General features: G+C 68.8%; 201 protein-coding genes, 1 pseudogene and 1 riboswitch (2 of these 203 cut by a window edge). Of the genes and pseudogenes, 125 read left to right on the plus strand and 77 right to left on the minus strand.

Going from position 1 to position 227,665, the window contains the following annotated elements:
* Positions 1-206, minus strand: the start of a protein-coding gene (locus CTB96_RS06430; protein WP_110126303.1) for a DNA recombination protein RmuC. Its footprint begins 1,120 nt before the window's first position; 206 of the gene's 1,326 nt are visible here — the first part of the coding sequence; it begins with the start codon at positions 204-206; the stop codon falls past the left edge of the window.
* A gap of 113 nt (positions 207-319) precedes the next feature.
* Here CTB96_RS06430 and CTB96_RS06435 point away from each other — a divergent pair, with 113 nt between their 5' ends.
* Positions 320-523: a hypothetical protein gene (locus CTB96_RS06435; protein WP_110126090.1), complete on the plus strand. Its 204-nt coding sequence runs from the start codon at positions 320-322 to the stop codon at positions 521-523.
* Between the two features lie 20 nt (positions 524-543).
* Here the strand turns inward: CTB96_RS06435 and CTB96_RS06440 are convergent, their stop codons facing one another.
* Entirely contained in the window at positions 544-1,161 is a 618-nt protein-coding gene (locus CTB96_RS06440) for an exonuclease domain-containing protein (RefSeq protein ID WP_110126091.1), read from the minus strand.
* A 96-nt stretch (positions 1,162-1,257) separates the two neighbouring features.
* On the opposite strand from CTB96_RS06440, the gene ychF reads away from it, so the two are divergent.
* Positions 1,258-2,331, plus strand: coding sequence for a redox-regulated ATPase YchF (ychF, locus tag CTB96_RS06445; RefSeq protein WP_110126304.1), 1,074 nt, complete (start codon positions 1,258-1,260; stop codon positions 2,329-2,331).
* 43 nt (positions 2,332-2,374) lie between these two features.
* Here ychF and CTB96_RS06450 read toward each other — a convergent pair whose 3' ends face one another.
* A complete protein-coding gene (locus CTB96_RS06450; RefSeq protein ID WP_110126092.1) occupies positions 2,375-3,157 on the minus strand; it encodes an SDR family NAD(P)-dependent oxidoreductase in 783 nt (260 codons plus the stop codon).
* Positions 3,158-3,298: 141 nt separating this feature from the next.
* On the opposite strand from CTB96_RS06450, the gene CTB96_RS06455 reads away from it, so the two are divergent.
* Entirely contained in the window at positions 3,299-4,861 is a 1,563-nt protein-coding gene (locus tag CTB96_RS06455; RefSeq protein WP_110126093.1) for a cryptochrome/photolyase family protein, read from the plus strand.
* A gap of 2 nt (positions 4,862-4,863) precedes the next feature.
* On the opposite strand, the gene CTB96_RS06460 is transcribed toward CTB96_RS06455, so the two are convergent.
* Positions 4,864-5,328, minus strand: coding sequence for a universal stress protein (locus CTB96_RS06460; protein ID WP_110126094.1), 465 nt, complete (start codon positions 5,326-5,328; stop codon positions 4,864-4,866).
* Between the two features lie 2 nt (positions 5,329-5,330).
* Positions 5,331-6,806 carry an APC family permease gene (locus CTB96_RS06465; protein WP_110126095.1) on the minus strand — a complete coding sequence of 492 codons (1,476 nt, stop codon included), beginning with the start codon at positions 6,804-6,806 and terminating at the stop codon, positions 5,331-5,333.
* A 77-nt stretch (positions 6,807-6,883) separates the two neighbouring features.
* Here CTB96_RS06465 and CTB96_RS06470 point away from each other — a divergent pair, with 77 nt between their 5' ends.
* Positions 6,884-8,476 (plus strand): S8 family peptidase, encoded by a 1,593-nt coding sequence (locus tag CTB96_RS06470; protein ID WP_181397171.1) that lies wholly within the window; start codon positions 6,884-6,886, stop codon positions 8,474-8,476.
* Positions 8,477-8,724: 248 nt separating this feature from the next.
* Positions 8,725-9,366 carry a hypothetical protein gene (locus CTB96_RS20315; RefSeq protein WP_146215758.1) on the plus strand — a complete coding sequence of 214 codons (642 nt, stop codon included), beginning with the start codon at positions 8,725-8,727 and terminating at the stop codon, positions 9,364-9,366.
* Positions 9,367-9,379: 13 nt separating this feature from the next.
* On the opposite strand, the gene CTB96_RS06485 is transcribed toward CTB96_RS20315, so the two are convergent.
* The 4 genes from CTB96_RS06485 to CTB96_RS06500 form a co-directional block, all read right to left on the minus strand.
* Positions 9,380-9,733: a UBP-type zinc finger domain-containing protein gene (locus CTB96_RS06485; RefSeq protein ID WP_110126098.1), complete on the minus strand. Its 354-nt coding sequence runs from the start codon at positions 9,731-9,733 to the stop codon at positions 9,380-9,382.
* A gap of 27 nt (positions 9,734-9,760) precedes the next feature.
* Positions 9,761-10,288 carry a GNAT family N-acetyltransferase gene (locus CTB96_RS06490; RefSeq protein ID WP_110126306.1) on the minus strand — a complete coding sequence of 176 codons (528 nt, stop codon included), beginning with the start codon at positions 10,286-10,288 and terminating at the stop codon, positions 9,761-9,763.
* 119 nt (positions 10,289-10,407) lie between these two features.
* Positions 10,408-11,202 (minus strand): siderophore-interacting protein, encoded by a 795-nt coding sequence (locus tag CTB96_RS06495; RefSeq protein WP_219993227.1) that lies wholly within the window; start codon positions 11,200-11,202, stop codon positions 10,408-10,410.
* 146 nt (positions 11,203-11,348) lie between these two features.
* Positions 11,349-12,227 (minus strand): LysR family transcriptional regulator, encoded by an 879-nt coding sequence (locus tag CTB96_RS06500; RefSeq protein ID WP_110126099.1) that lies wholly within the window; start codon positions 12,225-12,227, stop codon positions 11,349-11,351.
* 113 nt (positions 12,228-12,340) lie between these two features.
* Here CTB96_RS06500 and alsS point away from each other — a divergent pair, with 113 nt between their 5' ends.
* The 3 genes from alsS to CTB96_RS06515 are packed head-to-tail and all read left to right on the plus strand — an operon-like array spanning position 12,341 to position 15,315.
* Positions 12,341-14,101, plus strand: a complete 1,761-nt coding sequence (alsS, locus tag CTB96_RS06505; RefSeq protein WP_110126100.1) for an acetolactate synthase AlsS — start codon at positions 12,341-12,343, stop codon at positions 14,099-14,101.
* A complete protein-coding gene (gene budA / locus CTB96_RS06510; protein WP_110126101.1) occupies positions 14,098-14,853 on the plus strand; it encodes an acetolactate decarboxylase in 756 nt (251 codons plus the stop codon). Before alsS ends, budA begins: the two co-directional genes overlap by 4 nt.
* Before the next feature lie 9 nt (positions 14,854-14,862).
* Entirely contained in the window at positions 14,863-15,315 is a 453-nt protein-coding gene (locus CTB96_RS06515) for a DUF1801 domain-containing protein (protein WP_110126102.1), read from the plus strand.
* An 87-nt stretch (positions 15,316-15,402) separates the two neighbouring features.
* Here CTB96_RS06515 and CTB96_RS06520 read toward each other — a convergent pair whose 3' ends face one another.
* The 4 genes from CTB96_RS06520 to CTB96_RS06535 form a co-directional block, all read right to left on the minus strand.
* Positions 15,403-16,032: an MBL fold metallo-hydrolase gene (locus CTB96_RS06520; RefSeq protein ID WP_181397172.1), complete on the minus strand. Its 630-nt coding sequence runs from the start codon at positions 16,030-16,032 to the stop codon at positions 15,403-15,405.
* Positions 16,032-17,126, minus strand: a complete 1,095-nt coding sequence (locus tag CTB96_RS06525) for an S-(hydroxymethyl)mycothiol dehydrogenase (RefSeq protein ID WP_110126104.1) — start codon at positions 17,124-17,126, stop codon at positions 16,032-16,034. Before CTB96_RS06525 ends, CTB96_RS06520 begins: the two co-directional genes overlap by 1 nt.
* A 96-nt stretch (positions 17,127-17,222) precedes the next feature.
* Entirely contained in the window at positions 17,223-18,254 is a 1,032-nt protein-coding gene (locus tag CTB96_RS06530; RefSeq protein WP_110126105.1) for a PHP domain-containing protein, read from the minus strand.
* A 67-nt stretch (positions 18,255-18,321) separates the two neighbouring features.
* Entirely contained in the window at positions 18,322-18,642 is a 321-nt protein-coding gene (locus CTB96_RS06535) for a hypothetical protein (protein WP_248283250.1), read from the minus strand.
* Between the two features lie 160 nt (positions 18,643-18,802).
* On the opposite strand from CTB96_RS06535, the gene CTB96_RS06540 reads away from it, so the two are divergent.
* The 5 genes from CTB96_RS06540 to CTB96_RS06560 all read left to right on the plus strand — a co-directional run bounded on the left by CTB96_RS06540 (position 18,803) and on the right by CTB96_RS06560 (position 22,638).
* Positions 18,803-19,381 carry an HhH-GPD-type base excision DNA repair protein gene (locus CTB96_RS06540; protein WP_110126106.1) on the plus strand — a complete coding sequence of 193 codons (579 nt, stop codon included), beginning with the start codon at positions 18,803-18,805 and terminating at the stop codon, positions 19,379-19,381.
* Positions 19,382-19,453: 72 nt separating this feature from the next.
* A complete protein-coding gene (locus CTB96_RS06545) occupies positions 19,454-20,185 on the plus strand; it encodes a DUF2461 domain-containing protein (RefSeq protein WP_181397173.1) in 732 nt (243 codons plus the stop codon).
* A 102-nt stretch (positions 20,186-20,287) separates the two neighbouring features.
* Positions 20,288-20,596: a hypothetical protein gene (locus CTB96_RS06550; RefSeq protein WP_146215759.1), complete on the plus strand. Its 309-nt coding sequence runs from the start codon at positions 20,288-20,290 to the stop codon at positions 20,594-20,596.
* A gap of 76 nt (positions 20,597-20,672) precedes the next feature.
* Positions 20,673-21,770: a hypothetical protein gene (locus tag CTB96_RS06555; RefSeq protein ID WP_146215760.1), complete on the plus strand. Its 1,098-nt coding sequence runs from the start codon at positions 20,673-20,675 to the stop codon at positions 21,768-21,770.
* Between the two features lie 133 nt (positions 21,771-21,903).
* Positions 21,904-22,638: a hypothetical protein gene (locus CTB96_RS06560; RefSeq protein WP_110126110.1), complete on the plus strand. Its 735-nt coding sequence runs from the start codon at positions 21,904-21,906 to the stop codon at positions 22,636-22,638.
* On the opposite strand, the gene CTB96_RS06565 is transcribed toward CTB96_RS06560, so the two are convergent.
* From CTB96_RS06565 to CTB96_RS06575, 3 genes are all read right to left on the minus strand, one after another.
* Positions 22,583-23,698 (minus strand): bifunctional glycosyltransferase family 2/GtrA family protein, encoded by a 1,116-nt coding sequence (locus tag CTB96_RS06565; protein WP_110126111.1) that lies wholly within the window; start codon positions 23,696-23,698, stop codon positions 22,583-22,585. The two genes, CTB96_RS06560 and CTB96_RS06565, sit on opposite strands and share 56 nt — an antisense overlap.
* Positions 23,699-23,705: 7 nt before the next feature.
* A complete protein-coding gene (locus CTB96_RS06570; RefSeq protein WP_110126112.1) occupies positions 23,706-24,692 on the minus strand; it encodes a phosphodiester glycosidase family protein in 987 nt (328 codons plus the stop codon).
* Between the two features lie 99 nt (positions 24,693-24,791).
* The gene (locus tag CTB96_RS06575; protein ID WP_110126113.1) at positions 24,792-26,483 is read right to left on the minus strand and encodes an FAD-dependent monooxygenase; all 1,692 of its coding nucleotides are present in this window, start codon (positions 26,481-26,483) and stop codon (positions 24,792-24,794) included.
* A 401-nt stretch (positions 26,484-26,884) separates the two neighbouring features.
* Between CTB96_RS06575 and CTB96_RS06580 the strand changes: the two genes are divergently transcribed.
* Both CTB96_RS06580 and CTB96_RS06585 read left to right on the plus strand, forming a co-directional pair.
* A complete protein-coding gene (locus CTB96_RS06580) occupies positions 26,885-27,706 on the plus strand; it encodes an ABC transporter ATP-binding protein (protein ID WP_110126114.1) in 822 nt (273 codons plus the stop codon).
* On the plus strand, positions 27,703-30,216 hold the full coding sequence (locus CTB96_RS06585; protein WP_110126115.1) for an ABC transporter permease: 2,514 nt from the start codon (positions 27,703-27,705) through the stop codon (positions 30,214-30,216). Before CTB96_RS06580 ends, CTB96_RS06585 begins: the two co-directional genes overlap by 4 nt.
* Before the next feature lie 16 nt (positions 30,217-30,232).
* On the opposite strand, the gene CTB96_RS06590 is transcribed toward CTB96_RS06585, so the two are convergent.
* From CTB96_RS06590 to CTB96_RS06600, 3 genes are all read right to left on the minus strand, one after another.
* Positions 30,233-30,958 carry an LON peptidase substrate-binding domain-containing protein gene (locus tag CTB96_RS06590; RefSeq protein WP_248283251.1) on the minus strand — a complete coding sequence of 242 codons (726 nt, stop codon included), beginning with the start codon at positions 30,956-30,958 and terminating at the stop codon, positions 30,233-30,235.
* A gap of 68 nt (positions 30,959-31,026) precedes the next feature.
* Positions 31,027-32,445: an amidase gene (locus CTB96_RS06595; RefSeq protein WP_219993228.1), complete on the minus strand. Its 1,419-nt coding sequence runs from the start codon at positions 32,443-32,445 to the stop codon at positions 31,027-31,029.
* A 4-nt stretch (positions 32,446-32,449) separates the two neighbouring features.
* Positions 32,450-32,860 (minus strand): GNAT family acetyltransferase, encoded by a 411-nt coding sequence (locus tag CTB96_RS06600; protein WP_110126117.1) that lies wholly within the window; start codon positions 32,858-32,860, stop codon positions 32,450-32,452.
* Positions 32,861-32,952: 92 nt separating this feature from the next.
* On the opposite strand from CTB96_RS06600, the gene CTB96_RS06605 reads away from it, so the two are divergent.
* From CTB96_RS06605 to gcvP, 5 genes are all read left to right on the plus strand, one after another.
* Positions 32,953-35,634, plus strand: coding sequence for a hypothetical protein (locus tag CTB96_RS06605; RefSeq protein ID WP_110126118.1), 2,682 nt, complete (start codon positions 32,953-32,955; stop codon positions 35,632-35,634).
* 82 nt (positions 35,635-35,716) lie between these two features.
* Positions 35,717-36,205, plus strand: a complete 489-nt coding sequence (locus tag CTB96_RS06610; RefSeq protein WP_110126119.1) for a GNAT family N-acetyltransferase — start codon at positions 35,717-35,719, stop codon at positions 36,203-36,205.
* Between the two features lie 204 nt (positions 36,206-36,409).
* A riboswitch (glycine riboswitch) is annotated at positions 36,410-36,507 on the plus strand.
* Positions 36,508-36,721: 214 nt separating this feature from the next.
* On the plus strand, positions 36,722-37,885 hold the full coding sequence (gene gcvT, locus CTB96_RS06615; RefSeq protein WP_110126120.1) for a glycine cleavage system aminomethyltransferase GcvT: 1,164 nt from the start codon (positions 36,722-36,724) through the stop codon (positions 37,883-37,885).
* 129 nt (positions 37,886-38,014) lie between these two features.
* Entirely contained in the window at positions 38,015-38,386 is a 372-nt protein-coding gene (gcvH, locus tag CTB96_RS06620; protein ID WP_110126121.1) for a glycine cleavage system protein GcvH, read from the plus strand.
* An 83-nt stretch (positions 38,387-38,469) separates the two neighbouring features.
* Positions 38,470-41,367, plus strand: coding sequence for an aminomethyl-transferring glycine dehydrogenase (gene gcvP / locus CTB96_RS06625; RefSeq protein WP_110126122.1), 2,898 nt, complete (start codon positions 38,470-38,472; stop codon positions 41,365-41,367).
* Between the two features lie 80 nt (positions 41,368-41,447).
* On the opposite strand, the gene CTB96_RS06630 is transcribed toward gcvP, so the two are convergent.
* Positions 41,448-42,233 carry a CPBP family intramembrane glutamic endopeptidase gene (locus CTB96_RS06630; protein ID WP_110126123.1) on the minus strand — a complete coding sequence of 262 codons (786 nt, stop codon included), beginning with the start codon at positions 42,231-42,233 and terminating at the stop codon, positions 41,448-41,450.
* A complete protein-coding gene (locus CTB96_RS06635; protein ID WP_110126124.1) occupies positions 42,230-42,622 on the minus strand; it encodes a thiol-disulfide oxidoreductase DCC family protein in 393 nt (130 codons plus the stop codon). Before CTB96_RS06635 ends, CTB96_RS06630 begins: the two co-directional genes overlap by 4 nt.
* A 337-nt stretch (positions 42,623-42,959) precedes the next feature.
* Here CTB96_RS06635 and CTB96_RS06640 point away from each other — a divergent pair, with 337 nt between their 5' ends.
* From CTB96_RS06640 to CTB96_RS06690, 11 genes are all read left to right on the plus strand, one after another.
* Positions 42,960-44,564 carry a peptide ABC transporter substrate-binding protein gene (locus CTB96_RS06640; protein ID WP_248283252.1) on the plus strand — a complete coding sequence of 535 codons (1,605 nt, stop codon included), beginning with the start codon at positions 42,960-42,962 and terminating at the stop codon, positions 44,562-44,564.
* A gap of 115 nt (positions 44,565-44,679) precedes the next feature.
* Positions 44,680-45,609 carry an ABC transporter permease gene (locus CTB96_RS06645; protein ID WP_110126126.1) on the plus strand — a complete coding sequence of 310 codons (930 nt, stop codon included), beginning with the start codon at positions 44,680-44,682 and terminating at the stop codon, positions 45,607-45,609.
* Positions 45,599-46,540, plus strand: coding sequence for an ABC transporter permease (locus CTB96_RS06650; protein WP_110126127.1), 942 nt, complete (start codon positions 45,599-45,601; stop codon positions 46,538-46,540). Before CTB96_RS06645 ends, CTB96_RS06650 begins: the two co-directional genes overlap by 11 nt.
* Positions 46,537-48,285, plus strand: a complete 1,749-nt coding sequence (locus CTB96_RS06655) for a dipeptide ABC transporter ATP-binding protein (protein WP_110126128.1) — start codon at positions 46,537-46,539, stop codon at positions 48,283-48,285. The genes CTB96_RS06650 and CTB96_RS06655 overlap by 4 nt, the downstream gene beginning before the upstream one ends.
* Before the next feature lie 111 nt (positions 48,286-48,396).
* Positions 48,397-48,915 carry a PH domain-containing protein gene (locus CTB96_RS06660; protein WP_181397174.1) on the plus strand — a complete coding sequence of 173 codons (519 nt, stop codon included), beginning with the start codon at positions 48,397-48,399 and terminating at the stop codon, positions 48,913-48,915.
* A gap of 325 nt (positions 48,916-49,240) precedes the next feature.
* Entirely contained in the window at positions 49,241-50,224 is a 984-nt protein-coding gene (locus tag CTB96_RS06665; protein ID WP_110126130.1) for an ABC transporter permease, read from the plus strand.
* A 1-nt stretch (position 50,225) separates the two neighbouring features.
* Positions 50,226-51,161, plus strand: a complete 936-nt coding sequence (locus CTB96_RS06670; RefSeq protein ID WP_110126131.1) for an ABC transporter permease — start codon at positions 50,226-50,228, stop codon at positions 51,159-51,161.
* A complete protein-coding gene (locus CTB96_RS06675; RefSeq protein WP_248283253.1) occupies positions 51,154-53,340 on the plus strand; it encodes an ABC transporter ATP-binding protein in 2,187 nt (728 codons plus the stop codon). Before CTB96_RS06670 ends, CTB96_RS06675 begins: the two co-directional genes overlap by 8 nt.
* A 63-nt stretch (positions 53,341-53,403) precedes the next feature.
* Entirely contained in the window at positions 53,404-55,089 is a 1,686-nt protein-coding gene (locus CTB96_RS06680) for an ABC transporter family substrate-binding protein (protein WP_110126132.1), read from the plus strand.
* Positions 55,090-55,331: 242 nt separating this feature from the next.
* The gene (gene typA / locus CTB96_RS06685; protein ID WP_110126133.1) at positions 55,332-57,242 is read left to right on the plus strand and encodes a translational GTPase TypA; all 1,911 of its coding nucleotides are present in this window, start codon (positions 55,332-55,334) and stop codon (positions 57,240-57,242) included.
* A gap of 119 nt (positions 57,243-57,361) precedes the next feature.
* Positions 57,362-57,814, plus strand: coding sequence for a hypothetical protein (locus CTB96_RS06690; protein WP_146215761.1), 453 nt, complete (start codon positions 57,362-57,364; stop codon positions 57,812-57,814).
* Positions 57,815-57,886: 72 nt separating this feature from the next.
* Here the strand turns inward: CTB96_RS06690 and efeB are convergent, their stop codons facing one another.
* The 3 genes from efeB to efeU form a co-directional block, all read right to left on the minus strand.
* Complete coding sequence (gene efeB / locus CTB96_RS06695) at positions 57,887-59,257, minus strand: iron uptake transporter deferrochelatase/peroxidase subunit (protein ID WP_110126135.1); 1,371 nt, start codon at positions 59,255-59,257, stop codon at positions 57,887-57,889.
* 29 nt (positions 59,258-59,286) lie between these two features.
* Positions 59,287-60,453 carry an iron uptake system protein EfeO gene (gene efeO / locus CTB96_RS06700; RefSeq protein ID WP_110126136.1) on the minus strand — a complete coding sequence of 389 codons (1,167 nt, stop codon included), beginning with the start codon at positions 60,451-60,453 and terminating at the stop codon, positions 59,287-59,289.
* A 63-nt stretch (positions 60,454-60,516) separates the two neighbouring features.
* Positions 60,517-61,374, minus strand: a complete 858-nt coding sequence (efeU, locus tag CTB96_RS06705) for an iron uptake transporter permease EfeU (protein WP_110126137.1) — start codon at positions 61,372-61,374, stop codon at positions 60,517-60,519.
* A 112-nt stretch (positions 61,375-61,486) separates the two neighbouring features.
* Between efeU and CTB96_RS06710 the strand changes: the two genes are divergently transcribed.
* The 6 genes from CTB96_RS06710 to CTB96_RS06735 all read left to right on the plus strand — a co-directional run bounded on the left by CTB96_RS06710 (position 61,487) and on the right by CTB96_RS06735 (position 66,495).
* Positions 61,487-62,470 (plus strand): PIG-L deacetylase family protein, encoded by a 984-nt coding sequence (locus CTB96_RS06710; protein ID WP_110126138.1) that lies wholly within the window; start codon positions 61,487-61,489, stop codon positions 62,468-62,470.
* A gap of 36 nt (positions 62,471-62,506) precedes the next feature.
* A complete protein-coding gene (gene fdxA / locus CTB96_RS06715) occupies positions 62,507-62,830 on the plus strand; it encodes a ferredoxin (protein ID WP_066594116.1) in 324 nt (107 codons plus the stop codon).
* Between the two features lie 2 nt (positions 62,831-62,832).
* Positions 62,833-63,945: a succinyldiaminopimelate transaminase gene (dapC, locus tag CTB96_RS06720; protein ID WP_282433118.1), complete on the plus strand. Its 1,113-nt coding sequence runs from the start codon at positions 62,833-62,835 to the stop codon at positions 63,943-63,945.
* A gap of 56 nt (positions 63,946-64,001) precedes the next feature.
* Positions 64,002-64,367 (plus strand): hypothetical protein, encoded by a 366-nt coding sequence (locus CTB96_RS06725; RefSeq protein ID WP_110126139.1) that lies wholly within the window; start codon positions 64,002-64,004, stop codon positions 64,365-64,367.
* Between the two features lie 302 nt (positions 64,368-64,669).
* Positions 64,670-65,965 carry a citrate synthase gene (locus CTB96_RS06730; RefSeq protein ID WP_110126312.1) on the plus strand — a complete coding sequence of 432 codons (1,296 nt, stop codon included), beginning with the start codon at positions 64,670-64,672 and terminating at the stop codon, positions 65,963-65,965.
* A 119-nt stretch (positions 65,966-66,084) separates the two neighbouring features.
* Positions 66,085-66,495 carry a VOC family protein gene (locus tag CTB96_RS06735; protein WP_110126140.1) on the plus strand — a complete coding sequence of 137 codons (411 nt, stop codon included), beginning with the start codon at positions 66,085-66,087 and terminating at the stop codon, positions 66,493-66,495.
* A 52-nt stretch (positions 66,496-66,547) separates the two neighbouring features.
* Here the strand turns inward: CTB96_RS06735 and dapD are convergent, their stop codons facing one another.
* Positions 66,548-67,546, minus strand: coding sequence for a 2,3,4,5-tetrahydropyridine-2,6-dicarboxylate N-succinyltransferase (gene dapD / locus CTB96_RS06740; protein ID WP_110126141.1), 999 nt, complete (start codon positions 67,544-67,546; stop codon positions 66,548-66,550).
* Positions 67,547-67,623: 77 nt separating this feature from the next.
* Here dapD and dapE point away from each other — a divergent pair, with 77 nt between their 5' ends.
* From dapE to CTB96_RS06755, 3 genes are all read left to right on the plus strand, one after another.
* The gene (dapE, locus tag CTB96_RS06745) at positions 67,624-68,685 is read left to right on the plus strand and encodes a succinyl-diaminopimelate desuccinylase (protein ID WP_219993232.1); all 1,062 of its coding nucleotides are present in this window, start codon (positions 67,624-67,626) and stop codon (positions 68,683-68,685) included.
* Positions 68,686-68,687: 2 nt separating this feature from the next.
* The gene (locus CTB96_RS06750) at positions 68,688-69,923 is read left to right on the plus strand and encodes a polysaccharide deacetylase family protein (protein WP_248283254.1); all 1,236 of its coding nucleotides are present in this window, start codon (positions 68,688-68,690) and stop codon (positions 69,921-69,923) included.
* 61 nt (positions 69,924-69,984) lie between these two features.
* On the plus strand, positions 69,985-70,161 hold the full coding sequence (locus CTB96_RS06755; protein WP_084021373.1) for a DUF3117 domain-containing protein: 177 nt from the start codon (positions 69,985-69,987) through the stop codon (positions 70,159-70,161).
* Positions 70,162-70,266: 105 nt separating this feature from the next.
* Here CTB96_RS06755 and CTB96_RS06760 read toward each other — a convergent pair whose 3' ends face one another.
* Entirely contained in the window at positions 70,267-70,899 is a 633-nt protein-coding gene (locus CTB96_RS06760; protein WP_110126142.1) for an O-methyltransferase, read from the minus strand.
* An 88-nt stretch (positions 70,900-70,987) separates the two neighbouring features.
* Between CTB96_RS06760 and CTB96_RS06765 the strand changes: the two genes are divergently transcribed.
* Positions 70,988-71,371 carry a sec-independent translocase gene (locus CTB96_RS06765; RefSeq protein WP_110126143.1) on the plus strand — a complete coding sequence of 128 codons (384 nt, stop codon included), beginning with the start codon at positions 70,988-70,990 and terminating at the stop codon, positions 71,369-71,371.
* Between the two features lie 98 nt (positions 71,372-71,469).
* Here CTB96_RS06765 and CTB96_RS06770 read toward each other — a convergent pair whose 3' ends face one another.
* The 4 genes from CTB96_RS06770 to CTB96_RS06785 form a co-directional block, all read right to left on the minus strand.
* Positions 71,470-73,020: a succinic semialdehyde dehydrogenase gene (locus CTB96_RS06770; protein WP_110126144.1), complete on the minus strand. Its 1,551-nt coding sequence runs from the start codon at positions 73,018-73,020 to the stop codon at positions 71,470-71,472.
* Positions 73,021-73,099: 79 nt separating this feature from the next.
* Entirely contained in the window at positions 73,100-74,254 is a 1,155-nt protein-coding gene (locus CTB96_RS06775; protein WP_248283255.1) for a P-loop NTPase, read from the minus strand.
* Positions 74,247-74,873 carry a DUF1003 domain-containing protein gene (locus CTB96_RS06780; protein ID WP_110126145.1) on the minus strand — a complete coding sequence of 209 codons (627 nt, stop codon included), beginning with the start codon at positions 74,871-74,873 and terminating at the stop codon, positions 74,247-74,249. Before CTB96_RS06780 ends, CTB96_RS06775 begins: the two co-directional genes overlap by 8 nt.
* Complete coding sequence (locus CTB96_RS06785) at positions 74,860-76,191, minus strand: magnesium transporter MgtE N-terminal domain-containing protein (RefSeq protein WP_110126146.1); 1,332 nt, start codon at positions 76,189-76,191, stop codon at positions 74,860-74,862. The genes CTB96_RS06780 and CTB96_RS06785 overlap by 14 nt, the downstream gene beginning before the upstream one ends.
* A gap of 181 nt (positions 76,192-76,372) precedes the next feature.
* Between CTB96_RS06785 and CTB96_RS20905 the strand changes: the two genes are divergently transcribed.
* Positions 76,373-77,023 (plus strand): YflT domain-containing protein, encoded by a 651-nt coding sequence (locus CTB96_RS20905; protein WP_110126147.1) that lies wholly within the window; start codon positions 76,373-76,375, stop codon positions 77,021-77,023.
* Positions 77,024-77,168: 145 nt separating this feature from the next.
* Here CTB96_RS20905 and CTB96_RS06795 read toward each other — a convergent pair whose 3' ends face one another.
* Complete coding sequence (locus CTB96_RS06795; protein WP_110126148.1) at positions 77,169-78,716, minus strand: aminopeptidase P family protein; 1,548 nt, start codon at positions 78,714-78,716, stop codon at positions 77,169-77,171.
* A gap of 53 nt (positions 78,717-78,769) precedes the next feature.
* Positions 78,770-79,825: an endonuclease/exonuclease/phosphatase family protein gene (locus CTB96_RS06800; protein WP_110126149.1), complete on the minus strand. Its 1,056-nt coding sequence runs from the start codon at positions 79,823-79,825 to the stop codon at positions 78,770-78,772.
* A 55-nt stretch (positions 79,826-79,880) separates the two neighbouring features.
* On the opposite strand from CTB96_RS06800, the gene CTB96_RS06805 reads away from it, so the two are divergent.
* The 3 genes from CTB96_RS06805 (at position 79,881) to CTB96_RS06815 (ending at position 83,095) form a co-directional block, all read left to right on the plus strand.
* Positions 79,881-80,753: a PHP domain-containing protein gene (locus CTB96_RS06805; RefSeq protein WP_110126150.1), complete on the plus strand. Its 873-nt coding sequence runs from the start codon at positions 79,881-79,883 to the stop codon at positions 80,751-80,753.
* Positions 80,754-80,891: 138 nt separating this feature from the next.
* A complete protein-coding gene (locus tag CTB96_RS06810) occupies positions 80,892-82,574 on the plus strand; it encodes a sensor histidine kinase (RefSeq protein ID WP_146215762.1) in 1,683 nt (560 codons plus the stop codon).
* A 62-nt stretch (positions 82,575-82,636) separates the two neighbouring features.
* Positions 82,637-83,095, plus strand: a complete 459-nt coding sequence (locus CTB96_RS06815) for a GNAT family N-acetyltransferase (protein WP_219993229.1) — start codon at positions 82,637-82,639, stop codon at positions 83,093-83,095.
* Here the strand turns inward: CTB96_RS06815 and CTB96_RS06820 are convergent.
* A complete protein-coding gene (locus tag CTB96_RS06820) occupies positions 83,088-83,300 on the minus strand; it encodes a hypothetical protein (protein WP_110126152.1) in 213 nt (70 codons plus the stop codon). The two genes, CTB96_RS06815 and CTB96_RS06820, sit on opposite strands and share 8 nt — an antisense overlap.
* 166 nt (positions 83,301-83,466) lie before the next feature.
* Complete coding sequence (locus CTB96_RS06825; RefSeq protein ID WP_110126153.1) at positions 83,467-84,948, minus strand: DEAD/DEAH box helicase; 1,482 nt, start codon at positions 84,946-84,948, stop codon at positions 83,467-83,469.
* 183 nt (positions 84,949-85,131) lie between these two features.
* Between CTB96_RS06825 and CTB96_RS06830 the strand changes: the two genes are divergently transcribed.
* Positions 85,132-85,833 (plus strand): ferritin-like fold-containing protein, encoded by a 702-nt coding sequence (locus CTB96_RS06830; protein ID WP_110126154.1) that lies wholly within the window; start codon positions 85,132-85,134, stop codon positions 85,831-85,833.
* A gap of 96 nt (positions 85,834-85,929) precedes the next feature.
* On the opposite strand, the gene CTB96_RS06835 is transcribed toward CTB96_RS06830, so the two are convergent.
* The gene (locus tag CTB96_RS06835; RefSeq protein ID WP_110126155.1) at positions 85,930-86,232 is read right to left on the minus strand and encodes a hypothetical protein; all 303 of its coding nucleotides are present in this window, start codon (positions 86,230-86,232) and stop codon (positions 85,930-85,932) included.
* A 6-nt stretch (positions 86,233-86,238) separates the two neighbouring features.
* Positions 86,239-86,463 (minus strand): DUF3107 domain-containing protein, encoded by a 225-nt coding sequence (locus CTB96_RS06840; RefSeq protein WP_110126156.1) that lies wholly within the window; start codon positions 86,461-86,463, stop codon positions 86,239-86,241.
* 99 nt (positions 86,464-86,562) lie between these two features.
* Between CTB96_RS06840 and CTB96_RS06845 the strand changes: the two genes are divergently transcribed.
* Both CTB96_RS06845 and CTB96_RS06850 read left to right on the plus strand, forming a co-directional pair.
* Positions 86,563-89,970, plus strand: coding sequence for an ATP-dependent helicase (locus CTB96_RS06845; protein ID WP_110126157.1), 3,408 nt, complete (start codon positions 86,563-86,565; stop codon positions 89,968-89,970).
* Entirely contained in the window at positions 89,967-93,386 is a 3,420-nt protein-coding gene (locus tag CTB96_RS06850; protein WP_110126158.1) for an ATP-dependent helicase, read from the plus strand. The genes CTB96_RS06845 and CTB96_RS06850 overlap by 4 nt, the downstream gene beginning before the upstream one ends.
* On the opposite strand, the gene CTB96_RS06855 is transcribed toward CTB96_RS06850, so the two are convergent.
* Complete coding sequence (locus CTB96_RS06855; protein ID WP_110126159.1) at positions 93,290-94,552, minus strand: phosphotransferase; 1,263 nt, start codon at positions 94,550-94,552, stop codon at positions 93,290-93,292. The genes CTB96_RS06850 and CTB96_RS06855 overlap by 97 nt on opposite strands.
* Before the next feature lie 94 nt (positions 94,553-94,646).
* On the opposite strand from CTB96_RS06855, the gene nudC reads away from it, so the two are divergent.
* Positions 94,647-95,666: an NAD(+) diphosphatase gene (gene nudC / locus CTB96_RS06860; protein WP_110126160.1), complete on the plus strand. Its 1,020-nt coding sequence runs from the start codon at positions 94,647-94,649 to the stop codon at positions 95,664-95,666.
* Between the two features lie 4 nt (positions 95,667-95,670).
* Positions 95,671-97,380 (plus strand): ATP-dependent helicase, encoded by a 1,710-nt coding sequence (locus CTB96_RS06865; RefSeq protein WP_110126161.1) that lies wholly within the window; start codon positions 95,671-95,673, stop codon positions 97,378-97,380.
* Here the strand turns inward: CTB96_RS06865 and CTB96_RS06870 are convergent.
* Positions 97,271-98,170, minus strand: a complete 900-nt coding sequence (locus tag CTB96_RS06870) for a TOMM precursor leader peptide-binding protein (RefSeq protein WP_181397175.1) — start codon at positions 98,168-98,170, stop codon at positions 97,271-97,273. The two genes, CTB96_RS06865 and CTB96_RS06870, sit on opposite strands and share 110 nt — an antisense overlap.
* Before the next feature lie 109 nt (positions 98,171-98,279).
* Between CTB96_RS06870 and CTB96_RS06875 the strand changes: the two genes are divergently transcribed.
* The 3 genes from CTB96_RS06875 to CTB96_RS06885 all read left to right on the plus strand — a co-directional run bounded on the left by CTB96_RS06875 (position 98,280) and on the right by CTB96_RS06885 (position 102,703).
* A complete protein-coding gene (locus CTB96_RS06875; RefSeq protein ID WP_110126163.1) occupies positions 98,280-99,839 on the plus strand; it encodes an SDR family oxidoreductase in 1,560 nt (519 codons plus the stop codon).
* Positions 99,840-100,198: 359 nt separating this feature from the next.
* Positions 100,199-101,929, plus strand: coding sequence for an HNH endonuclease signature motif containing protein (locus CTB96_RS06880; RefSeq protein ID WP_110126164.1), 1,731 nt, complete (start codon positions 100,199-100,201; stop codon positions 101,927-101,929).
* A 213-nt stretch (positions 101,930-102,142) separates the two neighbouring features.
* Complete coding sequence (locus CTB96_RS06885; RefSeq protein WP_110126165.1) at positions 102,143-102,703, plus strand: GDSL-type esterase/lipase family protein; 561 nt, start codon at positions 102,143-102,145, stop codon at positions 102,701-102,703.
* Positions 102,704-102,719: 16 nt separating this feature from the next.
* Here the strand turns inward: CTB96_RS06885 and CTB96_RS06890 are convergent, their stop codons facing one another.
* Entirely contained in the window at positions 102,720-104,222 is a 1,503-nt protein-coding gene (locus tag CTB96_RS06890) for a M20/M25/M40 family metallo-hydrolase (RefSeq protein ID WP_248283256.1), read from the minus strand.
* A 122-nt stretch (positions 104,223-104,344) separates the two neighbouring features.
* Between CTB96_RS06890 and CTB96_RS06895 the strand changes: the two genes are divergently transcribed.
* The 4 genes from CTB96_RS06895 (at position 104,345) to CTB96_RS06910 (ending at position 110,137) form a co-directional block, all read left to right on the plus strand.
* Positions 104,345-106,258, plus strand: coding sequence for a DUF2207 domain-containing protein (locus CTB96_RS06895; protein WP_110126166.1), 1,914 nt, complete (start codon positions 104,345-104,347; stop codon positions 106,256-106,258).
* Positions 106,258-106,596 (plus strand): DUF6804 family protein, encoded by a 339-nt coding sequence (locus CTB96_RS06900; RefSeq protein WP_248283257.1) that lies wholly within the window; start codon positions 106,258-106,260, stop codon positions 106,594-106,596. The genes CTB96_RS06895 and CTB96_RS06900 overlap by 1 nt, the downstream gene beginning before the upstream one ends.
* 209 nt (positions 106,597-106,805) lie before the next feature.
* Positions 106,806-108,980, plus strand: a complete 2,175-nt coding sequence (locus tag CTB96_RS06905) for a DEAD/DEAH box helicase (protein ID WP_110126168.1) — start codon at positions 106,806-106,808, stop codon at positions 108,978-108,980.
* 128 nt (positions 108,981-109,108) lie between these two features.
* Positions 109,109-110,137, plus strand: a complete 1,029-nt coding sequence (locus CTB96_RS06910; RefSeq protein ID WP_110126169.1) for a 6-phosphofructokinase — start codon at positions 109,109-109,111, stop codon at positions 110,135-110,137.
* A gap of 91 nt (positions 110,138-110,228) precedes the next feature.
* Here CTB96_RS06910 and CTB96_RS06915 read toward each other — a convergent pair whose 3' ends face one another.
* Complete coding sequence (locus CTB96_RS06915; protein WP_110126170.1) at positions 110,229-110,492, minus strand: mycoredoxin; 264 nt, start codon at positions 110,490-110,492, stop codon at positions 110,229-110,231.
* A 73-nt stretch (positions 110,493-110,565) separates the two neighbouring features.
* On the opposite strand from CTB96_RS06915, the gene CTB96_RS06920 reads away from it, so the two are divergent.
* The 3 genes from CTB96_RS06920 (at position 110,566) to CTB96_RS06930 (ending at position 112,740) form a co-directional block, all read left to right on the plus strand.
* Complete coding sequence (locus tag CTB96_RS06920) at positions 110,566-111,042, plus strand: 8-oxo-dGTP diphosphatase (RefSeq protein WP_110126171.1); 477 nt, start codon at positions 110,566-110,568, stop codon at positions 111,040-111,042.
* 178 nt (positions 111,043-111,220) lie between these two features.
* Positions 111,221-112,411 carry an inorganic phosphate transporter gene (locus CTB96_RS06925; protein ID WP_110126172.1) on the plus strand — a complete coding sequence of 397 codons (1,191 nt, stop codon included), beginning with the start codon at positions 111,221-111,223 and terminating at the stop codon, positions 112,409-112,411.
* Positions 112,408-112,740 carry a peptidase gene (locus CTB96_RS06930; protein ID WP_110126173.1) on the plus strand — a complete coding sequence of 111 codons (333 nt, stop codon included), beginning with the start codon at positions 112,408-112,410 and terminating at the stop codon, positions 112,738-112,740. The genes CTB96_RS06925 and CTB96_RS06930 overlap by 4 nt, the downstream gene beginning before the upstream one ends.
* An 88-nt stretch (positions 112,741-112,828) precedes the next feature.
* On the opposite strand, the gene CTB96_RS06935 is transcribed toward CTB96_RS06930, so the two are convergent.
* A complete protein-coding gene (locus tag CTB96_RS06935; protein ID WP_110126174.1) occupies positions 112,829-114,103 on the minus strand; it encodes a uracil-xanthine permease family protein in 1,275 nt (424 codons plus the stop codon).
* Positions 114,104-114,225: 122 nt separating this feature from the next.
* Between CTB96_RS06935 and CTB96_RS20765 the strand changes: the two genes are divergently transcribed.
* Both CTB96_RS20765 and CTB96_RS06945 read left to right on the plus strand, forming a co-directional pair.
* Entirely contained in the window at positions 114,226-115,902 is a 1,677-nt protein-coding gene (locus tag CTB96_RS20765) for a carboxylesterase/lipase family protein (RefSeq protein WP_248283258.1), read from the plus strand.
* 100 nt (positions 115,903-116,002) lie between these two features.
* Entirely contained in the window at positions 116,003-117,520 is a 1,518-nt protein-coding gene (locus CTB96_RS06945; protein ID WP_427846469.1) for an NCS2 family permease, read from the plus strand.
* Positions 117,521-117,561: 41 nt separating this feature from the next.
* Here the strand turns inward: CTB96_RS06945 and CTB96_RS06950 are convergent, their stop codons facing one another.
* From CTB96_RS06950 to CTB96_RS06970, 5 genes are all read right to left on the minus strand, one after another.
* Positions 117,562-118,326, minus strand: a complete 765-nt coding sequence (locus CTB96_RS06950) for a FadR/GntR family transcriptional regulator (RefSeq protein ID WP_110126176.1) — start codon at positions 118,324-118,326, stop codon at positions 117,562-117,564.
* A 79-nt stretch (positions 118,327-118,405) separates the two neighbouring features.
* Positions 118,406-119,194, minus strand: coding sequence for a 3-oxoacyl-ACP reductase (locus CTB96_RS06955; protein WP_181397176.1), 789 nt, complete (start codon positions 119,192-119,194; stop codon positions 118,406-118,408).
* Positions 119,195-119,227: 33 nt separating this feature from the next.
* Positions 119,228-120,595 (minus strand): aldehyde dehydrogenase family protein, encoded by a 1,368-nt coding sequence (locus tag CTB96_RS06960; RefSeq protein WP_110126177.1) that lies wholly within the window; start codon positions 120,593-120,595, stop codon positions 119,228-119,230.
* Complete coding sequence (locus CTB96_RS06965) at positions 120,592-121,407, minus strand: gamma-glutamyl-gamma-aminobutyrate hydrolase family protein (RefSeq protein ID WP_110126178.1); 816 nt, start codon at positions 121,405-121,407, stop codon at positions 120,592-120,594. The genes CTB96_RS06960 and CTB96_RS06965 overlap by 4 nt, the downstream gene beginning before the upstream one ends.
* Positions 121,394-122,794: a glutamine synthetase family protein gene (locus CTB96_RS06970; RefSeq protein ID WP_110126179.1), complete on the minus strand. Its 1,401-nt coding sequence runs from the start codon at positions 122,792-122,794 to the stop codon at positions 121,394-121,396. Before CTB96_RS06970 ends, CTB96_RS06965 begins: the two co-directional genes overlap by 14 nt.
* Before the next feature lie 210 nt (positions 122,795-123,004).
* Here CTB96_RS06970 and CTB96_RS06975 point away from each other — a divergent pair, with 210 nt between their 5' ends.
* The 3 genes from CTB96_RS06975 to CTB96_RS06985 all read left to right on the plus strand — a co-directional run bounded on the left by CTB96_RS06975 (position 123,005) and on the right by CTB96_RS06985 (position 127,344).
* On the plus strand, positions 123,005-124,522 hold the full coding sequence (locus CTB96_RS06975; RefSeq protein WP_110126319.1) for an amino acid permease: 1,518 nt from the start codon (positions 123,005-123,007) through the stop codon (positions 124,520-124,522).
* Between the two features lie 139 nt (positions 124,523-124,661).
* Positions 124,662-126,236, plus strand: coding sequence for an aspartate ammonia-lyase (locus CTB96_RS06980; RefSeq protein ID WP_110126180.1), 1,575 nt, complete (start codon positions 124,662-124,664; stop codon positions 126,234-126,236).
* A gap of 238 nt (positions 126,237-126,474) precedes the next feature.
* Positions 126,475-127,344, plus strand: coding sequence for an alpha/beta fold hydrolase (locus CTB96_RS06985; RefSeq protein WP_110126181.1), 870 nt, complete (start codon positions 126,475-126,477; stop codon positions 127,342-127,344).
* On the opposite strand, the gene CTB96_RS06990 is transcribed toward CTB96_RS06985, so the two are convergent.
* Genes CTB96_RS06990 through CTB96_RS07000 form a run of 3 tightly spaced genes read right to left on the minus strand, consistent with a single transcriptional unit; the run spans position 127,326 to position 130,622 of the window.
* The gene (locus tag CTB96_RS06990; RefSeq protein WP_110126182.1) at positions 127,326-128,111 is read right to left on the minus strand and encodes a glycosyltransferase family 2 protein; all 786 of its coding nucleotides are present in this window, start codon (positions 128,109-128,111) and stop codon (positions 127,326-127,328) included. The genes CTB96_RS06985 and CTB96_RS06990 overlap by 19 nt on opposite strands.
* Positions 128,101-128,976, minus strand: coding sequence for a fumarylacetoacetate hydrolase family protein (locus CTB96_RS06995; RefSeq protein ID WP_110126320.1), 876 nt, complete (start codon positions 128,974-128,976; stop codon positions 128,101-128,103). The genes CTB96_RS06990 and CTB96_RS06995 overlap by 11 nt, the downstream gene beginning before the upstream one ends.
* Positions 128,973-130,622 carry an AlkA N-terminal domain-containing protein gene (locus tag CTB96_RS07000; protein ID WP_282433120.1) on the minus strand — a complete coding sequence of 550 codons (1,650 nt, stop codon included), beginning with the start codon at positions 130,620-130,622 and terminating at the stop codon, positions 128,973-128,975. The genes CTB96_RS06995 and CTB96_RS07000 overlap by 4 nt, the downstream gene beginning before the upstream one ends.
* A gap of 173 nt (positions 130,623-130,795) precedes the next feature.
* Here CTB96_RS07000 and CTB96_RS07005 point away from each other — a divergent pair, with 173 nt between their 5' ends.
* From CTB96_RS07005 to CTB96_RS07015, 3 genes are all read left to right on the plus strand, one after another.
* On the plus strand, positions 130,796-132,031 hold the full coding sequence (locus CTB96_RS07005; RefSeq protein WP_110126183.1) for a PrsW family intramembrane metalloprotease: 1,236 nt from the start codon (positions 130,796-130,798) through the stop codon (positions 132,029-132,031).
* Positions 132,032-132,213: 182 nt separating this feature from the next.
* On the plus strand, positions 132,214-132,585 hold the full coding sequence (locus CTB96_RS07010; protein ID WP_066594231.1) for an FKBP-type peptidyl-prolyl cis-trans isomerase: 372 nt from the start codon (positions 132,214-132,216) through the stop codon (positions 132,583-132,585).
* 93 nt (positions 132,586-132,678) lie between these two features.
* A complete protein-coding gene (locus tag CTB96_RS07015) occupies positions 132,679-133,125 on the plus strand; it encodes a hypothetical protein (protein ID WP_110126184.1) in 447 nt (148 codons plus the stop codon).
* Between the two features lie 7 nt (positions 133,126-133,132).
* On the opposite strand, the gene CTB96_RS07020 is transcribed toward CTB96_RS07015, so the two are convergent.
* The 5 genes from CTB96_RS07020 to CTB96_RS07040 all read right to left on the minus strand — a co-directional run bounded on the left by CTB96_RS07020 (position 133,133) and on the right by CTB96_RS07040 (position 137,380).
* Positions 133,133-133,558, minus strand: coding sequence for a pyridoxamine 5'-phosphate oxidase family protein (locus CTB96_RS07020; RefSeq protein WP_110126185.1), 426 nt, complete (start codon positions 133,556-133,558; stop codon positions 133,133-133,135).
* Between the two features lie 72 nt (positions 133,559-133,630).
* Entirely contained in the window at positions 133,631-134,878 is a 1,248-nt protein-coding gene (locus tag CTB96_RS07025) for a cobalamin-independent methionine synthase II family protein (RefSeq protein WP_110126186.1), read from the minus strand.
* An 84-nt stretch (positions 134,879-134,962) separates the two neighbouring features.
* Positions 134,963-135,229, minus strand: coding sequence for a protealysin inhibitor emfourin (locus CTB96_RS07030; protein ID WP_110126187.1), 267 nt, complete (start codon positions 135,227-135,229; stop codon positions 134,963-134,965).
* 122 nt (positions 135,230-135,351) lie between these two features.
* On the minus strand, positions 135,352-136,452 hold the full coding sequence (locus CTB96_RS07035; protein ID WP_110126188.1) for a M4 family metallopeptidase: 1,101 nt from the start codon (positions 136,450-136,452) through the stop codon (positions 135,352-135,354).
* A gap of 166 nt (positions 136,453-136,618) precedes the next feature.
* Complete coding sequence (locus CTB96_RS07040) at positions 136,619-137,380, minus strand: SDR family NAD(P)-dependent oxidoreductase (protein WP_110126189.1); 762 nt, start codon at positions 137,378-137,380, stop codon at positions 136,619-136,621.
* A gap of 163 nt (positions 137,381-137,543) precedes the next feature.
* On the opposite strand from CTB96_RS07040, the gene CTB96_RS07045 reads away from it, so the two are divergent.
* The 3 genes from CTB96_RS07045 (at position 137,544) to CTB96_RS07055 (ending at position 141,171) form a co-directional block, all read left to right on the plus strand.
* Positions 137,544-138,422 carry an LLM class flavin-dependent oxidoreductase gene (locus tag CTB96_RS07045; RefSeq protein WP_110126190.1) on the plus strand — a complete coding sequence of 293 codons (879 nt, stop codon included), beginning with the start codon at positions 137,544-137,546 and terminating at the stop codon, positions 138,420-138,422.
* Positions 138,373-138,648: a (2Fe-2S)-binding protein gene (locus tag CTB96_RS21005; RefSeq protein ID WP_110126191.1), complete on the plus strand. Its 276-nt coding sequence runs from the start codon at positions 138,373-138,375 to the stop codon at positions 138,646-138,648. Before CTB96_RS07045 ends, CTB96_RS21005 begins: the two co-directional genes overlap by 50 nt.
* Positions 138,649-138,774: 126 nt before the next feature.
* A complete protein-coding gene (locus CTB96_RS07055; protein WP_110126322.1) occupies positions 138,775-141,171 on the plus strand; it encodes an FdhF/YdeP family oxidoreductase in 2,397 nt (798 codons plus the stop codon).
* A gap of 12 nt (positions 141,172-141,183) precedes the next feature.
* Here the strand turns inward: CTB96_RS07055 and CTB96_RS07060 are convergent, their stop codons facing one another.
* The 5 genes from CTB96_RS07060 to fdhA all read right to left on the minus strand — a co-directional run bounded on the left by CTB96_RS07060 (position 141,184) and on the right by fdhA (position 145,685).
* Positions 141,184-141,513, minus strand: a complete 330-nt coding sequence (locus tag CTB96_RS07060) for a DUF6457 domain-containing protein (protein ID WP_110126192.1) — start codon at positions 141,511-141,513, stop codon at positions 141,184-141,186.
* Between the two features lie 75 nt (positions 141,514-141,588).
* Positions 141,589-142,191: an NADPH-dependent FMN reductase gene (locus CTB96_RS07065; RefSeq protein WP_110126193.1), complete on the minus strand. Its 603-nt coding sequence runs from the start codon at positions 142,189-142,191 to the stop codon at positions 141,589-141,591.
* 127 nt (positions 142,192-142,318) lie between these two features.
* On the minus strand, positions 142,319-143,545 hold the full coding sequence (locus CTB96_RS07070; RefSeq protein ID WP_110126194.1) for a molybdopterin molybdotransferase MoeA: 1,227 nt from the start codon (positions 143,543-143,545) through the stop codon (positions 142,319-142,321).
* An 88-nt stretch (positions 143,546-143,633) separates the two neighbouring features.
* The gene (gene mobA, locus CTB96_RS07075) at positions 143,634-144,347 is read right to left on the minus strand and encodes a molybdenum cofactor guanylyltransferase (RefSeq protein ID WP_110126195.1); all 714 of its coding nucleotides are present in this window, start codon (positions 144,345-144,347) and stop codon (positions 143,634-143,636) included.
* Positions 144,348-144,467: 120 nt separating this feature from the next.
* Positions 144,468-145,685: a formaldehyde dehydrogenase, glutathione-independent gene (fdhA, locus tag CTB96_RS07080; protein WP_110126196.1), complete on the minus strand. Its 1,218-nt coding sequence runs from the start codon at positions 145,683-145,685 to the stop codon at positions 144,468-144,470.
* Positions 145,686-145,951: 266 nt separating this feature from the next.
* Between fdhA and CTB96_RS07085 the strand changes: the two genes are divergently transcribed.
* The gene (locus CTB96_RS07085; RefSeq protein WP_110126197.1) at positions 145,952-147,076 is read left to right on the plus strand and encodes an AI-2E family transporter; all 1,125 of its coding nucleotides are present in this window, start codon (positions 145,952-145,954) and stop codon (positions 147,074-147,076) included.
* 17 nt (positions 147,077-147,093) lie between these two features.
* On the opposite strand, the gene CTB96_RS07090 is transcribed toward CTB96_RS07085, so the two are convergent.
* A complete protein-coding gene (locus tag CTB96_RS07090; protein ID WP_248283259.1) occupies positions 147,094-148,674 on the minus strand; it encodes a cation:proton antiporter in 1,581 nt (526 codons plus the stop codon).
* A 160-nt stretch (positions 148,675-148,834) separates the two neighbouring features.
* On the opposite strand from CTB96_RS07090, the gene CTB96_RS07095 reads away from it, so the two are divergent.
* The 5 genes from CTB96_RS07095 (at position 148,835) to CTB96_RS07115 (ending at position 153,152) form a co-directional block, all read left to right on the plus strand.
* A complete protein-coding gene (locus CTB96_RS07095) occupies positions 148,835-149,692 on the plus strand; it encodes a class II fructose-bisphosphate aldolase (protein ID WP_110126199.1) in 858 nt (285 codons plus the stop codon).
* 1 nt (position 149,693) lies between these two features.
* A complete protein-coding gene (locus tag CTB96_RS07100) occupies positions 149,694-150,527 on the plus strand; it encodes an HAD-IA family hydrolase (protein WP_110126200.1) in 834 nt (277 codons plus the stop codon).
* Complete coding sequence (dhaL, locus tag CTB96_RS07105; protein WP_110126201.1) at positions 150,524-151,243, plus strand: dihydroxyacetone kinase subunit DhaL; 720 nt, start codon at positions 150,524-150,526, stop codon at positions 151,241-151,243. The genes CTB96_RS07100 and dhaL overlap by 4 nt, the downstream gene beginning before the upstream one ends.
* Before the next feature lie 82 nt (positions 151,244-151,325).
* Positions 151,326-152,321: a dihydroxyacetone kinase subunit DhaK gene (gene dhaK / locus CTB96_RS07110; protein ID WP_110126202.1), complete on the plus strand. Its 996-nt coding sequence runs from the start codon at positions 151,326-151,328 to the stop codon at positions 152,319-152,321.
* 153 nt (positions 152,322-152,474) lie between these two features.
* The gene (locus tag CTB96_RS07115) at positions 152,475-153,152 is read left to right on the plus strand and encodes a maleylpyruvate isomerase N-terminal domain-containing protein (protein ID WP_181397177.1); all 678 of its coding nucleotides are present in this window, start codon (positions 152,475-152,477) and stop codon (positions 153,150-153,152) included.
* A gap of 399 nt (positions 153,153-153,551) precedes the next feature.
* On the opposite strand, the gene proA is transcribed toward CTB96_RS07115, so the two are convergent.
* Positions 153,552-158,936 (minus strand): anti-phage protein ProA, encoded by a 5,385-nt coding sequence (gene proA, locus CTB96_RS07120; protein WP_110126204.1) that lies wholly within the window; start codon positions 158,934-158,936, stop codon positions 153,552-153,554.
* A 282-nt stretch (positions 158,937-159,218) separates the two neighbouring features.
* Here proA and rpsO point away from each other — a divergent pair, with 282 nt between their 5' ends.
* Positions 159,219-159,488 carry a 30S ribosomal protein S15 gene (gene rpsO / locus CTB96_RS07125; RefSeq protein ID WP_110126205.1) on the plus strand — a complete coding sequence of 90 codons (270 nt, stop codon included), beginning with the start codon at positions 159,219-159,221 and terminating at the stop codon, positions 159,486-159,488.
* A 154-nt stretch (positions 159,489-159,642) separates the two neighbouring features.
* On the opposite strand, the gene CTB96_RS07130 is transcribed toward rpsO, so the two are convergent.
* Entirely contained in the window at positions 159,643-160,257 is a 615-nt protein-coding gene (locus tag CTB96_RS07130; protein WP_110126206.1) for a hypothetical protein, read from the minus strand.
* On the minus strand, positions 160,254-160,598 hold the full coding sequence (locus CTB96_RS07135) for a hypothetical protein (protein WP_110126207.1): 345 nt from the start codon (positions 160,596-160,598) through the stop codon (positions 160,254-160,256). Before CTB96_RS07135 ends, CTB96_RS07130 begins: the two co-directional genes overlap by 4 nt.
* A gap of 214 nt (positions 160,599-160,812) precedes the next feature.
* On the opposite strand from CTB96_RS07135, the gene CTB96_RS07140 reads away from it, so the two are divergent.
* The 6 genes from CTB96_RS07140 to CTB96_RS07165 all read left to right on the plus strand — a co-directional run bounded on the left by CTB96_RS07140 (position 160,813) and on the right by CTB96_RS07165 (position 165,707).
* Positions 160,813-161,208: a hypothetical protein gene (locus CTB96_RS07140; protein ID WP_146215763.1), complete on the plus strand. Its 396-nt coding sequence runs from the start codon at positions 160,813-160,815 to the stop codon at positions 161,206-161,208.
* Position 161,209: 1 nt separating this feature from the next.
* Positions 161,210-162,274, plus strand: a complete 1,065-nt coding sequence (locus tag CTB96_RS07145; RefSeq protein WP_110126209.1) for an FAD:protein FMN transferase — start codon at positions 161,210-161,212, stop codon at positions 162,272-162,274.
* Entirely contained in the window at positions 162,274-162,996 is a 723-nt protein-coding gene (locus tag CTB96_RS07150; RefSeq protein WP_110126210.1) for a ferric reductase-like transmembrane domain-containing protein, read from the plus strand. Before CTB96_RS07145 ends, CTB96_RS07150 begins: the two co-directional genes overlap by 1 nt.
* Complete coding sequence (locus CTB96_RS07155) at positions 162,993-164,405, plus strand: NADH-ubiquinone oxidoreductase-F iron-sulfur binding region domain-containing protein (RefSeq protein ID WP_110126211.1); 1,413 nt, start codon at positions 162,993-162,995, stop codon at positions 164,403-164,405. The genes CTB96_RS07150 and CTB96_RS07155 overlap by 4 nt, the downstream gene beginning before the upstream one ends.
* Complete coding sequence (locus CTB96_RS07160) at positions 164,402-164,701, plus strand: ferredoxin (RefSeq protein WP_248283260.1); 300 nt, start codon at positions 164,402-164,404, stop codon at positions 164,699-164,701. The genes CTB96_RS07155 and CTB96_RS07160 overlap by 4 nt, the downstream gene beginning before the upstream one ends.
* A 202-nt stretch (positions 164,702-164,903) precedes the next feature.
* On the plus strand, positions 164,904-165,707 hold the full coding sequence (locus CTB96_RS07165; RefSeq protein ID WP_110126212.1) for a fructosamine kinase family protein: 804 nt from the start codon (positions 164,904-164,906) through the stop codon (positions 165,705-165,707).
* 9 nt (positions 165,708-165,716) lie between these two features.
* Here CTB96_RS07165 and CTB96_RS07170 read toward each other — a convergent pair whose 3' ends face one another.
* Positions 165,717-166,271, minus strand: coding sequence for a type 1 glutamine amidotransferase domain-containing protein (locus CTB96_RS07170; RefSeq protein ID WP_110126213.1), 555 nt, complete (start codon positions 166,269-166,271; stop codon positions 165,717-165,719).
* A 243-nt stretch (positions 166,272-166,514) separates the two neighbouring features.
* Between CTB96_RS07170 and CTB96_RS07175 the strand changes: the two genes are divergently transcribed.
* Both CTB96_RS07175 and CTB96_RS07180 read left to right on the plus strand, forming a co-directional pair.
* Entirely contained in the window at positions 166,515-168,053 is a 1,539-nt protein-coding gene (locus CTB96_RS07175; protein WP_110126214.1) for an amino acid permease, read from the plus strand.
* A 274-nt stretch (positions 168,054-168,327) separates the two neighbouring features.
* Positions 168,328-170,316, plus strand: coding sequence for a multicopper oxidase family protein (locus CTB96_RS07180; protein WP_110126215.1), 1,989 nt, complete (start codon positions 168,328-168,330; stop codon positions 170,314-170,316).
* A 25-nt stretch (positions 170,317-170,341) separates the two neighbouring features.
* Here CTB96_RS07180 and CTB96_RS07185 read toward each other — a convergent pair whose 3' ends face one another.
* Together CTB96_RS07185 and CTB96_RS07190 are read right to left on the minus strand one after the other, a co-directional pair.
* The gene (locus tag CTB96_RS07185) at positions 170,342-170,779 is read right to left on the minus strand and encodes a hypothetical protein (protein WP_110126216.1); all 438 of its coding nucleotides are present in this window, start codon (positions 170,777-170,779) and stop codon (positions 170,342-170,344) included.
* Positions 170,780-170,895: 116 nt separating this feature from the next.
* On the minus strand, positions 170,896-172,611 hold the full coding sequence (locus tag CTB96_RS07190; RefSeq protein ID WP_110126217.1) for a glycoside hydrolase family 13 protein: 1,716 nt from the start codon (positions 172,609-172,611) through the stop codon (positions 170,896-170,898).
* Positions 172,612-172,837: 226 nt separating this feature from the next.
* Between CTB96_RS07190 and CTB96_RS07195 the strand changes: the two genes are divergently transcribed.
* The 6 genes from CTB96_RS07195 to CTB96_RS07220 all read left to right on the plus strand — a co-directional run bounded on the left by CTB96_RS07195 (position 172,838) and on the right by CTB96_RS07220 (position 181,134).
* Entirely contained in the window at positions 172,838-174,013 is a 1,176-nt protein-coding gene (locus tag CTB96_RS07195; RefSeq protein WP_110126218.1) for an ROK family transcriptional regulator, read from the plus strand.
* 85 nt (positions 174,014-174,098) lie between these two features.
* On the plus strand, positions 174,099-175,301 hold the full coding sequence (locus CTB96_RS07200) for an LLM class flavin-dependent oxidoreductase (protein ID WP_110126219.1): 1,203 nt from the start codon (positions 174,099-174,101) through the stop codon (positions 175,299-175,301).
* Position 175,302: 1 nt separating this feature from the next.
* Positions 175,303-175,944 (plus strand): FMN reductase, encoded by a 642-nt coding sequence (locus CTB96_RS07205; protein WP_110126220.1) that lies wholly within the window; start codon positions 175,303-175,305, stop codon positions 175,942-175,944.
* Between the two features lie 440 nt (positions 175,945-176,384).
* Positions 176,385-177,380 (plus strand): dihydroorotate dehydrogenase, encoded by a 996-nt coding sequence (locus CTB96_RS07210; protein WP_110126221.1) that lies wholly within the window; start codon positions 176,385-176,387, stop codon positions 177,378-177,380.
* Positions 177,377-178,582 (plus strand): iron-sulfur cluster-binding protein, encoded by a 1,206-nt coding sequence (locus CTB96_RS07215; RefSeq protein ID WP_219993230.1) that lies wholly within the window; start codon positions 177,377-177,379, stop codon positions 178,580-178,582. Before CTB96_RS07210 ends, CTB96_RS07215 begins: the two co-directional genes overlap by 4 nt.
* Positions 178,583-178,845: 263 nt before the next feature.
* Positions 178,846-181,134 carry a polyribonucleotide nucleotidyltransferase gene (locus CTB96_RS07220; RefSeq protein ID WP_110126222.1) on the plus strand — a complete coding sequence of 763 codons (2,289 nt, stop codon included), beginning with the start codon at positions 178,846-178,848 and terminating at the stop codon, positions 181,132-181,134.
* A 100-nt stretch (positions 181,135-181,234) separates the two neighbouring features.
* Here CTB96_RS07220 and CTB96_RS07225 read toward each other — a convergent pair whose 3' ends face one another.
* Positions 181,235-181,711 carry an Lrp/AsnC family transcriptional regulator gene (locus CTB96_RS07225; RefSeq protein WP_110126223.1) on the minus strand — a complete coding sequence of 159 codons (477 nt, stop codon included), beginning with the start codon at positions 181,709-181,711 and terminating at the stop codon, positions 181,235-181,237.
* A gap of 157 nt (positions 181,712-181,868) precedes the next feature.
* Between CTB96_RS07225 and CTB96_RS07230 the strand changes: the two genes are divergently transcribed.
* On the plus strand, positions 181,869-182,528 hold the full coding sequence (locus CTB96_RS07230; protein ID WP_110126224.1) for a VOC family protein: 660 nt from the start codon (positions 181,869-181,871) through the stop codon (positions 182,526-182,528).
* A gap of 19 nt (positions 182,529-182,547) precedes the next feature.
* Here CTB96_RS07230 and CTB96_RS07235 read toward each other — a convergent pair whose 3' ends face one another.
* Positions 182,548-183,051, minus strand: coding sequence for a glutathione peroxidase (locus CTB96_RS07235; protein WP_110126225.1), 504 nt, complete (start codon positions 183,049-183,051; stop codon positions 182,548-182,550).
* Positions 183,052-183,254: 203 nt separating this feature from the next.
* On the opposite strand from CTB96_RS07235, the gene CTB96_RS07240 reads away from it, so the two are divergent.
* The 3 genes from CTB96_RS07240 to CTB96_RS07250 all read left to right on the plus strand — a co-directional run bounded on the left by CTB96_RS07240 (position 183,255) and on the right by CTB96_RS07250 (position 186,607).
* A complete protein-coding gene (locus CTB96_RS07240; protein WP_248283261.1) occupies positions 183,255-184,433 on the plus strand; it encodes an aldo/keto reductase in 1,179 nt (392 codons plus the stop codon).
* Between the two features lie 86 nt (positions 184,434-184,519).
* On the plus strand, positions 184,520-185,887 hold the full coding sequence (locus tag CTB96_RS07245; protein ID WP_110126227.1) for a M16 family metallopeptidase: 1,368 nt from the start codon (positions 184,520-184,522) through the stop codon (positions 185,885-185,887).
* Positions 185,888-186,004: 117 nt separating this feature from the next.
* Positions 186,005-186,607, plus strand: coding sequence for a histidine phosphatase family protein (locus tag CTB96_RS07250; protein ID WP_110126325.1), 603 nt, complete (start codon positions 186,005-186,007; stop codon positions 186,605-186,607).
* 37 nt (positions 186,608-186,644) lie between these two features.
* On the opposite strand, the gene CTB96_RS07255 is transcribed toward CTB96_RS07250, so the two are convergent.
* Positions 186,645-187,127: a GNAT family N-acetyltransferase gene (locus tag CTB96_RS07255; protein ID WP_110126228.1), complete on the minus strand. Its 483-nt coding sequence runs from the start codon at positions 187,125-187,127 to the stop codon at positions 186,645-186,647.
* Between the two features lie 59 nt (positions 187,128-187,186).
* Here CTB96_RS07255 and dapB point away from each other — a divergent pair, with 59 nt between their 5' ends.
* Positions 187,187-188,002, plus strand: a complete 816-nt coding sequence (gene dapB, locus CTB96_RS07260) for a 4-hydroxy-tetrahydrodipicolinate reductase (RefSeq protein WP_110126229.1) — start codon at positions 187,187-187,189, stop codon at positions 188,000-188,002.
* Complete coding sequence (locus tag CTB96_RS07265) at positions 187,999-188,442, plus strand: tetratricopeptide repeat protein (protein WP_110126230.1); 444 nt, start codon at positions 187,999-188,001, stop codon at positions 188,440-188,442. Before dapB ends, CTB96_RS07265 begins: the two co-directional genes overlap by 4 nt.
* 311 nt (positions 188,443-188,753) lie before the next feature.
* On the opposite strand, the gene CTB96_RS07270 is transcribed toward CTB96_RS07265, so the two are convergent.
* From CTB96_RS07270 to CTB96_RS07290, 5 genes are all read right to left on the minus strand, one after another.
* Entirely contained in the window at positions 188,754-189,689 is a 936-nt protein-coding gene (locus tag CTB96_RS07270; RefSeq protein WP_110126231.1) for a hypothetical protein, read from the minus strand.
* A gap of 281 nt (positions 189,690-189,970) precedes the next feature.
* The gene (locus CTB96_RS07275; RefSeq protein WP_110126232.1) at positions 189,971-190,855 is read right to left on the minus strand and encodes a TIGR01777 family oxidoreductase; all 885 of its coding nucleotides are present in this window, start codon (positions 190,853-190,855) and stop codon (positions 189,971-189,973) included.
* Between the two features lie 19 nt (positions 190,856-190,874).
* The gene (locus tag CTB96_RS07280) at positions 190,875-191,300 is read right to left on the minus strand and encodes an OsmC family peroxiredoxin (protein WP_110126233.1); all 426 of its coding nucleotides are present in this window, start codon (positions 191,298-191,300) and stop codon (positions 190,875-190,877) included.
* Positions 191,301-191,413: 113 nt separating this feature from the next.
* Positions 191,414-191,896: a DUF4395 domain-containing protein gene (locus CTB96_RS07285; protein WP_110126234.1), complete on the minus strand. Its 483-nt coding sequence runs from the start codon at positions 191,894-191,896 to the stop codon at positions 191,414-191,416.
* A gap of 55 nt (positions 191,897-191,951) precedes the next feature.
* Entirely contained in the window at positions 191,952-192,419 is a 468-nt protein-coding gene (locus CTB96_RS07290; protein WP_110126235.1) for a TlpA family protein disulfide reductase, read from the minus strand.
* A 201-nt stretch (positions 192,420-192,620) separates the two neighbouring features.
* On the opposite strand from CTB96_RS07290, the gene dapA reads away from it, so the two are divergent.
* From dapA to dapF, 15 genes are all read left to right on the plus strand, one after another.
* On the plus strand, positions 192,621-193,598 hold the full coding sequence (gene dapA, locus CTB96_RS07295) for a 4-hydroxy-tetrahydrodipicolinate synthase (RefSeq protein ID WP_110126236.1): 978 nt from the start codon (positions 192,621-192,623) through the stop codon (positions 193,596-193,598).
* Between the two features lie 55 nt (positions 193,599-193,653).
* Positions 193,654-195,330 (plus strand): ribonuclease J, encoded by a 1,677-nt coding sequence (locus CTB96_RS07300; RefSeq protein ID WP_110126237.1) that lies wholly within the window; start codon positions 193,654-193,656, stop codon positions 195,328-195,330.
* A gap of 213 nt (positions 195,331-195,543) precedes the next feature.
* The gene (locus CTB96_RS07305; protein ID WP_181397178.1) at positions 195,544-196,590 is read left to right on the plus strand and encodes an efflux RND transporter periplasmic adaptor subunit; all 1,047 of its coding nucleotides are present in this window, start codon (positions 195,544-195,546) and stop codon (positions 196,588-196,590) included.
* The gene (locus tag CTB96_RS07310) at positions 196,587-197,309 is read left to right on the plus strand and encodes an ABC transporter ATP-binding protein (protein ID WP_110126238.1); all 723 of its coding nucleotides are present in this window, start codon (positions 196,587-196,589) and stop codon (positions 197,307-197,309) included. The genes CTB96_RS07305 and CTB96_RS07310 overlap by 4 nt, the downstream gene beginning before the upstream one ends.
* On the plus strand, positions 197,306-198,532 hold the full coding sequence (locus CTB96_RS07315; protein ID WP_110126239.1) for an ABC transporter permease: 1,227 nt from the start codon (positions 197,306-197,308) through the stop codon (positions 198,530-198,532). Before CTB96_RS07310 ends, CTB96_RS07315 begins: the two co-directional genes overlap by 4 nt.
* Positions 198,533-198,715: 183 nt before the next feature.
* Complete coding sequence (locus CTB96_RS07320; protein ID WP_110126326.1) at positions 198,716-201,628, plus strand: FtsK/SpoIIIE family DNA translocase; 2,913 nt, start codon at positions 198,716-198,718, stop codon at positions 201,626-201,628.
* Between the two features lie 3 nt (positions 201,629-201,631).
* The gene (gene pgsA / locus CTB96_RS07325) at positions 201,632-202,231 is read left to right on the plus strand and encodes a CDP-diacylglycerol--glycerol-3-phosphate 3-phosphatidyltransferase (RefSeq protein ID WP_110126240.1); all 600 of its coding nucleotides are present in this window, start codon (positions 201,632-201,634) and stop codon (positions 202,229-202,231) included.
* A gap of 2 nt (positions 202,232-202,233) precedes the next feature.
* Complete coding sequence (locus CTB96_RS07330) at positions 202,234-202,749, plus strand: CinA family protein (protein WP_110126241.1); 516 nt, start codon at positions 202,234-202,236, stop codon at positions 202,747-202,749.
* A 167-nt stretch (positions 202,750-202,916) separates the two neighbouring features.
* Entirely contained in the window at positions 202,917-203,225 is a 309-nt protein-coding gene (locus CTB96_RS07335) for a helix-turn-helix domain-containing protein (RefSeq protein ID WP_110126242.1), read from the plus strand.
* A 38-nt stretch (positions 203,226-203,263) separates the two neighbouring features.
* Complete coding sequence (locus tag CTB96_RS07340) at positions 203,264-203,485, plus strand: DUF3046 domain-containing protein (RefSeq protein WP_110126243.1); 222 nt, start codon at positions 203,264-203,266, stop codon at positions 203,483-203,485.
* Positions 203,486-203,860: 375 nt separating this feature from the next.
* The gene (gene recA / locus CTB96_RS07345) at positions 203,861-205,003 is read left to right on the plus strand and encodes a recombinase RecA (RefSeq protein WP_066594360.1); all 1,143 of its coding nucleotides are present in this window, start codon (positions 203,861-203,863) and stop codon (positions 205,001-205,003) included.
* 5 nt (positions 205,004-205,008) lie between these two features.
* Positions 205,009-205,623, plus strand: coding sequence for a regulatory protein RecX (locus CTB96_RS07350; RefSeq protein WP_110126244.1), 615 nt, complete (start codon positions 205,009-205,011; stop codon positions 205,621-205,623).
* 37 nt (positions 205,624-205,660) lie between these two features.
* Positions 205,661-207,328, plus strand: a complete 1,668-nt coding sequence (gene miaB / locus CTB96_RS07355) for a tRNA (N6-isopentenyl adenosine(37)-C2)-methylthiotransferase MiaB (protein ID WP_110126245.1) — start codon at positions 205,661-205,663, stop codon at positions 207,326-207,328.
* A gap of 5 nt (positions 207,329-207,333) precedes the next feature.
* A complete protein-coding gene (gene miaA / locus CTB96_RS07360) occupies positions 207,334-208,248 on the plus strand; it encodes a tRNA (adenosine(37)-N6)-dimethylallyltransferase MiaA (protein WP_110126246.1) in 915 nt (304 codons plus the stop codon).
* Positions 208,249-208,289: 41 nt separating this feature from the next.
* Positions 208,290-209,171: a diaminopimelate epimerase gene (dapF, locus tag CTB96_RS07365; protein WP_110126247.1), complete on the plus strand. Its 882-nt coding sequence runs from the start codon at positions 208,290-208,292 to the stop codon at positions 209,169-209,171.
* A gap of 72 nt (positions 209,172-209,243) precedes the next feature.
* On the opposite strand, the gene CTB96_RS07370 is transcribed toward dapF, so the two are convergent.
* On the minus strand, positions 209,244-209,870 hold the full coding sequence (locus CTB96_RS07370; RefSeq protein WP_110126248.1) for a class I SAM-dependent methyltransferase: 627 nt from the start codon (positions 209,868-209,870) through the stop codon (positions 209,244-209,246).
* A gap of 41 nt (positions 209,871-209,911) precedes the next feature.
* On the opposite strand from CTB96_RS07370, the gene hflX reads away from it, so the two are divergent.
* The 3 genes and pseudogenes from hflX (at position 209,912) to metE (ending at position 215,119) form a co-directional block, all read left to right on the plus strand.
* The gene (gene hflX, locus CTB96_RS07375) at positions 209,912-211,453 is read left to right on the plus strand and encodes a GTPase HflX (RefSeq protein WP_110126249.1); all 1,542 of its coding nucleotides are present in this window, start codon (positions 209,912-209,914) and stop codon (positions 211,451-211,453) included.
* A gap of 282 nt (positions 211,454-211,735) precedes the next feature.
* Positions 211,736-212,671: pseudogene (locus CTB96_RS20690) on the plus strand (methylenetetrahydrofolate reductase); the annotation flags it as partial.
* A gap of 126 nt (positions 212,672-212,797) precedes the next feature.
* Positions 212,798-215,119, plus strand: coding sequence for a 5-methyltetrahydropteroyltriglutamate--homocysteine S-methyltransferase (gene metE, locus CTB96_RS07380; protein WP_219993234.1), 2,322 nt, complete (start codon positions 212,798-212,800; stop codon positions 215,117-215,119).
* Between the two features lie 107 nt (positions 215,120-215,226).
* On the opposite strand, the gene lexA is transcribed toward metE, so the two are convergent.
* On the minus strand, positions 215,227-215,928 hold the full coding sequence (lexA, locus tag CTB96_RS07385; protein WP_110126251.1) for a transcriptional repressor LexA: 702 nt from the start codon (positions 215,926-215,928) through the stop codon (positions 215,227-215,229).
* A gap of 297 nt (positions 215,929-216,225) precedes the next feature.
* Here lexA and CTB96_RS07390 point away from each other — a divergent pair, with 297 nt between their 5' ends.
* The 8 genes from CTB96_RS07390 (at position 216,226) to CTB96_RS07425 (ending at position 226,788) form a co-directional block, all read left to right on the plus strand.
* Positions 216,226-216,753: a LysM peptidoglycan-binding domain-containing protein gene (locus CTB96_RS07390; RefSeq protein WP_248283262.1), complete on the plus strand. Its 528-nt coding sequence runs from the start codon at positions 216,226-216,228 to the stop codon at positions 216,751-216,753.
* Positions 216,754-216,877: 124 nt separating this feature from the next.
* On the plus strand, positions 216,878-217,963 hold the full coding sequence (locus tag CTB96_RS07395) for a histidinol-phosphate transaminase (RefSeq protein WP_110126252.1): 1,086 nt from the start codon (positions 216,878-216,880) through the stop codon (positions 217,961-217,963).
* Between the two features lie 9 nt (positions 217,964-217,972).
* Entirely contained in the window at positions 217,973-218,590 is a 618-nt protein-coding gene (gene hisB, locus CTB96_RS07400; protein WP_110126253.1) for an imidazoleglycerol-phosphate dehydratase HisB, read from the plus strand.
* Positions 218,587-219,219, plus strand: a complete 633-nt coding sequence (gene hisH, locus CTB96_RS07405) for an imidazole glycerol phosphate synthase subunit HisH (protein WP_110126254.1) — start codon at positions 218,587-218,589, stop codon at positions 219,217-219,219. Before hisB ends, hisH begins: the two co-directional genes overlap by 4 nt.
* 61 nt (positions 219,220-219,280) lie before the next feature.
* Positions 219,281-220,027 carry a bifunctional 1-(5-phosphoribosyl)-5-((5-phosphoribosylamino)methylideneamino)imidazole-4-carboxamide isomerase/phosphoribosylanthranilate isomerase PriA gene (gene priA, locus CTB96_RS07410; protein ID WP_110126255.1) on the plus strand — a complete coding sequence of 249 codons (747 nt, stop codon included), beginning with the start codon at positions 219,281-219,283 and terminating at the stop codon, positions 220,025-220,027.
* Positions 220,011-220,823, plus strand: a complete 813-nt coding sequence (locus tag CTB96_RS07415) for an SseB family protein (protein WP_110126256.1) — start codon at positions 220,011-220,013, stop codon at positions 220,821-220,823. The genes priA and CTB96_RS07415 overlap by 17 nt, the downstream gene beginning before the upstream one ends.
* Positions 220,824-221,002: 179 nt before the next feature.
* Entirely contained in the window at positions 221,003-225,973 is a 4,971-nt protein-coding gene (locus CTB96_RS07420; protein WP_110126257.1) for an Lhr family ATP-dependent helicase, read from the plus strand.
* Between the two features lie 35 nt (positions 225,974-226,008).
* Entirely contained in the window at positions 226,009-226,788 is a 780-nt protein-coding gene (locus tag CTB96_RS07425) for a DNA-formamidopyrimidine glycosylase family protein (RefSeq protein ID WP_110126258.1), read from the plus strand.
* Positions 226,789-226,793: 5 nt separating this feature from the next.
* Here the strand turns inward: CTB96_RS07425 and CTB96_RS07430 are convergent, their stop codons facing one another.
* A complete protein-coding gene (locus CTB96_RS07430; protein WP_110126259.1) occupies positions 226,794-227,090 on the minus strand; it encodes a helix-turn-helix domain-containing protein in 297 nt (98 codons plus the stop codon).
* A gap of 63 nt (positions 227,091-227,153) precedes the next feature.
* On the opposite strand from CTB96_RS07430, the gene map reads away from it, so the two are divergent.
* Positions 227,154-227,665 carry the 5' portion of a type I methionyl aminopeptidase gene (gene map, locus CTB96_RS07435; protein ID WP_110126260.1) on the plus strand. Its footprint extends 271 nt past the window's final position, so 512 of the gene's 783 nt are visible here — the first part of the coding sequence; it begins with the start codon at positions 227,154-227,156; its stop codon lies off the right edge, out of view.

Genomic DNA, 227,665 nt, shown 5'->3' on the forward strand with positions numbered 1-227,665 from the left:
GACGCCAGCTCTTCGCGCAGCAGTGACTGCACCGCGGCTTCGCGTGCGCGGGTCTCGGCGAGCACCACCTGGTGCCGGGCCTCGAGCACAGCAGGGTCGGCGCCGAGAGGCAGCGTGGCGCGACGTCGCTGCAGCAGCACGGCGCTCACCAGGGCGCCGAGAATCACACCGAGAACGAGGCCGATCAGAAGCGCGAGAGGGTCCATGCCGACAGTCTGACAGTGACCTCCGACACCGCCGTCAGGCCGCTCGCGCGTCGCGAGGTCGGCGGCCAGCACGCCCCGTTCCAGTGCGGCGTCGTGGCGTAGGCTCAAGCGCCATGGACGACAACGCCGCGCAGGCCGCATCCCGTGAGGAGCGCAGACGGCGGGCCGCAGAGCAGGAACAGCGCGCGATGAGCGGACTCGAGTCGATCATGCACGGCGGCAACCTCGTGGAGGAGTCGATGAAGATCTCGAATGAGTTCACCGACGCCCAGACCGGCCGGCTCTCCGCTTGGTTCCGGCGCCTGCTCGGCCGATAGCTGGCCGACAACAGCCGCTTCTAGTTCAGGGCCATCGGTCCGTGCGTGGCCGCGTGCTCCTGAGTGGCGACCGGGCCGATGACACCCACGTTGACGCCGCAGATGCGAGCGAGATCTTCGATGGTGTCAACGCCGTGCCGGTCGGCGGCGTGGATCATGATCGCTGCGCACGCCTCGGAGTCGGCCAGGGCGTCGTGGTGGGCGAAATCTTCGAAACCGGCAGCCATCGCGGCGACCGGCAGCCGGTAGGAGTCGAGGTGGTACGTGCGCCGGGCCACCTGCAGGCTGCAGACGTAGCGAAAGTCGGGCACGACCATGCCGGTGATGGTGGAGGCCGTCTTGATGACGCCCAGGTCGAAGCCGGCGTTGTGCGCCACGAGCACGTCGCCGTCGGCGAAGTCGACCAGGTCGGGCAGCTGCTCGGGCCAGCTCAGCGCATCCGCCACCTGCTCGGGGTAGATGCCGTGGATGCGGATGTTCCACTCCAGGAACGCGTCGTGACCCAGCGGCGGGCGGATGAACCAGCCGATCTTGTCGACGACGACGCCGTCGCGCACCTTCACCAACCCCACAGAACAGGCCGAGGCGGCCGAGGAGTTGGCGGTTTCGAAGTCGATGGCAGTGAAATTGACGGGCACGCCTCATGGTCTCACGCGCCACCGACATCGCCGGCCGGGCGGGCCGGAGTGCCGCGGCAGAACGGTGCACAGGCAGAGCCGGTACGATGGATGCTCGTGGCTCTTACTATTGCAATCGTCGGACTGCCCAATGTCGGCAAGTCCACCCTCTTCAACGCGTTGACCAAGAACAACGTGCTCGCGGCGAACTACCCGTTCGCCACCATCGAGCCCAACGTTGGCATCGTCAACCTGCCCGACTACCGCCTGGCCAAGCTGGCGGAGGTCTTCGGCAGCGAGCGCCTGCTGCCGGCCCCGGTGTCGTTCGTCGACATCGCCGGCATTGTGCGCGGCGCGAGCGAGGGTGAAGGTCTGGGCAACAAGTTCCTGGCCAACATCCGTGAGGCCGACGCCATCGCGCAGGTCATCCGCGGCTTCGCCGACCCCGACGTGGTGCATGTTGACGGTGCCGTCAACCCGGCCAGCGACATGGAGACCATCAACACCGAGCTCGTTCTCGCGGACCTGCAGACGCTGGAAAAGGCGATCGTGCGGTACGAGAAGGAAACCAAGGGTCGCAAGCTCGACCCGAGCGTGCTCAAGACCGCGCTCGAAGCGCAGACCTTCCTCGACACCGGCAAGCCGCTCTCGGCCTCGAAGATCGATGTCGAGCCCATCCGCGAACTCGGCCTGCTCACCACCAAGCCGTTCATCTACGTCTTCAACGTCGACGAGGCCGTGCTGCAGGATGCCGAGAAACTGGCCACCCTGGCCGAGCTCGTCGCTCCGGCCAAGGCCGTGTTCCTCGATGCCAAGCTCGAATCGGAGCTCGCCGAGCTCGACGACGAGGACGCCGCAGAGATGCTCGCCTCCACCGGCCAGGAAGAGAGCGGGCTCAACCAGCTCGCCCGCATCGGCTTCGACACCCTGGGGCTGCAGACGTATCTGACGGCAGGACCCAAGGAAACGCGCGCCTGGACCATCCACAAGGGCTGGACCGCCCCGCAGGCCGCCGGAGTCATCCACACCGACTTCCAGAAGGGCTTCATCAAAGCCGAGGTCTTCGCCTTCCAGGACCTCATCGACGCCGGATCGGTGGCGGAGGCTCGTGCCAAGGGCAAGGCCCGCATCGAAGGCAAGGAATATGTCATGCAGGATGGCGACGTGGTGGAGTTCCGCTTCAACAACTAACACCGCCCCGGCTGTCTTCGGGCAGCGAAGTCGGTACCTCCGATTACAGCTCCTTAGTCAGCCCACCGTCGATCCGGAAGTCAGCGCCGGTGACATTACCTGCTCGATTGCTGGCCAGCAGAAGCACAAGATCGGCGACTTCCTGCGGTTCGGTGAACCGGCCGGTCGAGATTCCGCCCCCGGCCTCGATCACACGCTGTCGGGCTTCGTTAGGCGAGATGCCCATGGCGGCGGCCACCGTCGCCGCCACACCGGTCTCACCCAGCCAGAGCGACGTCGACACCGGTCCGGGGCTGATGGTGTTGAAGCGCAGGCCCCGGTCGCCGAACTCTTTCGAGAGCGCTTTCGACAGGTTCCACACGCCCGCCTTGGCGGCCGAATAGTCGATCACTCCCGGGTCGGGCAGGAAGGCGTTGACCGACCCGACGGACACTACGGTTCCGCCGCCGCGCTGGATGAGCAAGGGGATGGCCGCGCGAGTGGTGCGTACCACGGCCATCAGGTCGAGGTTCAGCGTGGCCAGCCAATCCTCATCAGTAATGTCGAGAAACCCCGTCGTGCGAGGGGTGAGCGCACCGACGTTGTTGACGAGGATGTCCAGACCGTCCGAGGCCTCGGCGACCAGCGCCGCCGGACCCGCTGACGTTGACAGGTCAACGGGAAAGAATCGAACAGCGTCGCCCAGGGCGTCAAGCTCGGGCGACGACGAGCGGGACCCGGCAATCACCCGCACCCCCTCGGCGACGAGCGCTCTGGTCACGGCGAGTCCGATTCCCTTGCTGGCGCCGGTGACGACGGCGGTCTTCCCTCCAAGCTCAAGATCCATGGGTCACGTTCCTTCGAGTCGGGGCGGATGGTGGGATGGGGCGCGATCCTCCGGAGTACCGGAGGTCACGATGATTCTCATCCGGTTTGCCAGGATCGGAAACGCCCATCTGCTCCGGGACACAACGCCTATCGTGGGGGAATGCCTCCGGGACAGAATGTGCGCCTCGTGCTGCCGCATCAGCTCTTTCAGCAGCACTTCAACGCGGCCGCCGATACCGTCTTCGTGCTGATCGAGCATGACCTGCTCTTTCGCCAGTACCGGTTCCATTCCCACAAGCTGGTGTTGCACCGCGCCTCGATGAGCCGGTTCGCCGACCGCCTGCGCGACCACGACTACGAGGTCGTCGAGCTCCAGAGCGATGCGGCTCGGAGCTCGCACGACCAGCTCGCCGAGTTCATTCAGAGCCGCGACCCGGCACGGGTGACCTGGTTCGACGTGGTTGATGACTGGCTCGAGCAGGATCTGTTCGCCGGGCTCGCCGCCGGCGGGTATCGGATGCGCAGGACCGACGTGTTGGAGACACCGAACTTCCTCACCGACCGGGCAGAGATCGATGATTGGTTCTCCCAGCACGGCCCTCGCATGCAGGACTTCTACATCTGGCAACGCCGCCGGATGGGCATCCTGCTCCATGACGACAAACCCGTCGGCGGGAAATGGTCTTTCGACGCCGACAACCGCAAGAAGCTTCCGCGCGGATACACGCCCCCTGTCGTCGACCGATTCGCCGGTCACTCCGCGTTCCGCAGCGAGGGAACCTTCGATTTCGACGCGCTGATGGACGACACCCACGACGCGCTGGTGGCGCCCGAGGTCGAGCTCGCCATCGCCTGGGTGAGTGCCGAGTTCCCGGATGCTCCGGGCGACCCACAACTGTTCGCCTGGCCGACGACCGGCGACGAGGCGCGCGAGCACCTGCAGGAGTTCGTCCGCGAACGGCTGAACGGCTTCGGGCCATACGAGGACGCGATCTCCACGGCGCATCCGTTCATCAACCACGGACTGCTGACCGCTGCGCTCAATATCGGACTCCTCGATCCGCGAGACGTCGTGCGGGTGGTACTCGACGGCGCCGATCACGATACTCCGCTCGCCTCTCTGGAGGGATTCGTACGGCAGGTGATCGGCTGGCGGGAGTACATGCGCGCCACCTACCGCACCCGCGGCCGCCAGATGCGCACCGCCAACCGGCTCGACCATCACAACGCCCTCGGGGACGGCTGGTGGGACGCGACCACCGGTCTGGCGCCGGTGGACCTGGTGATTTCCCGCGTGCTCGACACCGGGTACGCCCACCACATCGAGCGGCTGATGGTGCTCGGTAACGCCATGGCGCTGCTGCGCATCCACCCCGACGCGGTTTATGAATGGTTCATGGAGATGTTCATCGACGCCTATGACTGGGTGATGGTGCCCAACGTCTACGCGATGAGCCAGTTCGCGGCGGGCGATGTGATCACCACCAAGCCCTACGTTTCCGGTAGCAACTACCTGCGGAAGATGTCGGACCTGCCTGCGGGGGAGTGGATGCCGGAGTGGGATGCGCTGTACTGGACCTTCATCGACGACCACCGCGCTGTCTTCGCCGGGAACCCGCGCACGCGCATGGTGGTCTCGCTGCTGGACAACATGGACCCGGCCACGTTGAACGACCATCGCCGCCGAGCCGAGGCTCTTCTCGCCGCACAGCAACGTCGATGAGTTCAGTTGAGCTCGCGCTCGCTCCGCGGAGTGGGACGGCAGACCAAGACAGGGCAGGGCGCGGAGTGCTGGACCCGTGACGCTGTGCTCCCGAGCAGGATCGTGGCGCTGAGCCCCCGGCCGCCGGCCGCCATCGCGATGAGATCCGCATCCAGGTCTTCGGCGGCTCGGATGATTTCCTGGGCCGGGGAACCGCTTCGGAGCTGGGTGTGGATGGTGGGGCCCCACCCGGCGAACTCGGCGGCAACCGTGTCGAGGGCGACCTTGGCGTCCTCGGTGAAATTGAGCTCGGTCAACCCGGGGTTCCGCTGCGGGCCCAATTCGTTGGCGAAGGGCACCGCAGCGTACGGGCTCACCACCGCGACCACGGTGACGTCGGTGATCTCGCGGGAGTCGGCAATCCACTTGAACTGTCGGGCACCCATGAGGGATGCCCGGGAACCGTCGGTAGCGACAATGACATGCATGCTTAGAGTTCCTTATCCGCGGGAAGCGATTCGGCGGCCCCGGGGGTGCCGGCCCCGGCCCTCGGCGGGGTCGCATTCTTCTTGCCGAAGAGTTTTTGAGCGATGTAGAGCACCAGGCCAACGGCCAGGAGACCGGCAACCCAGTAGAGCGCCTCTGGATCATCGATCAGGGTGTAGGCGAGAACGGCCAAATTGCCGACAATGCCGAGGATCAGCAGCGGGGTGTTCGCCCGGTACGTGTCGGGGCCATCATCCTTGCCGCGCAGCTTGAGGCACGCCACGATCACCAACGCATAGATGAAGAGCAGGAAAACCACCGTGATCGTCGCCAGCCGATCGACGATATCAAGCTGTTCGTCCTCGGGCAGGCCCGTCTGGCTCGATTTGATGGCCGCGCCGACCACCAGGAGCACGCCCACGATGGCAGCGCCGAAGAGCAGCGCAACGTACGGACTGCGCCGGGTGGGGTGCACTTTGGCAAAGACGGCCGGCACCACGTTCTCGCGGGCCATGCCGAAGAGGATGCGGGACTGCGCCACCACGGTCACCAACGCGGTGTTGCTGATGGCGATCATGGCGATCACGCCGAAGACGACAAGCATGATTGTGGCCGGAATGAAAAAGAGGTCTGCTCGGATGACCTCGAGTAGCGTGTTGCCGGCCAGAACGTCCATTGGGACGGCCAGAGCGGCTGCGATGGACACCAGCACGTACACAACGCCGGCCGTGAGCATGCCGCCGATCAACGCGCGGGGAAAGGCCCGGGACGGGTTGATGGTCTCTTCGGCCACATTCGCGGCGTTCTCGAAGCCGGTCATGGCGAAGAAGGCCAACGACACTCCTGCAAGCACGGCCAGGATCGCCGAACCGGCTCCGGGCTCCGCGTTGAACTGGAGCAGAACCGAGGGGTCATTGACGCCCTCGACCAGGGCGATGACCCCGATGATGACCACGATGATCAGACCGGTGATCTCCACGAACGTCATCACGACATTGGCCACGACGGACTCGGTGATCCCGATCAGGTTGATCGCCGTGATGATGGCGACGAAGACCAGTGCCACCAGGGTGGCTCCCCAAATGGCATCCTCGGGCATCCCGATCAGATCACCGAAGTAGCGCACGAACCCTGATGCCAGCGATCCGACGGCAGCGATGTTGGCTGACAGCATGCAGATCGTGATGAAGAACGTGAGCGCGGGGCTGCGGAACGCCTTGAAGATATAGAGCGAGGCGCCGGCTGCCTGGGGATACTTGGTCACCAGCTCGGCGTAGGCGAGCCCGGTGATTGCCGCGATCGCCACACCGGCCAGGAAAGCCATCCAGAATGCCCCCCCGACCGCAGCAGCGACCAAGCCCACGAGCACATAGATGCCGGAGCCGAGAACATCCCCGACGACGTAGAAGTAGAGCTGCTTGGTCGTGATCGACCGCTTGAGTTCACCGTGTGCGACGGATGATTCGACTGTCGTTGTCATGCAGCCAAAGTATGCCGGGGGCATTCCCGCTCTGCAAGACAAGTGATCAAGTTTCACGTAACCGTAATATGGGCCTGGTGGGCGATATCACAGCACCCGAGCGCGCGCGGGAGATGCGGATCGTCGTGGAGTGCGCCCTGCGACCGGCATCGGGTGATGACGGTCTGGCCGAGATTCTTCACGGCACCATTACCGCCTGGTCCGTCACGGCATTGCTGCCTGACGACGAGAACCTATGGCTGGTCAGCGGACAGGTACCGAACCGGGTGGGCACAGCCGGGTACGCCCGGGCGGCGCACACGCTGGTGCAGCAGATCCTTGACCTCGGTGTGGTGAGCCGGGCCGAGGCGGACCTGCCGGTGAGGCCGATCGCGGACACCGGCCACTCCGCGGGCACCACCGTTCCCGTTACAGAGGGGTGTACTCCCGGCAGCGCGGACAGCAGCTGGGCCCGGGATGCGATCCGGTGCGAGGAGGCGTGGGCGGTTCCGCTGGTGCCGGGAGGAGCGGCGCGGGGCGCCGGCGTGCTGATCGGACACCCCGACACCGGCTACACCCTCCATCCGAACCTGGGCGCGGAGGCACTGGACCTGTCGAAAGACTGGGACTTCATCTCCGACGATGATGACGCCCGCGACCCACTGGTGGCACCAGATGAGTCACCATGGCCGCTGGTCTACCCCGGGCACGGAACCGGGACCGCGAGCATCCTCGCCGGCCGTGGCAACGAGGAGCAGGGAATTGTCGGCGTCGCCCCGGAGGCCACGCTCGTGCCGATCCGCGCGGTGGAGAGCGTCGTGCAACTCTTCGACACGGATGTCGCGCGAAGCGTGGCGCACGCCCGCGCCACCGGGTGCCAGGTCATTTCGATCAGCCTGGGCGGCAAGGGCTTTTTCGGCCTGCAGGCGGAGATCCAACGCGCGGTGGATGACGGCATCATCGTGCTCGCGGCGGCCGGCAACCAAGTGGGCATCGTCGTGGCACCGGCGTCGTACCCGAACTGCCTGGCCGTCGCAGCGACGGGGGTTGACGACCAGCCGTGGCCGGAGTCCTCCCGTGGACGGGCGGTGGACGTCTCCGCCCCGGGCTGGTGCGTCTGGGCGGCAGCCTACCGGTGGGACGACGGCGAGCCGGTTGCCGTCGTGCGCCGGGCATCCGGCACCTCGTACGCGGTGGCACACGTCGCCGGTGTCGCCGCGCTCTGGTTGGCGCACCACGGACCCACGATGCTTCGGGATCGCTACGGCCCGCAGGTGCAGGCCGCTTTTCTGAAGGTGTTGACCTCTCAGGGCGTCCGAGTGCCTCCTGGGTGGAACGCCAGGAAGTGGGGAGCAGGCATCGTGGATGCCGCCGCGCTGCTCGCGGCGCCGCTGCCTGAGCGCGCGGAGCTCGGACGAGCGTCGGCCGCAGGCGACTCCGCTCTCGCCCGATTGAGCGCGCTGGTGAATCTCGACGAGCGAACGTTCGAGAGCGCCCTGTCCCGGCACCTCCACCTGGACGGTGACGCCTTGAGCCTCACGCTTGCCCGATTCGAGGGCGAGCTGGCGTTCCACCTGCTGGAGCAGCCCGGTTTTCGAGCGCGCCTGTTGGCAGTACCGGGCAACGCCCAGCTTGATACCGAGGCGACGCAGACCACGTGTTCACCGGGATTCGCCAGGACGTTCCTCTGACCCGCCCGACGAACCCTGGGCGAGTCCGGTCTAGCCCTGGCTCGGGTCCAGCTCGGGTTCGACCGCGTGGGCTGAGGTTACCGCTCGCGCTCCGTGCCTGACAATGCCTGACAGCACCCCCGAACAGGGCGCGCCATGAACCCCTCGCCGCGGCGTCACGACGGTCTAGCCTGAAGGCACGCTCACTCACATCGACGTACGGGGGAATTCGGATGACCGCCCACAGGTCCAGGCGCAGAATCGCGTCCATGATCGCTACCGGCGCGTTCGGGGTGGTCCTGATGCTGTCGGGCTGCGCGGGTCAGTCCGCGGATGCTCCGGCGGCGACGCCGACCGTCTCCGCGACCTCGACCGCGACCGCGGCCACGGCCACCCCCACACCCAGCGCGACGTCGACCCCCACACCGACAGCGGACGCCGTGAACCTCGACACGCCAGAGTCCTGGCTGATCGGTTTCACCAGTGTCGGGCCGCTCAACCTGGGCGACCAGATCAGCTCGGCCAGCCAGGCCATGACCGCGTTCACCGGCACCACCTACGACGGGTGCCCGTCGGTCGTCTCCTACGACCGGCCGGCCTCTCCGACCATTCTGATTCCGGATCGGCTCGGCACGGGCGTGGTGGAGCAGGTTGTGCTGCAGGGCGGGCCCGACCCGGTGGCGCTCGCCGCTGGGTCGCCGCACACCATCGAGGGCATCGGGATCGGCTCCACGCTCGACGCGGTGACGAGCGCCTACCCGGCCCTCACCTACCAGGACGACAAATACACCCCGCACTACGCCGTGACAGACGGCAACGGCAACTGGATCAACATCTCAGTGACCGACGACATCGTGACCGGCATCGTGGTGCGCGCCAGCACAGTGGTCGCCACGGAGTACTGCAGCTAGCCGATCACTGCAGTCAGCCGCCGAGTTGCACCTGCCAGTCCGCCGGCACCCGCCCGGCGGGCCCGGGAACGGGCTGGCTGGTGGGATGGTGCTGCGGATCGGCCAGTCGCGGACCGTCGGCGAAGTCGTTGAGCGGATAGCTCCAGAACCAGTCCTCGCCGGGTTCGAAGCTCTGGATCAGCGGATGGCTGGTGTGCGTGGCGTGCGCGGTCGCGTGCCGGTTGAGCGAATCGTCGCAGCAGCCGATGTGCCCGCAGGTCGCGCAGCGGCGCAGATGGATCCACCACGACCCGGTGCTCTCGCACTCGAGGCAGCCAGTGCCGCTGGGGGTGGCCGTGGGGTCGATGTCAGGGTCAGTCGACGTCATCGTCCGATTCTGCCCCGTGTCTGCCGGTCAGTCGAGCATCCGCCGCATCAGGATGCGCGGAAACCCGCCCACGACGGAATCGGTGTCGGCGGCCTTGCGGAAGCCGGCCCGTTCGAACATGCGCCGGGTGCCGACGTACGCCATGGTCAGGTCCATCCGTTCGTCGCCGTTGTCGGCGGGGTAGCTCTCCACGCAGGGCGCCCCCGACGCCCGGGCATACTCCACCGCGCCGTCGATGAGTGCGGGGGTGAGACCCTGCTTGCGATAGCCGGGACGCACCCGGATGCACCAGAGCGACCAGACCGGGAGATCGTCGAGGTGCGGAATCTTGCGGGAGGTGCGGAACGGATGCAGGTCGGCCCGCGGCGCGATGCCGGCCCAACCGGCGACCTCGCCGTCGATGTGCGCGAGCACGCCGGGCGCCAGCGGGCGAGAACACAACTCCCGCACCTTGTCGGCCCGAGCCGTGCCTGTCAGCGCCCGGTTCTCCTTTGAACTCAGCCGCCAGGACAGGCACCAGCAGACCGACGATTCCGGCTTCTTCGGTGCGAACATCGTTTGCACGTCGGCGAATTCGTGCGCTGGGGACACCTCGATCGTGGTCACGCCACCTCCATTCGCGTGGGTCAATAGTGCCACCGGAGTGCCCGGCCGGGAAGGACCGGCTGTGCTGCCTAGGCTCGCCAGAACCCGCTGAAGGTGACGTTCGCCTTGGGCACTCCGCGTTCGGTGACCAGCCAGCGGCGCAGCTGGGTGGGCAGCGACTGTTCACCCACCAGGAAGGCGTAGACCGACCCGGCGGGCAGGTCGAACGCCTGCACGGTGCGGATGGCGAGAGCCCCGGGTCGGTCGGAGTGCTCACGGGGGAGCCAGTGCACCTCGACCCCGGCCGGGGCGTCGACGGGCTGCGCATCCGCCGGGTCGGGGATTTCGATGAACGCGTGACCGGTCGCATCACGCGGCAGGTCACGCAGGATGCCGGCGATGGCGGGGAGCCCGCTCTCGTCTCCGACCAGGAGGTGCCAGTCGGTGCCGTCAGTCGGGCTGAACATGGTGCCCTGGTCGAGCAGCGCCACGGTGTCGCCGATGCGTGCGGCGGCGGCCCATCGGCTGGCGGGGCCGTTGTCGCCGTGCGCGACGAAGTCGATGTCGAGTTCGCGTTCGGCCGGCCGGAACTGGCGCACCGTGTAGTTGCGCATCGCCGGGCGGGTGGCCTTGGGCATCGCCAGGTACTGCATGTAGCCGAGCAGGTTGATCTTGGCCGGCAGCGCATAACTGGTCTCGGCGTCGCTGCGAGCGGGCAGGAACAGCCGGAACCACTGGTCGAACCCCATCGGCTCGAACGCGCTGAGCGCGTCGCCACCGAGGGTGACGCGCATCATGGTGGGCGTGACGCGTTCGGCGCGGAGGACTTCGGCCACGAGCATGGTGGCGTTCTGGGGCGGGGTGGGGCGGCCTGGGGCGCTCATCGGGTCACATTCGGTTGCGGGCGGGCATCCTCGCCGGCGGATCCGGTAAGGGTGACCTAACTTTAGCGGCCGACGCCGGTCGTTCACCATCCCCGGCGCGCCACCTGTTGTCGCGGCGGACTTCTGCGGCGGGCGGGCGGGCGGGGCTATTCGCCGGAGAGGGCCAGGTTGACGAAGGCACGCACGGCCGCGGAGGCCCGGCGCTTGCGGGAAGCGGCCAGGTAGACGGTGAAGTCGGGCACATGTGCCACCGGGAGGCGGCGCACGTTCAGGGCGGCGTGCGCGGCGAACTCGGGCAGCAGGGCCACACCCAGGCCGTTGGTCACGTATTCGGCGGCGGTGCCGATGTCGGAGACCTCGATCATCACCTTGCGCTCCACCCCGGCGGCAGCGAACGCGTCGTCCACGATCTGCCGGCTGGCGTAGCCCGGCGGCAGGTCGATGAACTCCTCCGCGGCCAGTGCTGCGAGGTCGACGGTGGGGGAAGCGGCCAGCGGATGCCCGGCGGGCACCACCAGCACCATCGGGGAGGAGGCGATCGGCACGGCGGAGAGCATCGCAGGCACCGGCCCGCTCAGGGCCAGGAACGCCAGGTCCAGCTCACCCGTGGCCAACTCGTCGACGAGGTCGGCGGAGCCGCGCCGGGCGGCCCGCAGTCGCACCCCCACCCCGGGGTGGCCGGTGCGGTAGAGGCCCAGTAGTCGCGGCACGTTCACCAGCGTGACCGAGGTCATCAGGCCGATCACGATCGACCCGGTGATGGCGTGGGTCGACAGCTGCGCCACATCCCGCACTTCGTTCACAGCGTCGAGCGCCTCCCGCACCTTGGGCAGGAGCAACTCGCCGGTGGAGGTGAGCCGGATCTGCCGGCGGCTGCGGTCGAAGAGCTCCACCCCGAGCTCGCTCTCCAGCGCGCGCACCCCGGCCGACACCGCCGACTGGGCGATGGTCAGCCGCTCCGCCGCGCGGGTGAAGTTCAGTTCGCCGGCGACGGCGCTGAAGAATTCGAGCTGCCTGAGGTCCATGCTCCAATCATCTCATTCATAGATCGTTGCCATCGTCGATTGGCGTTGTTTGTTATCGGTCGAAGCGGGAGCATTGACTCAGACGCCGGTGAGACCGGCTTCGGAAGGACATCATGGCGAAAACCACACCCGCCCAGACCGCCACTCACGCGGCGGACAGCACCACCGAAACGGCCGGCCAGCCCAGCGCGTTCGGCCTGGACGCCCTCGGCTCACCCCGTCGCGCGGCCGACCGGGTGGTCGAATGCCTCGAGGCCTACGGCGTGAAGTGGATCTTCGGCGTTCCCGGCGCCAAGATCGACCCGGTTTACGACGCGCTCCTCGACGGCGGCCCGCAGATGATCGTGGTGCGCCACGAACAGAACGCCGCTTTCATGGCCGCCGCCGTCGGCCGCCTCACCGGCGAACCCGGCGTGGTGCTCGTCACCAGCGGTCCCGGCACCTCGAACCTCGCCACGGGCCTCCTCACCGCCACCACCGAGGGCGACCCGTTGGTGGCCATCTGCGGCGCCGTCTCCCGCGGCGACCGGCTCAAGCGCACCCACCAGGCCATGGACGCCGTGGGCATGCTGAACGCCGTCACCAAGTCCGCCGGCGAGGTCAGCATGGCCGACAACGTGCCGGAAGCCATCGCCAACGCCTTCCGCCAGGCCACCCAGGAGCCCAAGGGCGCCGCCGCCGTCGTGCTGCCCTACGACGTACTCACCGACTCCACCACCGTCTCGATGACCACCCCGCACTGGGTTCCCCAGCTGGGTGCCGCCCCCGCCGAGAGCATCCAGCGCGCCGCCGAACTACTCAAGGGCGCCCAGTTCCCGGTGATCCTGGCGGGCGCCCGCTCCGGCTCCGACCGCGCCGTCGCCGCCCTGCACCGGCTGCTCGGCGCCGCCAAGCTGCCCGTGGTCGAGACCTTCCAGGCCGCCGGGGTGCTCTCGCACGAACTCGAAGAGCACTACCTCGGCCGGGTGGGCCTGTTCCGCAACCAGCCCGGCGACGTGCTGCTGCACAAGGCCGACCTGATCCTGGCGATCGGCTACGACTTCGTGGAGTACGAACCGTCCAAGTGGAACAAGGACCACCTGCGTCGCATCATTCACCTCGACGAGCTGTCGGCCGACCTCGACGACTTCTACCGGCCCACCATCGAGCTGCGCGGCGACGTCGCCGAGACGATGGATGCGCTCGCCCGCCAGATCGACGGCCTCACCCTGTCGGCATCCGCGTCGGCCGTCGTCGCCACCGAGCGCGCCCGCCTGGCCGAAGCCGACCGGCCCGCCCGCCAGGAAGACGAGTCCGAGGGCGTTCACCCCGCCGAACTGACCCTGGCGATGCGCGCCCTGCTGCCCGACGACACCACCGTGCTCTGCGACGTGGGCTCGCACTACATCTACATGGCCAGGCACTTCCGCACCTACCACCCGCGCACCCTGCTGTTCTCCAACGGCCAGCAGACCCTGGGTGTTGCCCTGCCCTGGGCGATCGCCGCCACCCTGGTGCGCCCCGGCACACCGGTGGTGTCGGTCTCCGGCGACGGCGGGTTCCTCTACTCCGCGATGGAGCTCGAGACGGCCGTGCGACTGGGCTCGAAGTTCACCCACATCATCTTCAACGACGGCACCTACGACATGGTCGCGTTCCAGCAGCAGGGCAAGTACGGCCGCACCTCCGGCGTGCAGCTCGGCGACTACGACGCCGTGAAGTACGCCGAGTCCTTCGGCGCGCACGGCTACCGCGTCACCCACCTCGACGACTTCGCCGCGGTGCTCGAGCAGGCCATGAACGACGACGGGCCCAGCATCATCGACGTGCGCGTCGACTACCGCAACAACCGGGATGAGCTCATGGCTGATCTGGAAAGCGACGTACTGCAATGAGCGACTCCACTGTTCCGACCCCGGCGCCCCTGTCGGTGTCCCGGCACGAGATCTTCCAGACCAGCCTGATGAGCGCCCTGCTCGACGGCGTCTACGAGGGTGAGATGACCGTGCGCGACCTGCTCGGGCACGGCAGCTTCGGCATCGGCACCTTCAACGGCCTCGACGGCGAAATGCTCATCCTCGACGGCAGCTGTTACCAGCTGCGCGCCGACGGCGGCGTGAACAAGGCCGACCTCGGGGCGTACACGCCCTACGCCGTGGTCACGAACTTCGTGCCGCACATCGAGAGCGAGCTGCCCGGCAACGTGCTCCGCACCGAGGCCAGCGAGTTCATCGACCACATGACGGCGTCCGAGAACTACATGTATGCGCTGCGCATCGACGGCGACTTCGAGTGGATCCGGATGCGCACCGTGGTGAAACAGCAGAAGCCCTACCGGCCGATGGTGGAGGCCACCGACGAAGACGCCATCGTGGAGCTGCACAACGTTACGGGTTCCATCGTCGGGTTCCGCACCCCGCTCTACGAGCAGGGCATCGGCGTGCCCGGTTGCCACGCGCACTTCATCACGGACGACCGCACCGGCGGCGGGCACGTGCTGGACTTCAAGCTCAAGAGCGGCAGCGCGGCGCTGTGCCTCGGCACCGACCTGCGACTCCAACTGCCGCTGACGGATGCGTTCCGCGACGCCAATTTGTCACCGGAAGACCTCGCCCGGCAGCTGGCGAAGACCGAACAGCACGCCTAGCGTAGGAGTATGGCACCAGGGACTCCCGCAGACCGCACCGACCGCGACGCAGCGGATGCCGAGGTGCGCGCCTTCGTCGACGCCGTGCCCGGTGACACCCGGCGGCGCGACGCTGAGACGCTGCTCGAGCTGTTCGGGCGTATCACCGGCAAGCCGCCGCGCATGTGGTTCTCGACGATCATCGGTTTCGGCAGTTATCACTACAAGTACGAGAGCGGGCGCGAGGGCGACGTCTGCGCCACCGGGTTCTCGCCCCGCAAAGCCTCAAGCACGATCTACCTCGCCGACGGGGTCGGCGCGCACGCCGAGGCCCTCGCCAAGCTCGGGCCGCACAAGACCGGTGTTGGCTGCCTGTACATCACCAACCTCGACAAGGTGGACCTTGGGGTGCTCGACGGCATCCTCACCGAGTCATACCGCGCCGTCACCGCCGGGGTGTTCACCAGCCGGGCGAAGGAGTAGCCCGCCTCACCGAGTTGCCCCGAAGCGGACGAGTTGCCCCGGTTCGCGGGGGCAACTCGTCCGCACCGGGGCAACTCGCGGGCGGGGCTAGTGCCCGCGGGCGATCCAGGCCGGCAGGTCGGGGGCCTCGGCGCCGATCGAGGTCGATTCGCCGTGACCGGTGTTGACGACGGTCTCCGACGGCAGGCTGAGCAGCTTCGTGGTGATCGACTCGATGATGGTCGGGAAGTCGCTGTACGAGCGCCCGGTGGCGCCCGGGCCACCATGGAACAACGTGTCCCCGCTGAACAGCGTGCCGAAGGACGGCGCATACAGGCACACCGACCCGGGGGAGTGACCCGGGGTTGAGATGACCTGCAGCTCGGTACCGGCCACCGCGATGCGCTGGCCGTGCTCGAGGGCGCGGTCGGGCGCGGCATCCGGGTAGACGACATCCCACAGCATCCGGTCGTCCGGGTGCAGGTAGACCGGCGCGCCGGTCGCGGCCGCGACCGCCCGGGCGGCGCCGATGTGGTCGTTGTGCGCGTGCGTGCTGAGGATGCCCAGCAGCGTGCGGTCGCCCACCGCGGCGAGGATCGCCCCGGCGTCGTGGGCGGCGTCGATCACGACGCACTCGGTGTCGTCGCCGACGATCCAGACGTTGTTCTCCAACTCCCAGGTGCCGCCGTCGAGGTCGAAGGTGCCGGCCGTGACGAGGTGTTCGATGCGCGCGGTCATCAGAGCACCACCACCGAACGCAGCACGTCGCCGGAGGCCATCTTGCCGAAGGCCGCCTCGATATCGGAGATGCCGATCCGTTCGCTCACGAAGTCCGCCAGCGGCAGCCGGCCCTGCAGGAACAGGTCGGTGAGCAGAGGGAAGTCCCGCTCGGGCAGGCAGTCGCCGTACCAGGACGACTTGAGCGAGCCGCCCCGGCCGAACACGTCGGCGAGGGGGATCTCCAGCATCATCTCGGGCGTGGGAACGCCCACCAGCACCACGGTGCCGGCCAGGTCGCGCGCGTAGAACGCCTGCCGCCAGGTCTCGGGGCGGCCGACCGCGTCGATGACGACGTCGGCGCCGAAGCCGCCGGTGAGGGCCTGCACGGCCGCGACGACGCCGGCCTCGTCGAGGCCGGACGAGTCGATGGTGTGCGTTGCGCCGAACTCGGTGGCCTTGGCCAGCTTCTTCGGGTCACGGTCGATCGCGATGATGGTGCCGGCGCCGGCCAGCTGGGAGCCGACCACGGCGGCGTCTCCCACGCCGCCGCAGCCGATGACGGCCACGGAGTCACCGGGGGAGACGTTGCCGGTGTTCATGGCGGCGCCGATGCCGGCCATGATGCCGCAACCGAGCAGTCCGACCGCGGCAGGGTCGGCATCCGGGTTCACCTTGGTGCACTGCCGTTCGTGCACGAGGGTCTTCTCGGCGAACGCGCCGATGCCCAGCGCCGGGCTGAGTTCGGTGCCGTCGACCAGGGTCATCTTCTGGCTGGCATTGAAGGTGTTGAAGCAGTACCAGGGCTCGGCGCGCTTACACGCCCGGCAGTCGCCGCAGACGGCCCGCCAGTTGAGTACGACGAAGTCACCGACGGCCACGTGCGTGACGCCCGCGCCGATGACGCTCACCCGGCCGGCGGCCTCGTGGCCGAGCAGGAACGGGAAGTCGTCGTTGATGCCGCCCTCCTTGTAGTGGAAGTCGGTGTGGCAGACGCCGCAGGTCTCGATGTCGACCACGACCTCACCTGGCCCTGGGTCGGGGATGACGATGTCGGTGAGCTCCACGGGAGCCCCCTTCGAGCGGGCGATCGCGCCTTGGACGGTGATGGGCATGGAGCTCCTCGTGAATTGCCGGGGCAGCCGATGATGGCAGGCTTCCAACCTAGCGAAGCATGCTGATCGGGTGCTGGCGGGCAGGCGCGGGCACCCTCAGCGGCCGGACTTCGACCACTCCAGCAGCCGCTCCACGGGCCAGGTGTTCACGATCCGCTCGGGCGGCACGCCGTTGGCGCTAGCCCGGGCGGCGCCATAGGCGAGGAAGTCGAGCTGCCCGGGAGCGTGCGCGTCGCTGTCGATGCTGAACAGACAGCCGGCGTCGAGAGCGATCTTGATCAGGTCGTCCGGCGGGTCCTGCCGCTCCGGGCGGGAATTGATCTCGACCGCGACGCCGTCTTCGGCGCAGGCGGCGAACACCCGCTTGGCGTCGAAGGTGGAGGGCGGCCGAGTGCCGCGCGACCCGCTCAGCAGCCGGCCGGTGCAGTGCCCGAGCACGTTGCTGTGCGGGTCGCGGATGCCGCCGAGCATCCGCCGGGTCATGCTCAGGGAGTCAGCGCGCAGCTTCGAATGCACGCTGGCGACGACGAGGTCGAGCCGCTCCAGCAGTTCCGGCTTCTGGTCGAGCTCGCCGCTCTCGAGGATGTCGACCTCGATGCCGGTGAGCACCCGCACCGCACCGTCGGTCCGGGCCTGCTGCGCGTCATTGACCGCGGCGACGATGGCGAGCTGCTCCTCCAGCCGTTCGGCGGTCAGCCCGTGCGCCACGGTGAGGGTGGGCGAGTGGTCGGTCACGGCAAGGTACTCCCGGCCGAGGAGCCCGGCCGTTGCCACCATGAGGTCGATCGACGTGGTGCCGTCAGACCAATCGCTGTGCGCGTGCAGGTCGCCGCGCAACGCCGCGAGCAGGTCGCGCCCTCCGGTCGCCAGCGGGTCGGCGCCCTTCTGCCGCAGGTCATCGAGGTAGTCGGGCACGCCGTAGAGCGACTGCCCGATCACCTCCGCCGTGCGGTTGCCGATGCCCTTCATCGCGCGCAACCGGCCGTCGGAAGCCCGATCGGCGAGGTCGTCCGGGTCGAGGTCACCGATCAGTCCGGCAGCCTTGCGGAACGCCTGCACCTTGAAGGTGGGGGCGAGCTCCCGTTCGAGCCAGAAAGCGATCTCGTTCAACGCGTCGACGGCATCCATGCTGCCATCATCGGCCCGAACCGGCCGATCACGCGAGGCCGGGGCGATCCGGTCTGCGCCGGCCGGGTCAGGCGACGTCGAAATGCGCCACCGTGAGTTCCCGGTCGATCAGGAACCGGTCGTCCTCCGGGTAGAAGACGGCCATGTCGATGTCGTCGCCGGCGAACGCCACGATGTCCCGGTACGACCGCCAGGCGGAGATGGTACGCACCTCGCACCGACCGTCGGGCAGGTCGCGGAACACCAGGGTCGCCCCGAGATTGCCCGGCGTCGACCTGTAGTCCGCCAGGCCGGTGCGCTCCAGATACGCGGCATACGCGCTTCGTGATTCCGGGCGAATCCAGCCCGTCCAACTGCGCAGAACACTTCCTGCGGGTACATCCAGCATGATGGCCCTTCTGCTGTGCTCGAAACTGCTGTGCTCGAAAGCGCTCTCGGACGTAAATGGCCGGGATCGGCCGCTGGAGTCATCGTGGCATCGTCCCCGCCCGGTGCCAACGGGGCAGGCTACCCCCCAAAGTGCCAGAGACCGGTGGCAGAATGGCCCGATGACACTGCATCTCACCGGCGATGACGCCGCCGACACCCTGCTCAGCGAAGACCCGTTCGCGCTCCTGGTCGGCATGCTGCTCGACCAGCAGATCGCGATGGAAGCGGCGTTCGCCGGTCCGGCCAAGATCCGCGACCGGATCGGCAGCCTGGATGCCAAGACCCTCGCCGGCTACGAGCCGGATGCGTTTGTCGAGGTCTTCAAGCAGACGCCGGCCGTGCACAGGTTCCCGGGGTCCATGGCCGGGCGGGTGCAGACCCTCGCCGGGGTCGTGGCCGAGGAGTGGCACGGCGACGCGGCCCGGATCTGGACCGAGGGTGACCCCGACGGGGCCGAGGTGCTGCGCCGGTTGAAGGCGTTGCCGGGCTTTGGGGAGCAGAAGGCGAAGATCTTCCTGGCCCTGCTCGGCAAACGGATGGGCCTGACGGCGGCCGGCTGGCGCGAAGCCTCGGCGCCGTACGGCGAGGAGGGGTCGCTCAAGTCCGTGGCCGACATCGTGGACCCCGAATCGCTGGCCCGCGTGCGCGAGAGCAAGCGCGCCGCGAAAGCCGCGGCCAAGGAGGCCGCGGCGAAGTAGCGAGACCCACTCCGGTACCGGCCGCTTCAAGACGGGAGAATAGAAGGATCCGACAACAAGGGGAGTGCCCAGGTGGGTCCACATTTCAGCGAGCAGGCCTTCGACTTTCTCGAGGAACTCGAACACCGCAACAACCGGGCCTGGTTCGATGAGAACAAGCCCACCTACGAAACCGAGCTGAAGGCCCGGATGCTCGAGGTGATCGAGGCTGTCAACTCCCGGCTGGGTGCCTTCGCGGCGGACTACCTGCGTCCGCCGCCCAAGGCGATGCTGCGTATCTATCGGGACGTGCGGTTCTCGAATGACAAGACGCCCTATAAGACCCATCTCGCCGCCAGCTGGCCTCGGCAGGGGTTGGAGAAGGCCGGCGGCGCCGGGTTCTTCCTTCAGGTGGGGGTGCACGGGGTGATGGTGGCCGGCGGCGCGTATTCGCCCGGTTCACCGCAGTTGCGAGCCATCCGGGAGTATCTGCTCGAGCACCACGAGCAGATGCGGGCGGTGCTCGCGAACGCGGATCTGCTGCGCGTTGCTGAGCCGTTCGATGGGCGCCCGCTGCTGCGGGCACCGCGGGGTTTCCCGGCCGAACACCCGGCCGAGGACCTGTTGCGGGTGCGCAGCTGGGCCCAGTTCGCTCTGCTGCCCGGGGACGCGGCGCTCCGGGAAGATTTCGTCGATGTCGTCGTGGACAGGTTCCGGGCGCTTGCCGCTTTCGTCGACCTGCTCAACGTGCCGCTCGCGACGGCCACCCCGTTGGCGGTGGATGCGGCATCCGGGCGGCGCCGGGCGGCGGGCAGTCGGCCGTGACGCTCCAGTCGTGACGATCCGTCGCGCCCGGAATGGAGGAGAATGGCGCTGAAGAGCGGTCGCGGCCGAACCGGCCCAACGAACCCTCGAAGGAGCAGCACTGTGAATGACCCTCGAGCCAAGATGGAGGGCAACCGCCTCCTCGCACTGGGTGCCCCGCAGGCGGACTGGACGAAGGCCCCCGGTCGGGTCGTCGGATTCTGGCTGACCCTGCTCGGCGTGGTCGTCGTGGTGATCTTTCCCCTTCCCGGGCTGGTTGTCGGCGCCGTCGGTTTCGCCTTCACGCTGCAGGCCCGCCGGGTGATTCCAGCCGGCGCCACGGGCAGCGGCCTCACCCTGGTCTCCCTCGTGCTCACCGGTGCGACGGCGGTCCTCATCGCCGTGCAGGTCGTGCTCGCCCTGCTGCGCTGATCTCGGGGCCGACTCCTGCCCGATTCGCCCGATTGGGGGGAGCGCCCGAAACCCGCCTGCTGCTACCGTTCGGCTCATGGGAACCCGGCGTCGATCAGCTATTCCTCTACTCGCCATTCTGGCATTGGGTGCCGCGGCGCTCGCCGGCTGCTCGTCGGGCACACCCGCAGCCGATTCCGCCCCGGCTCCGACCAGCTCGAATGCGTCCGCGCAGCCGTCGTCGTCGCCGTCGCCCACACCGGCGGTCGGGGTGGCCGTTCCCGCGCAGATTCTCGGCGGCGACTGCGCACGGCTCTTTACCGACGACGTTGTCGGCACCGCCCTCGGCACCGGAATGACCCTTCAGACCGAATTCGACGACTCCCCGAATATGAACGCCGTTCCGACGCTCTCCGGGTTGGAATGCACCTGGGAGGAACAGACCGCCCTGGCCGAGGGGATACCCGTCGCCGGACTCAGCGCGGTTGTGCTCAGCACCACTGCCGCCGTGACGGCCCCCGACAGCGTCTCCTGCTACAGCGGCGTGGTCACCACATCCAGCGATGCGCAGAGCACCTGCAGGTTCGCCATCACCGCCGGCGACGTCTGGTTGAGCGGGACCGTCTTCGGTTCGGCGGACGCCACGGAAGACGACCTCCGCACCTCGGTGGCGACGCTGAGCGCTGACTTCACCGCGCTGCCCGCCTCCGAGGTGCCGGTGCCGGCCCTGCCCGCCGGTGCGTGGCGGCCGCCCGTGTGCACCGATCTCTCGGAGAACGCCGGTGTCTCCTCGGCGCTCGCGAGCCCTGACCTCAGCGCAGGCGACGTCGACACGAGCGGCGGGGAATGGGCCGACGGTGCCTACGCGGCCAACTCCGGTGCCGGCGTGTTCGCCTGCTCCTGGTACCAGACCGGACAGACTCCGGACGGGCAGGTCGACGGTTTCTCGATCCAGGCGTTACCCGGGGGAGCGTGGGCAGAGGCGCAAGCGCTCGCCCTACCCGGCGCGAGTGTCGTGACGATTCCCGGAGTGGAGCTGGCCGTGCACGTGCCGCCGCCGGCCGAGGGCTACGAGATGCTCGACGTCTTCGACGGGCCGAACTGGCTGCAGGTGACCCGGGCGACGGGGCTCGACCCTGTCCTGCCGGCCGTGCCGGGCCTCATCGACGCACTCAATGCCGCAACAGAGGGTTGACGGCACCACCCGACTCACCGGTGGAGTGCGCGGACATGGCGCGATCCGGCCGACCGGCGCTATCGTCTGACCAACCGCAGGCGTTGAGACAGCTCTGGGCCGTCGTCGTGAACCGGAGATCGGCTGGGTGAAAATGTCAGACGCGGGTACGACACCGGCGAAGCCCGGGACGCAGCGGGTCGGCCCGGCCGCCGCAACCGCCGCTGTGGTGTTCACAGTGGCCGGCGTCGCGGGTTTCCTGCTGGAGACGACGGCCCGCACCGCGGGCTTCGACGATGGGGACAACCCTGCCCAGAGCGTGGCCTTGTTCGCCGTCAATCCGACGCCCTACTCACTCTCCGGGCTCGCCCTCGCCGTTGCGGCGCTCGCGCTGCTCCTGCTGGTACTCGCGGTGCGTGAAGCCGTGCTCCGGCGAGTGCGGCCGCTGTACGCCGCGTTCGTGACAGCGCTCGGCCTGATTTCTGCGGCTCTCCTGTTCCTGGCCGGTGTGATCCGACTACAGGCGCCCGGAACCGTCACCCACATAACGAGCCTCGACCGCGAGTGGGGGCTTGCGGCGTATCTCGCGGTGCAGATGTCCGGCACTCAGGGCGCCCTGTCGGCCGCCATCTTCGCGTGTGCCTTCTGGGTGGTGGGGCTGTGCGTCCTGGCGGGACGAGCGCTGCCCGTGACCGTTCGGCTGCTCGGTGCGCTGCCCGCGCTCGCCCTGCTTCTGCCGTTGGTGGCCCTGTTGGGGCGAGTGGCCCGCCTGCCCGCCTTCGACGCTCTCTATCCGGCTTACCTGGTGGCGATCTTCGTCGGTTTGCCGCTGTTCATGCTCGCGCTGGGGGTGACCCTGCTCCGGATGCGCAACCAACCGGTCGGGTGACCGTCGGCACGGACAGGGATGGTTGGGGCCGGGACCGCGCGAAGACGACCCGCCGTTGCACCTGAAAACTGACCAGGTAGAGGATGACGTCGGTGGCCAGCTTGGCCGCAAGTAACGGCAGCCCGAGTTGGGTGAACAGGGTCAGTCCGACATAACTCGCGGCCAGCAGCGAGACGGCCAGACCGGCGTAGGCGGCGGCCTCGCGCCGCAACCGGCGGGGCTGCGCGGTAGTGAACACCAGGCTGCGGTTGAGCATAAAGTTCACCGAGGCGCTCACCATGCGGGCGGCGACAACGCCGAGCCCCAACGACCCGGTGGCGGCGACGAAGATCTGCAGCGCCAGCAGGTCGACCAGGAACGACCCGAACGACACCGCGCCGTAGACAAGCAACGGGCGCATCACACGCAGCGAATCCGCGACGGGCCGAAAATGCGACGACGCGTTGTCCTGCAGATAGACGGTCTCGATGTCGATCTCGTCGATCGGCCGGCCGGCGGCGGACGCCTCCAACAGGGTGTTCAGTTCGTATTCGAACCGGTCACCGTACACGCCGAGCAAGCCCTCCAACAGGGTGGCGGGGTAGCCCCGCAGGCCGGTCTGGGTGTCGCGGATGCTGCGCGCCGTGGTGAACCTGAACGCCTGCCTGGCCAGGGTGTTCCCCACTCGGCTGCGCATCGGGACCTGCCCGGTGAACCGGCGGCCGCCGAGCACCACGGGAGCGTCAGGCCGGCCCGCGTGCAGCGCCACCCGGTCGGCCACCCGCAGGATGTCGCGCACCCGGTGTTGTCCGTCGCTGTCGGCGCAGACCACGGCAGCACCGGGGTAGCGGGTGAGGATGTGGCGGAAGCCGACCTTGAGCGAGTACCCCTTGCCCAGGTTGACCTCGTGACCGATCACCTCCGCGCCGAGCGTGCGCACGGCGTCGAAGACCGCGCTGTAGGCCTCACCGCTGCCGTCGTCGACGACCAGCACGTGAGTTTCGGGGGCCGCCTGGCTCAGCTCGGTCACCAGGGCGACGAGGCGGGCATCCGGTTCGTAGGCCGGGATCAGGATGATCATGGCCGGCCTAGCCTTCGAGGTAGAGGATGTCGGAGGTGCCGCGCTCGGTGCCGGTGCCGAGCGGGTCGTTCACGAGTGACCCGTTGAAGTACATGGTCGACGAGCCGCCGCCGTCGAGGTTGTACGCCGTGGTGACGCCCAGGCTCAGCATGATGTCGGCGAGGCCGGGCAGGGTGACGCCGGCGCTGTAGCCGGGACTACGGCCGTCGACGACCACGAAGACCAGGTGGTTGTCGTCGATCACGCCGATCGCCGTGCGCGGCTGCTCGCCCTGGATGGAGTGGTTGCCCACATTGGTGTCGATTTCCACGTCTTCGATGCCGTCGACCACGGCGCCGTCCTCGACGATCGCCGGCCCGAACGAGACCGTGTTCCAGACGCCGTCGGCGAGCAGATCCGCGGCGGTGGTCGCGGTCTCGTCGTAGACCTCGACCGAACCGTCGAGGTAGAACGCCAGACCCTGCCTGGCGCCCTCGTCGCGGTAGACGACGCCGTTGCGGATGACGATGCCGGTGTCGCGGAAGCCGTAGTAGTCGCCGTTGATGGCGAAGATGGCGTTGTTGTCGGCGGCGATGTCCGAGGTCGTTTCAGTGATGTTCTCGCCGTAGGTGTTCTTGGCGAAGGCCGAGCGCAGCGCGGTGGCGTCGGTGAGGGCGACGTCGGCGACGTAGTAGGTGACGGTGTCGTCGCCGGTGCCGGTGACGACCGTGGAGATCGAGACGTCGGCGTCGTCGGAGTCGTAGCCGGTATCGGTGACCACGGCCTCGTCGGCATCGGAGCTGTCTTCCGACGCGGACGCGGACGCGCTGTCGGCGGCGACCGAGGAATTCGCGGCCTCGTAGGCGTCGACATCCGTGATCTCGGCGTGTTCGATCACGAAGCGGTCCAACGCCCAGGTGGTCGTGCCACCCACGGCCAAGGCGAGGGCGAGGGCCGAGCTGATGATCACCCGGCGTCGCCTGCGCCGGGGCCCGGGGGGAAGAGAAGATCGCATTCCCCAGTTCTAAGCGCGGGCACTATGGACCGGCCGTGGCGGGACTATGGGTCGGCTATGAGGCCGTTCCCGGGCAGGGCCGGCACCGGCGGAGCGCGGTTACGGCAGCGGCCGCGCGCCGAGGTCGCGCAGGTAGTCGGCCGCGCCGGTGAGGTCGGTGCCGGCCGACCGGTAGCCCACGTAACCGTCCCAGCGCACCAGATAGTGCGCGGTGCCGGGGCGCCGGGTCGAGGAGACCGTCACGCGTGGGGCCGCCGACCAGCGGGAGCGCGGGGCGAACTCGGTGCGTTCCACGGTGACCAGGTGCGCCCACTCGGCCTGGAAGCCGAGCGCCGGTCCCCGAGGCCAGCGCGCCGCCGGCCCGCACAGCAGCAGGCGGAACACCGGCGTCGGCGGCGCAGAGGCCCGTGCTGCGGCGGGCGGCGCGGGCAGTGCGACGGTGGCGGGTGCGAGCGCCAGGCCGGGCTGGGGGTAGCGATCGCCGGGCCGGGGGCCTCCGCGGAGCCGGCGGGGGCCGTCCACCGACAGCGGGCTGCGCCGGTAGCGGATGCCCAGCTGGGAGATCACGCGGAACCCGGCCCGGCGGGCGGCCCGGCTGCGCAGCACCGTCGCGGCCAGTCGGGCGCCCAGGGCGGCCCGCAGCGTTCGCACCAGCAGGTTCCTCGAGGTCGCCAGCCCGAACGCGAGGTCGGTGCCGGTCAGTACGGACCGGGCCACGGGCAGGCGCTCGCGGCCGTAACTCTGCAACAGGGATTGCTGCGCGGCGCCGCTGCAGACGAGGGCGAGTTTCGAGCCGAGGTTGACGGCATCCTGGATGCCCGTGTTCATGCCCTGGCCGCCGGCCGGGCTGTGGATGTGGGCGGCATCACCGGCGAGGAACACCCGGCCGCGCCGGAACCTGTCGGCGATGCGGCTGCTGATGGTGAAGTCACTGAGCCAGACCGGGTGGTGCAGAACGAGGCGCTCCCGGGTGTAGCGGGAGACGGTGGCCTGCAGCAGTTCCAGGGTGATGGCGTCGGTGGCCGCGCCCGGCGGCAGCAGTACGATCACTCGCCAGCCGGCCGGCGAACCGAGCGGGAAGAGCAACAGCGGTCCCGGTTCGGCGAAATAGGCGTGCGCGCTGCCGGGGTCGACGCCGTCGATCTCGAGGTCGGCCACCAGGAACCGCTGCGGATACGACAGCCCGGTGAACCCGATGCCGGCGAGTTTCCGGGTGCTGCTGTGCGCGCCGTCGCAGCCCACCACGTAGCGGGAGCGCACCGTGCGGGGCGGCACCCCGGCCGATTCGAGGGTGCTGGTGACGCCGTCGGCGTCTTGCACCAAGCCGGTCAGAGTGAGACCGCGACCCACCCCGGTGCCGGTGCTGGCCAGCCGGTCCACGAGCACTCGTTCGGTGCTGGCCTGCGCGAGGATCAGCAGGAACGGGAACCGGGTGTCGGAGAGAGTGTCGTCGACGAGCGGCACTGTGTGCACGGGCACGGGGTTCAGCGGAACAGTTCGCGTGCGAGTCCGGCGGCCCAGCCCGTGGTCGTGCAGCACCAGCGTGTCGACCGGCCGGCCCGCGGCGACGAGGTCGTCTGCCAACCGGTTGCGGGCGAGCACCTCGAGGGTGCGGGCGTGGATGGCCAGTGCGCGGGACTCGTGCACGGCATCCGGCGCCTGGTCGACGATCTGCACCGACACTCCGAGGGTGCGCAGCTCCCGGGCCAGGGCGAGTCCGGTGGGGCCGGCGCCCACGATCAGCACGTCCACGTCGACGTCGGTGCCCGCGGGCCGAGCCGCCCTGGCCATGACCTTACCGACGTTCCGATTGTGCCGACATGCACCCATGCTGCCCCGGAACGGCTCGCCGCTCTAGGTGCGCGTGTCGGCGTGGTCGGCGAAAGTTTCTGGATGTCCTGGATGCGCCTGAACCAGCCGGTTGTGGGCCGGTTCCGCCGCCGGGGACGGTCCGGTGAAAGGGTAGCCTTCCTCATTTTCGCCGCGGCGCGCGGATAGGCTTGCAACCCAAACGGGGGCATTTTTCCGGCGGCGCCAGCGTGAAGCGCCGCCCCAGGCCCTGTGGGCGCTGTACCGGCTGACAACCCGTTCCCGGTCTGATGGGGTGCCGGTGAACGCGCGGCCGCGCATCCGGATATGTTCAGCCGGACGCACTCGCCGCAGCATCCAATCACGTGCAGGGGGCACCGACCATGACCGCAACCGACCGAGAACTCGAGCCGCACGGTGCGCCGCCACGGCCGTCGCCGTCAGGTGAGGCGCACACCGGCGAGAACGCCGTGGTGGCCCAGTCGCTGCGCAAGACCTACGGGCGCGGAATGTCTGCCGTTGCCGCGCTCGATGACGTCTCGGTGGCGTTTCCCCGCGGCCAGTTCGCGGCCGTGATGGGCCCGTCGGGCTCGGGCAAGTCCACCCTGATGCAGTGCCTGGCTGGGCTGGACTCGGTGAGCAGTGGCACCGTCTTGATCGACGGGGTACCGATCACCGGGCTGCGTGACCGGGGCCTCACCCGCCTCCGCCGGGAGAAGATCGGTTTCGTCTTCCAGGCCTACAATCTCGTGCCCACCCTCACGGCCAAGCAGAACATCGTGCTGCCCCTCGCCCTCGCCAGGCGACGGGTGGACCGCGCCTGGTTCGACGAGGTCGTGCAGACCCTCGGCCTCACCGGCCGATTGAAACATCGCCCGCACGAACTGTCGGGCGGCCAGCAGCAGCGGGTCGCCGTGGCGCGCGCCCTGCTCAGCCGGCCGGCCGTGATCTTCGCCGACGAACCGACCGGGAACCTGGACTCCGTGGCCGGCGCCGAAGTGCTCGCCCTGCTGCGCACGAGCGTCGCCCAGTGGGGCCAGACCGTCATCATGGTCACCCACGATGCGGTTGCTGCGGCGTGCTCCGACAGGGTCGTTCTCCTGGCGGACGGACGCCTCGCGGGTGAGTTGCAGGACCCCACCGTAGAAACCGTCCTGGGCGCCCTGCACGGCGCCCGACTGGCGCCCAACCGGGCGTCGGCGTGATCAGGGTCGTTCTCTCCGGCCTGCGCGCCACCCTGGCTCGGCTGCTGGCGACCGCCCTGGCGGTGGCGCTCTCCGTAGGGTTCGTCGTGGCAACGCTCACCCTCTCAGCCACGTTCACCCACACCACCGAGGAGTCGCTGACCGCGAGCATGGCCAACGCGGATGTGCTGGTCACACCCGCTGTCGCGATGGTCGCCACCTCCGATCCGCGCACATCGACGGATGTGCTCCTGAAGGTGCTGCCGGCCGTTCAAGCGGCCGCAGGGGTGGCCGGCGCCGACGTGGAACGGCTCGCGTACGTTGACCTGCACCACGGCGAGACCCGCAGCGTGGCCCAGGTGAACACCCTGCTGGCCGAGTCGGTGCGCTGGCAGACCCTCGCTTCCGGCCGCTGGCCGACGAGCGTGACCGAGGCCACCCTCGACCAGCCCGCGGCCGAGGCGATGGACCTGGCCGAGGGCGACACCGTGACGATGGCCGCCGTCGGCTCCGGGGTCAGCCCCACCGAACTGACGATTGTGGGAATCACCGACGCCCAGGCCGCCGGGGTGGGCACCAGCGCATCCACCCTGATCGTGCCGGCCGAGGCCCTCGAGGACCCGGCGCTGTTCGCCGTCTCCACCTCGATCCTGGTCGCGGGGGCAACGGATGGTGCACCGGCCAGTGCTGCGCTGGCCGCCGCGGTGACCTCGGCGGTCGCGGGTACCTCCGGCGTGGTGGTGCAGACCAGGGCGCAGGCGGTCGACCAGCAGACCGCCCTGCTCTCCGGCAGCGCCACCGTGATCACGAGCATCCTGTTGGCGTTCGCCACGATCGCCCTGTTCGTGGCCTCCATTGTGATCGCCAACACCTTCCAGGTGCTCGTGAGCCAACGCACCAGGGAGCTGGCGCTGCTGCGCTGCATCGGCGCCAGCGCCGGGCAGGTGCGCCGGCTGATCCTGTGGGAGGCGCTCCTGCTGGGCGTGGTGGCGTCGGTGCTCGGGGTGGGCATCGGCCTGGTCGGATCAGTCGTGCTGGCCGAGCTCAGCCGTGACGGCGCATCCGGGCTGCACCTGGGGCAGCTGGTGATCGACCCGGTGCGGCTGGCGATCGGTTTCGGCATCGGGGTGCTGCTCACCCTGTTCTCGGCCCTGTCTCCGGCCCGTCGGGCCACCCGGGTGCGGCCGGTTGCCGCTATGCGGGCCGTGGCGGCGCCCGCGAGTGTGCGCCAGGGTGTGGTGGGCCTGGTCGCCGCGCTCGCGCTGCTCGTTGTCGGCGGGACCGGTCTCTATCTCGGTGCGACCCGCTCGGGCCTGACCCTGGCGGTCGTCTCCGGGGTGGTCAGTTTTCTCGGCATCCTGCTCTGCTCGGCACTGTTCATTCCGTGGATCGTGCGGGCGGCGGGCATGGTCATCGGCTGGACGTCGGCACCGGCCCGGCTGGCCGCCCTCAACGCCACCCGCAACCCGGCTCGCACCGCCTCGACCGCCGCGGCGCTGCTGGTGGGGGTGACACTAGTGACGATGATGGTGGTCGGGGTGACGTCGGTGCGCACCTCGATCGGCGACAGGATCGACGAGAAGCGGCCGGTGGACCTCACCGTGCAGTCGGTCGACCCGGCCGGGATGACGCCGGAGGAGATCGACGGCGTCACCGACCTGCCCGAAGTAGCGGGGGCGACGGCGGTCGATTCCGCCCGGATCACGATCACCCCGGCCGGCGGTGAACCCCGGGTGCTGGCCGCCCGCGGTCTCGACTCGGCCGAGGTTCAGGGGGTGGCACGTTCGAACGTGGTCGTGCCCGCGGTCGGCGAGGTGATGCTCAACCCGACGGATGCCGGTGCGTTGCAGGCCGGTGATGTCGTGACCGTTGCCGGAGACGTCGGCAGCGCCACCCTGACCGTGGTCTTGGCCGAGACCTCGCAGCGGAAACACGCCACCCTCACCAAGCAGGATCTCGCCCTGGTGGCGGCGCCGGTGACCAAACAGTTGCAGCTGCGGCTGGACGACGAGGTCACCAGCAACCAGGTGCAGCAATTGAGCACCGTCATCCTCTCGGTGAGCGACGCGTTCACGGTGGGTGGCGGCGCGCCGGAGCGCACCTACTACGAGCAGATTCTCGACGTGATGCTGCTGATCGTGCTGGCCCTGCTCACCATGGCGGTCGTGATCGCCTGCGTGGGCGTCGCCAACACCATGGCGCTGTCGGTGTTCGAACGTCGGCGGGAGTCGGCGCTGTTGCGGGCGTTGGGCCTCACCCGCGGGCAGTTGCGCGGCATGTTGGGCCTCGAGGCGACCTTGATCACCCTGGTGGCCGCCGCGTGCGGGATCGGCCTCGGCGTCGTGTACGCCTGGGCCGGGCTGTCGGCCGTGTCGCTGCAGGCCCAGAAGCTCGCGCTGCGCGTGCACCTGCCCTGGGACCAGCTCGCGCTGGTCGTCGTTGCGGCGATCGTGGCCGGACTGCTGGCCACCGTGGTGCCCGCCAGTGGGGCAGCGCGGCGCTCACCGGTGGCGGGTCTGCTGCACGAGTAGCTGCGAGTGGACCGGCTCAGGCGTCGGGGTCTTCCGGGTCCAGGTCGTCCAGTTCGTCGGGGCCCGGCACCCGGAACTCGTCCGCGGCCGCCTCGGTGTGGTCGAAGATCGAGCGCAGCAGCCCGGCCATGGTGGTGGAGCGCAGCATCGCCACCTGGTCGAGCGGGCCGACCGGGGCGATGCCGGCCAGCTGCCAGGCGGCTTCGACCGGATCGTCCGACAGCGCGACATCCGCTGACCAGGCATCGTCGGTGAACTCGCTGGCCAGTGAGAGGGTGCGGCGCACGGTCTGCTCGGCGAGCACGCGCAGGGGCTTGAGGGCGTCATCCCAGACCAGCGCGGGCAGCTCGCGCACGACCGCCTGCGGGTACGGCGCATCCTGGCTCCAATCCACCACTTCGAACCGGCGGTCGCCCTGGGCGACCAGGCCCACGAAGCCCTCCGGCGCCACCAGTTCGATCACCTGGGCGACGGTGCCGGTGCTGAACGGGTGTTCGCCGCCGCCGACCTCCTGGCCCCGTTCGATGAGCACCACACCGAACTCGGCGGGCTCCGATTCGAGGATGCGCGCGAGCATGATCAGGTACCGCTCCTCGAACACCCGCAGTTGCAGGGGCATGTAGGGGAACAGCACCGACCCGAGGGGGAACATCGGCAGGCCGGACGGCCCCGCGTCGGCGCACGTGTCGGCGGCGCTGTCCGGGGTTCCGGGCTCGTCGGGTGGGCTCCCGTGGTTCGACATGAATCCAGCGAAGCACGCTCCCGCCCGAATGCCAAGCACCGCGTTCCGCCGGTGGGGGGATTACGGGGTTAGGGCTGGTCGGCGTGGATCGGCGGCAGCCGGGCCGACCAGGGCATCGCCTGCTCGAGTTGGGCCGCCACCTGCAGGAGCAGGTCGTCTCGGCCGTACGCGGCCACCAGCTGCACCCCGATCGGCAGGCCCTCCCTGCTCTGACCGAGCGGGAGGCTGATCGCCGGGTGGCCGGAGACGTTGAACGGCGCCGTGAACGGGCCGAATTCGAGGATGCGGCGGATCCAGGAGCGGGTGGTGTGGCCGGCCTCGTTGTAGTCGAGGGTGCCATGGGGGAGCGGCAGCTGGGCCACGGTCGGGGTGAGAAGGATGTCGTAGCGGGTGAGGAAATGGCCGATCGTCCTGGTGACCCGGTTCTGCGCGTCGATCGCCGCGGCCACATCGAGCGCGCTCGCCGCCGCGGCCTCGGCGAGGACCACCCTGGACACGGCCTCGAGCTGGGCGGGATCCGGCCGGCGGGGTGCCCGCAACAGCGCCGTTCCGGTGGTCAGCGCGGCCAGCATCTCGGCCTCGACGATGTCGGTCGGATCGAGGTCGGGGCCGTCCTGCTCCACCGAGTGCCCGATCCACTCCAGCGAGCGGCCCGCCGCCACCGCGACGGCGGCGACCTGGGCGTCCACCGGAACCCCGGACCAGGGCGCAGGCAGCAGGGCCACCCGGAGCCGCCCGGGGTCCCGCTGAATGGCCGCGGCGTGGCCCGGAACCGGGGCGGGCAGGGTGTACTTCTCGCCCACGCTGGGGGCGCCGACGGCATCGAGCAGGTGGGCGGCATCCCGGATGCTGCGGGTGATCGCGAACTCGCCGATCAGGCCGAATCCGGCCTCCCCGGCTAACGGACCGCTGGGAGTGCGGCCGCGGCTGGGCTTGAGCCCGACCACACCGCAACAGGCCGCCGGCACCCGGATGGAGCCCGCGGCGTCGTTGGCGTGTGCGATCGGCACCGCACCGGCGGCCACCAGCGCGGCGGCTCCTCCGCTGGAGCCGCCGACGCCGCGGTCGAGACTCCAGGGGTTGCGGGTGGGGCCGGTGCGAAGCGGTTCGGTGGCGAAGTTCAGCCCGAATTCCGGGGCCGTGGTCTGGCCGATCGCCACCAACCCGGCGGCACGGAACCGCACCATCAACTCATGATCGACCTGGGCTGCCACGCCCTGGATGCTGCGGCTGCCCAATGCGAAGTGCACGCCGCGGGCGAACGGGCCGCTGTCCTTGATCAGGAAGGGAACACCGGCGAACGGGCCGGCGGCGTCATATGCCAAGGCCGGTTCGAACAGGGGCCGGGCGAGGGCGTTGAGATCGGGATTGACCGCAGCGACCGCCCGGCGGGCGAGGCGCTCGACCTGGTCGGCGGTCACGGCGCCCGAGCGGATGGCGCGGCTCAACCCGACGGCGTCGAGGCTGGTGTATTCGGCGAGGTCCACGGTGTCAGTCCAGGCGTTTGCCGAGCACTCGCACATCCGCATCCGCATAGCCGAGCCGGGTGTAGAAGCCGATCACCTGCGCATTGGCCTCACGCACCATCAGCTGCAGCTTGACGGCGCCGTTCGCGGTGAGCCAGGACTCCGCCGCCTGCATGAGCTTTCGGCCAAGACCGGCGCCCCGCTCGCTGGCGGCAACGGCCAGGTAGTACACCCAGCCGCGGTGGCCGTCGTGCCCCACCATCACGGTGCCGACGAGTCGGTCGTCCCGGTAGCCGCCGAGCACCGTCGAGGTGGCGCCGTCGAGCGCCCGCTGCAGGTCGACGGCGGGCGGATTCCACGGGCGGGTCAGGCCGGCCTCCTCCCAGAGGGCGACGACAGCGTCGACATCGGCGGGGGAGATCTCGGCAATGCGCATCGGTCCATTCTGCCCGGGCGAACCTGCCTTCTGGCCTGCTTTTTACCGTTACGCTTCGAGAAATAGCTGGGGGACGCATGGATAATTCAAAATTGGACGGGACTGGCGATTCTGGAGACAACTCCGAGTCGGTCACCGAGAGCACCGAGACCACCGAGAGCACTGATCAGGCCGATGGGGTCGTGACCGCGGCACAGCCGGAGGGAACGGCTGAGCCGACCACCCAGGAGGACGCGGCGGCTGCCGAGCCGGCCGCGTCTCCCGCCGCCGCGCAGCTGCCGTACGGCGCCCCGGGTGCCGCCGTGTCGGCTCAGCCGGCCGGACCGACCGTGGTGACCCGCGCAACCGCGCTGGTTCGTGGCATCGCCGTCGAGCGCTTCCTCGCTGCCGCGGTCGGCGCGGTCGTCGTTTACGCCGCGGCCTGGCTGCTCGCCCTGGTGTTCACTCTCCTGGCCTTCGTCGCCGCGGTGGACGCCGACCTCGACTGGGGGCTCGCCTTCGCGGCTCCAGCCCAGATCGTGGGCCTGGCCGTCGCCGGCACGCTCACGGTCGGCGCCACGGTGATGGGCATCTCCGCCGCCGTATCGGTGCTGTGGTTGCCGTTGCTGGTCACCGCGTTCCTTCTTGTCGCCGCCGCCCTCGTGGCTCGCCGGGATGAGCGGATCGCGCCGAGCGCCACCCGCGGCATCCGCTGGCTGCTGTCGGCGCTCACCGGCGTCGTACTTGCCCTGTTGGTGATCGTCATCGCCGCTGTCACGCCGCTCGCCTATGCCGTCGGTGACGCCACCGACACCGGGTTCGGGCTGTTCTCCGGCAGCGGTTCGGCGTCGTCGGCGTCGTTCACGGCCTTCGTCGGCGCCGTCGTCATCGGCACACTCGCCTCCTACCTGGCCCGGGCCAGGGTGGCTCGCCGGGTGGCTGGGATTGCCCCGCCGGCGGTGCCGCGCGCGGCAAGCACGGTTGTTGCAGCCGTGCGTTCCACGTTGCCCGTCCTCGGGCTGCACTTCGGTGTGTTGGCCGGGCTGCTCACGGTCGCGCTGCTTATCTCGGCCGTGGTGAACAGCGGTTTCGACACTCTCCTCACCGCGTTCTTCTGGCTGCCGACCCTGGTGGTCGACAGTCTCGGCCTGGTGAACCTGGCTCCGGTCACCCTCAACGGAAGCCTGGGCACCCTGGCCGGCCTGACGGGTTCGGCGACCAGCTTCTGGATGCCGTCAATGATTCCCGCCTGGGCCACGGTGCTGGTGCTGATCGTGAACCTGGCGCTCATTGTGGTCACCGGCATCGTGCTCAGCCTTCGCCGGGCACAGCTGCGGCTGTCCCCCGCGGTGTCGTGGCTGACCACGATCCTGTCGTTCGCCCTCGCCGGTGTCGCTGTTTCCCTCCTGGGAGGCATTGCCGCCTGGACGAGTGTGGACACGTCGGGTGTCGGTGAGAGCCTCGACGGCCTCCTCGGGGGTGTCGGCTCGCTGGTCGAAGGTGCTGCCGCGGCCTCCGGCACTCTGGGCCTGGCGGCCTGGACCTTCATCGTGTTCGCGGCGCTGGGCGCCATCGTCGAGGTCATTTCGGTCTGGGTCGCACCGGCCCTGGTACAGCTGGTCCCCGCGGCCGGCCTCGCCCGGGCGGCCCGGCTGACGGCGCTGGTCGGTGTGCCCTTCGCGGTGCCGGGCACGATCGTTTCGGGCGACACTGTCCCGGCGACGGATGAGCCGGCCGGTGCGTCCGCCGAGGGTGTTTCGACGCCCGAGGCGGTTGGCCCGCTCGCACCGATGTCGCCGGAGAAGAAGCGCCGCGTGCGCATCGTGCTCGTGGCGGTGGGTGGTGCGGCGGTCCTCGTGCTCGGTGTATCCGTGGCCATCACCATCGTGAACCAGGTGGCCTTCAGCCCCCGGCACCAGGTGGAGATCTACCTGGATGCGATGGTGGCCGGCGATGCGTCGACGGCACTAGAGATCGGCAACGCGGACGTGTCCAAGGCCGAGCGCACACTGCTTACCGACGCCATGCTCACAGCGACGGATGGCGGAATCACCGGTTACACCATCACCGACGTGTCTGCCGGAAGCAACTCCGCCCTGGTCACCGCAGACGTCGAGCAGGCCGGTGAGACCGAAGAGATGACATATACCCTGCTGAAGTCCGGCACCACCGCGCTGGTCTTCGACCAGTGGGTACTCGACCCGGTGCACCTGGCGTCGCTGAACGTGTTCTTCGACTCCGGCATCAGCGAGCTTGACGTCAACGGTGTCACCGTGGAGCTGACCGGCTCTGACCAGGAGTCCGGCACTCTGCACCTCCCGGCATTCCCCGGGGAGTACGTCGTCGGCAGTGCCGGTGACGATGCCTGGGTAGCCGCAGAGCCGCAAACCGTGGTGCTGGGCGTGAGCACCCGGGTGTCCGAAGACGCCGCCCAGCTGTCGCTGGAACCGACGGACAAGTTCGTCGAGAGCGTCGATGACCAGGTGTCCGATTTCCTGGCGGAGTGCGCGGCGGAGAAGTCGTTGACCGCCGACGACTGCCCGATCTACGCCTACGACTACGGAACCATCACCGATGTTGTCTGGACCATCGACGAGCCGGCCGTCACCGAGCTCGACACGTCGTACGCGGGTGAGTGGTACGTCACCACGGAGGATCGTGGGTCGGCGACGGTGACCTACACCAACACCGACTACAGGGGTGCGGCGCAGCAGGAGACCAAGACGGTGGCGTTCTCGATCAACGGAACGGTGGCGCTGGTCGACGGCAAGCCGGTCTTCACGAACGGGTACTAGTCCGCAGGCCGGATCGCCCACGTCGCCGCCGGCGGCAGTGGGCGGTCCGAGGTCGCGATCACGGCACTGGCATGCTGAGTGGATGACTGAAGCCGTATTCGACCTTGCCGACGGGCCATTCACCCTGCGGCGGGCGCTCGCCGCGGATGTCGCCGCGATCGTGAGCCTGCTTGCCGATGACCAGCTCAGATCGGCAGAGGAATCTACCGCCGCAGAGGACCTGGGGCTGTACCTGGCCGCCTTCGCCGCCATCGACGGCGCGCCAGACCAGCTTCTCGTCGTGGTCGACGACCCGGCCGGCCGCATCGTCGCCACGCAGCAACTCACCATCCTGCCGGGACTGGCTCGGCTGGGCGCGACCCGGTTGCAGATCGAAGCCGTGCGCGTGAGTGCGGACCTCCGCGGCAACGGGGTGGGCAGTGCGATGATCCGCTGGGCCGTGGAGTACGGTCGCGCCCGCGGCTGCCGGCTGGTGCAACTCACCTCTGACGCCACCCGCACCGACGCCCACCGGTTCTACGAGCGCCTCGGGTTCGCGCCCTCCCATGTGGGCTTCAAGCTGCACCTCTGACCCGAAACCGCCGCATCCGCGAGCCGTGAGCAAAGCCCCAGAAATCCCGAGATTCTGGGGCTCAGGTCACGGCTCGCGAACGGGGGAGGGCGGCCCACGTTACGAGTAGGAAAACTCTGCCGCCAATCGGGAGGGACTCTCGCCTGTGCGACAATCGGGTCGGTTAGACTCCATCGCAGCAGAAACAATTGAATACAGGGCCACACGCTTGATGCGGGAGAGTTCGACGTCGTCAGACGAGCGAACACCGAAGGAGCAATCCTCCCCGACAATCTCTCAGGTACTCGTACCGCATCGAACGGGCCACTCTGAAAAGCGGACGAGCACAGCGCGTCCGGATCGTTCCCACTCTCGATCCGGTCAGAACTGCCAGCGTCCCGCCCATGGTGAAAACCGGCTCCGCGAAAGCGCCGGTGAAGCTCTCAGGCCAGACGACAGAGGGGGAGTTCCCACCGGGGTTCGAACGAGCCCCGGAGCACATCGCCCGGACTGTTCCGGCGACGAACCGGAGAACTCATGACCTCGGCCAGCCCTGACAACCCCGCTACCACCGCACCCGCTTCCGCGACCGAGCGGTTCTCCCCGCTGCACGCCGCCCATGTGGCTGCCGGCGCCAGCTTCACCGACTTCGCCGGTTGGCAGATGCCCGTGCGCTACTCCAGCGACCTGGCCGAGCACCACGCCGTGCGCAAGGCGGCCGGGCTCTTTGACCTCTCCCACATGGCCGAGATCCGGGTCAGCGGCCCGCAGGCGGGCGAGTTCCTCGACCACGCCCTGGCCGGCCAGCTGTCGGTCATCGATCTCATGCAGGCCAAGTACAGCCTGCTCCTCAACAGCCGCGGCGGCATCATCGATGACCTCGTCGTCTACCGCACCGGGGAGACCGAGTTCCTCGTGGTCGCCAACGCCGGCAACCACGACCAGGCCCTCGAGGCGCTCACCGGCCGCTCTGGGCGCTTCGACGTGACCGTCACCGACGAAAGCGACGAGACCGCCCTCATCGCCGTGCAGGGCCCGAACGCCCTCGCCATCGTGCAGGCCACAGCGGGCCTCAGCATCGACAGCGATGTGACGGGCCTGCGCTACTACCGCGCGCTCACCGCCACCTTCAACGGCACCCCGGTGCTCGTGGCCCGCACCGGATACACCGGCGAAGACGGCTTCGAGCTGTACCTGCCGGGCGTGGATGCCCTCGCCCTCTGGGACGCCATCGTCATCGCCGGCGCCCCGCACGGACTGGTTCCGGCCGGGCTCGCCAGCCGCGACACCCTGCGCCTCGAAGCCGGGATGCCGCTCTACGGCCACGAACTGACCACCTCCACCTACCCCGCGCAGGCCGGACTCGGTCGCGTGGTCAACCTCGCCAAGCCGACCGACTTCGTGGGCCGCACCGCCAGCGAAGAGGGCCCATCGGGCGAGGCGCCCGTGCTCGTCGGCCTCGTCTCGGCCGGAAAGCGCGCCGGCCGCGCCGGCTACGAGATCTTCCGCAGCATCGACGCCACCGAACCGGAGGGCGTCATCACCAGCGGCGCTCTTTCGCCCACCCTCGGTTACCCGATCGCCATGGCCTACCTCGCACCGCCGCTGGCCCGTCTCGACACCGAGGTGTTCATCGACGTGCGCGGCACCCGCGCCCCGGCAACGGTCATCGCGCTGCCGTTCTACAAGCGCCGCAAATAGCCGAAGCCGAGCGTTCGCCCTTCCCGGGCATCCGCTCGCCCGGTGTCGAGCACACCGCCCCAGACCGATCCACCCCGTGATCAACCAGCTGATCCCTTCCCCGTGATCAACCCTTCGAGAGGACTCCCCATGGCAGACAAGACCGAACTCCAGTACACCGCAGAGCACGAATGGGTGCTCGTCGACGGCGACACCGCCACCGTCGGCATCACCGCCTACGCCGCCGACAAGCTCGGTGACGTGGTCTTCGTCGAGCTGCCCGAGGTCGGCAGCTCCGTCGCCTCCGGCACCGTCGTCGGCGAGATCGAGTCGACCAAGTCGGTCGGCGAACTCTTCGCCCCCATCGACGGCACCGTCGCCGAGGTCAACGACGCCGTGGTGGCCAGCCCCGAACTCGTCAACAGCGACCCGCTCGGCGAGGGCTGGCTCATCAAGGTCACCTTCGAGAGCCTCCCGACGCTGCTCAGCTACGCCGAGTACTCCGCCATCATCGGCGAGTAACAGCCCGTCGGGCCTCACCGCCACCCGCCGTACCGCCTCACCTCGCACGACCGAATCAGACCCCGGAAAGAGCCTTCCCCCACATGTCGCAGCCCTTCACCCAGCGTCACATCGGCACGGATGCCGACGCCCAGTCCCACATGTTGGCCGTCCTCGGCCACACCAGCGTCGAATCGCTTGTCAACGCGGCCGTGCCGGCCACCATTCAGGTGGAACAGTTCCGGCGCGAGGGCGACAGCACCCTGCCGCCCGCGGCCACCGAGCGAGAGGCCATCCAGGAGCTGCGCGCCCTGGCCGACAAGAACACCGTCAAGCGCTCGATGATCGGGCTCGGCTACTACGACACGATCACGCCCGCCGTGATCAAGCGCAACGTGCTGGAGAACCCGAGCTGGTACACCGCGTACACGCCGTACCAGCCCGAGATCAGCCAGGGCCGCCTCGAGGCGATCATCAACTTCCAGACCATGGTCGCCGACCTCACCGGCATGGCCACCGCCAACGGATCGATGCTCGACGAGTCCACCTCGGTGGTCGAGGGCATGCTGCTGGCCCGCCGGGCGTCGAAGTCGCCGTCGAACCGCTTCATCGTCGACGCGGATGCGCTGCCCCAGACTCACGCCCTGCTCGGCAACCGCGCCTCCGCGCTCGGCATCGAACTGGCCGTGCTGCCGCTGGACGAGAGCACCACCGCGGAGGACCTCGGCGACTACTTCGGCATCTTCGTGCAGTACCCCGGAGCATCCGGCCGCATCTGGAACCCCGCCGCCGTGATCGCGCTCGCGCACGAGAACAAGGCCCTCGCCGTTGTGGCCGCCGACCTGCTGGCCCTCACCCTGATCACCTCGCCCGGCGAGCTCGGCGCCGACGTGGCCGTGGGCACCAGCCAGCGCTTCGGGGTGCCGATGGGCTTCGGCGGACCGCACGCCGGCTACCTCGCCGTGCGTAAGGGACTGGAGCGCCAGATGCCCGGCCGCCTCGTGGGCGTGAGCGTCGACGCCGCCGGCCACCCCGCCTACCGCCTGTCGCTGCAGGTGCGCGAGCAGCACATCCGTCGTGACAAGGCCACCTCGAACATCTGCACCGCCCAGGTGCTGCTGGCCGTCATGGCCGGCATGTACGCGGTCTATCACGGTCCCGACGGCCTCAAGGCGATCGCCACCGAGGTGCAGGAACGCGCCGGCGCCCTGGTCGCCGCGCTCCGCGCCATCGACGTCGACGTGATCAACGACAGCTTCTTCGACACCGTGCGGGTGTCGGTTCCGGCCGGCGCCGCCGCGATCGTGGCCCAGGCCGCCGCCGCCGGCTACAACCTGCACTCGGTCGACGCCACCACCCTCGGCATCTCGGTGGACGAGACCACCACCGCGGCCGACCTCGCCGCCGTCGTGGGCTTCTTCGGCGGCCGCGACTCCTTCGGTCACGTCAACCTCGCCGCGATCGAGGGCGGCCTGCCGGCCGACCTGGCCCGCACGAGCGAATACCTTACCCACGCCGTGTTCAACACGCACCGCTCTGAGACGAGCATGATGCGCTACCTCAAACGCCTGGCCGACTACGACTACGCGCTGGACCGCGGCATGATCCCGTTGGGCTCCTGCACCATGAAGCTCAACGCCGCCACCGAGATGGAGGCCGTCACCTGGCCCGAGTTCGGCGGACTGCACCCGTTCGCACCCAAGGCCGACGTCGAGGGCTACCTCGAGCTCATCCGCCAGCTCGAGACCTGGCTGACGGATGTCACCGGCTACGATTCCGTGTCGCTGCAACCCAACGCCGGCAGCCAGGGTGAACTCGCCGGGCTCCTGGCCATCCGTGGGTTCCACCTCGCCAACGGTGACGTGGACCGCACGGTCTGCCTGATCCCGTCCAGCGCACACGGCACCAACGCCGCCTCCGCGGTGCTGGCCGGCATGCGCGTGGTCGTCGTGGCCTGCGACGAGCTGGGCAATGTCGACCTCGACGACCTGCGCGCCAAGATCGAGCTGCACGCCGAGAACCTCGCCGCGTTGATGATCACCTACCCCTCCACCCACGGGGTGTACGAGCACGAGGTCGGCGCCATCTGCGCGGCCGTGCACGACGCCGGCGGCCAGGTCTATGTGGACGGCGCCAACCTCAACGCCCTGCTCGGCTTCGCCCGGTTCGGCGACTTCGGCGGCGACGTGTCGCACCTCAACCTGCACAAGACCTTCTGCATCCCGCACGGCGGCGGCGGCCCCGGAGTCGGCCCGGTCGCGGCCAAGGCGCACCTCGCGCCGTTCCTGCCCGGCCACCCGCTGGCGCAGGACGACGAGCACTACCTGCTCGGCGGCGCCGGCACCGAAACCGTCGTGCACGGCGGCGGCCCGGTCTCGGCCGCACCGTACGGCAGCCCGAGCATCCTGCCCATCTCCTGGGCCTACGTGCGCATGATGGGCGCCGACGGCCTCAAGCAGGCCACCGGCGCAGCGGTGCTCGCGGCCAACTACGTGGCCAAGCAGCTCAGCGGTCACTACCCGGTGCTCTACGCCGGCGACAACGGCCTGGTCGCGCACGAGTGCATCCTCGACCTCCGCCCGCTCACCGCGGCCACCGGGGTCACCGTGGACGACGTCGCCAAGCGCCTCGTCGACTACGGCTTCCACGCGCCCACGATGAGCTTCCCGGTCGCGGGCACCCTCATGGTCGAGCCCACCGAGAGCGAAGACCTCGGCGAGATCGACCGGTTCATCGAGGCCATGATCGGTATCAAGGCAGAGGCGGATGCCGTGGCCGCCGGCACCTGGCCGGCCGACGACAACCCGTTGCACAACGCCCCGCATACCGCCCAGAGCGTGATCGAGGGGGAGTGGACGCATCCCTACGACCGCGAAACGGCCGTGTACCCGGTGCGCACGCTCATCCGCAACAAGTACTGGGCGCCGGTGCGCCGCATCGACAACGCCTACGGTGACCGCAACCTGGTCTGCGCCTGCCCGCCGCCGGAGGCCTTCGAGTAAACCCACCCTCGCGAGCCGTGAGAAAAGCCCCAAGAATTTCGAATTCTTGGGGCTTTTCTCACAGGTCGCGGAACTAGGAACTAGGACGTGGGGGTGAGGAGGCCGGGCCACCAGAGGACCGCCAGGGGGTAGCCGACGAACGAGGCGATGTCGAGCACCCAGTGCGCGATCACGAGAGGCATCACCCGACCCCAACGCAGGTAGCACCAGCCGAACACCACGCCCATCAGGGCGTTGCCCACGAACGGGCCGATGCCCTGGTAGAGGTGGTAGCTGCCGCGCAGCAGCGCAGCCGACACGATGATGGTCCAGGCATTCCAGCCCAGCTCCTTCAGCCGGGTGAAGAGGTACCCCACCACGATGAGTTCCTCGCTGAGCGCGCTGCGGAGTGCCGAGAACACCAGAATCGGGATCGTCCACCAGAAGGTGTCCAGCGGCGACGGCACGACGGCCACGGTGAAGCCCAGCGCTCGCCCGGCCAGGTACAGCCCGAGACCAGGGATGCCGATGAGCAGTAACAGGCCGCCGCCGCGCAGCAGGTCGCGGCCCGGCTGGGTGAAGTCCACGCCGAGCCGCCGGAACGAGCTCTGTCCGGGCTGCCAGAGCAGATAGAGCACCAGGGCGACGGGAAATAATGCGAAGGCGATTCCCAGGAACTGATAGGTGAAGTCCAGCCATTCCCGAGTCGATTGCGAACCGTTGATGGTGGCGGACTGGTCCCCGAGCGCCGTCTCCTCGGTGAGCCGAGCGATGATCGACACGACCGAGTAGATAGCGGATGCCCCGAGCGACAGCCCGAGCACGATCACGATTTCCCAGATCAGCCGGGCACGGCTCTCGGCTCGGGGGGTGCCGGCCAGGCTCATGAGGTCCTCGGCATCCGGCAGGCCGGGGTGCCGCCGGGCAGGCGGTAGCGGTAACGCGCCACGAGGCTGTAGGCCGCCGCAGCCGCCCAGCTCCACGGTGGCACCGTGGCCAACCAGCCGAGCAGTTTCAACCCGACTTTGGGCTGTCCGCGCAACAATGCTGCAACCGCGGCCGCCCCGCCGTAGCGCCTCGTGCCCGTCACGAACCACACCCGCGAGCGCGCCTGCTCCTCGGTGAGGGAGAACTCGGCCAGGTCGGTCCACTGGAACGGTGCCGTTGCCGGCACCCGGGGGAGGGTGCGCTGCAGCCAGAGCACGGCGGTGGTGCAGAATCCGCAGTCACCGTCGAAGATGAGCGTCGCGGGCCGTTCGGTCACAGGTGTCGGCATTTCTCTATTTTGCCCTTCCCAACCTGAAGATGCCCGAATGCGTGTTCACGACCGGGCCTGCTCAACACAATGCACGTTTTGAAACCGCTTGCACTGATCGGGGGGACCTTGGTCCCAAGCATCGTGAGAGTTCCTCGATTGAGTCGCAGAAATAGCCGCATTTGCACGCTTTCACGCAAGAATCGTGCGTCTTTGGTTACCGCTAGGTAACGTTTGCCTTTACGTTTTGCACCCGACGCAAGACGAATCTAGGGTTTTGATAACTAGCGCGCCGCTGCGGTCTTTTCCGTCGCGGCGCCTTCACCTTTGCACAGGAGGAATTTTGAAGAGATCCCGCATGGGCCTGAGCGCCCTCGCGCTTATTTCGGTGAGCGCGCTGGCGCTGGCCGGCTGCGCGACGTCGAACGACGACGCAGCCGCACCGGATGCAGACTCGTCTGCCATCATCAGCACCAACGGCAGCGAGCCGCAGAACCCGCTGATCCCGACCAACACCACCGAAACCGGTGGCGGCAAGATCACGACCTCGCTGTTCGCCGGCCTGGTCTCCTACGACGCGGACGGCGCGATCGAGAACGAGGTCGCCAAGTCGATCGAGTCCGACGACGCCACCAACTGGACCGTCACGCTCAACGACGGCTGGACCTTCACCAACGGTGAAGCAGTCACCTCTTCTTCCTTCGTGGATGCCTGGAACTACGGCGCGCTCTACAGCAACGCGCAGGGTGCTTCCTACTTCTTCGATGACATCGCCGGCTTCAGCTACGACGCCGACTCCGAGCTCACCGGCCTGAAGGTCGTCGACGACACCACCTTCACCGTCGAGCTCTCTTCCCCCGAGGCCGACTGGCCGCTGCGTCTGGGCTACACGGCATTCATGCCGCTGCCCAGCGTCGCGTTCGAGGACATGGCCGCATACGGTGAGAACCCGATCGGCAACGGCCCGTACATGCTGGCCGAGGAAGGCGCCTGGGTTCACGACGAGGGCATCAACCTGATCACGAACCCCGACTACGACGGCGTGCGCAAGCCCGTCAACGGTGGCCTGGACATCATCTTCTACGCCACCCAGGACGCCGCTTACGCGGACGTGCAGGGCGGAAACCTCGACGTGCTGGACGCCGTTCCGGACTCGGCATTCGAGACCTACGCTGACGAGTTCGGTGACCGTTCGGTCAACCAGCCCGCCGCGATCTTCCAGGCGTTCAACATGCCGTACTACCTCGAGCACTGGAGTGGCGAAGAGGGCGAGCTGCGTCGTGCAGCCATCTCGATGTCGATCGACCGTGCCGAGATCACCGACGTCATCTTCCAGGGCACTCGTACCCCGGCAACCGACTTCACCTCCCCGGTCATCGACGGCTACTCCGACGCCCTCGAGGGTTCCGACGTGCTCGAGTTCAACCCTGACGAAGCCGTGAAGCTGTGGGCTGAGGCCGACGCAATCGCTCCGTACGGAGACACCACGTTCGACATCGCGTACAACTCCGATGGTGGCCACCAGGCCTGGGTCGACGCTGTGACCAACAGCATCAAGAACACCCTGGGCATTGACGCCGTCGGCAAGCCGTACCCGACCTTCGCCGCTGCGCTCGACGACCGCTCCAACGAGAAGCTGACCGGTGCCACCCGCGCCGGATGGCAGGCCGACTACCCGTCGCTGTACAACTTCCTCGCGCCGCTGTACAAGACCGGTGCCGGCTCGAACTACGAGGGCTACAGCTCCACCGAGTTCGACACCCTGCTTGAAGAGGGCGCCGCTGCTGAGACCGTTGAGGACGCGACCGCGAAGTACCAGGAAGCTCAGGAGGTTCTGCTCAAGGACCTGCCGACCATCCCGCTGTGGTACTCCAACGTTGTTGGCGTCTGGTCCGAGAGCGTCAACGACGTTGTCTTCGGTTGGGACTCCGTCCCGCTGTACTTCCAGATCACCAAGGGTTAATTCCTAGTTCCACCCGCAGTGCAATGTCCGGGGCGTCAAGCCCCGGACATTGCACTGACTAGACTTCTTCAGTGATTGCGACCCTCATGCACAAAAGATTCACGGAGCTCACCTGATGCTGTGGTACACAGGCAGGCGACTCCTGCAAATGATTCCCGTCTTCTTCGGGGCGACATTCCTGATCTACTTCATGGTCTTCTCCCTGCCGGGCGATCCCATCGCCGCACTGTTCGGCGACCGGCAGCCATCTCCTGCCGTCATTGAGCAGTTGAGAGCCCAGTACAACCTGGACAAGCCGTTCATCGTCCAATACCTGATCTACATCGGTAACTTCTTCCAGGGCGACCTCGGCACCACCTACTCCGGTCGCGCCGTCTCCGACGTGATGGCCGCAGCCTTCCCCATCACCTTCCGCCTGGCGATGCTCGCGCTGGCCTTCGAGGCCTTCTTCGGCATCATCGTCGGCCTCGTCGCTGGCCTCCGCAAGGGCAAGCTGTTCGACGCCAGCGCGCTGGTCGTGAGCCTGCTGCTGATCAGCGTGCCGACGTTCGTGGTCGGCTTCGTGCTCAGGCTGGTCTTCGGTGTGCAATTGGGCTGGTTCAGAACCACTGTGAGCGGCGCCGCCCCCTGGGGCGAGCTCGTTCTGCCCGCCATCGTGCTCGCATCCGTCTCGTTCGCTTACATCGTGCGCCTCACCCGGGCCAGCGTCGCCGACAATCTCAACGCCGATTTTGTTCGCACGGCCACCGCCAAGGGGCTCTCGCGCCGACGCGTCGTGACCGTGCACGTGCTGCGCAACTCGCTTGTTCCCGTCGTCACCTTCCTGGGAGTCGACCTCGGTTCGCTCATGGTCGGTGCGATCGTCACCGAGGGCATCTTCAACATCAACGGGGTCGGTGGAACCGTCTTCAAGGCCATCAAGCTCGGTGAGAGTTCCACGGTGGTGTCGTTCATCGCGGTCATGGTCGTGATCTTCGTCGTTGCCAACCTGCTCGTCGACCTGCTGTACGCAGCTCTGGACCCAAGGATTCGTTATGCCAAATAAGCCTGGCCAAGCCCACTTCGTCGCGGAGCTGGAAGACACCCCGGTCGCCGCAGTCGACCGCCTGGATGAGAACGAGAAGGCGCGCAGCACCTGGGCGGATGCCTGGGACTCGATGCGTCGCCGGCCCACCTTCTGGGTGTCCGCCGTGCTGATCCTGCTGATCGTGGTCGTGGCGCTGTTCCCGACCCTGTTCACCCAGGTGGACCCGCGCCAGTGCACGCTCGGCAACAGCAACGGTGACCCGACTGCCGGACACCCGTTCGGCTTCAACCGCCAGGGCTGCGACGTCTACTCGCGCACCATCTGGGGCACCCAGGCGTCGCTCACGGTGGGCCTGCTCGCCGCGAGCATCGTGACGCTGTTCGGCATCATCGTCGGCGCCCTCGCGGGCTACTACGGTGGCTGGCTCGACGCCGTCGTCTCCCGCATCGGCGACATCTTCTTCGCGATCCCCACCGTGCTCGGCGCCATCGTGCTGATGTCGGTGCTGCCGACCGCGACGCCCATCACCGTGGCGTTTGTGCTCTCGGTCTTCGCCTGGCCGCAGATCGCCCGCATCATGCGCGGCGCGGTGCTGTCGGCATCGAACTCCGACTATGTGATGGCCTCGACGGCGCTCGGCGTCTCGAAGTTCCGCATCCTGCTCCGCCACGTGGTGCCCAACGCCATCGCCCCCGTGATCGTGATCGCGACGGTATCGCTCGGCACGTTCATCGTGGCCGAGGCCACGCTGTCGTTCCTGGGTATCGGACTGCCGCCGAGCGTGATGTCGTGGGGTAACGACATCGGCACGGCCCAGACCTCCATTGTCACCAGCCCGCAGGTGCTCCTGTACCCGGCGGCCGCCCTGTCCATCACGGTGCTCGCGTTCCTGATGCTCGGCGACATTCTGCGCGATGCGCTCGACCCGACGGCGAGGGCCACTCGATGAGCCAGACACTCCTAGACACCACCCCGGAGGGGACCGAGAACGAGGAGCAGCCGCTGCTGCAGATCCGCAACCTCGAGGTCTCCTTCCAGACCCAGCGTGGACTCGTCCCCGCTGTTCGCGGCGTCGACCTCACCCTGTACGCGGGCCAGACCCTGGCCATCGTGGGGGAGTCCGGCTCGGGCAAGACCACCACGGCGCAGTCGATCATCGACCTGCTGCCGGGACCGGGCAAGGTCACCGGCGGACAGATCCTGTTCGAAGGCCGCGACCTCACCACCCTCAATGCCAAGGAAATCCAGGCTGTGCGTGGAAACCTGATCGGCTACGTGCCGCAGGACCCGATGTCCAACCTGAACCCGGTGTGGAACATCGGCTTCCAGGTCGAGGAGGCCATCAAGGCCAACAACGTCGCCCAGGGCAAGGAAGCACGCGCCCGCACCATCCAGGTGCTGAAGGAAGCCGGACTGAGCGACGCCCAGGACCGCCTCAAGCAGTACCCGCACCAGTTCTCCGGCGGCATGCGCCAGCGCGTGCTGATCGGCATCGGCCTCTCTGCCCGGCCCAAGCTGCTCATCGCCGACGAGCCGACCTCTGCGCTCGACGTCACGGTGCAGCGCCAGATCCTCGACCACCTCGGTACCCTCACCCGGGACTACGGCACCAGCGTTCTGTTCATCACCCACGACCTCGGCCTGGCCGCGGAGCGGGCCGAACAGCTCGTGGTGATGTACAAGGGCAGGGTCGTCGAGTCCGGTCCCTCGCAGGAGATTCTGGCCAACCCGCAGCACCCGTACACCCAGCGCCTGGTCTCCGCGGCACCGAGCCTGGCCTCGCGTCGCATCCAGTCGGCCAAGCACGCCGGCGCCGGCGACCCCGAGATCTTCGGTGAGGGTTCGCTCGACGACACCCTCATTGCCCGTGCCGCCGAGCGCGAGAACGCCGCCCCGGTCAAGGACTTGATCTCGGTGCGCGACATCTCCAAGGTGTACCGGATCCGCACGAAGGGCCTGCACACCAACGAGCTGCGCGCCGTCGACGGCGTCTCCTTCGGCATCCAGAAGGGCACCACCACTGCGCTCGTGGGCGAGTCCGGCTCGGGCAAGTCCACCGTGGCCAAGCTGATCCTGCAGCTGGAGAGCATCACCACCGGTGCGATCGAGTTCGACGGCCAGGACGTCGCCGGGCTCAAGGGCAAGGAGCTGCTGAAGTTCCGTCGCCGGGTGCAGCCGGTCTTCCAGGACCCGTACGGCTCTCTGGACCCGCAGTACAACGTGGGCAACACCATTGCCGAGCCGCTGCTCGCGCACGGTGTGGGCACGCCCAAGGAGCGCCAGGAGCGGGTCAAGGAGCTGCTCGAGCAGGTCTCCCTGCCGTGGGCGTCACGGTTCCGGTACCCGAGCGAGCTGTCGGGTGGTCAGCGTCAGCGCATCGCGATCGCGCGGGCCCTCGCCCTCAAGCCCGACGTGCTCGTGCTCGACGAGGCCGTCTCCGCCCTCGACGTGCTCGTGCAGGGCCAGGTGCTGAACCTGCTGACCGAGCTGCAGACCGAGCTTGGCCTGACCTACCTGTTCATCACTCACGACCTCGCCGTGGTGCGACTCGTCGCCGACAACGTCTGCGTGATGCAGAAGGGCCGGATCGTCGAGGCCGCGTCGACCGACGAGGTGTTCGAGAACCCGAAGCAGTCCTACACGCAGGAACTGCTCGCCGCCATCCCCGGTGGCAACTTCCAGTTCGGCCGCTAGAGCGAACACACACGACTGCCCCTCGGCTTTGGCCGAGGGGCAGTTTTCGTCAGGAGGGAAACGGGAATGCGGGACACCGATGCGGGTACCGGGAGGATGCTCCGTTCCCGAATGTCGCAGTTCGTGGGGGTCATACTCCTCGCCCTAACGGTGCTCCTGCTCGTCGACGCGGTGATCCGAGGCCGCTGGGATATTGCGGCGCTGTCGCTGCCCGCCCTGGGTCTGGTGGCTTGGATGGCCGGTGAGGTCTTCCTGCGGCCGGGCATCCGGGTGCATGACGGTGGGGTGACCATCGTCAACCCCCTGCACACCATCGAGGTGCCGTGGGCTGCTGTCGACGACCTGAGCACGAGGTTCCTGGTTTCGGTTCAGACCAGGTCAGGTCGCCGGATCCGTGCCTGGGGCGCACCGACCGCTGTTCGCAGCCGTGGTGCGGGCCGCAGCGACGATCCGGGCCGGTCGTCGTCGGCCCACCGGGTACTCGAGTCGTACTGGGAGCAGCATGCTGCAGCCTCGAGCGCAGCCGCCGGGTCCGAGGTGTCAGCCACCCGGAACTGGCACGGTGTCGCGATCGGGGTGAGTGTGGCGCTGATCCTCGTCATCGGTGGACAGCTCCTTTCGCTCGGCTAGAGCGCTCATGTGAGCGCACGTAATGGTGCATATCGCCTCCGTTCACGAAGATTTCATGCTTAATTCGCCTAATTGCGGCTGAATAGTGCGAAATCAGTGTTTCCTGCGAAACTGCCGACAAGGCTCGCCTAGGCTCTCTCCAACACCTGCGGAGCATCGGCGCTCTGGTCTGCACTGTGCTTTCCCTGGGGGGAGCTGAGGGGGAATACCGTGATTGTCATCAGCTGTTTTGTTGTGCCCGGCACCACCGACCGGGTCAACCGCACCACGCCTCGGCCATGTCAACGTCAGGCGGGCCGGCACTGAAGCGACGATCAGCCCCGACATGGTTTTTTATACCTTTCGGCGATTCGTCAACTACCTGATCCTCTCCGCGATCGCCACCTGCCTGGCGTATGTGGTCGCCAGCCTGGCGCTCGACCCTGCGGCAAAGTATTACGGCCGCAACCCGCAGCCGAGTGCCCACGTGATCGAGAGCATCCTGAATGGCCTCGGCGTCAACCCCGACGTGCCGGTGCTCGTTCGTCTGTGGAACTGGATCGTCACTCTCGTCACTCAGGGATCGCTCGGCGAGACCGTCGGCGGTCGCTCTGTGGTGGCCGAGATCGTCACCCGCTCCGGAGTCAGCCTGCAGTTGCTCCTGCTCGGCTCCATCCTCGGGGCCATCCTCGGCGTAGTCCTGGGCGTCTGGGGCGCCGTGCGGCAGTACTCGCTGAGCGACCAGGTCGTCACCTACGGTTCCTACCTGGTGTTCGCCACGCCCACCTTCGTGATCGGCGTGCTGCTGATGATCGGCGCCACGGTGCTGAACAGCGTCGTCGGTCGGCAACTGATCACCTTCACCGGTTCCTATTCGGCCGGGCTCACGGGCTCCTGGTGGGACCTGCTGGTCGACCGTGGTGTGCACCTGCTGCTGCCGACGATCGCACTGGTGCTCACCGGCGCGGCCAGCTATTCCCGGTACCAGCGCAGCGTGATGCTGGATGTGCTGGCGTCTGATTACATCCGCACCGCGAGGTCCAAGGGCCGCTCCCGCAACTCGGCGCTGGTGCGGCACGGCGTGCGGGTCGCCCTGATTCCCATGTCGACTTTCTTCGCCTACAGCTTCGGCACCCTGGTGTCCGGCTCGATCATGCTCGAGATCGTGTTCTCCTTCCACGGCATGGGGGAGTTCACCCTGCAAGCCATCACGCAGAGTGATATCAACGCCGTGGCCGGGTCGACCCTCTTCCTGGCCGTTCTGGTGCTGTTCTCATCCACCCTCTCGGAAATTCTCTATGCAGCACTCGACCCCAGGGTGAGGAACTGACATGTCGATCGTCGAAGGCGCCAGCGCCACCCTCATCGCCGGGCCAGAGCCTGAGCCCACCACGGTTGTGCTGGCACGCAAACCGCTCTCCCGTGGGCGACTGATCTGGAACCGGCTCGCGCACACCCCCCGGTTCTGGATCGGCGCGGTCGCCATGGCCCTCATCGTGATCTGGGCCGTGTTCGGCCCCCTGCTCTACCCAGTGGACGCGTTCAGTCGCGACCCACTCAACATGGGGATGGGCCCCACCCAATTGCACTGGTTCGGCACCAACAACATCGGCCAGGACATCTACGCGCAGACCCTCATCGGGCTGCAAAAGTCATTGGTGATCGGGTTGATCGCCGGCCCCCTCGGAACCTTGATCGCCGCGGTTGTCGGCTCGGTTGCCGGCTACGTCGGTGGATTGGTCGACGGGGTGCTGGTCTGGCTGATCAATCTGCTGTTGGTGCTGCCGTCGTTCATCCTGCTTGTCATCCTCAGCCCGCTGTTCGAGGACCTGTCGTGGGTGTTCCTCACCGTTTTCCTGGCCGGGTTCAGCTGGATGATCATGGCCCAGGTGGTGCGGTCCCAGACCCGGTCCCTCCGAAACCGCGACTTTGTCAAGGCGGCCCGGTTCATGGGCGTGCCGATGCCCACGATCCTGGCCCGGCACATCATCCCCAACGTGGCGTCGCTCCTGATCATCGACGCGACCCTCGGCGTAGTGGCCATGATCATGGCCGAGACGAGCCTGAGCTACTTCGGCTTCGGCATCCGCGCCCCCGACGTCTCGCTGGGCACCCTGCTGTCGGAGGGCACCGCCGCGGCGGTCACCCGCCCCTGGCTGTTCGTCTTTCCGGCCGGCGTGCTGATCGCGACGCTTTTCGCCGTGAGCCTGATCGGCGATGCCTTGCGCGACGCCGTCGACCCCACCTCGGGAGTGAACCGTGACTGATCTCGTGACCGATCTTTCCGCTGCCGGGCGTGCCCCGCGCCGGAGTCCCCTGCTGCGGGTGCGGAATCTCTCGGTGACCTTTCCGCAGCGCAGCGGTCCTCCCGTGAACGCCGTGCGCGGAATCAGTTACGACGTGCACGAGGGCGAGTTCCTCGGCATCGTCGGCGAATCCGGTTCCGGTAAGTCGGTGTCGTCCCTGGCGTTGATGGGCCTGCTGCCGAGTTCCGCCCAGATCAGCGGGAGCATCGACTTCGACGGCCACAAACTCCTCGACATGAACGACCGGCAGTTGTCCGGGCTGCGCGGCCGGGACATCTCGATGATCTTCCAGGACCCGCTCTCCGCGCTCACCCCGGTGTACACCGTCGGCGATCAGATCGCCGAAGCCCTTCTGCTGCACGATGCGGCGCTGACCAAGCAGGCCGCCCGTTCGCGCGCTGTCGAGCTGCTCAAGGTGGTGGGCATCCCCGCACCCGAGCGCCGGGCCAAGGCGTTCCCGCACGAATTCTCCGGTGGCATGCGCCAACGCGCCATGATCGCGATGTCGATCGCCAACGATCCCAAGCTGATCGTGGCCGACGAACCGACCACAGCCCTGGATGTGACCATTCAGGCGCAGATCCTCGAGGTGCTGGAAAAGGCCAAGGAACTCACCGGCGCGGCCGTGGTGCTGATCACGCACGACCTCGGCGTCGTCGCCGGTCACGCCGACCGGATCGCCGTCATGTATGCCGGCAAGCTGGTGGAGAACGGCAGCACGGCCGATGTCTTCAGCGAGCCGCACATGCCCTACTCGATCGGGCTGCTGCGCTCGGTGCCCAACATGCAGACCGCCGGAACCCAGCGGCTGGTGCCGCTGGAGGGTCGGCCACCATCGCTCACCGCCCTGCCGCCCGGATGCCCGTTCGCCGCGAGATGCCCGATCGCCGTTGATGTCTGCCGTGAGGTGGAGCCCCTGCTCGCGTCGCACGGAACCTTCGTCAGCGGGATGACGGTTCCCGTTGCTGTGGTGGGGGAGGAGGACACGACCAGCGCGCACCTGTCCGCGTGCCACCGCTCGACCGAAATCGCATCCGGAGCGCTCACCCGGGCCGATATCTTTCCCCGGCCTGAACCTCTCGACGTGCAACACCCGGCTCGGCCTGAGGACCGTACCCCGGTGCTGACCGTCACGAACCTCAAGCGGCACTTTCCGCTCACCAACGGGGGACTCTTCTCCCGCCGGATCGGTACCGTTCGGGCCGTCGACGGCGTCTCGTTCTCCATCCAACCGGGCCAGACCCTCGGCCTCGTCGGCGAATCCGGCTGCGGGAAATCCACCACCATTCTCGAGATCCTCGAGATGACCGCACCGCAGGCCGGGCAGATCCTCATCGACGGCACCGACATCGCCAGAGCCAGCCGGGCAGAGCGCCTCCGGCTGCGAAAAGACGTGCAGATCGTCTTCCAGGACCCGATGGCCGCCATCGACCCCCGGCTGCCCATCGGTGAGGTGATCGGGGAACCCCTCACCGTGCACGGCGTCGGCCGGGCCGATCGGCGTGCCCGGGTGCAGGAACTCCTCGACCTGGTGGGCCTCGACCCGCAGATGGCCGACCGCTACCCGCACGAGTTCTCCGGCGGACAGCGCCAGCGCATCGGCATCGCCAGGGCACTGGCCACCAACCCACGGCTGGTGGTTCTCGACGAGCCGGTGTCGGCGCTGGACGTGTCGATCCAGGCGGGCGTGATCAACCTGCTCGAAGACCTGAAGGAACAGCTCGGGCTGTCGTACCTCTTTGTGGCGCATGACCTGGCCATCGTGCGCCAGATCGCCGATACCGTCGCGGTGATGTATCTCGGTCGCATCGTCGAGTACGGGCCGGTCGCCGAGGTGTTCGCGCACCCCAGGCATCCGTATACCCAGGCGCTCATCTCGGCGGCACCGATCCCCGACCCTGAGATCGAGCGCAGCCGTACCCGGGTGCTGCTGGAGGGCGACCTGCCCAGCCCCACCGAGGAGATCACCGGCTGCAACTTCCGCACCCGTTGCCCGCTCTACCGGCTGCTCGACCCGGCGGCCCAGTCCCTGTGCGCCACCATCGATCCACCCCTCGTGGCCCACGACGGTGTGGACGCAGCCTGCCATCACGTCGACCGCAACCAGATCATCGACTCGGCGCTCGCGTTCACCCCCTGACATTCCGCCCCACCCACCCGCACAGCAAGCACGGCCCTCACCAAGACAAGAAAGAGAATCCCTATGCGTCGTAGAAACACCGCATTTGCGGCAGCCGCAGTTCTGAGTGCGTCTGCCTTATTGCTCTCCGCCTGCGCGCCAGGTAACACCGCAACCAGCCCGTCCGACGCGGCGAGTACCGAGGAGCTGCCCAGCACTGCCTGGGCTGACGCTGATGCCGCGGATATTACGGACGGCGGCACGCTCAACCTGGCGATCAACGCCATGCCGGTGAACTGGAACACGTATGAGGTCGACGGCAACGAGGTCGACACGGTGAACACTGTAGAGCCGACCAGCGGCGGTCCCATCGAGATCGCTGAGGACGGCACCGCAGAGGTGAACCCCGACTACGCCGTCTCGGCCGAGGTCATCAGTGACGACCCGCAGGTCGTGGAGATCAAGCTGAACCCCGAAGCAGTCTGGGAGGACGGCACCCCCATCACCTACAAGGACTACATCGCCACCTGGCAGGCCATGAACGGCAGCAACGAGGAGTATCTCAGCGCGTCCACGGCTGTCTTCGAAGACATCACCGCGATCGAGTCCACAGACGACGATTACACCTTCACCGCCACGTTCTCGCAAATCACGGCGGACTGGCAGTCCATCTTCACCAGCGTGCTTCCGGCGTCGGTCGCTTCCACCCCCGCCGCGTTCAACGAAGGTTTCACCACCACTCCGGTGCCATCGTCTGGCCCGTTCATGATCTCCAACATCGACACCTCCGGCCAGGTCGTCACCATGGTGCGGAACCCCAAGTGGTGGGGCGAGACGCCCAAGCTCGACACCGTGATCGTGAAGGTCATCGACGGCGCCACCCAGGCTACGGCCTTCGGAAACTCCGAGACCGACGTGCTCTACATCTCGTCGAACGCCGACGCCTACCAGACGGCTACCAAGCGCACGGATGCCGAGATCCAGGCATCCGGTGGTCTCACCTGGACCCACGTCACCATGAACGGGTCGAAGGGCCCGCTCGCCGACGTCAAGGTTCGCCAGGCCATCGGGCACGCGGTGAATCGCGAGCTGATCTCCGAATCCGCCAACACCCCGGTGGGAGTTCCCGCCACCACGCAGGGCAGTTATGTCTTCATGCCCGGTCAGAAGGGCTACGAAGACAATGTGGGTGCCGCCATCGGCTTCGATGTCGACGAAGCAGCCAAACTGCTCGACGAGGCGGGCTACGAATTGAACGGGGACGGACTGCGGGAGAAGGACGGCGACGTGCTGACCCTGTCGATCACGGTTCCCGCCGAGACCCCGACGAATAAGCAGCGCGCCATGCAGGTGCAGGCCGACCTGAAGGACGTGGGTGTCACCGTGGAACTGGACGAGGTTCCCGCTGCCAAGTACTTCTCTGACTACATCATCCCCGGTGACTACGAGATGACGAGCTTCTCCTGGCAGGGCACAGCCTTCCCGATCTCGTCGACCGAGGCACTGTTCTCCCCGGTGGACTCCGAGTCGAACTTCACCGGCATCACCGACGACTCGCTCGAGGGACTGTTCGACGAGGCTAACGCCGAGCTCGACCCCGACGCGAGGCTGAAGATCGCTGACAAGATCGACAAGGTGCTCGCCGCGTACGTGCCGATCATCCCGCTCGCTCCGCTGCCGAATGTCTACGCGGTGAAGGACGGGCTTGTCAACTACGGCGCCAAGCAGTTCCAGTCGGTGGACTGGACCGTCGTGGGCTGGGCCAAATAAGCATCCAGCGACAGCCGGTACCTGAATGAGGATGGGGCGTGGCCGAGGCCGCGCCCCATCCGTCGTTTGCACCCGGTTCACCCGCGAGGAACGCACTGTATATAGGAGTGATCGGCTCCTGCCCGACGCGAAGTGGGTCGAGTACGGTAGCATAGACCCTTGGGTCCCTCGTGACCCCACTCATCCACTCTTCGCCGCACGTGATTTTTCGCGGCATCCATTCTTCGTAAGGATCTATTTTTATGGCGATTGCTACCCGCAATAACCTCCGGAATGTTGCAATCGTTGCCCACGTTGACCACGGCAAGACGACCCTGGTCGACGCGATGCTCCAGCAGACGAACTCGTTCGCCGAGCACTCGCACACCGAAGAGCGCGCGATGGACTCGAACGAACTCGAGCGCGAAAAGGGCATCACGATCCTCGCCAAGAACACGGCGATCTCGTACAAGGGCGTTCACGCCACCGACGGCCCCATCACCATCAACGTCATCGACACCCCCGGCCACGCCGACTTCGGTGGAGAGGTCGAGCGCGGCCTGTCCATGGTCGACGGTGTTGTGCTCCTCGTCGACGCATCAGAGGGCCCGCTGCCGCAGACCCGCTTCGTGCTGCGCAAGGCGCTCGAGGCCCACCTGCCCGTGATCCTCCTGGTCAACAAGACCGACCGTCCCGACGCCCGTATCGATGAGGTCGTCGAAGAGAGCCAGGACCTGCTCCTCGGTCTCGCTTCCGACATGGCCGACGACGTGCCCGACCTGGACCTCGACCTGGTTCTGAACGTGCCGGTCGTCTACGCATCCGGCCGCGCCGGCGCTGCCAGCCTGAACAAGCCCGACAACGGCGCCCTGCCCGACAACGATGACCTCGAGCCGCTCTTCGGTGCGATCCTCGAGCACATCCCGGCTCCCGTCTACGACGACGAGCACCCGCTGCAGGCCTGGGTCACCAACCTCGACTCCTCGCCGTTCCTCGGTCGCCTGGCGCTGCTGCGCATCTTCCAGGGCACCATCAAGAAGGGCCAGACGGTCGCGTGGATCAAGCACGACGGCAGCATCGCCAACGTGCGTGTCACCGAGCTGATGATCACCAAGGCCCTCGACCGCTACCCGGCCGAGAGCGCCGGCCCCGGTGACATCGTCGCCGTCGCCGGTTTCCCCGACATCACCATCGGTGAGACCCTCGCCGACCCCGAGGACCCGCGTCCGCTGCCGACCATCACGGTCGACGATCCCGCGATCTCCATGACCATCGGCACCAACACCTCGCCGCTCATCGGCAAGGTCAAGGGCCACAAGCTCACCGCCCGCATGGTCAAGGACCGTCTCGACAAGGAGCTCGTCGGTAACGTCTCGCTCCGTGTTCTCGACATCGGCCGTCCGGACGCCTGGGAAGTCCAGGGCCGCGGCGAGCTCGCTCTCGCCATCCTGGTCGAGCAGATGCGTCGTGAGGGCTTCGAGCTCACCGTCGGCAAGCCGCAGGTAGTCGTCAAGCGCGTTGACGGCAAGATCCACGAGCCGTACGAACACCTCACCATCGACTCGCCCGAAGAGTACCTCGGCGCGATCACGCAGCTTCTCGCCGCCCGCAAGGGTCGCATGGAGAACATGGCGAACCACGGCACCGGCTGGGTCCGCATGGAATTCATCGTTCCGTCGCGCGGCCTGATCGGTTTCCGCACCGAGTTCCTCACGGACACCCGCGGTACCGGTATCGCCAACGCGATCTTCTCCGGCTACGAGGCCTGGGCCGGCACCATCAACACCCGCACCAACGGCTCCATCGTGGCCGACCGCGCCGGTGTCGTCACGCCGTTCGCCATCATCGCCCTGCAGGAGCGCATGTCGTTCTTCGTCAACCCGACCGAAGAGGTCTACGAGGGCATGGTCATCGGCGAGAACTCGCGCGCCGACGACATGGACGTGAACATCACCAAGGAAAAGAAACTGACCAACATGCGTCAGTCCACCTCCGACACATTCGAGTCGATGACCCCGTCGAAGCAGCTCACCCTCGAGCAGTGCCTCGAATTCGCCCGCGAAGACGAGTGCGTCGAGGTCACCCCCGCCGTCGTTCGTATCCGCAAGGTCGAGCTCGCCGCGTCCGCTCGTCAGCGCAACGTCTCGCGTCTGAAGAAGCAGGACGCGAACTAGTCCGAGGCAGTATCTGACCGCAGGCATCCTGTTCCGGTTTTCCGGCACGGGGTGCCTGCGGTTTTTTGTCAGCCGGCACGGATACCGTGGCGGAAACGATCGACGAGTGAGGTACGACCATGACTGGATTCAAGACGACGTCGCCGCTGCGGATGGGCCTGGCCCTGGTCGCCCTGCTGGCCGCCGGCCCGCTGCTGGCCGGCTGCTCGGACGCGCAGGTGCAGGATGCCGTGAACGGCGCCGTGCAGGGAGCCACCGACGGCGACGTGAGCCTGGGCGGCGCGCTGCCCGACGGTTGGCCCGCCGAGATCCCCGTAATCGACGGTGAGATCAAGTTCGGCGCCGGCAACACCACCAACGGTGACCAGGGGTGGGTGGTGACCGTGGCCTCGAGCGCGACCGATCCGCTGGCCGACGCCGAGCAGAAGCTCGTCGACGCCGGGTTCGAGGTCGACACCAGCGCGTCAGCGAACGTGGGCGATGTCGGCGTGGTCGCGATGAAGAGCGCCACCTTCAAGGTCAACCTCGCGGGTACCCCCGACGGAGTGCTCTACACGGTGGCCCCCGCGTAATATCTCGCGAGCTGTGAGTAAAGCCCCGAAAATCTGAGATTTTCGGGGCTTTACTCACAGCTCGCGGTACGGCTAGGCGAAGAGGCCAGCGCCCACGAAGGAGCCTTTGGCGGCACCGGGCGGCACCGCGAAGAGAGCGGAGCCCACGTGCTTGAGGTACTCGTTCATGGCGTCGTTCCTGGCCAGGTTGAGCTGCACGGTGGTGAAGCTCTCCGGCGTGCGCTGGAAGCTGATGAAGAACAGGCCGGCATCCAGTCGCCCGAGGGCGTCGTTGCCGTCGACGAAGTTGTAACCCCGGCGCAGAATGCGGATACCGTCGTTCTGCGTCGGGTGCGCCAGGCGCACGTGCGAGGCGGTGTCGATCAGCGGTGCGTCGCCGCGACCGACGACCGTGAAGTCGGGTTCGGTGAATTCGGTGCCGCCGGACAGCGGTGCGCCCTCGCCCTTGTTCCGGCCGATAACGGTCTCCTGCTCGCGCAGGCTGGTGCGGTCCCAGGTCTCGATGGTCATGCGGATGCGCCGGGCGACCAGGTAGGAGCCGCCCGTCATCCAGGCAGGCCCGTCGTTCCCGCCCACCCAGAGGTGCTCGGTCACGGCGGCCGACTCCTCGGCCTTGATGTTGGCGGTGCCGTCCTTGAAACCGAAGAGGTTGCGCGGGGTGGCCTGGCTGGTGCTGGTCGACGAGGTGCGGCCGAAGCCGAGCTGGGACCAACGGATGGCTGCCCGCCCGAAGGCGATGCGGGAGAGGTTGCGGATGGCGTGCACGGCCACCTGCGGGTCGTTCGCACAGGCCTGGATGCAGAGGTCGCCGCCGCTCTTGGCGGCGTCGAGCATGTCGCCGGGGAAGTGTGGCAGCTCCACGAGCTCCGCCGGGCGGGAGCCGGCCAGGCCGAACCGGTCCTCACCGGCCTCGGTTTGGAAGAGGCTGGGTCCGAAGCCGAAGGTGATGGTCAATCCCGACGCCGGCAGGCCGACGGCTTCTCCGGTGTCCTCCGGCGGGGCGTCGTACGGCCCGCTGTCGGCGCCGAAGTCACCGATGTCCTGCCCGGCGGTCATCGCGGCGGCCGCCAGGGTCCAGTCCTGCAACAGCTCGATCAGCTCGGCGCGGGTGGTGCCGGCGCTCACATCGAAGGCGGCGAAGTGCAGGCGGTCCTGCGCCGGCGTCACAATTCCGGCCTGGTGTGTGGCGTAGAACGGGTAGACCGCGTTGGCCTCGGTTGCCGCTGCCGTCGCCGCGGCAGCCGCCGCCACCCGGTCGCCGGCCACGCCCAGTCCGATGCCGGCCACCCCCGCGCCGGCGAGGCCGAGCAGGCCCCGCCGGGACAGCCCGCGCGGAGCAGTCGCCGCGGCCGCCCCGTCTCCGGCAGCACTGTTCTGTGCGGGTGCGGGTGCGGGTGCGGGTGCGGGTACGGAGTCGGGGCTCGGGGGAGGGGTGTCGGTCATGCGGGGATGGTCTTCCTTCGACGCGTCGCTTAGAGAACGAGCGTAGCGGTCAGCTGGTTGAGCGGCTCGCCGAGAGCGTTCACCTGGTCGGCGAAGGCCTTGATCTCTTCGGGGGTGAGGTCGGTGTACAGGGTGAAGCCGTCACCGACGCGCTGGGCGTCGAGCAACACCTGCAGCTGGTCGAACTCGGTGTCGAGCTCGGCGGCCAGGTCGGCGTCTTCCTCGAGCAGGATGTCGCGCACGCCGGCGTAGAGCACCTTGGCGCCGTCGATGTTGGCCTGGAAGTCCCAGAGGTCGGTGTGCGACCAGAATTCTTCCTCACCGGTGACCTTGCCCGTTGCGACCTCGTCGAGCAGGCCGATGGCGCCGTTGGTCTGCTGGGAGAGCGTGAAGGTCAGATCCTGCACTTCATCGTTGAGCGTTGCGGTGTCGGCGACGAGCAGGGTGGCGAGGTTCTCGCGCTGCGCCGGGGTGTACGCGGTGAAGCCGGCCTCGGCCTCTGCCGGCCAGAGGTCCTTCTCGATGGCGTGCCAGCCGGTCCAGTCCTGGCCCTCTTCGAGGTCGGCCTCGCGCAGGTCGAGCTGCGGGTCGAGGTCGCCGAACGATTCAGCGACCGTCTCCACCCGCTCCCAGTGCGCGCGGGTGCCGGCATAGAGGGAGCGTGCGGTGTCGTCGTCGCCCGCCAGGTAGGCGTCGGCGAACGCGGTGGTGCCGGTGACGAGCTGGGCGACCTGGTCGCGCACGTAGGCGGCGTAGTTGGTGTTGGCGACCTCGACCTGGGCGTCCAGGTCTTCGTCGACGACGATGTCGTCGCCGGAGTCGGTCACGGTGAACGCGGTCTTGTCGATGCCGTCACCGACCATGCCGGGCTTGCAGGTCGTGAGGTAGTTGCCGGGGGCGAGCTGCACGACGAGGTCGCGGCTGAGGCCCGGGCCGATGTTCTCGACTTCACCGACGATGCGGAGGCCGTCTTCGGCAAGCAGGTAGAACTCGGTGACCTGGTCACCCGAGTTGGTGACGCTGAAGCTGAGGTTGCCCGACGGCGCCTCGTTCGCCGACACTGCGCAGGCATCCGCGCTGCTGTCGACGGTGAGCGCGGCATGCTCGGAGTCGCTGGTGTTGTTGGCGACGCAGCCGGTGAGGGCCAGGAGGCCCGCCGCCGAAACAGCGAGGAGGGGGAGGAAACGGGCGCGCATGGGAGTCCTTACCGAAGATGGTGGGAATGTGAGGGGTGCGGGTGCTGGTGCAGTGCTGTGGAACTAGTGGACGACCGCTGCTGACGCGGTCCGGGGAGGTGCGTTGGCGGGAACGGGTGTGACCCGGCGGCTCTTCACGATGAAGAGGGTCAGGGTGGGCACGATGTAGGCGAGCCAGGCGAACATCTCGAGCCAGGTGGTCGCTGGAGAGAAGTTGAGGGTGCCCTTGAGCAACGTGCCGTACCAGCTGTCCGGAGGGATCACGGCGGAGACGTTGAAGGCGAGGGAGTTGAGCCCGGGCAGGATCCCGGCTTCCTGCAGGTCGTGCACGCCGTAGGAGAGCACACCGGCGGCGACGACGATCAGGATGGCGCCGGTCCAGGTGAAGAACCGGCTGAGGTTGATCTTGAGCATGCCGGCGTAGATCAGCCAGCCGAGACCGACAGCGGTGAGGATGCCCAGGCCCGCGCCGAGAAGCGGCATCGTGGTCTGGCCGGTGGCCTGTACTGCCGCCCAGATGAACAGGGCGGTTTCGATGCCCTCCCGGCCCACGGCGAGGAACGCGACGAGCACGATGCCCATCCCCGTGCCGGCGAGGTGCTTGTCGATACTGCCGTGCAGGTGGCCCTTGAGGTCCTTGGCGGTGCGCAGCATCCAGAACACCATCCAGGTGACCAGGCAGGTAGCGATGATTGAGAGCAGGCCGCCGATGGTTTCCTGGGCGGCGAAGCTCAGGCCGTAGGTGCCGAAGGTGAGGATGGCGCCCAGGGCGAGCGCGAGCAGCACGGCCAGGCCCACTCCGGCCCAGAGCCGGGGGAGCACATCGCGGCGGCCGACCTTGACGACGTAGGCGATCAGGATCGTGACGATCAACGCGGCTTCGAGACCTTCGCGCAGGCCGATCAGGTAATTTGCGAGCACTGGGTTCCCGGTCGTGGAGGTTAGGTGAGAAAACGTACAGCATTGGTAAGGCTTACCTTACTTAATCAGTGTAGGGCTGGCGCCCCAGGCTGTCCAGTTAGAATTTGGTCTCATGGTCATGTCCGGCAGTGGTGAGCGCGTGGTCTTCGTCGTCGATGCGCCCGGGGATGAATCCCTGCTCGTCGGTGGTTCGATCGCCCGGCTGCTCGCCGACGGCTCAGAGGTCACCGTGCTGTTCGCGGCGCACGCACCGCAGGGCAGCACTGCGGCACCGGTGTCGCCCGAGACCGTTGCCGCGGCGCGCGCCGCCCTGGGCGAGAGTGATCCTGCCCAGTGGCGGGTGCTGGCCGGCCTCGGCAGTGGTGACCGGCGCGAGGCGCTGGGTCTCGCCCTCGCCGAGGCCGACGCCACGGCCGTCGTGATTGCCGCCACCGACGCGGACACCCGTCAGGCCGCCGTCGATGCTGCCGGAGACGCCGGCACCCCGGTGTTCCTGAGCAGCCGGGTCTCGGCCGCGGCCGGGCAGCGCCTCACTGCCATCGATGTGAGCGACCAGCTCGACCGGAAACTGCGGGCCCTGGCGGCCTACCCGGGTCGGTGGAGCGTAAACGATCGGGTCGTGCGTCTCGTCGACGGGGGAGAGATTCTCGTCACCGGTACCGAAACCTTCGTGCGCGGCAGCGGTGCTCCGCACGCCGCCCAGCCCGACCCCGAACCACCGACGGCGGCCACCCGATTGCTGGCCGGCCTGATGGCGCTGGCTGCGGGCATCCTGTTCGGGGTGCTCGGCACTGTGGCCCACCAGACGACTCTGGTCATCGGCCCGGTCACCGTACCGATCGGCCTGGTGCTCTCCCTGCTCGCTACCGGCACCCTGTTGGTGGGCCTGCGCCTGGTGGTGCACGACCGGCTGGTGGTGCTCGCGGCGGCGATCGGCCTGTTGGCCACCGTCTTCCTGCTGTCGCTGCGCAGCACGGGTGGGTCGGTGCTGGTGCCGGCCGGGGTGCTCGGCACGGTCTGGACGGCGGTGCCGGCCTTGGTCGCCGCTCTCGTTCTGGCGTGGCCCCGAATTCCTGCCAGACGACCTACGGCGTAGACTGGTCATCCAGTTCGTGAAGGGAATTCCGCCACTGTGACGTATGTCATCGCTCTGCCCTGCGTGGACGTCAAGGATCGTGCTTGCGTCGACGAATGTCCCGTCGACTGCATTTACGAGGGTGAACGCTCCCTCTACATCCACCCCGACGAATGTGTCGACTGTGGTGCCTGCGAACCGGTCTGCCCGGTTGAGGCCATCTACTACGAAGACGACCTGCCGGAGCAGTGGGCCGACTACTACAAGGCCAACGTGGAGTTCTTCGACGACATCGGTTCTCCGGGCGGCGCAGCCAAGGTCGGCGTCATCGCCAAGGACCACCCGGTCATCTCTGTGCTCCCTCCGCAGGTTCAGCACTAGACGTGCTGAAGCCACTTCCCGACTACCCGTGGGACGCGATGCTGCCGTTTGCGCAGCAGGCCAGGGCCCACACTGACGGCATCGTCGACCTCTCCATTGGCTCTCCGGTCGACGCCACCCCGCCCGTCGTGCAGGCCGCCCTCGCGCACGCGACGGATGCGCACGCCTACCCGCAGACCACCGGAACGCCGGCGCTGCAACGGGCCATCATCGACTGGTACGCCCGGCGCCGCGGGGTGACCGGCCTGGCGGAGAAGAACGTGCTGCCCACCATCGGCTCCAAGGAGCTCGTGGCGCTGCTGCCGTTCATGATCGGGCTGGGCGAGGGCGACACCATCGTGCATCCGCTGGCGGCGTACCCCACCTACGCGATCGGCGCGGCCATGGCCGGCGCCGAGGCGTTCCCCTCCGACGACCCCGCCGATTGGCCGCAGTCGACGAAGCTGATCTGGCTGAACAGCCCGGGCAACCCCGACGGCCGGGTGCTGAGCGTGGAATTCCTCCGCACCGCCGTGGCCCGCGCCCGTGAGCTCGGCGCCGTGATCGTGAATGACGAGTGCTACGCCGAACTCGGCTGGGACGCACCGTGGGTGAGCGAGCCGATTCCGAGCATTCTCGACCCGCGGGTGACCGACGGTGACACCCGCAACATCGTGGCCATCTACTCGCTGAGCAAGCAATCCAACATGGCCGGCTACCGCGGTGCATTCGCGGCCGGCTGCGCCGACGTGCTCGGCCGCCTGCTCACCGTGCGCAAGCACGCCGGACTGATGCTGCCCGCGCCCCTTCAGGCCGCCATGGTGGCCGCCCTGGGCGACGACGCGCACGTAGCCGTGCAGCGTGAGCGTTACCGGGCTCGCCGTGAGGTGCTGCTGCCCGCTCTCGTGGCGGCCGGCTTCACCATCGACCGCAGCGAGGCAGGCCTGTACCTCTGGGCCACGGCGGGCGTTGACGCCTGGGAATCGATCCGGCACCTCGCCGGACTCGGCATCCTGGCCGGCCCCGGCCCGTTCTACGGCGATTTCTACCCCGAGCACGTGCGGTTCTCGCTGACCGCCGATGACGAGCGCATTGCCGCCGCCGCCGCCCGGCTGCGCGCGTCCGTCGGCGCCTGACCACGCTCGGCCGGCCGGGGACTGGACGGATTTCCGTTCGAGCCTAGGCTGGCGGCATGGCTGACCTCCCCGCAGCGCACACCGACAGAGATCTGGCCGACCCCTACAAGGCCGGGGTCGCCGCCCTGACCGCACTGGTGTGCGAGTTGCCCGCCCTGCCGCCCGTGACCGCGGGCCGAATGTTCAACGGTGACGGCGTGCGGGTACGTGGCCGGTTCTTCGCCTTCATCGGCCGCAACGGGGACCTCGTCGCCAAGCTGCCCGCCGACCGGGTGAACGACCTCGTCAGCCACCGAACCGGAAGCCCGGTCGTGATGGGAAAGCGCACGATGCGCGAATGGGCACGGTTTCCGGCCGAGGCCGGAGTGGGCACCTGGAGCGAGGTCCTGGAGGAGGCGCACGCGTTCGTCGCGGGCGAGTAGCCCAACAAAAGCCGGGCAATCGGGACCATGTGCCCTAGCGCCCTCTCGCGCGGCGGTACGCTGAGAGACAGGTCGTCCGCACCATGGAATGGGCTGTAGTGGAGTGTCAACGAACCCCGGCCGATTTTGGCGGATGCAACAGTATGCCTCTCGGCGGAATAGGCTGTAAGCGGGTTATCGTTGCCAAGCACCACGAGCGTGCTGCGGCGGACCGCCATAGACCATCAGCCGAAAGGCTTTGAATCCAGGGAGGCGCCGTGAGCGACGTCGCGCAGCGAACACCATCCAATGAGCCGCAGTTCATTGACAGGCCCGTCGAGGGCCCGCAAACGGCCACTCTCACCTACCCGGGGGGATCGGCGCAGTTCCCCATCCTGGGTAGCACAGACGGCCCGTCCAGCATCGATATCGCGACGCTGACCAAGCAGACCGGTTTCACCACGTTCGACTCGGGGTTCGTGAACACGGCGGCAACGAAGTCAGCCATCACGTATATCGACGGCGAGCACGGCATCCTGCGTTATCGCGGGTACCCGATCGAACAGATCGCGCAGAACTCCAGCTTTCTCGAGACCGCCTGGCTGCTGATCTACGGTGAGCTGCCCAGTGAGAGCGAACTGAGCGCGTTCGACAACCGCATCCGTCGGCACACCCTGCTGCACGAAGACCTGCGCCGCTTCTTCGACGCCCTGCCGCACAACGCGCACCCGATGTCGGTGCTGTCCGCCGGCGTCTCCGCGCTGTCGACCTACTACCAGGACTCCTTGAACCCCAAGGACCCAGAGCAGGTCGAACTGTCGATGATCCGGCTGCTGGCGAAGCTGCCGGTCATGGCCGCGTACGCGCACAAGAAGAGCATCGGCCACGCATTCCTCTACCCGGACAACTCGCTCAGCTTCGTCGACAACTTCATCAAGCTCAACTTCGGCACCCTCGCCGAGCCGTACCTGGTGAACCCCGTCGTGAGCAAGGCGCTCGAACGCCTGCTGATGCTGCACGAGGACCACGAGCAGAACGCATCCACCTCGGCCGTTCGCCTGGTCGGCTCCACCGAGGCCAACCTGTTCGCCTCGGTCTCCGGCGGCATCAACGCGCTCTCCGGCCCGCTGCACGGCGGCGCCAACGAGGCCGTGCTCACCATGCTCAGCGATATCAAGGCCTCGGGCGAAGGCGTGCAGAAGTACGTCGAACGCGTGAAGAACAAGGAAGCCGGCGTGCGCCTGATGGGCTTCGGCCACCGGGTCTACAAGAATTACGACCCGCGCGCCAAGCTGGTCAAGGAGAGCGCCGACGCCGTGCTCGAAGCCCTCGGGGTGAAGGACGACCTGCTCGATATCGCCAAGGAGCTCGAGTTCATCGCGCTGAACGACGACTATTTCAAGGAGCGCAAGCTTTACCCCAACGTGGACTTCTACACCGGCGTGATCTACAAGGCCATGGGCTTCCCGCCGCGCATGTTCACGGTGCTGTTCGCCATCGGCCGGCTGCCCGGCTGGATCGCGCACTGGCGCGAGATGAACCTCGACCCGACCACCAAGATCGGCCGCCCGCAGCAGTTGTACACGGGCGCGATCGCCCGGGACTACCCGCGCGCGTAGTTTCACCAAGAACGGCCCTGTCGTCTCTCCTGGAGACCACAGGGCCGTTCTTGTGTGTGCGCGGCAGACGATCAGGATTCAAGAAGCGAACTCTGCGGAGTCGGCCTACAGTTCCCGGTATGACAATCTCACTCCAGTACTGCCACGTCACCGTGCACGACGTGGACGCGGCGATCGCCTTCTACCGGGACGCGCTGGGACTCACCGTCGCGAGCGACGTGCCCGCGGGGAACTACCGCTGGGTCACCCTCGGCATTGACTCCCAACCCGGGCTCGAACTGGTGCTCTCGGTGCCGCACGCCGGCCGGTCCCAGGCCGACGGCGACGCTATGCAGGACCTCCTTGCCCGGGGCATGCTGCCGATGATCGTCTTCCGCTCCGACGACGTCGACCAGACCTTCGAGACCGTGCGGGCGACGGGCGCCGAGGTGCTCCAGGAACCCACCGACCAGCCGTGGGGGCCGCGGGACTGCGCGTTCCGCGATCCGTCCGGCAACACCGTGCGGGTCGCCCAAGCGCCGCAGGCCTGACCACAGCCGTGCCGGGCGGATGCCGGGGCTCGGCCGGCCGGCGGCATCCGGGTCAGGCGTGCAGGGCGGCGTTCAGCGTGATGCCGGTGGAGCGGGGGAGAACCTCGACCGCGCCGGTGATCGAGTTGCGGCGGAAGAGCAGGTTCGGCACCCCGGACAGGTCCTTGGCCTTGGCCGTCTGCGGAGCACCGTCCGCGGTGCGCGCGGCGCCGAGCAGCACGACCTTGGTGCCGGCCGTGACGTAGAGCCCGGCTTCGACCACGGAGTCGTCACCGATCGAGATGCCGATGCCGGAGTTGGCGCCGAGCAGCGCCCGTTCGCCAATGGTGATGCGCTGGGTGCCACCGCCGGAGAGGGTGCCCATGATGGAGGCGCCGCCGCCGACGTCGGAGCCGTCGCCGACCAGGACACCCTGGGAGATGCGGCCCTCGACCATGGACACGCCGAGTGTTCCGGCGTTGAAGTTCACGAAGCCGGCGTGCATGACCGTGGTGCCGGGGGAGAGGTAGGCGCCCAGGCGCACCCGGGAGGCGTCGGCGATGCGCACCCGCTCCGGAGAGACGTAGTTGAGCAGCGGCGGGAACTTGTCCAGGCTGTTCGCCTGGATACCGGCGCGCTGCAGGGCCGGTCGCAGCCGGTCGAAGTCGGCGGGCAGCACCGGGCCGGCGTTGGTCCATACCACGTTCGGCAGGTGACCGAAGATGCCGTCGAGATTGATGGTGTTGGGCTTGACGAGCAGGTGCGAGAGCAGGTGCAGGCGGAGGTACGCATCCGAGGTGCCGGCAGGCGGGGCCTGCAGGTCGATCTCCACGGTGACGGCTTCGAGGCGCACGTTGCGTCGGGCGTCGGGGCCGGCGTTCTCCTCCAGCTCGGTGGGCACGATCCAGCGGTCGCGCGCCGTGGGCAGCGCGCCGAGCAGCGGCGCCGGGTACCAGGTGTCGAGCACAGTGCCGTCACCGGCGATGGTGGCCAGGCCGTACCCCCAGGCGTGCGTGGCGGCCGATTCGGCGGCGGACTCTGACAGAGGCTCGGGGGGAAGTGCGGTGACCATGGCTCTAGATTAGTAGAGTGCCTCAGATCCCCACGCCCTCAGCCGCCGACCAGACCACCCTGCGCCTCGACCTGACCATGTCGTCGGTCGACCTGACCCGGGCCATCTGTGACGCCGAATCGGTGTCCGGCAACGAGACCGCTCTGGCCGACGCCATCGAAGCCGCTCTGGTGGGCCAAGCGCACCTCGAGGTGATCCGGGACGGCGACACCATCGTGGCGCGCACCAACCTCGGCCGCGCCCAGCGGGTCGTGATCGCCGGCCACATCGACACCGTTCCCCTGAACGACAACCTGCCCACCCGTTTCGAGACCCTGGACGGCGTCGACTATCTATGGGGCCGTGGCACTGTCGACATGAAGGCCGGTGTGGCCGTGCAGCTCAAGCTCGCCGCCGAACTCAGCGAGCCCAGCGTCGACGTGACCTGGATGTGGTACGACCACGAAGAGGTCAACGCCGCACTCAACGGCCTCGGCAGACTGGCCGAAAACCGGCCGGACCTGTTCGTGGGTGACTTCGCCATTCTCGGCGAGCCGAGCAACAGCCAGGTCGAGGGCGGCTGCAACGGCAACGTGCGCATCGAAGTGCGCACCTTCGGCAAGCGGGCGCACTCCGCCCGCGCCTGGGTGGGCGAGAACGCGATCCACAAGGCCGCCCCGATCCTCGACATCCTCGCCGCGTACCAGCCCCGCGAGGTGGAGGTGGAAGGCTTGGTCTACCGGGAGGGTCTGAACGCCGTGGGCATCACCGGCGGGATCGCCGGCAACGTCATCCCCGACGAGTGCATGGTGCACATCAACTACCGGTTCGCGCCCAGCCGCACCGCGGCGGAGGCTGTGACCCACCTCGAGGAACTCTTCGCGGGCTTCGACATCACCGTGGTCGACCTCGCCGAGGGCGCGCGCCCCGGCCTGGACGCGCCGCTGGCCCTGGGCTTCCTGGCGGCCGTGGGCGCTGAACCTCGCCCGAAGTACGGCTGGACCGATGTGGCGCGGTTCTCGGCCCTGGGCATCCCCGCCGTGAACTATGGGCCGGGTGACCCGCTCAAGGCACACGCCGATGACGAGCGGGTGGCCCTCTCCCAGATCGACGAGTGCGAAGACGCGCTGCGCGCCTGGCTGACCGCTCCGATCGGCTGATCGTGGCCACGACCCGCACCGGTGTCGCGCCGGAGAACCGGGGCCGCCTGGTGCCGGCCCGGTGGCGAGCGCGCTACCGGCTGGTGCCGTGGTGGGGCAAGGTCGGTGTCATCTGGGTGCTCTCCCGTCTGGTCACGACGGCGCTGGTGCTGGTGCTGGCCAGTGTGCAGGGGCAGAACGCGTGGACGGCGGCGAAACCCGGCTACGCCGACTTCGCCAACATGTGGGATGGCCGCTGGTACAACATCGTCGCCGTCAGCGGCTACCCGGCGGTGCTGCCCATCACCCTCGACGGTCACATCGGCGAGAACGCCTGGGCGTTCATGCCCGGCTACCCGGCGGTCGTGCGGCTGCTGATGGTTATCTCCGGCGCCCCCTGGGCGCCCACGGCGGTGTTCGTGTCCCTCGCCTGCAGCCTGGGCACCGCCCTGCTGTTCTACCGGCTGATGCGCCGGGTACAGCCGCACTCCACTGCCCTCTTCGCCGTGGTGCTGTTCTGCGTCGCACCCCTCTCGCCGTTGCTGCAGTTCGGCTACGCCGAGTCGATGCACCTGTTGCTGCTCACCCTTGCGCTGCTCCTGCTCCTGCAGCGGCGCTACCTGCTGCTCGTTCCGGTGATCGCGGTGATGGCGCTCACCCGGCCCAGCGGCCTCGCCTTCGCCCTGTTCCTGGCGCTGCACGTGGCTTTCCGCTGGTACGGCAGGGCTCGCGACCCGTTCCCGGTGCGGGAAGCCGTGACCGCGGCATCCGTTGCCGTCTTCAGCGGTGTGATGGGGCTGGCCTGGCCGGGGATCGCCTGGCTGGTGACCGGCTCGATCACGGCATACACCGACACCGAGCTCGCCTGGCGGTCGGCCTACATCGGCTACCAGGAGCTGGTGCCGTTCGCGGCCTGGTTCCAGAGCGGGGTGTGGTGGCTGGGCCAGCCGTTGGGCATCCTGGCGGTTCTGGCGTTGATCGTGAGCTTCACCCTGCTGATGTTCACGCCGGCGGTGAAAAGCATCGGCGTTGACCTGCGCCTGTGGGTGGCCTCGTACGCGCTGTACCTGCTGGCGGTGTTCTTTCCGCAGTCGAGTGTTTTCCGGCTGCTGATGCCGATGTTCCCACTGCTCGGCGCGCTCGCCCGGCCGCGCAGCATCGTGTACCGCGTTGTGGTCACACTGCTGCTCATCTGCGGCCAATGGGGCTGGTTATTGCTCTGTTGGGGCGTGGACGGAGCCGATTGGACGCCACCCTAATTACTGTCTGACGGCCGAATGGTCGATAATAGGGGTACGACTACGAATGGAAGGGGAGTTCATGGCGGCCATGAAGCCACGGACCGGAGACGGGCCAATGGAGGCTGTAAAGGAGGGGCGCCTGATCATTGTACGGGTGCCACTCGAAGGTGGAGGTCGACTCGTCGTCTCTGTGAACGACGCTGAAGCCAAGGAGCTTCACGATGCACTCGCCGGCGTAGTCACCCCGGCTGTTTGAGAGTATTCGCAACACAAGTTTTTGCTAATCGGCTGTGCGGTTCTCCGCACAGCCGATTGCTGTATCCGGGAGCACCCGGCGCACGCCGCCGGGCGTGGGGTCTGACTAGGCGCGGACCTTGGTGATTTGCAGCAGGCCGTCGCCGACGGGGGAGAGCGCGCTGATCACGGCGTTCGACGTTGCGATCTCGTTCAACAGGGTGCGGAACCCGGTGGCCACCTCGTCGCGTTGAACGGGGTCGGCCACGCGGCCACGCCAGAGGGCATGCGCCACCAGCACGGTGCCACCGGGCCGGGCCAGGCGCAGGCCGTGCTCGACGTACTCGATGACGGACTGCGGGTCGGCATCCACGAACACGATGTCGTAGGAGTTCTCGTTCATGCGCGGCAGGACCTCTGCGGCCCGGCCGGTGATGAGGCGCACCCGGTTGGTCGGGATGCCGGCCTCGTGGAAGTTGGCCTTGGCGTGCTGCTGGTGGTCGACCTCGATGTCGATCGAGGTGAGGGTGGCGCCCGGTGCGCCGGTGAGCAGCCAGATGCCGGACACGCCGGCTCCGGTTCCCACTTCGAGAATGCTGCGGGCGCCGGTGGCGGCGGCGATGACAGCCGACTGCGCACCCACTGAGGGGGCGATCGCGTCGATGCCGAGTTCGAGGGACTGTTGCCGGGCACGGGCCAGGGCGTCGCTCTCCACCACCGAGTCGTCGGCGAATTTCCAATTCAGATCTTTGTCAGACATTCCGCAACTCCAGTAGATGATTAGAACAAGACTAGGGCCGGGGGGCCCGTGGTGCGGGGATGCCTCGCCGGGGGGATATTCTGAGGGCATGTTTGGTCTGACGTTCGAGAAGCTGCTGCTGATCGGGATCATCGCCGTCTTCTTGCTCGGACCCGAAAAACTTCCGCACTACGCCGCCCAGCTGGCCCGGTTGGTGCGGCAGTTGCGCGACATGGCCAACGGCGCCAAGGACCGCATGCGCGACGAGATGGGCCCGGAATTCGACGACGTCGACTGGAAGAAGCTCGACCCGCGTCAGTATGACCCGCGGCGCATCATTCGGGAAGCCCTGGTGGACGACGAGCCGGTGAAACCCCAATCAGCGGTGATCTCCCGCAGCGGCCCCAACCCCGACAGCGCCTACCTGCAACGCAAGCGCGCCCGCGAGGGCGCCCTGACCGGCCCGGCCCCGTTCGACTCCGAGGCCACCTAGGCGCCTCGCTGCTGCGCGAGTTGCCCTCCTACGGACGAGGTGCCCGGTTCCGCCGGGGCAACTCGTCCGTACTCGGGCAACTCGGGGTTGCGCGGCGGTTAGCGGCGGCGCACCGTCTTGAGGGTCTTGGCCAGCAGCACCATCGCGGGCACCAGGCGAGCGAACTCGGCGCCGGTGACGGGCAGCTTCAGCACCCCGGTGGAGCGAGAGATCGTGACCGGGTTGACGAACCGCAGGAGCCCCTCCGGGCCGTTCCTCCGGCCGAGACCCGAACGCTTCACGCCGCCCATCGGGGCGTCAACGGCCGAGAACGACCCGCGGTAGCCCTCGTTCACGTTCACGCTGCCCGCCTCGAGCGAACCGGCGACCCGAAGGCCGCGCCGGGCGGAGCCGCTCAGCACCGCGGCATTCAGCCCGTAGTCGCTGTCGTTGGCGGCCAGGATCGCCTCCTGCTCGGAGTCGACCACCGACACCGACACCACCGGTCCGAAGGTCTCTCCGGCGTAACAGAGCATTGCCGGGGTGACGCCGGTGAGGATGGTGGGTTCGAAGAAGTACGGGCCGAGGTCGGGCCGGGCGCGGCCGCCGGCCTGCACCGTGGCGCCGTGGCCCACCGCGTCGGCGACGTGTTCGGTGACCCGGTCGAGCTGAGCCTCGGAGGTGAGGGAGCCCACATCCGCCCGGTAATCGAGGCTGGAACCGAGCATCAACGCGCGGGTGACCGTGACGAACTCCTGCAGGAACTGCTCGGCGACGCCCCGTTGCACGTAGATGCGCTCGATCGACACGCAGAGCTGGCCGAGGGACGAGAAGCAGGCGTAGGCGGCTTGGGCGGCCGCACGGTGCGGGTCGACATCGTCGAGCACAATCATCGGGTTCTTGCCGCCGAGTTCAAGCGACGCCCCGGTGAGGGTGGTCGCCGCCTGCTCGCCCACCCGGAGGCCCGTGGCGGTGGAGCCGGTGAAGCAGACGTAGTCGGCGCCAGCGGTGACCGCGCCGCCGATCTCGGCGCCGTCACCGGTGACGACGGCCCACAGGTCGGCGGGCACCCCGGCGTCGATGAAGGCACGCCGCAGCGCCAGGATGCTCAGCGCGCCCTGGTTGTCGGCCTTCTGCACCACGCCGCAACCGGCGGCCAGCGCGGGCACGACATCCATCGCGGCCAGGCTGAGTGGGAAGTTCCACGGGGTGATGACCCCGGCGACACCCTTGGGCCGGTACCGCACCCGGGTGGTGACCAGCACCGGCAGTCCGGAACGGCGCCGCTCGCCGCCGAGCACCCGGCGGGCGGCGAGGGCGTTGTACCGGGTTACCGTCGCGGACTGGAACACTTCCTCGAACGCCTGCCCGCGGGTCTTGCCGGTCTCGGTCTGCAGAGTGTCGAGCAGGCTCTCCTGCCGGGCGAACAGCAGATCGTGCGCTTTGAGCAGCACCGCCCGGCGGTGCGCGAACCCGGCCCGTGCCCAGCCGATCTGAGCGAGCCGGGCGCGCGCATACGCATCCGCCACATCATGCGCGCTGCTGAGCGGCAGCGCGTGCAGCGGTTGACCGGTGAACGGGGCGATGACCGTGGCGGTGTCGCCGGAGGTGGAGCAGATGTCGCGGGCCAGTTCGGCGATGAACGGGAGTTCCAGCGTGGAGGAAGTCATGGACGTCAGTTTAGACACGACTGCCACCGAGACCGCCGAACGGCGGCGGCCGGGTTCGCTCGCCCCTGCGGTGGGCGGGTCAGCGCGGCGAGATGCCCAGGCTGAGGCCGGCCAAGCCCCGCCCGCGGGTGGCCAGGGTGTCGGCGATGGCCTGGATGGCGACGGCGGCGGGGTCTGCCGGGTCGCCGAGCACCACCGGCAGGCCGGTGTCGCCGCCGCTGCGGAGCGCGACGGAGAGCGGCACCTGGCCGAGCAGCGGCACCGGGGTGTCCTGGCCGGCGGTGAGCCTGGCGGCGACCTCGGCGCCTCCGCCAGCGCCGAAGATCTCCAGCAGGGTTCCGTCGGGCTGCATCAGCCCCGACATGTTCTCGATCACGCCGTAGATCTTCTGGCCGGTGTGCCGGGCGACGGCGCCGCTGCGCTCGGAGATGTCGGAGGCTGCCGGCTGCGGAGTGGTGACCACGATGACCTCGGAGTGCGGCAGCAGCTGGCCCACCGAGATGGCGATGTCGCCGGTGCCCGGCGGCAGGTCGAGCAGCAGGATGTCGAGGTCGCCGAAGAATACCTCGGTGAGGAACTGGGTGATGGTGCGGTGCAGCATCGGGCCACGCCAGGCGACGGCCACCGAGGTGTCGTCGACGAACATACCGATCGAGATGACCTTCACGTCGAACCCGATCGGCGGCAGGATCATGTCGCCCACCTGGGTGGGCTTGACCATGCCCGGCTGGCCGCCCGGCGTGGCCGGCGGGGTGGAGAGACCGAGCAGTCCGGGGATGGAGAAGCCGTACACGTCGGCGTCGACGATGCCGACGCGCAGGCCCTTGGCCGCCAGGGCCACGGCGAGGTTCGCGGTGACGGTGGACTTGCCGACGCCGCCCTTGCCGCTGGTGATCGCGTAGATGCGGGTGAGCGTCTCCGGCCCGAACTGCAGGCTGCGGGCGCCCGTGCCGCCGCGGAGCTTCTCGGTCATGGCGCGACGCTGCTCGGGGGTCATCACCGAGACCGACACCCGCGCCAGACCTGCGCCCACGACGGATTCGGCGGCTTCGCGCACATCCGTTTCGATGCGGGTGGCCGCCGGGCAACCGGCGATGGTGAGGAGCAGGCCGACCGTGACACCGCCGTCGGGGTCGACGGTCACCCCCGAGACCATGTCGAGGTCGGTGATGGGCCTGCGGATCTCCGGGTCGATGACACGGGCGAGGGCGGCCCGGACTCGATTCTCAGTCAACCGGGCGCGCCTCCTGCGAGCCGGCCCGGCTGTCGCGCGGGCTGCCCTCACGTTCGCGGCTTTCCAGCTCCCGGCTTTCCCGGTCGCGGGCGGCCTCACGTTCGCGGCGTTCCTGCTCGTCACGCTGGTCGAGGTTGTCGAGCAGAGCGCGCAGCTCGGCCCGCAGGAAGTCCTTCGAGGCGAGGTCCTTCATGCCCAGGCGCAGCGCCACGACCTCGCGGGCGAGGTACTCGGTATCGGCCAGGTTGCGTTCGGCGCGCTGCCGGTCCTGCTCGAACTGCACTCGGTCGCGGTCGTCCTGCCGGTTCTGCGCGAGCAGGATCAGCGGGGCCGCGTACGACGCCTGCAGCGAGAGCACCAGGGTGAGCGCGATGAAGCCGAGTTCGATCGAGTCGAACCGAAGGCTCACCGGCGAGAGCGTGTTCCAGGCGATCCAGAAGATCGTGAACAGGCTCAGGCCCAGCAGGAACCACGGCGTGCCCATGCCGCGGGCCACGGCCTCGGTGAGGCGGCCGAACCGGTCGCTGCTGCGTCCGCCGCGCTTGCGGCCGACGAGGTTGGTGGTGCGCAGCCCCTTGGGCGTGTCGAGGCGGAGCTCCGACTTGTTAGCTCGTGCCATTGTCGTGCCTCCGTCCACCGGGTAGTGGGATGCTTCCTGTCATCAGTTGGGTCCTGGCCGTGGCACGTTTACGCACCTCGTCATTGCCGTCGTGACTTCGCCAGTCGTCGGGCAGCAGGTAGTCGAGCACGTCATCAATCGTCACCACCCCGACGAGTCGGTGGTTCTCGTCGACGACCGGCACTGAGACGAGGTCGTAACTGGCGAGGATACGGGTGACCTCCGCCGCCGAGGTGTCGGCGGTCACGGGCTCCAGGCCCAGGTCGAGCAGGGTGCCGAGGCGTTCGTGCGGCGGGTAGCGCAGCATCCGCTGAAAATGCACCATGCCCAGGAACCGGCCGGTGGGCGGTTCGTACGGCGGCAGGGTGACGCAGATCGCCGCGCCGAGTGCCGGCGCCAGGTCGTGCCGGCGGATGAGCGCGAGGCCCTCCGCCACGGTGGCGTCGGCGGAGACGATGATCGGTTCGGTGGTCATCAGGCCACCGGCGGTATCGGGGGCGTAGGAGAGCAGGAACCGCACGTCGTCGGCTTCCTCTGGCTCCATCAGATCGAGAAGCTGTTCGCCGCGTTCCTCGGGCAGTTGGGCGATCAGGTCGGCCGCGTCGTCGGGTTGCATGTGGTCGAGCACTTCGGCGGCGCGCGCATCACCGAGCCGGGTGAGGATGCCCACCTGCTCGCTTTCGGGCATCTCCTCGAGCACGTCGGCCAGGCGGCCGTCTGGCAGTTCTTCCGCCACCTCGAACATGCGCTGGCGCGGCAGGTCGAGCAGGGTATTCGCCAGGTCGGCGGGCTTCATGTCTGAGTAGGTGGCGATGAGCTGTTCGGCGGACTGGGCCTCGCCCGCCGTGACCTTCTCATAGACCTCGTCCCAGGCGGCGAACGCCGTGGCGCCCTTGGTGAACAGCGACGAGCTGGTCTTGGGGCGGCGAACGAAGAGCTGGCTGATCGCCCAGTCGCCCTGGGCCGATTCCTCGATCGCGACGTCTTCGATGGTGGCTTCGCCGGAGCCGTCGTTGAACGCGACCCGGCGGCCGAGCATCTCGGCGATCACCCGGACCTCGCCACCGCGCTGTTCGAAGCGGCGCACGTTGATCAGCCCGGTGGTGATGATCTGGCCGCTGCCGATGCTGGTGACCCGGCCGATCGACACGAATACGCGGCGCTTGCCGGGAATTTCGACGATCAGGCCGACCACGCGGGGCGGGTCGTCTTTTCGGTAGACCACGAGCACATCGCGTACCTTGCCCACGCGGTCGCCCGCGGGGTCGAAGACGTTGCACCCGGCCAGCCGGGCGACGAAGACTCTGGTGTTTGCCACACCTATAACTTAGCTTGTGCGGGCCGAACGGCGGCCGGTGCTCGGCCCCCTGCCCGGCGTCGATGGTGCCTCGCCGGCTACGTAGGCGCGCGGCGCTGGCGTGCTGGTGAGCAGCATTTTCTCCCAACCGATGCTCAGATTTCCCGGCGGTGATCCACGGCGGGCGTGGAAGAATGGGGGTATGAGCACTCAGAGCCCATTCGGTCGTCGCACCCCCACACTCTTCCCCGTTCTGCCCAAGGGAGAGGTGGTGGCCACCTACGAGACCTACAACGAGGCCCAGCTGGCCGTGGACACCCTGGCCAAGGCTGACTTCCCGGTGAAGGAACTGTCGATCCTGGGCAACGACCTCAAGACCGTCGAGCGGGTCACCGGCAAGCTCACCTGGGGTCGCGTCGCCCTCGCCGGCGCGGCATCCGGCGCCTGGCTCGGTGTGTTCTTCGGCCTGCTTTTCTTCATCTTCTCGCCCGACGCGGCCGGCCTGCCGTTCGTGTTCGCCGCGGTACTGATGGGCGCCGGTTTCGGCATGCTGTTCGGTCTGGTCAGCTACGCGGTCAACCGCCGGCGCAAGGACTTCACCTCCACCATGCAGGTGATCGCGAGCAACTACCAGGTGATCGTGACGGTGGAGCTGCTGCACAAGGCCCGCAACCTGCTGGCCGGCCACGGAGAGCCCGCCGCGGCGTCGGCCCCGCACCCGTCCGACCCGCCGCGCGCGTTCCCGGAGCCCGTGGCCCCGCCGGTGGACTCGCCGCCGACCGCGCCGCCCGTCGACGCCCCGCCGGTGACCTCCCCGCCGCTCGACGGCCCGCCCACCGACCCGGCCCGCTAGCGCCGAGCGGTCTCGCACGCGCACAACTGTTTCCGCTGCGGACTTCTGCGCCCGGTGTGCCGGGCGCAGATGACCGTTCGGGGAACAGTTGGTGGCCGGGGATCCGCCGCGCGTGGCCCGCGGGTGGCCCCGCGCCCGCCGAGGGTCAGCCGCGGAGTTCGGCCATCCAGGCCTCGACCGCCGCGGACTCGCGGGGGATGCCGGCGGAGAGGTTCTCCGCGCCGGTCTCGGTGATCAGGATGTCGTCTTCGATCCGCACACCGATGCCCCGGTACTCGGCCGGAACGGTGAGGTCGTCGGGCTGGAAATACAGGCCGGGTTCGATCGTGAAGACCATGCCCGGCTCGATCACGCCGTCCATGTACATGTCGCGGCGCGCCTGGGCGCAGTCGTGCACGTCGAGGCCGAGGTGGTGGCTGGTGCCGTGCACCATGTAGCGGCGGTGCTGGCCGTTCTCAGGCTTGAGCGCCTCCTCCGCGGTGACGGGCAGCATGCCCCACGCCGCGGTGTGCCGGGCGATCACGGTCATCGCCGCCGCATGCACGTCACGGAAGATGGCGCCGGGTCGGGCGACCAGGAATGCGGCATCCGCGGCCTCGCGCACAGCGTCATAGACGCGGCGCTGCACCTCGCTGAAGGTGCCGGTAATGGGCAGGGTACGGGTGATGTCGGCCGTGTAGTAGCTGTCCACCTCGATGCCGGCATCCAGCAGCATGACGTCGCCGGGCAGCACCGGGCCGTCGTTGCGGGTCCAGTGCAGGATGCAGGCGTGCGGGCCGGAGGCCGCGATGGTGTCGTAGCCGACGGTGTTGCCGTCGGCGCGGGCGCGGGTGTTGAACACGCCCTCGACCAGACGCTCGCCGCGTTCGTGCGTGCTGGAGCGGGGCAGGTCGCGGATGACGTCTTCGAAGCCACGCGCGGTGGCGGCAACGGCCAGGCGCATCTGGCCGATCTCGTAGGCGTCTTTCACCAGCCGCAGTTCGGACAGGTCGCGCACGAAGGTGGCATCCGCGTCGTGGTCGCCGTTGATCTCGACACTGAACGGGGCGTCGGTGCCGTTGGCGGTGAGCATCTTCTCGGCGGCGTTGCGCAGGCGCGCGTCGTCCACCTGGCCGGTGAGGAACGGGTCGGCCTCGCGCACCAGGAGCGTTTCGCTGTCGACGCGGCGGAGCACTGCGGCGAAGTCGTCGATGCCGCGCACCGGCAGAGCCAGGTCGCTGGCCACCTGGGCGATGGAGGGCCGCGGGCCGATCCAGAATTCGCCGATCTCGGAGTTGGCGTAGAACTCGTCGGAGTCGCGGCCGGCACGTTCCCGGAAGTAGACGGTGACGTCGTGGCCGGTGGTGGTGGGCTCGAAGACGAGCACGGCGCCGGGCTCTGAGTCGCTGCCCCACCCGGTGAGGTGCGCGAAGGCGGAGTGCGCGCGGAAGGCGTAGTCGGTGTCGTTGGCGCGCTGCTTGAGGCGACCGGCCGGAACGATCAGGCGGTGGCCGGGGTAGAGCCGGGAGATGCGGTCACGCCGGGCGGCCGCGAACGGGGCCTGCTCACGAGCGGGCGGCAGCTCTTCGCTGCGCGCGGCCCAGCCGCTGGAGATGTACTCCTTGAACCCCTGCGAGCCGGGCGTGGTCGACCGGTTCTCGTTGGTGCGGGCAGCGGGGGCGGGTGCGGGGGCGGTGTCGGTGGAGTCAGCCATACCTCCCATTGTCCACCTGATCCTTCGGCCTGGCTGGCCGCGAGCTGTGCCGGTCAGGCCGGTGCGGGGGAGAGCGTGGCGACGATCGGCCGGTGATCGCTGCCGGCGCCGTCTTCGGTGCCGATCACTCGCATCTCGTCCACCCGCCAGTTCGGGGTGGCGAGCACGTGGTCGATCGGGCTGCCCAGCAGCCTGGGTGCCCAGGTCGGCCAGGTGCCGACGGCCGCGGATCCGGCCGAGAGGGCGGCATCCCGGCAGCCGCCGAGCTGATCGCTGCCGGTGTCGGCGTGACCGGCGAAATGGTCGAGGGTGGCGTTGAAGTCGCCGGCCATGATCACGTTGCTGTCGGCGGCGGAGGAGCACTCCTCAGCCAGCCAGTCGAGGTCGGAGCGCCAGTTCGACATCTCCCACTGGATCGGTGCGACGGCGTGCACCGCGATGATGGTGGGGCCGTCGCCGTCGGCCGGGGCCGCCACCACGGTAGGCAACACGTTGGTGTTGCCGGGCGGGCCGGAGCCTTCCGCCGAGGTCACGGTGTAGTCGCCGAGGTCTGGGCTGATCAGCAGGGTCGTCGACCGCGCCTTGGAGATGAGGTCGAAGGCCAGGGTGTGCACCCACATCGGCCGGCCCGCGGCGCGCATCGCCTCCGCGATGAGCACGCCGGTCTCCTCGGTGGTCTCCGGCAGGGTGATCACGTCGGCGCCCTCGGCGATGGCGAGGGCGGCGATGTTCTCGGCCCCGGGTTCGTCGCCGAGGGTGTTCCAGCTCAGGACCGTGATCGAGGCGTCCGCTTCGGCATCCGTTTCGGCCGCCGAGACGGAGCCTGCTCCGATGCCGCGGTGCAGCAGGATGCCCGTATTGACGGCGCCGAAGAGCACCAGGAGCACCATCAACAAAGCGGTGGTGCCGCGCAACGGGCGCACGAGTAGCAGCAGCACGGCGAGAAGGGCGACCAGTGCCACCGCCACGATCACGGCCAAGCCGCGCAGGGACACCGCGTGGGCGACCACCCAGGCGTTCTGCAGGCCGAAGAATTGCGGCCAGGCCAGCACGGCGAGAACCGCGATGGTGACCAGAACGACGATGATGCGGGCAAGAGCGGAGACCATAGACCAGTCACTGTAGGGGAACTTCCTGCCATCCTGCTCCAACTAGCATGGGCATATGGCAGTCGAACGGCGTTTCACAGGTCCGATCGACCTGCACACCCACTCCAGCGTCTCCGACGGCACCGAGACCCCCTCCCAGCTGGTTCGCGCCGCTGCGGCCGCCGGACTCGGCACGGTCGCGCTCACCGACCACGATTCCACGGCCGGTTGGGCCGAGGCGTCGGTCGCCGCGCGGACCGCCGGCATCACCCTGATCCCCGGCATGGAGTTCAGCACCAAGGTCAGCTACGCCAGCATCCACCTGCTCGCCTACCTCTTCGACCCGTCAGATGCCGGCATCGTGGCCGAGACCGCGCACGTGCGGAAGGCCCGGCTGACCCGGGCCGAGCAGATGGTGGCGCGCATCGGCGCCGACTACGCCCTGACCTGGGATGACGTGCTCGCCCAGACCACGACCGGCGGAACCGTGGGCCGGCCGCACATTGCCGACGCCCTGGTGGCGAACGGTCTGGCGCTTACCCGCAGCGAGGCCTTCGCCGGCATCCTGCACTGGGAGGCCGGCTACTACCAGCCGCACTACGCCCCCGATCCGCTGCGCGCGGTGCGGCTGGTGCGTGCGGCTGGGGGAGTGCCCGTGATCGCGCATCCGGCCACGCGCGGCGTCGCCGATGTGATGGCGGAGAGCAGGCTGGCGGCGCTCGTGGAGGCCGGACTGTTCGGCCTCGAGCTGAGGCACCGCGAGAACAAGCCGGAGGCCACCGCACGGCTCACCACCCTGGCCGAGAAGTATGGCCTGATGATTACCGGGTCCAGCGACTATCACGGCGAGGGCAAGCCCAACCGGCTCGGCGAGAACACCACAACGCCCGAGGTGCTCGAGCGGCTCATCGCCGAGGGCCGCGGGTCGGAGCCGGTGTACGCCGCCTGATCCCTGGGCTGGCCGGTCGTGGCCTGGCCGACGGCCTGATGGATGCTGATGTGCCGGGACCGGTGCGAACGCTATGCTCGGAAAAATACTGGATGAGAGCCCGGACCCCGCTCTGACATGCTGGATGAAGGAGCTCCCATGTCTCTGCTCGGCGCCGACACTGTCGAACCGGAAAGCCGGCTTCTGAACCGCGCTCTGTTCGGCACCCAATTGGTGTTGCTGGCCCTCGTCATCGTCGTCGTCGCCGCTGGGCTTCTCGGCGAACGACGATGGCCGGCCAGCGCGGCGGAATGGATCTTGACCCTCGCGCCGGTCGGCGCTCTGCTCCTCACGGTGCTCGTCTTCGTTCTGGGGTCTGCCCGTGGTCGGGCTCAGCGGGGCAAGCTGCTCGCCGCCTCCGCCACCCTGCGCGCTTCGGTACGGCGCGGGGCGGCCGGCGACGAAGCGCTGCGCGTCTCCACCGAGCGCCGCAAGTTCGGTGCCCGTCGCCTGCGCGATCTGGTGGAGCGCGGCAGGGTGAGCGATGCGAATCTCAGCGACGCCCTGGCGAAGGGCCTGGAGAGCGATGAGAACCTGCGCGTCGCCGTGGCGAGCGGGCTGGTGGGCGACGACAACCTGCGGGCCGCCGTGGCCAGTGGCGTCGTCACCGACGAGAAGCTGCGGTTGTCGGTCGCGGCCGGGCTCCTCGGCGCCGAGGCCCTCAGAGTGTCCGTCGCCGACGGGGTGCTGGGCGCCGAGGCGTTGCGGGTGTCGATCGAACAGGGCATTGACGCGGCATCCACCACTCTGGCGGTGGTGGATACCGTGGATGCGGCCATCACCCTGTACGCACCAGACGGGCACATCCTGCTGACCAACGACACCGCGCGCACCCTCGCCGTGCTGGCCCGATCAGAGGAGCTCGATCCGCTGGAATTCGCTGACGACAGGATCACGCCCATTCCGCTCTTCGACCAGGTGCTCGCGCGCGCCGCGCGCGGGCAACTGGTTACCCGGCGCGCGTATTGGGTGGGCACCGGCGATGCGCAGCGGGCCATCATGTCGACCTCCCAGTACGTTCGCCGTGCCTCCGGCGAACTGATCGGCACTGTTGTCGCTTCCCATGACGTCACTCCGCTCGCGCGCACCCGCGACGAGTTCCTGGAGACCGTCAGCCACGAGTTGCGGACCCCGTTGACCTCGATGATCGGCTACCTCGAAATCATCGAGGACGCACTCGACCTTGAGGAGACCGGGATCGCCCGGGAGTTCGAGGTCATCCAGCGCAATACCGACCGGCTCCTCAAACTGATCAACGATCTGCTGCTCACCTCCAAAGGCGAGGCGCCGTCGGATCGCCGGCCCGTCGATGTGACCGGGCTCGCTGTCAGCTGCCTCAACTCGATTCGGCAGCGTGCCGAGTCGGTCGGTGTCCGGCTCCTCACGACGGATGCGGCGTCCATCGTCGCCGAGGTGGAGGCGGACCGGATCGGCGACGCCTTCGATAAGGTCTTCTCCAACGCCCTCAAGTTCAACCGACCAGACGGGCAGATCCAACTGGCGGTGCTCTCTGACGAGACCCACGTGATCGTGCGGATCTCGGACACCGGAATGGGCATGACCGCCGACGACCGGCAGCGGATGTTCGAACGCTTTTACCGCGCTCCCTCGTCGAGAATCGATGTGATCGCCGGAGCCGGTCTGGGCCTGACCACGGCCAAGATCATCGTCGATGCGCACCACGGCGCAATCTCGGCCGTCAGCGCCCTCGGTGAGGGCACTACCGTTGAGATTCGGCTGCCCCTGCTCGCCGCCCCGATTCGAGTGACACCCTTGGATTGACAGCATGCTGTATACCTGAGGCTTCAGGATCGCATGACCTCCGCTCCCCGTATCCTGGAGGCATGCTCCAGCTGTCCCCGATGACTCCACGTGATCGCGGAGAGCTGATCGAGTTCCTCCGGAACGTCGACCTCACCCTGAGCGGGCTGGACTCCCCGACAGTGCGGTTGTGGATTGAGCGTGACGCGGAGTCAGGCGCCATCGTCGCCAGCACCGGATTCGAATGCAGCGACGACGGCAGTCAGGTACTCATCCGCAGTGTCGCCGTGGATCCGACCCGCCGGAACCGGGGAACTGGCGTCGCCTTGGCCGGATTCGTGCTCGATCGTGCCGCAGAGTGCGGCGCGGACCAGGCGTGGCTGTTCAGCCGCCGCTCTGGGGAGTTCTGGCAGCGGCTAGGGTTCACACCGGCGACCACCGAGGACCTCGCCGAAGCGCTGCCATCCACCCATCAGGTGCGGTATTTCGCCGGAACGGGGCAGTTGGCTCGCGAAGTGGCGTGGAGTCGGCCGCTCAGGTGAGCTTCGTAGCCTGCGAGACCCAGACCCGCCCGACCGCGTCGTAGAATTCGAGCAGGCAAGCGTCGGCAACGGTCTGGATGGCGGCGAGGGCTGTGTCATCGGTTGCCGCGATGGAGTAATCGAAGCCGAGCTGATTGCCCCGAGCGGTGAGCTGGCTGATGCCGAGCTCCTTGGCCAGCTCCACGAGTGTCAATTGCATGTCCATGCCGCGAGCGTTGTGCCGCCCGCTCTCGTGAGTTGCCAGTTTGTGCCCCCTCGCGCGTGCTGAAGGGGCCAGAAGTGGCAACTCGACGGGGCCGGGTGCGCCGAGATGACAGAAACGGCCCCCTGACGCGAGGTCAGGGGGCCGTTTGTGGCAAGTCGGTTGAGCGTTACGCGGTGGGCGCCTGCGGGTTGCGGCGGCGGGTGCGGCTGCGACGGCGCGGTGCGCTGTTGCCGTCGTGGTGCTCGGTGCCTCCGCCGTCGTGCGTCCCTGCTGCCGCGGTGGCGGCGGGAGCATCCGGGTTGGTGCTGCTGCCGACGCGGGTGCGCGGGCGGCTGGCCTGGTCGGACGAACGGGCGGAGCCAGAGCGGCCGGCATCGGAGCGTCCGCCGGAGCGGCTGTCGCTGCGTCCGCCGCGGTTGGCGTCCCGACCGGAAGCCGCGCCCGGCACGGTTTCCTTGATCGGGGTCGCGCGCAGGCGGCCCTTCGACCCGGCGGGGATGTTGAGGTCGGTGTAGAGGTGCGGCGACGAGGAGTAGGTCTCCTGCGGCTCGGGGGTGCCGAAGTCGAGGGCCTTGTTGATGAGGGTCCACTTGGGCATGTCATCCCAGTCCACGAAGGTGACCGCGATGCCGGTCTTGCCGGCGCGGCCGGTGCGGCCCACGCGGTGCAGGTAGGCTTTCTCGTCTTCGGGGATGGTGTGGTTGATCACGTGGGTGACGTCGTCGACGTCGATGCCGCGGGCGGCGACATCCGTGGCGATCAGGATGTCTTTCTTGCCGGCCTTGAACGAGGCCATCGCGCGCTCACGCTGCTCCTGGTTGAGGTCGCCGTGCACGGCGGTGGCGTTGAAACCGCGGTCGCCGAGTTCCTCGACCAGCTTGGCCGCCGCACGCTTGGTGCGGGTGAAGATCACGGTCTTGCCGCGGCCCTCAGCCATCAGGATGCGGCCGATGACCTCGTCCTTGTCCATGTTGTGCGCGCGGTAGACCAGGTGCTCGATGTTGGCCTGCATGAGGCCCTCGTCGGGGTCGCTCGCGCGGATGTGGATCGGCTTGGTCATGAACCGACGGGCCAGGGCCACAATCGGGCCGGGCATGGTGGCCGAGAAGAGCATGGTGTGGCGGGTGGACGGCGTCTGCGAGAACAGCTTCTCGATGTCGGCGAGGAAGCCGAGGTCGAGCATCTTGTCGGCCTCGTCGAGAACCATCTCACGCACGTTGGCGAGGCTGAGCAGGCGCTGGCTGGCGAGGTCGAGCAGGCGCCCGGGGGTGCCGACGACGATCTGCGCGCCGGCCTTGAGCTGCTCGATCTGACCCTCGTAGGCCTTGCCGCCGTAGATGGAGACGATGCTGGTGCCGCGGTTGCTGGCAGCGAGCTCGAGGTCTTCACTGACCTGCACGCACAGCTCGCGGGTGGGCACGACGACGAGGGCCTGCACGCCGGGCTCGGGGTTGAGGCCGAGGCGCTGGATCAGCGGCAGCCCGAAGCCGAGGGTCTTACCGGTTCCGGTCTTGGCCTGACCGATGATGTCCTGGCCGCTGAGGGCGAGGGGGATAGTCTGCGTCTGGATCGGGAACGGCTCGAGGATGCCCTTGGAAGCGAGAGCCTCGACCATGTCTGCGTCGATATTGAGTTCGGTAAAGGTCACGTTTTTGGTTGCCTGTCTAGCTAGAAGCGGGATGCGCCCGTCTTTTGCTTCAGGCGCAAGTACACCGATCCGCGCCGGTGAATGTGTCCAGACTATCGGTCGGCCCTGTGTTAACGCCGTTTACCACACCGCGCACCGTGCGGCGGGCCAGCGAAGCCGGGACGGTGGACCTATGCTTGGCTGGTGATCTCGTGGTTAGGTGAACGTCCGAAACGGGCAGAGACGCCCCGGCTGTCGGCCAGGGCTGAACGGCGGGCGACGACGAAAGTCGACATCACCGAGCTCGTTCCCGACCTGCTCACCTACCTCGGCCAGGCCGCGTATTTCGAACTGGGCATGTTCGAGAGCCTGTCGACGGCCGTGATCTCGGCCCCGAACCTCGCGGCCAAGGAGGGCCTGAGCCTCGCTGCCGGACGCGCGCTGTCGAAGCACCACGGCCTGATCGAAGAGATCCGCCGTCGCGATGGTGAACCGGCCACTGTGATGAGCCCGTTCGTGCCGGCCCTTGACAGGTTCCGGGCGGCGACAGCGGGCGACGACTGGTCGGAACTTCTGCTCAGCTGCTACCTCACCGGCGGCCTGCTCGACGACTTCTTCATCCGGCTCTCCGACGCGCTGCCGGGGGATATCGGCCCGCGCATCGCACATCTGCTCGGCGAGCACGGCGGCACCGAGGTGCTGATGCGGGAACTCACCGCCGCTCTTGCCGCCCAGCCGGCGCTGGAGTCGCGCCTGGCCCTGTGGGGCCGCCGCCTGGTGGGCGACACCCTGCTCGTGGCGCGGTCGGCCATGGCCGTCACGCAGGACTCCCGCATCGAACCTGTCTTCACCGAGCTGATCGCCGCGCACACCCGCCGCATGGATGGTCTGGGCCTCACCGCGTAGCCCCTCGTCGAGTCGCGCACCGCGCTGCCCCCGCGACCCGCGCCGGAACACGAACACCCCCGCCGAATCCGGCGGGGGTGTGTCGTGCGGAGCAGGCTAAGCGGGCAGCCCGGTCTTGCTGATCGAGTGCAGCATCGCGAGGTCGGCCGCCTGGCGCCGACGCCCGACGAGCACGTCCACCACGACCGCTGCGACGCCGGCGACAATGAACGACACCCACCAGATCCAGCCGCCGTCCCACGCCCAGCCGAGCCAGGTCAGCACGACCCAGACCAGAGCCGCGACCCCGGTGCCGACGGCCGGCACCAGCACGGAGCCGTGCGTGAGCCGGTTGGGCAGGGCGTAGCGGGCGGCCAGGCCGAGCAATGCGCCGCCGAGCGCGACGAACAGGAGCTCCATCAGGAGTTACGCGACGAAGCCGACACGGCGAGAGGACTCCGAGCCCAGCTCGACGTAGGCCAGGCCCACGGTCGGCACGATGTAGACGTGCCCCTTCTTGTCGCTGAGCTTGAGGTAGCCGGTCTGGCCGGCGAGGGCGGCCGCGACGGTCTCCTCGATCTCGTTGGCCGGCTGGGTTGACTCGAAGCTGATCTCCCGGGGGGAGTTGAAGATGCCAATGCGAATGTCCACGGATGCGCCTTTCGGTTGCCTATCCGCCCAGATTACGACATGCCGTCAGGCTGCCCTGCCACGTTCACTGTCGGCGCAACCCGTTACCGTTGGAGCGTGATGAACCCGGTGTCCGAACTGCTCGACCAGCCAGCCGCAGAGGTGCGGCCGGCCGCGGAATCCACCCCCGGCCAGCCTCTCGACCTGGATGCCTCGCAGTGCGCGGTGCTCGCCCTGCCGGTCGATCGCTCGGCGGCGGTGATCGGCGCGCCCGGCAGCGGCAAGACCACCACGCTGGTGGAATTCGTCGCCGACCGGGTGGCCGGCGGCCTCACGCCCAGCGAGGTGCTGGTGCTCGTGCCGACCCGCACCGGGGCGACGGAGTTGCGTGACCGGTTGGCCCTCCGCTTGCGCGTGCCCACGAACGGTCCGTTGGCCCGCACCGCGAACTCCGTGGCCTTCCAGATCGTGCGGAACGCCGAGGTCGCAGCCGGGCGAACCAGCCCCACCCTGCTCACCGGCGGCGAGCAGGACCAGATCATCGCCGAGATTCTGGCCGGAGACATTCTCGAGGGCACAGGTCCGGCGTGGCCGAGCCCGCTCGACGCGGAGGTGCGAGCATTGCGGGGCTTCCGCACCGAGCTGCGCGACCTGATGATGCGCGCGGTGGAATACGGTGTCACGCCCGACCGTCTTGCCGGCCTCGCCGCCGAGAATGACCGGCCGGAGTGGGCAGCGGCCGCCGCCTTCATCCGCGGCTACCAGGAGATCAAGGACCAGAGCCGCCCCGGCCAGTTCGACTCCACCGAGCTGGTGCAGTTCGCTGCCGCGATCGTGCAGGATGCGCCGCGGCTGGCCCGGCGCACGGTCGGCGGATCAGCCGGTGCCGGCCCGACTACCGCGGGCGTGGCTGCCGTGACCTCGAGCAACCCGCTCGGCCCGCTCGCCGGCCTGCGGCTGATCGTGCTCGATGACGCCCAGGAGGCCACCCAGTCGACGCTGGCCCTGCTCGCCCAGTTCGCCGCCCGCGGCGTGACCGTGGTGGCGTTCGGCGACCCCGACCTCAGCACCGGCTCGTTCCGCGGCGCCCACCCGGATGCGCTCGGTCGCCTCGGCTCGTACCTGCGGCTGCCCGACGTGGCCACGCTGAACCTCGGCACGGTGTACCGGCACGGCACTGAGCTGCGCACCGTGATCCGCGAGTTCACGGGCCGGATCGGCGCCGCCGCCGCCGGAACCCAACGGGCCGCCGGCAGCCTAGACGAAGCCACAGCTGCCGCCGTCGACTCAGCGGTCGACATCTCCGCTGCCATGCCCGGCGACCCAACGGCCGTCACGCCGGACACCGGGATCGCACCGAACGTACAGACCGTGGTCACCGCGAGCCCGGCCGACCAGCTGGCCGTGATCGCCCGGCGGCTGCGCGAACGGCACGTCCTGGACGGCCTGCCCTGGGGGCGCATGGCCGTGATCGTGCGCACCGGTGCCCTCGTGCCCGCGCTGTCGAAGGGTCTGGCCGCCCTCGAGGTGCCCACCCAGGTGGCCGCCTCCCAAGCGGCCCTGCGCGACGAACCCGCGGTGCGTGCCTTCATCCTCGCGCTCGACATCACCCTCGGCCGCCGTGAACTCGACGCCGATGCGGCCGTCGAACTGCTGCGCGGCCCGCTCGGCGGCCTCGACCCGATCACCCTGCGCCGCTTGCGCGCCGCGCTCCGGCAGCAGGAACTCAGCGAACCCGAATCGACCGATCGCGCCGCCCGCACCGCGGACGAGTTGCTGGTGGCCGTGTTCACCACCCCCGGCCTGCTCGACCGGATCGACAACCGCACCGCCCGCCGGGCCACCTCCTGCGCCAAGAACCTGCGCCAGACCCGCACGGCGTTCGCCGCCGGCGCCACCATCGAAGAACTGCTCTGGGGGCTCTGGCAGCGCAGCGGCCTCGCTCCCGCCTGGAGTGAGCAGTCCACCGGCACCGGCATCGATGCCGACGAGGCGAACCACAATCTCGACGCCGTCGTTGCCCTGTTCTCCGCCGCGCAACGGTTCGTGGAGCGAACCCCGGAAGCGCCGCCCGTATTGTTCGTGGAGCACCTCGTCGACACCGATGTGCCCGAGGACACCCTCGCTCCCCGGGCGCTGGCCGAATCGGTGCTCGTGGCCACCCCCAGCGGCACCATCGGCCGGGACTATGACCTGGTGGTGCTCGCCGGCGTGCAGGAGAACGTGTGGCCCGACCTGCGCATCCGCGGCTCGCTGCTCGGCGCCGGCGACCTGGCCCTGCTGGCCGCGGGGGAGACCCCCGACCCGGCCGGAGCCCGCACCAGTGTGCTGCACGACGAACTGCGCATGTTCGCCCAGGCGGCCTCTCGCAGTACGACCGAGCTGCTGGTGACCGCGGTCGACAACGACGACAACCAGCCGTCGGCGTTCCTGCGCCTGCTGCCGGAGCCGGACCCGGCCCCGCTGACCCGATACCCGCTGTCGCTACGCGGCCTGGTCGGGCGCCTCCGCCGCGACCTCACCCAGACCCTGCGCCCCCGGCTGCACGTGGCCGCTGACGCCGAGTCCGATCCCGTCGCCACGCTGCCCGCCGTGCTGCCCGTGCGGGCGACGGATGCCGCGGCCACGCTCGCCCGCCTGGCCGAGGAAAAGGTGCCGGGCGCCTCACCCGACGAGTGGTACGGCCTGCGCGCCGCCAGCACCGACCGGCCGCTCAACGATCCGGAGGCCGGCGACGGGCCGGTGCGGGTGTCGCCGTCGAAGATGTCGGCGTTCGAGACCTGCCCGCTGCACTGGCTGATCGGCCAGATCGGCGGCGGCGACTCGAGCACAGCAGCCAACCTCGGCACGATCATCCACAAGGTGATGGAAGATGCCACCGACCCCGCGCGCCCCGCCGACCCGGCCGCGATCACCGCGGATGCGCTCTGGGCCGGCGTTGAGGCCCGCTGGGGCGAACTCGCCTTCGACGCCGACTGGCAATCCCGGGTGCAGAAGACCCAGGCCCGCGAACTCACCGACCGGCTCGCCGCCTACCTCGGCGACGGTGCCCGCGACGGCACCCGGCTGCTCAGCGCCGAGGGCCGGTTCGCGCTCGACCTGGACGGCGCCGTGCTCTCCGGCACCATCGACCGAGTGGAACGACTGCCCGACGGCCGCGCCGTGATCGTGGACCTCAAGACCGGCAAGGGCGACCCCACCAGCGACAGCGGCGTCGCCGAGCACCCCCAGCTCGGCGCCTACCAGCTGGCCTTCTCCGCCGGCGTCATCGACGGCCTCGAACCGGGCATGGACCTGGCCGGCGCCCGCCTGGTGATCGTCTCCTCCGGCACCCAGAAGCAGAACTACCGCAACCCCACCCAGCCCGCTTTCAGCCCCGAGGAACTCGCGACCTTCACCACCCGGGTCACCGACGACGCCGCCGGCATGGGCGGCGCCACCTTCGTGGCCGAGATCGCCGATCACTGCCTCAACCCCCGCTCCTACGGCTCGTGCCGGATCCACGTCATCAAGCAGGTCAGCTCATGAGCAACGAAACCGTACCGATCCGGCCGCCACGGGCGCCGGTGTCGGCCCTGGACATCGCCAGCGCGCTGGGCATGTTCCCGCCCACCAGCGAACAGCAGGCCGTGATCGAGGCGCCGCTCACGCCCACCCTGGTGGTGGCCGGAGCCGGCAGCGGCAAGACCGAGACCATGGCCAACCGGGTGCTCTGGCTGCTGGCCAACGGGCACGCCCGGCCCGACCAGATCCTCGGCCTCACCTTCACCCGCAAGGCCGCCGGCGAGCTCGCCGAACGCATCAACGGCCGCATCCGGCAGCTGAGTGAGGCCGGGCTGATGCCGACGACCGACGCGGCCGACCCGGTCACCGGGCTCGCCTCCCGGCCCGGCCTCGACTCCGCCGACCTGTTCAACGCGCCCGCCGTCTCCACCTACAACTCCTTCGCGAGCCGGCTGTTCACCGACAACGCCCTGCTGCTCGGCCGCGAACCTGAATCCGTGCTGCTCAGCGAGACCAGCGCCTGGTTGCTCGCCCGCCGAGTGGTCGTGGCCCAGGGCGACGGCCGGCTGGTGCAATACGGCAAGGGCGTCGACGCCGTGACGGATGCCGTGCTCTCGCTGAGCCGCGCGCTGGCCGAGAACCCGCCCCCGTTCGTGCCCGGCGAGGAGCCCGTGCCGCACGACCTCGCCAGGTTGGCGCAGAGCTTCGGCTACCTCGCCGACCTGCCCTACGGCAACCCCCGCAAGAAGAAGCCGTACGACTCGGTGCTCGAGGCCATCAGCGCCGTCGCCCCGCTGCCCGTGCTGGCCGAACTCGCGGATGCCTTCCAGGCCGAGAAACGCAGGCAGGGCCTGATCGAATTCTCCGACCAGGTTGCCCTGGCCCTGCAGGTCTGCCGCAAGGTGCCCGCCGTGGTGTCCCGCTACCGGGACCAGTACCGGATTGTGCTGCTCGACGAATACCAGGACACCTCGGTGCTGCAGACCGAGCTGCTGCGCACCCTGTTCGCCCACCACCCGGTCATGGCCGTCGGCGACCCGCACCAGTCCATCTACGGCTGGCGGGGCGCCAGCTCCGCCAACCTGCTCGGCTTCTCCACCGACTTCGCCGACCTGCCCAACACCCAGGCACCGTCGATGTCGCTCTCCTTCACCTGGCGCAACCCGGTCGCCGTGCTCGAGACCGCCAACGCCCTGGTCGCACCGCTGAGCGCCCAGCTGCGCGCCCGTCCGAACGGTATCCAGGTAGAAACGCTCAAAGTGCCCGCCGGGAAGGCCGCCGGCCAGGTGCAGGCGGCCATGCACGAGAGCATCGCCGATGAAGCCGCCGCCATCGCCCGCTGGTTCGCCCAGCGGCTCGGCACAGGGCCCGGCACAGGTGAACCCGACGCCGAGCCCGAGTCCGGCGCGATGCTGTTCCGTGCCCGCCGCGACATGGAGTTCTACGCCGAGGTGCTGCGCGAACACGGCGTGCCCGCGCACGTGCTCGGCCTCGGTGGACTGCTCTCGACGCCGGAGGTGGCCGACGTGCTCGCCGTGCTGCGGGTGGTGCACGACCCGGCCGCCGGCAGCGACCTGATCCGGCTGCTCACCGGGGGCCGCTGGCGCATCGGCGTGCGCGACCTGCAGGTGCTGTCGAATGTGGCCGGCTGGCTGGCCACCCACGACTGGGCCCAGAAAGCCGTGACCGACGAACTCAAGGCCAAGCTGCGTGCGTCCGTCGCCACCGAGGAGAGCCGGTCGCTCGTTGACGCCCTCGACTTCGTCGCCTCGGCCCCCGAAACGCACGGGCAACTCGCCGACTTCAGCGACGACGGCCGGCAGCGCCTGCGTCAGGCAGGCCGCCAACTCGCCTGGCTCCGCAGCCGGGCGAACCTGGGGCTGCTGGACTTCGTGCGGCTGATCGAACAGGAGACCCTGCTCGACCTCGAACTCGTCGCCAACGAGAACCACGGCCGAGCCCTGGCCAATCTCTACGCCTTCCACGACGCCGTCTCGGCGTTCCTGGACAGCGACGAAGTGGGCACCCTGGCCAGCTTCCTGCGCTGGCTCGCCCGCGCCGAACGGCAGGACGACCTGGGGCCACGCGGCGAGGCCGCCGAGCCCGGCACCGTGCAGCTGCTCACCATCCACGGTTCCAAAGGCTTGGAGTGGGATTACGTGGCGATCCCCGGGCTCACCGAGAAGAACCTGCCCGCGCCGAGCCGGGAAGTCTCCGGCTGGTTGCGGTTCGGCGAGCTGCCCTACCCCTGCCGGGGCGACCGGGCCGAGCTGCCAGAGCTCCGCCGCCTCGGCCACGAGACCCAGCTGTCGTTCGACATCGACTACGAACTCTATAAAGAGGAGCTCGCCAACCGCCACGACGCCGAGGAACGCCGGCTGATCTACGTGGCCACCACCCGGGCACAGCAGCAGTTGCTGCTCACCGGGGCATTCTGGGGCGGCGGTACGACCGTGCGAAAGCCGAGCCGGTACCTGCTCGAGCTGGCCGAGGCCGGTTTGATCGCCGACCTCCCAGAGGGCAGCGAGCACGACGAGAAGCCCGTGACCGACCAGGACGCCACGGAGGTCTGGCCGTTCGACCCGCTCGGCACCCGCCGCCCGGTGGTGGAGGCCGCGGCCGCCCTGGTGCGCGCTCATGAGAAGGGCACGGATGCCGACGACGAGTCGGGCACACCGGCAGAGACGCCCTGGACGCGCGAGGTGACCCTGCTGCTCAGGGAGCGGGCCCAACGGCTCGCCGGCCCCGGCGTGCTCGACCTGCCGACCCGAATCCCCGCGTCCAGGTTCAAGGACTACGTCGACGACCCGCAGGCCGTGCTGGCCCGGCTACGCCGGCCGATGCCGGAGCGCCCGTACCGGGCCACCCGCCTGGGAACCTTGTTCCACTCCTGGGTGGAACAGCGCTCGAGTGGCGCGTTCTCGGGCGATCTGATCGACGCCGGCCTCGACGAGCTCGACCTCGAGCTCGACTCCGACGTCGACGCCAGCGGCGACGGCATTCCGTTCGAGACCGAGCAGCTCAGCAGGTACCAGGCCACCTTCGAGCGATCCCCGTGGGCGAACCTGGCGCCGGAAGACGTGGAGATCGAGATCCACCACGTGTTGGGCGACCAGGTGTTCATCTGCAAGCTCGATGCTGTGTACCGCACCGAAACGGGCTATCAGGTGGTGGACTGGAAGACCGGCAAGGCGCCCAAGGACGCCGCCGACCTCGAACTCAAGCAGACCCAGTTGGCGCTGTACCGGCTGGCCTACGCCCGGTGGAAGGGCATCGACCCGGCCACCGTCGACGCCGTGTTCTACTTCGTCGCCGACGACCGCATCGTCTCGCCCGAGCGGCTCTACTCCGAGGAAGACCTCTTGCGGGCCTGGTCGTCGGTGTCAGCGTCATCCGCCGAGTCGATCGTGGGAACGGGGCCGGTCGTGTCGTCGACGTAGTCGGTACTGGCCGGATCCATGGCGGTTCGGTCGCTGCCGACAACACCGATGTCCGGCACGTCGAACCCGGTGCCGTCGAAGCTCGTCACCCGGGAGAATGACCCGGTGTCGGCGAACTCGCTGGTGCCGTAGTCGCTGCTCTCGTCGCTGTTGCGACCGGCCGACCCGGTCGCGCGGGTGCGCGGGGTGTCCTTGAGCATGGTTTCCACGTCGGTCACGCTGAGGATGGGCCCGGTCTCGGGGGAGAGCGAGTTCATGGTGTGGCTGTGCACGTTGTCGACCAGGCCGTCGAGCATGGCCACGGCGTCGTCGATGATGGCGTCGTTGTGCAGGTCGACACCGTGCAGCAGCCAGCGGGCCAGCTCGAGCTCGGCGTAAAGCATGGCGCGTTGGGTGATCAACGGGTCGTTGCCCTGGCGGGCCGCGGTGTAGGTCGCGATGGCGGTCTCGGCGGCATCTCCCCGGGCGGCGAGCAACCAGTTCAGGTCACGGGCCGGGTCGCCGACGCTCAGGCCAGACCAGCCGAGCACTGCGCACACGGCGTCGTCGCTGATCAGAAACGACTCGGCGGAGAGGGAGCCGTGGATGACGGTGGGCGCGAACTGCCAGAGCGCGTCGTCGTCGGTGGCGAGTTCCCAGCGGCGCAGCAGCGCGGCGGGCAGCTTGCCGGTGTTCGCGGCCCGGTCGATCAGATCGATGGTGGAGGTGCGGCAATCCTGCGCACTCTGCTGCACCAGCCCGGCGTCGCCGATGAAGGCGGAGGGCAGCCCGTGGATCGCGGCGATGGCGCGGCCGATCGACCCGGACACGCCTTCGTGGCCGGTCAGGGCATCCGCGTCGTAGGACGCGCCGGGCAGGCGCTCGTAGACCACGGCGCGCGTGCCCTCGAAGGGAGCCTGGCCCACGAACACCGGCACATCGAACGGCAGCCGGCTGCGGTTGCCCGTGGTGAGGGCGCGCAGCGCCACGAGATCGGCCGACTGCTCGGTTTCCGCCGCCTGAGACGTGGGAACCCGGATGATCAGCTCCTTCTCGTCGCGCGTGATCAGCAGGGCAGAGTCGAACGACCCGTTGCCGCCGAGACTGTGATTTCGGGCGTGGGCGACGTCGAGCTCTGGAACTGCATTGGTGGCCAACGCGGCTAGAGTGAGATGGGATCTGGCCATGCCTTATAGGTTAGGTCGAGATCCCTCCCGCGCGGCTATTCGCCACGCCTGCAGACAACTTCGGCACGTGTTGCCCGATCTCCAAAGGGGTCTCATGTCGTTCAGGTTCACGGACCGGCTGCCGCTGTCCAGGCACGCTGTCGATCGCGACCACGACGCACGCGCCGAGCCGGAGCTCTTCGAGCGGCTCTGGGCGGATGCCGCTACCCGGCTGCTGCCGCTCTGGAAGGGCAAGACCCTGCTGGCCGCTCCCGCCCTGCCGGGCGAACAACCGCGATTGTTGCTGCTACCGCCGACCGACCTGCCCGTGGACCTGCCGGCATCCGCCCTGCGGGTGTATCTCGGCCGGTCATTGGCCGCTGACGCCGCCGAACCCGTGGGCACGCCTCTCGTGGTGGTCCCGCTCGACGACGAGCAAGCCGCCGAACTCGAAGCGGACCCGGCACGGTGGGTGGGCCTCCGCGACTACGCCACGCTGCTCTCCGACCGGGACACCGGAATCCTCACCGAATCCCTCGGCATCCTGCACTGGCACTCCTCGCACCCGCACTGCCCGCGCTGCGGCGCCGCCACCGACGTGACCACCGGCGGCTGGGTGCGACACTGCCCGGTCGACGGCAGCGATGTGTTCCCGCGCACCGACGCGGCCGTGATCGTGCTGATCACCGACGACCAGGACCGGGTGCTGCTCGGTTCCAACGCGATGTGGGAGGCCACCCGGTACTCGCTGCTGGCCGGGTTCGTCGAGCCCGGAGAATCGTTCGAGTCCGCCGTGGTGCGCGAGGTGTTCGAGGAGTCCGGCCTGAGGGTCGCCGACCCGGTCTACCAAGGCTCCCAGCCGTGGCCGTTCCCGGCGTCGATCATGGTCGGCTTCACCGCCCGCCTCGCCGACGGCCAGCACTCGGCCGGTCTCGTACCCGACGGCACCGAGATCCTCGACCTGCGCTGGTTCAGCCGCGCCGAGCTCACCGGCGACGACACCGGCATCATGCTGCCCGGCGAATCGTCCATCGCCCGCGCCTTGATCGACGAGTGGCTGGCCCGTCCCGCCACCGAACCGATCACCGCCGAACGGCCCGCGATCGACCCCGAGCGGGTGCGCCCCGGTGTCTGACCGGATGCCGCCCACCGCGGAATCCCTGCTCACCGGGCTGGACGCGCAGCAACGCGTGGCCGCGGAGGCCCTGATCGGGCCGGTCTGCATGCTCGCCGGCGCCGGCACCGGCAAGACCAGGGCCATCACGCACCGCATCGCCTACGGCGTGATGAGCGGCGCCTATTCGCCGGGCCGGGTGATGGCACTCACCTTCACCGCCCGCTCCGCCGCCGAACTGCGCGGCCGGTTGCGCCAGCTCGGCGCCGGCGGTGTGGCCGCGCGCACGTTCCACGCCGCGGCGCTGAGCCAGCTCAACTACTTCTGGCCGCACGTGGTCGGCGGCCAGGCCCCGCGCATCCTCGAGGGCAAGGGCCGGCTGCTCGGCCACGCCGCCGAGGTACTGAAGCTCAAACTGGACACCGCCACCCTGCGCGACCTGGCCGGGGAGATCGAATGGCGCAAGACCAGCGGGCTCAGCCTGGATCAGTACGCCACCGCGGGCCGGGCACTGCCGGGCAGGCTCGATATCGATCAGACCCTGGACATGCAGGCCGGCTACGAACGGCTCAAGGACGACCGCAAACAGATCGACTTCGAAGACGTGCTGCTGGCGATGGCCGGCATGATCGAGGCCGAACCCTCCGTGGCCCTGCAGGTGCGCGAGCAGTACCGGTTCTTCGTCGTCGACGAGTTCCAGGACGTCTCGCCGCTGCAGTACGACCTGCTCAAGCTGTGGCTGGGCGACCGGCGCGACCTCTGCGTGGTCGGTGACGCCAGCCAGACGATCTACTCCTTCGCCGGAGCGCGCAGCGACTACCTGCTGGACTTCCCCAAGCACTACGAGGACGCCACAGTGGTGCGCCTGGAACAGAACTACCGCTCCACCGCGGCCATCGTCGCCACCGCCAACCAGCTCATGCGCGGCCGGCCCGGCGCGCTGTCGCTGCACGCCGCCGTCGCTGAGACCGGCGTGGAGCCGATGGTGCGGGAGTACCCGAACGACATGGCAGAGGCCAGAGGCATCGCCCAGAACATCTACGAACTCGTCGAGGCCGGCATGGCGCCCGAGAACATCGCGGTGCTCTACCGCGTCAATGTGCAGGCCGCGCTGCTCGAGACCGCGCTGGGCGATGTGGGCGTGAGCTACCAGATTCGCGGATCGAAGCGGTTCTTCGACCTGCCCGAGGTGAAGCAGGCCGTGATGTCGCTGCGCGCGGCATCCGTGTCGATCATGGGTGAGCCGCTGTTCAAATCGGTCAGCGACGTGCTGCGCGGGCTGGGCTGGAGCCAGACGGCGCCGGAAACCCGGGGAGCGGTGCGGGACCGGTGGGAGGCGTTGAACGCCATCATGGGCCTCGTCGACCAGGCGGCTCCCGGCACTACCTTCCGCCAGTTCACCGACGAGCTGATGGAACGCCAGGCCGGCCAGCACGAACCCACCGTCGCCGCGGTGACCCTGGCGACGCTGCACTCGGCCAAGGGCCTGGAGTGGGACGCCGTCTTCGTCGCAGGGCTCTCTGAGGGGCTCGTGCCGATCAGCTACGCCGGAAACTTCGAGCAGATCGACGAGGAACGCCGGCTGCTCTACGTGGGGGTGACCCGGGCGCGCAAGCGGCTGTCGCTCAGCTGGTCCGCGGCCGGAAACCAGCAGCGTTCCCCGCGAGAACGATCACGTTTTCTGGCAGAAATCGGCATCCGCACCGCTCGTGCGGCCGGTGCGCGCGGCGCCTGACCGAGAGGGACTCGGCGTCGATCGCGATCGACGTCGCCGCGAATTCGTTCGACGCGGCGAACACCCTGTCGTGCACGATCGCGGCCACGGTGGCGGCAACCTCGATGCCGACCCGAGTCGTCTCGGTGGGAGCGGTGCGATGCAGCAGCTGGGTGGCGATCGCCGGCCAGGCCGGATCGGCATCCACCCGGTCGAGTTCGAGACAGGTCAGGCAGGGGCCGGCGCCGGGCTCCACCAACGGGCCGATGCGCGCCTCGGTGTCGCTGAACAGTACGGGCAGGTGCGGGAGATCCCGGCGCAGCCACCGGTTGTGCCGCTCGGGTGAGAGCACGAAGTGGTCCACGATCACGGCGAGGGAAGGGTCTGGCCCGGCCTGCCCGGGTTGTAGCACGGTCAAGCCCAGATCGGCGAGCAGCTGCCGGATGCGGCGGGCCGTGGGTCCGGCGCCGTCCACGTGGACTACGGCCACAGGTCGGTGGGTCGCCGGAGCCCGCGCCTCCGCTGCCGGTTCGGCTTCCGCGGGGCCGGCCGCGGCCGGGCGGGCATCCGTGTCGAGCAGTGCGGGCGCGAGCGCTTGCAGCAGGGCCGTGGTCGCGGCGTCCGAGGCGCCGGCCTCGCGCCCCAACATCAGCGCACCCGACCAGGGCACGCCCGCCCGCAGCGCATCGATGACGCCTTCCAGCGGGGCGGTCACCCCCGGCACGATCGCCAACGGCCGGTCGATACCCAGCTGGATGGTGTCGGGGCTGCGCCAGACGAGCGGATACCGCGGGTCGAGTCGAACAATCATCCGGCGATCTTCCTCCAGACCGCCCGTTGCCGCCGGATTCATCCACAGGCGCGAAAACGCGCTCGCACATGCGCAGGTCAAGCCCAGATTCGGCCCCTAGGCTGACGCCATGACTGAGCACACAGCAGTTCCCCGTCGAGTCCTGGTCACCGGCGCCACCGGATACATCGGCGGACGGCTGGTTCCGCGGCTGCTCGAGGCCGGCCATAAGGTGCGGGTGCTCGTGCGCTCGCCGCAGAAGCTCACCGACGTGCCGTGGGCGAAAGACGTGGATATCGTGGAGGGTGATCTCGGCGACCGCGCAGCCGTGCTGGCCGCCAGCGCCGACATCGACGTGTTCTACTATCTGGTGCACTCAATGGGCGCCAAGGGCGACTTCGAGCAGACCGAGCGCACGGCCGCCCGCAACGTGGCCGAGGCCGCTGCGGAGGCCCAGGTCTCTCGCATCGTCTACCTCGGTGGACTGCACCCCGACACCGGCACCCTGTCACCGCACTTGCGTTCCCGGGCGGAGGTCGGCCGGATCCTGCTGGAGTCCGGCGTGCCCACGGTGGCGCTGCAGGCGGGCGTGGTGATCGGCTCCGGTTCTACCTCCTTCGAGATGATCCGGCACCTCACCGACGTGCTGCCGTACATGCCTGCTCCCAAATGGGTGCGCAACTTCATCCAGCCCATCGCCGTGCGCGACGTGCTCTACTACTTACTCGCGGCCGCCGACCTCCCTGCGGACGTGAACCGCACCTTCGACATCGGCGGCCCCGATGTGCTGCGGTACGGCCAGATGATGAACGGCTACGCGCTCGAAGCCGGCCTGCGCCAGCGCCCCATCGCGGCGTTGCCCGTGCTCACGCCGTGGCTGGCGTCGCAATGGGTCAACCTGGTCACGCCGATCCCGCGGAGCCTGGCGGTGCCGATCATCGCGTCTCTGCAGTACGACTGCGTCATGCACGACCACGACATCGACGCGGTGATCCCGCGGCCAGAGGGCGGGCTCACCAGCTACCGCCGGGCCGTTCGGCTCGCGCTCGGCCGGATGCGCGACGGCGATGTGGAGACCAGCTGGCAGAACGCCGCAACCGACGGTGCCTCGAGCAATCCGCTGCCCAGTGACCCGGACTGGGCCGGCCACCTCGTGTACACCGACCTCAAGGAAAAGCACACCACCGCCAAGCCGGCCGATCTCTGGCGCGTGATCGAAAGCATCGGCGGTGCCAACGGCTGGTATTCGTTCCCGCTGGCCTGGGCGGTGCGCGGATGGATGGACAAGATCGTCGGGGGAGTGGGCCTGCGCCGCGGTCGGCGCCACCCCGACCGCCTGCAGACCGGTGATGCCCTGGACTTCTGGCGAGTCGAGCGCATCGACCGCGGCAGCTTCCTGCGGTTGCGCGCCGAGATGCGGGTTCCCGGCCGGGCCTGGCTGGAAATGCACGCCGAGCCCGCCGACGACGGCGGATCGGTCTACCGGCAGCGCGCCGTGTTCTTCCCGCGTGGTCTGGGCGGCAGGCTTTATTGGTTCTCGATCCTGCCGTTCCACGGGGTGATCTTCACCGGCATGGCCAACCGGATCACGGCCGCCGCCGAAACCGAGGCGGCCGCAGTTGATGCGGCGCAGCCGCCCACGGAGACCCCCACACTCGCTGACGCAGCACCAGAGGCAGCACTCACCTAACCGCACCGAGAGGATCATCTCCGCGCGACGCCTCCCACTCGACGCCCGCCGGTCGAGCTTGTCGAGACGCGTAACCCGGCCTGTGTGTCGCGCCCCTCCCGCTGGTCGAGCTCGTCGAGACCCCGCGACCCGGCCTGCTCGGCGCGCCCGATCCCGCTGGTCGAGCTTGTCGACACCCCGCGACCCGGCGTGTGTGTCGCGCCCGTCCCGCTGGTCGAGCTTGTCGAGACCCCGCGACCCGAACCCAGTATCGCGATCACAAGAAAACCCAGTCCAGAAGCGTTTTGCGAGCCTAAAAAAGTTATCCACAACTCGCAAAACCAGCACACAAAGCTACGACATCGAGCTATTCTCACTGTATGTCCACCATCGCAGACACCTTCGACCCTGGCACCCCGCCCGAGTCCTCCGTGCCTGTCGTAGCGGGTGCCGAGTCGCCGGCCGATGCGCTCCTAGCCGCGGCCGATGCCGTCGCCCGGCTGGGGGACTGCAGCGCCGACTTCGACGCCCTGCCCGATGCGGACCTGCTCGCCGCGCAACGCGAGATCACCCGCCTGCAGACCCTCACCACGACCCGGTCGGTCTGGGTCGCCACAGCCATCGCGGAACGCTCCCGCCCCGAGCTCGGCCAGAAGGGCCTGGCCAAGCAGCAAGGCTTCCTCAACCCGGGCGACCTGATGCAAGATCTCACCGGTGCCAGCAAAGCCGACGCCCACAAACTCATCGACGTCGGCCGGATGCTCGCCGACAGCGCCGCCGCCGAAGCCGCCGCCGCCCGCGCCCGGGCCGAGGCCGACGCGGAAGCCGCCCGCCGGCTCCTCGATACCGCCCTGAACTCCACCGACGGCGACGGTGACGACTGGGGCGCGGGCGGGGGCGACGGCACCGACACCGCCCCGGCCGCAGCACCGGTGGAGATTCCCGCGCTGCCCTGGCACACCCCGATCGCCCACGCCGTCACCGACGGCAGCCTCTCCGCCGCGCAAGCACACGCGATCCGCACCGGCCTGGGCGACATCGACACCGTCGTCACCGCCGACGTCCTCGCCGAGAACCTGGCCACCCTGCTTGAGGAAGCCCGCACCCTCACCATCGACCAGTTGATCCGCCGGGCCAGGCGGATGCGGGACCGTCTCGACGAAGCCGGCATCAGCAAGCGGGAACAGAAGGCGTGGGAAGACCGGTACCTGCGAATCTGGACCCTGGACACCGGCCAGGTGCGTATCAACGGGCTCTTCCCGCCTGAACAGGGCGCGTACATCACCGCCGTCGCAGACGGCCTCACCGGGCCTCGCCGGGGCGGCGTGCACTTCGTCGACCCCGACCGGGCCGCGTGGGCCAAAGCCGTGCAAGACGACCCGCGCAGCACCGACCAACTCACCGCCGACGGCTTCATCGACCTCATCAAAGCCGGCAGCACCATCAACCCGAACCGGATGCTCGGCGGCCGCACCCCCGCCGTCCGCATCCTCAAAACCCAACGGCCCAACACCCGACCGACCGCCCCACTGACCGGCCGGCCGGAGACGCAGCAGCCCACCCGGCTGACGGTCGACCCGTCTCCCGTTCCACCGCTGGGGCCGCCGTTGCAGCTGCTTCGGAACCCGGACGACATCCTCCTTCCCCTTCCCGACGGCACCGGCCACGGGTACATCGAAGGGAACCCGGCCCCGGTGTCGCAGGAGACCATCGATCGGCTGATCTGTGACGCCGGCACCGTGGACATCACCTTCGACCCGACCGGCCAGCCCCTCGACGTCGGCCGGGAAGAACGCCTGTTCACCCCGGCGCAACGCATCGCCCTGGCCGCCCGCGACGGCGGCTGCAGATGGGGAGACTGCACCAAACCACCCTCCCAAACCGAAGCCCACCACATCGAGCAATGGAAACGCGACGACGGCCGCACCGACATCCGCCTGGGCATCCTGCTCTGCAACCCCCACCACCGGCTACTACACAACCAAGGCTGGCAAATCCTGGAACACCAAGGCCGGTACTGGCTCCGGCCACCCGCCACCGTAGACCCCGGGCAACGGTTGATCGAGCTGCACAGCAAGAGCCCCGCCGCACTCGACCAGCACGAGCACTGACGCCGGGATCTCGACGGGCTCGATCAGCGGGGAAGCCCGGGATCTCGACAGGCTCGATCAGCGGGTGAGGCCCGGGAGTTCGACCAGCGAGGTGAGGCCGGGCGCGGTCGCGGGCGGCGCTGGGGGCAGTTGCCTAGGCGGCGCCCTAGCGGGTCGCGGTGATGGAGTGCATCATGGAAGGCAAGCGTTGCGAGCCATCGCTGAGGAGAGAGCATGTCTGAGAGTGTGGTGTTCCTGGGGGATGGTCTCAGCGCGGACGCCCGCTGGGAAGAGCGGCTCTCCGAACTCGAGGTGCGCACCCTGGGCGTGTGCGGTGACACGACCGACGAGGTGATCGGTCGGCTGGACGCGGTGATCGAGATCGACCCCGGTGCGGTCGTGCTGCAGGTGGGCACGAACGACGTCGGCTGGAACCGGTCCGACGAATACATCGTGCGCAACATCGAAACAATCCTGTGCACCCTGCGTAAGGAATTACGCGGTACTCGGATGATTGTGCAGTCGGTGCCGCCACGGGAACTCGAGTACGCACCGGTGATCCGTTCGGTCAACCGGCACTTGCGCCAGTTCGCGCCGACAGTGAAGGCACGATATCTGGACCTGTGGCCGGTCCTTGCTGCCCCGGACGGCTCCTTGGGCGCGGAGTGGTCCACCGATCGCTTGCACCTGACCGAGGCCGGCTACGTGGTCTGGCTGGGAGAGCTCCGCCCCATGCTCGCCGAATCGCTCGAGCATCCGCTGCTCGCCCCCGCAGTGAGCCGTAACCCGGCCTGAGCGTCGGCGGCCCGGATTAGCAGCCGCCGACGATGCGCTGATAGAACGTGATGCCGGTCAGGAAGGTGCGCACCCGGATGCGCTCGTTCACGGCGTGCAGGGTGCCGCGTTCCGCGCTGCTCATCTCGAACGGCGTGAACCTGTAGACGTGGTCGCTGATCCGGGTGAAATGCCGCCCATCGCTGGCGCCGAGCATCACGTACGGGGTCACGATCGTGCCCGGGTAGCTGGCGCGCACGCTGTCAGCCATCAGGTCCCAACCGGGACCGGTAGTCGGCGACGTCGGTGACGGCTCGTTCGGGTGCAGCGCCTCGATGTGCACGAGCGGGTCGTGCACTGAGCGTTCGATGTGCCGCATCATCTGCGCCACGCTCGAGCCTGCGGCCACGCGCACGTTCACGATCGCCTGCGCCTGCTCCGGTAGGGCGTTGGCCGCGGACGAACCGACCAGCTGGGTGACGGCCGCCGTGGTGCGCACAATGGCATTCGTCTCGTCACTCAGCCGGCCGAACAGGCCGAGCAGCGGCAACTTGAACAGGTCGACGTGGCGAAAGACGAAGCCGAGCAGCCCAGTGCCGTGGCCGCCGAGCGTGCGGATCATCTCCAGATTGGTCGGGGTGAAGCTGGCCGGAAACCGGCGCCGGTTGAGTCTGGTGATCGCGCGGGCCAGGCGCACCGTCGCGGTCATCCGGGGCGGTGTCGAGGCGTGCCCGCCGGCCTGATGCACGGTAAGCCGCACCGAGCAGATGCCCTTCTCGCTCACCCCGATCACGGCGATCGGGCCGGTCACGCCGGGAAAGATGTCCTCGACGATGGCTCCGCCCTCGTCGATCACCAGGGCAGGCCGCACACCCCTCTCTTCGAGCAGGTCCACGATGGCGGATGCGCCGGTGCCCGTGGTCTCCTCGTTGTGGCCGAGGCTGAGGTAGATGTCGTGCTCCGGTTGGAAGCCCGCGAGCACCCAGGACTCGACGGCTTCGAAGAGGGCGCCGGCGGCGCCTTTGTCGTCCAGGGTGCCGCGGCCCCACAACACGTCGCCGTGCTCCTCGGTGCCCGGCTCGAGCACCGCATCGAACGGCGGATGCTGCCAGCCGGCCGCATCGGCCGCGACGACGTCGTAGTGCGCCATCAGCACGGTCGGCTCTGCGGCGGCGCCGTCATCAGCCACGCCCGGCTCGCCGGCGGCGCTCCGCCGACCGGCCCAGCGGTAGAGCAGGCTGTGGCCGGCGACGACCTCGCGGGTGAGGGCGCCATGCGTGGCGGGAAACAGCTGAGGCAGGAGCGCAACGAAGTCGTCGAACCGCGCCCACTCCGTGACCGACTCGTCGAGCCGGGAGATCGTGGGCACCCGGATCATGGCGCGCAGACGCTCAATCGCGGCGGCGCCGTCTACCGGCGGCAACTCAATACCCGGTCGCTGTGCCCCGACCTGCGGCGCCGATTCGCTGGCGGACGCGGACTCCGACGGCGCGACAGCCGGTGCCTCGGACGGGACGGCTGGCGCAGTGGGCTCGCTCATGCGCCCAGTCTCTCAGCCGACACGGCACCGTGGCCAGATCGGCGCCCCGCGACGCGGAAAACACCTGACGAGAACGAGCACCACCGTGGAGAGCCTCGGCTACCGATGGCTAGAGTGAAGGCATGCGCCGACCCGTTCGCCTCCTTTTCAGCCTGGCGTTTACCACCCTCACCGTGGCCGGACTCGCGGGTCTGGCCGGCACCTCCGCGGTCGCCCAACCTGCGCCAGCACCCGCACCCGCCGTCGCGGCCGCTGCCGTGCCGGCGGTCGTGACGGCCGGCGTCGACGACTTCACCTTCGCCTCGATGCATGCCGACTACCGGCTCGGCGTCGACGCCGAGGGCCACTCCACCCTGGCGACGACCGAGACCCTCGTGGCGCAGTTCCCCGAGACCGACCAGAACCGCGGCATCCGCCGGTTGATCCCCACCCATTATCAGGGCCAGCCGACCGGCCTGTCGATCGACAGCGTCACCGATGAGACCGGCGCGGCCAGGGAATACGAGACCGACGACGACGACGATGACACCGGAGCGGACTACCTCAGCGTCACCATCGCCGCCGACGACTACGTGCACGGCACGCAGACCTACGTGATCAGCTACCACCAGACCAACGTCACGCTCTTTCCGGACAATGCCGACGATGAAGAGTTCTACTGGGAAGTGAAGGGCACCGGCTGGGCGCAGCCGTTCGGCACGGTCTCTGCGACCCTGCACGTGGCGCCGGAACTGGTGCCGAACCTCACCGGGCAGACCCGCTGCCTGCAGGGAGGCGCGTCATCCGCCGCGGCCTGCGACGGTCTCGACAGCGAAGCGGATGGTGACGAGTGGGTCATCGACGTCTCCGCCGCGAACCTCGGGCCGCACGAGGGTCTCACCCTGGTGGCCGGGTTCACCGCGGGGACCTTCGTGCCGCGGGACGACTCATTCACCGCCAACCCGTTCCCCACCATCGCCCTGCTGGCTGCGCTGGTCGCCCTGGTGGCTACCGTCATCGCCGTGATCCTGCGCCGCACCCGCTGGGGTGACCGGCCGGGCCGGCCCACCATCATCGCCGAGTACCTGCCTCCAAAGGGCGTCAACCTGTTGCAGGCGGGTGATGTGCTCGGCTCCCGGGCCAGCAGCAAGGCGATCACGGCCCAGCTGCTGCAGTTCGCTGTGCGCGGCAACGTGCGCGTACTCGAAGGCGAAGGCAAGAACCACTACCTGCTCGAATTGCGCAGCCGGGAGGGCCTGGATCCCACCGAGAAGGCTGTGCTCACCGCGTTCTTCCCGACCAAGGACAAGGTCGGAACGGTTCGGGACCTCAAGAAGAAGGCCTCAAAACTGGGCACAGCCCTGCAGAAAGTGCGCAAGGACGCCCGTGCGCTGATGCTCACCGAGAACCTGCGGCAGACGATGGGCGGAGCAGCGCGCGGATGGCTGCTGACCATCGGCATCGCCGCCGGCCTGGTCGCGATCGTGGCCAGCGTGATCTCCTTCGCCACCGAGGTCGCCGGGGTGTGGCCGCTCTTGTTCCTCGTGGCCGGGCTGGCAGCTTCGATTGTTACTCTGGTGGTACTCGCCGAGGTGCGACCTCTCACCGGCAGCGGCGCGGAACTCCGCGACTACCTGAAGGGCGTCATCCTGTATATCTCGCTCGCCGAAGCCGACCGGCTGCGGGTGCTGCAAAGCCCGCAGGGCGCGTTGCGTACTCCCTACCGGCCCGACGACGGCACTATCGCCGGCGGCACGGAACCCGTGCAGGTGCTCAAACTCTATGAACGCCTGCTGCCGATCGCCGTGCTCACCGGCCAGGAAAAGGAATGGTCGACCGTGCTGGGTGACTACTACGCCGGCATCAATGAGCAGCCGGGCTGGTACGCGGGAACGGCACCGTTCAACGCCGCCTACTTCGCAACCGGGGTGGCCGCGTTCTCCACCTCGACGTCGTCGGCGTTCTCCGGCAGCGCGTCGAGCTCGTCGAGCTCGGGCATGGGCGGAGGCGGTTCCGTCGGTGGCGGCGGAGGCGGCGGCGGGGGAGGGGGCGTCTGATGGGCACCCCGGCAGAACCCACCTACACTCGCTCGGCGCTCGCACCCGGGCTGCTCGGCGCGATCGCGCTGCTGGCCGGCCTGGCCCTGCTCGATTCCGACAGCTTCGTGATCATCCGCTACGCCGTCAGCATCCTCTCGCTGATCATCTGTGTCTTCGTGATCCAGGCGAAGTCGTGGTGGTGGCTGATCGGCCTGGTGCCCATCAGTATTCTGTGGAACCCGATCGTGGTGATCGAATTGCACGGCCAGGGCTGGGTCTCTGCCCAGTTCATTGCGGCCCTGGTGTTCATCATCGTGGGCGTGCGGACCAAGGTCCCCACGGCGGTGCACCGCTAAATCCGGGCACGGGCATAGACTAAGAGCGCGTCTGGAGAACCCGGTTAGAGTCTCGACCGTGGCCCTGCAGTGATCAGTCCACTTGACTGAGCGATGCGGCGTCACGATGCTCGATTCACAGGTTCGACGTATCGATCGCACAAGCATCCTGCGGATGCGCAACACGACGAGCGCGCATTGAGTGCTGCGCTGGTGTGAAGTGGAGAAAAATGGCATACACCCGCCCCACCGGAGCGGGCCGCGCTGGCGCCGGCAGCGGTCGAACACGTCAACGTCCACGCTCCCGCGACGATGATGCCCCGATCATCCCGATCCTCGCCCGCAAGGTGCGCGAGGTCGAAGCCAAGGCTCAGAGCGGCACCAAGCTCGGCCCCACCAACCGCACCAAGTACCAGGTCATCGCGCTGCTCATGCGCGAAGAACGCGCCAGGGTCAAGGCCGACACCGAGCTCACCGACGCCAACCGCGCCGAGCTCCTCAAACGCCTCGACGGCATTGCTCAGATCCTCGCCAAGACCGCCGCCCGCGACACCAGTCTGATCACCCTGCTCGAACCGGATGCCGGCGTCTCCACCGTCGCGCAGCGCTTCCGCCGGGACTGGCTGCTGGAATCCGGCGCCGAGCTCAGCCCGGACGAACTCATCATCACCCGCGAACCTGAGGCCAAGCCCGAGGTGCCGCAGAACCAGGTGATCCCGCAGTCTGTGCGGGCCCGCCAGCTGGCTAACCCGTTCCTCGCCCCCGACTTCAGTGCCGTTCAGGCAGCGCCGGTTTCCTCGGCCCGTCGCCTGGCCAACTGGGAACTGCTCGGCCCGCTGTTCAAGGCGTTCGAATACGGTTCCGGCGGCCAGGCAGCCAGCATGGATCTGCCCGAGGCCCCGAACGTCGACAGGTTCTCCCCGCGCGGCATGGAGCTCATGCGGCACCAGGCCCGCTTCATCGAGAGCGCCCGCCTCGGCCACCGCAGCTACCTCCTCGCCGACGAGCCCGGCCTCGGCAAGACCGCGCAGAGCCTGCTCGCCGCGTCCGTCGCCGGCGCTTACCCGCTGCTGGCGATCGTGCCCAACGTCGTGAAGATGAACTGGGTGCGCGAGGTGGAACTGTGGACGCCGCACCGCCGGGCCACAGTCATCCACGGCGACGGCGACACCCTCGACGCCTTCGCCGACGTCGTCGTGGTCAACTACGACGTTCTCGACCGCCACCTCGCCTGGCTTGGCACCCTCGGTTTCAAAGGCATGGTCGTCGACGAAGCGCACTTCATCAAGAACCAGCAGTCGCAGCGCTCCAAGCACGTGCTCAGCCTCGCCGAGCAGATCCGCCGCCGCACCCCGGGTAACAACCCCCTGCTGATGGCCCTCACCGGTACCCCGCTGATCAACGACGTCGATGACTTCCGCGCCATCTGGCAGTTCCTCGGCTGGATCGACGGCGACAAACCCACGGCCAAGCTCATGCAGCGGCTGGAAGAAACCGGGCTCACCCCCGCCGACGCCGGCTTCTACACCGCCGCCCGCTCCGCCGTGATCGACATGGGCATCGTTCGTCGCCGCAAGGTCGATGTTGCCGCCGACCTGCCCGCCAAGCGCATCGCCGACCTCCCGGTGGAGCTCGACAGCGAACTGGGCCGTTCGATCCAGAAGGCGGAGCGCGAACTCGGCGCCCGCCTGGTCAAGCGCTACAACGCCCTCGTGGCCGCACGCCACCCCGGCGTCAAGGCGCCTGTGCTCTCCGACGACGAGCGCACCGCGTACATCCGCGCCGTCGCGCACGCCGATCTCGAGGAGTCCAAGGGCACCACCACGGGTGAGAACGTGTTCACCATGGTGCGCAAGATCGGCCAGGCCAAGGCCGGCCTCGCCGCGGACTACGCCGCCCAGCTCGCGCACTCCGTGGGCAAGGTGGTGTTCTTTGCCAAGCACATCGACGTGATGGATGCCGCGGAGGAGATCTTCGCCAAGCGGGGCCTGCGCGCAGTGTCACTGCGCGGCGACCAGAGCGCCCTGGCCCGCCAGGCGGCGATCGACTCGTTCAACACCGACCCAGAGGTCGCCATCGTGGTGTGTTCGCTCACCGCGGCCGGCGTGGGTGTGAACCTGCAGGCCGCCTCCAACGTCGTGCTCGCCGAACTCAGCTGGACCGCAGCCGAGCAGACGCAGGCCATCGACCGGGTGCACCGCATCGGCCAGTCCGAACCCGTGACGGCGTGGCGGATCATCGCCGCGCACACCATCGACGCGCGCATCGCCGAACTCATCGGCAGCAAGCAGGGCCTCGCGGCCCGTGCGCTCGATGGTGCCGACGAAGACGTTTCCGCCGCCGATTCCGTGCAAGCCAGCGCGTTGGTCTACGTACTCACGCAGGCACTCAACGGAGACCTCTAACACCGGGCCGGAAGTCCCTACCCCCGGTCAGCGCCGCCGGTGTTGACTTGATTCAGGCATGAGCCCGCCACCAAGATGGGTTCGGGCATCTGCCGCAACAATATGCATGCACTAAGGAGTAGCCAGAAATGAAGATCGGTATCCTCACCAGCGGTGGAGACTGCCCAGGCCTCAATGCAGTGATTCGGGGTGCCGTCCTCAAGGGAGGCCGCGCCTACGACTCTGAATTCGTGGGTATCCGCAACGGCTGGCGAGGGCTGGTGCAGGGCGAGTTCATGAAACTCGACCGGCACAGTGTTCGTGGCCTCTCCCGCCAGGGTGGAACCATCCTCGGCAGCTCGCGCACCAACCCGTACGAGGGCGAGAACGCCGGCCCCGAGAACATCCAGAAGACGATGGATGCCGAAGGCATCGACGCCGTCATCGCGATCGGCGGAGAGGGCACCCTCACCGCTGCCCGCCGCCTCACCGATGCCGGACTCAAGATCGTCGGCGTGCCGAAGACCATTGACAACGACCTCGCTGCCACCGACTACTCCTTCGGCTTCAACACCGCCGTGGAAATCGCCACCGAGGCCATCGACCGCCTCCGCACCACCGCCGACTCCCACGGTCGGTGCATGATCGTCGAGGTCATGGGCCGTCACGTGGGCTGGATCGCCCTGCACTCCGGCATGGCCGGCGGCGCCCACGCGATCCTCGTTCCCGAGCAGCCGCAGACCATCGAGCAGATTTGCGAATGGGTCGAGAGCGTCCGCGACCGCGGCCGCGCACCCGTGCTCGTCGTCTCCGAGGGCTTCCTCCTGGCCGAGATGGGCGAGGCCCACTCGCACAAGGGCCTGGACGCGTTCAACCGTCCCCGCCTCGGCGGCATCAGCGAACTCATCGCCCCGATGGTCGAAGAGCGCACCGGCATCGAGTCACGTGCCACCGTTCTCGGCCACACCCAGCGTGGTGGCGCCCCGTCGGCCTACGACCGGGTGCTCGCCACCCGTCTCGGCATGGCAGCCGTCGACGCCGTCTTCGACGAGAAGTGGGGATCGATGGTGGCTCTCAAGGGCACTGACATCCACACCGTCAGCATCGCCGACGCCACCATGGACCTCAACCGGGTCACCCAGGCGCGTTACGACGAAGCAGCCGTGCTGTTCGGCTAAACCCGAGCCAGAACGTAGAACTGCCCGGACGGCTTCGGCCGTCCGGGCAGTGTGCTGTGGGGATGTCGGTGGAACCTGTGGAGCAGTTGGCTCAGGCTGCGGGAGCGAGCTTGGCCTGCACCTGCGCGAGCGACGGGTTCGTCGCGGCGGAGCCATCCGGGAACAGGATGGTGGGCACGGTGCGGTTGCCGTTGTTCAGGCTCATCACGAGCTCAGAGGTGCCCTCGACCTCTTCGACGTTCACCTCGGTGTAGGCGATGCCGACCTTGTCGAGCTGCGTCTTCAGGCGCGAGCAGTAGCCGCACCATGTGGTGGTGAACATCGTGATAGTTCCGCTCTCAGGCACAAAATCCATGCGTACAGCGTAACCGAGGTTTCGGAAAAACCGCGGGGAGCAGGGCGTCGGGCGCTCTCGCTACGATGAGGACATGACCGACCTGCCCCAGGTATGCGTGTGCTACCTCACCCGGATTTCGGAGACCGGTGAGCGGCAGGTGCTGCTCGGCCGTAAGAAGAAGGGCCTGGGCCTCGGCAACATCGTGGGTCTCGGCGGCAAACTCGAACCGGGGGAGTCGGCGCTGGACGCCGCCGTGCGCGAGGTCGAGGAGGAATCCGGCCTGGCCGTCACCAAGGATGCCCTGACCCCGATGGGCGTGCTCACTTACCTGTTTCCGCACCGCACCGCGTGGAGCCAGCGCTCGAATGTTTTCGTCACCGACGTGTGGAGCGGGGTGCCGCGGGAATCGGACGAGTTGAACCCGCAGTGGTTCACCATCGCCGACCTGCCCGTGGACGATATGTGGGATGACGCCCGGCACTGGCTGCCCGGGGTGCTTGCCGGAGTGCCGGTGGAGGCTACCTTCACCTTCGGCGAAGATCTCGCCACAGTCGTAGCCCGTAGCTGACCTGGCAACGTGTTATCTGAACCTTAGGAAAACACCCGCCGAACGTTTCCTGAATTGACCTGCCCGCCTCGGGCTGTCAGGATCAACGGGGCCCGGTTTCGAGCCAGCCATGTCTCTCGTGCCTGCCGGGTCTGTAAACCGGAGTGCGGCCCGGGATGAATCACTAGGAAAGACGCCGGTGGATTTCAGCCTTATCGTCGCGCTTGTCATCGCATTGGCACTCATCTTCGACTTCACCAACGGGTTTCACGACACGGCCAACGCCATGGCCACGCCGATCGCCACCGGGGCCATGAAGCCCAAGGTCGCCGTCGGCATTGCCGCGATCCTCAACCTGGTCGGTGCGTTCCTCTCCACGGAGGTCGCTCGGACCGTCTCCGGCGGCATCATCAAGGAGGGTGACGGCGGCATCCAGATCACCCCGGAGATGATCTTCGCCGGCCTGATCGGCGCCATCGTCTGGAACCTGATCACCTGGCTGCGCGGCCTCCCGTCCAGCTCCAGCCACGCCCTCTTCGGCGGTCTGATCGGCGCCACGGTCATCGGTGTCGGTGCCCAGGCTGTGGCGTTCGACGTCGTGGTCGCCAAGGTGATCCTGCCCGCCCTGATCGCCCCGGTCACCGTCGGCATCGTGGCGTTCATCGCCACCCGCCTGGCCTATGCCATCACCCGTCGCGAGCAGGGCAAGCCGGATGGCCGTGGCGGCTTCCGCTATGCCCAGATCTTCTCGTCCTCCCTCGTGGCGCTCTCGCACGGCACCAACGACGCGCAGAAGACCATGGGCGTGATCACCCTCACCCTCATCGCCGGCGGGTACCAGGCCGTGGGTTCAGGCCCCCAGTTCTGGGTGGTCGCCTGCTGCGCACTGGCCATCGCCATCGGCACCTACACCGGCGGCTGGCGCATCATCCTCACCATGGGCCGTGGGCTCACCGAGATCAAGCCCGCGCAGGGATTTGCTGCTGAGACCAGCACGGCCGCCACCATCCTCGCCTCCAGCCACCTCGGCTTCGCCCTGTCGACCACCCAGGTGGCCTCGGGTTCCGTCATCGGCTCGGGCCTGGGCCGTCGCGGCTCCACCGTGCGCTGGGGCATGGCCGGCCAGATCGCCCTCGGCTGGTTGCTCACCCTGCCGGCCTCCGCCATCATGGGCGCGTTCGCGGCCGGACTGGCACTGCTCGGCCCGATCGGGATCTTCCTCGACGTGCTGATCGGCACGATCGTGGTGTACATCCTCTTCCGATGGTCCAAGCGCGACCGGGTTTCTCACGACAACCTGCACGACATCGATGACGCCGGCCACGTGGTGAAGATCAAGAAGACACCCCGCAAGACGCCGCGCAAGGACCGAGAGAAGGTGGAACTGTGATCGACTGGGCCGCATTCCTCGTCGTTGCCGCAGCCGCTCTGGTCTCGTCGGCCATCGTCGTCTCGCTCTATTCGCTGGGCCTGCGCCTGCTCACCACGGCCGGGCGCATCCCCACTGTGGATCCCGCAGAGTTCACCGGTGCGATCACCGTGCTCAGCCCCGCCCGCGCTGCCAAGGAAGCCAAGAAGGCGCGTAAGGCGCGCAAGGCCAACCCGCTCACGGCGGGCCAGAAGCGCCTGGCGCTCTTGGGCGGTTACGCCTGCTTCACGATCTGCGTACTGGCCGTGCTCTACGGCGTGTACCTGATCATCCCGGCGCTGCACTCCTAAGTCGTTAACACCCGCGAGCCGTGAGCTAAGCACCTTCCCCATCGGGGTTTCGGTGCTTAGCTCACGGCTCGCGGGCGTTGTGCTGGGGTTAGGCGGTGCGGCGCACCCGCGCGACCCAGGTCATCAGGTGGTAAATCACGATGGCGGCGATGGTGCCGAGCGCGATGCCGTTGAAGGTGAGGCTGCCGGCGTTGAAGGTGTAATCGGCGATGCCGATGATCAGCGCGGTCGCAGCCGTGAACTGGTTCACCGGCTTGGAGAAGTCGACCTTGTTGTCGAGCCAGATCTTCACGCCGATGATGCCGATCAGTCCGTAGAGCGCGGTCGTGACGCCACCGAGCACCCCAACCGGGATGGTGTAGATGACCGCCCCGATCTTGGGTGAGAGGCCCAGGAGCACGGCCACGATGCCGGCGACCCAGTATGCGGCCGTCGAGTAGATGCGGGTGGCGGCCATCACGCCGATGTTCTCGCCGTACGTTGTGGTGCCGGAACCGCCGCCGAAGCCGGCGAGCATCGTGGCCAGGCCATCTGCGAGCAGCGCCCGACCGGTGAACTTGTTGACCGACTTGTCGGTCATCTGCGCGACGCCGCGGATGTGGCCGACGTTCTCGGCGATCAGCACCAGAACGACGGGGAGGAATGCAGGCAGGACGGCCAGCACAGCGGGGTTCTCGAACGGGTTGGTCGGCAGGGTGAACGGCGGCAGACCGATCCAGGCGGCCTTCGCAACCCCGCTGAAGTCGACCTGGCCCTGCACGAGCGCGGCGATGTAGCCGACGATGACGCCAATGAAGATCGACAGCCGGCCCAGGATGCCACGGAAGATCACCGTAGACAGGATCACGGCGGCAAGGGTGATCACGGCCGTGAGCGGAGCCTCACTGAAGTTGTTCTTGGCCGCAGGAGCGAGGTTGAAACCGATCAAGGCGACGATCGCACCGGACACGACCGGGGGCATCAGCGCGTCGATCCAACCGGCGCCGGTGAACTGCACGATGGCGCCGACGATGGCGAGCAGCAGGCCAACCGCCAGGATGCCGAAGAGTGCACTGCCCATACCGGCCGTCGCGGTGGCCGCAGCGATCGGTGCGAGGAAGGCGAACGAGGAGCCCAGGTAGGAGGGCAGCTTGTTGCGCGTGACCAGCAGGAAGAGAATCGTGCCGATACCGGAGAAGAAGATGGTGGTGCTCGGCGGGAAGCCCGTGATCAGCGGCACCAGGAAGGTGGCGCCGAACATGGCGACAACGTGCTGGGCGCCGACACCGATCGTGATCGGCCAGTTCAGGCGTTCGCCCGGGGCCACAACGTCGTTCGCGCCGACAGTCTTACCATCGCCGTGCAGGGTCCAGGGCAGTGCCATTCGTGTCTCTTTTCTGTGGTTCTGGGCAGTCGCCGCTCGATCGGCCCCTGCTGAGCGTAGTGCTCAGCCCGCGGCCGGGCCGAGTCGGCTGGTTGTCACCGGAGCGGATTAGGATTCAGCGCATGAGCCACGAGACCCCTATCCGCGCCCTCGATCCGCTCGAGATCCGGGTGACCGGCGGGCTGGTGCGCGGGGTCAGTGAGCGCGGCATTCGGGCATGGCGAGGGATCCCGTATGCGGCGGCGCCGGTGGGGCCCCTGCGCTTCCGCGCCCCTGCGCCAGTGGAACCGTGGCCAGGGGTGCGAGACGCGACGGAGTTCGGCCCGGTCGCCCCCCAGAGTCACAAAGGTCAGTTCATCGGGGCGCACCCGCGCATCCCCCAGAGCGAGGACTGCCTCAACCTCAACGTGATGGCCCCGGACGCTGCCGTCGAAGACGGCGACCTGCGGCCCGTGATGGTTTTCATCCACGGCGGCGCCTACAGCGTCGGCTCATCGAGGGAGACACCGCGCCAGGGCGAGGGACTCGTGCGCCGCGGTGGCATCGTATTCGTGGGTATCAACTACCGGCTGGGTGCCCTGGGTTATCTCGACTTCACCCGATACTCCACGCCGGAGCGGCCGTTCGAGAGCAATCTAGGCCTCCGAGACCAGGTCGCGGCACTGGCCTGGGTGCGGGCGAACATCCGTGCGTTCGGCGGCGACCCCGAGGCCGTCACCCTGTTCGGTGAATCGGCCGGCGGCAACGCAGTGACCACGCTCATGACGGTGCCGGCAGCCGCCGGGCTGTTTCAGCGGGCGATCGCCCAGAGCTCGCCGCCCAACGCCGTCTACCCGCCGGCGCTGACCGCGGAGTGGGCGGCCACCTTCGTGGGCATCCTCGCCGAGCAGACTCCCGGTGTCGCGGATGATGCCGCCGACCTCGTGCACCCGGCCGCGCAGCTTGTGAGCGACCGAGCTTCCCGCGACGACCACGGTGCCCGCGCCGTTCTGCCCGAACCCGTCGAGCCGCCGGTGGGCTCCGGTCTCACCGACGCGGATGCGGTGCGCCTGCTCCTCGAGGCCTACCCTGCCCGGCTTGCGCGGGCCGCCACCACCCTCACGGTGCGTTCCCCCGACTTGTACCCCGGCACGATCCCGCTGTGCCCGGTCATCGACGGCGACTTCCTGCCCGAGCGACCGCTGGACGCCTTCCGGGACGGCCGGGCGCACCGCATCCCGCTGATCATCGGCACCAACGAGCGCGAGGGCTCGCTCTTCAGCGGGCGCATCGACATTCTCGCGTCCACCCCGCCGCGCATGCGGGCGGTCTTCGCGAACACCAAGAAGAAGGCCAGGAAAGCGCTCAAGGCGCAGTACCCCGGCATTCCCGCCGCTCGGGCGTCGCTTGACTTCGGTGGTGACTATTCGTTCTGGTACCCGAGCGTGACGGTGGGGGAGCGGCACTCCCGCTACGCCCCCGTGCACTTTTACCGGTTTGATGCCGCTCCCAGACTCTTGCGCCGGATGGGTCTGGACGCCACCCACGGCCTCGAACTGTTCCCCCTCTTCGATCGGCTCGACGGCTGGTTCGGCCGCGGTATGACCGTGCTCGGCGGCCGCCGGGCGTTCAAGGCCATCGGTGCGCGTATGCAGGGCTGGTGGTTGTCATTCGCCGGAACCGGCACACCGGATGCGGCCTGGCCGGTCTATACCGAAGCCGAGCGGTTGACGCTCATCATCGACACCCGCGACCGGGTGGTGGCCGATCCCAATGCCGAACGCAGGATCGCGTGGGGTGCGTTCGTGCCGCACGTTTGATCAGCGAAGATGCACGGATTTCCGCGGAAGCTTTGTCGCGGCCTAGACTAAGGCGTTTGGCGCGCCGCCGAACGTCGACCTGGAGATCATCATTTCCGCTTTGAAGCCTGAGTCCGCTGCCGCAGCAGAACCCGCCACCAGCGAGACGGCCCCCGCGGCGACGCCCGCCGAACCGACCGGCCGCGGCACCAAGTCGGTGCTCGACCGCTACTTCGAGATCACCCGTCGCGGCTCCAGCTGGAGCCGGGAGATCCGTGGCGGCCTCGTCACCTTCGTGACCATGGCCTACATCGTCATTCTCAACCCGCTCATCCTCGGCGGGTTCAGCGCGGACCAGGCCGCCGTCGACGTGGCCGGCAACTGGCTGCCCAACGGCCAGGTCGCCGCGGTCACCGCCCTCACCGCCGGCGTCATGACGATCCTCTTCGGCGTCATCGCCCGGCTGCCGTTCGGCTTCGCCGCCGGACTCGGCATCAACTCGTTCCTCGCCGTGAGCGTCGTCGGCCAGGTCACCTGGCCGGAGGCAATGGGCCTCGTCGTGATCAACGGCCTCATCATCGTGCTGCTGGCCTCCACCGGTCTCCGCGAGATGATCTTCACCGCCGTTCCCCGCCAGCTCAAGATCGCCATCACCGTGGGCATCGGCCTGTTCATCGCCTTCATCGGCCTGGTCGACTCCGGCTTCGTGCGCGCCAGCGGAATGGCGTCGCCGCCCGTGCAGCTGGGCGAGTCCGGATCGATCGCCAGCCTGCCCACCGCCGTGTTCGTGATCGGGCTGCTGCTGATCGGCGTGCTCGTGGCCCGCAAGGTCAAGGGTGCCCTGCTCATCGGTATCGTCGGCACCACGGTTCTTGCCGTCATCCTCGAAGCCATCTTCAAGGTCGGCCCGTCGCTGGGCACCAACCCGGATGGCTGGAACCTCAACGCTCCGGTTCTTCCGACCAGCTTCGTCGCTCTGCCCGACCTGTCGCTCGTCGGCCAGGTGAACTTCGGCGCGTTCGAGCGCATCGGCGTGCTCGCGGCCGTGATGCTCGTCTTCACCCTGGTCTTCACCAACTTCTTCGACGCCATGGGCACCATGACCGGGCTCTCCAACGAGGCCGGCGTCGCCGACAAGAACGGCAACTTCCCGCGGCTCAAGTCCGCCCTGATCGTGGAGGGTGTCGGTGCCGTCGTCGGTGGCGCCACGTCCTCGTCGTCGAACACCGTCTTCATCGAGTCCGGCGCCGGTATCGGCGAGGGTGCTCGCACCGGCTTCGCCAACGTCGTGACCGGCCTCCTGTTCCTCGCGGCGATGTTCTTCACCCCGCTCACCCAGATCGTGCCGCTCGAGGTGGCCGCGGCCGCCCTGGTGATCGTGGGCGCCATGATGGTCTCGCAGATCCGGTTCATCAACTTCAGTGACTTCTCGATCGTGCTGCCGGTCTTCCTCACCATCATCGTGATGCCGATGAGCTACTCGATCGCCAACGGCATCGGTGCCGGCTTTATCAGCTGGGTGATCGTGCGCTCCTTCTCGGGCAAGGCGCGAGAGATCAGCCCGCTGCTCTGGATCGTCGCGTTCGGCTTCCTGGTCTTCTTCGTGCGCGGACCGATCGAGGTCCTGTTCGGCGTCTGACCGGATGCGGCGAGCTGCTCGTTCGCTTCCTCGCCGCTGCGTTACTCCAAGAAGCCGCGCAATAGCAGGGCCGTGCCGACCAGGTGCTCGGTCATGGCCAGCGCCGCAGCCTCCGGGTTGCCGGTGAGGATCGCCATCACGATCTGTTCGTGCTGCCGGTTGGAGTGCGCGATGTTCGGGCCGAGCGACGGGATGCTGTCGAGGAGTTCGTTCACGCGCATGCGCACCTCGGCGAGCAGCGGCACCAGCGAGTTGGAGCCCGCCAGTTCACCGATCGTGAGGTGTAACCGGGAGTCCAGCCGTCGGTAGTCGTCGTCAGTCGCGGCAGCGCAGTCGCCGAGGCTCGCCCAGAGGGCCTCCCGGTCGGCCGTGGACAGCGGCCGGGAGGCGGCCTGCCGGGCCGCGCCCACCTCGAGGACCTCGCGCAGAATGAGCGCATCATCGAGTTCGGCGGTGCTGAACTGCCGGGGCGGCACCGGCTCACCGTCGGCATCGAGGGCGGGACCGGTGGTGGGCAGTTCGTCGGTGACGAAGGTGCCGCCGTAACGGCCGCGGCGGGACACCAGGTACCCGGCCTCGCCCAGGGACGCGAGCGCGTCCCGCAGGGTGTCCCGGCTCACGGCCAGCATGGCGGCCAGCTCCCGCTCAGCGGGCAGCCGTTCGCCGGGCGCGATCAGGCCCAACCGGATGGTCTGCAGCAGCCGCTGCACGGTCTCTTCGAACGCGTTGCCGCCGTGCACCGGCCGCAACAGCAGCTCAGAGCGGATGCCGCCGGCCGGGTCGGTGTCGTCTCCCAGGTGGATCATGGTGGTTCCATTCTGCCCGCCGCTGTGCCCACCGGAGTGCCGGGAGCTGCTCGGGGTGCCTCGCACGGTCAGGTCGGGTTCACTCCGGAGTCACGTACGCCGAACTGATTCCACCGTCCACGAGGAAGGTGGAACCGGTGATGAAGGAAGCGTCGTCGCTGGCGAGGAACGCCACCGCGGCGGCGAGTTCCTCCGGTTCCGCGAATCGGCCGACGGGAATGTGGATCAGCCGGCGGGCGGCCCTGGCCTGGTCCTTGGCGAACAACTCCTGCAGCAGCGGGGTGTTCACCGGGCCGGGGCAGAGCGCGTTGACCCTGATGCCCTGCCGGGCGAATTGCACGCCCAGCTCGCGGCTCATCGCGAGCACCCCGCCCTTCGACGCGGTGTACGAGATCTGGCTGGTGGCCGAACCGAGCACCGCCACGAACGACGCGGTGTTGATGATCGACCCGCTGCCCTGGGCCACCATGTGCCGCAGCGCCGCCCGGCAGCAGAGGTACACCGACTTGAGGTTGACGTCCTGCACCTTGTTCCAGGCCGGGAGTTCGGTGGTCTCGATCGAGTCGTCATCCGGCGGGGAGATGCCGGCGTTGTTGAAGGCGATGTCGACAGAGCCGTAGGTGGCCGCCGCGGTGTCGAAGAGGTTGTTCACCTGATCCTCGTCGGTCACGTCGACCCGCACGAAGAGTCCGTCGACCTCCGCGGCCGCGGCGGTTCCTGTGGTTTCGTCGACGTCGCCGATCACCACGGTCGCGCCCTCGGCAGCGAACCGGCGGGCGGTGGCCAGGCCGATTCCGCTGGCGCCGCCGGTGATCACGGCGACCTTGCCGGCCAGGCGCTGAGTGAGGTTGATCGGGGTGATGCTCATTGCTGCTCCTTGGGGCTGGGGGCTCGGGGGATTTCAGAGGCCGTCGACGGCGATGAAGACGTTCTTGGTCTCGGTGAAGTTCAGTGGTGCGTCCGGTCCGAGTTCCCGGCCGAGGCCGGACTGCTTGAACCCGCCGAACGGGGTGGTGTAGCGCACCGACGAGTGCGAGTTGACCGACAGGTTGCCGGATTCCACACCGCGCGCCACCCGCACCGCCCGGCCCAGGTCCCTGGTCCAGATCGACCCGGACAAGCCGTACGGGGTGTCATTGGCCAGCTGCACCGCATCCGCTTCGTCGTCGAACGGAAGCACCGTCACGACCGGGCCGAAGATCTCGTCGGTCACGGCGCGGTCGGTGCGGCTGGCCGGGGTCAGCACCGTGGGCGGTACCCAGTAGCCGGGGCCGGAAGGGGTGGTGCCCTGGAAAGCCACCGGGGCGTCGGTCGGCAGGTAGGCGGACACCCGGGCCAGGTGGTCGGCCGAGACCAATGGGCCCATCTCGGTGGCCTCGTCGGTCGGATCGCCGACGACCACGCCGGCCACGGCGGGTTCGAGCAGCTCCATGAACCGGTCGTAGACACTCCGTTCCACCAGAATGCGGCTGCGCGCGCAGCAGTCCTGGCCGGCGTTCTCGAAGACGCCGTACGGCGCAGTCGCCGCGGCCTTCTCCAGGTCGGAATCGGCGAAGACGATGTTGGCGCTCTTGCCGCCGAGTTCCAGGGTGACCCTTTTCACCTGGGCGGCGCAGCCGGCCATGATCTTCTGTCCCACCGCGGTCGACCCGGTGAAGACCACTTTGCGCACGTCGGGGTGGGTGACAAAACGTTCGCCCACCACGGCACCCCGGCCGGGCAGCACCTGGAACAGCCCGTCGGGCAGGCCGGCGGCCAGGGCCAATTCACCCAGCCGGATGCTGGAGAGCGGCGTCCACTCGGCCGGTTTCAGCAGCACTGCGTTGCCGGCGGCGAGGGCGGGCGCGAAACCCCAGGCCGCGATGGTCATCGGGAAATTCCACGGCGTGATCACGCCGACCACCCCGAGCGGTTCCTGGAAGGTGACATCGATGCCGCCGGCGACCGGGATCTGTCGGCCGAACAATCGCTCCGGCGCCGCGGAGTAGTACTGCAGCACGTCACGCACGTGGCCGGCCTCCCAGCGGGCCTGGCTGATCGGATGGCCCGAGTTGGCCACCTCGATTCCAGCGAGGTTCTCCCGGTCGCCGTCGACGGCAGCGGCGAAACGGCGCAGCAGCAGAGCCTTGTCGGCGGGGGAGACCTTCGCCCAGTGCCGCTGTGCGGTGACCGCGCGGGCGATGGCATCGTCGGCGGCCGTCTGGTCGAGATGGGCGACGGTGGCGACCTCGGTCTCGGTCGCCGGGTTGATCACGGTGTAGCTGGTCACGGTGAGGTGCTTCCTTCCGGTGTGGCCGGGTCGAGCGACGCCGCAGCAGCCTGCTCGCGGTCTCGATATTGCCGGGCGGCAGTGACGAGCCCGGTGAACAGGCGCAGGTCGTCCCTGGCCTCTTCCGGGTGCCACTGCACGGCCACGGCGAAGGTCGCGGCCGGCAGTTCGACGGCCTGCACGATGCCGGGCTCTGAGGTGCCGCTGACCACGAGGCCGGCGGCGAGCGTGTCGATGGCCTGGTGGTGGTACACCGGCACGGTAACCCGGTCGTCTCCGCCGAGCAGACCGCTGAGCCGGGAACCCGGTGCGACGGTGACGTCGGCGGAGTTGAAGACGCCCTGGCCGGCCTGGTACCGGGTGTCGCCCACCAGGTCGGGCAGGTGCTGGTGCAGGGATCCGCCCAGGGTCACGTTGAGCATCTGGGCGCCGCGGCAGATACCCAGAAAGGGCAGGTCACGATCGAGGGCGCCGCGCAACAGTTCGTCCTCCCAGCCGTCGCGGTCCGGCCGGGGCTGGTCGGTGAGCGGATGCGGCGACTGGCCGTACCTGCTCGGCTCGATGTCCTTGCCGCCGGTGATCACCAGCCCGTCGAGACCGTCGAGCACGCGCTCGGCGATGGCGGGCGTGACCGGTTGCGGGGGCAGCAGCACGGCGATGCCGCCGGCCCGGGTGATGGCGTCGAAGTAGACCAGCGGCAGGAAGGCGGCGGGCACGTTCCAGACGCCGGAACTCGCCTGCTCGAGGTAGGTGGTGAGACCGATCAGCGGTGCGCCGGCCGGGCGGGGCGAGGCGGGGTCAGAGCCGTTCAAAGCCGCGCACCCGCTCCCAGTCGGTGACCACCGAGTCGTAGGCGGCCAGTTCGATGCGTGCGTTGTTGAGGTAGTGGTCCACCACCTCGTCGCCGAACGCCTCACGGGCGATGGCCGATCCGGCAAAGAGCGTGGCTGCTTCGCGGAGCGATGCCGGCACCCGGGGTGCGTCGCTCTCGTAGGCGTTGCCCACGAAAACGTCGTCGAGCTCGAGCTCGTTCTCGATGCCGTATAGCCCCGCGGCGATCAGGGCGCTCACGGCGAGGTACTGGTTGACGTCGCCGCCGGGCACCCGGTTCTCCACCCGCATGCCGTGGCCGCGGCCCACCACGCGCAGGGCGCAGGTGCGGTTGTCCAGCCCCCAGGCGATCGCCGTGGGCGCGAAGCTGCCGGGCACATACCGTTTGTACGAGTTGATGTTGGGGGCGGAGAACAGGGTGAGTTCCCGCATCACGGCGAGCTGGCCGGCCAGGAACTGCCGAAACAGGGTGGACATGCCGTGTTCGGCATCCGCGTCGGCGAAGACGGCAGAACCGTCGGTGCCGCGCAGGCTGATGTGGATGTGGCAGCTGTTGCCCTCGCGCTCGTTGAACTTGGCCATGAAGGTCAGGCTCTTGCCGTGGGCATCCGCGATCTCTTTCGCGCCGTTCTTATAGATCGAGTGGTTGTCGCAGGTGACCAACGCCGGAGCGTACCGGAACGCGATCTCCTGCTGGCCGAGGTTGCATTCGCCCTTCACGCCCTCGCAGTACATTCCGGCGCCGTCCATGGCCAACCGGATCTCCCGCAGCAGCGGTTCCATCCGGGTGGAGGCGAGCAGGGCGTAGTCGATGTTGTAGTCGGTGGCCGGGGTCAGGTTCCGGTAGCCCTTCTTCCAGGCCTCACGGTAGCCGTCGTCGAAGACCAGGAATTCCAGCTCGGTGCCCACAAACGCCTCCAGGCCGCGCGCTTCCAGCCGGTCGAGCTGGGTCTGCAGGATCTGGCGGGGGGACTGCACGACGGGCGCTTCGTCGAGCCAGTGCAGGTCCGCGGTGACCAGGGCGGTACCGGGCAGCCACGGAACGAGCCGGAGGGTGCTGATGTCGGGCATCATCACCATGTCGCCATAGCCGCGTTCCCAGCTCGACATCGCGTAGCCGTCGACGGTGTTCATGTCCACGTCGACGGCAAGCAGGTAGTTGCAGCATTCTGCTCCGTGCGACTGCACGTCTTCGACGAACAGGCGGGCGGAGACCCGTTTGCCCACCAGTCGGCCCTGCATGTCGGTGAACGCCACGATGACGGTGTCGATCCGGCCGGTGGAGACGGCTTCGGCGAGCGCGTCGACACCCAGGTAGCCGGGGTTCCGGTGCTCGCTGCTCCCAGCGGAGGGACGGTTCTCGGTCATGGGATCTCCTCGTGGACGGTGCGCGGAGCGCGGAGTGCGAGAGCTGACAGGGAGTCAAACGATGCGAACTCGACCATTAGATCACAGGAGTAGGACGGAAAGCGGGGCAAGTTTTTACATGCTGTTTACATCCAAAGGTCTGTGCAGCGAACCATTGAGTGCCTAGGCTCGGGCGACAACCGCATCACTACAGCAACCCTGAGGAGCCCCCTGGTGTCTGAGTCCCGATCCGTTTCCGGCGTCACGTACACGCCTGCCGAGGCAGGATATTTTGAGAAACGCTCTCTCAAGCGCACCGCCGGGTTCTGGGGAATCTGGGGGATCGGCATCGCCGCGGTCATCTCCGGCGACTTCTCCGGCTGGAACTTCGGCCTGGCGTCCGCCGGCTTCGGCGGCATGCTGATCGCGTTCGTGCTCGTGGTGGTGATGTACTTCACGATGCTGTTCTCAATCGGCGAGATGTCGGCCGCCATGCCGCACACCGGCGGCGCCTACTCCTTCGCCCGCGCCGCGATGGGCCCGTGGGGCGGCTTCATCACCGGCCTGGCCGAGACCATCGAGTACGTGGCAACGACGGCGGTCATCGTCTACTTCTCTGCCGCCTACGCCAACGGCATCACCTCGGTGTTGTTCGGTTTCGAGCTGCCGGGCTGGATGTGGTGGGTGATCCTGTACGCCGTGTTCATCCTGCTCAACATGGCGGGCGCGGCCGTCTCGTTCGCCTTCGCACTGGTGGTGGCGGTGGTCTCGATCGCGATCCTGGCGGTGTTCGCGGTCCTGGCGATCGTCTCCGGCCAGTTCAGTGTCGACAACCTCTTCGACATCGTGCCGGATGCCGGCCAAACCGAGTTCCTGCCGCACGGTGTGCTGCCCATCCTCTTCGCCCTGCCATTCGCGATGTGGTTCTTCCTCGGTATCGAGGAACTGCCGCTCGTGGCCGAAGAGGCACACAACCCGACAAAGGACATTCCCCGGGCCGGCATCGTCGGCATGATCACGCTCGTCATCTGCGGTGCCGCGGTGCTCGTGCTCAACCCCGGCATCAACGGCTCCGAGGCGCTCGGGGTGTCGGCCGAGCCGCTGCTGGACGGGTTCAGGGCGATCCTGCCCGACGGCCTGGCCGCCGTGCTCAGCGCCTTCGCCCTGATCGGGTTGCTCGCGTCGTTGCAGGGCATCATGTTCGCCTACGGCCGCAACATGTATTCGCTTAGCCGGGCCGGCTACTACCCCAAGGTGCTTTCGCTCACCGGTAAGCGCCAGACCCCGTGGGTGGCCCTGCTGGTCGGCGCGGTCATCGGTTTCGTGGCGCTGATCGTTGTCGACCTCACCGGTGGTTCCGCCGGGTCCGGCGGCGCGATCGTGCTGAACATCGCCGTCTGGGGCGCTGTGCTCGCCTATGTGCTGCAGATGGCCTCGTTCATCATCCTGCGCCGGGTGTTCCCGAATGCGAACCGCCCGTACGTGAGCCCCACCGGTGTGGCCGGAGCCGTCGTCGCCGGCATCATCGCCCTGGCGATCTTCCTCGGCTTCCTGCTCAACGAGGCTTTCCGGCCGGCCATCGTCGCGATCGCCGTCGTGTACGTCGTGGGTCTGGTGCTGTTCGCGGTGTTCGGCCGCAGCCGGCTGGTGCTCTCGCCCGAGGAGGAATACGCGCTCTCCGGGGGCATGCACGGCGACCCGCAGGCCGAGGGTTATGACGCCATGGAGAAGGACGTCTTCCCGGGGTAGCTCCTCTACCAGCCCCGACGGCCGCGCCGGCTGCGTTTTCTTGCATCGGCGCGGCCGTCAGCCGCGCTTCCCTGCGCACGATAGTCGAAATGTGCGGGTCTGCGGCCGGGCGTGAGCCTCGCGATAGAGTGAATCGGTCATGAGCCACAAGCTCACCACCGACGGCAATGGAGCCAGCGTGCACACCACGAACAGCCTGTCCACTCAGACCGAATCGACGAACCCCACTGTGACCCTAGACACCAGCGCACCGGAGGATTTGGGCGCCGACATCCCCGCGGCCGCCCCCGGCTTCCGCATCGAGCGTGACTCGCTCGGCCGCGTCGAGGTGCCGCTCGAGGCCTACTGGGGGGTGCACACCAAGCGCGCCCTGGATAACTTTCCGATCGCCAAGCGACCGATCTCGGTCTACCCGGACTTCGTGGTGGCCCTGGCCTCGGTGAAGCAGGCCTGCGCCCGGGCGAACGCCGAGGTCGGCGCCCTCTCCCAGGAACGCGCCGACTGGATCGATGCCGCGTGCCAGGAGATCATCGAGGGAAAGCACCACGACCAGTTCGTGGTCGGGGTCATGCAGGGCGGCGCCGGCACCTCCACCAACATGAACGCCAACGAGGTGATCTGCAACCTCGCCCTCGAGAACGCCGGCTACAGCCGCGGCCGCTATGACGTGCTCAGCCCGATCGACCACGTCAACCGCAGCCAGTCCACCAATGACACCTACCCGACCGCGATCAAGATCGCCCTCGCCTTCTTCCTCAAGCACCTGCTGCGCGAGCTCAAGGCGCTGCAGGGGTCGTTCTCGGTGAAGGCCGACGAGTTCTCCCACATCCTCAAGGTGGGCCGCACCCAGATGCAGGATGCCGTGCCGATGACCCTCGGCCAGGAATTCCATGGCTTCGCCACCACCCTCGGCGAAGACTACGACCGGCTCACCGAAACGATCTGGCTGCTGGCCGAGGTCAACCTGGGCGCCACCGCGATCGGCACCGGCATCACGGCCGATCCCGGCTACGCGGCCGCGGCCATCCGGCACCTGAACAAGATCACGGGCCTCAAGCTCGAGACCGCCCCCGACCTGATCGAGTCGACCAGCGACGCGGGCAGCTTCATGTCGTTCAGCGGCAACCTCAAGCGCAGCGCGATCAAGCTCTCCAAGATCTGCAACGACCTGCGCCTGCTCTCCAGCGGCCCGCAGGCCGGCCTGGGTGAGATCAACCTGCCGCCCCGGCAGGCCGGTTCGAGCATCATGCCCGGCAAGGTCAACCCCGTTATTCCCGAGGTCGTCAACCAGGTGGCGTTCGCCGTCGCCGGCGCGGATGTGACGGTGACGATGGCCGCGGAAGGCGGGCAGCTGCAGCTCAACGCCTTCGAGCCCGTCATCGCGCACTACCTCTTCCAGAGCCTGACCTGGATGACCCAGGCGATGTGGACGCTGCGGGTGAACTGCATCGACGGCATCACCGCCAACGAAGACCGGCTGGCCGCCATGGTCGGCTCCAGCGTCGGAGTGATCACCGCGCTCATCCCGCACATCGGCTACGCCGCTGCAGCCGCCCTGGCCCAGACGGCTCTGCTGACCGGGCGTAACGTGGCCGACCTGGTGGTGGAGGCGAACCTGATGACCCGCGACGACGTGATGCGCGAGCTCGAACCCGCCCGGCTCTCCGGCATGATGCCCGACACCGGCACCTCCTCCATCCCGATCATCGAGTAGCCCGCGCCGGCTGCTGGGTAGCCGGCGTCGCGGCCCGCGTTCGTCTCGGTGGCACGTGTTCGTACACGTGCCGCCGAGACGAACTAGTGCCGCGGGGTGACACTCGGGTCGCCGAGGTGCAGCCGCGGCCACCCGGGGAGAGCGCCGGTACCGGGGCCTCACCGAGCGTGGCGCTCGGGGCTACTCTGGTGCCGTGTCCCTGCGGGTGAGGCAACAGAGCCGTCGTCGCGAGCCGATCATGCCCGATCGACTCGCGGCACTCGATGCCGCCCTGCCCGACATCGACTGGACGATTCTGCCGCCGGGAACGGAGCACTACCGGTTTCCGGCACCGAGCGGTGACCTGGCCTCGATCGCGCTCGGTCGACCCGGCGATCCCCGCGTGCTGCTGCTGCCGGGCGCCACCGGTTCCAAAGAAGACTTTGTCTTGCTGGCGCCGCTCCTCGCCGACGCCGGCTACCGGGTGGAGAGCTACGACCTGGCCGGCCAGTACGAATCGGCGCCGGCCGGGCCGCCCACCGGCCACGCATTCGACTATCCCCTGTTCGTCGCCGACCTGATCGCGGTGCTCGAGGCGGGGGAGACCCCCGTGCACGTGCTCGGCTATTCCTTCGCCGGTCTCGTGGCCGAGCTGGCCCTCGCCCGGCGCCCCGACTTGTTCGCGTCGCTGGTGCTGCTGGCGACTCCGCCGCAAGCGGGGCAGACCTTCCGCGGGGTGCGCTGGCTCGGCCCGGTGAGCGGATTGGTTCCGCCGCACACCATTGCCACGCTGATGGTCTGGGGCATTGTCACCAACCGCAACCACACGCGCCCCGGCCGGCTCGACCTGGTGCGGATGCGTTTCGGCTATACCCGGCGCACCAGCCTCGACCAGATCATCGCGCTGATGAAGAACACCCCGGATGTGCGGAGCGCCCTGGCGCACACCCCGGTGCCGATGCTGATCGCGGTGGGCGACCGTGACCTGTGGAAGGTTCGGCTGCACCGCCGGTTCGCGAACCGGATCGGTGCTGAGCTGAAGGTCTACCCGGCGGGCCACAGCCCCTGCGAAACGACGCCGCACCAGCTTGCTCGGGACATGCTCGCTCTCTACGACCGCGGGCGGTGAGCGCCGGGCTGGTCGCGCCGGCGGGCGGCCCGCCGGATGCGCCACGGTGAATAAGCCGGCCAGCCGGCGAACAGGGTGCGGCCGGCCCAGCGGATGCGCTTGCCCAAGCCCCGCGGGGTTTCGAACGGACGGGCCGAGATCGCCACCCGGAGGGTGCGGTCCAGGGCCACCGGTTCGGCCCGGCTGAGCTGCATGCTGAAGTCCAGGTCGTCGTGCACGTCACTGCGAGTGCGGCGCACGGCGTCGCGGTTGGCGGCCCAGACCTGCTTGCGCATCGCGAAGTTCGACCCGAACAGCGGATAGTGGCCGATCCACAGGCCCATCCAGACGAAATACCCGCCGATATAGACGTGACCGCCGAGCCAGGCCGTGATCGGGCCGCTGCCGTAGAAGTCGCCGGGGCCGGTGAGCACGGCCGTGTCCGGCAGCCGGGTGAAACGGTCCTCGATGCGCGCCAGCCAGTCCACCGGGGGCACGGAATCCGCGTCGAGCCTGGCGATGATGTCACCGGCGGCAGCGTCGTAGCCGGCGGCGGCGGCCGGCCAGATGCCCTGCAGCGGCTCGGTGACCACACGCACCCCGGCCGCGCGTGCGATCGCGGCCGACGCATCCGTGCTGTTGTTGTCGACCACGATGATCTCGTCGGCGGGCCGGCGTTGCTGGGCGAGGGCGCGCAGGCAGGTGCGCAGGAAGTCGGCGTCGTTGAACACCGGGATGACCACCGAGATGGTGACGGCGTGGTGGAGCTCCTCCGGGCTAGATCTCACGGCAGTGAGTCGTGAGCAAGCCGATCCGGTCGATCGACACCGTGACGGTTGAGCCGTTCTTGAGGAACACCTGCGGCTTGCGGCTGTAGCCGGCGCCGCCGGGGCTGCCGGTGGAGATCAGGGTGCCGGGCAGCAGGGTCGAGGTGAGGGAGAGGTAGGCGATGATCTCCGCGACGGTGCGCACCATGTCGCCGCTCGAGGCATCCTGCAGGATGCGTCCGTCGACGTGGGTGGTCAGCCAGAGGTCTTGCGGGTCGGCGATCTCGTCGGCGGTGACCACCAGCGGTCCGGTGGGGGTGAACCCGTCGAACGACTTGCAGCGTGACCATTGCGCCTCGGAGAACTGCAGGTCGCGGGCCGTGATGTCATTCACGACGGTGTAACCGAAGACGTAGTCGAGGGCGTTCTGCACCGACACGTTGCGGGCCGGCTTGCCGATGATCACGCCGAGTTCGGCCTCGTAGTCGACCTGGGTGGTGAGGTCGGTGGGCCAGGTCACGATCGACTCGTGCCCGGTGAGCGAGTTGGGCCAGAGCGAGAACACTGTGGCGGCGGTTTCGCTGCGCAGCTTGAGCTCGGACGAGTGCGCCGCATAGTTGGCGCCGATCGCCAGGATCTGCGGCGGGCGGAGCACCGCTGAGGAGTGCCGCAGGTCGTCGAGCGGGGTGAGGGTGGCGCCGTGGGTGAGGGCGTTCTGGGTGAGCGCGCGCACCCGGTCGTACTCCGGTGCGCCCTTTTCGATCAGGTCTTGCAGGTCGCGGGGGGAATCGTCTAGGACCTCGTCGAGGAAGAGCGCCGCGTCCTCCACCACGATCGCAAGGCGGGGGGTCGAATGGCCGTCAACTCTGAGGTGGGCAAACTTCACCTTCTCAGCGTAACGGGGCCGACCGGTTCTCGGGGGGAGGCGGGTGGCCCGGCCGGTCGCGGCGACCCGGCGGCCCGCCACAGGTGCATGCCGGCGTAACTGCGCCACGGCGCCCAGCGGTTGCCGTGGGCAGCGAGGTCCCTGGCGGTGGCGGGCAGGCCGAGCCGGTCGGCGCCCTGCCGCAGCGCGAGGTCGCTGGTGAGCAGGATGTCGGGGCTGCCGAGCACTCGCATGGCCACGTAGCCGGCCGTCCACGGACCGATCCCCGGCAGGGCGGTGAGCCGGGCCTGCAATTCCTCGCTGGATTCGCCCACGTCGAGCACGAGCTCGCCGGCGGCGAGGGCTTCGGCGACCCCGATGATGGCGTTGATCCGAGCGACGGGGCCCCGCAGCACGTCCCGGCCGTTCTCGGCGATACGTTCGGCGGTGGGGAAGAGCAGCCGCGGCATGCCCGGCAGAGCGATGCCGGCGGGATCGGTGGCGTGCTCTGCGGGGTCGGGCGGGCCGGAAGAGTCCGGCCCGGGGTGTCCCGGCAGTGGTTCGCCTAGCGCGGCGCTCAGGTTGCCCAGTGCGGTGCGGGCTGACGCCACGGAGACCTGCTGACCGAGCAGCGCCCGGAAGAGGGTCTCTTCTGGGTCGAGGCTGCCCGGCACCCGCATGCCGGGAACCCGGCGCACCGAGTCGGCCAGCGCGGGGTCGTCGGCCAGGGCGAGGTCGATGGCCTGGGCATCCGCGTCGAGGTCGAACAACCGGCGCACCCGGCTCACCAGCGGGGCGAGGTCGGCCAGGCTGGCCAGGCTCACGGTGCAGGCGATGGTGGGCGCGGCGGTGGTGCCCGCCGGCGCCAGGTGCAGGCTGGCCCAACCGTGCGGTAGCCGCAGGGTGCGTTCGTATCCGGTCGGTGTGCGCCGTTCCACCCCGGTGATGGCCCGCACGCCGAGGAAGTCCAATAGGCCCTGCCCGTCGAACGGCGCCCGGGCCGGGAGGAACAGGCTGATCCTGGACCCGGTGCCGCCTGGGGTGTCGCCATCTTCCGGAGCGTCGGTGTCGCGGGGATGGGTCGGCCCGCGGTTGGCGGCCGGCCGGGCGCCGGCCCGCAGCGCCGAGGGGGTGCGCTCGTAGACGGCCGCGATGGTGTCGTTGAATTGCCGCACGCTGCCGAAGCCGGCCGCGAAGGCGATGTCGGTGATCGACAGGTCGGTGCTGGTCAACAGCACCCGGGCGGTCTGAGCCCGGTGCGCGCGTGCCAGCGCGAGCGGGCCGGCACCGACCTCGGCCACCAGCACCCGGGTGAGGTGTCGCGGGGTGTAGCCGAGCCGGCTGGCCAGCCCCGGCACTCCTTCCCGTTCCACAGTGCCGTCGCCGATCAGTCGCATCGCCCGGGCGGCCAGGTCGTCCCGGATGTTCCACGCGGGCGACCCCGGCACGGCATCGGGCAGGCAGCGCTTGCAGGCCCGCAGGCCGGCCTCGTGGGCGGCTGCGGCGGTGAGGAAGAACGACACGTTCGCGGGCTTGGGCGTCGTGGCCGGACAACTCGGCCGGCAGTAGATACCGGTGGAGTGCACCCCGGTGATGAACTGGCCATCGAAGCGAGCATCCCGCGACGACATCGCGCGGTACCGCTCGGCGAAGACCGGGTCGTCCACCCGGCCCCGACCGGACGCGCCGGCCGGCGTTGACAGGCGCCCGGGGAGGGGACTGGTCGGTGCGGGGGAGCTGTGGGGTGTGGTCACTCCTCCAGACTGACACGCGCACAGCGGGATCGGTAGCGGGAATCGGACACCAGCGTTCGGGGCCCGATCCCCGTAAACTTGCGGGCATGACCCTCGACCCGACCGGCCGACCGCTCGCTATCCCCGCGCAAGACACTCCTATTCAGGGCCAGGTGTGGAACACCGCTGTGCGTCGCACCAACCTGAGCACCGTGGTGTGGGCGAGCGTGGGCATCGTGGTCGCCGCGCTCGCGCTGCTGTTGGTGCTGGTCTACCTCTCCACGTTCCTCGGCCCGGCCGCGCTCGTGGTCTGCCTGCTCCTGGCGTTGGTGCCGCTGACGCTCGTGATCTTCGCGGTGCGCTGGATCGACCGGTGGGAGCCGGAACCGCGCCCGGCGCTGTGGTTCGCGTTCCTCTGGGGAGCGGGTGTGTCCATCGTGACGGCGCTGGTGTTCGACCTCGGCGTGCAGATCGTGGTCGCCTCCAGCGGCACCGCCCGCCCGGCCGGAGACTTCATGTCGGCCGTGGTGCAGGCGCCGCTAGTGGAGGAGGGCGCGAAGGGGTTCGGCATCCTGCTGCTGTTCTGGGTCATCCGCGGCCAGTTCAACGGGCCGATCGACGGCGTGGTGTACGCGGCCGTGATCGCCGCCGGGTTCGCGTTCTCCGAGAACATCCAATACTTCGGCGTGGCCATGGTCAACGGCGGCATCACCGACCTCGGGCTCACGTTCCTGCTGCGCGGAGTGATCTCGCCGTTCGCCCACGTGTTGTTCACCGCCTGCACCGGTCTGGCTATCGGGCTTGCGGCCCGGCGGGCGAGCGGCTCGCGCTATATCGGCATGGTGCTCGTCGGCCTGGTCGCCGCAGTCCTGCTGCACGCCCTGTGGAACGGCGCGTTCTTCTTCCTCACCGATGACGCCGCACTCGTGGGCTACTACTTCCTCGTGCAGGTGCCGTTGTTCATCGGTGCCATCCTGGCAATCGTGATGCTGCGCCGCAAAGAAGAGAAAATGACGCTGCAACGTCTCGGCGACTACGCCGCGGTCGGCTGGTTCACCCCCGCCGAGGTGGAAATGCTGGCGACACCGCGCGGCCGGCGTCAGGCTCGCGCGTGGGGAGCGGCCCAGCCGCAGGCCCGGCGCCAGGCCATGAACCGCTTCATCACGGATGCGACCCGCCTGGCGTCGGTACGGCAGCGGCTGGTCAGCGCCCAGCAGCATCCCGCACACCGCGGCACGGTCGCCGCCGGGCAGCCCGGCCCGACGCCCGACCAGCTCGAGGAGTCCAGGCTCCTCGGCCTGCTCATGGCCGACCGCGCCGAAGTCATCGGCGCGCAGCCGTAACCAGCTGGCGGGGCGATAAGTCTGCAGGCACGAAAAAACTCGCCGCCCGGTGGTGTGGCAATGCCGACAACTCTCCCGGCCCGGCGAGTTTCTGTGCAATAAGCATGCGCCTCCGGGTCGCGTTCGCGCAAGGGGGAATTTCTCGCTATGCGTAGCCGGCCGAAATCCGATTGGATGGAGGTATGACTGATCTGAACTCCAAGCCAGAACTCGACTTCCCGGAGGGCCCCGCGCCCGAACAGCTCGACATCGTCGACATCGTGGTGGGTGACGGCGCCGAAGCCGCTCCCGGTGCCACCGTCGACGTGCACTACCTCGGTGTGGAATACGACACCGGCGAAGAATTCGACTCTTCGTGGAACCGCGGCCAGTCGATCAACTTCCCGCTCGGCTCGCTCATCGCGGGCTGGCAGCAGGGTATCCCCGGCATGAAGGTGGGCGGGCGTCGCAAGCTCACGGTTCCCGCGCACCTGGCCTACGGTCCGGCCGGCTCCGGTCACCGTCTGTCGGGCAAGACCCTGATCTTCGTGATCGACCTGCTCGGCGTCAGCTAGAGCGCCGACCCACACCAGCCTCATTCGTGAGCGGGGCCCCGGAGAATTCGCACAGCGCTCCGGGGCTTTGTGCTGTCCGGGCGATAATGGTGCATGATCACAATCGACTGTGCCCGTGCTCTGCAGCAGGCCGGATTGACCTGGCGCCCGGCCTCCGGCGATTCGTTCAGTATCGAGCGGCCCGGTTTCGACTCCGAGGTGTTCACGGTCAGCGAGATGACCATCGAGGCCCACGTGTTCGACACCGGCACCATCCTGGGCTTCAACGGCACCACCGAATGGGCGCTCGACTCGCTCGCCCTCGAGGATGCGCTCTGGTTGCCGCGCGAAGACCAGCTTCGATCGCTGTTGCGAGGCACGTTCCGCTCGCTGCACCGCCTCGGCGACGACAGGTACCGGGTGAGCGTGCGGGTGCAGGGCGCCGACGAGGTGTTCGAGGCCGGCACCGCGGAGGATGCCTACGGCACCGCGGTGCTGATGCTGATCGGGCTCTCCGGCGAGGGCCGGGTCGCCCCGGCCGCCTCGCCCACCGACTCGTAGCCGCCGGCTAGTAGCGCTCGGGTTCCGGCTCGAGTGCGAACGTCCGGCCGGTCAGTTCGGTCGGCGCGATCTCGACCCAGATGTACTTGAGCGTCGGCACCAGCGGATGCAGCGGCAATGCGTTCGCGGCCTCGATCTCGGCCTGGGTGTCGAGTACCCGGGCGATCCCCTTCACCACGACGCTCCAGGCGTCGCTCCGATTGATGGAGTCGGTCTCGAGCGCGACCTTGTTGTTCACGGTGAGCGCCAGGAGCTTCGTACCCTCTGCGGTGCGGAACAGCAGACGCCGGTCGGCGGCTACGAAGTTGAGCGGGAAGATCTCAATGTCGTCGGCGACGGCCGCGGCGAGCCGGCCGAAGCTCGATGACAACAGCAGCTCCCAGCACTCGTCCTCGCTGAGAATGCGAACCGGATCCTGGTCGTTGATGTCCATACCCTCATCGTGCCACTACCCGCCCGCCACGGCGCCGCAACGCACGTTCGTGCGCGGAAAATTCCTGCCCACTTAGGACGTGATGAGCGTGCTGGTCTTCCACAGTCGCTCGGTGGCCAGGTTGGCGCCGGCAACCAGCGAGTCCAGCTTTGCCCAGGCGATCTGCGGGTGGATCCGGCCGCCCAGGCCGCAGTCGGTGGAGGCGATCACGTTTTCGCGACCGACGACGCCGGCGAACCGTTCGATGCGGTCGGCGACGAGCTCGGGGTGTTCCACCACATTGGTGGCGTGCCCGATGACGCCGGGAACGATGGTCTTGCCTTCGGGCAGGGTGACGTCTTCCCAGATGCGCCACTCGTGCTCGTGACGGGCATTGGCGCCCTCGAACGAGTACGATCCGGCATTGATCTCCAGCATGGTGTCGATCAGGTAGCGGAACTCGAGGTCGGTGGTGTGCGGGCCGTGCCAGCTGCCCCAACAGAGGTGGAAGCGGATCTGCTCTTCCGGCAGGCCGCGCAGTGCGTGGTTGAGCGCTTCCACCCGGATGCGGGTGAACGCCAGGTAATCCTCCACCGTCGGTGCGGGGTTGATCTGGTCCCAGTTCTCTGCGATCGACGGGTCGTCGATCTGCAGGATCAGCCCGGCATCGATCACAGCCCGGTACTCCTCCCGGAGGGCGTCGGCGGTGGCCCAGATGAACTCCTCCTCGGTGGCGTAGAACGTGTTGCCGATGCGGGAGGCGCTGCCGGGCGACAGCGAGGTGATGAAGCCCTGCTCGACACCGGCTGCGGCGAGACCGGTCTTGAGGTGTGCGATGTCGGAGGCGATCGCCTCGTGCCCGGTGTAGCGCACCGGACCGGTGGCGGTGGGGAAGGACGGGGCGCGGTCACCGACGGAGATGCCGCTCTTGGGGTCGCCGTAGGCCTCGGCGAAGAGGGTCCAGTCGCGGCGGTCGGGAAAGGTGGTGAGGCGCACGTTGCCGGGGCTGGAGAGCACGGGTTCGCCGTCGAACGGTCCGCCGGGCAGCAGTTCGAGGCCGCTCAGCCGCTGGAAGGAGTACGACCACCAGGCGCCGTAATCAACGGCGCTGGACATGGCCTTGCCGTATTCGCCGTCGCCGGGCAGGGTGATGCCCGCATCGGCCTGGCGCTGCACGAGGTCCACGACGGCGCTCTCGAGCAGCGGCTGGAATCCGGCCGGGCTATCGAGGGTGAGCTGCCCGGCGGCAGCGTCCTGGCGCGCGTCGTTGGCGGCGAGCAGGGCATCCGTGCGGGGGAGACTGCCGGCGTGGGACGTGGGGATGCGGTTCGTGGTGGTCATCCCGCCAGTATCCCAAAGGCCGAGAGGCCGGAGCCGTTGTGTTACGCGCGGTTCCGGTGCCTGCACGTGCAGGCGCCGGCCGGCTTACTGCTCGCTGGCGGCGCGGACCCGGTCGATCAGGTCCTTCCAGGCGCCGTGCACCTGCGGTTCGGCGAGGACCACTTCGTGCGGGGCGCAACGGATGCGGTAGATGTAGCGGTCCGGCGCGGGCACGGTGTCTTCGGCTTCGTCCCACGGCAGTGCCTCGAGGAACTGCATCCATGAGGCTGCGTCGGGTTGCTCGTCGACCTGCACGTCCCAGGTGACCCGGAGCCCAGCGATGCCTCCGCTGCGTGAGACGACGACCTTCATGGCCCCATGGTACGTCCGGCGCGGCCGGGAGCGGGGATGTCGGCCGGTTGCAGGGCGGCTTCCCAGCGGGGCGAGGCCGCAGCGCGGCACGCCCCGCTGGGGCGGCGAGTCGGGATGCCCGGTCAGGACGCCGCCTGCAACGGCCCGACGCCGAGGCCCACCCCGTCCCAGCCGGCCAGGACGGCGTCGTGTTCAGTTGAGCCCTCGCCGTACCTGGCCACCGCTGCGGTGGCCGTCGCGGCGGCGAACGTGGCGAAGTCGCTGGTGGTGGTGAGGTTCGGTCCGGTGATGGTGTCGTACCAGATCTGGCCCGCTGCCTCCCAGGCGTTGCCGCCGATGGCCTCGGCCACCAGGTAGAACGCCCGGTTGGGAATGCCCGAGTTGAGGTGCACTCCGCCATAGTCGTCCTCGGTCTCGATGTACCCCGACATGGAGTCTGGCTGGGGGTCCTTGCCGAGCACGTCGTCGTCGTAGGCGGTGCCGGGCGCTCTCATCGATCGCAGCGCCTGGCCCTGCACCTGTTCGGTGAAGAGGCCCGCGCCGATCAGCCAGCTGGCCGACTGCACATCTTGGCCGGCGGCGTACTGCTCCACGAGCGCGCCGAACACGTCGGAGACCGATTCGTTGAGCGCGCCGGACTGGCCCTGGTAGGCGAGATTGGCGCTGTACTGGGTGACGCCGTGGGTGAGTTCGTGGGCGATCACGCTGAGCGAGATGGTGAACCGGTTGAACACCTCACCGTCACCGTCGCCGAAGACCATGCGTTCGCCATCCCAGAACGCGTTGTCGTACTCCCGGCCGTAGTGCACCGTGGCGTCCAACGGCAGGCCGCGGCCGTCGATGGAGTCGCGCAGGTACTGGCTCCAGTACAGCTCGTGGGTGTCGCCGAGGCCGTCGTAGGCCTCGTTGACGGCCACGTCCGCGACCGGTGGGGCGCCCTCCACCCGTACGACCCGGCCGGGCAGCCGTTCCAGGTGACCGGCGTCGCTGATGGTGCGGGTGGCGACGCCGGGAACCGCATCCACCGGCAGGGTGGGCAGTGCGGTGGTGCGGCGCTCGCCGAGCCGCAGGCTGCGGATCGGATCGTCGACCCGTAGTGACTTGCGGGCGGCTTCCGCGGCCGCCGAGAACCGCGGATCGTCGACCTCGGCCAGCCGGGCGAGAAGGTAGGGCGGCACAATGCCGCAGCGGAACGGCTTGGCGGGGCCGCCGGCCTGGCGCATGCCACCTGTGTCGTCACGCGTGTCACCAAGCGTGTGGCCATGTGGGAAACTGCTCGGCTGGGCGCGGTGCCGGCCGAACGGGACGGGGCTCTGGGTGTGGTCTGTGCCTGTCATGCGGTGAGTCTGCCAGCACCCGCTGACATCCGCACCCATCCGGCGCTCAGGCTCACAGTGCCGACCAGCCGCCGTCGGAGGCGAGCACGACGCCGGTGATGTTCGCCGCATCCGGGCTGGCCAGCCAGGTGATGGCGGCGGCGAGCTGTTCGGCGGTGGCCACCGGCGGCACGACGTGCTGGAAGACCGGCCCGAGCACCGAGCCGGCCAGTGGGGACAGCATCGGAGCCTCGATGTTGGTCTGCACCCCGCCGGGGGCGACGGCATTGCACCGGATGCCCTGGGCGGAATACATCACCGAGGTGTTGCGGGTGAGGCCGATCACGGCGTGCTTGGACGCCGTGTATGCCACTCCGGCGGCGCCGCCGCGGAGTCCCGCCTCGGAGGTGACGTTCACGATCGCGCCGCCGCCGCCGGCCGCCATGATCGGCACGGCCGCGCGGCACAACCGCATCATGCCGGTGATATTGATGCCGAAGACGCGCTCCCAGGTGGCGTCGTCGACCTCGGCCACCGGTAGGAAACCATCCATCACCCCGGCGACGTTCGCGACCACGTCGATGCGGTTGTTGGCTGCTGCCACCAGCCGGGTGGTGGTGTCCTCACGGCTGATGTCGCCGTCGACGGTGTGGATGTCGAGGTCGGGATACTGGTCCACGAGTTCCTGCAGCCGGGCGGGCAGCACGTCTCCGGCGATCACCCTGGCGCCTTCCTGGGCCAGGCGCACGGCGGTGGCCTTGCCGATTCCGGAGCCGGCTCCGGTGACGATGGCGGTCTGTCCGGCAAAACGATTGGGGGTCACTGGTGTAACCATCGGGATGCTCCTTCATGGTCCGGTCTGGCGGTGGCGGTGGCGAGTCGGGGCGGGCGGTCGACACGCACGGCCCGGTGCCGGCACGCTGCGAACGCACCATTCATAGCACCGTCCGCTCTCGTCGGCACCGGGCGGTGTCCCTGCCGGTTTGTAGACTGCGGGTATGCGCTACGGAATCGTCATCCTGCCCCAGTTCGACTGGCCGGAGGCCCGCCGCAAATGGCAGGGCGCCGAGCAGTACGGTTTCCATCACGCCTGGACCTACGACCATCTGTCGTGGCGCAGCCTCGCCGATCAGCCGTGGCAGGCCACGATCCCCACCCTGGCCGCGGCCGCGGCGGTCACCGACCGGATCCGGCTCGGCACCTTCGTCGCCTCGCCGAATTTTCGGCATCCAGTGCCGTTCGCCAAGGAGATCGCCACGGTCGACGACATCTCCGGTGGCCGCCTGACGCTCGGGGTCGGGTCGGGCGGAACCGGCTTCGATGCCTTCGTGTTGGGTCAGCCGTCGTACACCCCGCGGCAGCGGCATGAGCGATTCGCCGAGTTCGTGGCCGACCTCGACCTGCTGTTGCGCCACGAGGAGCCCGGCGCCGGCGGGTTCAGTTTCGCCGGCGAGTGGTTCAGCGCGGTCGGCGCCCGTATGGTGGGCCGGCCGGCGCAGACGCCCCGGGTACCGTTCGTGATCGCGGCGAACGGGCCGAAGGGGCTCAAGCTCGTGGCCGAGCACGCGGCCGGCTGGGTCACCACCGGCGCCGACGGGGCGGTCGGCGAACAGTGGTGGTCAGCGGTGTCCGGCCTGGTGCGCCGGTTGGACGACACCCTCGCCGCGACCGGCCGCGACGCGGGCACTGTCGACCGTTACCTCTCGCTCGACAGCGGGGGCGCCTTCTCGCTGCAGAGCGTCGGCGCCTTCGATGACGCCGTCGGCCGGGCGGCGGAGTTGGGCTTCACCGACGTGATCAGCCACTGGCCGCGCCCCGACGGCATCTATGCCGGGTCGGAGTCAGTACTCGACGAGATCGCCACGCGCCTGGGGTAGCGGTCGCCGGTTCAGACGCTCGAGAGCCGGCGGTCAGCCTGGTAACCGCCGACATCCGGCCAGACACCTTGTTCTCGTTCCACTTCGCCGCCGACCAGCTCGCGAGGCCGGCAACGACACCGTCGCGTGCGTCGGTGCGGCCACCCGCGCCGGCAACGGCTGCGGCGGCTGCAAGGGCCGCATCGGCGAGGTGCTCGAGCGCTTCGCTGCCCAGAGTGTGCCCTGAACCGTGCCGAGTGCTTGCCGGAAGCCGCGGATGCTGATAGCCATGAAGGGTTAACTCGAGTGTTATCCGGGCAGCAGCGCTGTGATCCAGTGGCGAGTGGTCCCGGCCGGCGAAGGGATGCTCCAGATGGCCCGCAACAAGACGGCCCGCACCACGACCGCGGGTGGCGTGACCACGCCGCCGCAGGGTACAACTAAGGCGGGGCGCCCGGTCCACCTCGACGACACCGACGAGACCGGCGAGTCCACCCTGGAGATCGGCACCCCCAAGAGCTGGGCCGCCGGTGTGCCCGGTGTGCTGCACTCCACCATTCCCGCGCTGGAGGGGATGGGCGTCACCCGCAGCCGCAAGACCCTGCTGGCGATGAACCAGAAGCACGGCTTCGACTGCATGAGCTGCGCCTGGCCCGACCCCACCCACCGCAAGACCTTCGAGTTCTGCGAGAACGGCGCTAAGGCCGTCACCTGGGAAGCCACCCCCATCACCATCGGCTCAGAATTCTGGACCGAGCATCCGGTCAGCGACCTGCTCGAGCGCACCGAGTACTGGTTGGGCATGCAGGGCCGGCTCACCGAACCGGTCTACAAGGCCGCCGGCGACGACTACTACCGCCCGGTCAGCTGGACCGAGGCGTTCCGGATACTCGCCGACAAGCTCAACAGCCTCGACTCACCCGATCAGGCCGCGTTCTACACCAGCGGACGCACCTCGAACGAAGCCGCGTTCGCCTACCAGCTGTTTGTGCGCGCGTTCGGCACCAACAACCTGCCGGACTGCTCCAATATGTGCCACGAATCGTCGGGTTGGGCGATGGGCCAGACTATCGGCATCGGCAAGGCCACCATAGGCTACGACGACTTCGGCAAGGCCGACCTGATCATCGTGATGGGGCAGAACCCGGGCACCAACCACCCGCGGATGCTGACCGCCCTGGAGGAAGCGAAGGACAACGGCGCCCAGATAGTGGCGGTGAATCCCATGCCGGAGGCCGGGCTCAAGCGTTACAAGAACCCGCAACGGGTGAAAGGCGTGATTGGGCACGGCACCGACATGGCCGACCAGTTCGTGCAGATCCGGCTCGGCGGTGACATGGCCCTGCTGCAGGCGGTGTCGCAGCGGGTGCTCGCCGCCGAAGCGGCGAAGCCGGGCACGGTGCTCGACCACGAGTTCCTGCGTGAGCACACCATGGGTCTCGAGGAACTCACCGATCACCTGGCCCAGCTCGACGAGGAGACGGTGCTCGAGGCCACCGGTCTGCGCTCCGCCGAGATCGACGAGCTCGCGGCCCGGTACCTCGCCGCCGACAAAGTGATCATCACCTGGGCGATGGGTCTCACCCAGCAGAAGAAGGGGGTGGCCACCATCAAGGAGATCATCAACCTGCTGCTGCTCCGCGGCAACATCGGCAAGCCCGGTGCTGGAGCGTCGCCCATTCGTGGCCACAGCAATGTGCAGGGCGATCGCACGATGGGCATCTGGGAGCAGATGCCGCCGGCGTTCCTGGATGCCCTGCAGCGGGAGTTCGGCTTCGACCCGCCCCGCGATCACGGCACCGACTCCGTCGGCACCATCAACGGGCTGCGCGACGGCCAGATCAAGGTGTTCATGGCCATGGGCGGCAACCTGGTGGCGGCGATCAGCGACACGCAGGCGGCGGAGGCGGCGATGCACGGCGCCGAGATGACGGTGCAGGTCTCCACCAAGCTCAACCGGTCGCACGCCGTAGTGGGTGATGCGGCCCTGATCCTGCCGACCATGGGGCGCACCGAGATCGACCGGCAGGCCACCGGAGTGCAGTTCGTGTCGGTGGAGGACACCGTCTGCGCGGTGCATCCGTCGTGGGGTCAGGTGACCCCGGTCGCGCCGAACCTGCTCTCTGAGGTGGCGATTGTGAGCAGGCTGGCCAGAGCCGTGCTCGGCGAGAAGGTCCAGGTGGACTGGACCGGGTTCGAGCGGGACTACGACCTGATCCGCGAACACATCTCCCACGTCGTGGCGGGCTGCGACGACTACAACGTGAAGATCCGGGAGAAGGTCGGATTCGTTCTGCCGAACGGACCCCGGGACTCCCGCACCTTCCCGACCCCCACCGGCAAGGCCATGCTCACCGTCAACGACCTCGAACACCTCGACCGGCCGGAGGGCACCCTGATTTTGCAGAGCCTGCGCTCGCACGACCAGTTCAACACCACCATCTACGGCCATGACGACCGCTATCGCGGCATCAAGAAGGGCCGGCACGTGGTGTTCGTGAACCCCAACGACCTCGTGGAGTTCGGTCTGGTCGACGAGCAGCTGGTGGATGTGCACGGGGTCTACCACGACGGTGTCGAGCGGGTGCTGCGCGGATTCCGGGTGGTCTCGTATCCCACCGCCCGCGGCTGTGCGGCGGCGTACTACCCGGAGGCCAATGTGCTGGTGCCCCTGGACCACCTGGCCGAGGGCAGCAACACCCCGATCTCGAAGGGCGTGATCGTGCGGCTCGAACCCGCGCACAACACCGAAGCCGTGCTGAGCTCCTAGGCTGACTGCGACCTATTGCGCTGTGTGCGCCCAGCCGTCCTCGACGCCGCCGGCCCCGGTCTTCTCGGTCGCCTGCGTGGCGACCTCGACCGCGTGTGACACGGCGGCGGTAGCCTCCTGCTTGCCGCTGGTCGAGATCGTCCCGGCCGCGTAGCCCACCAGGAAAGTGCTGATGGGCCCGGCGGCGGCACCGGCGGCTCGTGAGGTTTGCTCCGCGAGCCCGAGCAGCAGCGAGTAGTCCACCTCCAGGTCGAGAATCTGCAAGGCCTGGGTCAGGCGGCGAGTCAGGTCATCCAGCGCGCCGGGATCGTCGGCACGGCTGTCGTCGGTGTGGCTGCTCACGGGGTCTCCTCGCGCTTTGAGTGCTGTTGCCTGGATGCTCTAGCAGTAGCACCGAGTACTGATCCCGGCAATCGATCACTTGCGGGAGCCAGGGTCCTCATCCCCGATGTGCCCCGGCGCGTTCGCGGTGAGCACCCGCTGCACGAATGCCGAGTACTCCTCCATATAGTGCGTGAGAAATGTTTTCGTGCCGTCGTCGGTGACGGTGCCGTTGGCGTCGTAGACGGCCGGATTGAAGGTGATGTAGGCCTCGGGCGAGTTCAGCTGTGGCGCATCGAGGAAGCTCAGCACACTGCGCATCGACGACTGCATCACCGCGGTGCCGATGCCGCCGGGGGAGGCACCGATGATGCCGGTGGGCTTGCGGGCGAAGGAGTTCGTGCCCCACGGCCGGGAACCCCAGTCGATGGCGTTCTTCAACGCGCCGGGGATCGACCGGTTGTACTCGGGGGAGACGAACAGGATGCCGTCGGAGGCTTCGATGGCGTCCTTGAGGCGACGTCCCTCCGGCGGGAAATCATCGTCGTAGTCCTGGCTGTAGAGAGGTAGGTCCCGGATGGGGATCTCGGTGAATTCCAACTCGTCGGGGGCGAGCGCGATCAGCGCCGAGGCGAGGGTGCGGTTGATGGAGGTGCTGCTCAGGCTGCCGACGAAGTAGCCGATCTTGTGTGTGGCCATGGGGTTCTTCCTTCCGACTCGGATGCCACCTGGTCACCGTTCGGCCGGCACCCAGGGCGTTGCCGCCGCAGGCATCCATTTCGGTTTAGCACACCGCCGCAGCGCCCCACAAGGGCGCGGCGGGGCGCTACCAGGGCAAGAGAAGCGTGTCCACCGGCTCCGGCGCGGATGCGCCCCCGGCGGGCACCACGGCCACGCCGTCCGCCTCGGCCAGGCCACGCAGCATGCCGGAACCCTGCCGGGCGGTGGGCACCGCGCCGCCCGCGGTGAGGCGGTACGCCACCAATCGGGTGGACGCGCTGAGGTTCGCCACGTCCGCGGCCAGAACCACCCGGCCGAGGGCGGCCAGCGGGCGGCCGAGCATCCCGTCGATCAGCGCAACGCCGAGGCTCGCGAGCACCAGCATCGCGGCGAGCGGGTTGCCCGGCAGGCAGAGCATCAACCGGCCGTCGGCGAGCCGGGCGAGCATGACCGGGTGCCCCGGCCTCATCCGCACCCCGTCGATGAGCAGGGTTGCGCCCAGTTCGGTCAGGGCGGCGCGCACGTGATCGGCGGGGCCGCGCGCGCTGCCGCCGGTGCTGATCACCAGTGCCGCCGTGCTCGACCGGATCGCCGCGACGGTCTGGGCCAGATCGTCCGGCAACCGCTTCAGCGCCGTGAGTTCTGTGCCCATACCGGCGAGTAGGGCGGGGAACTCGGGGGAGTACGCGTCCCGCACCTGGCCGGCGGCCGGGATGCCCGATTCGATCACCTCGGTGCCGAGCAGGAGCAGTTCCACCGTGGGGGCGCCGGTCACGCCGAGGGTGTCGTGGCCGGTGACGGCCGCAAGCGCGAGCCGGGGCGTGGTCAGCACGCAACCGGCCTCGAGCATCAGTTCGTCCAGGCCGCATTCCTCGCCGCGGGCGCGCACATGCTCACCCGAAGCGGGCTCACCCGGCCGCGCTCGCCCGCCCCGGTGAAGCACACCCCTCGGGTGCGCGGCGTCAGCGTGGTCGACCGTGCCGTTCTCCGAGCGCAGGATGCCGTGGGTGCGGGCCGGCACGCAGCCGCCGGTCGCGATCGGCCGGGCTGTTCCTGGGGCCAGCGGCGTCGTCGCCGGCGGGTCGCCCGCGAGGATCGGGTCGCCGATCAGCCAGGGGGCGTCGCCGCTGACGGCCCATCCGTCCATGGCCGAGGTCGCCGTGGCGGGCAGTGCGGTGAGCGAGTGCAGCGGTGCGGCGAGGGTGCGCCCGGCCGCCTCCCGCAGCGGCACGGTCTCGGTGCGGCGGGGCAGTTCCGTGCCGAAGGTGTGCACCGCGGCCCGGGCCTCCAACCACTCCATCACGAGGTCACCTCGGTTGTGGCTGAACGACATCGCGGACTCCTTGCACGTGGGTGGCGGCACACGCTCGCCTCCTCAAGGCTATCCACTCGCTGATCGCAGGTCGGGTTCGGTGGGGGCGTCACTCGTTGGCGTCGGCGGACTGGTTCGGTGCTGCACTCGCGCCCGGCAGCACAATGCCCAGACGGGCCGCGTCGGCAGCGGTGTCGACGTCGGCGCTCAACCCGTCGGGCAAGGTCGCCTCCACCAGGTTCAGCGCCCCGATCAGGCTTTTCACCGAGAGGTTCTCCGCGTCACCGGCGGCCGCCGCAGCCGCCCGGAGGGCCACCAACCGGTAGACCGCCAGCAGCGGCTGACGGTGGCCGTGCGCATCCACGCTGATCACCCCGTCGATGGTGAGGCTCTGGGCTGCCCCGAGTTCGACCGTGCCCGGCAGGTGTTCGAGCGTGGTCAACAACGCCGTGACGGCCTCGTCGGCCCGCACCAGGTCGGCGGCCGACACCACGACCCAGTCCGCGTCGCCCCGCTCGGCACCGCCCTCAGCAGCACCGCCGGTATCAGCACCGCCGGCAGCCAGGGCACCCAGCCCGGCCACGATGGCAGCGGCCGGCCCGCCCCAGCGCGGCTCTTCCACGGCAGACAGCACGCCGGCGGGGAGGGGCGCATCGGAGCCGACCACACAGATGCGTTCGGCGCCGGTGACCGCACCGAGCACACCGGCCAGCAGGCTGCGGCCCTGGTAGACGAGGGCGGTCTTGTCGATGCCGCCGAGCCGGGTCGCCCGGCCGCCGGCCACCACGATCGCGGTCCAGCGCGGTGCGGCTGCGGCGGGCATGCGGAGTCTTTCGCTCGGGGCCGCTGTCGCGACCGGTGTGCTGTTCAGGCTACCCGGCAGACGGAACGGGACCGGGCTGCCGCCCGGTCCCGCACGCTGTCGACTGACTCAGATGGTGCGTCAGTCCTTGATGTAGCCGTTCGGGTTGAGCACGTACTTCGTCGCCGCACCCGCATCGAACTCGGCGTACCCGCGCGGGGCGTCCTCCAGGCTGATCGGCTGGGCGTGCACCGCCTTGGCGATCTGCACCCGGTCGTGCAGGATCGCCATCATCAGCTGACGGTTGTACTTCATCACCGGGCACTGACCGGTGGTAAACGACAGCGACTTCGCCCAACCGGTACCGAGGCTGAGCGACAGCGAACCTACCTTGGCGGCGTCCGTCGCCGCTCCCGGGTCACCCGTGACGTAGAGCCCCGGAATACCGAGTGCGCCACCGGCAGCGGTGATCGTCATCAGCGAGTTGAGCACCGTTGCGGGCTTCTCGGTTCCGGCATCCTTGCCGTGACCGTGCGCCTCGAATCCAACGGCGTCGACCGCCGCATCCACTTCGGGCACACCCAGGATCTGCTCGATCTGGTCCTGCGGCTCACCCTTGGTGAGGTCGACGGTCTCGCAGCCGAAGCTGCGCGCCTGTTCCAGCCGCTCCGGGTTGAGGTCGCCGACGATCACGACGGCCGCTCCGAGGAGCTGCGCGGAGACGGCGGCCGCGAGGCCCACCGGTCCGGCGCCGGCGATGTAGGCCGTCGATCCCACACCGATACCAGCGGTGAAGGCGCCGTGGAACCCGGTCGGGAAGATGTCCGACAGCATGGTGAGGTCGAGGATCTTCTCCAGGGCCTGCTCGCGGTCGGGGAACTTCAACAGGTTCCAGTCGGCGTAGGGCACCAGCACGTACTGTGACTGGCCGCCGACCCATCCGCCCATGTCGACGTAGCCGTATGCGCTGCCCGGACGGTCCGGATTCACGTTCAGGCAGACGCCGGTCTTGCGTTCCTTACAGTTGCGACAGCGACCGCAGGAGATGTTGAACGGGACGGAGACGATGTCGCCCACTTTGATGAATTCGACGTCGCGGCCGACCTCAACCACCTCGCCGGTGATTTCGTGGCCGAGCACCAGACCTTCCGGTGCGGTGGTGCGTCCGCGCACCATGTGCTGGTCGGAGCCGCAGATGTTGGTCGTGATGGTTCTCAGGATGACGCCGTGCTGGACCTGTCGGCCGACGTTCGCCGGGTTGACGCCGGGTCCGTCCTTCAGCTCGAAGGTGGGGTAGTCGATGTCGATGACCTCGACCTTGCCCGGCCCTTCATAGGCAACTGCTCTGTTTCCTGCCATTTTGTGTATCCTCCTTGATACCTTTTTCGCTGGCCAACCGCACGTTTTGCGCACGGGTAGGCGGCCAGCATCACTGATGGTTCTCGGTGGTTCGCTCACACTGGAGCACTCTCCATGGCACTACAGGACACTGGGAATTTCAAGGGTTTGCAGATGCCAAAAGGTGTGTATGGTAGCTGCGGCTACTCGGCCGGTCGTCGGGGCTATCTGGTCGACGAACGGCGGGTTTTCGAGCTATGTCGCGTCGTGTTGTCTAGGGTGGTCACATGCGAACCCCAGACAACTCCGGTGCCCGCGTGTCCGGTGCACAGACCCAGCCGCCGACGACCCTGCGCACGCTGCTGACCGACAAGCTGGGTTGGCTCGGCCTGCGCAGCGCCCAGGTGCTTCTGGCGCTCGCACTGGTCGCCGTCGTGATCTTCGTTTTGGTGCAGGTGAAGCTCGTGGTGATCCCCCTTCTCATCGCGATTATCCTGGCGTCGGCGCTGAGCCCGGTGGTGGGATGGCTACGCCGGCGCGGGCTGTCGCCCATCTTGGCCACCTGGGTCACCCTCCTGTCGGCCATCGTCGTGTTCGGCGGCATCGTGACCCTGATCGTGTTCGCCGTCGAGAACCAGTGGAGTGAACTCGCCACGAGCGCCTCCGACGGTATCGACCAGTTGTCCACCTATCTCACCGAGGGTCCGTTGGCGATTGATGCCGCTCAGTTGGAGGACTTCCGCAACCAGGGCATCGACTTCCTCACGAGCAGCCAGTTCGGTTCCGGCGCCCTCGCCGGGGTGTCTGTCGCGACCGAGATCATCACCGGCGCGGTGCTCGTCGTCGTGATCCTGTTCTTCTTCCTCAAGGACGGCGACGTCATCTGGAACTTCTTCCTGCGCCCCTTCAAGGGCGAGCGTCTGCGTCGCGGTCGCCGTATCGGCACCACCTCGGTGCGGGTGCTCGGCGGCTATGTGCGCGGCACGGCGATCATTGCCTTCGTCGACGGGGCCGCGATCGGGATCGGCCTCGCCATCCTGGGCGTGCCGCTGGCGCTGCCTCTGGCGGTCATCGTCTTCCTCACGGCGTTCATCCCGCTGATCGGCGCAACCGTGGCCGGCATCCTCGCCGCCCTGGTGGCGTTGGTGGCGAACGGGTGGGTCGTGGCCCTGATCGTGGTGGGCATTGTGGTGGTGGTCAATCAGCTCGAAGGCAACTTCCTGCAGCCGGTGGTGATGGCACAGTCGCTCAAGCTGCACCCGCTCGTGATCCTGGTCGCCCTCACCGCCGGCACCATTCTTGCCGGCATCATCGGCGCGGTGCTCGCCGTGCCGATCGCCGCCGTGGGCTGGGCCATCGTCAAGACCTGGAACGCGCCACCGGAGTTGGCCGGCCAAGCCCGTCTGGCCTAGCTGCCCGTCCAGCGCGCTCAGCCCTCCAAACGCTTGGGCGAGCCGGCCTTGAGCGCGGTCTCCTCCACGTCGATGAAGGCGAGGGCAGATCGGATGGCTGGCTCCTGGTACCGGCCCTCCGCCCGGGCGGCCAGTACGGCGTCCCGCTCCGCCTCGATCATGGCCCGCCGCAACCGGGCATACGCCGCCGGGAGCGGCTCGGCCTCCTCTGGCGCCGGGTTGTCGATGGCGTCGGCCAGGAACACGGCATTGATGCGTAACCGCCCGATCACCCGTTCCTCGTCGGCATCGGTGACCTCGGCATCCAGGCGGGCCAGGCCGGCGGTCTGCGCTTCGGCGAGCAGCATCTGCGCCTCGATCCGCTCCTGGTTCTTGTCCGGCGGCGGCAGGCGCAACCGGCGGATGATCCACGGCAGAGCCAGCCCCTGCAGCAGGGTGCCGACCACCATGACAAACGCAAGGAACTGCAGGAACGCCCGGCCGGGGGTCTCCGGCGGCAACAGGAACACCGCCGCCAGGGTGACCACGCCGCGCATGCCGGCGAACGACACCGCCACGCCGGTGCGCCAGCTCCAGCCGCGCTCCCGCAGCCGCCGGGGGCCGTACCGGTAGACCGACGTGGTGACGGCCATCCAGATGAACCGTGACACCAGCAGTGCTCCGAAGAGGGCGAGCGAGATCCACACCGTGGGCCAGAGGCCCGGCCCCGTGGAGACCGCGCCCTCCAGGATCGACTCCAGGTTGAGACCGATGAACAGGAACACCGCGTTCTCCAGCAGGAACTGGATGGTTCGCCAGTTGATCGACTCGGCGATGCGCGCCTCGGCGGACTGGATCACCGGCGCCCGGTAGCCCAGGTACAGCCCGGCGATCACCACGGCGAGCACCCCGGAGCCGTGCACCAGCTCGCCGAGGATGAACGCCAGGAACGGCGTGATCAGCGACAGGCTGGTGTCGAGCACCGGCGCGCGCAACTGCTTGCGGATCGCGGCGAGCATGAAGCCCACCACGAGGCCGACACCGGCGCCGCCCACAACGGCGAGCACAAAATCAGTGGTCACCGACCACGGCGTCACCGTACTCAGGATGGCGGCGATCGCCGCGTTCAACGCCACCAGGGCGGTCGCGTCGTTGAGCAGACTCTCACCCTCGAGCACCGTCACCAGCCGGCGAGGCAGGCCCAGGCGTCCGGCGATTGCCGTGACGGCCACCGCATCCGTCGGCGCCACGACAGCACCGAACGCGAACGCCGCCGCGAGCGAGATCGCCGGCACCACCAACCAGGCGGTGAGGCCCACGAACACCACGGTGAACGCCACCAGCCCCACCGACAGCAGCAGGATGCCGTCGCGCCTGGCCCGCACGTCGATGACCGAGGTGCGGATGGCCGCGGCGAACAGCAAGGGCGGCAACAGTCCGTAGAGCACCAGTTCGGGCTCGACCTCGATGGTGGGTACGGAGGGGATGAACGAGGCGGCCGCCCCCACGACGACGAGCACGAACGGCGCCGACCAGCCCGCCCGGCGGGACAGGCCCGTGACCGCGACGGTGACCACGACGAAGACGACGATCCACTCGATGGTGCTGACCGGGTTCATAGCCACCATTATGCGTGCTGACCGGCGACAGCGACGGGCGGCCATTGCCGCTTTGCGGGTTCACGCCTACGATCCCCAGCAGGCCGGGGTGCGGCCGCTTCCGTCAGGTCTGCCGCTCCCGGCCGGCAGATTTGGCTACCCGCAAGGAGGCGAGGCGCACATGGCCGTGAGCACTCTCAAGGAGATCGTCGATCGAGCGTTCGCCGAGAAGTACGGTGTCCCTGCGATCAACATCGTGAACGACCTGACCATGGAGGCCGTTCTGGCCGGCGCGGTGGAAGCCCGATCGCCGGTGATCGTGCAGACCTCGGTGAAGACCGTCAAGTCGATCGGGTCCGACGTTCTGTTCGCGATGTGGACAGCCATGACCGCCGGCATCGACGTTCCCGTGGCTTTGCACCTGGACCACTGCCCGGACCGGGACGTGATCACCGAATGCCTGGAACGCGGCTGGAACTCGGTGTTGTTCGACGCCTCCACCCTGCCGGTGGAGGAGAACCAGCGGCAGACCATCGAGGTGGTCAAGCACGCCCGCACCTTCGGTGCCCATGTGGAAGGGGAGATCGAATCGATCACCGGGGTCGAAGACGGGGTGGGCAGCGACACCGAGGCCGCGAGGCAGAGCCTCGCCGTGTCGCTCAGGTTTCTCGAGGAGACCGGGGTCGACGTGTTCGCGCCGGCGATCGGCAACGCCCACGGCGTATACAAGCGTGAGCCCGTGCTCGACTTCCAGCGGGTGAGCGATCTCGTTGCCGCGCATCCGGTACCGATTGCCCTGCACGGCGGCAGCGGCATGACCGACGCCCAGTTCACCGACCTCATCGCCCGGGGGTGCGCCAAGGTCAACATATCCACCGCCCTCAAGATCACCTTCATGAAATCGAACCTGGCCTTCCTCACGGATGCCGAGGCGCGCGACAAATGGGACCCGCCGTCGCTGTTTGCGAAGGTGCGCGCCGACATCGTCGACCTCACCCGGGGCCTGGCGGAGCAGTTCGGCAGTGCGGGGAAGGCCTGATATGCCGGCGTTGATCTTCGACTGTGACGGGGTGCTGGCTGATACCGAACGCGACGGCCACCTGCCGGCGTTCAACCAGACCTTTGCGGAGTTCGGTGTGCCGGTGCACTGGAGCGACGCCGACTATGCCGAGAAGGTGAAGATCGGCGGCGGCAAGGAACGCATGACCAGCATCCTCACGCCCGAGCTCGCCCGCGAGATCGGCCTGCTGGACGACCCGCCGGAGTGGGGCGACACCGTGCAGCAGTGGCACAAGCGCAAGACCGCCATCTACACCGAGCGGGTGGCCGCCGGGGTGATGCCCGGCCGGCCCGGCATCCGCCGCATCACCGAAGAAGCCGTGGCCGCCGGGTGGACGCTGGCGGTGGCGTCGACCTCGGCGGAGGCGTCGGTACGGGCGGTGCTCAGCCATGCCGTGGGGCCGGAGCTGGCCGAACGGTTCCAGGTGTTCGCGGGTGACATCGTTCCGGCCAAGAAACCCGCTCCCGACATTTACCTCCACGCCCTGCGGGAGCTGGGAGTTGCGGCCGACGACGCCGTGGTGATCGAGGACAGCGCGAACGGGTTGCAGGCGGCGCTCGCCGCGGGCCTGGCCACGCTGGTGACCGTGAGCAGCTACACGGTGCAGGAAGACTTCACCGGCGCCGCGCTCGTGGTGTCCTCACTCGGCGACCCGGGCGGGCCCGCGTCAGAGGTGCTCAGCGACCGACGCGGCCTCCATCCCAGCCCCTATGTGCGGCTCAGCGACCTGGCCGAGATCCTGCAGACGGCACCGGGCGCATCCGCTGCCGGCGCCGCCTCCGCCGCATCCGAGACAGAAAGCGAGACCCCATGACCAGCCTGGCCGACACCGAATTCGTGGTGCACAGCATCGCACAGACCGCCGTGGACAACGAGAAGGAGTTCGGTGATCTCGACGCCGTCGTCGGTGACGGTGACTTCGGTTACTCGCTCGCCCGCGGTTTTGAGATCGTGCTGGCGGACTGGGACAGCTTCGACCGGTCCAGCCCGAGCGCGTTCCTGCAGAAGGTGGGCATGGTCATCTCCGGCCGGATCGGCGGCACGTCCGGCCCGATCTGGGGCACCGCCTTCCTCCGGGCGTCGATGGCGCTGAAGGGCAAAGAGCAGGTAAGCGGCAGCGACGCCGTGGCGCTGCTGCGCGCGGCGATCGACGGCATCAAGGCCCGCGGCAACTCCGATGTGGGCGACAAGACCCTGCTCGACGCGCTCGTGCCGATGACGGATGCGCTCGAGGCGGAGGTCGCGGCCGGGTCCGATGCCGCCACAGCACTGCACCGCATGGCCGCCGCCGCCCGCAGCAGCTCAGACCAGACCTCGATGATGCAAGCCCGTCGTGGCCGGGCGAGCTACACGGGCGAGCGCAGCATCGGCTCGCCGGACCCCGGCGCTGTGGCGGTGGCGGTGATCCTGGAGCGGCTCAGCACGGAGTGGGACGCCCAGGCCGGCACCGCCGGGTCGGCGCCGGGCTCGTCGGGCTCGTCGGGCTCGTTGGGCGAGGGCAGCGTTCAGAGCACGCCGGACACGGAGTGACCGGGTGACGACACCGCACACCGACTGAAAGTAGCTACACCGCACACACCCGATTGAGCACCGCATCCGAGAAGAGGGAGCCATGAAGAAATTCGTCAATGATCCGAAGCAGTACGTTCCGGAGATGCTCAAGGGCATCGCGCTGGCCAACCCGGACACGCTCACCTACGTGCCCGCCTACAACCTGATCATGCGCTCCGACAGTCCGAGCCCCGACCGGGTGTCGATCATCCAGGGCTCCGGCTCCGGCCACGAACCGGCGCACGTGATGACGGTGGGTAAGGGCATGCTCGACGCCGCCTGTCCCGGCGATGTGTTCTCGGCGCCGCCGATGGACTACGTCTACGAGACCACCAAGCTGCTCGCCTCGCCCAAAGGGGTGCTGCTGCTGGTGAACAATTACACCGGCGACCGCATGGCGTTCGAGATGGCGCAGGAACTCAGCGCCGCCGACGGTGTGAACGTGAAGACCCTGTTCATCGACGATGACGTCGCCGTGCAGGACTCCACCTACACCGTGGGCCGCCGCGGCGTGGCCGGTAACTTCTTCGTGATGAAGGCGGTGGGAGCTGCGGCCGAGCAGGGCGCCGACCTGGACGAGCTGATTCGGATCGGAGAGAAGGTGGACAGCGTCACCCGCACGATGGGAATCGCCCTCACCTCCTGCACCCCGCCGGCGAAGGGCTCGCCGCTGTTCGAACTCGGTGAGGATGAGATCGAGGTGGGAGTGGGCATCCACGGCGAACCCGGTCGGCGCCGCGCCAAGCTCACCACCGCCGATGAGATGACCGACGAGCTGCTGGATGCCGTGGTCAAGGACCTGCCCTATGTGGCCGGCGACCGGGTGGCGCTGATGATCAACGGGCTCGGCGGCACTCCGATCAGCGAGCTGTACATCCTGTTCGGGCACGCGCACGAACGGCTCACCGAGTTGGGCATCACGGTGGGGCGCAGCTACGTGGGTGAGTACTGCACGTCGCTCGACATGGCCGGGGCGTCCCTCACCCTGGTGCGGCTCGATGACGAGATCGAGGCGTTGCTCGAGGCTCCGGCCGAGATCGCGGCCCGCGTGTTCTGAGGTCCGCAGGTTTCGCCCGGGCCGGGACGCTCGGGCGGGGCGGTGGTCGAGCGCGTCCGGCCCGCTGGGTGGGGCCGTCTCGGCCATCGTCCCGACGGCTCGGGTCGGCGGATGCCCTGTACCCGGATAGCCGCCTCCCGCTACTCTGTGGGCATGAGTGAGACTCCGAGTGACTGGTCAGACACGGTTTTCGCCTTCGACGCGGCCACCCGCTGGTTTGTCGCGGTGACTCGGGGCATCGCCGAACGTGCCGCGGGCAACCCGGAGGTCTGGGCGCAACCCGGCCTGGGGGAGTGGACGGTGCGAGACCTGATCGGCCACACCAGCCGGGCTCTGTCAACGATCGAGACCTACCTCGACCTCGCCGCCGAGGAAGACGCCGCCGGAGTCGCCGGCGACATCGACGTGACCTCGCCCGCGGCGTATTACGAGCGGGCGCTCGCCGCGGGAACCCCCGAGATCATCGCCCAGCGCGGCCGGGAAACCGCGGCGACCCTGGGCGCCCAGCCTGCCGCGGCGGTGGCGACCCTGGCCGCCCGGGTGTTGGCCCGGGTGGCCACCCTCGACGGTACGGAGCCGGCCGAAACCCCGGCCGGCCGCATCCGCATTGCGGAGTACCTGCCGTCCCGCACCGTGGAACTGACGGTGCACACCAGCGACCTGCTGCAGAGCCAGGGTGTGCCGGCCGCCGAGCAGACCCTGCCGGAGGCCGCGGCCGCCGCGACCCTGCACGTGCTGGCCGACCTGGCCGCGCAAAAGGGCTCTGCCGCCCTGCTGCTGCGAGCCGCCACCGGCCGCGCGCCGCTGCCCGCCGGCTTCACCGTGATCTGACCGGGTTCAGCGTGGTGCAGCCGGTGCCCGCTCGGTCCTCGTGGCCCGGGTTGGCCGTCGTGGCCCGTGTTGTGTCCGGCGGCCCGTGTTGCAACATGTGCAGCCGGGACGAACACGTGCCGCGGGGACGATCGCGCGCCGCCGGAAGAGTGTGAGTGCCGCTGAGTTGACGCCGGTCGCGAGACGGATCGACGCACGGAGGCCATGACTGCATGCCGGTGAGGTGGCCCTCGTGACGCACATTCCGTCTCGTGGCGCAGAATATTTCTCGTGGCGCAGGTTAATGCGCGCAGTTTCCTGCGCCGCGAGCAGTTTCACGCGCCTCGAGACGTGTTCCGCCCAGCGAGCAGCCCGGACCGGCCGGCGCGCACCGGCCCGGCCCGAGCCGGCCCGGCCCGGCTACGCGAGCGCAGCCGCCTCGTGGGCCTGGCGGGCGGCGTCGAGGGCGTCGAGTTGTTCGGCCAGGCGGTCCAGCACGGCGTCCTGATCGCTCAGCCACTCCGGCATCCACACTCGTTCGACGGCCGGCCAGCCCATCAGCCGGGACAGCACCTCAACGGGCAGGCCGTCGCGGTCGGAGACCGTGCGGCGCTGGGCCCAGTCCGGCCCGTCGAGCAGCACGGCCATCACCGGCACCTCCGGCGCCCTGGCCACGGCCACGCTGAGGTCGACCCTGAAGTCCGACAGGCCGACGTCGCTCTGCACGGTGTAACCGCGTTCCCGCAGGGCGTCGGCGATCTGCTCGCGGTGCCGGTCGATCACCCCCGACTGGCGCAGCGGACTGGCCAGCCCGGCCGAGCCGCCGGCCGCCAGGTCGAGGTAGGCGCGCAGATCCTTCACGCCCACCGAGATGGTCTCCTCGGCGCGCAGGTCCTGGGGGTCGAAGCTGCTGAACACGATCACCTGGCGCCTCGCCCGGGTGATGGCCACGTTCAGGCGGCGCTCGCCGCCCGGCAGGTTGAGCGGCCCGAAGTTCAGCGGCAGCCGGCCGGACGCATCCGCACTGAACGCGGTGGAGAACAGGATGGTGTCGCGCTCGTCACCCTGCACGTTTTCCAGGTTCTTGACGAACAGGCCGTCGGTGTCGCTGTCCAGGGCCTGCACGATGCGGTCGTCGCCGCTGTCGCGGAGGCTGCCCTCGATGAGCGCCCGCTGCTGCACGTTGAACGTGATCACGCCGATCGACGGGATGCCTTCGGGCTCGGCGTTGAAGCGGGCCATGATCTCGGCGACGATGGCCGCGGCCTCCACCGGGTTGGTGCGCAGGCTCTTGCCCTTTCCGCTGCGGAGGAACTCGCCGTTCACCCTGCGGAGGCTCACACCGAAGCCGGCAGCACCGGCATCCGCTGCCGCCGGCGCGGTTGAGCTGCGCTGAGGCGCCGGGAACGAGGAGAGCCGGTCACGGTAGTAGGCCCGGTTGCTGAATGCGATCAGCGATTCGTCCTGGCTGCGGTAGTGCCACGACAGCCACTTGCTCGGCACCTGCGCCTGCACGCACTCGGAGAGAATCGACTCTTCGTCGCGCACGAACTCGACGGTCTCGCTCTCCTCGTCGCCGGCGCCGATGGCGGATTCGGCAAACGAGGTGGGCGGCATCTGCTTGCTGTCGCCGACCACGACCACCGAGCGGGCCCGGCCCATCGCTCCGACGGCGTCGGAGACGCGCACCTGGGAGGCCTCGTCGAAGACCACGATGTCGAACAGGCCGGCCTGGGCCGGGAAGAACCTGGCCACGGACTCGGGGCTCATCAGCATGCAGGGCATCAGGTCGGTGATCAGGTCGCCGAACTCGTGCATGAGCTCACGCACCCCCATGCCGCCGCGCTGCCGGTCGAGTTGGCGGCGCAGCAGGCCGAGCCGGGCCGAGGTTTCGACGGCAGCCGGGTCGGTCGTCTCGTTCGCCGGCTTGCCGAGGGTGCGCCGCTGCAACACCGTGAACGGGATGAAGGTGGGCAGGTGCCGGCGCACCGCACCCGACGACGTGGTGAACCGGGTCACGGACCGGTTCTGGGCCACCGCGTCGAACTGGTCGAGCGCCGTGGCCTGGCTTCGTTCGGCGAGCGATACGACCGCCAACGCCTTCTCGAACGCCAGCCCGGCGTCGTCGGCGTCGACCTCGCCGCGCAACACCGCGGTGTGCGCGGCGTCGAGTCCGAGCCGGCGGAGCGGCACCAGGTGCCCGAGCAGCGCGACCCAACGGGTGAGGGTGGGTATCCCCGGCGCCTGGGCGGCACGTTCCTCGGTGCCGCGGGTCCACACGGCCAGCAAGCCGCCGTCGGCCGCCCACACGGCGATCGCGGCCGGCCCGGTTTCGGTGGCCGTCATCACGCCCTGCAGCGCCAGCATCGCGCGGTTCAGGGCCGTGGCCAGCGCCGCATCCGGTTCGGTCGTGGCGGCCAGGTAGCCGCGCAGGGTGGCCACGAATTCGTCGCTGAGCTCCCGATGGCCCGAACCGACCACGCCGCCGGCCCAGCGCAGCCAGGCCAGCCGGGCCGCGAGCTCGTCGCGGCCGGTCTGGCCGTTCTGAGCGGCGCCGGTCGTCAGCGGATTCCAGCCGTCGGCGAGGTCGACGCCGGCCACGGCGCGCACCGCCAGGCGCACGGCGTCCAGCCGGGTGCGGCTGTCGGCCAACTGCCCGGTCAGCGTGGACACCGTGGCGACGGGCACCTTCGCACCGGGCTTGAGGTCGGCGGCGAGCCGGGTGAGGATCGCCTGCCGGCGGCCGCGGCGGCCGAAGAAGCCGGAGGCATCCGCCGCCTGGGCGTCGCGGTGCAGGGCGGCAGCGTCCAAGCGCAGTGCCGTGGGCTCCAGCACGGCCAGGGCGGGGTGGTCGCCCTGGGCGAAGGCCGTGGTGGCCTGCTCGGCGGCGTCGGCGGCCGCGATCCAGGTGGCACCGCGGGTGGCGTCGAGCGTGGCCAGGTCCACCCGGTCGGCGCCGGCGAGTCCGCTGAGGGTGACGAACTCGGTGGGGCTGGCCGCCGCGGCCACCACGAGCGCGGCAGGGTCGAGCGCCGTGGCGCTGCCGCCGGACGACGGGAGCGCCGCCAGCGCCTCGTCGAACTCCAGCGCGGCCCGGCTCACCGTGGCCAGGTCGAGCGGGGCGGTCGGGGCATCGGTGATGAACGCCCACGGATGCTGCGGCCGAGGCCGCACCGGATCGGTCAGGTCGGGCAGGTTCCGCAGCGTCTGGCGCAGCTCGTCGAGCTCGGCGGCCGTGATGCGCGCGGGAAGGTCGGCGGACAGCGGCAGCGCACGCACATCGGCATCCGCGGCCAGCTCGGCGGTGCGCGCGGAGTAGAACGACAGGCCGGCACCGTTCTGCTCGTGCAACCGGCCCGTGTACCGGGCCAAACCGCGCCGCGCGGTGCCGAGCACGTCGAGGTCGTTCTTCAGGCCCTGGCCGTCTACGCTCACCTGGTGTTCGAGGGCCAGCCGGATCTGGGCGCGCACGGCGGCCGGTTTGCTGGCCTTGTCGTGCAGGTCGAGCGCGAACGGTGCCATGCCCACCTCGCCCAGGCGGGTCTGCACCACTTGCAGCGCCGCGCGCTTCTCGGCCACGAAGAGCACCTTCTTGCCCTCGGCGACGGCACGGGTGAGGAGGTTCGTGATCGTCTGCGACTTGCCGGTGCCCGGCGGGCCTTCGAGCACGAAGGTGCGCGCGGCGAGGGCCTCGGCCACTGCGGCGAGTTGGGAGGAGTCGCCGGGCACGGGGCATTCGGCGCCGAGCACGTCGAGGTCGGCCGGTTCGGGCAGGGCCACCGGGTCGACGAACGGCTGCGTCGGGGTGTGCACGAGGTGATCGACCAGCGAGTTGCCGGCCAGGGTCTGCCAGTTCTCGTCGAGGTCTTTCCAGAGCCGGAACTTGGCGAACTGCAGGATCGACAGGTCGAGGGTCTCCTCCACCCGGTAGGGCAGCCCGGCGCCGAGCAGCGCCTCGCGGGTGGCGCGGAACGCCCCGGCCAGGTCGATGCCGGCGGTGTCGTCGGCCGGGTTCGCGAGCCCGGGGATGCTGAGGCCGTGCTGTTGGCGCAGCTTCTCCAGCAGGCAGTAGTTAGGGGTGGACTGGCCGGATTCGTCCAATCGCACCCGGTAGTCGCCGCCGCGGCCGGCCGGTTCGAGCACCACGGGCACGAGCACCAGCGGGCTGCGCAGCTCCCGGTCGTTCACGGTCCAGACTAACGACCCGAACGCCAGGTAGAGGTTGTTGGCCCCGGTCTCCTGCACCACGGTGCGGGCCTTGTAGACCAGCGCGCGCAGCTTGGTGGCATACGCCGCATCCGTGACGTCGGCGTAGACCGCCTTCTTGTCGGCGAGCAGCGCGGCCAGCTGCTCGGGCGAAAGGTCACGGCCGAACCGGATGCCGCGCTCATGCTGGGTGCTCGACATGCGGTCGGCGGGCAGCAGGGTGAGCCCGGCGCCGCCGTTCACCAGGTCTTCGACCGCGCCCAGCTGCTGGTCGGGCACGGTGAGGGCGAGGGCGCCGCGCTCGGTGAAGTTGATCAGCCGGTTGCGCAGGCTGAGGTCGAGCAGGGCGTTCTTCCACTGCTCCACCCGCGGCGGGATGACCCGGGCCGGGCGCGCCTCGTCGGCCGCGGCGTCCGCAGAGCCGGTTGCCGGCGCATCCGTGGCCCGCGGCGTCGGCACGGACGGGCCCGCCGCGTGGTATTCGGTCACGACGACGGTGCCGTCGTCGGAGACGGTGCGGGCGGGTAGCGGAAGGATGTTCGTGCGCCGGGCCTGAACGACGTCGACGACGCCGATCACCTGGCCGAGGTCGCCGAGCCAGTCCAGGTAGGGCGAGCGCTGCGCCTGCGCGAAGGTGACCGGGGTGCCGGCCTGGTGGTCGGTGACCTGGGTGGTCTCGACCAGCCGGATCAGGTCGAGGTCGATGAGGTTGATCACCTCGGCCACGTCGGTGAGCGCGGGCGCGCCGAGGGTCTCCTCCTCGCGCCAGTAGCCGAGGAACGCGTGCCCGGTGACGACCCAGAGCAGCGGATGCAGCCCGGCCTGTTCCAGCGCCGCGGCCATCACGACGACGGTGTCCAGGCAGGTGCCCACGGCGGAGCCCGGCGCCTCCGCACGCCCGAGCACTTCGCCGGGGGTGCGCACCTTCTGGCCGTCGTCGGCCCAGCTGGCCGGGGGAGTGGCGTAGCGGATGCCGCGGGCACGCATGGCCACGAAGACGGCCTCGACCACCTGATCGACCCGCTCCGGGCCGGCCTGATAGCCGGGCATCGCGGCCGAGCCGGTGCGGGCCTCGAGCAGCGCTGCCGCCTCGCCGAGCAGCCGCTGCACCTCGGGGTCGTTGGGCAGCACGTGCGCCGAGAGCATTTCCAGGGCGAGGTCAACCGGCTGGGCGATCCACTGGTGCGCGGCGAGGAGCTGGATCGGTTCGTCGGCCGAGGCCACGGTGCGGCCGTCCAAGAGCAGGCTGGCGCGGATCGTGGCCGGGCGCTGTTCCTCGACCGGGAGCATGGCGGCGGGATCGACGGTGAGCGAGACATCCGTGAAGGTGGCGGCGCGGTCGGCGGCAAGGTCCACGACCAGGTCGCGGATGCTGCCGAGCGAGTCGCCGGCGCTGAGCACCTCGAGCCGGAGCACCGCTGCGCGCAGCATCGGCCCGCGGTTGTCGACACCGACCCGGCCCACCACGTTGATGCGGTTGTGCGCCAGCGCATAGCTGAGCACGGGCGTCGCGGTGATGGAGAGGGTGAGCGGGCCGACGGGCGTGACAGCCGACTCGGCACTGTTCGGCGCGGCCGAGTCCGGGGTGATCGATTCCATCGGTGCTCCTTGTGTTGCCGGTCGGTGCTGGTGCAGCGTGCCCCCGCACGCGGGGGACTATTCAATCATCGGCGAGTGTGGGCCAGCCGGGCGCATCCGGGCCGCGGCGAGGCCGGTGTGTCTATTCTGGAGTCGCACCGGAGACCGTGGGAGGACCCCTGGTCGGGCGGGTGGGGCTCAACTCTGCTAGGATCTTGAGGTTGCCGTTCAACGGCCGCGGACAAAGAGAGCTCAGGCATTCGGCCCCGAGCACCGCGCAGTGAGAGAAAGGGGATCCCATCTATGGCACTCGAAGCTAATGCTAAGAAGGCGATCATCGAAGCGTACGCAACCCACCCAGGCGACACCGGGTCCCCCGAAGTCCAGATTGCAATGCTCACGCAGCGCATTCTCGACCTCACGGAGCACCTCAAGGAGCACAAGCACGACCACCACTCGCGTCGTGGCCTGCTCCTGCTGGTTGGTCAGCGTCGCCGTCTGCTCGGCTACCTGTCCGACGTAGACATCAACCGTTACCGCACGCTCATCGAGCGTCTCGGCCTGCGTCGCTAAGGCTCACAGCCTCTAGCTTCACAGTTCTCGGCTTCACAGCCGGAACGGTTCGCTGATAACGCGATCTTCTTCGAAACGGGCCGTCACCTTCCAGGTGGCGGCCCGTTTTGTGTACCCGGATGCCGGTGCAAGCGAGTACTCGAACCGGTCGCGGCTAGTTCCGGTCGGCCGGCAGGTCGAGCGCCCTGGTGTAATAGCCCCAGGGGAATGTCGTCTCGCGCACCAACTGCCAGCCCTCGGCCTCGAGCCGCCGACGCGCGCTGCTGCCCGGCGTCCAGGGCATCCGGCGGTATTCCCACTGCTGCTCGGACTCCTCCAGAACGTGGAACAGCGTGCCGAAGTCCACGAGATGCCAGCCCCGGAGGCCCTCGGTGGCCAGGACTGCCATCTCGTCGAACGCGGTGACCGGGCTGATCACCTTGCGGTGCGGATGCTCGGCGTCCCCGGGCCGCACCGAGGCGGGCTGGCTCGGAGCGGAGAATCGCTGCTGGGCGGCCTGCCGGCTCACCCCGAGCAGCCGGCCGAGGGTGTCCCAGCTGTGCCCGGCGGCGCGAGCGCCGTTGATCGACTCGCGCAGCAGGCGGCTGGTCTCTTCCGCTGCGGTGCGGCTGGCGCCGACGAGGCGGAGGTACGCATCCGGCTCGGATTCGAGGGCGGCCCGCAGCCCGGCCGGAGTGCCGAGGACGGCTTCAGCCACGGCATCACGCACGGCTGCGGCCTCGTCGGCCGTTAGGGACGACGGCACCTGATCGGGAGTCGAGGTGGTCATCGTTCGGTCGGCGTGTCGCCGGTGCGCTCGTTGGGGCGGGCGGTGGCGGAATCGTCGACGGGCCGATCGGCGGTTGTCGCGGCGCGAAGGGGTTCGAGGTCGTCGAGCGCAGCGGCGTCGCGCCGCCGGGCCATCCAGGTGCGCACGATTTCGGTCCAGAGCACGAGTGTCAGCAGGAGCGCCGCGATCATTCCGGTGAAGAATCCCAGCACGGTGTCGGCGGTGTCGTCTTCGACGAATGCGGCGGTGAGGGTGAGCGCGGCGATCAGGAGGATCGCGACGACGATGGCGGCCGCATACCAGCGGGGCCGGCGGGGAAGGGTGCTATCGGAGGAGGTCATGATGTCAATGATTCCTTGACGCGAGCCAGTTGTCAACATTTTCTTGACAATGGTGCTCAACGCGAGGTCTCGGTTCTCATGGTTCACAGCGAACACCACCGGGTGGCTCACAGAGTGCTCATAGCAAGCGCATAGCGCGGGCCCGCAGTCTGGATCCATCGAGAAGAGCCCGGCACACCGGACGTCACTCACCCGACAGGAAAGGCGGCATGGAATGAATATGCACGAGCGAGGCAAGAGACTGAGCACCATCATCACCGGCACGATCGGCCTGGCCGCCGTAATCGCCGCGTCGGCACTCGGCCTGCACGAGTGGGCAGACACCCAAACCACCGATCTGTCGGGCTCCGACTCGTCGACGAGCACCACGACCACCGACAGCACCGACGATTCCGAGAGCACCGGCGAGACCGGCACGTCGACGGATGCCGACACCGACTCCACCAGCACGGACTCCACCAGCACGGACTCGACCGGCACGGAGTCAACCACCGACTCCAGCAGCACCGAGTCGACCGAGACCGACACCACGACCGACTCCGACACCTCCAGCTCAGCGGTCAGCCCGGCCACCGGCACCACCTCCGACGCGACCTCGAGCGGATCCTGACATGACGACCACCCTGAGCCTGTCCAGCGCTTCCGCCCGGCCGGCCACCGCCACCCGCGACTGGACGCTGTGGAGCACCTCCGCCCGCCTGGTCGTGACCGACCCGACCCAGATCGGCCTGGCCAGCTCCCTCGCCGACGCCCTCCTGGCCGACGTCGACCGGGCCGCCAGCCGGTTCCGCGCCGACTCCGAACTCCAGCTCGCCGCCGGCCTGCTGCACCAGGGCGTGGAGGTGAGCAACACCCTCGCCGACCTCGTGCGCCAGGCTCTCGCCTCCGCTGCCCTCACCAATGGAGACGTCGACCCCACCCTCGGCTACGCGCTGGACGCTGTGGGCTATGACCGCGACATCCGCCTGATCGAGGACCGCGGGGTGCCGGTGCGCGCCATCGTGTCCCGGCGCCCGGGCTGGAAGAGCGTGTCGCTGGTGGGCAACCGGCTCCGGGTGCCCGCGCACCTCGCGCTCGACCTCGGCGCGACCGCCAAGGCCGTCGCCGCGGACTGGACCGCGACGGTGATCAGCGCCGCGCTCGGCTGCGGCGTGCTGCTCAGCCTCGGCGGGGACATCGCCACCGCGGGCACCGCCCCGGCCGGCGGCTGGCAGGTGCGGGTTCAGGATACGCCGGCCGACCCGGCCGCCACCGTTACCCTGGCCAGCGGCTCTGCCCTGGCCACCTCGAGCACCCAACACCGGCGCTGGATGATGGCCGGCATGATGCAGCACCACATCCTCGACCCGCGCACGGGCCGCCCGGCCGAGCCCCACTGGCGGAGCGCCACCGTGGCCGCGGCCAGCTGCCACCGGGCCAACACCCTGAGCACCGCCGCGATCGTGCGGGGCACGGCCGCGCTGCCCTGGCTGCGTGAGTTGGGCGTTGCCGCCCGGCTGGTGGATGCCACCGGCACCGTGACCCTGCTCGGCGGCTGGCCGGCCGAATCCGCGCCGCAGGCCGGGCCGCAGCCCGCAGTCGCAGACACCCTCGTGATCCGCCGCGCCACCGACGCGCCGTCGCCCTACCTCGATGGTGACCCGGTGCAGCGCGGCCAGAAACGAACCGTGGCCTGATGGACGAGGCATTCTGGGCCCTGGGGCGTGCCACCGGCGTTGTGGCCCTCGTGCTGTTCACGGTGTCAGTTCTGCTGGGCATCCTCACCCGGTCGGGCCGGCCGCTGTTCACCGTGCCGCGGTTCTCGATCACGCTCATCCACCGCAACGTGTCGGTGCTGGCCACGGTCTTCATCGGCATCCACCTGGTCTCCCTGCTGGCCGACTCCTATGCCCAGCTCACGGTCGTCGACCTGGTCTTCCCGTTCCTCGGTGTCTACCGGCCGTTCTGGCTGGGCCTGGGCACGGTGGCGGTCGACCTTCTCATCGCGGTGGTGGTCACGAGCCTGCTGCGCCGATTCATCGGCCAACGGGTGTTCCGAGTGGTGCACTGGTCGACCTACCTGATGTGGCCGATCGCGCTGGCACACTCGCTCGGCACCGGCACAGATGCCGCCGAACCCTGGTTCCTCATCCTGGCCGCGGTCTGCACCGTCGCCGTGATAGCCGCCGTGGTCTGGCGGGTGACCGCCGGCTTCGTCGAGTTCCGCTCGGTGCGCCGGGCCCAGCGATTCGTCGGTGAGCTACCAAGCCTCACCGCCCGCAGCGGCCAGTCCGGCCATGCACTGCACCGGATGCCCTCGGCACCCTACAGCGCCGGTCCACGCCCCACTTACCCGAATCTGCCCGACCCACACCGTTCGCCGCACCACCTCAGCACCCCGGCAGGGAGAAGACCATGACACTCGTTCGCGACACCGCATCCGCCCCGACCGATGCGCGCATCCCGGCCCCGGTCGGCACCTCTCGCCTCACCCGGTCGCCCACCCCCGACCTCAGCCGGCATCTCGCCGAGTTCGGCGCGCTGCCCGCCGCGCCCGGCGCCACCACCCTGCTCGAGATGCTTCACGCCGCGGGGCTCGAGGGCCGTGGCGGCGCCGGCTTCCCGGCCTGGCGCAAGCTCGCCGCACTGCCCGCCGGCCGGTCGTCCGCCCGAGGCGCCGACCGGCATCCGGTCGTGATCGGCAACGCCGCCGAAGGCGAACCGCTCAGCATCAAAGACGCCACTCTGCTCCGCACCGCGCCGCACCTGGTGATCGACGGCCTGATCACCGTGGCCGCCGCCGTCACCGCCGCCGAGGTCTACCTCTATGCGCCGGCCGCGCTGTTGCCGCACGTGGGCCGGGCGCTGACCGAACGATCGGATGCCGCCGCCGTCACCCTGCGGGCCGCGGCCGAGAGTTTTCTCTCCGGTGAGGCGTCGGCGGTGGTCAACGCCCTGGCCGGCCGGCCGGCGCTGCCGAGGGACCTGTCGGTGCGGCTCACGACCACGGGTCTGAGCAAACGGCCCACACTGCTGCACAACATCGAGACCCTGGCGCAGATCGCCCTGATCGTGCGGTTCGGAGCCGACTGGTTTCGCAGCCTGGGCACGGTCGAGAGCCCCGGCACCCGCCTCGTCACCGTGAGCCGCGGGCTGCCCGCTGCCGACGTCGCCGCCGGGGTCAGCGGCGTCAGCGGCGGGTCTTCCGCCGACCCAACTGTTCCCCGTGCGGACAACTGCGTCCCGCGCACCGGGCGCACAAGTCCGCTTCGGCAACAGTCGGGCACCGTGGCCGGGGCGCGTGGGCACGCATCCGCCACCGTGCTCGAGGTCGTGGGCGGCACCCGCATCGACGACATCCTCCGCTTCGCCGGGATCGACACCGGCAGCATCGCGGCCGTGCTGGTGGGCGGGTATCACGGCGCCTGGCTGCCGGCCGCCGCGCTGCAGGCCGGGCTGGATGCGCCGAGCCTGGCTCCCTTCGGCGCCAGTCCTGGCGCCGGCATCCTGCTCGCCCTCGAAACCGGGCGCTGCCCGCTCACCCTGGCGGCGTCGATTGCCCACTTCCTCGCCGGCGAGAGCGCCCGGCAGTGCGGCCCGTGCCTGAACGGCCTGCCGGCCATGGCCGCCGTGTTGCACCGCCTCGCCACGGGGGAGCGCGATGCGGGCCTCCCCGACGAGGTCGCCCGCCTGGCCGCGCTGGTCGCCGGCCGTGGCTCCTGCCACCACCCCGACGGCACCGCCCGGTTCGTGCTGAGCACCCTCACGGTGTTCGAGGCCGACGTTGCCGCCCACCTCGCCGGCACCTGCGCCAAGGTGCACGCATGAGCGCCCGGATGCTCGCGCCCACCGGCCGCGCCGCGACCGGGCGGCCCGCGACCGCGGCTGCTCAACGAGCCGGCTCGGCGAACGGAACAGTGCTGCACATCGACTGGACAGCCTGCGACGGCCGCGGGCTCTGCACCGAACTGCTGCCCGACCTGCTCCGCCGCGACGAGTGGGGTTACCCGATTGCGCTCGGCTATGGCTCCGACGTGCCGGTACCCCTGGCCCTGCACGCTGCGGCCTCCGACGCGGTCGCGCTCTGCCCCCGCCTGGCCCTCACCCTCCGCCGCCCCGCCTGACTACTCGACGTCGGATCGCCCCGCCGGGGGTCTGCGGCCGGTCGCTGCACCTCGTGTGGCGGGCGGCGCCCGCTAGAGCGGGCGCCTCCGGGCCATAAGTGGTGCGACGACCGGCGCGCGCGAGCGGATGCCCCGCGCGAGCGAAATTCGGCATCCGGCGTGGCCCGTAGCGGCGAGCCACGCAAGCGGCAAGAGTGGAGGGATGAACGACTTCGTCAACTCGCCCGGTGACCCCCGGGGCTTCGACAAGCGGCGTCATGGTGCGCCCTCCGGTTTCTTCGAGGCCGAGGCCGCGGGCCTGTCGTGGTTGTCCGTGCCGGGCGGGGTGCGCACGGTTCAGGTGATCGACCTCGAGCCGGGCCACATCGTGCTCGAGACCGTCGACGAGGTGCCGCCCACCCGGGACGCTGCCCGCGCGTTCGGAGCTCAGCTCTCGGTCACGCACTCCGCGGGTGCCGAGGCCTTCGGCGCCCCACCCGACCACTGGAGTGGCCCCCTGTTCATCGGCAATCGCAGCCTGCCGCCCGCCTTCGAACCGACCTGGGGCGCGTTCTACGCCCGATACCGGGTGCTGCCTTACCTCGACATCGCCCTCGACGTGGGTGGAATCACTCCGCGGCAGGCCGAGGTCGTGCACGCGGCCTGCGCGCGCATCGAGGCCGGCGACTTCGATGACGGCGCCCCGCCGTCCCGCGTGCACGGCGACCTGTGGACGGGCAATGTGCTCTGGTCGGCCGACGGGGTGGTGCTGATCGACCCGGCAGCGCACGGCGGCCACCGGGAGACCGACCTGGCGATGTTGGCGCTGTTCGGTTGCCCGTTCCTGGAGGAGATCACCGCCGGGTACGAGACCGCCAGTCCGCTCCGGCCCGGCTGGCGGGCGCGCACCCCACTGCACCAGCTGCATCCGCTGGCCGTGCACGCCGCCGGCCACGGCGCCGCCTACGGGCGGGCGCTCGAGCAGGCCGCCGAAGCGGTGCTCGAACTGCCCGCCGCCAGGGGCTAGGCCGAATCGCTAGAGCGTCTGCCCGGCGTGCGCGCCCTCGCGCACCTCTTCGATCACCTTGGCGTTGAACGCCGGCAGGTCGTCGGGGGTGCGGCTGGAGACGAGACCCTGGTCCACCACGACCTCTTCATCCACCCAGGTCGCACCGGCATTCAGCAGGTCGGTCTTCAGGCTCGGGTACGAGGTGAGCGTGCGGCCCTCGACGACGCCGGCCTCGATCAGGATCCAGGCGGCATGGCAGATCGCCGAGACCGGCTTGTGGGCGGCGAAGAAGTCCCGCGTGAACGAAACCGCCTGCTCGTCCAGGCGCAGGTGGTCGGCGTTCACCACGCCGCCGGGCAGCACGAGCGAGTCGAAATCGTCGGCCTTCGCGTCGGCCACGGCCAGGTCGACGTACTGCGAGTGACCCTTCTTGCCCGTGACGCTGCCGGACGCGGGGGAGACCAGCACGGCGGTGGCGCCGGCCTCGGTCACGGCCTGCCACGGGCTGCTCAGCTCGCTGTCTTCGTAGCCGTCGGTGAGCAGGAAGGCGATGCGCTTGCCGGACAGTTCAGTGGTTGTCATGGTTCTCTCCTTGTCATTGTGTGTCAGAGATAGCGTGGCCAGCCGGACGAACCGGATGGCTCTTCCACGGTAACCACGGTTCGCCGAACGAGTCGAGATGCTCACGAAACATTGAGGTTGCCCACCGAGGGTCATGGATTTCGACCGGCATACCACTTGGCGAAGGTGGCCGGTAGGGACTTTTGGTCTGCCCGAACCTGTGAGCCCGCGTAAACTTGAGCTTTACACGGATCGGATTGACTCATGAGTCTCTGGCGCACGAAGAGTATCGAAGCCTCGATGGCGGATTCCCTGGAGAAGGGGCACAACCTCAAACGCACCCTCGGTACCTGGGACCTCATGGTCATGGGCGTCGCGGTCGCGGTGGGCGCCGGTATCTTCTCGGTCGGGGCCAAGGCCGCCGGCAGTTACGCCGGACCGTCCGTCACGCTGGCCTTCGTGCTCGCCGCCGTCACCTGCGCGCTGGCGATCATGTGTTACGCCGAATTCGCCTCCGCCGTGCCCGTGGCCGGCTCGGCGTACACCTTCACCTACGCCACCCTGGGCGAGCTGCTCGCCTGGATCATCGGCTGGGACCTGATCCTGGAGATGCTCACCGCCGCGGCCGTGATCGCCAAGTACTGGGGTATCTACCTCAGCGACGTGTTCGCGCTCTGGAACTGGGACATCCCGGACACCATCAACGTGCTCGGCCTGCAGGTGAGCTGGGGTGCGTTCGTCATCGTCGCCATCTTCACCACCCTGCTCGTGATCGGCACCAAGCTCTCCGCCCGGGTCGCCAGCATCTTCACCATCATCAAGGTCGCCATCGTGCTCTTCGTGATCGTGGTGGGCGCCTTCTTCATTCGGCCCGAGAACTACGTTCCGTTCATCCCCGAATCGGTTCCCACCACGGATGGCGTGGGCAGCGACGTCTGGACGCAGTCGCTGTTCTCCTTCATGACCGGTGCCGCCCCCGCCCAGTACGGCATCTTCGGCCTGCTCGCCGGTGCCTCCCTGGTGTTCTTCGCCTTCATCGGCTTCGACGTGGTCGCTACCAGCGCCGAAGAGGTCAAGAACCCGCAGAAGACCCTGCCGCGCGGCATCTTCGCCGGACTCGCGATCGTCACCGTGCTCTACATCGGCGTCAGCCTGGTGCTCACCGGCATGGTGCCGTACACCGTGCTCGCCAACGACCCGAACGCCTCACTGGCCACCGCCTTCGTCGCCGTCGGTGCCGGTTGGGCCGCGCAGGTCATCTCCATCGGCATCCTGGTGGGTCTCACCACCGTGATCATGGTGCTGCTGCTCGGACTGTCCCGGGTGCTCTTCGCCATGAGCCGCGACGGCCTGCTGCCGCGATGGCTCAGCGTCACCTCGGAGAAGCGCGGCACCCCGGCGCGCATCCAGATCATCACCGGCGCCGCCGTGGCCCTGATCGCCGGCCTCACCGACGTGGGCGTGCTCGAAGAGATGATCAACATCGGCACCCTGTCGGCGTTCGTGCTCGTGAGCATCGCCGTCGTGGTGCTGCGCAAGACGCGGCCCGACCTCAAGCGGGCGTTCAAGGTGCCGCTGTCGCCGTACCTGCCGATCCTCTCTGCCGCACTCTGCCTCTGGCTGATGCTGAACCTCACCACCCTCACCTGGGTGCGGTTCCTGGTCTGGCTGGTGCTGGGCTTCATCGTCTACTTCAGCTACGGCCGCAAGCACTCCATGGTGGGCATCGAGGCCAAGCGCCTCGTCGACGCCACCGAACGGGAAGAGCTCGAAGCCGAGAAGCGCGCGCTCGGCGGCAAATAGCCCCCTAACTGTTCCCCGAGCGGACTTCTGCGTCCGGCGCACCGGCCGCAGAAGTCCGCTTCGGCATCAGAAGTGTTCGGCAACGGTGGGAAGTGAGCCCCGACGAGCTCTGCGGCTAGCCTCGAATTCCGGCGCTGGGGGAGGCCTCGCGGGGTAAGCGCAGGCGGAGTAGCTTCTTGCGGGAGGGCCCGTTCACCGGAATGAGCGTGCCTGCTGCACCCGGAGAAGACACCCGGAGGAAGACCTCATGTATTGTTCGGCGGAGTAGTCGTCTGTGACGACGACGCTCCTGCTCGCTCTCGACCTGGTCGCGGCAATCCTCACCGCCGCGGCCTGGATCGGGGCCGCGGTGCTCGCTTCCGGACTGCGCCCGGTAGCGCCGCCGGATAGTGCCGGGTCGGACGGGCCCGCCACGAGGCGGCGCCGGGCCGGGCTCACGCTCGCCCTGTTCGGCCTGGGTGTGCTGGGCGTAGTCGCGCAGGGTGTGTTCGTCGCATTGCTCGCCGGGGGCGGCTGGTGGTTCGTGCAGGAGAAGGTGGTCTTCGCCCTCCCGCTGGCGGGTCTCGCCGCGATTGGCGGCGGCATCCTGGCCGCACCCGCCTTGGTGCGGTTGGCGCGCGGCCACGGCACCGCCCTCGGCGCCCGCGGCACGGCTGCCCTGGTCGGCGCGGCGGCAGCCGGAGTCGCCGGGGTCGTGGCCCGGCTGGTGATCGGGTACCCGCTCGAGCTGCTGCCGGCCCTGGTGCTCCTGGCCCTCGTGCTGCTGGCGGCGGCGCTGGCCCATGCCGTCGCCGCCGGCCGGCCCAAGCGGGTGGTGACCGGGCTGGCGGCGTTCAGCGCGCTGGTGCTGGTGGCCTCCCTGGGCGTGGTGTGGCTCACCAGTGCGGCGCTGCCCGGGGCGCTGGCGGCGGCGCACGAGCACGTTCCCACGGAGGCGCGTGCGGCCGATGGCGTCTCGGTGACTGCTCTGCGCACGCCGGCCGACTCCCCAGGCGCCGTGCGAGCCTTCGAGCTCACCGCTCGGCACCAGGAGGTGACCCTCGCCTCCGGCACCACGGTGTCCGCCTGGACCTACGGCTCGCTGCCCGGGCCGGAGCTGCGTGTCACCCAGGGCGATCTGGTCGAAGCGACCCTGCACAACGCCGACATCGACGCCGGGGTCACGATCCACTGGCACGGCTTCGACGTGCCGGCGGGCGAAGACGGGGTGGCCGGTGTCACCCAGGATGCCGTTCTGCCCGGTGACTCCTTCACCTACCGATTCGTGGCGACCGACCCCGGCACCTACTGGTATCACACCCACCAGGTCTCGGCAGACGGCGTGCGGCGAGGGCTCTACGGCACCCTGGTGGTGCTGCCGCCGACCGGTGTGCCGGAGGACGTCGACCTCACCGTTCCGCTGCACACGGTGGCGGGGGCGGTGCTGCTCGGCGACTCCGACACCGCAGTGGCGCGTTCGGTTCCGGCCGGCGCCTCGGTGCGCCTGCGCCTGGTCAACACCGACCAGGTTCCGCACCGATTCCGCCTCGACGGGGCGCCGTTCACCTTCGTCGCCGCGGACGGCCGCGACCTGATCGGTCCCACCCCGGTCACCGGCAAGTCGCTCCGGATTCCGGCCGGAGGCCGCCTCGACCTGTCCGTGACGATGCCGGAGTCCGGCGTGCGGCTGAGCAGCAACGCCTCCACCGAGGCGGTGTTGTCGTTGGCCCCCGACGGCGCGGTGATCCCTGGGCCGGTGCCGGAGGCCGCCGACGACCTCGACCTGCTGCCCGACCTCGATCTACTGCAGTATGGAACGCCGGGCGGGGCCGGCCTGCCGGCGGGCGACGGCCGAGTTGACGCCACCATGGTCCTCGACCGCAACCCCCGGTTCCTGGGCACCCGGCCCGTCTACGGGTACACCGTCAACGGCGCGGTGTTCCCGCACATCCCGAGCATCGAGGTGAGCGAGGGGAACCGGGTGCGGCTCACGGTGGTCAACCGGGGATGGGACACGCACCCGATGCACGTGCACGGCCATCACGTGCTCGTGATCGAGCGCGACGGCATCCGCTCGACCGGGTCGCCGCTGTGGCTCGACACCTTCGACGTGCAGCCCGGCGAGGTCTGGGTGGTGGAATTCGTCGCCGACAACCCGGGTATCTGGATGGACCACTGCCACAACCTCGACCACGCGGCCGAGGGCATGATGATGGCACTGACCTACCGCGGAGTGACGAGCCCATTCGAGCAGGGCGGCCCGCACAGCAACCGGGCCGAGTGACCCGGCTGGTCGAATAGAGGGCTGCTCAGGCCGAGTCGTCCATCGAGCTGCGCGCGGCCGCCGGCGTCTGCACCTTCTTGGTGGCGACCGACCGGGCACCCGTCTCGGCCAGGCCGAGCACCACGAACGCGTTGAGCCCGTGAATCAGTCCGAGGCCGGGCAGGTCGAACGAGGTGTAGCCGAGGAACACCTGCACCACCACGGCCACCAGTAGCCAGGCAGCCCAGCTGACGCCGATACGGCCGATCAACGCGACCACGAGCAGGGCGATGGCCAGCAACGGGATCACCATCTGGCCCACGACACTGTGCACGATGAAACCGGTGATGCCCGGGTCCACCGAAACGGCGGCACCTTCTTCACCGGAGCCGAGGATCGCGAAGGTGGACCACGCGATGACCGCGGCCTGGAGAACCACGCACGCGGCAATGATGTGGCAAATGATCTGATACGCCCGACGCATGGCTGGACTCCTTCCGATAGGTCCGGAATCCAGGCCCCACCCCACCTGGACCTGGCGCACAAGATACGCCCAGAGTCGGGGTCGGTCAACGCTTCTGCGGCAATCAGGCCGAGCGGTTACAGCTCGTACAGCCGGGCCTCCCAGGGGCGCAGGGCGGATGCGGCGGTGCCGGCCGGCGGCACCGGGTAGTTGGCCAGCACCGGCTCGGCACCCGGCAGCAGGGCGGCGACGTCGGCCGGCAACTCCAGCGGCACATCCGACACATTCGCCAGCACCAGCAGGGTCTGCCCGTCGAGGGTGCGGGTGAACGCGTAGAGCCGCTCGTGGTCGGCGGCCAGCAGTCTGAACGCCCCGAGTGCCACTACCGGGTTTTCGTGCCGCAGCTGGATCAGACGCCGGTAGAACGCGAACACGCTCCGCTCCGCCGCCCGGTCGGCCGCCACGTTGATCTCCGGGTAGTTCGGGTTGGCCGCGATCCAGGGGGTGCCGGTGGTGAAGCCCGCGTGTGCGGCATCCGACCACTGCATCGGGGTGCGGGCGTTGTCCCTGCCCATGGTGTGCACCCCGGCCAGCACGCTCGCCGGGGACTGGTCGAACTCTTCCACGGCTTCGCGGTAGTGGTTGAGCGACTCGATATCGCGGTAGTGCTCGATGCTCTCGAACCGCACATTGGTCATGCCGATCTCTTCGCCCTGGTAGATATAGGGCGTGCCGCGGTGCAGGTGCAGCACCAGCGCCCACAGGGTGGCCGATTCGTAGCGGAACTCGGTGTCGTTGCCGAATCGGGATACCAGCCGGGGCTGGTCGTGGTTGTTCAGGTACAGGCTGTTCCACCCGGTTTCGGCCAGGCCGTCCTGCCAGCGCGCCAGGCTGTGCTTCAGCGGCACCAGGCTCCGCGGCAGCGGGTCGAACTTGTGCACGCCCTGGTCGAGCGAGACATGCTCGAACTGGAAGATCATGTCGACCTCCGCCCGGGCCGCATCCGTGAACAGCACGGCGTCGTCGATGCTCACGCCGGGCATCTCACCCACGGTGAGGTGCTCGCCGGTGCGCCCCGCGAACACGGCCGCGTGCATCTCCTCCAGGTAGTCGTGGATCTGCGTGCCCATCGGCGAACCGCCACCGGTGGCCGCGCCGGGCCCGCTCACCAGCTCCACCTGCTTGGCGATGAAGTTGATCACGTCCATGCGGAACCCGTCGACGCCGCGGTCCAGCCACCAGTTCATCATCGCGTAGACGGCGGCGCGCACCTCGGGGTTCTCCCAGTTGAGGTCGGGCTGCTGCTTCGCGAACAAATGCAGGTAGTACTCACCCGTCGTGTCGTCGAGCGTCCAGGCCGGGCCGCTGAAGGCGCTGCCCCAGCCGTTCGGCTCCACGCCGGCCGCCCCGGGCTGCCGCCACCAGTACCAGTCCCGCTTGGGGTTGTCGAGGGAGGACCGCGACTCGACGAACCACGGGTGCTCGTCGCTGGTGTGGTTCACCACCAGGTCCATCACGATCTTGAGGCCGCGCTCGTGCGCATCCGCCAGCAGCGCGTCGAACTCGGCCAGGCTGCCGAACACCGGGTCGATGTCCTGGTAGTCGCGGATGTCGTAGCCGTTGTCGTGCTGCGGCGACGGGTACACCGGTGACAGCCAGATCGCGTCGACACCCAGCTCGGCCAGGTAATCGAGCTTGCCGCGCACCCCGCCCAGGTCACCGATGCCGTCACCGTTCGAGTCGGCGAAGCTCCGCGGGTACACCTGGTATACCACGGCCTTCGTCCACCAGGCGGCGGGCGTGGCCGGCGAGCCCGTCGAGTCGGATGCGGTGCGGCTGTCGGTGCTGGTCACGTGCGGGTCCTCCCTGGCCGGTGTGGTCTGCCCCGGGGCAGGAAGAGCCGGCGATTCGAATTGTTTCTTGGGCGAAAATAAGTCGTGGCACCACTGTAGCGTCCGAGGCGCCGCGTGCACCCACTCCGGGGGGATGCCGCCAGGCCCTGGCTGGCCACGCGGGCGAGTGTGTCTCTATGTCAAGATAAGACTCAGCCCGCTTGGGCGCCAGGGAGAGGCGACCGCCATGTACGGGAGCACGGAGGCCACGCCGCCGATCGGTGATTCGGCGATGAGCCTGGCGCGAGCCGTGCTCATGCACGGGCCGATCTCCCGCGGCGACCTCGGGCGCCGGCTCGGCCTGTCACCGGCCAGCCTCACCCGGCTGAGCAAGCCGTTCCTGGACCTGGGCCTGTTCGTGGAACTCAGCGAGACCGTGAACAGCGGTGTCGGTCGCCCGACCAAGCCCCTCGACGTGAGCTTGGATGGGCGCCGGTTCGTGGGGATCAAGGTCACCGGCGAGGGCCTCTTCGGCGTGCTCACCGACCTGCGCGCCACCGAACTCGCCTCCGCGCATCATCCGCTCACGAGCACGGACCCCGCCGAGGTCGTGCGTCGACTGGTCGCCCTGGTGCTCGAACTCGCCGGCGGCGACCCGATCGCCGGGCTGGGCGTGACCGTTGGCGGTCAGGTCCTCAACTCCAGGGTGGTCGCCAGGGCGCCCTTCCTGGGCTGGCGCGACGTGCACCTGGCCACCGAGCTGGAGGCCAGCCTGGGGATTCCGGTGTTGGTGGAGAATGATGTCGCCGGACTCGCCGCCGCCGAACAGTGGTTCGGCGCCGGGCGGGGCACGGCCAGCTTCGCCGTGCTCACCATCGGTGTCGGGGTCGGTTATGGCCTGGTGGTGAACGACCAAGTGATCAGCACCAAGGACAGCGGCCTCGGTCTCGGCGGTCACGTGCCGTTGGACGCGGATGGGCCACTCTGCGGCAGTGGCCACCGGGGCTGCTCCGACGCGATGCTCACCGAGGCCAGCATCAGCGCCCAGGTGGGCGACCGGCTCGGCCGGGTCGTGGACTATGCCGAAGTCCTCACCCTGGCGGCGTCGGCAGAGCCAGCGGCGCTCGCCGTGGTCCAGGCCTCCGGGCGGGCCCTCGGCCGGCTGGTGGCGTTGATCGCCAACATCGCGATGGTGGACACCGTGGTGCTCGCCGGCGAAGGCATCGGCCTGTGGGACGTCGTGGGTGACGACATCGTGGCCGCGGCCTCCGCCGGCCGCGACCCGGCGGCAACACCACTGCAGATCAGCGTGGACACCACCGGGGTCTCCTCCTGGGCCAGGGGCGCCGCGGCGGTCGCGATCCAGCACACCCTCGCCCGCCTCACCGTGGCCGAGGCGACGCCGCCGGGCGCCGCGCAGTAATTACAGCGGCGGGCGGGAATAGGATCGGGGCATCCGTCGTTGACCCCGATATACATGCAGACGCATTGAGTTTTGGAGGCTGGAAATGCAGTTCGGAATCTTCACGGTCGGCGACTTGACCACCGATCCCACCACGGGTCACACGCCGAGCGAGCACGACCGCATCAAGGCCATGCTCACCATCGCCCAGAAGGTGGAAGAGGTCGGTCTCGACGTCTTCGCCGCCGGCGAGCACCACAACCCGCCGTTCGTGCCGTCGAGCCCGACGACCATGCTCGGCTACATCGCGGCCAAGACGGAGCGGATCATCCTCTCCACCGCCACGACCCTGATCACCACGAGCGACCCGGTGAAGATCGCCGAAGACTTCGCGATGCTGCAGCACGTGGCCGACGGTCGGGTCGACCTCACCCTCGGCCGCGGCAACACCGGCCCGGTCTACCCCTGGTTCGGCCAGGACATCCGCCAGGGCATCCCGTTGGCGCTGGAGAACTACGCCCTGCTGCGCCGCCTGTGGCGTGAGGACTTCGTCGACTGGGAGGGCCAGTTCCGCACCCCGCTGCAGGGCTTCCAGTCCACCCCGCGCCCGCTCGACGGCGTGGCGCCGTTCGTCTGGCACGGCAGCATCCGCAGCCCCGAAATCGCCGAACAGGCCGCGTACTACGGCGACGGCTTCTTCTCCAACCACATCTTCTGGCCCGCCTCGCACACCGCGAAGATGGTGAAGTACTACCGCAACCGCTTCGAGCACTACGGCCACGGCACCGCCGCGCAGGCGATCGTCGGGCTCGGCGGCCAGGTCTTCATGAGCAAGAACTCGCAGGACGCCAAGCGCAAGTTCCGCCCGTACTTCGACAACGCGCCGGTGTACGGCAACGGCCCGAGCATGGAGGACTTCACCGAGCAGACCCCGCTCACCGTGGGCAGCCCGCAGGAAGTCATCGACCGCACCCTGGGCTTCCGGGACTACGTCGGCGACTACCAGCGTCAGCTCTGGCTGATGGACCACGCCGGCCTGCCGCTGAAGACCGTGCTCGAGCAGCTCGACATCCTGGGTGAAGAGGTCGTTCCCGTGCTCCGCAAGGAGTTCGCGAAGAACCGCCCCGCCGATGTGCCCGAAGGCCCCACCCACGAGGCCCTCGTGATCGCCGCCGGCGCCGCCACCACGGCGGATGCGACCGCATCCGCTGTGCGCGACGACCTCGACACCGCCGCCGCCATCGCACCGCACCGCCGGGCCACCGGGGCCGCATTCGGCCTCGCCGGCGCCACCAAGACCGGAGCCTAGAATGACCGAGCGCACCCTGGCCGTCGTCTCCGCCGGCCTCAGTCAACCGTCGTCCACCCGCCTGCTCGCCGACAAGCTCGCCACGGCCACCGTGGCGCGGCTGGCCGACGAGGGCGTCACCACCAAAGTGGTGACGTACGAGCTGCGTGACTACGCGCAGGACATCATGAACAACATGCTCACCGGGTTCGCCAACCCCCGGCTGGAAGAGATGATCGAGGCCGTCACCTCGGCCGACGGCCTGATCGCCGTCACCCCGATCTTCACCACCAGCTACAGCGGCCTGTTCAAGACGTTCTTCGACGTGATCGACAACCGCAGCCTCACCGACCAGCCCGTGCTGATCGGTGCGACTGCCGGCACGCCGCGGCACTCGCTGGCGCTGGACTACGCGCTGCGGCCGATGTTCACCTACCTGCACGCCGTGGTGGTGCCCACCTCGGTGTTCGCCGCCTCAGAGGACTGGGGCACCGGCGACGGCGGCCGCGTCGATAGTCGGGTGCAGACCCTGCCCGCCCGCATCGAACGCGCGGCGGGGGAGCTGTCGGCTCTCGTTGTGCGGTCTGATCGGTCCGCGCGGATCCGCGACCCGTTCGAACTCCCCGCCGACTTCAACCCCGCCGGCCTGTTCCCGCCCCGCTAATCCCGGTCGAGTTCCACGAAAGCGGTCGTGTGGTCGTTTGCGTTTCACGAGAGCGGTCGTGTGGTCACCTCAGTTCGCTGAGGTGACCTCACGGCCGCTTTCGTGTGCTCACCGCGTGCCCGTTCCGTTGGTCGAGCCTGTCGAGACCCCGTGACGTGCGCGTGTGTCGCGCCCCGATCGTTGGTCGAGCTTGTCGAGACCCCGTGACGTACGTGTGTGTCGCCCCCCGGCGCGGCCCGCGTCCGACACAGCGTCTCACCAGGTCTCGACAAGCTCGACCAGCGGGACTCCCGCGTCGAGTATAGAAAGGTCGCGCGACCACCGGGACCTTCGGCTCTGATGGGGCCGGGTGGTGGGCGGCAGACTGAAACGCAGTGCGCTGGAGAGAGTGCTTCCGCGAGACGGAAGCCGTGACAACCGCGCAGACAGACAGGTCTTTCATGGTCGCCCTTCTCGAGGGACCGGTATTCCCGGATGCCCGGGCCGCGTTCTTCGCCGCCGCTCCCGACCCGCTCGACCTGGCCGGCGCCCCGGCGGTCGACCTGTCCGTGCGCATCGGCAGCCTCACCCTGCACACCCCGCTGATGCCCGCATCCGGCTGCTTCGGTCCGGAACTCGGCGCACTCATCCCGGTCGCCGAACTCGGCGCCACCGTGACCAAGACTGTCTTCGGTTCAGCGCGTGGCGGTAACCCCGTGCACCGGCTCACCGAGATCCCCGCCGGCATGGTCAACAGCGTCGGCATCCCCAGCCACGGTCCGGTCGGCTACCTGGCCACGCTGCATCCGCGCTATGCAGCGCTGGATGCGCCGACCGTCATCAGCGTGGGAGGGCACCGCACCAGCGAGTACGCTCCTGTCGTGGCGGCCCTCGGTGAGCACGGCGCCGCCTACGAGCTCAACGTGTCCTGCCCCAACCTCGACCGCGACGGCACCGACATCGGCTCGGATCCGGCGGCCATCCGTGAGGTTGTCGCCGCTGTGCGGCTCGTCACCGACAAGCCGATCATCGTGAAGCTGCCGGTGCTGGTCGCCTCCATCGCCGCCTGCGCTCGGGCCGCGGAGGAGGCCGGCGCCGACGCGGTCTGTGTGGCCAACTCCATTCCGGCGATGCCGCTGGATGCGCTCACCCGCCGGCCGATTCTCGGCAACGTCATCGGTGGGCTGTCGGGGCCGTCGATCAAACCGATCGTGCTGCGGCTGGTGTGGCTCGCGTCGCGGGCCGTGCAGATTCCCGTGATCGCCTGCGGCGGCGTCGGCTCTGTCGACGACGCCCTGGACTACTTCTCGGTGGGGGCGAGTGCCGTGCAGGTGGGTACGGCGAGTTTCGGCCGGCCATTCGTGGCGGTGGAGATCGCGCGAGGGTTGCGGCAACGGTGCCTGGATGCCGGGGTCGGCAGTATTCGCGAGTTGCTCGAATTGGACGCACCGCGATGAGCGCCGACGTGAGCTTGGGCTTCGAACGCAACCACCCGCTGGTCGAGCCTGTCGAGACCCCGCGAGATGTCTCACCAGGTCTCGACAAGCTCGACCAGCGGGATGGGGGCGAACCGCAGGTTGGGTCGCTGGGTCTCGACAAGCTCGACCAGCGGGGTGGGGGCGAACCGCAGGTTGGGTCGCTGGGTCTCGACAAGCTCGACCAGCGGAAGGGTCTCGACCAGAGGAAGAGGGCTGATGCGGCCCGGCGGGCGGCGGCCGCGCAGGCGCGCGCGTTCGCGGAGGCTGATGAACGGGCGCTCGACGGGCTGGTCTCGGTGCGGCCGCGCTCGGCCGTGCCGCGCCCGCAGCCGGTGTGGGACGACGCCGAGGTGCTCGTGCATGAACCGGTGGGGGAGCGCTACCGTCGCCTGGTCCTGGCCTGCGACACCATCGCCCGGACCGCCCAGGCCGGCCAGTTCCTGATGATCACCGTTCCGCCCAGCGGCGGCGACACCATTCTGCTGCCCCGGCCGATGGCCATTCACCGCCGCCGCCCGGCCACGCCGGCTCGCCCCGCCACCGCCCACGGGCCGGCGACCGCGGCCACGCCCGGCACCGTCGAGCTGATCTACGGCACCGTCGGCCGCGGCACCCGCGCCCTCGCGGCCGTTCCGGTCGGTGGCAACCTTCAGCTCACCGGTCCGCTCGGCCGCGGCTTCGAGTTCCCCGCCGCAACCCGCACGGCCCTGCTCATCGGCCGTGGCGTGGGGGTCTGCGGAGTGATGGGCGCCGCCGAGGACGCCGCAGCCGCGGGCATCCGCACCACCATGGTGCTCAGCGGTCGCAACCCGCAGCAGCTGCTCGGCCGCACCGACTGCGCCGAACTGGGCGTCACCGTGCTCGAAGCCACCGACCACGACGGTTCGAGCGACCTTGCAGCCCTGAAGACCCGGCTGCTCACGGAATTCGACGGCACGACACCAGGCCGGACCCCGCCCGACGTGGTGATGGTCTGCGGCGCCGGCGTGCTCGCCCGGCTGGCCGCCGAACTCGGCGCCGACTGGGGTGTGACGGTGCAGGCCTCACTCGAGGCTCACATGGCTTGCGGCTTGGGTTATTGCCACGGCTGCGCCGCCCCGGTGAGCACCGACCCGAGCGTGGAGGGCCCACTGGTCTGCGCCGACGGGCCCGTCTTCGACGCCGTTCTCCCTGTCGTTTAACCCCTGTTCTGCTAGGCTTGGTCAGGTAGTTCTTCGGATCTACCGGTATTACCCGGAGCAGACTGGCAGGACGCTGGTCCTCGGTGGTGGTTTCCCAACGCAGGGCGCGTGAATAAAGCAGCCCCGTTGGTGAATTTCTACTGGTGGCCAGCAACGCTAGCGCCCAACACATGTTCGGCAGCTTGTTCTGCCTGTTCCTGCTCCGATGTCCCACTCGCGCGCCACACGGGCAAACGAGTCTAAACAAAGGAGAGAACCCCCATATGGAGGGTCCAGAAATCACGTTCGCCGAAACCGTTATTGACAACGGCAAGTACGGCAAGCGCACCATCCGTTTCGAAACCGGGCGTCTCGCCCAGCAGGCGCAGGGCTCAGCCGCCGCCTACATTGACGAAGAGACCATGCTTCTCTCCGCCACGAGCGCCAGCAAGCAGCCGAAGGACAACTTCGACTTCTTCCCGCTGACCATCGATGTCGAAGAGCGCATGTACGCCGCTGGCCGCATCCCGGGCAGCTTCTTCCGCCGCGAAGGTCGCCCGTCGACCGAAGCGATCCTCACCTGCCGTCTGATCGACCGGCCGCTGCGCCCGTCGTTCGTCGACGGCCTGCGCAACGAGATCCAGGTTGTCGTCACCGTTCTGGCCATCGCGCCCGACGAGTACTACGACGTCCTGGCCATCAACGCCGCGTCCATGTCGACCCAGATCGCCGGCCTGCCGTTCTCCGGCCCGATCGGTGGCGTTCGCGTCGCCCTCATCCCCGACGACAACGGCTCCGGCCAGTGGGTCGCCTTCCCGAAGCACTCGCAGGTTGAAGAGGCCGTGTTCAGCATGGTCGTCGCCGGCCGTGTTGTGACGGATGCCGATGGCAGCGAAGACGTCGCGATCATGATGATCGAGGCCGAAGCGACCGACAACGCCTGGACCTTGATCCAGGGCGGCGCCATCAAGCCGAACGAAGAGGTCATCGCCGAGGGTATCGAGGCGTCCAAGCCGTTCATCAAGCAGCTCATCGTCGCCCAGCAGCAGGTTGCCTCCGCGGCATCCAAGCCCACCGGCAACTACCCGCTGTTCCCGCCGTACACCACCGAGGTCTACGACGCCGTTGCAGCCCTCGCGTACGACGGCCTCAAGGACGTCTACGTGATCGCCGACAAGATCGCGCGTCAGGATGCTGACGACGTGCTCAAGGCATCCGTCAAGACCGCCATCGCGGCCAAGGTCGAAGCGGGCGAACTGCCCGCCACCGCCAACAACCAGGTCGGCGCGGCCTACAAGTCCGTCACCAAGCTCGTTGTGCGCTCACGCGTTCTCAACGAGGGTGTTCGCATGGACGGACGCGGCCTGGCCGACATCCGCCCGCTCGACGCCGAGGTTGCGGTCATCCCGCGCGTGCACGGTTCCGCTATCTTCCAGCGCGGCGAGACCCAGATCCTGGGTGTCACCACGCTGAACATGCTCAAGCTCGAGCAGACGATCGACTCCCTGAGCCCGGTCACCAAGAAGCGCTACATGCACAACTACAACTTCCCGCCCTACTCCACCGGTGAAACCGGTCGGGTCGGCACGCCCAAGCGTCGCGAGATCGGCCACGGAGCGCTCGCTGAGCGTGCCCTGGTTCCCGTGCTGCCCAGCCGTGAGGAATTCCCCTACGCCATCCGTCAGGTCTCCGAGGCGCTCAGCTCCAACGGTTCCACCTCGATGGGTTCCGTCTGCGCCTCCACCCTGTCGCTGCTGAACGCCGGAGTGCCGCTGCGCGCCCCCGTCGCCGGCATCGCCATGGGCCTCATCTCCGACACCGTCGACGGCAAGACCCGCTACGCGGCTCTGACCGACATCCTCGGCGCCGAAGATGCCCTCGGCGACATGGACTTCAAGGTTGCCGGCACTGCAGAGTTCGTCACCGCGATCCAGCTCGACACCAAGCTCGACGGCATCCCCGCTTCGGTCCTGGCCGGCGCGCTGACGCAGGCGAAGGATGCTCGCACGACGATCCTCGCCGTGCTGAACGCTGCGATCGACGCTCCCGACGAGATGGCACCGACCGCGCCCCGCGTGATCAGCGTGCAGATCCCCGTCGACAAGATCGGCGAGCTCATCGGCCCGAAGGGCAAGATGATCAACTCGATCCAGGACGAGACCGGAGCCGACATCTCGATCGAGGAAGACGGCACCGTGTACATCGGCGCTGTCGATGGTCCCTCGGCCGAGGCCGCTCGCGCCATGGTCAACTCCGTCGCGAACCCCACCAACCCCGAGGTTGGCGAGCAGTTCCTCGGAACTGTCGTGAAGATCGCCGCTTTCGGCGCCTTCGTCTCGCTCCTCCCGGGCAAGGACGGCCTGCTGCACATCTCTGAGGTGCGCAAGCTCGCCGGCGGCAAGCGCGTGGAGAACGTTGAAGACGTCCTCGGCGTGGGCCAGAAGGTCCTCGTTGAGATCACCAAGATTGACGACCGTGGCAAGCTTTCGCTCGCCCCGGTCCTCGCCGATGAAGCCGACACGCACGGTCGTGACGCTGCATCCGAGGGACCCGAAGCTCCGGCCGAAGGTTAGTCGCTAGTTCTGCCGACCACCTCTCGCCAGGTGCGTCGGTAAGACGGAAAACCCGTCCTGCTTCGGCAGGGCGGGTTTTTTGCGTTCGCGGGCGGATGCGTCAGACGCGCGGCTGCACGCCGCGTTCGAGTAGCGGCACCACCCGGAACGGGATCAGCTCGCCCATCGCCAGGGAGGTCTCGGTGCGCTCGACGCCGTCGCAGGCCAGGATGGTGCGGTCGATCCGGAACAGGTCTTCAGCATCGGCGCAGGCCACCCGCACCAGCAGGTCGGCAGCACCGCTCATTCCGTGCGCCTGCACGATCTCGGGAATCAGGCTCAGCTCCGCAATGATCTCGGCGGCGCGCTTCTGTTCGATGTAAACCTCGATGAAGGCGGTCAGCGGGTAGCCCAGCACGGCCGGGCTGATCCGGCGGTCGAAGTCGAGGAAAACCTTGGCCTCTTCGAGCCGGGTCATACGGGCCTGCACGGTGTTGCGGGAGAGGCCCAGCGCCTGGGCGAGACCCACGTAGGTGCTGTTCGGCTCGGCGCACAACGCGCGGAGAAGCTCGAGATCGACTCTGTCCAGATGGTGCATAGTGCCTGACGGTAGCACGCACACTGACCCCGGAACACAGCACATTGCGCAGCATGACGAATTCTCACAGCGCAGAGGAGAACCCCGCGCCCCGGTGCCGGCACGATCGCGAGCCGGCAGGGTTGACCGGGGCACGGCCGCGCGGAAGAGTGGTCGCATGATCGACGCCGACGACACCCTGCATCCAGACCAGACTCACCTGGTGCTCGCCGGAGGCGACTTCCTCCACCTGGATGACGCCCTCTATGCCGGTTACCGCACCGTGGATTTCGCCGCCGGAGTGCGTTTGGTCGACGCCGTTGCCGCCGAGGCCGAGGCACTCAACCATCACCCGGACGTCACCCTCGGCTACCGGAACGTCGGCTTCGTTTTGACCTCGCACGATGCGGGCGGCGTCACCGACCGCGACGTGCGGCTGGCCGTGCGCATTCAAGAGCTCGCGGCCGAACAGGGTGCACCGGCCACGCGAGAAGCACCCACTCGAGCCGATATCGCGATCGACTGCGGCGTCGCCGATGCCGTGCGGCCCTTCTGGCGGGTCGGCCTCGGCTACGTCGAATCCGGCCCGGCCGACGACATCGAACTCATCGACCCGCGCGGAACCGGACCGAAAGTCTGGTTCCAGCACATGGAGATCCCGCGCACGGAGCGCAACCGCATCCACCTGGACGTGTACGTGCCCGTGGCCGACTGCGAAGAACGCGTGCAGGACATCATCGATGCCGGGGGAGTGCTGCTCGCCGACGAACACGCGCCGGACTGGTGGGTGCTCGCCGACCCGGAAGGCAACGAACTCTGCGTCTGCAGCTGGAACTGAAGCCAGGCCCAGTGGCTGGTTAAGCGACCGCCCGGCTGAGTTCCCGCTCGATGGCGCCGACCAGCTGGTCTGACTCGGGCTCCACGGTCGACAGGAACCGGTCAACGACCACGCCGTCGCCGTTCACCAGGAACTTCTCGAAGTTCCACTTGATCAGGCCGGGAAGCACACCCTTCTTGAACTTGGTGAGCTCGGCGTACAACGGATGCTGATTCTTGCCGCGCACGTCCACCTTCGCGGTGAGCGGGAAGGTCACCCCGAAATTGAGTTCACAGAACTGCTGGATGTCCTCTTCTGTGCCCGGTTCCTCACCCATGAACTGGTTGCACGGCAAACCCAGAATCACCAGTCCGTCGTCGGCGAACCGGCGGTACAGCGCCTCGAGGCCGGCGTACTGCGGGGTGAAGCCGCACTTAGAGGCCACATTCACGACCAGCACGGTCTTGCCGGCGAACTGGCCAAAGGTGGTGACGGTGCCGTCGATGAGGGTGAGCGGGATGCCGTGCAGCGAGGATTCGGACATGCCGGAAGACTACTCTCCGACTCTTCTGACCGGCTGGACAGGGGGCATATTTCGACCTGAATGGGGGCCAAGTCGAACGTTTCGGTAACGCTTGCCGCGCGCCCCCTGCGAAATTTCTGGATCGGGTTATTCTCGGCTGTACCCGGGTTGACGCGCGTATGTCGACGGCCCGCGAGGCAGTCAGTGGAGGTGTGGGAGATAGCGTGGCGACAGACGGTGTGCAGGCAGACGAGGTGAGCCGGGAGTCCAGCCAGGCGGAGTCCACGCCAGAGTCAGCCCCCGTGACTGTGGACGCGCAGGCTGTGGACACGCACTCCGGGTCCTCCGCGCAGCCCGCCCCGCCGACGGCTTCGGCCCCCACGCTGACCGACCGCCTGGCCGCCATCGCCCTGCAGACCCGTCCGCTGCAGGTGCAGCACTCCGGACCGGTGCAGCGCGTCGACCGGCCCCGGGTTCCGGCCGCGAACATCCGTCGCACCATCGGCGACACCGACCTCTCCGTGCACCCGCTCGCGCTGGGCTGCAGCGTCTTCGGCTGGACCACCGACGGCGACACCGCCATGGCGATCCTGGACCGGCACTGGGCGTTGGGCGGCAACCTGCTCGACACCGCCGACAGCTACGCGGCCGGCCGCAGCGAGGTGCTGATCGGGTCCTGGATGCGTACCCGCGGTGTGCGCGACGACATGGTGATCTCCACCAAGATCGGCCGCAACCGCGACAACCCCGGCCTGTCGCCGCGCAGCATCGTCGGCGCGGTGCACGCGTCCCTCGAACGGCTGGGCACCGACCACATCGATCTGCTGCACTTCCACTTCGACGACCTCGACGTTCCCCTGGAAGAAAGCCTCGGCGCCGTCGAGATGCTCATCCGCAGCGGCGAGGTGCGCTACCTGGCCGCGTCCAACTTCACCGCGGAGCGCCTGATGGAGGCCCGGGTGCTGGCCGCGAACGGGCTGCCCCGCTTCGTCGCCCTCGAAACCCCGTACAACCTGATGAACCGGGTGTCGTTCGAATCGTCCCTCGCCCTGGTCACCCGTGCGCAGGAATTGGCCGTGATGCCCTACTTCGCTCTCGCACACGGTTTCCTCACCGGCAAGTACCACTCCAAATCCGACCTCACCGACACCATCAGGGCCGGCCGTGCCTCGGCGTACCTCAACCGCACCGGTCTCAAGGTGCTCGGCACCGTCGAGCGCATCGCAGAAGACCACGGTGTCGCCCCGTCGAGTATCGCCCTGGCCTGGCTCCTCGCCCGCGCGGGCGTGGTCGCCCCCGTCGCCAGCGCCAGCCGGCCGGAACAGGTCGACGCGCTCGTCGCGGCCGGGTCGGTGCTGCTGGGCCGCGCCGACATGGTGGACCTGGACCGCGTCTCCGCCTGAGCCGCCGGGTCGGCCGGCCGGACTGAGCCGCCGGGAAACGGTGCCGGGTGGGGTCTCTACCACCGGTGTCGTAAGGTTGAAGAGATATGAACGGTGCCGTTGAGTTCCCCCTGGATCTGTCCGAACTCTCTTTCCGGGCGGCGGGCGACTCCCTCGTGCGGCGGACCGTGCTTCCCAGCGGCGTGCGCATCGTCACCGAACAGGTGCCCGGCAGCCGCAGCCTCACCATCGGCTACTGGGTGGCCGTCGGCTCCCGCGACGAACAACCGGGGCACTTCGGTTCGACCCACTTCCTCGAGCACCTGCTCTTCAAGGGCACGAAACAGCGCACCGCGCTGGACATCGCGATCGCGTTCGACGCCGTCGGCGGCGAGCACAACGCCATGACCGCCAAGGAATACACCTGCTACTACGCCAAGGTGCAGGACAGGGACCTGGCCATGGCGGTCGACGTGCTCACCGACATGATCACCTCCTCGCTGCTCGACCCCGCCGAGTTTGAGACCGAGCGCGGCGTGATCCTCGAAGAGCTCGCCATGGCCGACGACGACCCGGCCGACGTCGCCAACGAGCGGTTCTTTCAGGCCGTGATGGGCGCGCATCCGCTCGGCCGCCCGATCGGCGGCACCCCCGACACCATTCGCGCGGCCACCAGGGACGCCGTCTGGGAGCACTACCGCGCCAATTACCGTCCGCAGGACCTGGTGGTCACCGTCGCCGGCGCTGTCGACCATGACGTGCTCGTGGCCGCCGTGACCCGGGCGCTCGTGCAGGCGGGCTGGGACCTCAGCATGGCCGCCGCGCCGGTGGGCCGCCGCTCCGGCAAGGCCGCTGTGATCAGCCAGGGCCAGGCTGTCACGGTCGTGCACCGTCCGCTCGAACAGGCCAATCTGCTCATCGGCGTTCCCGGCCTCGTCGCTGCCGACGACCGCCGGGTGGCGATGAACGTGCTCACCTCGATCTTCGGCGGCGGCATGTCGTCGCGCCTGTTCCAGGAGGTGCGCGAGAAGCGCGGCCTGGCCTATTCCGTCTATTCCTTCGCGCCCGGCTACTCGGATGCGGGCATCTTCGGCATGTACGCCGGCTGCACCCCGGCCAAGGCCGGGCAGGTCACCGAGATCATGCTCGACGAACTGCACCGCCTCGCCGAGCACGGCGTCACCGCCGACGAGATGAAGCGGGCATCGGGCCAGCTGTCCGGCGCATCCGCCCTGGCCCTCGAGGATTCAGACACCCGGATGTCCCGGCTCGGCCGGTCGGAGATCACCCTGGGTGAGTTCGTCGACCTCGACGAGGCGCTGCGGCGCCTGGCCCTGGTCACCGCCGACGATGTGCAGCAGCTGGCGGCGGAGATGGTCTCCCGGCCGTTCTCGGTCGCGGCGGTCGGCGCCCTCGACGACGATGTGTTCGACGCCGTGCTGGCGGGTCGACTGGTGCCCAGCCCGCCCACCTGATCCGCGCCACCACAGCCGCCTCCGCGACGGCTAGTGCACCATCCGCTTCTCGCTCCTATCCACCTCGTCCCGTCCCAGACCCGACGTGGCCACGACCACCCAACCGAAAGGGCGATGATGCCCCAGTACCTCTACCTCGTCAGGCACGGCGAACAACAGGATGCCGAATACGGCCTGCCCGACGGCCCGCTGTCGCCGCGCGGCAAGCGGCAGGCGCATCTCATCGCCGAACGGCTCGGCGGGGTGCCGTTCACGGGTGCCTGGCACTCTCCGTTGCAGCGGGCCGCCGAGACCGCGGCGATCATCGCCGAACGGCTGCCGTCGATCACCTCTGAGCCGTCCCCGCTGCTGTTCGACTGCATCCCCTCCGGCCGGGCGCCGGAGATGCCCAAGTCGTATGCCCCGTTCTTCAACTCGGTCAGCGACGAGCAGATCGAAGCCGGACGCGCCCAGATGGACGACGCCGTCACCGAATTCCTGCACCCGCACCGCGGCCCCCGGCATGACCTGCTGATCACCCATAACTTCGTCATCGCCTGGTTCGTGCGTGAAGTTCTCGGCGCCCCGGACTGGCGCTGGATCAGCATCAACCAGGCCAACTGCGGACTGACCGTTCTGCAGCAGAAGCCCGGCCGACCCTGGTCGCTCGTCACCCACAACGACCTCGGCCACCTGCCCGTGGAACTGCGCACCGGCCTGCCAGACCTGCTCCTGTTCTAGCCCGCCGCTGCACGCCGGCCGTCGCCGGCCACCCCGCCTAGACGAGCGCCTTGCGGTACCAGTTCGTGGCGTTCGGGTTGTCGTTGTACGGCGGCACATCCTCGTAACCGGAGCGCTGGTAAAGAGCCCCGGCCGCCTCGAGGCTGGCGTTGGTGTCGAGCACGAGTTCTGTGGCACCGAATTCGCGGGCCCGGGCTTCCAGCTCGGCCAGCAACAGCTTGCCCCAGCCCTGCCCGCGCACCTGGGGCTGCAACCACAGGTGCTTCGCTTCGTACCGCACCGCGCCATCCGGACCATCATCGATTCGACGGATGCCGCCGCAGCCCACGAAGGTTCGCGACCCGGGTTCTGCGCTCACCAACAGGAACTGGCCACGAGGCGGCACGAACTGCTCCGGGGTGGGGAAGGTGGTGCGGTAGCCGCCCGCCGCCGGGAACGTCGACGCGCGGTCGCTGAAGTACTGGGTGAGGAGGCTGATCGACCCCGCATCGGTGACCGACACCGCTGTGAATTCTGGCATGCCCCTAGGCTACGTGCCGCGGCTTCGGTGGCAACCGCCACGGTTGGTAGATTGGCAGCATGACAACACGGGTGGCCATCATCGGCGCAACGGGCAAGATGGGTCTCCTGGTCTCCGACCTGGTCGAGGCGAATCCGGACTATGACCTGGTCGCCAAGCTCAACTCCTCCAGCGCCCTCTCCGAGATGCTCGGTGCCGATGTCGCGATCGACCTCACCGTTCCGGCGGTGAGCCAGGGCATCGTCGACTTCGCCATCGACAACGGCATCCGCGTGCTGGTCGGCACCTCGGGCTGGTCCCAGGCCCGCATCGACGCGCTGAGCCACAAGATCAAGGGCCGTACCGACGTCGGCGCCGTGATCATCCCCAACTTCTCGCTCGGCTCGGTGCTCGGCACCGCGTTCTCGGCCCTCGCCGCCCGGTTCTTCGACTCGATCGAGATCATCGAGGCGCACCAGTCCGGCAAGGTCGACTCCCCGTCGGGCACGGCGGTGCGCACCGCGGAGCTGATGGCCGCTGCCCGCGCCGGTCTCGGCCCGGTCGCCGCCCCGCACGTCGATCAGCGCGCCCGTGGCCAGCAGATCGCCACCGTGCCGGTGCACAGCCTGCGGATGGCCGGCGTGCTGGCCCGTCAGGACGTGATCTTCGGTGGTTCCGGCGAGACCCTCACCATCACCCACAACACCCTCTCCGCCGACGCCTATGAGCGCGGCATCCTGGTGGCCCTGGCTGCCGCCCGCAACTGCGTCGGGGTGACCGTGGGGCTCGACCAGCTCATCGACCTGGGCCTGTCCGGCGAGGTGGCCGAGCCGGCCGCCGTGGCCGAGGTACCGCCCGCCCGACCCGAAGACGCCGAGATGGAGCCCGGCGAATGAAGGGCCGCATTGCCGTCATCGTGATGGCGTTGCTCCTGGTCTTCTACCTGGTGCTGGTGGGCTGGCGGGCAGTCTTGTTCGTGCAGAGCGGCGAGCCGATCGGCATCATCATCGGTGTCGCCCTCATCGTGCTGCCCCTCATCGGCGCGTGGGCGCTGGTGCGAGAAATCAGCTTCGGCACGCGCTGCGAACGGCTGGTCAAGCAGCTGGACGCCGAGGGTGAACTCCCCGTCAACGACCTGCCCAGCCGGCCGAGCGGCCGACCGTACCGCGACGCCGCCGACGCCCAGTTCCCGCAGTATCAGGCCGCAGTGGATGCCGCTCCCCAGGACTGGCGGGCCTGGTTCCGCCTGGGCCTGGCCTACGACGCCTCCGGCGACCGCCGCCGCGCCCGCTCCGCGCTCCGCACGGCCATGGCGCTGGAGAAGACCGCCTCCTGACCCGCGTGCCGCGCCGCGCCGCCGGCGCCGCCGCCGCGCATTCCGGGCCTGAGCGTCGATTCGCGGGTGACGCGCCGATTCGCGCGTGGCGCGCCACCGGCGAAGCGGCGCCTGACCCGCGCATCCGGTCTCGGTCCGCTCTGCCTCACGTCAGCCGCCCCGTTGCGGGCGTGCGCACCGACCGGGACGGCGCGGCGTCGCCCTGATGCCCATAGCCGCGATTCGCGGGTGACGCGCCGGTTCGCGCGTGGCGCGCCACCGGCGAAGCGGCGCCTGACCCGCGCGACGGCGTTTCGCCGCGGGGCGGCCCGTCAACGGAGGAGCAGCCGGGGACGCCCGGGTGTGAGCCCCAGAAACGCCAGCCGGGCCGTCATCCGGGGAACGCTCTGGCTCGTGACGTGATCCCACCGCACGAAACCAGCCACCTGTCGCCGGATGGCGTCCTCGCGAAGCTTCTCCTCGTAGATCACCTCTGCCGTGGTGCGCCCGTTGAGCATGACAGGATCGAAATACTTGATCCTGCCGTCGCTCTCTCCCACACCGCGAACGGTTCGCCAGAAGAAGTCGGTGAAGACCGTTCGGTCACCGATATCGAACGGATGCTGCAGTTCCGGTTCCGGAAATCCTGCCAGCGCGATAGTCACGCGCCCTCCCGATTCGTCGGGTGAACCCGACAGCGTGGTGGCGAAGTCGATCACGACTCGCGCCCGAACCGAACCTCGGAACGGCAGCATGCGCTCCCAGGTCGCCAGGAGGGTGGCCTTATCGGTGAGGGGCGGAATCTGCCCGGTCCGATCGACAGCCAGCGCGCGATCGGCCGCGGCGACCGCCGGCCGGAGATTCACGACGGTGGCGAGTTCGATCACGGTGCGGGCGACGGACGTGACGAGAACCCCCTGCAGGATGCTCACATCGAGAGCGTCGTACCCCACCGCGTGCTTGCGGATCCTCGGTTCCGACCGACCCCCGGATGCTCGTTCGGTGAGGAAATGCACCTCGTCCGGCCACGGAGCCAGAAGCGGGAGCTGCCAGAGCGCAGCGGCCGACTGGTGGGACAGGGGGAGTGCACCCTGTCTGCTGAGCGAGGCTGCTCGCGCCTTCAGCGCGTACCGCTGATCGCGGTCCAAAGCACCCCACACCTCGACCGGACAGTACTGCCCCCAACCGACGCGGTGGAGGTGGCCGCGTTCGGCGCCTCGGCGCAGCCTGAGGTCGGTGCCGAAAGCCCGCCGGTAATCGGCGGCCAACAGAAGCTCGGGAGCAAGGTCTGGCGGACCAGGGCGAGTAGTCATTCCGTGAGTCTGAACTCGAGCGGGAGTATGCAGTCTTCAGAGTTCGGGCCGGCGCAGTTCTCCGCTCGACGACGCCTGTGGAGGACCGGGCGCGCCGGGCATCGCGCGCCGCGATCCGCGGGTGCCGCGCCGGTTCGCGCGTGGCGCGCCACCGGCGAAGCGGCGCCTGACCCGCGAATCGTCCCACTGACCGGCGAAGCGGCGCCGCGAATCGCCGGGGCCCGGAAACCCACGCGTCAGCGCAGCATCCAGGTGACCGCCTCGGCGGCCGTGCGGTGGGTGAACGTGAAGCCGTCGGCCTGCAGCTTCTCCGAACTCACCCGCTGGTCGGCCAGTAACAGCTGCCGGGCGGCATCCTGCAGCGCCAGGGTGAGCACCTGCTCGGGTACCGGCACGAAGAACGGCCGCCGCAGCGCCGTAGAGACGGCACGGATGACGTCGTTGGCGGTCGCGGGGGTGGGGCCGGTGAGGTTGACCGGTCCGCTCAACTCCGAGCTGAGCAGGTGCACGATGGCGGCGGCCTCGTCGTGCAGGCTCACCCACGGCCAGGTCTGCGTACCCCGGCCCAGCGGGCCGCCGAAACCGAGCTTGACGATCGGCAGCAACGGTTTCAGGGCGCCGCCCTTGGCCAGCACCAGGCCGGTGCGCAGCAGCACCACCCGGGTCGACTCCGGAGCGAGACGGGCCTCGTCCTCCCATTTCACGACCACGGTGGCGAGGAAGTCGGAGCCGGGAGCGGACTCCTCGGTGAGGAGCTCGCCCGGTCGGTTGCCGTAGAACCCCACCGCCGACGCGTTCAGCAGCACCGCAGGCGGGGTGCTGCTGCGGCGCATCGCATCCGTGAGGGTGCGCGCGGCCACCACCCTGGACTCCATGATCTGGCGCCGGTACGCCTTCGTCCACGGCAGCCGCCCGATCGAGGCGCCCGAGAGGTTCACGACGGCATCCACCCCGTCGAACACCGCCGGGTCGAGGTCGAGGGTCGCCGGGTCCCAGCGCACCTCCGCCTGGCTCCGCGGCGGTCGGCGCACGAGCCGCAGCACGGTGTGGCCGGCTGCCTCCAGCTGGCGGGTGAGTTCGGTGCCGATGAGCCCTGAGGCACCGGAGATCAGTACGCGCATGATGTCGTCCCCTTCCCGCTCAGGCCAGTTCGGCTTCGATGGTGATCGAAATGCCCGCGAGCGCCTGCGAGATCGGGCAATTCAGCTTCGCGTCCTGGGCGAAAGCCTCGAACTCCTCCTCGGTGACGCCGGGAACCCGGGCGCTCACCAGCAGGTGGCTGCCGGTGACGCCGGTGCCGGGCACGAAGGTGACCGCCGCGGTGGTCTGGATGCTGTCGGGGGAGTGACCGGCGGTGGCGAGGATGTTGGCCAAGGCCATCGAGAAGCAGGAGGCGTGCGCGGCCCCCAACAGCTCCTCGGGGTTGGTCGTGTTCTTCGCGCCCTCCGCGCGGGCCTTCCAGTTGACCGGGAACGATCCGGCGGAGGAGGAGTCCAGCGTCACCACGCCTGAACCCTTCATCAGATCGCCGGTCCACACGGTGGTTGCTTCGCTGGTCAGGGCCATGGTGTTACCTCCTGGAAGTGGATCATCAGCCTAACCGGCAGCGCTGGATCGTTCACAGGGAATCGCCGCATCGAGACCCCGCCGCGGCGGCAGGCGCCGGCGCGGCCGACGGGTCAGGAGGCGGCAGGCGCGCGACTGAGAATGCGGGCCCGCACCAGCAGGAGATAGAGCTGGCAGCCGAGGCAGTAGTCGAATGCGGCATTCAGGAACGCGGCCACGAACGCGGCCGCTGCGGCGATGGGCACGGCGGCGGCCACCCCGGCCAGGCCCAGCACCACGCCGATCACCGCGACCAGCAGGCCGACCCCCTGCGCGAAGGTGGGCGGCGCCGGGTCCTCGAGGGCCTCCGGCGGGCTGAGCCGCGGGCGCACCAGCTTTTTGAAGAGCAGACCGTATGGATGCCGGCCGCCGGCGAACGCGCCCCAGGCGAACACGGCGGTCTGCAGGGCCAGCAGCGTGAGGGCGCCACCGGATGCGCCGACCAGCGCCAGAAAGATCACCGCGAGCAGAATCACGGCCGTGATCAGGGCGCCGAAGCGAGGTCCGCGCGGGTCGATTCGGGGCCGGCCGGCCGTCGTGGTCATGGAGGTGGTCATCGGGACTCCTGTGTTCGGGACGAACCTGGATCGAACGGGGTGGGGCAGGGAGTAGTCAGCCCGCCGGGCGCGGTGCGCCGGCGAGGTCGTCGAGTTCGGCGTTCAGGGCGGCCCGGTTGGGCACGCCGCCCACCCGGGACCGAACCCGGCCCGCGCCATCCAACACCAGCGTGGTGGGGGTCTGCAGAACGTTGAAGCGTCGGGCCAGGTCGGCGCGATGGGTGAGGTCGACGTCGACGTGGCGCACCCCGGTGCGAGCGTCGGCCAGTTGGCGCAGCAGCGTGCTCGTGCCGGGGCACTTGGCGCAGAACTCGGTGGAGAACTGCAGCAGAGTGGCATCGGCACCGAACGAGGTGTCGACGACCGAAGGATCGATGCCGAGTTCGCGGGCCGACACCGTGACAATGGCGGATGCACCGGCCCGGCTGGCCACCCGACCCTGTCGTCGGCGCCAGATCAGGCCGAGCCCGGTCGTGGCCGCGACCAACAGCACGATCACGAGGAGCGCGGCGGCCGGGTTCATGCAGGCGAGGCTACGCCGCGGGCGCGACGTGATCACGCGTGTGACGGCAGATTACGTCGCTCACCCGCGGCGGCCGTGCCCCGGGTCCGATGCCGGCACCCCGTCGAACAGCACTCTCGCGCCCGTGAAGAGACGCACTAAACGCGCGCGAGCGGGCGCCAGACGGCGCAGGACGGCGCGCTAGACGATAACCTGTAAAACGTGTCTACTCCTTTCAACCCTTTCGGGCAGGTCCTTGTCGCCCTGGTGACGCCGTTCACCGCTGACGGAGAGGTCGACTGGGCCGGCGTCGAGAAGCACATCGACGACGTCATCACCGCGGGAGCAGACGGCATCGTCGTCACCGGCACCACCGGTGAGACCTCCACTCTCACCGACCCGGAGAAGCTCCGACTGGTGGAAGTGGGCAAGGATGTCGCGGCCGGCCGGGCCAAGATCATCACCGGCGGCGGATCCAACGAGACCGCGCACGCGATGCAGCTCGCCCGGCAGAGCGAGAAGGCCGGCGCCGACGGCAACATGATCGTCACGCCGTACTACAACAAGCCCACCCAGGCGGGTGTGCTCACGCACTTCCGCATGATCGCGGATGCCACCGACCTGCCGGTGATCCTGTACGACATTCCCGGACGCACGGGCATCCCGATCAACTATGAAACCATCCTGCGCGCCGCGAAGCATCCGAACATCCTCGCGGTCAAGGACGCCAAGGGCGACCTCGCCCAGGTGAGCCGGGTGCTCAACCAGACCGATCTGCTCTACTTCTCCGGCGACGACCCCAACGTGCTGCCGCACCTGTCGATCGGTGCCACCGGACTGATCGGCGTCACCGCCAACATCGCCGCCAAGCCGTACCGGCAGATGGTCGACGCCGTCAATGCGGGCGACCTCAAGGCGGCAACGCTGGCGCACCAGCAGCTCGAGCCACTCGTGCGCGCCGTGATGACGCACGTGCCCGGCACGGTGGCCGCGAAGTACATCCTGCACGGCCTCGGTCGCATCGGCAGCCCACGGGTGCGCCTGCCCCTGGTGGGCCCGGAGGAATCCGAGGCCGCCATGATCGAAGACGAAATCGACCTCGTCCGCAACATCCCCGGCGTCGACTTCACCAACTTCCGCCCAGACCGCAACGCTGCCGCCGGTGGCGCGCTGCCCAAGGTCGCCGGAACCACACGCTAAAAGAAACACGCACGACCCAGACTCCAGCACCACCAACTCCACAATAGGAGGGCTTATGCCCAACGACGTATACGCACCGCCCGCGCTTCCCAAGGGAACACTCCGCGTCACGCCCATCGGCGGACTCGGCGAAATCGGCCGGAACATGACCACCTTCGAGATCAACGGCAAAATCCTGATCGTCGACTGCGGCGTGCTCTTCCCCGAAGAGCACCAGCCCGGTGTCGACCTGATCCTGCCGGACTTCACCCCGATCAAGGACCGCCTCAAGGACATCGTCGGCGTCGTGCTCACGCACGGCCACGAAGACCACATCGGCGCCGTTCCCTACCTGCTCAAGCTCCGTCAGGACATCCCGCTGATCGGCTCCGGCCTCACGCTGGCGTTCATCGAAGCCAAGCTCAAGGAACACCGCATCACCCCCTACACCCTGCAGGTGAAGGAGGGCCAGAAGGAGCGCCTCGGCCCGTTCAACCTCGAGTTCGTCGCGGTGAACCACTCCATCCCCGACGCCCTCGCCGTGGCCATCAAGACCGAGGGTGGCAGCGTGCTGCACACCGGTGACTTCAAGATGGACCAGCTGCCGCTGGACAACCGCATCACCGACCTCCGCGACTTCGCCCGCCTCGGCGTCGAGGGCATCGACCTGTTCCTGGTCGACTCCACCAACGCCGACGTTCCCGGCTTCACCCCGAGCGAGCGGGCCATCGGCCCGGTGCTCGAAGACGTCATCGCCCGCGCCCCACGCCGCGTGGTCATCGCCAGCTTCTCCAGCCACGTGCACCGTGTGCAGCAGGTGCTCGACGCCGCCCACGCCAACGGACGCCGCGTGGCGCTGCTCGGCCGTTCGATGGTGCGCAACATGACCATCGCCGCGGACCTGGGCTACCTCAAGGTGCCCGACGGTGTGCTCATCGACTTCAAGAAGGCCGGGAACATCCCGGACAACAAGATCGTCTACATGTCCACCGGATCACAGGGGGAGCCGATGGCCGTGCTGAGCCGTATCGTCAACAACGAGCACCAGATCGAGGTCGGCCCCGGCGACACCGTGATCCTGGCCTCCAGCCTGATCCCCGGCAACGAGAACGCGGTCTACCGCATCATCGACGGCCTCACCAAGCTCGGCGCCAACGTCGTGCACAAGGGCAACGCCAAGGTGCACGTCTCCGGACACGCGGCCGCCGGCGAGCTGCTCTACGTCTACAACGTCCTGCGCCCGAAGAACGTGCTGCCCGTGCACGGCGAATACCGCCACCTCGTGGCCAACGCCAAGCTCGCCGTGCAGAGCGGCGTGCCGGTGGAGAACGCGATCCTCGCCGAAGACGGCACCGTGCTCGACCTCCGCAACGGCGTGGTCAAGAAGGTCGGCCAGCTCGACCTCGGTTATGTCTACGTCGACGGCTCCACCGTCGGTGAGATCACCGAAGCCGACCTCACCGACCGTCGCACCCTGGCCGAAGAGGGCTTCATCTCGATCATCGTCGTGGTCGACAAGTCCACCGGAAAGATCATCACCGGTCCGGAGATCCACGCCAAGGGCTTCGCCGAAGACGACTCCGTCTTCGACTCCGTGCGGCCCAAGATCGAGGCCGCGCTGGCCGAGGCCGCGCAGGCCGGCAGCCACGACACCTACGCCCTCACCCAGGTCGTGCGACGCACGGTCGGTCGTTGGGTACAGGCGTCGTTCCGCCGTCGCCCGATGATCGTCCCGGTGATCATCGAGGCGTAACCAGCTCCACGCAGTCCCGCAGTATCCGGCACCCCCGGCGTCCCCGACGCCGGGGGTGCCGTGTTTCTCCACCCGGCCGGGTCGTCATCCTTCAGGAGGATATTCGGCGGCAGCGGCCCTTTCGTTCCCGTGACCGACACTGGTTGCCCCTAGGATCGAGCCAGCCGACGTCGCGGACGCCGAGTCGAGTGTGGGGGATTTTCAGTGAACGTAATGCGCAAGTGGGTCTTTCCCATTCTTCGCCTGGTGGTGATTGCGGCCATCGCCGTCGCCCTGGTCAAACTGGCATTCTTCGCCGACACCGCCGAGGCACAAGACCCGGCCCAGCCCACGGGGGAGATCGTCGAACCGCAGGTGCCTGTCGCCCTCGGCACGATCACCAACGACGTCACCCTGCCCGGCACTGTCTCGGCCGACGCCGCCGTTCCCGTGAAGGCCGTCGCGATCGGCACGGTCGACGAGATCTTCTTCGCCGCCGGCCAGACCGTCACCGAGGGCGACAAGATCTACGACATCAAGGTCGAGACGGTTCTCGACCCGGTCGAGACGACGGATGCCGCCACCGGCATGGTCACCGTCACCCAGCCCAAGCCGGCCATCACCTTTGAGAAGGTCTTCGCCCCCGCCAGTGGCGTGCTCAGCTCCCTCACCGTCATCCACGGCCAGTCAGTCGCCATCGGCGACGCCACCGGCCAGGTCGCCCCGCCCAGCTACTCGGTGAGCGGTTCGCTCAGCCCCGAGCAGCAGTACCGCCTCGTCACCCAGCCCACCGAGGCCTCGATCGCCATCACCAATGGGCCGGCGCCGTTCACCTGCACGGGCCTGCGCATCACCACCCCGCTCGCCGGGGCGGATGCCGGCGGCGACACCGGCACCACCGGCGAAGGAGCCGCCGGCGGCTCCGGCACCACCGTCAGCTGCGCCATCCCGGCGGAGGTCACCGTCTTCCCCGGACTGGCCGCCCAGATCACCATCGCCGGCGGTAAGGCCGAGAACGTGCTCGTGGTGCCCACCACCGCGGTGAAGGGCTCCGCCGAGACCGGCGTCGTCTGGTTCGTGCTGCCGGACGGCAGCACCGAAGAACGCCCGGTGACGCTCGGCATGAACGACGGCACGTCGGTGCAGGTCGTCGACGGGCTCGCGGAGGGCGACCTGATCAACCAGTTCGTGCCCGGTGCCGCCGCCCCGTCGATGGATGGCTGCACAACGCAGCCGGACGGCAGCGAGATCTGTTCCGACATGGGAGTGATGGTCGGATGACCCTCCTGCACCTGGCCGGCGTCACTCGCACTGTCGAGCTCGTCGACGGCCCGCCGCTGACCATCCTCAGCGGCGTCGACCTCGACGTCGAAGTGGGGGACAGGGTCTCGGTCGTCGGCCGCAGCGGCTCGGGCAAATCCACCCTGCTCAACCTGCTCGGGCTGCTCGACAACCCCACCAGCGGCGACCTCGAATTCGACGGCCGGCCGGTGCGATCGTTCTCCTCGGCCGAACGCGACCGGGTGCGCGGCCGCGACGTCGGCTTCATCTTCCAGCAGTTCAACCTGCTCCAGGGCCGCACGGCGCTCGAGAACGTGATGACACCGCTGCTCTACGCCTCTGGCAAGCAGTTCTGGCAGCGCGCCCGGATCGCCACCGAGATGCTCGAACGGGTCGGTCTCGGCCACCGGCTCGGCGCCATGCCCGACAAACTCTCCGGTGGTGAGCAGCAGCGGGTGGCGATCGCCCGCTCACTTGTGCGCGGCCCCCGCCTGATCCTGGCCGACGAGCCCACCGGCGCCCTCGACCTCGAGACCGGTGCCGACGTCATGGCCCTCCTCGACGAGGTGGCCACCGGCTCCGGTGCCGCGTTGATCACCATCACGCACGACCCCGCCATCGCCGCCCTGGCGAGCCGACACCTGCGCCTGGACCACGGTGTGCTCACCGTCGTCGGCGAGACCGTCGTGCCAGACGAGCTCGAGGCGGTGCCGGCATGAACCGGCTGCTGAGCAACGTGGTCGGGTCGTTCGTCGAGGCTTGGCAGGAACTGCGGATCCACAAGACCCGGGTGATGCTCTCGCTGATCGGAGTGGCCGTCGCGGTGTGCGCGATCACCACTGTGGTGGGCCTGGGCGCCGTAGCGCAACAGTCGATCGTGGAACAGAACGAGCGCTACGGCGGTCGCGCGGCCACCCTCTCGCTCTACGTGTCGAAGAACGACGGCAGTGCGGTGGACGACACCGTGATGCAGGACGTGTGGACCACCGAACTCGAACGCTACGGCGTCGAGTACGCCAGCCGGGTGCTCTACTCCAGCCAGACCGTGCAGTTCACCGACGGCGCCGTTCCGGTGCAGGTGATCGGGGTCGACCAGCCCTACGGCACCATGCACCGGGTCACCCTCTCCCAGGGCACCTGGTTCACCGCCGACGACGTGGACAGGCTCGCCCCCGCGGTGCTGGTCAACCAGATCTTCTACGACCGGATCGGCCAACCGGACCTGGCCACGCATCCCACCACCACCCTGCTCGGGGCCACCCCGACCACCGCCGTGATCACCGGGGTCTACCCGGTCAGCACCTGGGACACCGAGCCGGCAATGTACCTGTTGATGGACTCGCTCAGCGCCTTGGTTCCGGCCGACCAGCTCGCGGCCGGCGGCAACGTGCCCAATTACGAGTTGTGGGTGCCGCCGGCGATCAGCGAGGAACTCATCCCCGCCCTGCAGCGAGACCTCGAGGGCGCACTCGGCGAGGGCACCATGGTGTCGGTGAACCGGCAGGACTACGCCGCCAGCAACGAAGACCCGTTCGCCTCGATCAAGCTCCTCGTGGCCGGCGTGGCCGGCCTGGTGCTGCTGCTCGGTGCGCTCGGCCTGGTGAACATCGCCCTGGTCACCCTCAAACAGCGCATCCGTGAGATCGGGGTGCGCCGCAGCTTCGGCGCCACCGCCGGCCGGGTCTTCTTCTCGGTGATGATGGAGAGCATCGTGGCTACCGTGGTCGCCGGCGTGGTCGGTGTGATCGGTGCCGTTCTCATCGTCACCAACCCGATGGTGCAGGACTTCATCGGCCAGGGCATGGTCACCGACTTCCCGCCCTTCCCGGTCGAGGCAGCGCTGCTCGGCCTCGCCTGCGCCGTCGGTGTCGGCGCCCTTGCCGGCCTGCTGCCGGCCCTGGTGGCGGTGCGCGTCAAGGTGATCGACGCCATCCGCTATTGATGGCAACCGCTGATCTGACACCATCCGCTGGTCCGCAACCATCCGCTGGTCGACAACCATCCGCTGGTCGAGCTTGTCGAGACCGGGTGACCTACCTCGAGCACGTGCCCCGCACCGTGGCCGCCCAGCCCAATTGGGCGTGGGCTCACGCGGATGTCGGCCCCCGGCGGTACCGTGGAACACATGGCTACGAGCACTAAGTCGACCGGGCGTGCCCGCAGCACCCCTGCGCGCGGCGCAGGAACGACCGCGCGCAAAACCGCCGGCACCACCACGTCACAGAAGACCGTGAAGTTCGCGGCCACCGAGACCAAGCCCTCCCTCTTCGTGCGCATGTGGATGGGCCTGGCCCACGTGGCCGGCGGCGCCGCCCGTGCCCTCGGCCCCGAGCAGCTCTCCAAGGAGGAGCGCCGCGACGGACTGCCCTTCTTCCTCGTGCTGCTCTCGATCGCCGGCGCGGTCATCGAGTGGTTCCTGATCAACGACCCCATCGCCCAGACCCTCGACGCCTGGACATTCGGCGGCCTCTTCGGCCGGGTGGCCTTCGCGCTGCCGGTGATCATGCTGCTCTTCGCCATCTGGCTGTTCCGCAACCCGAGTTCGGTGCACGACAACGGCCGCATCGGCATCGGCCTCTCCCTGCTCCTGGTCACCGTGTCCGGCCTCTGCCACATCTTCGGCGGCCAGCCCGCCCCCAGCCAGGGCATGGAGGTGCTCGCCCTGTCCGGCGGCGTCATCGGCTGGATGATCGCGGCCCCGCTGATCTTCCTGATCCAGACCGTCGGCGCGGCCATCGTGGTCATCCTGCTGCTGATCCTCAGTCTCTTCATCATCACCAAGACCCCGCCGAACAAGATCGGCGAACGCAGCCGGGAGCTCTACGGCTGGCTGTTCGGGGCCCCGCTGCCGGCGCCGGAGGAACGCGCGGCGTTGAAGGAAGCCCGCCAGGAACGCATCCAGGCGCTCAAGACCAAGCAGATCGAACTCGACGGCCTCGACCCCGCCCAGGACGACGAAACCGACGAAGCCGCCCTGCCCTGGTGGCGCCGCAACAACTCCAAGCGCGAAGAAGACCCCGACTTCAGCAGCGCCATTTCGTCGGGCAACGACGCCGACGAAGCCGACCCGCCGGCGGCCGACCCGCTCAGCACCCTGCTCAACCACGGCGCGGATGCGGCCAAGGGCGGCTTCGACACCGCCCTGGAGTCCACCCACACGCCACCGCCGCGGGTGCAGGACCACTACGGCACCGAGGTGCTCGAAGACCTGCTCAAGGCCGAGGAAGCCATCAAACGGCACACCGGGGAAGTCGCCACCGTGCCGCATTCCACCGGCCTGCACGCCGACGACCCGGCCGGCCTCACCGAGGTGCTGCCCGGCCTCGACGACCTCGACGAAGCCGCCACCGCCGTCGACCGCTCCGCCGAGTTCGGCTTCGGCGAACAGCCCGCGCTGCCCTACGTGCTGCCGTCGGCCACCACCCTCACCGCCGGCCCGCCTGCCAAGGCCCGCTCGGCCGCGAACGACGAGGTCGTCAAATCGATCACCGAGGTGCTCAACCAGTTCTCGGTGGATGCCCGCGTCACCGGCTTCTCCCGCGGGCCGACCGTCACCCAGTACGAGATCGAACTCGGCCCCGGCGTCAAGGTGGAACGAGTCACCGCGCTGAGCAAGAACCTCTCCTACGCCGTCGCCTCCAACGAGGTGCGCATCCTCTCGCCCATCCCCGGCAAGAGCGCCATCGGCATCGAGATTCCCAACACCGACCGTGAGATCGTCACCCTCGGCGACGTGCTGCGTTCCGCGACCGCCACGAACAGCACGCATCCCATGACCATCGGTGTGGGCAAGGACGTGGGCGGTGGGTTCGTCATCGCCAACCTCGCCAAGATGCCCCACCTGCTCGTGGCCGGCTCCACCGGCTCGGGCAAGTCCAGCTTCGTCAACTCGATGATCACCAGCCTGCTGATGCGCGCCAAGCCCAGCGACGTACGCATGGTGCTGATCGACCCGAAGCGGGTCGAGCTGGCCGCCTACGCCGGTGTGCCGCACCTCATCACCCCCATCATCACGAACCCCAAGAAGGCCGCGGAAGCGCTGCAGTGGGTCGTGAAAGAGATGGACATGCGCTACGACGACCTGGCCAGCTTCGGCTTCCGCCACATCGACGACTTCAACAAGGCCGTCGTCAACAACGAGATCGTGCTCCCTGCCGGTAGCGCCCGCACCCTCAAGCCCTACCCGTACCTGCTCGTGGTCGTCGACGAGCTCGCCGACCTCATGATGGTCGCCCCGCGTGACGTCGAAGACTCGATCGTGCGCATCACCCAGCTGGCCCGCGCCTCCGGTATCCACCTGGTGCTCGCCACCCAGCGACCCAGCGTCGACGTCGTCACCGGCCTGATCAAGGCCAACGTTCCGTCCCGCCTCGCGTTCGCCGTCACCAGCGTCACCGACTCACGGGTCATCCTCGACCAGCCCGGCGCCGACAAGCTGATCGGCCAGGGTGACGCCCTGTTCCTGCCGATGGGCGCCTCCAAGGCACTACGGGTGCAGGGCGCCTGGGTGAACGAGGCCGAGATCGAGAAGGTCGTCAAGCACGTCACCCAGCAGGCCCGGCCCGACTACCGGCCCGACGTCTCCGCCGAGGCGCCGCGCAAGGAGATCGACTCCGACATCGGCGACGACCTCGAGGTGCTGCTCGCCGCCGCGGAGCTCGTGGTCTCCACCCAGTTCGGTTCCACGTCGATGCTGCAGCGCAAGCTCCGGGTGGGCTTCGCCAAGGCCGGCCGATTGATGGACCTGCTCGAGTCCCGCGAGATCGTCGGGCCGTCCGAGGGCTCCAAGGCCCGCGACGTGCTCGTCACCGCCGAACAACTGCCGAGCGTGCTGGCCAAGCTGCGCGGCTCCGACGCCGAGCACCACGCCGCAACGGCCAAGTCGCAGTTCGAGGAGTCGCAGCGGTCGCAGGCGCACGAGCAGGCCGCACCTGACCCGCGTTACGCCGACGACCCGGTGGCCAAGATGAGCGAAGGGTACGCTGAGGAAGAGGGCGACTCGGACGAGGACGCCTGGCAACTCACCGACAGGGACTGACCCATGGCTACACCGACCGCTCCGGCCACGTCGTCGAACTGGAACCTGCCGAACATCATCACCGTCGTGCGGATCCTGCTCGCACCGCTGTTCTTCTGGATGCTGCTGGCCGACAACGGGGCCGACGGCGCCCTCCGCTGGTGGGCCGCCGCCCTGTTCATCGTGGCCATCGCCACCGACGGCGTCGACGGCGCGATCGCCCGCAAGTACAACCTCGTCACCGACCTGGGCAAACTGCTCGACCCGATCGCCGACAAGATCCTCACCGGTGCCGCCCTGATCGGACTGTCGATCCTCGCCGAGCTGCCCTGGTGGGTCACCGTGATCATCCTCGTGCGCGAGATCGGCATCACGGTGTTCCGCTTCTTCATGCTCAGCGACCGGGTCATTCCCGCCTCCCGCGGCGGCAAGCTCAAGACGATCGCTCAGTCGGTGGCGATCTCGCTCGCCCTTCTGCCGCTCTGGCTCGTATTCGGCGATTGGATCCACTGGGTGAACGGCATCACGATGACCATCGCGCTGGTGCTCACCGTGTACACCGGCGTGGAGTACCTCGTCGCCGCCCGCCGGGTGAGCCGGCAGGCCGAGTCGAACCAGTCCTGAACGTGCCCGCCCCCACGGATGCCGCGGCCGGCCTGATCGCGACCCTCATCGCCCGGCAGCTCACCATCGCCGTGGCGGAGTCGCTGACCGGCGGACTGCTCGTCGCCGAACTCGTGCGGATCCCCGGCGCATCCGCCGTCGTCGCCGGGGGAGTGGTGGCCTACCAGACCCCGATCAAGCACACCCAGCTCGGTGTGGACGCCGCGCTGCTGGCCGAACACGGCGCCGTGCACCCCGAGGTCGCCCGGCAGATGGCCTCGGGCGTTCGTACCGCCCTCGCGGTCGATGGTCGTCCCGCCGACATCGGCATCGCCACCACCGGGGTGGCCGGCCCGTCAGAACAGGACGGCCAAGCCGTCGGCACCGTCTACCTCGGACTGTCCCTGGGAGACCAATCGCATGCGATCCGGTTGCGGCTGAGCGGCGACCGCGCCGGAATTCGCGCGCAGACCGTCGAACACGCGATCGAAGCTGTGAGTCAGCTGATGGAAAATGGAAAGCCGGAATCCACGGAATAGTTCGTGTTACCGCTGGGTTACAGAACACATATTCACAAGAAAAGTCCAGTCATCCTCGGTAATCTCGAGGAGTCGGATGGATACGGTACTGTTGGCAATCCGTCACACGAAACTGACCAGTTGAGTGGGCCCCCATCAGTTCAGACAGCACGAAGAAGGAGGTTCCGATGATTCTTGTTCGTCAGGAAATCGGCGATGTGCTCAGGGACTTCCGCCTGCAGAAGGGGCGCACCCTGCGTCAGGTTGCCAGCAAGGCCAGTGTGGCCCTCGGTTACCTGTCCGAAGTGGAGCGCGGTCAGAAGGAAGCCTCATCTGAGATTCTGGCTTCCGTTGCAGATGCGTTGGACACCCCCATTTCAGTAATCATGCGCGAGGTCGGCGACCGTTTGGCCGTCATCGAGGGAATCGACCGTTTCCCCGACACCGTGCCCGACGAGCTGGTCGCGAAGTTCGACGCCAGCATGATGGTGCGCTAGGTCGGCCACCCCGCCCACGGCACAGGAGCGAGCGCAGCATGCGATTGAGTGAGTTCCGCCAAGCCCTGAAAGACGAGTTCGGCGAGAGCTACGGCCGAGTGCTGACCAGGGACCTCGTCCTCGGCCCACTCGGCCGCACAGCCGATCAGGCCCTCGCGGTCGGAGTCCCCGCCCGCGATGTCTGGATGGCTCTCTGCGCCGAAACGGATGTGCCACCCCAGCGCCGCCACGGTGCCGGCCTGCCGCCGGCCCGCAACTGACCGGTCATTCGAGCCGGTCGCACATCATGACATCAGAACGGCCCGGCCTTGCAGCCGGGCCGTTTGTCGTATCCGACGGCCCCGTTTCGGGGGAACCGGCACCGCGCGGCTCGAACAGAGGCCGCCGAGAATATTCCGACACACCGCGTTCGCGTCGAATGCGTGTTCGGTTCTTGGTAGGCTCCTCCACAGTAGAAGTCGAAGACGGACTGTGTACAGTCGCGTCACCGCCCGGCCAGTGTCGGAGGTGCCGCGTACAGTCGGGCTCGTCAACGACACAGCGCACCTGCCTTGTCGAGGGCGGTGGCCGGGGATGTTCCGGGCATCGAAACGACAGCCTATAGGCGCCACGCGCACGACCCAAAGGAGCACACCATGGCATCAGCAGCAGACCGCGAGAAGGCACTCGACACCGCACTCGCCCAGATTGACCGCCAGTTCGGCAAGGGCTCGGTCATGCGCCTCGGCAGCGACGAGCGCGCACCCGTCGAGACCATCTCCACCGGGTCGATCGCTTTGGACGTCGCGCTCGGCATAGGCGGACTGCCCCGTGGCCGCATCGTAGAGATCTACGGACCGGAATCCTCGGGTAAGACCACCCTCACCCTGCACGCGATTGCGAACGCGCAGAAAAACGGCGGCATCGCCGCGTTCATCGACGCGGAGCACGCCCTCGACCCCGAGTACGCCAAGAAGCTCGGCGTCGACATCGATGCCCTCCTCGTCTCCCAGCCCGACACCGGTGAGCAGGCGCTGGAAATCGCCGACATGCTCGTGCGAAGCGGCTCGATCGACCTCATCGTGATCGACTCCGTGGCCGCCCTGGTGCCGCGCGCTGAAATCGAAGGTGAGATGGGTGACTCCCACGTGGGCCTGCAGGCCCGCCTGATGTCGCAGGCACTGCGCAAGCTCACCGGTGGCCTCAGCCAGACCAACACCACCATGATCTTCATCAACCAGCTGCGCGAGAAGATCGGCGTGATGTTCGGCAGCCCGGAGACCACCGCCGGCGGTAAGGCGCTCAAGTTCTACGCCTCCGTTCGCCTGGACATCCGCCGCATCGAGACCCTCAAGGACGGCACCGAGGCCGTCGGTAACCGCACCAGGGTCAAGGTCGTCAAGAACAAGATGGCTCCGCCGTTCAAGCAGGCCGAGTTCGACATCATCTACGGCGTGGGCATCTCCCGCGAGGGCAGCCTGATCGACTTCGGTGTCGACCAGGGCATCGTCAAGAAGTCCGGCGCCTGGTACACCTACGACGGTGACCAGCTCGGCCAGGGCAAGGAGAACTCCCGCAACTTCCTGCTGCGCAACCCCGACATGGCCAACGAGATCGAGACCAAGATCCTCAACAAGCTCGGCGTTGGTGCAGAGGGCAAGGCCGCCAAGAAGGCGACAGACGATGCCGCTACGGCCGCCGCAGCCGCCGAGGCCGCGGCATCCGGCCTGGCCACCGGAACCGACGGTGCCAAGGTCGCGTCCATCGCGCCCAAGGCCGGCGCACGCAAGGGCGCCTAACTCCCATGGTTCACTTCGAAGCCTCGCCAGAGCGTTCCGCCCGTCGGGCGGAGCTGGCCCCGGTGACTTACCTGCCGGGCGCCAGCCCTGCCGATCAGGCGGATGCTGCGGCCGATGAGACCGCGGACGAGCGCGACCACGCCGAGAAGCTGCTGCTGCAGCGTTTGCGTGGCCGCTCGCTCTCCCTGGTCGAGGCCGAGAAGCTGCTCCGTTCCACCGACATCGACGAGGAGGCGGTGCACGAGATCCTCGAACGGTTCACCGTGCTGCACTACCTCGACGAAGAGAAACTCGCCGACCAGATCATGCACAGCCACCACGAGCGCAAAGGGCTGGGGCGCAGTGGCGTCGCCGCCGAAATGCGCCAGCGCGGTCTGGGCGCCGAGCTGATCGCCGAGAAGCTCGAGGAGATGCCCGACGACGAGGCGGAGCGCGCCACCGAACTCGCGCTCAAGCGGGTTGGTCAGCTCGACCGGTTCGACGACGCCACCATCGATCGCCGGCTCACCGGCTTCCTGATGCGCAAGGGGTACGCCTCCTCGGTCGTGCGCGACGCCGTCAAGGCCGCCCTGGCGTCCCGTCGAGGCTCCGGTCGCACCTCCACGGTGCGCTTCCGCTGATCTGAGCGGCCCGGCGCAAGCGTAAGCTGAGGGAACTATGAGCAGCGTCACCGCACCGTCCCTGGCCACCCCGTCGTCCCTCGCCCCGTCGCCGCACACGACGACGGTCATCGCACCGTCCTCTGCGGCGCGGGACGACGCCGGCCGGGCACGCACCTACGAGGTACGCACCTTCGGCTGCCAGATGAACGTGCACGACTCCGAACGACTCAGCGGGTCGCTCGAGGCCGCCGGGTACGTGTCCGCCGACGGCGCCGAGGCCGACATCGTCGTGATCAACACCTGCGCGGTGCGGGAGAACGCCGACAACAAGCTCTACGGCAACCTCGGCTATCTCGCCTCGGTCAAGCGCAAGCATGCCGGCATGCAGATCGCCGTCGGCGGCTGCCTGGCCCAGAAGGACAAGGCCACCATCCTGGCCAAGGCACCCTGGGTCGACGTGGTGTTCGGCACGCACAACATGGGGTCACTGCCCAGCCTCCTCGAACGCGCCCGCCACAACGGCGAGGCCCAGCTGGAGATCCTCGAGTCGCTCGAGACGTTCCCGTCTACCCTGCCCACCAAGCGCGACTCCAGCTACAGCGGCTGGGTGTCGATCTCGGTCGGCTGCAACAACACCTGCACCTTCTGCATCGTGCCCGCCCTCCGCGGCAAGGAGAAGGACCGCCGCCCGGGCGAGATCCTGGCCGAGATCCAGGCCCTCGTCGACGACGGCGCCATCGAGGTCACCCTGCTGGGTCAGAACGTGAACTCTTACGGCGTCGAGTTCGGCGACAGGCTCGCCTTCGGCAAGCTGCTGCGCGCGGCCGGCCAGATCAAGGGGCTGGAGCGCATCCGCTTCACCAGCCCGCACCCCGCCGCGTTCACCGACGACGTCATCGACGCCATGGCCGACACCCCTGCCGTGATGCCGCAGCTGCACATGCCGCTACAGTCCGGCTCCGACAAGGTGCTCAAGGCTATGCGCCGCTCGTACCGCTCCACCAAGTTCCTCGGCATCCTGGAGCGCGTGCGCGCGCAGATGCCGGACGCCGCGATCAGCACCGACATCATCGTGGGCTTCCCCGGCGAGACCGAGGAGGACTTCCTCGAGACCATGCGCGTGGTCGAAGAATCGCGGTTCGCCACCGCATTCACCTTCCAGTACTCCATCCGGCCCGGCACGCCCGCCGCCACCATGGCCGACCAGGTGCCGAAGGCCGTCGTGCAGGACCGCTACGAACGCTTGATCGCTCTGCAGGAACGCATCTCCTGGGAAGAGAACCGCAAGGTCATCGGCCGGGAGGTCGAACTCCTCGTCGCCAACGGTGAAGGCCGCAAAGACGGGGCAACCCACCGGCTCAGCGGCCGCGCCCCCGACAGCCGCCTGGTGCACTTCGACGTGCCGGCCGGCTCCGACCTGCCCCGCCCGGGCGACATGGTCACCGTCACCGTCACCCAGGCCGCCCCGTTCCACCTCATCGCCGACTCCCTCGACGGCGCACCGCTGCGCATCCGCCGCACCATCGCCGGCGACGCCTGGGACCGGCAGGAGGCCGAATCCTGCGGCGTGCCCACCCCGGCCGGCTCCACCGGAGGCGCTGTCTCCCTCGGCCTGCCGACCCTGCGCGTGGGCGGCCCGGCCGGACTGAACCTCAGCAACCTGAACCAGCACGGCGGCGCCACCACCATTCCGATCTACCCCGTCGACGACCAGGAACGCTAACCCCGGTGCTCATTGTCATCGTCGGACCGACCGGTACCGGCAAGTCCGACCTGTCGCTCGACCTCGCCGGCCGGCTGATCGCGTCGGGCCGCCCCGCCGAGATCGTGAACGCCGACGCGATGCAGCTCTACCGCGGCATGGACATCGGCACCGCGAAGCTGGCCGTCGATGAGCGTCGCGGCGTGCCGCATCACCTGCTCGACGTGCTCGAGGTCTCCGACGAGGCCACGGTTGCGCGCTACCAGGCCGAGGCGCGTGCGGCCATCACCGGAATCCTCGACCGCGGCGCCGTGCCGATCCTCGTCGGCGGCTCCGGCCTGTACGTCTCCTCCGTCGTCTACGATTTCCAGTTCCCCGGCACCGACCCGGTCGTGCGCGCGCGGCTGGAGGCTGAGCTCACCGAGCAGGGCCCCGGCCTGATCTACGAACGGCTGAAGGCCGTCGACCCTGACGCGGCGGCCCGCATCGGCGCCAGCAACGGACGCAGGCTCGTGCGTGCCCTCGAGGTGGTCGAGCTCACCGGCGCCCCACATGCTGCGGTGCTGCCCGGCGAGCAGGTCTACTGGATGCCCGCCGTCACTCTCGGCCTGCGCCTGCCCCGCGAGGAGCTCACTCCCCGCCTCGACGCCCGGGTCGACCGGATGTGGGCGGCAGGCCTTGTCGACGAGGTACGCGAACTCATCCCCGCCGGCCTCGAAACCGGGGTCACGGCCAGCCGGGCGATCGGCTACGCCCAGGCACTGGGGCAGCTGCACGGCACCCTCAGCCAGGCTGAGGCCGTCGAGGCCACCCAGCAACTCACCCGGCGCTATGCCCGGCGGCAGGTCAGCTGGTTCAAGCGCGACCCGCACACACACTGGATCGACGCCGACGCCACTGACCGGGTCGACCAGGCCGCCGTGCACCTGACCGGCGTCTGACCGCCGACCGGCCGACCCAGTCGAGTCCCTAAACTAGGCAGATGAGTATCGACCTCCACTTCACCAAGGGCCACGGCACCGGAAACGACTTCGTGTTGATCGCGGACCCCGACGGTGAGATCGATCTCAGCCCCGAACAGATCCAGGGCATCTGCGACCGCAGGTTCGGCGTGGGCGCGGATGGCATCATCCGTGCGGTGCGCTCCAGCAAGCTGGCCGCCGGCGCCGCGGCGCTGGCCGAGGACGACCAGGCCGAATGGTTCATGGACTACTGGAACGCCGACGGCACGGTCTCGGAGATGTGCGGCAACGGCATCCGCGTGTTCACGAGATTCCTGCTCGAGCAGGGACTCGTCGAGCTCGGCCCGGGTGAGACCCTCCCGGTGGGCACCCGCAGTGGCGTGCGCGACCTGCAACGTAACAACACCGGCTACCAGGTCGACCTCGGTCGCTGGCGGCTGGAACCGGGGGAGACCCTCGTGCGCGCCAAGAACCTCGCTGTGGCCCGGCCCGGCCTCGGCATCAACGTGGGCAATCCGCACGTTGTCGTCGCCCTCGCCGACGCCGACGAGCTCGAGAGCGCCGACCTCACCTTCATTCCCCAGCTCGACCCGCCAGCTGCCGAGGGAGCCAACGTGGAGTTCGTGCTGCCGCACGACCCGCTGGTCGTCGACGGCGTCGGCCGCATCCGCATGCGCGTGCACGAACGCGGCAGCGGAGAGACCCTCTCCTGCGGCACCGGCGCCGTCGCGGCCGCCCTGGCTACCCGGCACTGGGCCGGCAAGGGCGCCCCGAACCAGTGGCGCGTTGAGGTGCCCGGCGGCGTGCTCGGCGTGCGCATGTTCCCCACCGAAGACGGCGAGCACGTCTCGCTCTCCGGCCCCGCCGACCTGGTCTTCGACGGCACCCTCCACCTGGCCTAGTCATCTCTCGCGAACCGTGAGTAAAGCCCCGAAAACCTCGGGTTTTCGGGGCTTAGGTCACGGCTCGCGAACCTAGGGGAGCTTGTGCGCCTGCAGGATGCGGAAACCCTTGTCGGTGGCATAGCGGGAGACCTCGAGGGCGCCGGGCTCGCCGGCGCCGGGGAATTCCTCGGCGAGCCAGCGGTGCAGCGAGTCGGACCCGAGGTTCCGCTGCACGACGAGCCAGGCATCCGCGCCCGGTTTGAGGCGCGGCAGCCACTGCTCGAGCATCGAGTGCAGTTCGGCCTTGCCCACCCGGATCGGCGGGTTCGACCAGATACCGGCGAAGACTACGTCGTCGGGAACATCCGTCGGCAGCACGGCGTTGATGTTGGTGAGCCCTAAGCTGGCGGCGTTCAGGCGCACGAGGTCGAGGGCTCGTTCATTGACATCCACCGCCCAGACGGTGGCGGTCGGGTCGGCGAGGGCCAGGTGCAGGCTGATCGGGCCCCAGCCGCAACCGAGGTCGAGAACATCGCCGCCGCCGGAGGGCAACGGGGCTTCACGCATCAGCACCTTGGTGCCCGTGTCGATGTGTTCGGGGGAGAAGATCGCGTTCGCCGTCGTCACCTCGCGGATCGCACCGGCGATCTTGACGGTGATCTTCCGCAATTTCAGGTCGCTGCCCGGAGTCGACGAGAAATAGTGTTCGGAAGCCATACAACGAACTTATCGAAAGAAGAGGAACTAGAGTTAAAGCAATGACTGAATCAACCGCTCCACACGACGATGACGATGTAGTTGCGCGCGTGCTGGCCAGCGCCGAGAGCCGTTCGTCCGGCTACTCCCTGTTCGCTAGCGGGTCCGCACAGGCCCTGCAGGCCCGCCCTGCCGACGGCGGATTCGACGGCGGCGACCACGACGGTGAACAGACCGAACGTGAAGACCGCAACGCCCTGCGCCGCGTCGGTGGACTCTCCACCGAACTGCAGGACGTCACCGAGGTCGAATACCGCCAGCTGCGCCTCGAGAATGTGGTGCTGATCGGCGTCTACTCCGCCCGCAGCCTGCTCGACGCCGAGAACTCCATGCGCGAGCTCGCCGCCCTGGCCGAAACCGCCGGTGCCACCGTGCTCGACGGTCTGTTGCAGCGCCGCGCCACCCCCGACCCCAGCACCTACCTCGGTAAGGGCAAGGCCCTCGAGCTCGCCTCCATCGTGGCGGCGCTCGGCGCCGACACCGTGATCGCCGACTCCGAGCTCGCGCCCAGCCAGCGGCGTGCGCTCGAAGACGTGGTCAAGGTGAAGGTGATCGACCGCACCGCGGTGATCCTGGACATTTTCAGCCAGCACGCCAAGAGCCGGGAGGGCAAGGCCCAGGTCGAACTCGCCCAGCTCGCCTACCTGCTTCCCCGCCTGCGCGGTTGGGGCGACTCGATGTCCCGCCAGGCCGGTGGCCAGGTCGGTGGCGCCGGAGCCGGCATGGGCTCGCGTGGCCCCGGTGAGACGAAGATCGAACTCGACCGTCGCCGCATCCACACCCGCATGTCCCGCCTGCGCAAGCAGATGATCGAGATGAAGCCCGCCCGCGAAGCCAAGCGCGCCAACCGCAAGCGCAACGCAGTGCCCTCCGTGGCGATCGTCGGCTACACCAACGCCGGCAAGTCCAGCCTGCTCAACCGCATCACCAAGGCCGGCGTGCTGGTGGAGAACTCGCTGTTCGCCACCCTCGATGCCACCGTGCGCAAGTCCAGCACAGCGGATGGCCGGCTGTACACCTTCACCGACACCGTCGGTTTTGTGCGCAACCTGCCCCACCAGCTGGTGGAAGCGTTCCGCTCCACGCTCGAAGAGGTCGCAGACTCCGACGTCATCATCCACGTCGTCGACGCCTCGCACCCCGACCCGGCCAGCCAGCTGGCCACGGTACGCGAGGTCATCGGCGAGGTCGGAGCCAGCGACATCCCCGAGCTGGTCGTCTTCAACAAGAGCGACCTGGTCAGCGACGACGACCGCTTGGTGCTCCGTGGCCTGTCGCCCAAGGCGATCTTCGTCTCGGCGCGCACCGGCGAAGGCATCGAGGCTGTGCTCGAGGCTGTCGAGACGATGCTGCCGCGTCCGGAGATCCGTCTGGAACTGCTGATCCCCTACGACCGCGGCGACCTCATTCCCATCCTGCACGGCCAGGGCAAGGTACTCGCGCTCGACTACGCCGAGACCGGCACCCTGGTCACCGCGCTGGTCTCTCCCGGCATCGAGGCACAATTCACCCCGTTCGTGGTCACTCCGGCCATCGCCGGCTGACCTTCGCCTGGCCTGAGGGCGGCACCCGCATCCGTTACCGGATCGGGTGCCGCCCTCTGTCGTTAACCCGCTTATCTGCCCCCGAACGTAACATTCGGCCACGCGACTGTGCCGCGCGAATCGACGGCGTTAGAGTCGTCTCAATCGTTGCCGGAACGTTCACCCGCCCGGCATGGAGCGACAGCCGAGCCCGGCACCCGCCCGCGAGGAGCTGCCCGGAATTCCTGGCGGTCCGCGGCCGCCAGGCCCTATTTGTTGTACCTACATGCCGAATGAGGAACCATGACAGCGAGCTCAACGTCCACAGCTGCGGACCCCGCGTGTCGGCCGAACATCCCGTTCTCATTCGAGCTGTACCCGCCTAAGACGGATGCCGCCGCGACCGCGCTGCACTCCACCATCGACACCCTGGCCGCGGCCGGCCCCCGGTTCATCTCGGTCACCTACGGCGCCAGCGGCTCCTCCCGCACCTCGTCGCTGGATGTGCTGCGTTACATCCGCGGGGCCACCACGGTGGACCCGATGGCGCACCTCACCTGCGTCGGCTCCTCACACGCCGAAGCCAGCAGCCTGATCCGGGAGTTCCTCGACGCCGGCGTGCGCAGCTTCCTCGCCCTGCGCGGTGACCCGCCGGAAGGGCTGACCGAGAACGACACCTTCCTCGGCGACCTGCACAGCGCCGGCGAGCTCGTGCAGCTCATTCACCGGGTGCAGGCGGAACGCGTGCCGTACCAGGAAACCCCGATCCCCGGCCTGCCGCGTGCCCGCGCAGTGAAGACCGAACGCGAACACGTGCGCATCGCCGTGGCCGCCTTCCCGAACGGGCACCCCCGCTCCCGCTCCACCGCGCAAGACATCGACACCCTGCTGGCCAAGCAGGCAGCGGGCGCGAACCTCGCCATCACCCAGCTGTTCTTCCACGCCGACCACTACCTGAGCTTCATCCAGCGGGCTCGAGAGGCCGGCGTCGAGTTCCCGATCCTGCCCGGCATCATGCCGGTGACCAGCCCCGCGCGGCTGCGACGCATCCTCGAACTCTCCGGCGAGGAACTGCCCGCCGAGCTGTCCATCCAGCTCGAGGTTGAGCCCACCGCCGAAGGCCAGCGGGAGATCGGCATCAGCCACGCCGCAGCACTGGCCGAGAAGCTCATTGCCGGCGGCGCTCCCGGCCTGCACCTCTACGCCTTCAACCAGCACGAAACAGTGCTCGCCGTCCTCGACCGGGCGGGGGCGCTCGCGCCCGGCCGAACCGGTCGACCTGCCCCATCTGCCGCCTCCGACCTATGCCTCCACCAGCCCCTCTGCCAGCACCAATGCCGGTACTCACTCCACGAAGGACTACTGATGACCACCACCGTTTCCGCATTCCCCACCGGAACGATCCTCGGCTACCCGAGAATCGGTCGCCGCCGCGAACTCAAGAAAGCCGTCGAAGCCTTCTGGGCCGGCCGGATCGACGCCGCCGAACTCGAGGCCACCGCCGCGACGCTCCGCAACACCACTCGGGAGCGGCTCGCCGGCCTGGGCCTGGGCCGTACCGACTCCTCGATCCCGGAGAGCTTCTCCTTCTACGACCAGGTGCTGGATGCAGCGGTCACCGTTGGCGCCATCCCCGCCCGCTTCGCTGACCTCGTCGACGCCGACGGTCACCTCGACCTCGCCGGCTACTTCACCCTCGCGCGCGGCGCCGGCGAGAACCTGCCCCTGGAAATGACCAAGTGGTTCGACTCCAACTACCACTACCTGGTGCCGGAGATCGGCCCGGACACCACGTTCTCCCTCGCCAGCGACCGCATCGTGCGCGAATTCGCTGAGGCCGTCGCCGCCGGTTTCCTCACCCGCCCGGTCATCGTGGGCCCGGTCACCTTCCTGCTCCTGGCCAAGCCGTCAAGCGACGCCCCGGCTGACTTCCACCCGCTCGATCGCCTGGACGACCTGCTTCCGGTCTACGCCACCCTCATCGAACGCCTGGCCGCCGCCGGCGCCCAGTGGGTGCAGCTGGACGAGCCGGGTCTTGTCAGTGAAAGCATCGACATCCCGCGTGACACAGCATTGGCCGCGCTCGCCCGGTCGTATGAGACCCTCGGCGCCCTGGAGAACCGGCCCAGCCTGTTCGTGGCGGCCCCCTATGGCAGCCTCGATGACGCCCTGCCGGTACTGGCGGGAACCCCGGTCGAGGCCATCGGGCTTGACCTCGTGCGCGGCACCGTTCCGGCCGACGTGCCCGGCCTGGGCGACACCGTTCTCGTGGCCGGCGTGATCGACGGCCACAACATCTGGCGCGGTGACCTCGCGGCCGCGTTCGAGAAGGTCGGCCAGCTGGGCGCTCTGACCGACCGGATCGCTGTCTCCAGTTCCACCTCGCTGCTGCACCTGCCGCACGACGTGACCGACGAGAGCAAGCTCGGCGCCGACCTTCCCGGCTGGCTCGCCTTCGCCGACCAGAAGATCGGCCAGGTCGCCACCCTGGCTCGCGGCCTCGCCGAGGGACAGGCGGCCATTCAGGCCGAACTCGACGCGGCGACCGCGTCCCTCGCCGCCCGCCGGGTCTCGCCCGGCGTGCGCGACGGTGCCGTGCGTGCCCGGCTCGATTCCCTCACGCCGGCCGACTTCAGCCGCGGCGACTACGAGACCCGTCTGGCCGCGCAGGAGGCCGTGCTCGACCTGCCGCCCCTGCCGACCACGACGATCGGTTCGTTCCCGCAGACCGGCGAGATCCGCCGCGCCCGCGCCCGTTTGGTCTCCGGCGAGCTCGCCCCCGCCGATTACCAGGAGCTCATGCGCGCCGAGATCGGCCGGGTGGTGCAGCTGCAGGAGGACCTGGGCCTGGACGTGCTCGTGCACGGCGAACCCGAACGCAACGACATGGTGCAGTACTTCGCCGAGAACCTCGACGGCTTCACTGTCACCGAGAACGGCTGGGTGCAGTCCTACGGCAGCCGGTGCACCCGCCCGTCGATCCTCTGGGGCGACGTCTCCCGCCCCGCGCCCATCACGGTGGAGTGGTCCAGCTACACCCAGAGCCTCACCGAGAAGCCGGTCAAGGGCATGCTCACCGGGCCGGTCACCATCCTGGCCTGGTCGTTCGTGCGGGATGACCAGCCGCTGGGGGAGACCGCCCGGCAGGTGGCCCTCGCCCTGCGCGACGAGATCGGCGACCTCGAGGCCGCCGGTATCCAGGTGGTGCAGGTGGACGAGCCCGCTCTGCGCGAACTGCTGCCACTGAAGAAGAAGGACCACGCCGACTACCTGGACTGGTCGGTCGGATCCTTCCGGCTCGCCACCGCGGGCGTCGCGGATGCCACCCAGATCCACACCCACCTCTGCTACTCCGAGTTCGGTGTGGTCATTGACGCGATCCGCAACCTGGACGCCGACGTCACCAGCATCGAGGCGGCCCGGTCGAAGATGGAAGTCGTGGCGGACCTGCAGGCCAGCGGCTTCGACCACGGCATCGGACCGGGCGTCTACGACATCCACTCGCCGCGCGTGCCCGGCGTGGCCGAGGTGACCGAACTGCTCGAACGTGCCCTCGAGTCGATCCCCGCCCGCCAGGTCTGGGTGAACCCGGACTGTGGCCTCAAGACCCGCGGCTACGCCGAGACCGTCGATTCCCTGCGCAACATCGTGGACGCCACCCGCGCTGTGCGGGCCACCCTGGTCTGAATGCACGGGTAGAACGGGAACAGGCCCGGTCCCCTCGTGGGGACCGGGCCTGTTCTCTGTGTGTCTGTGTTCTGTGAGTTGCGCGTTCTCTATCCTGTGCGGAAGGCTCAGACCGAGCGGAGCACGGCGACGACCTTGCCGAGAACCTCGGCGTAGTCACCCAGAATGGGCTCGAAGTTGGTGTTGCGGGGGAGCAGCCAGGTGTGGCCGTCGCGCTGGCGCAGCACCTTCACGGTGGCTTCGCCGTCGAGCATGGCCGCCACGATCTCGCCGTTCTCCGCGGTCTTCTGCTGGCGGATGACGACCCAGTCACCGTCGCAGATGGCGGCGTCGATCATCGACTCGCCGACGACCTTGAGCATGAACAGCTCGCCCTTGCCCACGAGCTGGCGGGGGAGCGGGAAGATCTCGTCGATCTGCTGGTCGGCCATGATCGGGATACCGGCGGCAATGCGGCCGACGAGCGGCACCATCGCCGCGTCACCGACCTGGATGCCGGCCTGGTAGTCATCCGCTGCGCCGGGCGTGACCTCGTCGGTGGACTGCGGCAGCTCGATGAGCACCTCGAGCGCGCGCGGCCGGTTCGGGTCGCGGCGCAGGTAACCGCTCAGCTCCAACTGGTGCAGCTGGTGCGTGACACTCGACAGTGAGGACAGGCCGACGGCATCGCCGATCTCGCGCATGCTCGGCGGGTAACCGCGGTCGCGCACCGAACGCTGGATGACGTCCATGATGGCGCGCTGTTTATCGCTCAGGCTCTTGCGGCGCCGCGTGGTGCCCTTGTCCCGAGGTGTGCTCTCCTGTGCCACGTTCTCGCTCCTCTAGTTGGTCGGTGTCCCGATATCGCTCCGGATGGGGTTCTTCTGCACTCCCGGATGAGCGGCAGAAGCGAATGTCAGTGGTGTCTGTTTGAGTACTGCTACCCGATCGACACTGTAGCCAAATGGCCGCGATTCCAAGACATGCATTCGAGTGTGTTGCGAAATCTCTTCCTATATTATCCGCAAACAGGGTTGATTGTTCGAACACTCGAAGATATATTCGGAACATAGATTCGCATCCGGCTCTCCCGGCCGAGGGCCGGATGCGTTACCAGGAGGTTTGACATGAGCGCAGCATACGCAGTGAAGCCCGGCTCGATCGCCGACAGTTCGGCCACCGCACGCCAGAACGGCCCTCGCACGAACGAGATGCGCCGCGGTACCCGCGCGCACCTCAGCATCGTCAGCGATGTGCCCGTACGCGCGGCTTCCGCCGCCACCTCCACCGGCCAGAGCACGACCGCCGTCCGCACCGACGTCGGGCAGTCCGCCACTGTGGTGCGCACCCGCCTGCGGCTCACCCGCCGCGGCCGGGTGGTCTTCACCGCCCTCGCGGCGGTGCCCATCGTTCTCGGTTCCATCGCGATCGCCGTGAACGGCGGTGTTGCTGCCGCGGAGGGCACCGCCACCGTGGGCGTTGCCGCGTTCGAATACGTCACCATCGAGTCCGGTCAGTCGCTCTGGCAGCTGGCGGAGTCCATCGCGCCGTCTCAGGACCCGCGTGACGTGATCGCCGACATCGTGAACCTCAACCAGCTGCCCTCCGAGGCCGTGCAGCCCGGCCAGCGCATCGCCCTCCCGGCCGACTACTAGGCCGTACCCGCTCCTCGAACGACCGCACCTCTTACTATCCGCATCCCTTCTATAGGGGAGTGGCCCCGCAAGTCCCAGAGGCCCGCACAACGGGGCCCGTCCCGGCGCAACTAAGCTTGTTCGGGTGACCAGCCTCGATGACCTGCCCCTGCGCGCCAACCTCCGCGGACAAATCCCCTACGGGGCACCGCAGCTGCACGTGCCGGTGGCACTGAACGTCAACGAGAACACCCACCCGATCCCGCCCGCGGTCGCGGCGGACATCGCCCAGGCCCTAGCCGCAGCGATCCTCACGGTGAACCGGTACCCGGACCGTGAGTTCAGCCGGCTGCGCGACGACCTCGCCACCTACCTCGGCCACGGCCTCACCCGCGACAACATCTGGGCCGCGAACGGTTCCAACGAGGTGCTGCAGCAGGTACTGCAGGCGTTCGGCGGGCCCGGCCGATCCCTGCTCGGCTACGCCCCCACCTACTCCATGTACTCGATCCTCGCCTCCGGCACCGATACCCGCTGGATCGCCGGCGGCCGCGACGCCGACTACGAGCTCTCGCCGGAGACCGCGGTGCGCTGGGTGAACGAGACGAACCCCGACATCGTCTTCCTGTGCTCGCCGAACAACCCCACCGGCACGCCGCTCTCGCTGGAGACCATCGCGGCGGTCTACGACGCCACTCCCGGCATCGTCGTCGTCGACGAGGCCTACGCGGAGTTCGCGCCGGAGGGAACCGAGAGCGCGCTGAGCCTTCTGGCCGGTCGCCCGCGCCTGCTGGTGTCGCGAACGATGAGCAAGGCCTTCGCCTTCGCCGGTGTGCGGGTCGGCTACCTGGCTGCCGACCCCGCGGTGACGGATGCGCTCCGTCTGGTGCGCCTGCCGTACCACCTGTCGGCGCTCACTCAGGCCGCCGCCGTGGCAGCGCTCGCCCACACCGGTGAGATGCTCGCCATGGTCGACGACATCCGGGTGCAGCGCGACCGGATCGTGACCGAACTGACCGCCCTGGGCTTCACCCCCTTGCGGAGCGGCAGCAACTTCGTGCTCTTCGGCGGAGTCGCCGATACACACGCGGCTTTCGAAGCGTTGCTGGCCGAGGGCATCCTGATTCGCGACATGGGCATCCCCGGTCACCTGCGGGTATCGGCCGGCACCGAGGCGGAGACGAGCGCCTTCCTCGACGCGATCGCGCGGCTGCGCCCGATAGCCGAATAAACTAACGCCATGAGCAACGTCACGCCCTCGCCTCGCCGTGCCCACCTGCAGCGCGAAACGAGCGAATCGAGCATCGACCTGTCGATCGACCTCGATGGCACCGGGGTGAGCGACATCCACACCAGCGTGCCGTTCTACGACCACCTGCTCACCGCGTTCGCCAAGCACTCGCTGACCGACCTCACCGTGCACGCCAAGGGCGACACCGAGATCGACGTGCACCACACCGTCGAAGACATCGGCATCGTGCTGGGCCAGGCCATCAAGCAGGCGCTCGGCGACAAGTCGGGCATCTCCCGCTACGGCGACGCCCTGGTGCCGCTCGACGAAGCCCTCGTGCAGGCCGTCGTCGACATCTCCGGCCGGCCCTACCTGGTGCACACCGGTGAGCCCGCGGGCTTTGAATACCACCTCATCGGTGGTCACTTCACCGGGTCGATGGTGCGGCACGTGTTCGAAGCGATCACCTTCAACGCCGCCCTCACCGTGCACATCACCGTCGTCGGCGGCCGCGACGCCCACCACATCGCCGAGGCCGAATTCAAGGCCTTCGCGCGTGCGTTCCGCCAGGCCAAGGCGTACGACGCGCTCGTCACCGGCATCCCCTCCACCAAGGGCGCCCTATGACCAAGGTGGTCGTGCTCGACTACGGCACCGGCAATGTGCACTCGGCGGTCAAGGCCCTCGAGCTGGCCGGCGCTGACGTCACCCTCACCGGCGACCGCAAGCTCGCGCTCGAAGCCGACGGTCTGCTGGTTCCCGGCGTCGGCGCGTTCAGCGCGGTCATGGCCGCCCTGAACGAGGCGCACGGCGGCGACATCATCGACAAACGACTCTCCGGCGGCCGGCCGGTGATGGGCATCTGCGTGGGCATGCAGGTCATGTTCGAGCACGGCGTCGAGCGCGGCACCGACACCGAGGGCCTCGGCGAATGGCCGGGAACCGTCACCGCGCTGCCCGCCCCCGTGCTCCCGCACATGGGCTGGAACACCGTCATCCCCGATCCGGATTCGGTGCTGTTCCGCGACCTGGAGGAAGAGCGGTTCTACTTCGTGCACTCCTACGCCGCGCAGGAGTGGACGCTCGACGTGATGCCGCCCTTCCCCGTACCCCGGCTCACCTGGGCCGACCATGGCGCACCGTTCCTGGCGGCCGTCGAGAACGGCCCGCTGTCGGCCACCCAGTTCCACCCCGAGAAGAGCGGCGACGCCGGCATCCGGCTGTTGACCAACTGGCTCGGCACCCTCCGCGACTAAGTCATCCCCCATCCGGTCGCCATCCGCGCGGCCGCAATCGAAAAGGGCACCACAGCACACCATGAGCGAGTTCACCAAGACCCCCAAACTGGTTCTCCTGCCGGCCGTCGACGTGGCCGACGGCAAGGCCGTGCGCCTCACCCAGGGCGAGGCCGGCACCGAGACCAACTACGGCGACCCGATGGATGCCGCGATGGACTGGGCGAACCAGGGTGCGGAGTGGATCCACCTGGTTGACCTCGACGCCGCCTTCGGCCGCGGCAACAACACCAACGTGCTCAGGAAGGTCATCAAGCAGCTGCGCGGCGTGAACGTCGAACTCTCCGGCGGCATCCGCGACGACCGGTCGTTGGAGGCCGCGCTCGGCACCGGCGTCAAGCGCATCAACCTGGGTACCGCCGCGCTGGAGAACCCGGAATGGGCGGCCAGCGTCATCGCTCAGTACGGCGACTCCATCGCGGTGGGCCTCGACGTGCGCGGCACTACCCTCGCCGCCCGCGGCTGGACCAAGGAGGGCGGCGACCTCTGGCAGGTGCTCGACCGTCTCGAAGAGGCCGGCTGCACCCGCTACGTCGTCACCGACGTCACCAAGGACGGCACCCTCAAGGGACCGAACATCGAACTGCTGCGCGCCGTGATGGAACGCACTCACCGTCCCGTGATCGCGTCGGGCGGCATCGCCAGCCTCGACGACATCGCCGCGCTGCGCGAGCTCGTTCCCCTCGGCCTCGAAGGCGCCATCGTGGGCAAGGCCCTGTACGCCGGGGCGTTCACCCTCGCCGAGGCGCTGGATGTCTCCGGCGCATAACCTCGGCTCCACCGGCCGGCCGAGCGAATCTGCGGACTCCGCCGGCCAGCCCTGGGCAGGCCGGTCACTGGAGCATGCCGAGTTCGCCGACGACGACGGCCTCGCGCCGCCCGCCCTGCTCGACGCGTTGCGTAGGTTCCGCTCCAGGGAGCTGGGGGAGGAGGGCGTCATCGACACGCTCCGATCGGCGCGCCTGCTGATTCCGCTGGTCACCGCGCTCGGCGCCGACGCGGATGCCGCGGCCGACGAGATCGGCGCGCACGGTCTTCGGGTCGACAAGACCCAGGAGCTCTCGATCATCACCGTGGCCGGCCCCGACGGCCGTGCCGTGCTGCCGGTGTTCTCCTCGGCCGCCGCGATGCGGCACTGGAACGCCGACGCCAGGCCGGTTCCCGCCGATGCCGCCCGGGTGGCCCTGGCCGCGGCGCAGGAGAACACCGACCTCGTGGTACTCGACCCCACCACCGACACCGAATTCGTGGTGCGTCGCCCGGCGCTCTGGGCCATCGCCCAGGCCACGCCGTGGACCCCGAGCTACGCCAGCCGCCAGGTGGCCGACGCCTTCGAGGAATCCATCGTGACCGAACTCGCCGCGCTGTCGGTGACCCTCTCCGCCGGCGACCCCGAGTCCCGGCTGGCCGGCCCCGAGCTGGTCGTGCGCCTCGGACTCGTCGACGGCCTCAGCCGCACCGACCTCGACGCCACCCTCGCGCGCCTCGGCGCCCGCTGGGCCGCCAACGACACCATCGCCACCGGCGTCGACTCCCTCCGCGTGCAACTCGTAGCCTCCGCCTGACGCGGCCGCGCCGCGCCCTCGCGCCGGGGCTAACTGTTCCCCGTCCGGACATTTGCGGCCGGCGCACCGGCCGCAAAAGTCTGCTTCGGCAACAGTTGTGAGCGGATGGGGCCGGCGCGGGTTCCGGGACGGGCGCGGGTGCGGGTGCCAATGTCGGTGGTATCGGCAAGGATAGGCAGATGACGGAGATTCTGCAGCGACTCTCGCCGGCGACCCGTGCCTGGTTCTCCGGCGCGTTCACCGCTCCCACCGAAGCGCAGCTCGGCGCCTGGGACGCCATCTCCCGCGGATCGCACACCCTCGTGGTCGCGCCGACCGGCTCGGGCAAGACGCTGGCCGCGTTCCTCTGGGCGCTCGACCGGCTCTACTCGGCATCCTCTCCGGCAGCGACGGATGCCGCGGCAACGGAGCCCGCACCGCCGCCCGCCGCCCCCACCGGCACCCGGGTGCTCTACATCTCCCCGCTCAAAGCGCTCGGTGTGGACGTGGAGCGCAACCTCCGCGCTCCGCTGGTGGGCATCGGCCAGGCCGCGGAACGGCTGGGCCTGGCTCCGGTGCGCGTGAGCGTCGGCGTACGCAGCGGCGACACCCCCGCCGCCGACCGTCGCACCCTGGTGAAGACACCGCCCGAGATCCTCATCACCACCCCCGAGTCGCTGTTCCTCATGCTCACCTCGGCCGCCCGCGAATCCCTGCGCGGCGTCGACACCGTGATCATCGACGAGATCCACGCCGTCGCGGCCAGCAAGCGCGGCGCGCACCTCGCCGTGTCGCTCGAGCGCCTGGATGCGCTGCTGGCCAAGCCCACCCAACGCATCGGGCTGTCCGCCACCGTGCGGCCGGCCTCAGAGGTAGCCCGGTTCCTCGGCGGCCTCGCCCCGGTGGAGATCGTGGCGCCGAAGAACGAGAAGCGCTTCGACCTTAAGGTGGTGGTGCCGGTCGACGACATGACCCAGCTCGGCGCCGTGCCGGTGCCAGAGGGCGCCACCTCCGCGGCCGCCCCGCAGACCGGGTCGATCTGGCCGCACGTCGAAGAGGCCATCGTCGACGCCGTGCTCGCGCACTCCTCCTCGATCGTGTTCGCCAATTCCCGGCGCCTGGCCGAGCGGCTCACGGCCCGGTTCAACGAGATCTACTCCGAACGGCTCGCCCTGGCCGCCGAGGCCGAGCTGGTGCTCGCCGGCGGGTCGAACGACGCTCGGGCAGCATCCGACGGGTTCCTCCCCGCCCTGCCCCGCCCGCCCGCCGAGCTGATGGGGGGCAGCGGCCAGACCGAGGGCGCCGAGGCGCTGCTCGCCCGCGCGCACCATGGCTCGGTGAGCAAGGACCAGCGGGCCATGATCGAAGACGACCTCAAGTCCGGCCGGCTGCGCTGCGTGGTGGCCACTTCCAGCCTCGAACTCGGCATCGACATGGGTGAGGTCGACCTGGTCGTGCAGGTGGAATCGCCGCCGTCGGTGGCCAGCGGCCTGCAGCGCGTGGGCCGAGCCGGCCACCAGGTGGGCGAGGTCTCCCGCGGCATCATCTTCCCCAAGCACCGGGCCGACCTGATCCACGCCACCGTCGCCGCCGAGCGGATGGTGAGCGGCATGATCGAATCGCTGCAGGTGCCCGCCAACCCGCTCGACATCCTCGCCCAGCAGACCGTCGCCGCGGTGGCGCTCGAGCCGATCGACGCCGAGGATTGGTTCGACGCGGTGCGCCGCAGCGCCCCGTTCGCCACCCTGCCCCGCTCCGCCTACGAGGCCACTCTCGACCTGCTCGCCGGCCGGTACCCGTCCGACCAGTTCGCCGAGCTGCGGCCGCGCATCATCTGGGATCGCGACACGGGCCTGCTGACCGGCCGGCCCGGTGCCCAACGCCTCGCCGTCACCAGCGGCGGCACCATCCCGGATCGCGGCCTATTCGGCGTCTTCATGGTGGGCGGCGACCAGCCCACCGGTCGCCGCGTGGGTGAGCTCGACGAGGAGATGGTCTACGAATCCCGCGTCGGCGACGTCTTCGCGCTCGGAGCCACCAGCTGGCGCATCCAAGAGATCACCCACGACCGGGTGCTCGTGGTGCCGGCGTTCGGCGAGCCCGGTCGGCTGCCGTTCTGGAAGGGTGACGGCCTGGGTCGGCCCGCCGAACTCGGCGCGGCGATCGGTGCGTTCCTCCGCGAGGTGTCCGCGCTGACGCCGGCGAAGGCCCGCGCCCGCTGCCTGGCCGTGGGCCTCGACGAGCGGGCGGTCACCAACCTGCTGGCCTTCCTCGACGAACAACGCGCGGCCACCCGCTACCTGCCCACCGACCAGACCCTGGTGGTGGAGCGGTTCCGCGACGAACTCGGCGACTGGAGGGTGATCCTGCACTCGCCGTTCGGCCTCACCGTGCACGCACCCTGGGCCCTCGCCGTCGGCGCCCGGGTGCGGGAACGCTTCGGCATCGACGGTGCCTGCGTCGCCAGCGACGACGGCATCGTGGTGCGCATCCCCGACACCGAAGCCGAGCCGCCCGGCGCCGACCTCTTCGTCTTCGAACCCGACGAACTCGAACAGCTCGTCACCGACGAGGTCGGCGGCTCCGCCCTGTTCGCCTCCCGGTTCCGGGAGTGCGCCGCGAGGGCGCTACTGCTGCCCAGGTACCGCCCGGGCAGCCGGTCACCGCTCTGGCAACAACGGCAGAAGGCGTCGCAGCTGCTCGACGTGGCCCGCGAGTACCCGTCGTTCCCGATCATCCTCGAGACCATCCGCGAATGCCTGCAGGATGTCTACGACCTGCCCGCCCTCGTGGGCCTGGCCAAGCAGGTGGCGAGCCGCGCCATCCGGCTGGTGGAGACGAGCACCGACTCGGCCAGCCCGTTCGCCAACGCCCTGCTGTTCGGCTACGTCGCCGCCTTCATGTACGAGGGCGATTCGCCGCTGGCCGAACGCCGCGCCACCGCCCTCTCGATCGACTCCGGTCTGCTGGCCGAACTGCTCGGCCGGGTGGAGCTGCGCGAACTCCTCGATCCTGCCGTGATCGAACGCACCGACGCGGAGCTGCAACGGCTCGCCCCCGACCGCCGGGCGAAGGGTGTGGAAGGCGTCGCCGATCTGCTCCGCGGGCTCGGCCCGCTCACCGTGGCCGAGGTGGCGGAGCGCCTCGAAGCGCCCGCGGCCGAGCCCAGCACCGCAGAACCCAGTGCCGCAGAACCCGGCGCCGACACCGTCGAGTCGGAGTCCAGCGTTCCCAGCGCCAGCTTGGCCGACGCCCGCGCGCATCTCGACACGCTCACCCGCGCCCGCCGGGCCCTCAAGGTAGGAATCGCCGGCGAGGAACGTTGGGCGGTGATCGAGGATGCCGGCCGGTTGCGTGACGCGCTCGGAGTGCCGCTGGCACCGGGCATCCCCGAGGCGTTCACCGAAAGCGTGCGCGACCCGCTCGGCGACCTGGTCAGCCGGTATGCCCGCACCCACGGGCCGTTCACCACGGCCGACGTCGCCGCCCGGTTCGGTTTCGGCACCGCCATCGCGCTCGGTGCCCTTCGCCGGCTGGCCGACGCCCGCCGCATCGTCGAGGGAGAATTCCGCCCGCACGGCAGCGGCAGCGAGTGGTGCGACGCCGAGGTGCTGCGGCGCCTGCGTCGCCGCTCGCTCGCGGCGCTCCGGCACGAGGTCGAACCCGTCGACCAGGGCACGCTCGGCCGGTTCCTGCCGGCCTGGCAGCACGTGGGCGGCAAGCTGCGCGGCATCGACGGTGTCGCCGCCGTGATCGAACAGCTCGAGGGCGCGCGCATCCCGGCCTCGGCCTGGGAGACGCTGATCCTGCCGTCCCGGGTCGCCGACTACAGCCCGGCGATGCTCGACGAACTCACCAACGCCGGCGAGGTGCTCTGGGCCGGTGCCGGATCGCTCAGCGGCAACGACGGTTGGGTGAGCCTGCACCTGGCCGACACGGCACCGCTCACCCTGCCCGTGCCCACGATCTTCGACACCACCGCCCTGCAACAGGAGATCCTCACCACCCTCGGCAGCGGGGGCGGCTATTTCTTCCGCCAGCTCGCCGACGCTGTGGGCAGTCAGGACGATTCCGCCCTGGTCGACTCCCTCTGGGACCTGGTCTGGGCCGGCCTGGTGAGCAACGACACTTTCGCGCCGGTGCGCTCGCTGATCAGCGGCGGCAGGTCGGCGCACTCCACCCGGCGCGCGGCACCCCGCGCCCGGCTGCACCGCGGCCGCGCGCTGCCCCGGCCCACGATGCCCAGTCGGCAGGGCCCGCCCACGGTCTCGGGCCGCTGGTCCATCGTGCCCGTCGCCGACACGTCGTCGACCCGGCGTGCCCACGCCCTGGGTGAGACGCTGCTGGAACGCTACGGCGTGGTCACCCGCGGTGCCGTGATGGGCGAGAACGTGCTCGGCGGCTTCGCCCTGGTCTACAAGACGCTCAGCGGCTTCGAGGAAATGGGCCGCTGCCGCCGCGGCTACTTCGTGGAGGGACTCGGCGCGGCCCAGTTCGCCACCGCCGGCACCATCGACCGGATGCGCGGCTACGTCGACCAGCGCGAACGCGCCGAACGCGGCGACAGGTCGGCCCCCGCCACGGTCACCCTCGCCGCCACCGACCCGGCCAACCCCTACGGTGCCGTGCTGCCCTGGCCGGCCCTGCCCGAGGGCACCGGGCATCGGCCCGCGCGCAAGGCCGGCGGCCTGGTGGTGCTCGTCGACGGCCAGCTGGTGCTCTACGTGGAGCGCGGCGGCAAGTCGGTGCTCGCCTTCGACGGAACGTCGGCAGCCGGGGCGACCGGCGACGACGCCGGGGGAACAGCCGGTGACGCTGGCGCCGGCGGCAGCGGTCAGTCCGGGCCGGCGACCGTCGATGCCACCGGGGCGCACGTGAGCGGGGCGGGTGCCGGCGCGGACACCTCCCGCGGATCCGGCCTATCGAGTCAGGGCCAGACCATCTACGGGCAACCGCGTCAGGACCAGTCTCGTCAGGGCGTGCGCGAGGCACCCTCCGACATCATCCTGGCCGCCACCCGGTCGCTGGCCGCGACCGTGACCGCCGGCCGAGTGGCCAAGCTCGCCGTGGAAAGCGTGAACGGGGAATTCGTGCTCGGAACCGTGGTGGGCGACGCCCTGCGCCTGGCCGGATTCACCGAGACGCCGCGTGGACTGAGGCTGAATGCCTGAGTTGCGCGGCGAGACCAACGCCGAAGTGGGCGCGGATGCCTGAGGGCGACACCGTGTACCGCAGCGCCCGCAGCCTCGACGCGGCGTTGCACGGGGCCACGCTCACCCGCTGCGACATCCGCGTGCCGGCGTTCGCCACCGTGGACCTCACCGGGCAGGTGGTGCACGAGGTGGTCAGCCGCGGCAAGCACCTGGTGGCGCACGTGGGGGAGACCACCATCCACTCCCATCTGAAGATGGAGGGCACCTGGCACCTCTACCGGCACGGCACGGCGTGGCGACGCCCTGCCTTTCAGGCGCGGATCGTGCTCGAGACGGCGGACTGGGTAGCCGTGGGATTCGAACTGGGCACCCTCGAACTGTTCCCCACCAGCGCTGACGAGCAGCATCTCGGCTACCTCGGCCCCGACCTGCTCGGCGCGGACTGGGACGCCGCCGAAGCCGTGCGCCGGCTCACCGCGGTGGCGGAGCGACCGGTGGCGGTCGCGCTCGGCGACCAGCGCAACCTGGCCGGGCTCGGCAACGTGTACGTCACCGAACTGTGCTTTCTGCGTGGGCTGCTGCCCACCCGCCCGATGGGCGAGGTCACCGACCCCGACGGGCTCGTCGCACTGGGCCACCGCCTGATCCTGGCCAACCGCGACCGCTCCGAACGCACCACAACGGGCAATCTGCGCCGCGGTATGGGCACGTTCGTCTACGGGCGCCAGCGGCAGCCGTGCCGGCGGTGCGGCACCCGCATCCGCTCGGGCCAGCTCGGCCGCAGCGAACTCGAGCAGCGGGTCACCTACTGGTGCCCGGTCTGCCAGACCTGATCGGCCTAAGAGGCCATCTGCGCGTGCCCGGCGGAATCACTGAGGTCATCGGAGCGGTCATCCCCGCTGATCTCGGCCCACACCTCGTCAAGAGACAGGCCCACGACGTCGGCGATCGCCGCGATCGTGGGAAAGGCGGGCGTGGCGATCCGGCCGGATTCGATCTTGCGCAGTGTCTCCGGCGACACCCGCGCCGCCAAGGCGATGTCGAGCATCGAGCGTGATCCGCGTGCACGACGCAGCACGGCGCCGAGACGCTGTCCGCGTTCGATTTCTGCGAGGGTGAGCGGCAATCTGACCATGGCCCGATTCTAGTACGGGATAATATGGCCGGTATAGTTATTGGTTCCACTGGAAAGGCCCCCATGATCGAAATCCTGACCCCCGCCGAGCTCGCCAGAGCCCGGGCCACCGGCGCCCTGGTCGCCGACATCCTGCACACCCTGAAGAGCCGCTGCGAAGTGGGCACGAACCTGCTCGACATCGACCGCTGGGCGCAGGCCATGATTCTCGCCGCCGGGGCACAGTCCTGCTACGTCGACTACGCCCCGTCGTTCGGGCGCGGGCCGTTTGGCCACTACATCTGCACGGCCGTCAACGACGCCGTGCTGCACGGGCTGCCCGGCGACTACCCGCTCGCCGACGGCGACCTGCTCACCCTCGACCTCGCCGTCTCCCTGAACGGCATCGCTGCGGACTCGGCCATCAGCTTCATCGTGGGGGAGTCGCGGCCGGCGGAGAGCGTGGCGTTGATCAGTGCCACCGAAGACGCGCTGCGGGCCGGGATCGCCGTCGCCGGGCCCGGCGCCCGCATCGGTGACATCTCGCACGCCATCGGCACCGTGCTCAGCGCGGCAGGGTACTCGATCAACCTGGA

Source organism: Cryobacterium arcticum (genome assembly GCF_003185895.1).
In the GTDB taxonomy this organism is placed as follows: Bacteria; Actinomycetota; Actinomycetes; order Actinomycetales; family Microbacteriaceae; genus Cryobacterium; species Cryobacterium arcticum.

What these genes read in the sequence shown, in the direction of transcription:
- CTB96_RS06435 (WP_110126090.1), top strand. Translation starts at nt 320, where the DNA reads ATGGACGACAACGCCGCGCAGGCCGCATCCCGTGAGGAGCGCAGACGG.
- CTB96_RS06450 (WP_110126092.1), bottom strand. Translation starts at nt 3,157, where the DNA reads ATGGATCTTGAGCTTGGAGGGAAGACCGCCGTCGTCACCGGCGCCAGC.
- CTB96_RS06455 (WP_110126093.1), top strand. Translation starts at nt 3,299, where the DNA reads ATGCCTCCGGGACAGAATGTGCGCCTCGTGCTGCCGCATCAGCTCTTT.
- CTB96_RS06460 (WP_110126094.1), bottom strand. Translation starts at nt 5,328, where the DNA reads ATGCATGTCATTGTCGCTACCGACGGTTCCCGGGCATCCCTCATGGGT.
- CTB96_RS06465 (WP_110126095.1), bottom strand. Translation starts at nt 6,806, where the DNA reads ATGACAACGACAGTCGAATCATCCGTCGCACACGGTGAACTCAAGCGG.
- CTB96_RS20315 (WP_146215758.1), top strand. Translation starts at nt 8,725, where the DNA reads ATGATCGCTACCGGCGCGTTCGGGGTGGTCCTGATGCTGTCGGGCTGC.
- CTB96_RS06485 (WP_110126098.1), bottom strand. Translation starts at nt 9,733, where the DNA reads ATGACGTCGACTGACCCTGACATCGACCCCACGGCCACCCCCAGCGGC.
- CTB96_RS06490 (WP_110126306.1), bottom strand. Translation starts at nt 10,288, where the DNA reads ATGTTCGCACCGAAGAAGCCGGAATCGTCGGTCTGCTGGTGCCTGTCC.
- CTB96_RS06495 (WP_219993227.1), bottom strand. Translation starts at nt 11,202, where the DNA reads ATGAGCGCCCCAGGCCGCCCCACCCCGCCCCAGAACGCCACCATGCTC.
- CTB96_RS06500 (WP_110126099.1), bottom strand. Translation starts at nt 12,227, where the DNA reads ATGGACCTCAGGCAGCTCGAATTCTTCAGCGCCGTCGCCGGCGAACTG.
- alsS (WP_110126100.1), top strand. Translation starts at nt 12,341, where the DNA reads ATGGCGAAAACCACACCCGCCCAGACCGCCACTCACGCGGCGGACAGC.
- budA (WP_110126101.1), top strand. Translation starts at nt 14,098, where the DNA reads ATGAGCGACTCCACTGTTCCGACCCCGGCGCCCCTGTCGGTGTCCCGG.
- CTB96_RS06515 (WP_110126102.1), top strand. Translation starts at nt 14,863, where the DNA reads ATGGCACCAGGGACTCCCGCAGACCGCACCGACCGCGACGCAGCGGAT.
- CTB96_RS06520 (WP_181397172.1), bottom strand. Translation starts at nt 16,032, where the DNA reads ATGACCGCGCGCATCGAACACCTCGTCACGGCCGGCACCTTCGACCTC.
- CTB96_RS06525 (WP_110126104.1), bottom strand. Translation starts at nt 17,126, where the DNA reads ATGCCCATCACCGTCCAAGGCGCGATCGCCCGCTCGAAGGGGGCTCCC.
- CTB96_RS06530 (WP_110126105.1), bottom strand. Translation starts at nt 18,254, where the DNA reads ATGGATGCCGTCGACGCGTTGAACGAGATCGCTTTCTGGCTCGAACGG.
- CTB96_RS06535 (WP_248283250.1), bottom strand. Translation starts at nt 18,642, where the DNA reads ATGCTGGATGTACCCGCAGGAAGTGTTCTGCGCAGTTGGACGGGCTGG.
- CTB96_RS06540 (WP_110126106.1), top strand. Translation starts at nt 18,803, where the DNA reads ATGACACTGCATCTCACCGGCGATGACGCCGCCGACACCCTGCTCAGC.
- CTB96_RS06555 (WP_146215760.1), top strand. Translation starts at nt 20,673, where the DNA reads ATGGGAACCCGGCGTCGATCAGCTATTCCTCTACTCGCCATTCTGGCA.
- CTB96_RS06560 (WP_110126110.1), top strand. Translation starts at nt 21,904, where the DNA reads ATGTCAGACGCGGGTACGACACCGGCGAAGCCCGGGACGCAGCGGGTC.
- CTB96_RS06565 (WP_110126111.1), bottom strand. Translation starts at nt 23,698, where the DNA reads ATGATCATCCTGATCCCGGCCTACGAACCGGATGCCCGCCTCGTCGCC.
- CTB96_RS06570 (WP_110126112.1), bottom strand. Translation starts at nt 24,692, where the DNA reads ATGCGATCTTCTCTTCCCCCCGGGCCCCGGCGCAGGCGACGCCGGGTG.
- CTB96_RS06575 (WP_110126113.1), bottom strand. Translation starts at nt 26,483, where the DNA reads ATGGCCAGGGCGGCTCGGCCCGCGGGCACCGACGTCGACGTGGACGTG.
- CTB96_RS06580 (WP_110126114.1), top strand. Translation starts at nt 26,885, where the DNA reads ATGACCGCAACCGACCGAGAACTCGAGCCGCACGGTGCGCCGCCACGG.
- CTB96_RS06590 (WP_248283251.1), bottom strand. Translation starts at nt 30,958, where the DNA reads ATGTCGAACCACGGGAGCCCACCCGACGAGCCCGGAACCCCGGACAGC.
- CTB96_RS06600 (WP_110126117.1), bottom strand. Translation starts at nt 32,860, where the DNA reads ATGCGCATTGCCGAGATCTCCCCCGCCGATGTCGACGCTGTCGTCGCC.
- CTB96_RS06610 (WP_110126119.1), top strand. Translation starts at nt 35,717, where the DNA reads ATGACTGAAGCCGTATTCGACCTTGCCGACGGGCCATTCACCCTGCGG.
- gcvT (WP_110126120.1), top strand. Translation starts at nt 36,722, where the DNA reads ATGACCTCGGCCAGCCCTGACAACCCCGCTACCACCGCACCCGCTTCC.
- gcvH (WP_110126121.1), top strand. Translation starts at nt 38,015, where the DNA reads ATGGCAGACAAGACCGAACTCCAGTACACCGCAGAGCACGAATGGGTG.
- gcvP (WP_110126122.1), top strand. Translation starts at nt 38,470, where the DNA reads ATGTCGCAGCCCTTCACCCAGCGTCACATCGGCACGGATGCCGACGCC.
- CTB96_RS06630 (WP_110126123.1), bottom strand. Translation starts at nt 42,233, where the DNA reads ATGAGCCTGGCCGGCACCCCCCGAGCCGAGAGCCGTGCCCGGCTGATC.
- CTB96_RS06635 (WP_110126124.1), bottom strand. Translation starts at nt 42,622, where the DNA reads ATGCCGACACCTGTGACCGAACGGCCCGCGACGCTCATCTTCGACGGT.
- CTB96_RS06640 (WP_248283252.1), top strand. Translation starts at nt 42,960, where the DNA reads ATGGGCCTGAGCGCCCTCGCGCTTATTTCGGTGAGCGCGCTGGCGCTG.
- CTB96_RS06645 (WP_110126126.1), top strand. Translation starts at nt 44,680, where the DNA reads ATGCTGTGGTACACAGGCAGGCGACTCCTGCAAATGATTCCCGTCTTC.
- CTB96_RS06650 (WP_110126127.1), top strand. Translation starts at nt 45,599, where the DNA reads ATGCCAAATAAGCCTGGCCAAGCCCACTTCGTCGCGGAGCTGGAAGAC.
- CTB96_RS06655 (WP_110126128.1), top strand. Translation starts at nt 46,537, where the DNA reads ATGAGCCAGACACTCCTAGACACCACCCCGGAGGGGACCGAGAACGAG.
- CTB96_RS06660 (WP_181397174.1), top strand. Translation starts at nt 48,397, where the DNA reads ATGTCGCAGTTCGTGGGGGTCATACTCCTCGCCCTAACGGTGCTCCTG.
- CTB96_RS06665 (WP_110126130.1), top strand. Translation starts at nt 49,241, where the DNA reads ATGGTTTTTTATACCTTTCGGCGATTCGTCAACTACCTGATCCTCTCC.
- CTB96_RS06670 (WP_110126131.1), top strand. Translation starts at nt 50,226, where the DNA reads ATGTCGATCGTCGAAGGCGCCAGCGCCACCCTCATCGCCGGGCCAGAG.
- CTB96_RS06680 (WP_110126132.1), top strand. Translation starts at nt 53,404, where the DNA reads ATGCGTCGTAGAAACACCGCATTTGCGGCAGCCGCAGTTCTGAGTGCG.
- typA (WP_110126133.1), top strand. Translation starts at nt 55,332, where the DNA reads ATGGCGATTGCTACCCGCAATAACCTCCGGAATGTTGCAATCGTTGCC.
- CTB96_RS06690 (WP_146215761.1), top strand. Translation starts at nt 57,362, where the DNA reads ATGACTGGATTCAAGACGACGTCGCCGCTGCGGATGGGCCTGGCCCTG.
- efeB (WP_110126135.1), bottom strand. Translation starts at nt 59,257, where the DNA reads ATGACCGACACCCCTCCCCCGAGCCCCGACTCCGTACCCGCACCCGCA.
- efeO (WP_110126136.1), bottom strand. Translation starts at nt 60,453, where the DNA reads ATGCGCGCCCGTTTCCTCCCCCTCCTCGCTGTTTCGGCGGCGGGCCTC.
- CTB96_RS06710 (WP_110126138.1), top strand. Translation starts at nt 61,487, where the DNA reads ATGGTCATGTCCGGCAGTGGTGAGCGCGTGGTCTTCGTCGTCGATGCG.
- CTB96_RS06725 (WP_110126139.1), top strand. Translation starts at nt 64,002, where the DNA reads ATGGCTGACCTCCCCGCAGCGCACACCGACAGAGATCTGGCCGACCCC.
- CTB96_RS06735 (WP_110126140.1), top strand. Translation starts at nt 66,085, where the DNA reads ATGACAATCTCACTCCAGTACTGCCACGTCACCGTGCACGACGTGGAC.
- dapD (WP_110126141.1), bottom strand. Translation starts at nt 67,546, where the DNA reads ATGGTCACCGCACTTCCCCCCGAGCCTCTGTCAGAGTCCGCCGCCGAA.
- dapE (WP_219993232.1), top strand. Translation starts at nt 67,624, where the DNA reads ATGTCGTCGGTCGACCTGACCCGGGCCATCTGTGACGCCGAATCGGTG.
- CTB96_RS06755 (WP_084021373.1), top strand. Translation starts at nt 69,985, where the DNA reads ATGGCGGCCATGAAGCCACGGACCGGAGACGGGCCAATGGAGGCTGTA.
- CTB96_RS06760 (WP_110126142.1), bottom strand. Translation starts at nt 70,899, where the DNA reads ATGTCTGACAAAGATCTGAATTGGAAATTCGCCGACGACTCGGTGGTG.
- CTB96_RS06765 (WP_110126143.1), top strand. Translation starts at nt 70,988, where the DNA reads ATGTTTGGTCTGACGTTCGAGAAGCTGCTGCTGATCGGGATCATCGCC.
- CTB96_RS06770 (WP_110126144.1), bottom strand. Translation starts at nt 73,020, where the DNA reads ATGACTTCCTCCACGCTGGAACTCCCGTTCATCGCCGAACTGGCCCGC.
- CTB96_RS06780 (WP_110126145.1), bottom strand. Translation starts at nt 74,873, where the DNA reads ATGGCACGAGCTAACAAGTCGGAGCTCCGCCTCGACACGCCCAAGGGG.
- CTB96_RS20905 (WP_110126147.1), top strand. Translation starts at nt 76,373, where the DNA reads ATGAGCACTCAGAGCCCATTCGGTCGTCGCACCCCCACACTCTTCCCC.
- CTB96_RS06795 (WP_110126148.1), bottom strand. Translation starts at nt 78,716, where the DNA reads ATGGCTGACTCCACCGACACCGCCCCCGCACCCGCCCCCGCTGCCCGC.
- CTB96_RS06800 (WP_110126149.1), bottom strand. Translation starts at nt 79,825, where the DNA reads ATGGTCTCCGCTCTTGCCCGCATCATCGTCGTTCTGGTCACCATCGCG.
- CTB96_RS06805 (WP_110126150.1), top strand. Translation starts at nt 79,881, where the DNA reads ATGGCAGTCGAACGGCGTTTCACAGGTCCGATCGACCTGCACACCCAC.
- CTB96_RS06810 (WP_146215762.1), top strand. Translation starts at nt 80,892, where the DNA reads ATGTCTCTGCTCGGCGCCGACACTGTCGAACCGGAAAGCCGGCTTCTG.
- CTB96_RS06815 (WP_219993229.1), top strand. Translation starts at nt 82,637, where the DNA reads ATGCTCCAGCTGTCCCCGATGACTCCACGTGATCGCGGAGAGCTGATC.
- CTB96_RS06820 (WP_110126152.1), bottom strand. Translation starts at nt 83,300, where the DNA reads ATGGACATGCAATTGACACTCGTGGAGCTGGCCAAGGAGCTCGGCATC.
- CTB96_RS06835 (WP_110126155.1), bottom strand. Translation starts at nt 86,232, where the DNA reads ATGGAGCTCCTGTTCGTCGCGCTCGGCGGCGCATTGCTCGGCCTGGCC.
- CTB96_RS06845 (WP_110126157.1), top strand. Translation starts at nt 86,563, where the DNA reads ATGAACCCGGTGTCCGAACTGCTCGACCAGCCAGCCGCAGAGGTGCGG.
- CTB96_RS06850 (WP_110126158.1), top strand. Translation starts at nt 89,967, where the DNA reads ATGAGCAACGAAACCGTACCGATCCGGCCGCCACGGGCGCCGGTGTCG.
- CTB96_RS06855 (WP_110126159.1), bottom strand. Translation starts at nt 94,552, where the DNA reads ATGGCCAGATCCCATCTCACTCTAGCCGCGTTGGCCACCAATGCAGTT.
- nudC (WP_110126160.1), top strand. Translation starts at nt 94,647, where the DNA reads ATGTCGTTCAGGTTCACGGACCGGCTGCCGCTGTCCAGGCACGCTGTC.
- CTB96_RS06865 (WP_110126161.1), top strand. Translation starts at nt 95,671, where the DNA reads ATGCCGCCCACCGCGGAATCCCTGCTCACCGGGCTGGACGCGCAGCAA.
- CTB96_RS06870 (WP_181397175.1), bottom strand. Translation starts at nt 98,170, where the DNA reads ATGATTGTTCGACTCGACCCGCGGTATCCGCTCGTCTGGCGCAGCCCC.
- CTB96_RS06875 (WP_110126163.1), top strand. Translation starts at nt 98,280, where the DNA reads ATGACTGAGCACACAGCAGTTCCCCGTCGAGTCCTGGTCACCGGCGCC.
- CTB96_RS06880 (WP_110126164.1), top strand. Translation starts at nt 100,199, where the DNA reads ATGTCCACCATCGCAGACACCTTCGACCCTGGCACCCCGCCCGAGTCC.
- CTB96_RS06885 (WP_110126165.1), top strand. Translation starts at nt 102,143, where the DNA reads ATGTCTGAGAGTGTGGTGTTCCTGGGGGATGGTCTCAGCGCGGACGCC.
- CTB96_RS06890 (WP_248283256.1), bottom strand. Translation starts at nt 104,222, where the DNA reads ATGAGCGAGCCCACTGCGCCAGCCGTCCCGTCCGAGGCACCGGCTGTC.
- CTB96_RS06895 (WP_110126166.1), top strand. Translation starts at nt 104,345, where the DNA reads ATGCGCCGACCCGTTCGCCTCCTTTTCAGCCTGGCGTTTACCACCCTC.
- CTB96_RS06900 (WP_248283257.1), top strand. Translation starts at nt 106,258, where the DNA reads ATGGGCACCCCGGCAGAACCCACCTACACTCGCTCGGCGCTCGCACCC.
- CTB96_RS06905 (WP_110126168.1), top strand. Translation starts at nt 106,806, where the DNA reads ATGGCATACACCCGCCCCACCGGAGCGGGCCGCGCTGGCGCCGGCAGC.
- CTB96_RS06910 (WP_110126169.1), top strand. Translation starts at nt 109,109, where the DNA reads ATGAAGATCGGTATCCTCACCAGCGGTGGAGACTGCCCAGGCCTCAAT.
- CTB96_RS06915 (WP_110126170.1), bottom strand. Translation starts at nt 110,492, where the DNA reads ATGGATTTTGTGCCTGAGAGCGGAACTATCACGATGTTCACCACCACA.
- CTB96_RS06920 (WP_110126171.1), top strand. Translation starts at nt 110,566, where the DNA reads ATGACCGACCTGCCCCAGGTATGCGTGTGCTACCTCACCCGGATTTCG.
- CTB96_RS06935 (WP_110126174.1), bottom strand. Translation starts at nt 114,103, where the DNA reads ATGGCACTGCCCTGGACCCTGCACGGCGATGGTAAGACTGTCGGCGCG.
- CTB96_RS20765 (WP_248283258.1), top strand. Translation starts at nt 114,226, where the DNA reads ATGAGCCACGAGACCCCTATCCGCGCCCTCGATCCGCTCGAGATCCGG.
- CTB96_RS06950 (WP_110126176.1), bottom strand. Translation starts at nt 118,326, where the DNA reads ATGATCCACCTGGGAGACGACACCGACCCGGCCGGCGGCATCCGCTCT.
- CTB96_RS06955 (WP_181397176.1), bottom strand. Translation starts at nt 119,194, where the DNA reads ATGAGCATCACCCCGATCAACCTCACTCAGCGCCTGGCCGGCAAGGTC.
- CTB96_RS06970 (WP_110126179.1), bottom strand. Translation starts at nt 122,794, where the DNA reads ATGACCGAGAACCGTCCCTCCGCTGGGAGCAGCGAGCACCGGAACCCC.
- CTB96_RS06980 (WP_110126180.1), top strand. Translation starts at nt 124,662, where the DNA reads ATGAGCCACAAGCTCACCACCGACGGCAATGGAGCCAGCGTGCACACC.
- CTB96_RS06985 (WP_110126181.1), top strand. Translation starts at nt 126,475, where the DNA reads ATGCCCGATCGACTCGCGGCACTCGATGCCGCCCTGCCCGACATCGAC.
- CTB96_RS07005 (WP_110126183.1), top strand. Translation starts at nt 130,796, where the DNA reads ATGACCCTCGACCCGACCGGCCGACCGCTCGCTATCCCCGCGCAAGAC.
- CTB96_RS07010 (WP_066594231.1), top strand. Translation starts at nt 132,214, where the DNA reads ATGACTGATCTGAACTCCAAGCCAGAACTCGACTTCCCGGAGGGCCCC.
- CTB96_RS07015 (WP_110126184.1), top strand. Translation starts at nt 132,679, where the DNA reads ATGATCACAATCGACTGTGCCCGTGCTCTGCAGCAGGCCGGATTGACC.
- CTB96_RS07020 (WP_110126185.1), bottom strand. Translation starts at nt 133,558, where the DNA reads ATGGACATCAACGACCAGGATCCGGTTCGCATTCTCAGCGAGGACGAG.
- CTB96_RS07025 (WP_110126186.1), bottom strand. Translation starts at nt 134,878, where the DNA reads ATGACCACCACGAACCGCATCCCCACGTCCCACGCCGGCAGTCTCCCC.
- CTB96_RS07030 (WP_110126187.1), bottom strand. Translation starts at nt 135,229, where the DNA reads ATGAAGGTCGTCGTCTCACGCAGCGGAGGCATCGCTGGGCTCCGGGTC.
- CTB96_RS07035 (WP_110126188.1), bottom strand. Translation starts at nt 136,452, where the DNA reads ATGCGCCAGGCCGGCGGCCCCGCCAAGCCGTTCCGCTGCGGCATTGTG.
- CTB96_RS07040 (WP_110126189.1), bottom strand. Translation starts at nt 137,380, where the DNA reads ATGGTTACACCAGTGACCCCCAATCGTTTTGCCGGACAGACCGCCATC.
- CTB96_RS07045 (WP_110126190.1), top strand. Translation starts at nt 137,544, where the DNA reads ATGCGCTACGGAATCGTCATCCTGCCCCAGTTCGACTGGCCGGAGGCC.
- CTB96_RS21005 (WP_110126191.1), top strand. Translation starts at nt 138,373, where the DNA reads ATGCCGGGTCGGAGTCAGTACTCGACGAGATCGCCACGCGCCTGGGGT.
- CTB96_RS07055 (WP_110126322.1), top strand. Translation starts at nt 138,775, where the DNA reads ATGGCCCGCAACAAGACGGCCCGCACCACGACCGCGGGTGGCGTGACC.
- CTB96_RS07065 (WP_110126193.1), bottom strand. Translation starts at nt 142,191, where the DNA reads ATGGCCACACACAAGATCGGCTACTTCGTCGGCAGCCTGAGCAGCACC.
- CTB96_RS07070 (WP_110126194.1), bottom strand. Translation starts at nt 143,545, where the DNA reads ATGTCGTTCAGCCACAACCGAGGTGACCTCGTGATGGAGTGGTTGGAG.
- mobA (WP_110126195.1), bottom strand. Translation starts at nt 144,347, where the DNA reads ATGCCCGCCGCAGCCGCACCGCGCTGGACCGCGATCGTGGTGGCCGGC.
- fdhA (WP_110126196.1), bottom strand. Translation starts at nt 145,685, where the DNA reads ATGGCAGGAAACAGAGCAGTTGCCTATGAAGGGCCGGGCAAGGTCGAG.
- CTB96_RS07085 (WP_110126197.1), top strand. Translation starts at nt 145,952, where the DNA reads ATGCGAACCCCAGACAACTCCGGTGCCCGCGTGTCCGGTGCACAGACC.
- CTB96_RS07090 (WP_248283259.1), bottom strand. Translation starts at nt 148,674, where the DNA reads ATGAACCCGGTCAGCACCATCGAGTGGATCGTCGTCTTCGTCGTGGTC.
- CTB96_RS07095 (WP_110126199.1), top strand. Translation starts at nt 148,835, where the DNA reads ATGGCCGTGAGCACTCTCAAGGAGATCGTCGATCGAGCGTTCGCCGAG.
- CTB96_RS07100 (WP_110126200.1), top strand. Translation starts at nt 149,694, where the DNA reads ATGCCGGCGTTGATCTTCGACTGTGACGGGGTGCTGGCTGATACCGAA.
- dhaL (WP_110126201.1), top strand. Translation starts at nt 150,524, where the DNA reads ATGACCAGCCTGGCCGACACCGAATTCGTGGTGCACAGCATCGCACAG.
- dhaK (WP_110126202.1), top strand. Translation starts at nt 151,326, where the DNA reads ATGAAGAAATTCGTCAATGATCCGAAGCAGTACGTTCCGGAGATGCTC.
- CTB96_RS07115 (WP_181397177.1), top strand. Translation starts at nt 152,475, where the DNA reads ATGAGTGAGACTCCGAGTGACTGGTCAGACACGGTTTTCGCCTTCGAC.
- proA (WP_110126204.1), bottom strand. Translation starts at nt 158,936, where the DNA reads ATGGAATCGATCACCCCGGACTCGGCCGCGCCGAACAGTGCCGAGTCG.
- rpsO (WP_110126205.1), top strand. Translation starts at nt 159,219, where the DNA reads ATGGCACTCGAAGCTAATGCTAAGAAGGCGATCATCGAAGCGTACGCA.
- CTB96_RS07130 (WP_110126206.1), bottom strand. Translation starts at nt 160,257, where the DNA reads ATGACCACCTCGACTCCCGATCAGGTGCCGTCGTCCCTAACGGCCGAC.
- CTB96_RS07135 (WP_110126207.1), bottom strand. Translation starts at nt 160,598, where the DNA reads ATGACCTCCTCCGATAGCACCCTTCCCCGCCGGCCCCGCTGGTATGCG.
- CTB96_RS07140 (WP_146215763.1), top strand. Translation starts at nt 160,813, where the DNA reads ATGAATATGCACGAGCGAGGCAAGAGACTGAGCACCATCATCACCGGC.
- CTB96_RS07145 (WP_110126209.1), top strand. Translation starts at nt 161,210, where the DNA reads ATGACGACCACCCTGAGCCTGTCCAGCGCTTCCGCCCGGCCGGCCACC.
- CTB96_RS07150 (WP_110126210.1), top strand. Translation starts at nt 162,274, where the DNA reads ATGGACGAGGCATTCTGGGCCCTGGGGCGTGCCACCGGCGTTGTGGCC.
- CTB96_RS07155 (WP_110126211.1), top strand. Translation starts at nt 162,993, where the DNA reads ATGACACTCGTTCGCGACACCGCATCCGCCCCGACCGATGCGCGCATC.
- CTB96_RS07160 (WP_248283260.1), top strand. Translation starts at nt 164,402, where the DNA reads ATGAGCGCCCGGATGCTCGCGCCCACCGGCCGCGCCGCGACCGGGCGG.
- CTB96_RS07165 (WP_110126212.1), top strand. Translation starts at nt 164,904, where the DNA reads ATGAACGACTTCGTCAACTCGCCCGGTGACCCCCGGGGCTTCGACAAG.
- CTB96_RS07170 (WP_110126213.1), bottom strand. Translation starts at nt 166,271, where the DNA reads ATGACAACCACTGAACTGTCCGGCAAGCGCATCGCCTTCCTGCTCACC.
- CTB96_RS07175 (WP_110126214.1), top strand. Translation starts at nt 166,515, where the DNA reads ATGAGTCTCTGGCGCACGAAGAGTATCGAAGCCTCGATGGCGGATTCC.
- CTB96_RS07185 (WP_110126216.1), bottom strand. Translation starts at nt 170,779, where the DNA reads ATGCGTCGGGCGTATCAGATCATTTGCCACATCATTGCCGCGTGCGTG.
- CTB96_RS07195 (WP_110126218.1), top strand. Translation starts at nt 172,838, where the DNA reads ATGTACGGGAGCACGGAGGCCACGCCGCCGATCGGTGATTCGGCGATG.
- CTB96_RS07200 (WP_110126219.1), top strand. Translation starts at nt 174,099, where the DNA reads ATGCAGTTCGGAATCTTCACGGTCGGCGACTTGACCACCGATCCCACC.
- CTB96_RS07205 (WP_110126220.1), top strand. Translation starts at nt 175,303, where the DNA reads ATGACCGAGCGCACCCTGGCCGTCGTCTCCGCCGGCCTCAGTCAACCG.
- CTB96_RS07210 (WP_110126221.1), top strand. Translation starts at nt 176,385, where the DNA reads ATGGTCGCCCTTCTCGAGGGACCGGTATTCCCGGATGCCCGGGCCGCG.
- CTB96_RS07215 (WP_219993230.1), top strand. Translation starts at nt 177,377, where the DNA reads ATGAGCGCCGACGTGAGCTTGGGCTTCGAACGCAACCACCCGCTGGTC.
- CTB96_RS07220 (WP_110126222.1), top strand. Translation starts at nt 178,846, where the DNA reads ATGGAGGGTCCAGAAATCACGTTCGCCGAAACCGTTATTGACAACGGC.
- CTB96_RS07225 (WP_110126223.1), bottom strand. Translation starts at nt 181,711, where the DNA reads ATGCACCATCTGGACAGAGTCGATCTCGAGCTTCTCCGCGCGTTGTGC.
- CTB96_RS07230 (WP_110126224.1), top strand. Translation starts at nt 181,869, where the DNA reads ATGATCGACGCCGACGACACCCTGCATCCAGACCAGACTCACCTGGTG.
- CTB96_RS07235 (WP_110126225.1), bottom strand. Translation starts at nt 183,051, where the DNA reads ATGTCCGAATCCTCGCTGCACGGCATCCCGCTCACCCTCATCGACGGC.
- CTB96_RS07245 (WP_110126227.1), top strand. Translation starts at nt 184,520, where the DNA reads ATGAACGGTGCCGTTGAGTTCCCCCTGGATCTGTCCGAACTCTCTTTC.
- CTB96_RS07250 (WP_110126325.1), top strand. Translation starts at nt 186,005, where the DNA reads ATGCCCCAGTACCTCTACCTCGTCAGGCACGGCGAACAACAGGATGCC.
- CTB96_RS07255 (WP_110126228.1), bottom strand. Translation starts at nt 187,127, where the DNA reads ATGCCAGAATTCACAGCGGTGTCGGTCACCGATGCGGGGTCGATCAGC.
- dapB (WP_110126229.1), top strand. Translation starts at nt 187,187, where the DNA reads ATGACAACACGGGTGGCCATCATCGGCGCAACGGGCAAGATGGGTCTC.
- CTB96_RS07265 (WP_110126230.1), top strand. Translation starts at nt 187,999, where the DNA reads ATGAAGGGCCGCATTGCCGTCATCGTGATGGCGTTGCTCCTGGTCTTC.
- CTB96_RS07275 (WP_110126232.1), bottom strand. Translation starts at nt 190,855, where the DNA reads ATGCGCGTACTGATCTCCGGTGCCTCAGGGCTCATCGGCACCGAACTC.
- CTB96_RS07280 (WP_110126233.1), bottom strand. Translation starts at nt 191,300, where the DNA reads ATGGCCCTGACCAGCGAAGCAACCACCGTGTGGACCGGCGATCTGATG.
- CTB96_RS07285 (WP_110126234.1), bottom strand. Translation starts at nt 191,896, where the DNA reads ATGACCACCTCCATGACCACGACGGCCGGCCGGCCCCGAATCGACCCG.
- CTB96_RS07290 (WP_110126235.1), bottom strand. Translation starts at nt 192,419, where the DNA reads ATGAACCCGGCCGCCGCGCTCCTCGTGATCGTGCTGTTGGTCGCGGCC.
- CTB96_RS07300 (WP_110126237.1), top strand. Translation starts at nt 193,654, where the DNA reads ATGCCCAACGACGTATACGCACCGCCCGCGCTTCCCAAGGGAACACTC.
- CTB96_RS07305 (WP_181397178.1), top strand. Translation starts at nt 195,544, where the DNA reads ATGCGCAAGTGGGTCTTTCCCATTCTTCGCCTGGTGGTGATTGCGGCC.
- CTB96_RS07310 (WP_110126238.1), top strand. Translation starts at nt 196,587, where the DNA reads ATGACCCTCCTGCACCTGGCCGGCGTCACTCGCACTGTCGAGCTCGTC.
- CTB96_RS07315 (WP_110126239.1), top strand. Translation starts at nt 197,306, where the DNA reads ATGAACCGGCTGCTGAGCAACGTGGTCGGGTCGTTCGTCGAGGCTTGG.
- CTB96_RS07320 (WP_110126326.1), top strand. Translation starts at nt 198,716, where the DNA reads ATGGCTACGAGCACTAAGTCGACCGGGCGTGCCCGCAGCACCCCTGCG.
- pgsA (WP_110126240.1), top strand. Translation starts at nt 201,632, where the DNA reads ATGGCTACACCGACCGCTCCGGCCACGTCGTCGAACTGGAACCTGCCG.
- CTB96_RS07335 (WP_110126242.1), top strand. Translation starts at nt 202,917, where the DNA reads ATGATTCTTGTTCGTCAGGAAATCGGCGATGTGCTCAGGGACTTCCGC.
- CTB96_RS07340 (WP_110126243.1), top strand. Translation starts at nt 203,264, where the DNA reads ATGCGATTGAGTGAGTTCCGCCAAGCCCTGAAAGACGAGTTCGGCGAG.
- recA (WP_066594360.1), top strand. Translation starts at nt 203,861, where the DNA reads ATGGCATCAGCAGCAGACCGCGAGAAGGCACTCGACACCGCACTCGCC.
- CTB96_RS07350 (WP_110126244.1), top strand. Translation starts at nt 205,009, where the DNA reads ATGGTTCACTTCGAAGCCTCGCCAGAGCGTTCCGCCCGTCGGGCGGAG.
- miaB (WP_110126245.1), top strand. Translation starts at nt 205,661, where the DNA reads ATGAGCAGCGTCACCGCACCGTCCCTGGCCACCCCGTCGTCCCTCGCC.
- dapF (WP_110126247.1), top strand. Translation starts at nt 208,290, where the DNA reads ATGAGTATCGACCTCCACTTCACCAAGGGCCACGGCACCGGAAACGAC.
- CTB96_RS07370 (WP_110126248.1), bottom strand. Translation starts at nt 209,870, where the DNA reads ATGGCTTCCGAACACTATTTCTCGTCGACTCCGGGCAGCGACCTGAAA.
- hflX (WP_110126249.1), top strand. Translation starts at nt 209,912, where the DNA reads ATGACTGAATCAACCGCTCCACACGACGATGACGATGTAGTTGCGCGC.
- metE (WP_219993234.1), top strand. Translation starts at nt 212,798, where the DNA reads ATGACCACCACCGTTTCCGCATTCCCCACCGGAACGATCCTCGGCTAC.
- CTB96_RS07390 (WP_248283262.1), top strand. Translation starts at nt 216,226, where the DNA reads ATGAGCGCAGCATACGCAGTGAAGCCCGGCTCGATCGCCGACAGTTCG.
- hisB (WP_110126253.1), top strand. Translation starts at nt 217,973, where the DNA reads ATGAGCAACGTCACGCCCTCGCCTCGCCGTGCCCACCTGCAGCGCGAA.
- hisH (WP_110126254.1), top strand. Translation starts at nt 218,587, where the DNA reads ATGACCAAGGTGGTCGTGCTCGACTACGGCACCGGCAATGTGCACTCG.
- priA (WP_110126255.1), top strand. Translation starts at nt 219,281, where the DNA reads ATGAGCGAGTTCACCAAGACCCCCAAACTGGTTCTCCTGCCGGCCGTC.
- CTB96_RS07415 (WP_110126256.1), top strand. Translation starts at nt 220,011, where the DNA reads ATGTCTCCGGCGCATAACCTCGGCTCCACCGGCCGGCCGAGCGAATCT.
- CTB96_RS07420 (WP_110126257.1), top strand. Translation starts at nt 221,003, where the DNA reads ATGACGGAGATTCTGCAGCGACTCTCGCCGGCGACCCGTGCCTGGTTC.
- CTB96_RS07425 (WP_110126258.1), top strand. Translation starts at nt 226,009, where the DNA reads ATGCCTGAGGGCGACACCGTGTACCGCAGCGCCCGCAGCCTCGACGCG.
- CTB96_RS07430 (WP_110126259.1), bottom strand. Translation starts at nt 227,090, where the DNA reads ATGGTCAGATTGCCGCTCACCCTCGCAGAAATCGAACGCGGACAGCGT.